Raw genomic sequence first — 170,000 nt, forward strand, 5'->3', positions numbered from 1 at the left:
CCGAGAGCTGATGACGAGTTGCCTTTAGGCGACGAAGTGGTTGATGCCATGCTTCCAAGAAAAGCTCCTAAGCTTCAGATAACTGGGAACCGTACCCCAAACCGACACAGGTGGTTAGGTAGAGAATACCAAGGCGCTTGAGAGAACTCGGGTGAAGGAACTAGGCAAAATGGCACCGTAACTTCGGGAGAAGGTGCGCCGGCGAGGGTTAAGGACTTGCTCCGTAAGCCCATGCCGGTCGAAGATACCAGGCCGCTGCGACTGTTTATTAAAAACACAGCACTCTGCAAACACGAAAGTGGACGTATAGGGTGTGACGCCTGCCCGGTGCCGGAAGGTTAATTGATGGGGTTAGCGCAAGCGAAGCTCTTGATCGAAGCCCCGGTAAACGGCGGCCGTAACTATAACGGTCCTAAGGTAGCGAAATTCCTTGTCGGGTAAGTTCCGACCTGCACGAATGGCGTAACGATGGCGGCGCTGTCTCCACCCGAGACTCAGTGAAATTGAAATCGCTGTGAAGATGCAGTGTATCCGCGGCTAGACGGAAAGACCCCGTGAACCTTTACTATAGCTTTGCACTGGACTTTGAATTTGCTTGTGTAGGATAGGTGGGAGGCTTTGAAGTGGGGACGCCAGTTCTCATGGAGCCATCCTTGAAATACCACCCTGGCAACTTTGAGGTTCTAACTCAGGTCCGTTATCCGGATCGAGGACAGTGTATGGTGGGTAGTTTGACTGGGGCGGTCTCCTCCCAAAGAGTAACGGAGGAGTACGAAGGTGCGCTCAGACCGGTCGGAAATCGGTCGTAGAGTATAAAGGCAAAAGCGCGCTTGACTGCGAGACAAACACGTCGAGCAGGTACGAAAGTAGGTCTTAGTGATCCGGTGGTTCTGTATGGAAGGGCCATCGCTCAACGGATAAAAGGTACTCCGGGGATAACAGGCTGATACCGCCCAAGAGTTCATATCGACGGCGGTGTTTGGCACCTCGATGTCGGCTCATCACATCCTGGGGCTGAAGCCGGTCCCAAGGGTATGGCTGTTCGCCATTTAAAGTGGTACGCGAGCTGGGTTTAGAACGTCGTGAGACAGTTCGGTCCCTATCTGCCGTGGACGTTTGAGATTTGAGAGGGGCTGCTCCTAGTACGAGAGGACCGGAGTGGACGAACCTCTGGTGTTCCGGTTGTCACGCCAGTGGCATTGCCGGGTAGCTATGTTCGGAAGAGATAACCGCTGAAAGCATCTAAGCGGGAAACTTGCCTCAAGATGAGATCTCACTGGGATCTAGAATCCCCTAAAGGGCCGTCGAAGACTACGACGTTGATAGGTTGGGTGTGTAAGCGCTGTGAGGCGTTGAGCTAACCAATACTAATTGCCCGTGAGGCTTGACCATATAACACCCAAGCAATTTGCTCATGCAGATTGCGGTGGTGAAGACACACGAACCGAAAGTTCGAATGTACATCACAACATCACATATCCGAATTCGCTAGGCTGTCCATCTGGACATTCTGGCAACAGAATTTCTTGACGACCATAGAGCATTGGAACCACCTGATCCCATCCCGAACTCAGTAGTGAAACGATGCATCGCCGATGGTAGTGTGGGGTCTCCCCATGTGAGAGTAGGTCATCGTCAAGATTCATTTCGCAAAACCCCTATCTGCGCGAGCAGGTAGGGGTTTTGTCTTTGGGCTGGAAAACTCCCTGTTGGTAGCGTCTGCGGGCGGCCCTTTTCCTATGCAAGGCCACTACCCATAGCTATCATGCCAGCCTTATTCCAAGTCGAGACTGGCATGCTGAAGTTGTTGAATCTCCTCAAGGATGGCCGGTTCCATTCCGGAGAAGCCTTGGGGGCAGCCCTCGGGGTGAGTCGCAGCGCCGTTTGGAAGCAGCTGCAGCACCTGGAGACTGAGTTGAACCTCACCATTCACAAGGTTCGTGGCCGCGGCTACCAGTTAGCGGCGCCTCTGGCCCTGCTCGAAGCGAAGGCGATCGCCGAGTTTGCCGAGGGCGAGCAGTGGCCAGTTTTCATCCACGAAACCATTGATTCGACCAACGCCGAAGGGCTGCGGCTTGCGGGTGAGGGGCAGGCTGCTCCTTTTTTGGTACTGGCCGAGCGCCAGAATGCCGGGCGTGGCCGCCGTGGTCGTCAATGGGTAAGCCCCTTCGCAGAGAACCTCTATTACAGCCTCGTCTTGCGTGTCGAAGGTGGCATGCGCCAGCTCGAAGGGCTGAGCCTGGTGGTGGGGTTGGCGGTAATGCGTACGCTGCAAGGTTTCGGCGTAAAGGATGTGGGGCTTAAATGGCCCAATGATGTGCTTGTGCGTGGGCAGAAGATCACGGGCATCTTGCTTGAGCTGGTCGGCGACCCCGCAGACGTCTGTCACGTGGTGCTTGGTATTGGCATTAATGTGAACATGCAGACCAATGACCAGGTCGACCAGGCGTGGACCTCGATGCGACGTGAGGTTGGCGCCGCAATTGATCGCAATCACTTGGTGGCGATGCTCAGCCAGCAACTGCAACATGAATTGGCGCGTCACCGCCGCTATGGTTTTGCCGCATTCCAGGAGGAGTGGGAGCAAGCGCATCTATGGCAGGGGCGTAACGTATCGCTGGTTGCCGGCAGCACCCGGATCGATGGGGTGGTGCTTGGTGTGGACGGGCAGGGCGGCTTGCGCCTTGAGGTCGACGGTGTGGAAAAGAGCTTCAGCGGTGGTGAGCTCAGTTTGAGGTTGCGTGATGATTCTTGAGCTCGATTGCGGTAACAGCTTTATCAAGTGGCGGGTCATTCATGCTGGCGACGCTACGATCGTGGGCGGCGGTATTGTCGATTCGGACCAGTCGCTGGTGGCCGAGGTCAGTACCTTGGCGTCGCTGCGTTTGTCGGGTTGCCGTATTGTCAGTGTGCGCAGCGAGGAAGAAACTGCTGCACTTTGTGCACTGATCGGCCAGGCATTCCGTGTGGTGGCGCAAGTCGCAGAGCCTGCGCAGCAAGCAGCTGGGGTGCGTAACGGCTATGAAGACTATCAACGCCTGGGCATGGATCGCTGGCTCGCAGCGTTGGGTGCGTTTCACCTGGCCAAGGGTGCTTGCCTGGTGATCGACCTGGGGACCGCTGCCAAGGCTGACTTCATCGCCGCCGATGGCGAGCACCTGGGTGGTTATATCTGTCCGGGGATGCCGTTGATGCGTAGTCAGTTGCGTACACATACCCGGCGTATCCGCTATGACGATGCTTCGGCAGCGCGTGCATTGACCAGCCTTGCCCCGGGGCGCTCAACCGTCGAGGCTGTGGAGCGTGGTTGTGTATTAATGCTGCAAGGCTTTGCTCGGACTCAGCTCGAACAGGCGCGTGCGCTGTGGGGGGAGGATTTTACCGTGTTCCTTACCGGCGGGGATGCGCCGTTGGTGCGTGAAGCTGCGCCGCAGGCGCGGGTAGTCCCTGACCTGGTATTCGTTGGCCTGGCAATGGCCTGCCCATTGGACTGAGGTGCTTATGCGTTGGTTGTTTCTGCTGTTGCTGGTGCTCAACGTCTTCTATTACGTCTGGCATCAACAGGAAGCCCCGCTCAAGGTCAAGGATGTCGCCCCGCTATCGTTGTACAAAGGTAACCAACAAGAGATCCGCCTGCTGCGTGAAACAGGCGTGTCCACACCGGCCCGACGTCGCGATGAGTGCCTGGTTGTCGGTGGCCTGGCGGGTAAAGAGCAGCTTGATGCACTGCGTCAGCGCTTGCTGAGCCTGGATATCAATGCATTGCCTGTGTCGGGTCAGCTGCCGGGGGCCGATGGTCTCTGGCTTAAGGTTTCCCCGGAAAGCGAGCGGTTGCTGGACCAAACCGTACTCGCCGCACTTTCCAGTGATTTCAAAGACTTAAAACATAAAATTATTTTCTGCCAGGGTATTGCAACTGGCGAATAGCTTGATAGAATGGCGCCCGCTTCACAGGGAACACCACTCAGGTGGCGGAACTGGAAGCGGTGTCAACGTAGCTAAGTTTCAGATTTGATTGAAAAAATTTGAAAAATAGCTTGACACTAGGGCGGCAGCCAAATAAAATGCCGGCCACATCTGGAGGGATTCCCGAGCGGTCAAAGGGGACGGACTGTAAATCCGTTGCGAGAGCTTCGAAGGTTCGAATCCTTCTCCCTCCACCAGTTTTAGCGAGAGCCGCAAGCTCCGCGGGTATAGTTTAGTGGTAGAACCTCAGCCTTCCAAGCTGATGATGCGGGTTCGATTCCCGCTACCCGCTCCAAGTTTGCTGGGTTTTGCGCAAAGTGTTTCGCTCTTGTAGCTCAGTTGGTAGAGCACACCCTTGGTAAGGGTGAGGTCAGCGGTTCAAGTCCGCTCAAGAGCTCCATATAAACAAGGCAGATATGAAAATATCTGCCTTTGTTTTATCAGCGTAAGACTATTTCTTCTGCGGAGGATTGTATCGATGGCTAAGGAAAAGTTTGATCGTTCCCTACCACACGTGAACGTTGGCACTATCGGCCACGTTGACCATGGTAAAACCACTCTGACTGCAGCTCTGACTCGCGTCTGCTCCGAAGTTTTCGGTTCGGCAGTCGTTGAGTTCGATAAGATCGACTCGGCTCCAGAAGAAAAAGCGCGCGGTATCACCATCAACACCGCTCATGTCGAGTACAACTCGAACATTCGTCACTATGCTCACGTCGACTGCCCAGGTCACGCTGACTACGTGAAGAACATGATCACCGGTGCTGCCCAGATGGACGGCGCGATCCTGGTTTGCTCGGCCGCTGATGGCCCGATGCCACAAACCCGTGAGCACATCCTGCTGTCCCGTCAGGTTGGCGTTCCGTACATCGTGGTCTTCCTGAACAAGGCTGACCTGGTAGACGACGCTGAGCTGCTGGAACTGGTCGAGATGGAAGTTCGCGACCTGCTGTCCACCTATGACTTCCCAGGCGACGACACTCCGATCATCATCGGTTCGGCTCGTATGGCGCTGGAAGGCAAAGACGACAACGAGATGGGCACCACTGCCGTCAAGAAGCTGGTTGAAACTCTGGACAGCTACATCCCAGAGCCAGAGCGTGCTATCGACAAGCCGTTCCTGATGCCAATCGAAGACGTATTCTCGATCTCGGGTCGTGGTACCGTTGTTACCGGTCGTATCGAGCGTGGTATCGTCCGCGTTCAGGATCCGCTGGAAATCGTTGGTCTGCGTGACACCACCACCACCACCTGCACCGGTGTTGAGATGTTCCGCAAGCTGCTGGACGAAGGTCGTGCTGGCGAGAACTGCGGCGTTCTGCTGCGTGGTACCAAGCGTGACGACGTTGAGCGTGGCCAGGTTCTGGTCAAGCCAGGTTCGGTCAAGCCGCACACCAAGTTCACCGCAGAAGTCTACGTCCTGTCGAAGGAAGAAGGCGGCCGTCACACTCCGTTCTTCAAAGGCTACCGTCCTCAGTTCTACTTCCGTACCACTGACGTGACCGGTAACTGCGAACTGCCGGAAGGCGTTGAAATGGTAATGCCAGGTGACAACATTCAGATGACTGTCACGCTGATCAAGACCATCGCAATGGAAGACGGTCTGCGCTTCGCTATCCGTGAAGGCGGTCGTACCGTCGGCGCCGGCGTCGTAGCAAAAATTATCGAATAAGTAGTTGATTTACTTGATCAGGCCGGTATAATGGCCGGCCTGATACAGCGTTACAGGTCAGTAGCTCAATTGGCAGAGCGACGGTCTCCAAAACCGTAGGTTGGGGGTTCGATTCCCTCCTGACCTGCCATTCACCTCGGTGTGATTGGCTTTCTTCTCACAGGATCCTCCCCGATGACTCCCAAAACTGAAGCCCAAGAATCGCGTTTTGATCTGTTCAAGTGGCTGGCTGTAGTTGCTTTGGTGGTTGTTGGCGTCGTGGGTAATCAATATTACTCCGCCTCCCCAATCCTGTATCGCGTCCTTGCATTGCTCGCCCTGGCTGCGGCTGCTGGCTTTGTTGCCCTGCAGACTGCGAAGGGTAAGTCGTTCTTTGCGTTGGCGAAGGAAGCTCGTACCGAGATCCGTAAAGTCGTGTGGCCGACCCGCCAAGAAACCACTCAGACCACGCTGATTGTCGTGGCTGTAGTTCTGGTTATGGCGCTGCTGTTGTGGGGTCTTGATTCCCTGCTCGGCTGGGCGGTCTCCTTGATTGTTGGCTAAGGGTGTCCCGTGGCTAAGCGTTGGTACGTAGTGCATGCTTACTCGGGTTACGAGAAGCATGTGATGCGCTCGCTGATCGAGCGCGTCAAGCTGGCTGGCATGGAAGACGGTTTCGGCGAAATTCTGGTTCCGACCGAAGAAGTCGTTGAAATGCGTAACGGCCAGAAGCGCAAGAGTGAGCGCAAATTCTTCCCTGGCTATGTACTGGTCCAGATGGAGATGAACGAAGGGACTTGGCACTTGGTCAAGGATACCCCTCGTGTGATGGGCTTCATCGGTGGTACCGCAGACAAGCCTGCGCCAATCACTGATAAAGAAGCTGAGGCTATCCTGCGTCGCGTTGCCGACGGTAGCGACAAGCCGAAGCCGAAGACGCTGTTCGAACCAGGTGAAGTGGTTCGAGTCATTGACGGTCCGTTCGCAGACTTCAATGGCAGTGTCGAAGAGGTTAACTACGAAAAGAGTCGCCTCCAGGTGGCGGTGCTCATTTTCGGTCGCTCTACCCCGGTAGAGCTCGAGTTCAGCCAGGTCGAAAAGGTCTAGGCGGACGAAGCATCCCATACCCCGCAGCCCTGTGTGCTGCGGGGTTTTGTCGTCACTGGGATAAAACGCAAGTCATCCGGGGAGCCTTCTGGCGTTCGTACCCGATTTTGGAGTAGCTCATGGCTAAGAAGATTCAGGCTTACATCAAGCTGCAAGTTAAGGCCGGCCAGGCCAACCCAAGCCCACCCGTTGGTCCAGCACTGGGCCAACACGGTGTGAACATCATGGAATTCTGCAAGGCCTTCAACGCCCGTACTCAGGGTCAAGAAGCCGGCCTGCCGACTCCTGTGATCATCACTGTCTACAGCGACCGTAGCTTCACTTTCGAGACCAAGAGCACCCCTGCCTCGGTTCTGCTGAAGAAAGCTGCTGGCCTGACCAGTGGTTCGGCTCGTCCGAACACCGTCAAAGTTGGTACCGTGACCCGTGCTCAGCTCGAAGAGATCGCCAAGACCAAACAGGCTGATCTGACCTCTGCTGACCTGGACGCTGCTGTGCGCACCATCGCTGGCTCTGCCCGCAGCATGGGCCTGAACGTGGAGGGTGTGTAATGGCTAAGCTGACCAAGCGCCAAAAGGCTATTGCTTCGAAAATCGAAGCTGGCAAAGTCTACAACTTCGAAGAAGCAGCCGTGCTGCTGGCCGAACTGTCCACCGTGAAGTTCAGCGAATCCTTCGACGTTGCTGTCAACCTCGGCGTTGACCCGCGTAAATCCGACCAGGTCGTTCGTAGCGCTACTGTGCTGCCACACGGCACTGGCAAGACCGTACGCGTTGCCGTCTTCACCCAGGGTCCAGCTGCTGAGGCCGCTCTGGCTGCCGGCGCTGACCGTGTAGGTATGGACGATCTGGCTGCTGAAATGAAAGCCGGCGACCTGAACTATGACGTTGTTATCGCATCGCCTGATGCCATGCGCGTTGTAGGTCAGCTGGGTCAGGTTCTGGGTCCTCGCGGCCTGATGCCTAACCCGAAAGTTGGTACTGTGACTCCAGACGTAGCCGGCGCTGTCAAAAACGCCAAGGCTGGTCAGGTTCGCTACCGTACCGACAAGAACGGTATCATTCACACCTCCGTTGGCAAAGTCGGCTTCGAAGCCGTCAAGCTGAAGGAAAACGTTGAAGCCCTGATCGCTGATCTGAAGCGTATCAAGCCAGCTTCTTCGAAAGGTATTTACGTCAAGCGCGTTACCCTGAGCACTACCATGGGCCCAGGCCTGGTCATCGACCAAGGTTCGCTGAACGCGTAAGACCATGGCGGCACGACGTGTCGTGCTGCCAGCAAAAATTGGGGTCCCTGCCTGGCGGGGGCTATCCAAGACCGTAGGCGACGCAAGTCTTAAACCACCAGCCTACGCAGATGGTGCTCCCGATTCGTTATCGAATCAGACACCAAAACGACATCCGGCTTCGGCCAGATGAAACGGTAGAAACCAGGAGTAAACCCGTGGCAATTAAACTCGAAGACAAGAAGGCCATCGTCGCTGAAGTCAACGAGGCTGCCAAAGTCGCTCTGTCCGCTGTCGTGGCTGATGCCCGTGGTGTGACTGTAGGCGCAATGACCGGACTCCGTAAAGAGGCTCGTGAAGCTGGCGTTTACGTACGTGTCGTACGTAACACCCTGCTCAAGCGCGCTGTTGCTGATACTGAATTCAGTGTCCTCAACGACGCCTTCACTGGCCCGACCCTGATCGCTTTCTCCAACGAACACCCGGGCGCTGCTGCTCGTCTGTTCAAAGAGTTCGCCAAGGGTCAGGACAAGTTCGAGATCAAGGCAGCTGCGTTTGACGGCAAGTTCATTGCCGCCAACCAGATCGATGTACTGGCTACCTTGCCGACCCGTGACGAAGCTATCGCACGTCTGATGAGCGTGATTCAAGGCGCTACCAGCAAGCTGGCTCGTACTCTGGCGGCCGTTCGCGACCAGAAAGAAGCTGCTGCTGCCTAAGGCGGCGTAACCTCTTTCAAAATCATTTGTTTAATTTGATGGCTGCGAAGGCTGTCACCCCAATACAGGATTTAAGTCATGTCCCTGACTAACGAGCAAATCATCGAAGCAATCGGCCAGAAAACCGTTCTGGAAGTTGTTGAGCTGATCAAAGCTATGGAAGAAACCTTCGGCGTTACCGCTGCTGTTGCCGCTGCTGGCCCAGCTGCTGCTGCTGCCGTTGTTGAAGAGCAAACCGAATTCAACGTTGTTCTGCTTGAAGCCGGTGAGAAGAAAGTAAACGTGATCAAGGCCGTTCGTGAACTGACCGGTCTGGGCCTGAAAGAAGCCAAAGAGAAAGTCGACGGCGCTCCTCAGGTCGTAGCTGAAGGCGTTTCGAAAGAAGCCGCTGAAGACGCTAAGAAGAAGCTGGAAGAAGCAGGCGCTAAAGTCGAGCTGAAGTAATTTCGACTTTGCGATGCCAGCCTGAGCGTTGAGCACAAGGCTGATGGCTGGTGGCTTATGCCACCGGCCTTTTTCCGTTATTGGTGGCCGATCAGATCGGCCCCGATAGCGAGCTGCAAGACACCCATGTGGGTGGCGCAAACCAAGGGGTTTGCACGATTTTCTGGCTGCTCCCGCCGGGAGAAGCCAAACAAGCAGGTGACCAAGCTGGGGAACGCTGATGGCTTACTCATACACTGAGAAAAAACGTATCCGCAAGGACTTTAGCAAGTTGCCGGACGTCATGGATGTGCCTTACCTCCTGGCCATCCAGCTGGATTCGTATCGCGAATTCCTGCAAGCGGGAGCATCCAAGGATCAGTTCCGCGACGTCGGCCTGCACGCGGCCTTCAAATCGGTATTCCCGATCATCAGCTACTCCGGCAATGCTGCCCTGGAGTACGTAGGCTATCGCCTGGGCGAACCCGCCTTCGATGTGAAGGAATGTGTCCTGCGTGGCGTGACCTTCGCGGTCCCACTGCGGGTCAAGGTGCGCCTGATCATCTTCGACAAGGAATCGTCGAACAAAGCGATCAAGGACATCAAAGAGCAAGAAGTCTACATGGGTGAAATCCCCCTGATGACTGAGAACGGTACCTTCGTAATCAACGGTACCGAGCGTGTGATCGTTTCCCAGCTGCACCGTTCGCCTGGTGTGTTCTTCGACCACGACCGTGGCAAGACGCACAGCTCCGGCAAGCTGCTGTACTCCGCTCGCATCATTCCTTACCGTGGTTCCTGGCTGGACTTCGAGTTCGACCCGAAGGACTGCGTATTCGTGCGTATCGACCGTCGCCGCAAACTGCCGGCATCGGTACTGCTGCGTGCGCTGGGTTACAGCACCGAAGAGGTTCTGAACACCTTCTACACCACCAACGTGTTCCACGTTTCCGGCGAAAAACTGAGCCTGGAACTGGTACCGCAGCGTCTGCGTGGTGAAGTCGCGGTCATGGACATCCATGACGAAACCGGCAAGGTCATTGTCGAGCAGGGTCGCCGTATCACTGCGCGCCACATCAACCAGCTCGAGAAAGCCGGCGTCAAGCAGCTCGACGTTCCTATGGAATACGTCCTGGGTCGCACCACTGCCAAGGCTATCGTGCATCCGGCTACCGGCGAGATCCTCGCCGAGTGCAACACCGAGATGACCACCGAGCTGCTGATCAAGGTCGCCAAGGCGCAGGTTGTCCGTATCGAGACCCTGTACACCAACGACATCGATTGCGGTCCGTTCATCTCCGACACCCTGAAGATCGACACCACCAGCAACCAGCTGGAAGCCTTGGTCGAAATCTATCGCATGATGCGTCCAGGCGAGCCGCCAACCAAGGATGCTGCCGAGACCCTGTTCAACAACCTGTTCTTCAGCGCCGAGCGTTACGACCTGTCCGCCGTAGGCCGCATGAAGTTCAACCGTCGTATCGGTCGTACCGAGATCGAAGGTTCGGGCGTGCTGAGCAAGGAAGACATCGTCGAGGTCCTCAAGACCCTGGTCGACATCCGTAACGGCAAAGGTATCGTCGACGACATCGACCACCTGGGTAACCGTCGCGTTCGTTGCGTTGGCGAGATGGCCGAGAACCAGTTCCGTGTTGGCCTGGTGCGCGTCGAGCGTGCGGTCAAGGAACGTCTGTCGATGGCTGAAAGCGAAGGCCTGATGCCGCAAGACCTGATCAACGCCAAGCCGGTAGCGGCGGCGGTGAAAGAGTTCTTCGGTTCCAGCCAGCTGTCGCAGTTCATGGACCAGAACAACCCGCTCTCCGAGATCACCCACAAGCGCCGTGTTTCTGCACTCGGCCCTGGCGGTCTGACCCGTGAGCGTGCTGGCTTCGAAGTCCGTGACGTACACCCGACCCACTACGGCCGCGTGTGCCCGATCGAGACCCCTGAAGGTCCGAACATCGGTCTGATCAACTCCCTGGCGGCCTATGCCCGCACCAACCAGTACGGCTTCCTGGAAAGCCCGTACCGCGTGGTGAAGGAAGGCGTGGTCAGCGACGACATCGTGTTCCTGTCGGCCATTGAAGAAGCGGATCACGTCATCGCCCAGGCTTCGGCCGCGATGAACGAGAAGAAGCAACTGATCGATGAGCTGGTAGCGGTTCGTCACCTGAACGAATTCACCGTCAAGGCGCCGGAAGACGTCACCTTGATGGACGTTTCGCCGAAGCAGGTTGTCTCGGTCGCAGCGTCGCTGATTCCGTTCCTCGAACACGACGACGCCAACCGTGCACTGATGGGTTCGAACATGCAGCGTCAGGCTGTACCGACCCTGCGCGCTGACAAGCCGCTGGTAGGTACCGGCATGGAGCGCAACGTTGCCCGTGACTCCGGCGTCTGCGTCGTAGCCCGTCGTGGCGGCGTGATCGACTCGGTCGATGCCAGCCGTATCGTCGTGCGTGTTGCCGATGACGAAGTCGAGACCGGTGAAGCAGGTGTAGATATCTACAACCTGACCAAGTACACCCGCTCCAACCAGAACACCTGCATCAACCAGCGTCCGCTGGTCAGCAAAGGTGATGTGGTCAAGCGTCACGACATCATGGCCGACGGTCCGTCCACCGATATGGGTGAACTGGCACTGGGTCAGAACATGCGCATCGCGTTCATGGCGTGGAACGGCTTCAACTTCGAAGACTCCATCTGCCTGTCCGAGCGTGTGGTTCAGGAAGACCGCTTCACCACGATCCACATCCAGGAACTGACCTGTGTGGCGCGTGACACCAAGCTTGGCCCAGAGGAAATCACCGCAGACATCCCGAACGTGGGTGAAGCTGCGCTGAACAAGCTGGACGAAGCCGGTATCGTCTACGTGGGTGCCGAAGTCGGCGCTGGCGACATCCTGGTCGGCAAGGTCACTCCGAAAGGCGAGACCCAGCTGACTCCGGAAGAGAAGCTGCTGCGCGCAATCTTCGGCGAGAAGGCAAGCGACGTCAAAGACACCTCCCTGCGTGTGCCAACCGGCACCAAAGGTACTGTCATCGACGTTCAGGTCTTCACCCGTGACGGCGTTGAGCGCGACAGCCGCGCCCTGGCCATCGAGAAGATGCAGCTGGACGAGATCCGCAAGGACCTCAACGAAGAGTTCCGCATCGTCGAAGGTGCAACCTTCGAGCGTCTGCGTTCCGCCCTGAACGGCCAAGTGGTCGACGGTGGTGCGGGCCTGAAGAAAGGCACCGTGATCGCTGACGAAGTACTGGACGGTCTGGAGCACGGCCAGTGGTTCAAACTGCGCATGGCCGAAGATGCTCTGAACGAGCAGCTGGAAAAAGCCCAGGCTTACATCGTCGATCGCCGTCGTCTGCTGGATGACAAGTTCGAAGACAAGAAGCGCAAGCTGCAGCAAGGCGATGACCTGGCACCGGGCGTACTGAAGATCGTCAAGGTCTACCTGGCTATCCGCCGCCGCATCCAGCCGGGCGACAAGATGGCTGGTCGTCACGGTAACAAAGGTGTGGTCTCGGTGATCATGCCGGTCGAAGACATGCCGCACGACGCCAACGGTACTCCGGTCGACGTCGTACTGAACCCGCTGGGCGTACCTTCGCGTATGAACGTCGGTCAGATCCTTGAAACCCACCTGGGCCTCGCGGCCAAAGGCCTGGGCGAGAAGATCGACCGGATGATCGAAGAGCAACGCAAAGCTGCTGAGCTGCGCGTGTTCCTTACCGAGATCTACAACGAGATCGGCGGTCGTCAGGAAAGCCTGGAAGAGTTCACCGACGAAGAGATCCTCGCCCTGGCGCACAACTTGAAGAAGGGCGTGCCTATGGCTACCCCGGTCTTCGACGGTGCCAAGGAAAGCGAGATCAAGGCCATGCTGAAACTGGCAGACATGCCAGAAAGCGGCCAGATGGTGCTGTTCGACGGCCGTACCGGCAACAAATTCGAGCGTCCTGTGACCGTTGGTTACATGTACATGCTCAAGCTGAACCACTTGGTGGACGACAAGATGCACGCGCGTTCCACTGGTTCCTATAGCCTGGTTACTCAGCAGCCGCTGGGTGGTAAGGCGCAGTTCGGTGGTCAGCGTTTCGGGGAGATGGAAGTGTGGGCGCTGGAAGCATACGGCGCGGCATACACCCTGCAAGAAATGCTCACAGTGAAGTCGGACGACGTGAACGGCCGTACCAAGATGTACAAGAACATCGTGGATGGCGATCACCGTATGGAGCCGGGCATGCCCGAGTCCTTCAACGTGTTGATCAAAGAGATCCGTTCGCTCGGTATCGATATCGATCTGGAAACCGAATAACACGTGACGCGAAGGGGAGCGGGGCTGGCACAGCCCGCTTCCTGCTCCGCCAGGAGGAAAGGCCTTGAAAGACCTACTGAATTTGCTGAAAAACCAGGGTCAAGTCGAAGAGTTCGACGCCATCCGCATCGGTCTGGCGTCGCCTGAAATGATCCGTTCGTGGTCGTTCGGTGAAGTTAAGAAGCCGGAAACCATCAACTACCGTACGTTCAAGCCTGAGCGTGACGGCCTGTTCTGCGCCAAGATCTTTGGCCCAGTCAAGGACTACGAGTGCCTGTGCGGCAAGTACAAGCGCCTCAAGCACCGCGGTGTGATCTGCGAGAAGTGCGGCGTTGAAGTTGCCCTGGCCAAGGTTCGTCGTGAGCGCATGGCGCACATCGAACTGGCCTCGCCGGTTGCCCACATCTGGTTCCTGAAGTCGCTGCCGTCCCGTATCGGTTTGCTGATGGACATGACCCTGCGTGATATCGAACGCGTTCTCTACTTCGAGAGCTACGTCGTTATCGACCCAGGCATGACCACCCTGGAAAAGGGTCAGCTGCTGAACGACGAGCAGTACTTCGAAGCGCTGGAAGAGTTCGGTGACGACTTCGACGCCCGCATGGGTGCCGAGGCTGTCCGCGAGCTGCTGCACGCTATCGACCTGGAGCACGAGATTGGCCGCCTGCGCGAAGAGATTCCGCAGACCAACTCGGAAACCAAGATCAAGAAGCTGTCCAAGCGCCTGAAGCTGATGGAAGCTTTCCAGGGTTCGGGTAACCTGCCTGAGTGGATGGTCCTGACCGTCCTGCCAGTACTGCCGCCGGACCTGCGTCCGCTGGTTCCGCTGGATGGCGGCCGCTTTGCGACCTCCGACCTGAACGACCTGTATCGTCGGGTGATCAACCGTAACAACCGTCTGAAGCGCCTGCTCGATCTGTCGGCGCCGGACATCATCGTGCGCAACGAAAAGCGCATGCTGCAGGAAGCGGTCGACGCCCTGCTGGACAACGGCCGTCGCGGTCGCGCCATCACTGGCTCGAACAAGCGTCCGCTGAAGTCCCTGGCTGACATGATCAAAGGTAAGCAAGGTCGTTTCCGTCAGAACTTGCTCGGTAAGCGTGTGGACTACTCCGGCCGTTCGGTAATTACCGTTGGCCCGACCCTGCGTCTGCACCAGTGCGGTCTGCCGAAGAAGATGGCCCTCGAGCTGTTCAAGCCGTTCATTTTCGGCAAGCTGGAAATGCGTGGTCTGGCGACCACCATCAAGGCTGCCAAGAAGATGGTCGAGCGCGAGCTGCCAGAGGTATGGGACGTGCTCGCCGAGGTCATCCGCGAACACCCCGTGCTGCTCAACCGTGCACCGACCCTTCACCGTCTGGGTATCCAGGCGTTCGAGCCTGTGCTCATCGAAGGTAAGGCGATCCAGCTGCACCCGTTGGTCTGTGCGGCGTACAACGCCGACTTCGACGGTGACCAGATGGCCGTTCACGTGCCGCTGACGCTGGAAGCCCAGCTCGAAGCGCGCGCGCTGATGATGTCGACCAACAACATTCTGTCGCCAGCCAACGGTGAGCCAATCATCGTTCCGTCGCAGGACGTTGTACTGGGTCTGTACTACATGACCCGTGAAGCCATCAACGCCAAGGGCGAAGGTCGCGTATTCGCCGACCTGCAGGAAGTCGACCGCGTATTCCGCGCCGGCGAAGCTGCCCTGCACGCGAAAATCAAGGTCCGTATCAACGAGACCGTGAATGACCGCGATGGTAGCGTCACCAAGAACACCCGTATCGTCGACACCACTGTCGGCCGTGCGCTGCTGTTCCAGGTTGTGCCGGCAGGTCTGCCGTACGACGTGGTCAACCAGCCGATGAAGAAGAAGGCGATCTCCAAGCTGATCAACCAGTGCTACCGCGTGGTTGGTCTGAAAGAGACCGTTATCTTCGCTGACCAGCTGATGTACACCGGTTTTGCCTACTCGACCATTTCCGGCGTTTCGATCGGTGTTAACGACTTCGTTATCCCGGACGAAAAAGCCCGCATCATCGGTACCGCTACCGACGAAGTGAAGGAAATCGAGAGCCAGTACGCCTCCGGCCTGGTAACCCAGGGCGAGAAGTACAACAAGGTCATCGACTTGTGGTCCAAGGCGAACGACGAAGTGTCCAAGGCGATGATGGCCAACCTCTCGAAAGAGAAAGTCATCGACCGCGAAGGCAACGAAGTCGAGCAAGAGTCCTTCAACTCGATGTACATGATGGCTGACTCCGGTGCGCGGGGTTCCGCTGCACAGATCCGTCAGCTGGCAGGTATGCGTGGTCTGATGGCCAAGCCGGACGGCTCGATCATCGAGACGCCGATCACCGCGAACTTCCGTGAAGGTCTGAGCGTACTGCAGTACTTCATCTCGACTCACGGTGCTCGTAAGGGTCTGGCGGATACCGCACTGAAGACTGCGAACTCCGGTTACCTGACTCGTCGTCTGGTAGACGTTGCGCAGGATCTGGTCGTGACCGAGATCGACTGTGGCACCGACCACGGTTTGCTGATGACGCCGCACATCGAAGGCGGTGACGTTGTCGAGCCGCTGGGTGAGCGCGTATTGGGCCGTGTCATTGCCCGTGACGTGTTCAAGCCAGGCACCGAGGACGTCATCGTTCCGGCCGGTACCTTGGTCGACGAGCAGTGGGTCGAGTTCATCGAGCTGAACAGCATCGATGAAGTTATCGTGCGTTCGCCGATCAACTGCGAAACTCGCTACGGCATCTGCGCCAAGTGCTACGGTCGTGACCTGGCTCGCGGTCACCAGGTCAACATCGGTGAAGCTGTCGGCGTTATCGCTGCACAGTCGATCGGTGAGCCGGGTACCCAGCTGACCATGCGTACGTTCCACATCGGTGGTGCTGCAAGCCGGACCTCGGCTGCCGACAGCGTCCAGGTGAAGAACGGCGGTATGGTGCGTCTGCACAACCTGAAGCATGTCGTGCGCGCCGATGGCAACCTGGTTGCCGTATCGCGTTCCGGCGAGCTGGCCATTGCCGATGAATTCGGTCGTGAGCGTGAGCGTTACAAGCTGCCTTACGGTGCGGTGATTTCGGTCAAGGAAGGTGACAAGGTCGAAGCTGGCGCCATCGTCGCCAAGTGGGACCCGCACACCCACCCGATCGTTACCGAGCTGAAAGGTACCGTGACCTTCGTGGGCATGGAAGAAAACATCACCATCAAGCGTCAGACCGACGAATTGACGGGTTTGACCAACATCGAAGTTCTGGACGTCAAGGATCGCCCTGCCGCAGGCAAGGAAATCCGTCCGGCAATCAAGATGGTCGATGCCAACGGCAAGGACCTGTACCTGCCAGGTACCGACGTACCGGCTCAGTACTTCCTGCCGGCCAACGCCCTCGTCGGCGTGGCTGACGGTGCTCAGATCGGTGTGGGTGACGTTATCGCGCGTATCCCGCAAGAAACGTCGAAAACCCGTGACATCACCGGTGGTCTGCCACGCGTCGCCGACTTGTTCGAAGCGCGCCGTCCGAAAGAAGCCTCGATTCTGGCTGAAGTCAGCGGCACCATCGCGTTCGGTAAAGAGACCAAGGGCAAGCGTCGTCTGGTCATTACTCCGACCGACGGTAGCGATCCGTACGAAGAGTTGATTCCGAAGTGGCGCCACCTGAACGTCTTCGAAGGCGAACAGGTAAACCGCGGCGAAGTTATCTCCGACGGCCCGAGCGATCCGCACGACATCCTGCGTCTGCTGGGTGTGAGCGCGCTGGCGAAGTACATCGTCAACGAGATTCAGGACGTTTACCGTCTGCAAGGCGTTAAGATCAACGACAAGCACATCGAGACCATCCTGCGTCAGATGCTGCGTAAGGTCGAGATTGCCGAGTCGGGTGATTCCAGCTTCATCAAGGGCGACCAGATGGAACTGACTCACGTACTGGTCGAGAACGAGCGTCTGGCCAGCGAAGACAAGTTCATCTCGAAGTTCTCGCGCGTGCTGCTGGGTATCACCAAGGCGTCGCTGTCGACCGAATCGTTCATTTCCGCGGCTTCCTTCCAGGAAACCACCCGCGTATTGACCGAAGCGGCCGTCACCGGCAAGCGCGATTACCTGCGCGGCCTGAAAGAGAACGTGGTCGTGGGTCGTCTGATCCCGGCCGGTACCGGTCTGGCCTACCACAGCGAGCGCAAGCGTCGCCGTGAAGCCGACAAACCGCTGCGTGTGAGCGCCAGTGAGGTTGAAGCCGCACTGACCGAAGCGCTGAATTCCAGCGGTAACTGAGTACAGGGCAGGGCCCCGGCAAGCCCCGAACGGCCGTCGGCGACATAAATTGTTGCCGATGACCGGGCGGGGATGGCCGGGGCCTCGTCTTGACTGGGTGCAAGATCCTCCGTAGACTTTTGTACCCTTAAATTTGGTGAGGCTCCGTCTCGCCAATTTTTGGCTTTCTTGCAAGACAATAGAGTCGCAAGACAATCAGTGGAGCTAGTAGATGGCAACTATCAACCAGCTGGTACGTCAGCCGCGTAAGCGTTCGGTCGAGAAGTCCGACGTTCCTGCGCTGCAGAACTGCCCGCAACGTCGTGGCGTGTGCACCCGCGTGTACACCACCACGCCGAAAAAACCTAACTCGGCACTGCGTAAAGTTTGCCGTGTTCGCCTGACCAACGGTTTCGAGGTTTCCTCGTACATCGGCGGTGAAGGCCACAACCTGCAAGAGCACAGCGTCGTCCTGATCCGTGGCGGCCGTGTAAAAGACTTGCCAGGTGTTCGTTACCACACCGTTCGCGGCTCTCTGGATACTTCGGGCGTTAAAGGCCGTAACCAGGGTCGTTCGAAGTACGGTACCAAGCGACCGAAGTAATCGGCCGTTTGCACACATCCATTTTTTTGAGTCGATAAGAGTAAGGTCGGGCAGGGGTCGCAGACCCACGTCCCGGGCTAACCTGAAGACCGTTTGAGGGCTTATCATGCCAAGACGTCGTGTAGCAGCAAAACGTGAGATTCTGGACGATCCTAAATACGGATCCCAAATCCTCGCCAAGTTCATGAACCACGTGATGGAAAGCGGCAAAAAGGCCGTGGCCGAGCGCATCGTTTACGGTGCACTGGACAAGGTCAAAGAGCGCAAGAACAGCGACCCCCTGGAAATCTTCGAGAAAGCTCTCGACGCCATCGCTCCGCTGGTCGAAGTAAAGTCCCGTCGTGTCGGCGGTGCCACTTACCAGGTCCCGGTTGAAGTTCGTCCATCCCGTCGTAATGCTCTGGCAATGCGCTGGCTCGTAGACTACGCCCGCAAGCGCGGCGAGAAGTCGATGGCTCTGCGCCTGGCTGGCGAGCTGCTGGATGCTGCTGAAGGCAAAGGTGCTGCAGTCAAGAAGCGTGAAGACGTTCACCGTATGGCCGAAGCCAACAAAGCGTTCTCGCACTACCGCTTCTAATTCAAGCATCAATCATTTTGCGAGGGCTTTATGGCTCGTACTACAGCAATTAACCGCTACCGTAACATTGGTATCTGTGCCCACGTTGACGCGGGCAAGACCACCACTACCGAGCGGATCCTGTTCTATACAGGCCTGAGCCACAAGATGGGCGAGGTGCACGACGGCGCCGCGACCACCGACTGGATGGTGCAGGAGCAGGAGCGGGGTATCACCATTACCTCCGCTGCCGTTACCACCTTCTGGAAAGGTTCTGTTGGTCAGTATGACAACTACCGCGTAAACGTCATCGATACCCCCGGCCACGTCGACTTCACCATTGAAGTAGAGCGTTCGCTGCGTGTACTCGACGGCGCGGTCGTTGTGTTCTGCGGTACCTCCGGCGTTGAGCCTCAGTCCGAAACCGTATGGCGTCAGGCCAACAAATATGGCGTTCCACGTGTTGTTTACGTGAACAAGATGGACCGTGCCGGTGCAAACTTCCTGCGCGTCGTAGGTCAGATCAAGAACCGTCTGGGTCACACCCCGGTTCCTGTTCAGCTGGCCATCGGTTCGGAAGATAACTTCCAGGGTCAGGTCGACCTGATCAAGATGAAGGCTATCTACTGGAACGACGACGACAAAGGCACCACCTATCGCGAGGAAGAAATTCCTGCCGATATGCTGGAGCTGGCTGAAGAGTGGCGCTCCAACATGGTTGAGGCGGCTGCCGAGGCCAGCGAAGAGCTGATGAACAAGTACCTGGAAGGCGAAGAGCTGACCGTCGACGAAATCAAAGCCGGTCTGCGCGCGCGCACCCTGGCCAGCGAAATCGTACCGGCCGTCTGCGGTTCGTCGTTCAAGAACAAGGGCGTTCCCCTGGTTCTCGACGCCGTCATCGACTACCTGCCTGCTCCGACCGAGATTCCTGCAATCCAGGGTATCAACCCGGACGACAAGGATCTGGACAAAGACGATCCGGCTGTTCGTAAAGACGAGCGTCACGCTGACGACGACGAGCCGTTCTCGGCTCTGGCGTTCAAGATCGCGACTGACCCGTTCGTGGGTACTCTGACCTTCGTTCGCGTCTACTCGGGTGTTCTGACCTCCGGTGACTCCGTCATCAACTCGGTCAAGGGCAAGAAAGAGCGCGTTGGTCGTATGGTGCAGATGCACGCCAACCAGCGTGAAGAGATCAAGGAAGTACGCGCTGGCGACATCGCGGCCCTGATCGGCATGAAGGACGTGACCACAGGCGAAACCCTGTGCAACGCTGACAAGCCAATCATCCTTGAGCGTATGGACTTCCCTGAGCCGGTTATTTCGCTCTCCGTAGAGCCGAAAACCAAGGCTGACCAGGAGAAGATGGGTATCGCTCTGGGCAAGCTGGCCCAGGAAGACCCGTCGTTCCGCGTCAAGACCGACGAAGAGACTGGTCAGACCATCATCTCGGGCATGGGTGAGTTGCACCTGGATATCCTCGTTGACCGCATGAAGCGCGAGTTCAACGTCGAAGCCAACATCGGTAAGCCTCAGGTTTCGTACCGCGAGAAGATCACCAAGTCCAACGTCGAGATCGAAGGCAAGTTCGTTCGTCAGTCGGGCGGTCGTGGTCAGTTCGGTCACTGCTGGATCCGTTTCTCGGAGCCGGACGTCGACGAGAAAGGCAACATCACCGAAGGTCTGGTGTTCACCAACGAAGTCGTTGGTGGTGTGATTCCTAAGGAATTCATCGCCCCGATCCAGAAGGGTATCGAAGAGCAGATGAAAAACGGCGTTGTTGCCGGCTATCCGCTGCTCGGCCTGAAGGCTACGGTATTCGACGGTTCGTACCACGACGTCGACTCCAACGAAATGGCGTTCAAGATCGCCGCTTCGATGGCGACCAAGCAACTGGCCCAGAAGGGTGGTGGCGTGGTGCTTGAGCCGATCATGAAGGTCGAAGTTGTAACTCCGGAAGACTACCTGGGTGACGTGATGGGTGACCTGAGCCGTCGTCGCGGGATGATCCAGGGTAATGAAGACTCGGTGTCCGGCAAGGTAATCACTGCTGAGGTACCGCTCGGAGAGATGTTCGGTTATGCGACCGACGTTCGTTCCATGTCTCAGGGTCGCGCAAGCTACTCCATGGAATTCTCCAAATACGCCGAAGCTCCGTCGAACATCGTCGAAGCACTCGTTAAAAAACAAGGCTAATCCCCTTTAGGCAAGAGGTTCACTGTCGTGGCTAAAGAAAAATTTGATCGTTCCCTTCCCCACGTTAACGTCGGCACTATCGGCCACGTTGACCACGGTAAGACCACTCTGACCGCAGCTCTGACTCGCGTCTGCTCCGAAGTTTTCGGTTCGGCAGTCGTTGAGTTCGACAAGATCGACTCGGCTCCGGAAGAAAAAGCGCGCGGTATCACCATCAACACCGCTCACGTCGAGTACAACTCGAACATTCGTCACTACGCTCACGTCGACTGCCCAGGTCACGCTGACTACGTGAAGAACATGATCACCGGTGCTGCCCAGATGGACGGCGCGATCCTGGTTTGCTCGGCCGCTGATGGCCCGATGCCACAAACCCGTGAGCACATCCTGCTGTCCCGTCAGGTTGGCGTTCCGTACATCGTGGTCTTCCTGAACAAGGCTGACCTGGTAGACGACGCTGAGCTGCTGGAACTGGTCGAGATGGAAGTTCGCGACCTGCTGTCCACCTATGACTTCCCAGGCGACGACACTCCGATCATCATCGGTTCGGCTCGTATGGCGCTGGAAGGCAAAGACGACAACGAGATGGGCACCACTGCCGTCAAGAAGCTGGTTGAAACTCTGGACAGCTACATCCCAGAGCCAGAGCGTGCTATCGACAAGCCGTTCCTGATGCCAATCGAAGACGTATTCTCGATCTCGGGTCGTGGTACCGTTGTTACCGGTCGTATCGAGCGTGGTATCGTCCGCGTTCAGGATCCGCTGGAAATCGTTGGTCTGCGTGACACCACCACCACCACCTGCACCGGTGTTGAGATGTTCCGCAAGCTGCTGGACGAAGGTCGTGCTGGCGAGAACTGCGGCGTTCTGCTGCGTGGTACCAAGCGTGACGACGTTGAGCGTGGCCAGGTTCTGGTCAAGCCAGGTTCGGTCAAGCCGCACACCAAGTTCACCGCAGAAGTCTACGTCCTGTCGAAGGAAGAAGGCGGCCGTCACACTCCGTTCTTCAAAGGCTACCGTCCTCAGTTCTACTTCCGTACCACTGACGTGACCGGTAACTGCGAACTGCCGGAAGGCGTTGAAATGGTAATGCCAGGTGACAACATTCAGATGACTGTCACGCTGATCAAGACCATCGCAATGGAAGACGGTCTGCGCTTCGCTATCCGTGAAGGCGGTCGTACCGTCGGCGCCGGCGTCGTAGCCAAAATCATCGAGTAATCACTCGATCGATTGAAAAAACCCCCGCTCAGCGGGGGTTTTTTTTATTGGGTTGACACTAAATTGAGCCGTCTATAGAATCACGCCTCCTTTTAGCGGGCGTAGTGCGTCCGTTGGGAACAGCCTGGAGTCTGAAATCCAATGCAAAATCAGCAAATCCGTATCAGGTTGAAGGCTTTCGACCATCGCCTGATCGACCAATCCACCCAGGAAATCGTGGAAACCGCGAAACGTACTGGTGCACAAGTGCGTGGTCCAATTCCACTGCCTACCCGCAAAGAGCGTTTCACCGTTCTGGTCTCCCCGCACGTCAACAAAGACGCGCGTGACCAGTACGAGATTCGCACTCATAAGCGCGTTCTGGACATCGTCCAGCCAACGGATAAAACCGTTGATGCGCTGATGAAGCTTGATCTCGCGGCAGGTGTGGAAGTGCAGATCAGCCTCGGCTAAGACTTCGGTCTTGTCCGTGTAACGCTCTGAAATGGGCGGCCATAGCGGGTGAAAGCCCCGTACACTCATGAGGTTACAACATGACTATTGGTGTAGTCGGTCGTAAATGCGGTATGACCCGCGTTTTCACCGAAGAAGGTGTCTCCATTCCGGTCACGGTCATTGAGATCGAGCCGAATCGCGTCACCCAGTTCAAGACTGAAGAAACCGATGGCTACCGTGCAGTGCAAGTCACTGTCGGCGAGCGTCGTGCTTCGCGTGTGACTGCTGCTCAAGCAGGTCACTTCGCTAAAGCGAACGTTGCCGCTGGTCGCGGTGTCTGGGAGTTCCGCCTTGAAGAAGGCGAGTTCCAGGCTGGCGACTCGATCAAAGCTGAACTCTTCACTGCAGGCCAGCTGGTAGACGTTACTGGTCAGTCCAAAGGTAAAGGCTTCGCCGGTACCATCAAGCGCTGGAACTTCCGTGGTCAGGACAACACCCACGGTAACTCCGTGTCGCACCGTGTCCCAGGCTCCATCGGCCAGTGCCAGACTCCTGGTCGTGTGTTCAAGGGCAAGAAAATGTCCGGCCACATGGGCGCCGAGCGCGTGACTGTTCAGTCCCTGGAAGTAGTACGCGTAGACGCTGAACGCAACCTGCTGCTGATCAAGGGTGCCGTTCCTGGCGCTACTGGCGGCGACGTGGTTGTACGTCCGGCTGTCAAGGCTCGCGGTTAAGGGGAAACTGACATGCAACTTAATGTAAATGACGCTCAGGCGATCGAAGTTTCCGAACTGACTTTCGGTGGCGAATTCAACGAGACGCTGGTTCACCAAGCAGTCGTGGCCTACATGGCCGGCGGCCGTCAGGGCACCAAGCAGCAAAAGACCCGTTCCGACGTGGCTGGTGGCGGTAAGCGCCCATGGCGTCAGAAGGGTACTGGCCGTGCTCGTGCTGGTACCACTCGTGGTCCGATCTGGCGTGGCGGTGGTGTTACCTTCGCAGCTCGCCCTCAAGATCACTCGCAAAAGCTCAACAAGAAGATGTATCGCGCAGCTCTGCGCTCCATCCTCGCTGAGCTGGTGCGTAGCGACCGTCTGGTCGTGGTTCAGGACTTCGCTGTTGAAGCACCGAAAACCAAAGATCTGCTGAACAAGCTGAACGGCATGGGTCTGAGCGACGTTCTGATCGTTTCGGACGCTGTTGATCAGAACCTGTACCTGGCTGCTCGCAACCTGCCGCACGTCGATGTACGTGACGTTCAAGGTTCCGACCCGGTCAGTCTGATCGCATACGAGAAAGTGTTGATCACTGTCTCGGCCGTGAAGAAATTCGAGGAGCTGCTGGGATGAACCAGGAACGCGTATTCAAAGTCCTCCTTGGCCCGCACGTTTCCGAGAAGGCTACCGTTCTGGCTGAGAAGAAAGGCCAGTTCGTATTCAAGGTTGCTACCGACGCAACCAAGCTGGAAATCAAGAAAGCTGTCGAAGGCCTGTTCAACGTAAAAGTTGAAAACGTGTCGACCGTTAACGTTCTGGGTAAAACCAAGCGTACCGCACGTGGTCTGGGCAAGCGTAATGACTGGAAGAAGGCAATTGTCTCCCTTCAGCCAGGCCAAGATCTCGATTTCAGCAGCAGTGCTGAGTAAGGAAGGGGTGCATCATGGCAATCGTTAAATGCAAACCGACTTCCCCTGGCCGCCGTTTCGTGGTCAAGGTGGTCAACAAGGAGCTCCATAAAGGCGCTCCTCACGCACCGCTGCTCGAGAAGAAATCGAAGTCTGGTGGTCGTAACAACAATGGCCGCATTACCACTCGTCACGTTGGTGGTGGTCACAAGCAGCATTACCGTCTGGTCGACTTCCGTCGCAACGACAAAGATGGCATCCCAGCCACTGTCGAGCGTATCGAATACGATCCAAACCGTACTGCTCACATCGCCCTGCTGTGCTACGCAGACGGTGAGCGTCGCTACATCATCGCCCCTAAAGGCGTGAGCGCTGGCGACCAGCTGATCGCAGGTGCCCTGGCCCCAATCAAGGCCGGTAACTCCCTGCAGCTGCGCAACATCCCAGTAGGTAGCACCATTCACGGCGTCGAACTGAAGCCGGGTAAAGGTGCTCAGATCGCTCGTTCCGCTGGTGCTTCGGCTCAGCTGATCGCTCGTGACGGCGTCTACGTGACTCTGCGTCTGCGCTCCGGTGAGATGCGTAAAGTACTGGCTGAGTGCCGTGCGACCCTGGGCGAAGTCTCGAACTCCGAGCACAGCCTGCGTTCGCTGGGTAAAGCTGGTGCCAAACGCTGGCGCGGCGTTCGCCCAACCGTTCGTGGTGTTGCCATGAACCCGGTTGACCACCCGCATGGTGGTGGTGAAGGTCGTACCTCTGGTGGTCGTCATCCGGTATCGCCATGGGGCTTCCCAACCAAGGGTGCTAAAACCCGTGGTAATAAGCGTACCGACAACATGATCGTCCGTCGTCGCAAGTAACTAGAGGGATACGACAGTGCCACGTTCTCTGAAAAAAGGTCCTTTTATCGATCTTCACCTGTTGAAGAAGGTCGAAGTGGCGGTGGAGAAGAACGATCGCAAGCCAGTTAAAACCTGGTCGCGTCGCTCGATGATCCTGCCACAAATGGTCGGTCTGACCATCGCGGTTCATAACGGTCGCCAACATGTCCCAGTTCTCGTGAACGAAGACATGGTCGGCCACAAACTGGGCGAGTTCGCCGGTACCCGCACCTATCGCGGGCACGTGGCTGACAAGAAAGCCAAGCGTTAAGGGGTAAGGAAATGGAAGTAGCCGCTAAGTTGTCGGGCGCTCGCATCTCCGCCCAGAAAGCCCGCTTGGTCGCCGACCAGATCCGCGGGAAGAAGGTGGGCGAAGCGCTCAACCTGTTGGCCTTCAGCAGCAAAAAAGCCGCTGAAATCATGAAGAAAGTCCTCGAGTCGGCCGTTGCCAACGCCGAACACAACGAAGGCGCAGACGTTGATGACCTGAAGGTCTCCACCGTCTTCGTCAACGAAGGGCGTTCGCTGAAGCGCATCATGCCACGTGCCAAAGGCCGTGCTGATCGCATCGTCAAGCGGTCTTGCCATATCACTGTCAAGGTTGCGGACAAGTAACGGAGTCGATCAGATGGGTCAGAAAGTACATCCCACTGGCATTCGCCTGGGAATCGTCAAGGAGCACACCTCCGTCTGGTACGCAGACGGTGCTACTTACGCAGATTACCTGTTGAAGGATCTGAAAACACGTGAGTACCTCCAAGACAAACTAAAAAGCGCGTCCGTAAGCCGTATCGATATTCATCGTCCGGCTCAAACTGCACGCATCACCATCCACACTGCTCGTCCCGGTATCGTTATCGGTAAGAAAGGTGAGGATGTCGAGAAGCTGCGTCAGGACCTGACCAAGCAGATGGGTGTGCCTGTGCACATCAACATCGAAGAGATCCGCAAGCCGGAGCTCGACGCTATGCTGGTTGCGCAGAGCGTAGCTCAGCAGCTGGAACGCCGCGTAATGTTCCGTCGCGCCATGAAGCGCGCCGTACAGAACGCCATGCGTATTGGTGCCAAGGGCATCAAGATCCAGGTGAGCGGTCGTCTCGGCGGCGCCGAGATTGCTCGTACCGAGTGGTATCGCGAAGGTCGTGTGCCTCTGCACACCCTGCGTGCCGATATCGACTACAACACCTACGAAGCTCACACCACTTATGGTGTGATCGGTGTGAAGGTTTGGATCTTCAAAGGCGAAGTTATTGGTGGTCGCCAAGAAGAACTGAAACCACAAGCACCAGCGCCTCGTAAAAAAGCTGCTAAGTAAGGGGTACGCCAAATGTTGCAACCAAAGCGTACAAAATTCCGCAAGCAGATGACTGGCCACAACCGTGGTCTGGCACTGCGCGGTAGCAAAGTCAGCTTCGGCGAATTCGCCCTGAAAGCTGTTGCTCGCGGTCGCCTCACCGCCCGCCAGATCGAGTCGGCACGTCGTGCTCTGACCCGTCACGTTAAACGTGGCGGCAAGATCTGGATCCGTGTGTTCCCGGACAAGCCGATCTCCAAGAAGCCTCTCGAGGTTCGTATGGGTAAAGGTAAGGGCTCCGTGGAATACTGGGTTGCCCAGATCCAGCCAGGCAAAGTCCTGTACGAGATCGAGGGTGTTTCTGAAGAGCTGGCGCGCGAAGCTTTCGCCCTGGCTGCTGCAAAGCTGCCTCTCGCCACCTCCTTTGTTAAGCGGACGGTGATGTGATGAAAGCGAATGAACTTCGTGAAAAATCGGCACAGCAGCTGAACGAGCAACTGCTCGGCTTGCTGCGCGACCAGTTCAATCTGCGCATGCAGAAAGCAACTGGCCAGTTGGGGCAGTCGCACCTGCTCTCGCAAGTTAAGCGTGACATCGCTCGCGTGAAAACTGTGCTCAACCAGCAGGCAGGTAAGTGATCATGGCTGAAGCTGAAAAAACCGTCCGTACGCTGACTGGCCGTGTCGTCAGCGACAAAATGGACAAGACCATCACCGTTCTGATCGAGCGTCGCGTAAAGCACCCGATCTACGGTAAATACGTTAAGCGTTCGACTAAGCTGCACGCGCACGACGAAACCAACCAGTGCAAGATCGGCGACAAAGTTTCGATTACCGAAACCCGTCCGCTGGCCAAGACCAAGTCCTGGGCACTGGTTGAAGTCCTCGAACGCGCTGTTGAAGTCTAAGGGCTAGGGGTCGGAGAAATTTTATGATTCAGACTCAATCCATGCTCGATGTGGCCGATAACAGCGGCGCTCGTCGCGTCATGTGCATCAAGGTACTCGGCGGTTCGCACCGTCGTTACGCTGGCATCGGTGACATCATCAAAGTAACCGTCAAGGAAGCAATTCCGCGCGGTAAGGTCAAAAAAGGCCAGGTGATGACCGCTGTTGTCGTCCGTACCCGTCACGGTGTACGTCGCGCTGACGGTTCCATCATTCGTTTCGACGGCAACGCTGCTGTTCTGCTGAACAACAAGCAAGAGCCGATCGGCACTCGCATCTTCGGGCCAGTGACCCGTGAACTTCGTACTGAGAAGTTCATGAAGATCGTCTCGCTCGCCCCTGAAGTGCTGTAAGGAGATCCGACATGCAAAAGATTCGTCGTGACGACGAGATCATCGTGATCGCCGGCAAAGACAAAGGTAAGCGCGGTAAGGTGCTGAAGGTTCTTGCTGATGACCGTCTGGTTATCGGTGGTGTGAACCTGGTCAAGCGTCATACCAAGCCTAACCCGATGGCGGGCGTTCAGGGCGGTATCGTCGAGAAAGAAGCGCCTCTGCACGCTTCCAACGTTGCCATCTTCAACGGCGAAACCAACAAGGCTGACCGCGTTGGTTTCAAAGTAGAAGACGGTAAGAAAATTCGTGTCTTCAAGTCGACCCAAAAAGCGGTTGATGCTTGAACACTGCTAGGTAGAAGACCATGGCACGACTGAAAGAGATTTACCGGAACGAAATCGCTCCCAAGCTTAAGGAAGAACTTAAGCTGTCGAACGTGATGGAAGTTCCGCGCGTTACCAAAATCACCCTGAACATGGGTCTGGGCGAAGCGATCGGCGACAAAAAAGTCATCGAGCACGCTGTTGCCGACCTGGAAAAGATCACCGGTCAAAAGCCGGTCGTGACTTTCGCTCGTAAATCCATCGCGGGCTTCAAAGTCCGTGAAGGATGGCCGATCGGCGTCAAGGTGACCCTGCGTAGCGACAAGATGTACGAATTCCTGGACCGCCTGCTGGCGATCTCCCTGCCTCGGGTTCGCGACTTCCGCGGCCTGAATGCCAAGTCCTTCGATGGCCGTGGCAACTACAGCATGGGCGTGAAAGAGCAGATCATCTTCCCGGAAATCGATTACGACAAGATCGATGCTCTGCGCGGTTTGGACATCACCCTGACCACCACTGCTCGTTCGGATGACGAAGGCCGCGCTCTGCTGCGTGCTTTCAAATTCCCGTTCCGCAACTGATTGGAGTAGGAAAATGGCCAAGAAGAGCATGAAAAACCGCGAGCTGAAGCGTCAGCTCACGGTAGCCAAGTTCGCCAAAAAGCGTGCTGAGCTGAAAGCGACCATCGTCAACCTGAACGCCTCTCCTGAAGAGCGTTTCGCTGCCGTTGTCGCTCTGCAGAAGCAGCCACGTGATGCCAGTGCTGCGCGTCTGCGCAACCGTTGCCGCCTGACCGGTCGTCCTCACGGTGTATACCGTAAGTTCGGCCTGGGCCGTAACATGCTGCGTCAAGCGGCAATGCGTGGTGACGTACCAGGTCTGGTCAAGGCCTCCTGGTAATCGCTGCAGGTGTGATCCCGGCGGAAGGGGAGCAATCTTCCGACCGCCGGTGACCTCGCCAACAAACAAGCCCCTATATGGGGCTTGTTTCGTTTCTGCCTTGTGTCTAGAATGACCGGCTCACCTGAGCCTGGGTTTTTTACCCAACCCGCTCGGGTGGTTGTGATAGCCGCAAGGCTAATAATTCTTGTATCAGGAGCATCTAGCCCATGAGTATGCAGGACCCGTTAGCGGACATGCTAACTCGCATCCGTAATGCCCAGATGGCTGAAAAGTCCGTCGTGAGCATGCCTTCCTCTACGCTGAAGGTTGCGGTTGCCAAAGTTCTGAAGGATGAAGGTTACATCGCTGGCTACCAAGTCAGTGGCGAAGCCAAGCCCTCCCTGTCGATCGAACTGAAGTACTTCGAAGGCCGTCCGGTCATCGAGGAACTGAAGCGCTCCAGCCGTCCAGGCCTGCGCCAGTACAAGGCCGTCACCGATCTGCCGAAAGTACGTGGCGGTCTGGGCGTGTCTATTGTCTCCACCAACAAAGGTGTGATGACTGATCGCGCTGCGCGCGCTGCCGGCGTCGGCGGCGAAGTTCTCTGCACAGTGTTCTAAGGGGGGATAGACATGTCTCGCGTCGCTAAGAACCCCGTTAAGCTGCCATCTGGTGTCGAAGTCAAATTCGCCGGCCAGCAGCTTTCGGTGAAGGGTGCCAAAGGCACTCTCGAACTGAACGTTCACTCGTCTGTTGAAGTTACCGAAGAGTCTGGTGAGCTGCGTTTCGTCGCTCGCAATGGTGACCAGCAAGCTCGCGCCATGGCCGGAACTACCCGCGCTCTGGTCAACAACATGGTCCAAGGCGTAAGCCAAGGCTTCGAGCGTAAGCTCCAGCTGGTCGGTGTTGGTTACAAGGCTCAGGCCAAGGGCACCGTCCTGAACCTGGCCCTGGGCTTCTCGCACCCAGTGGACTACGAACTGCCAGCCGGTATCACCGCTGAAACACCTAGCCAGACCGACATCCTGATCAAGGGTATCGACAAGCAGCTGGTAGGTCAGGTGGCCGCTGAAATCCGCGACTTCCGTCCGCCAGAGCCTTACAAAGGTAAAGGTGTGCGTTACGCGGACGAAGTAGTCCGTCGTAAAGAAGCCAAGAAGAAGTAGGGCCTAGCAAATGACCGACAAAAAAGTTACTCGACTGCGTCGCGCTCGCAAAGCACGCCTCAAGATGCACGAACTCGAAGTCGTGCGCCTGTGCGTGTTCCGCTCCTCGCAGCACATCTATGCCCAGGTCATTTCGGCCGACGGCAGCAAGGTTCTGGCAAGCGCCTCGACCTTGGACAAAGACCTGCGTGATGGCGCCACTGGCAACATCGACGCGGCCACTAAGGTTGGCAAGCTGGTAGCTGAGCGTGCGAAAGCCGCCGGTGTATCTCAAGTTGCCTTTGACCGTTCCGGCTTCAAGTACCATGGCCGCGTCAAAGCGCTGGCTGATGCTGCTCGTGAAGGCGGGCTGGAGTTCTAAGTTATGGCAAATAACGATCAAAAGCGCGACGAAGGCTACATCGAGAAGCTGGTTCAAGTTAACCGCGTTGCCAAGACCGTAAAAGGCGGCCGTATCTTCACCTTCACCGCGTTGACCGTGGTAGGTGATGGTAAAGGTCGTGTTGGCTTCGGCCGTGGCAAGTCGCGCGAAGTACCAGCCGCGATCCAGAAAGCCATGGAAGCTGCTCGTCGCAATATGATCCAGGTTGACCTGAAGGGCACTACCCTGCAGTACGCCACCAAGGCTGCCCACGGCGCCTCGAAGGTTTACATGCAGCCTGCTTCGGAAGGTACCGGTATCATCGCCGGCGGCGCAATGCGTGCTGTCCTGGAAGTTGCTGGTGTTCAGAACGTTCTGGCCAAGTGCTACGGTTCGACCAACCCAGTGAACGTGGTTTACGCCACTTTCAAGGGTCTGAAAGCCATGCAATCTCCTGAATCCATTGCTGCCAAGCGCGGCAAGAGCGTCGAGGAGATCTTCTGATCATGGCAACCGTTAAAGTAACGCTGATCAAGAGCGTCTCGGGCCGTATTCCTAACCACAAACTGTGCGTTAAGGGTCTGGGTCTGCGTCGCATCGGTCACACTGTAGAAGTCCAGGATACTCCCGAGAATCGCGGGATGATCAACAAGGCTTACTACATGCTGCGCGTCGAGGGTTAATCGATGAAACTCAATGATCTGAGTCCAGCGCCGGGTTCCCGTCGCGAAAAACATCGTCCGGGTCGTGGTATCGGTAGCGGTCTGGGTAAGACCGGCGGCCGTGGCCACAAAGGTCAGACCTCCCGTTCGGGTGGTTCGATCGCTCCGGGCTTCGAAGGCGGTCAACAGCCGCTGCACCGTCGTCTGCCGAAATTCGGCTTCGTTTCGCTGAAAGCCATGGACCGCGCAGAAGTGCGTCTGTCCGAGCTGGCCAAAGTGGAAGGCGACGTGATCTCCGTGCAATCCCTGAAGGATGCCAACGTGATCAACCAGCACATTCAGCGTGTGAAAATCATGCTGTCTGGCGAAGTTACTCGCGCAGTCACCATCAAGGGCATCGCAGCCACCAAGGGTGCGCGTGCGGCTATCGAAGCAGCTGGCGGCAAATTCGAGGAATAAATGGCTAAGCAAGGTGCTCTCTCTTCGCTCGGTAAGGGCGGGATGTCGGAACTCTGGGCTCGTCTGCGCTTTCTGTTCATGGCGATCATCGTCTATCGGATAGGTGCGCATATCCCGGTTCCAGGCATCAATCCGGACCGTTTGGCGGATCTGTTTCGGCAGAATGAGGGGACCATTCTTAGCTTGTTCAACATGTTTTCCGGTGGTGCGCTTGAGCGCATGAGCATCTTTGCACTGGGGATCATGCCGTACATTTCGGCATCGATCATCATGCAGCTGATGACGGCGGTCAGCCCGCAACTGGAGCAGTTGAAGAAGGAAGGTGAAGCTGGCCGTCGCAAGATCAGCCAGTACACCCGCTACGGCACCGTTATTCTGGCGCTGGTCCAAGCCATTGGCATGTCCATTGGCCTGGCCAACCAGGGCGTGGCGTTTTCTGCCGGTCTAGGCTTCCATGTCGTCGCGGTTTCCACGTTTGTGGCAGGCGCGATGTTCATGATGTGGCTGGGCGAGCAGATCACTGAGCGCGGTGTGGGCAACGGTATCTCGATGTTGATCTTCGCGGGTATCGTTGCCGGTCTTCCGAGAGCAATCGGGCAGTCTTTCGAGTCTGCGCGCACAGGCGATATCAACATTTTCGCCCTGGTCGCTATCGGTTTGCTGGCAGTAGCGATTATCGGTTTCGTGGTGTTCATTGAGCGTGGTCAGCGTCGTATCGCCGTTCACTACGCCAAGCGTCAGCAGGGCCGCAAGGTCTTCGCTGCGCAGACCAGCCACTTGCCGTTGAAGGTGAACATGGCAGGGGTTATCCCGGCCATTTTCGCCAGCAGCATTTTGCTGTTCCCGGCTTCGCTGGGTGCCTGGTTCGGTCAGTCCGAAGGTATGGGCTGGCTGCAGGACATCTCGCAGTCGATCGCTCCTGGTCAGCCGTTGAACATTTTGCTGTTTAGTGCAGGGATCATTTTCTTCTGCTTCTTCTACACAGCGTTGATGTTCAATCCGAAAGACGTAGCGGAAAACCTGAAGAAGTCCGGTGCCTTTATTCCGGGTATCCGTCCTGGTGAGCAGTCGGCGCGCTACATTGATGGCGTTCTGACCCGTTTGACCATGTTCGGTGCTCTATACATGATGGCCGTCTGCCTTCTGCCCCAGTTCCTGGTGGTGGCAGCAAATGTGCCGTTCTACCTTGGCGGGACCTCGTTGCTGATTGTGGTAGTGGTTGTGATGGACTTCATGTCCCAAGTACAATCGCACCTCGTTTCGCACCAGTACGAATCCCTGATGAAGAAAGCCAACCTGAAAGGCTACGGTGGCAGCGGTTTGCTGCGCTGATACGCCCCTAAGGTTCGAGGAGTCGGTAATGAAAGTTCGTGCATCGGTGAAAAAGCTGTGCCGTAACTGCAAGATCATCCGTCGCGAAGGCGTCGTACGAGTGATCTGCAGCGCGGAACCGCGTCACAAACAGCGCCAAGGCTGATTGTGATCGTCGCTTCAAACCCAGCAGCTAGTGTGCTGCTGGGTTGATTATTCGTTTCTACAGCGATATTATCTCGCGCCCTATTTCTTGGCTTCCGGGGCGTAGGTAGCTGTCAATTGGAGTCCCACTGAATGGCCCGTATTGCAGGCGTCAACATTCCAGATAACAAGCATACTGTTATCTCGCTGACCTACATCTATGGTGTCGGTCGCACAACTGCGCAGAAGATCTGTGCAGACGCTGGTGTAAACCCAGCCGCTAAGATCAAGGATCTGAGCGACGAGCAAATCGAAACCCTGCGTGGCGAAGTCGCGAAGTTCACCACCGAAGGTGACCTGCGTCGTGACATCAACATGAAGATCAAGCGCTTGATGGACCTGGGTTGCTACCGCGGCCTGCGTCATCGTAAAGGTCTGCCGGTTCGCGGTCAGCGCACCAAGACCAACGCACGCACCCGTAAGGGCCCGCGTAAGCCGATCCGCAAGTAACCGCCCAGGAATATAGACATGGCAAAACCTGCTGCTCGTCCTCGTAAGAAAGTCAAAAAGACAGTGGTTGATGGCATCGCCCACATCCACGCTTCTTTTAACAACACCATCGTGACCATCACCGACCGTCAGGGCAATGCTTTGTCCTGGGCGACCTCCGGTGGTTCGGGTTTCCGTGGTTCGCGCAAATCCACCCCGTTCGCAGCTCAGATTGCTGCTGAGCGTGCTGGTCAAGCTGCGCTGGAATACGGTCTGAAGAACCTCGACGTTAACGTCAAGGGTCCAGGTCCAGGTCGTGAGTCCGCCGTTCGTGCATTGAACAGCTGCGGCTACAAGATCGCCAGCATCACCGACGTGACGCCAATCCCGCATAACGGGTGCCGTCCGCCGAAGAAGCGTCGCGTGTAATCAGGAGACAGAAGAATGGCACGTTACATTGGTCCAAAATGCAAACTGTCTCGTCGTGAAGGCACCGATCTGTTCCTGAAGAGCGGCGTTCGCGCTCTGGAATCGAAGTGCAACATCGAAGCAGCCCCAGGTATCCACGGCCAGCGCCGTGGCCGTCAGTCCGACTACGGTACCCAGCTGCGCGAGAAACAAAAAGTCCGTCGTATCTACGGTGTTCTGGAGCGTCAGTTCCGCGGTTACTACCAAGCTGCTGCCTCGAAAAAAGGCGCAACCGGTGAGAACCTGCTGCAACTGCTCGAGTGCCGTCTGGATAACGTCGTTTACCGTATGGGCTTCGGCTCGACTCGTTCCGAGTCCCGTCAGCTGGTTTCGCACAAAGCGATCAGCGTCAACGGTAAGACTGTAAACATTCCATCCTACCAAGTTCGTCCGGGTGACGTGGTCGCGGTTCGCGAGAAGTCGCTGAGCCAGCTGCGCATTGTTCAAGCCCTTGAACTGTGCGCCCAGCGTGGCCGCGTTGAGTGGGTTGATGTGGATGCTGCTAAAAAGTCGGGCGTTTTCAAGAACGTTCCTGCTCGCAGCGACCTGTCCGCCGACATCAACGAGAACCTGATTGTCGAGCTCTACTCCAAGTAAGGGCTAGAAAATAGGTGCATCCATGCAGATTTCGGTAAATGAGTTCCTGACTCCCCGCCACATTGATGTGCAGGTAGTCAGTCCGACCCGCGCCAAGATCACGCTCGAGCCTCTCGAGCGTGGCTTCGGCCATACCCTGGGCAACGCGCTGCGCCGCATCCTGTTGTCCTCAATGCCTGGCTGTGCAGTAGTCGAGGCCGAGATCGATGGCGTACTCCATGAGTACTCCGCGATCGAAGGTGTTCAGGAAGACGTGATTGAAATCCTGTTGAACCTGAAAGGCCTGGCTATCAAACTGCACGGTCGTGACGAAGTTACGCTGACCTTGTCGAAAAAGGGTTCGGGGGTGGTTACCGCTGCCGATATTCAGCTGGATCACGATGTCGAGATCGTCAACCCCGATCACGTAATCGCGAACCTGGCGTCGAATGGCGCCCTGAACATGAAGCTCACCGTAGCTCGTGGTCGTGGTTACGAGCCGGCCGACTCCCGTCAGACCGACGAAGACGAAAGCCGTAGCATTGGCCGTCTGCAGTTGGACGCTTCGTTCAGCCCGGTGCGTCGTATCGCCTATGTGGTCGAAAACGCCCGTGTTGAACAGCGTACCAACTTGGACAAGCTGGTCATTGATCTGGAAACCAACGGCACCCTGGATCCTGAAGAGGCTATCCGCCGCGCTGCGACCATCCTGCAACAGCAGCTGGCCGCGTTCGTCGACCTCAAAGGTGACAGTGAGCCGGTTGTTGTCGAGCAGGAAGACGAGATCGATCCGATCCTGCTGCGTCCGGTTGACGACCTGGAACTGACTGTACGTTCGGCCAACTGCCTCAAGGCGGAGAACATCTACTACATCGGCGACCTGATTCAGCGTACCGAAGTAGAGCTGTTGAAGACTCCTAACCTGGGCAAGAAGTCCCTGACTGAAATCAAGGACGTCCTGGCCTCTCGTGGTCTGTCTCTCGGCATGCGCCTCGACAACTGGCCGCCTGCAAGTCTTAAGAAAGACGACAAGGCGACCGCCTGATCGTCGTAATCACCGAACGTAGTGTTTGGTAAGGAATGAATCATGCGTCATCGTAAAAGTGGACGTCACCTGAGCCGTACCAGCTCTCACCGCAAAGCTATGTTCCAGAACATGGCAGTGTCGCTGATCGAGCACGAGCTGATCAAAACCACCCTGCCGAAAGCCAAGGAACTGCGCCGCGTTGCCGAGCCGCTGATCACCCTGGCCAAGGAAGACAGCGTTGCTAACCGTCGTCTGGCCTTCGACCGTACCCGTTCGAAGTCCGCTGTTGGCAAACTGTTCAACGATCTGGGCAAGCGTTACGCCACCCGTCAGGGCGGCTACCTGCGCATCCTGAAGTGCGGTTTCCGCGCTGGCGACAACGCGCCTATGGCGTACGTCGAGCTGGTTGATCGTCCAGTCGGTGGTGCTGTAGAAGCTGCCGAGTAAGACGTTCTGTCTGCTACAAAAAACCGGGCCTAGTGCCCGGTTTTTTGTTTCTGCACGTATTGTTAATCTCTATTGATACAAGTCATGTAATGAATTTGTCCTGAAACAACCGCTCGTCAATACTCCTATCCAAGCCGATTAGCCGGCACTTCAAGACCGATAAGGAGAGCCCATGAGCAAGATTCTCACCACCGCCAGCGGTGCACCTGTAGCTGACAACCAGAATTCCCGCTCTGCCGGCCCCCGCGGCCCGCTGCTGCTCGACGATTTCCACCTGATCGAGAAGCTTGCCCACTTCAACCGCGAGAATATCCCCGAGCGTCGTGTTCACGCCAAGGGGTCGGGCGCCTATGGCACGTTTACCGTCACCCGCGATATCACCGAGCTCACCAGCGCCAAGCTGTTCGAGCAGGTCGGCAAACAGACTGAAACCTTCCTGCGTTTCTCCACCGTCGGTGGCGAACGGGGTTCGGCCGACACCGAGCGTGACCCGCGAGGTTTTGCGCTGAAGTTCTATACCGAGGAAGGCAACTGGGACATCGTTGGCAATAACACCCCGGTGTTCTTCATCCGTGACCCGCTCAAGTTCCCGGACTTTATCCACACCCAGAAGCGCCACCCGCAATCCAACCTGAAGAACGCCCAGATGATGTGGGACTTCTGGTCGCACTCACCCGAGGCACTGCACCAGGTCACCATCCTGTTCTCCGACCGCGGCATTCCGGACGGCTATCGTCACATGCACGGCTTCGGCAGCCACACCTACAGCCTGATCAGCGCTGCAGGCGAACGCACCTGGGTCAAATGGCACTTCAAGACCCAGCAAGGCATCAAGAACCTCGCCCCAGCCGACGCTGCACGCCTGGCCGGCACAGACCCGGACTACGCCCAGCGCGACCTGTTCGAGGCCATCGAGCGTGGCGACTACCCGCGCTGGACCGTGTGCATTCAGGTGATGAGTGAAGCCGAGGCGGCCAGCCGCGACGAGAACCCGTTCGACGTGACCAAGACCTGGTCGCAAAAGGACTACCCATTGATCGAAGTGGGTGTGCTGGAGCTCAACCGCAACCCGCTCAACTACTTCGCCGAAGTCGAGCAGGCCGCTTTTGGCCCTAGCAACATGGTCCCTGGTGTAGGGCTGTCGCCAGACCGCATGCTGCAAGGCCGCGTGTTTGCCTACGCTGATGCGCACCGCTACCGAGTGGGTACCAACCATCAGCATCTGCCGGTCAATGCACCGCGCTGCCCAGTCAACAGCTACCAGCGTGACGGTTCGATGGCCACCGGCAGTTACGGCAGCGCGCCGAACTACGAGCCCAACAGTTACGCCGATGCACCCAAGCAGTCGCCACGCCATGCCGAGCCTGCACTGGCCCTCAATGGTTCGGCTGATCGCTACGATCACCGCGAGGACAACGACTACTACAGCCACGCCGGTGCGTTGTTCCGCCTGATGAACGAACAGCAGAAGGCCTTGCTGATCAGTAACATCGCCGGTGCCATGGCAGGGGTGAGCGAGGATGTGATCCAGCGTCAGCTCCAGTACTTCTACAAGGCTGACGCCGCCTACGGCGAAGGCATTGCCAAGGCGCTGGGGGTGAACCTCGCTTAACTCGAAGTGATAAGAAGAACCGCCCTCATTTGGGCGGTTTTTCAATGAATATCACTACTGTTTAGCCGATTTTTTGCCTGTTATTGCGCGTTTATCCGTGACCGCGAGCAAAACCTGGTTCACACTATGTCCATTGATGTTTTCACATGGAGATGCAGGGCGATGCAAGGTCACCCGGACGTAATCAACTACCTCGTCACGTTGCTGAAGGGCGAACTGGCAGCACGCGACCAGTACTTCATTCACTCGCGTATGTATGAAGACTGGGGCCTGTCCAAGCTCTACGAGCGTATCAACCACGAGATGGAAGAAGAGACGCAGCACGCCGATGCGCTGATGCGCCGCATCCTCATGCTCGAAGGCACCCCCGACATGCGTGCCGATGACCTTGAAGTGGGCAGCACCGTGCCGGAAATGATCGAGGCTGACCTCAAGCTCGAATACAAGGTGCGTGCCGCGCTGTGCAAAGGCATTGAGCTGTGCGAGCTGCACAAGGACTACATCAGCCGCGACATCCTGCGCGCCCAGCTGGCTGACACCGAAGAAGATCACACCTACTGGCTGGAGAAGCAGCAGGGCCTGATCAAGGTGATCGGCCTGGAGAACTACCTGCAGTCGCAGATGTAAGTTATCCACAGCCCACGAAAAAGCCCCTGGCACCTACGGTACCAGGGGCTTTTTTATGCACAGGCGGATCAGGCCCGGTCACGCTCCAACAGCGGCTTGAGGTAATGCCCGGTGTAGGACTGCTTCATCTTGGCCAGCTCTTCCGGCGTACCGCTGGCAATGATCTGCCCACCCTTGGAGCCACCCTCCGGCCCCAGGTCCACCAGCCAGTCGGCCGTCTTGATCACGTCCAGGTTGTGCTCGATCACCACCACGGTGTTGCCGTGGTCGCGCAGGCGGTGCAGCACATCGAGCAACTGCTGGATATCGGCGAAGTGCAGGCCGGTGGTCGGCTCGTCGAGGATGTACAGGGTCTTGCCGGTGTCGCGCTTGGACAGCTCGCGCGACAGCTTAACCCGCTGCGCCTCACCGCCGGACAAGGTCGTCGCCGACTGCCCCAGCTTGATGTATGACAGGCCCACGTCCATCAGCGTTTGCAGCTTGCGCGCCAGCGCCGGCACCGCATCGAAGAACTCGCGGGCATCCTCGATGGTCATTTCCAGCACCTCGTGGATGTTCTTGCCCTTGTACTTGATCTCCAGGGTTTCGCGGTTATAGCGCTTGCTCTTGCACACATCGCACGGCACGTAGATGTCTGGCAGGAAGTGCATCTCGACCTTGATCAGGCCGTCACCCTGGCACGCCTCGCAACGCCCCCCCTTGACGTTGAACGAGAAGCGACCGGGGCCATAGCCGCGCGAGCGCGACTCGGGCACGCCCGAGAACAGTTCACGGATAGGCGTGAAGATACCGGTGTAGGTTGCCGGGTTGGAGCGCGGTGTGCGGCCAATCGGGCTCTGGTCGATATCGACTACCTTGTCCAGGTGCTGCATGCCGTCCATGCTGCTGTGCGGCGCGGCTTCCAGGCTGCTGGCACCGTTCAGCGCGGTCGCGGCGAGCGGGTACAAGGTGTTGTTGATCAGCGTCGACTTGCCCGAACCCGATACCCCTGTCACGCAGGTCAGCAGGCCGATCGGGATTTCCAGGTCGACGTTCTGCAGGTTGTTGCCGCGGGCACCTTTGAGTTTCAGCGAGAGCTTCTTGTCGCGCGGTGTGCGTTTGGCTGGCACGGCGATCTTCTTGCGCCCGGACAGGTATTTGCCAGTCAGCGAGTCAGGGTGCGCCATGACCTCTTCAGGCGTGCCCTCGGCGACGATCTGGCCGCCATGCACCCCGGCCCCCGGACCGATGTCCACCACGTAGTCAGCCAGGCGGATAGCGTCCTCGTCGTGCTCTACCACGATCACCGTGTTGCCAAGGTCGCGCAGGTGGTTGAGGGTGGCCAGCAGGCGGTCGTTGTCGCGTTGATGAAGACCGATGGACGGTTCGTCGAGGATGTACATCACCCCGACCAGGCCCGCGCCGATCTGGCTGGCAAGGCGGATGCGCTGGGCTTCACCGCCCGACAGGGTGTCGGCGCTGCGGTCCAGTGTCAGGTAGTCCAGGCCGACGTTGACCAGAAATTGCAGGCGCTCGCAGATTTCCTTGAGGATCTTCGAAGCAATTTCGCCTCGGCGCCCGGTCAGGGTCAGCTCGCCGAAGTAGTTGCTGGCTTCACCGATGGGCAGGTTGGTAACTGCCGGCAGGGTTTTCTCGCCAACCCACACGTGGCGGGCCTCGCGCCGCAGGCGGGTACCGCGGCAGTCGGGGCAGGGCTGGGTGCCGAGCAGCTTGGCCAGCTCTTCACGCACGGTGGCCGATTCGGTCTCGCGGTAGCGCCGCTCCAGGTTCGGCACGATGCCCTCGAACGGGTGCGAGCGTTTGACGATGTCGCCCCGGTCGTTGAGGTACTTGAAGTCCACGCTCTGCTTGCCGCTGCCTTGCAGGATCACCTTCTGGTGCTCGGCCGACAGCTCGCCGAACGGCGCCTCCAGGCTGAACCCGTAATGCGCGGACAGCGAGCCGAGCATCTGGAAGTAATAGACGTTGCGTCGGTCCCAGCCACGTATCGCGCCCTCGGCCAAGGTCAGCTCGGCATTGACCAGGCGCTTGGTGTCGAAGAACTGCTTGACCCCCAGGCCGTCACAGGTCGGGCAGGCACCGGCCGGGTTGTTGAACGAGAACAGCTTGGGTTCCAGCTCGCTGATCGCATGGCCGCAGACCGGGCAGGCGAAGCGGGCGGAGAAGATCATCTCTTCGCCTTCCTCATCGTCCATCGGCGCCACCAGGGCGATGCCGTCGGCCAGCTTGAGCGCAGTCTCGAACGACTCGGCCAGGCGCTGCTGCAGGTCGGCGCGGACCTTGAAGCGGTCTACCACCACATCGATGCTGTGCTTCTTCTGCTTGTCCAGCTTGGGCAGTTCATCGAGCTCGTAGAGCTTGCCGTTGACCCGTGCGCGGACGAAGCCTTGGGCGCGCAGCTCGTCGAACACCGCCAGGTGCTCGCCCTTGCGCTCGCGGATTACCGGGGCCAGCAGCATCAGCTTGCTGCCTTCAGGGCGCTCCAGTACCAGGTCGACCATCTGGCTGATGGTCTGCGCTTCCAGCGGGATGTCGTGGTCCGGGCAGCGCGGGGTGCCGACGCGGGCATAAAGCAGGCGCAGGTAGTCGTAGATCTCGGTGATCGTGCCCACGGTAGAGCGCGGGTTGTGCGACGTCGACTTCTGCTCGATGGAGATGGCCGGGGAGAGCCCTTCAATGGTGTCGACGTCGGGCTTTTCCATCATCGACAGGAACTGCCGGGCATAGGCCGACAGGGATTCGACATAGCGGCGCTGGCCTTCGGCGTACAGCGTGTCGAACGCCAGTGAGGACTTGCCGGATCCGGACAGGCCGGTGATCACGATCAGCTTGTCCCGCGGCAGGGTCAGGTCGATGTTCTTCAGGTTGTGGGTACGTGCCCCACGAATCAGGATCTTGTCCACTGCGGCCTCGCTCGGCGGGCATAAACAAGGAAGTATACGGCGCGCTGCCATTACGCGGCAAAGCGTCGCGTATATGCCGTCTAGCTGTCGGACTGATAGAATCGCCGCCGGTTCACACGAGGTTAATCCATGCACGACACCCACAACGAGCGCATGAGTGGCAGCGAAACCCGCGCCGCAAGCGGCCTGGCCCTGGTCTTTGCCTTTCGTATGCTGGGCATGTTCATGGTCTTGCCGGTGCTGGCCACCTACGGCATGGACCTGGCTGGCGCCACGCCCGCGCTGATCGGCCTGGCCATTGGCGCCTATGGCCTGACCCAGGCGGTACTGCAGATCCCGTTCGGCATGGTGTCCGACCGCATCGGGCGGCGTCCGGTGATCTACCTGGGGCTGGTGATCTTCGCCCTGGGCAGCATTTTGGCGGCCCAGGCCGACTCTATCTGGGGCGTGATCGCCGGGCGCATTCTGCAGGGCGCGGGGGCGATTTCTGCGGCGGTCATGGCGCTGCTGTCCGACCTTACCCGCGAGCAACACCGCACCAAGGCCATGGCCATGATCGGCATGAGCATCGGCCTGTCATTCGCCGTCGCCATGGTCGTCGGGCCACTGTTGACCAGTGCCTTCGGCTTGTCAGGATTGTTCCTCGCCACGGCGGGGCTTGCCTTGGTCGGTATCCTGCTGATTGCCTTCGTCGTGCCCAATTCCCACAGCACCCTGCAGCACCGCGAGTCGGGTGTCGCGCGCCAGGCACTCGGCCCGACCCTGCGCCATGCGGACCTTCTGCGCCTGGACGTCGGTATCTTCATCCTGCATGCCATCCTCATGGCCAGCTTCGTCGCCCTGCCTTTGGCCTTCGTCGAACGGGGCGGCCTGCCGAAGGAAGAACACTGGTGGGTGTACCTGACCGCGCTGTTCATCTCATTTTTTGCAATGGTGCCGTTCATCATCTACGGCGAGAAGAAGCGCAAGATGAAACGCGTGCTGGCCGGGGCGGTCAGTGTGTTGCTGCTGGTGGAGGTGTTCTTCTGGCAGTGGGCTGACAACTTGCGCGGACTGGTGATTGGCACCGTGGTATTCTTTACTGCATTCAACCTGCTGGAAGCCTCGCTGCCTTCGCTGGTGAGCAAGGTGTCGCCTGCGGGTGGCAAGGGAACGGCGATGGGGGTGTATTCCACCAGCCAGTTCCTGGGCGCCGCCCTAGGCGGAATCCTCGGTGGCTGGTTGTTCCAGCACGGTGGGCTGAACATGGTGTTTCTGGGTTGTGCGGCGCTGTGTGCCGTGTGGCTGGTCGTTGCCTTGCGCATGAACGAGCCGCCGTATGTGACCAGCCTGCGCATGCCGTTGACGCCCGAGGCAGTCCGGGAAGCCGGGTTGACCGAACGCCTGATGGCCGTGCCGGGTGTAACCGACGCCGTTGTGGTGGCAGAAGAAGCCGCCATCTATATCAAACTGGATACGAAAATTTTGGACCGTACGACCCTCGAGCGTCTGGTGAACCCAGCCTCTTCGGCGTGCGAAGCCTAGGAGAACGTTATGGCCCGTGGGGTTAACAAAGTCATTCTGGTCGGCACCTGTGGCCAGGATCCCGAAGTCCGCTACCTGCCCAACGGTAACGCCGTGACCAACCTGAGCCTGGCTACCAGCGAGCAGTGGACCGACAAGCAGTCGGGCCAGAAGGTCGAGCGTACCGAGTGGCACCGTGTGTCGATGTTCGGCAAGGTTGCCGAAATTGCCGGCGAATACCTGCGCAAGGGTTCGCAGGTGTACATCGAAGGCAAGCTGCAGACCCGCGAGTGGGAAAAAGACGGCATCAAGCGTTACACCACCGAAATCATCGTCGACATGCAGGGCACCATGCAGCTGCTGGGCGGCCGTCCGCAGAACCAGCAAGGTGGCGGCGACCAGTACAACCAGGGTGGTGGTAACAACTACAACCAGGGTGGCCAGCAGCAACAGTACAACCAGGCGCCGCCACGTCAGCAGGCCCAACGCCCGCAGCAGGCGCCACAGCGCCCTGCACCGCAGCAGCCAGCGCCGCAGCCGGCCGCTGACTTTGACAGCTTTGATGACGATATTCCGTTCTGATCAGCGCGGTTAGGCGTCACGCTACATCGAAAGCCCAGGGCATTTGCCCTGGGTTTTTTTATGTGCGAGGAAACTTCACGGGCGCAAATGAAAGGTAAGCCCCCGAGCGTCAGGCATCGCCATCCAGCGCCGCCTGGGCAAACTGCACATCCAACTCCGGCGTAGCCCCGCTGATACCGATGCCGCCGAGATGCTGGCCATTCGCATCCATGATTGGCAGGCCACCGCCCAGTAGCGTGAAGCCAGGCAGTGACGCGTAGGGGTTCGCCGGCAGGCCAGCACTGCGCTCTGCAAGTGTTCTGGAGGCAAGCGGGAAACGGGCGGAAGTCGCGGCCTTTAGCTTCGCGACCTGGATGCTGCCGCTGCTGGTGCCGTCCATGCGGTGGAAGTGCTTGAGGTTGCCCTGGTTGTCGACAATGCTGATGACGATGGCAAAGCCCTCGGCCTGGGCAGCGCGTTCGGCGGCTGAGGCCATTGCCCGGGCGGCTTCGGCAGTGATCGAGGCGCAGGGAGGCGGGGCGGTTGTCAGGGGATCAGCCAGCGAGGGTGCCGCCAGCAACAGCGAGCACATGAGGAGACTGGCACGGCCGTAATAGGTTTTCATGCAAGCATTACCCTTAGGATTTTTCGGGCAACCTAGCAGGCGACTGGCGTTTGTTGATGTAGTCCGTTTCTGAAACTGATGTCGGCCTGTCTCAAAAGGACGGCAGCGAGCCGTCCAGGGTCATTCGCCTAGTAGAAAAGCCGCGGCTCCGGCGAATCCAGCAGACTGACCAGCTTGGTCAGGGCAAAGCCCAGTTCCGCACGGCTCGGCGTCATCAGGGCGATACGCACGCCACAGGTGGCAGCGCTGCGTTCAGGCAGGAACTGGCTGCCGCTGACCACGGTGACGCCATTGTTGCGCGCCAGGTTGGCAAATTCGTCGCTGGTCCAGGGCTCGGGCAGTTCCAGCCAGATATGAAAACTGTAGGGCTGGCTGCGGATCTTGTACTTGCCAAGGATTTCACGGGCCATCTGCTGGCGCGTGGCCGCTTCGTCCTGCTGCACCTGCACCAGTTGCTCGGCCATGCCGCTGTTGATCAGGTTGCTGGCCAGTTGTGCCATCAACGGCGATGGCATCCACACGCTGCTGCGCACCATCGACGACAGCCGCGACAGGGTTTGCGGCGGGGCATACAGGTAGCCGATACGCAGCGCTGGCAGCACGCTCTTGGACAAGCTGGTCAGGTACACCGAGCGTTCGGGTGCATAGGCGGCCAAGGGCTTGTAGCCAGGTGCTGGCTCCAGGAAGCCGTAGATATCGTCATCGACGATGAACAGGTCGAACTCGCGGGCAATGGCGGCGATGGCTTCGCGGCGCGCGTGGGGCATGATCGAGTTGGTCGGGTTCTGGTGGGTGGTGACGCACACCAGCAGGGAAGGGCGGTGTTCTACGCACGCTGCGCGCAAGGCCTCGGGAATCAGGCCATGTTCGTCCATGGCCACACCGCGCAGGCGGCGCCCCATGCTATGGGCCAGCGAAATGATGCCTGGGTAGCAGAACGACTCGCACAGTATGACGTCGTCGCCTTTGGACAGGCTGCTGATGGCCACCAGCAGGCCATGCTGGGCACCTGAGGTCAGCACTACCTGCTGCCAGTTGGCTTCAGGCATCCAGCGCTGGATCCAGGCCGCACCGGCCTGCTTGTGCGTCGCATGGCCACCCTCGGTGACGTAATCGAGCACCTGGGCCAGGTCGGGTGACGCGGCCAGTTCGTTTATTGCCCCGCGCAGCCAGTCGGTCATGTGCGCGTCATTGGGCTTGATGATCGAAAGGTCGATCTGCCCGCTCTCGCGTTCGGCTGGCGCCGCTACGGGGCGTGCTGCCGGGGCCTGCGCCTGGCGTTGCTGCAGCACGAAGGTGCCGCGCCCTACCTCGCCAACCACCAGGCCACGTTTGGCCGCTTCGTCATAGGCTCGGCCGATGGTGCCAGGCGTCACGTTCAGTGATTCGGCCAGGTCCTTGAGTGTTGGCAAGCGTTCGCCAGCGGTCAGCCGGCCGCTGCCGATGTCCTGTTCAAGGGCGTCGGCGATCATCAGATAGACCGGCTGTGCCAGGTCGCTGTAGTGAGGAACCCACATGGAAATGGCACCAGAAGCTGCAAGAACGCGAAAGCCTAGCACGAAAGGTCTGATAGGAGTAATTGTGTTTTCTTGTGGGTAAATTGCACCGATTGAGGTGGTTCGGAGAAGCAAAAGTGGAAGGGCGGGTAAGTCGGTTTGCGGCTGTACTCGTCATCAGGCGCCAGCGTCTGCGCTCGATTATCAAGAAATCTTTTGAAATCAATAAGTTGATTGAATCGATTCAATCGATGTTCTTTCTTGATGATGAAATAAATTGAGTCGATTCTATTTTTGTAATTACAATGATTGAGTCGATGCAATTGACGGGTGCCCTTTCTGCCTCCGCCACCCCATCGCACAGCTGTGAACGGCTTCAAAAAAAAGACAATGTCTGCCGCCTCTGCCCGGCTTAGCACGACACCGAATGGCCACAAGCTAGCTCAATGGACTATCACTCGAAATGGAAAGCGCACACCTGCAACAAGCAGCCGAGCCTCAGACTTCACTGGAGATTCGCCTGCCTTGGGTGACTTCAAGTGCCTGGCAAACCGTACTGAACAATACCCCCCTCGATTTTGAAACCAGCAAAGAGCTCTATCCGCAGCTCAAGGACCAGGCACAGGAGGTGCTGGGCAAAGCACTCTGCCAACAGATTCGTGGCTTCGTCGAAGACCCGCAGCTGACCTGCATGATCGTGCGCAACTGCCCACGCGACCGCGACGTCCCCCCTACGCCGTACTCCGGGGTACTCAGCCCGCGCAGCACGCCGATAGCCTGCCTGGTAAGCCTGACCATGCAGAGCCTGATGGGGATCAACCCGATCGTTTATGAAGGGGAGAACGACGGGCGCCTGTTCCGCCATGTCATCCCGGCGCGTACCTCGTCCAGCCACAAGAGCTCCCACGGCTCGCGGCTGCGCTTTTCCTATCATGTGGACAACCCCGACTTGCCGTTGTCGTCCGAGCCACTGGGCAGCGCTTCGTGCTGCCCGGAGTACCTGTCGTTCTTCGGCATGCGCTGTGACCCACGTATCAGCACAACGTTGGTCAACCTCGATGCCGTAGTGGCGGCGCTGCCCGCGGCCAGCGTGCGCGAGCTTTGCCAGCCACAGTTCGAAATTCGCCGCCCCGACTCGTTCACCGCCAATCGGCGCTGCACCGCCGAGCTGCCCGTGCTGGCACGTGGCAACGCGGGCGAGTGGTTGTGCCGTTTCGACAGCGAAAACACCCACGGGCTGAACCTGCGCGCCGAGCAAGCCTTGGCCAGCCTGCGCGGCGTGCTGGAAACCCGCCGCTTCGATGAGCCGCACCTGCTGTTGCCGGGTGACTTCATGGTGTTCAAGAACCAGCGCGTATTGCATGCCCGTGATGGCTTCGAGCCGCAAAACGACGGTGCCGACCGCTGGCTGATGCGCCTGTTCGCGGTCAACGACCTGAACCGTGTGCATTTCACCCGCGCCGATCACCTCTACGAAGTGCGCTCCTGATCTCACTCAACCACTCGATGGACGTAATGTTATGGAACTGTTAGGCGCTTTCTGGGCGGAACATTGGCTGCTGGCGATCCTGATGCTGGGTGCGATCGCGTTCATTGCCGGCTTCGTCGACAGCATTGCCGGCGGTGGCGGGCTGTTTCTGGTCCCTGGGTTTTTGCTGGTGGGCATGCCGCCGCAAGTGGCCCTGGGGCAAGAAAAACTGGTCAGCACCCTGGGCACGCTGGCGGCCATTCGCAACTTTCTGGCCAACAGCAAGATGGTCTGGAAGGTGGCGCTGGTCGGCGTGCCGTTCTCGTTGCTCGGGGCCTACCTGGGGGCGCACCTGATCGTGTCGATCTCCCAGGAGACCGTGGGCAAGATCATCCTGGCGCTGATCCCGGTCGGCATCCTGATTTTCCTCACCCCCAAGGACCGCCCGGTCGAGGAACGCGAGCTGTCTCCACGGGTGCTGTACACCGTGGTGCCGCTGACCTGCCTGACCATCGGCTTTTATGACGGCTTCTTCGGCCCTGGCACCGGCAGCATGTTCATCATCGCCTTCCACTACCTGCTGCGCATGGACCTGGTCTCCAGCTCGGCCAACTCCAAGACCTTCAACTTCGCCTCCAACATCGGCGCACTGGTGGCGTTCATCATGGCCGGCAAGGTTGTGTACCTGCTGGCCCTGCCACTGGTGGCCTGCAACATTCTCGGCAACCACATGGGCAGTGCCCTGGCCTTGCGCAAAGGCAACGACGTGGTGCGCAAGGTGTTGGTGTTCTCGATGCTGTGCCTGTTCACCAGCCTGGGCGTGAAGTACCTGGTCTGACTTACCCAACCGGAGATAACTGATGAAAACCGCATTCGTAACCGGCGCCTCCTCGGGGTTCGGCCGTGCCATCTGTCGTACCTTGGTTGCCAAGGGCTACCGCGTGATCGGTGGCGCCCGGCGCATGGATAAACTGCAGGCACTGGAGGGTGAACTGGGGGTCAATTTCATCCCGCTGGCCCTGGATGTCACCGACCCGGTGTCGCTTGAAGCGGCAGTCGAACAGATCCGTGATGCGTCGCTGCAGATCGACCTGCTGGTGAACAACGCCGGGCTGGCGCTGGGCGTCGATCGCGCCCAGGCCAGCAGCGCCGAAAACTGGCAGCGGATGATCGACACCAATGTCACCGGGCTGGCCATGGTCACCCACAAGATCCTGCCGCAGATGGTGGCGGCGGACAGCGGGATGATCATCAACATCGGCTCCATTGCCGGCACTTACCCCTACCCAGGCGGCAACGTGTATGGCGCCAGCAAGGCATTCGTTCGCCAGTTCAGCCTCAATCTGCGTGCCGACCTGGCCGGTACGTGTGTTCGGGTGAGCAACATTGAACCGGGCCTGTGCTCGGGTACCGATTTTTCGCTGGTGCGCCTGAAGGGCGATGTGGAGGCCGTGCAGGCTCTGTACCGTGATGTGGAGGCGATTCTGCCGGAGGATATCGCGGCCACGGTGGCCTGGATTGCGGACCAGCCCGCGCATGTGAATATCAATACCATCGAGATCATGCCGGTGGCGCAGAGCAGTGCGGCGCTTAATGTGGTGCGCGATCTGCCTAGGCCGTTGGGCGCTGCTTGATTGCCCCGTTATCGTTTGGGCCAACTGGCGCCCTGACGGCTGATGGCCTCTTTGCGGGATCTTGTGGGGTTTACCGCGAAGAGGCCAGTGAGATCAATGCAACCGGTTCTTGGCTAACTCGATATCGTCCATCAACGCCTTGGCCAGGACACTCAGGTAGTCAGCCGCGCCGAGCAACTTGTGGTCATCGTCCATATCGCCTTCACGCACCAGGTGCTTGATGTAGCCCAGCAGCACCGACACCTGCTCATATGCCACATCAATCGGGATGCCAGGCTGCACACGCAGCAAGTTCAACGATGGGTTGCCCACATCAAGGAAGGTTGCCAGGCCCGCGGTGGTGAGGGGCTTGGGTTCGTCGGCCATGGGCTCACTCCTCGGCCTGTTGGCCATAGAGACGGTTGTGTACGTGCTCTACCAGCGAACGGGCGATCTCGCTGGCATGCAAGGCATTGCTCAGCATGTTCAGGCCAGGTTCGCTGGCGTGGGCGCGGCAATGGTCGTCGATGGTTTCGATGACGCCGCGTAGCAGCTCGCTAACGTGGGCGAGGGCATGGGGTGGGTACATGTCGGATTGGACGGTGAAGAATGGGGTGGTGATCGGTTTGCGGCGGGGTGGGTCTGGGACGATCTTTTTCATGGCATGCAACCTTTGTTCGGTTTAAGGAACTGCCACCTGAATCTTTCTCACGGATTGAGGTGGCAGCCGCACGCGGGGTGAGAAACCGAGGAACAAAGGCAAAACTCGGCCAGGACAAAGCCTGCCCGCGTACGGCCGCCATAACGACGATGCCTTGTATCAGTCGGGTTCTCACACCCGGCCGCCGAAGCGACCCGAAAACGTTATCCCTGAGGCATTTCCCCGACAACAGCGATACTTCAGCAGTGCGTGTAGGGTAATTCCTAAGTGGCTGGAACCTGTAGCATTTGGTTTCAGGTTCAGAAATGTCTTACGGCGGATGGGTTTGTTGGCTGTGAGGTGCATGTCGGGAGAAAAGGGTGGGCACGGGGTGTTCGCCACAACAGCTTCAGCGCCTATGAGATCGAGCGCCGCCCGCGCGGCGCATCGCGACGCAAGGCCGCTCCTACATTTGTTTCGGGCCAATGAGGTCTGTGACATTTGCGCGCGACCGCCTTGTTCGCACGACGCAATATCGAGGCGAACACCAAGGGGGCGCGCGCCAATGCCTCAGGAATAATTGGCCCGAAACAAATGTAGGAGCGGCCTTGCGTCGCGATGCGCCGCGCGGGCGGCGCTCGATCTCACAGGCGCTGAAGCTGTTGTGGCGAGCACCTGTCAGCCCCCACACCAATCCCCAACACCTCCCCTGACCCACGTCATCGCACCTTCCCAATTCTTGACTAGTCTTACCCCTTGGCGGCCGTCAAAACCGTCACCGTGACTACCAAAAGGCGCCGGCCATGTTCCGTGCGCCCACCACCTGATCAGGAGTGCACGATGGACCTCAACCGTCGGCAATTCTTCAAGGTCGCCGCCGTCGGCCTTGGAGGCTCTAGCCTGGCGGCGTTGGGCATGGCCCCGACGCCGGCCTTCGCCGAGCAGGTACGCCACTTCAAGCTGGCGCACACCATCGAAACCCGCAACACCTGCCCCTACTGCTCGGTCGGCTGCGGCCTGATCATGTACAGCCAGGGCGATGCGGGCAAAAACGTCAAACAGAACATCATCCACATCGAAGGCGACGCCGACCACCCGGTCAACCGCGGCACGCTGTGCCCCAAAGGCGCAGGCCTTCTGGACTTTATCCACAGCCCGAGCCGCCTGCAGTACCCCGAAGTGCGCAAGCCGGGCAGCAAGGAGTGGGTGCGGGTGGAGTGGGACGAGGCGCTCGACCGCATCGCCCACCTGATGAAGCAGGACCGTGACGCCAACTTCATCGAGAAAAACGCCCAGGGGCAAACCGTCAACCGCTGGCTCACCACCGGTTTTCTCGCTGCCTCCGCCGCCTCCAGCGAGGCTGGCTACCTGACCCACAAGGTCATCCGCGCAACAGGCATGCTGGGGTTCGATAACCAAGCACGTGTCTGACATGGCCCGACGGTGGCAAGTCTTGCCCCGACGTACGGCCGTGGCGCCATGACCAACCACTGGTCCGATATCGCCAACGCGAATCTGGTCCTGGTGATGGGTGGCAACGCAGCAGAAGCGCACCCGTGCGGCTTCAAGTGGGTGACCGAGGCCAAAGCGCACAACAAGGCGCGGCTGATCGTGGTCGACCCGCGGTTTACCCGTACCGCCTCGGTGGCGGACTACTACGCACCGATTCGCACCGGCAGCGACATCGCCTTCATGGGCGGGCTGATCAACTACCTGCTGAGCACCGACAAGATCCAGCACGAATACGTGCGCAACTACACCGACGTGTCGTTCATCGTCAAAGAAAGCTATGGCTTCGAGGACGGGCTGTTCAGCGGCTACGACCCCGCCAAGCGCGTGTATGCCGACAAGTCCGGTTGGGGCTACGAGCTGGGGGAGGACGGCTTTGCCAAAGTCGACCCAACCCTGCAACACCCGCGTTGCGTGTTCCAGTTGATGAAGCAGCACTACAGCCGCTACACCCCGGAACTGGCCAGCATGACCTGTGGCATGCCGCAGGACGCCATGATGAAGATCTGGGAAGAGATCGCCACCTGCTCGGCACCGGGCAAGACCATGACGATTCTCTATGCGCTGGGCTGGACGCAGCATTCGATCGGCGCGCAGATCATCCGCAGTGCGGCCATGGTCCAGTTGCTGCTGGGTAACGTCGGCATGCCGGGCGGCGGGGTCAACGCCCTGCGCGGGCACTCCAACATCCAGGGCCTGACCGACCTCGGCCTGCTGTCCAACTCGCTGCCGGGCTACCTGACCCTGGCCGGCGATGCCGAACAGGACTACGCCGCCTTCATCGACAAGCGCGCCTCCAAGCCGCTGCGCCCGGGGCAGCTGTCGTACTGGCAGAACTACGGCAAGTTCCACGTCAGCCTGATGAAGGCCTGGTATGGCGCCAATGCCACGGCAGAAAACAACTGGGGCTACGACTGGCTGCCCAAGCTCGACGTGCCGGCCTACGACGTGCTGCGCATGTTCGAGATGATGAGCCAGGGCAAGGTCAACGGATACATCTGCCAGGGCTTCAACCCGATCGCCGCGCTGCCGGACAAGAACCGCGTCACCGCAGCGCTGGCCAAGCTCAAATGGCTGGTGATCATGGACCCGCTGGCCACCGAAACCTCGGAGTTCTGGCGCAACGCCGGGCCGTTCAACGACGTCGACACGGCCAACATCCAGACCGAAGTGATCCGCCTGCCCACCACCTGCTTTGCCGAGGAGGACGGCTCGCTGGTCAACAGCAGCCGCTGGCTGCAGTGGCACTGGAAGGGCGCCGACGGCCCAGGCCAGACCCGCACCGACGTGCACATCATGAGTGAACTGTTCCTGCGCCTGCGCCAACGCTACCAGGCCGAGGGCGGCGCCTACCCCGATCCCCTGATGAACATCAGCTGGCCATACAAAATCCCTGAAGAGCCGTCCCCGGAGGAATTGGCCAAGGAAATGAACGGCTGGGCCGTGACCGACGTCACCGACCCGACCGGCGCCGTGCTCAAGGGCGGGCAACAGTTGTCGGGCTTCGGCCAGCTCAAGGACGACGGCAGCACGGCGTCGGGCTGCTGGATTTTCGCCGGCTGCTGGACCGAGCAAGGCAACCAGATGGCCCGCCGTGACAACAGCGACCCGTATGGCATGCACCAGGTTCAGAACTGGGCCTGGGCCTGGCCGGCCAACCGCCGCATCCTCTACAACCGTGCCTCCAGCGACCCGCAAGGCAAGCCATGGGACCCAGAGAAGAAGCGCCTGGTGTGGTGGAACGGCAAGGCCTGGACCGGTACCGACGTGCCCGACTTCAAGGTCGACTCGCCACCGGAAGCCGGGATGAACCCGTTCATCATGAACCCCGAGGGCGTGGCGCGCTTCTTCGCCATCGACAAGATGGCCGAAGGCCCGTTCCCCGAGCACTACGAGCCGTTTGAAACACCGATCGGCATCAACCCACTGCACCCGCAGAACAAGAAGGCCACCAGCAACCCGGCCGGGCGGATCTTCGATTCGGTGTGGGACACCCTCGGCACCCATGATGAATTCCCCTACGCGGCGACCACGTACCGGCTGACCGAGCACTTCCACTTCTGGAGCAAGCATTGCCGGCTCAACGCCATCGCCCAGCCCGAGCAGTTCGTCGAGATTGGCGAGGTGCTGGCGAACGAGAAAGGCATCAAGGCGGGTGACCGGGTGCGGGTGTCGAGCAAGCGCGGCCATATCGATGCGGTGGCGGTGGTGACCAAGCGGATTCGCCCGCTGCAGGTCAACAACCAGACCGTGCACCAGATCGGCATCCCACTGCACTGGGGCTTCACCGGGGCGACCCGGCACGGCTACCTGACCAACACCCTGGTGCCGTTCCTGGGTGATGGCAATACCCAGACGCCGGAGTCCAAGTCGTTCCTCGTCAAAGTGGAGAAACTCTGATGGCCAGCCAAGACATCATCGCCCGCTCGGCCACCACCACCGTACCGCCGTCGGTACGCCAGCAGCAGGAAGTCGCCAAGCTGATCGACACCACCAAGTGCATCGGCTGCAAGGCCTGCCAGGTGGCGTGCTCGGAGTGGAACGAACTGCGTGACGAGGTCGGCCACAACCACGGCACCTACGACAACCCCCAGGACCTCACCGCCGAGACCTGGACCCTGATGCGCTTCACCGAGCACGAGCGCGACGACGGCAACCTGGAGTGGCTGATCCGCAAGGACGGCTGCATGCATTGCGCCGAACCAGGCTGCCTGAAGGCGTGCCCGAGCCCGGGGGCAATCATCAAGCATGCCAACGGCATCGTCGACTTCAACCAAGACCACTGCATCGGCTGCGGCTACTGCATCACCGGCTGCCCGTTCAATATCCCGCGCATCTCGCAGAAGGACCACAAGGCGTACAAATGCACCCTGTGTTCCGACCGCGTGACCGTGGGCCTGGAGCCGGCCTGCGTGAAAACCTGCCCGACCGGGGCGATCGTGTTCGGCACCAAGGACGAGATGAAGGTGCATGCCGCCGAGCGTATCGTCGACCTCAAGTCGCGCGGCTACGACAACGCCGGGCTGTATGACCCGGACGGCGTCGGCGGCACCCACGTGATGTACGTGCTGCACCATGCCGACACGCCCACGTTGTACGCCGGCCTGCCGGACCAACCGGTGATCAGCCCGCTGGTGGGTTTGTGGAAGGGCATCACCAAACCGCTGGCGCTACTGGCCATGGGCGCGGCGGTGCTGGCCGGGTTCTTCCACTATGTGCGGGTCGGCCCGCAGCGGGTCGAAGAGGACGAACACCCCACGCCGCCCGATGACAGCGTGCACCAGGTGGACCCGGCAGTGCATGTCTACGATCCGAAGCAGCCCGGTGGGCAAGGGGAGCAGCGGCCATGAACGACAACAAACCCATCCTGCGCTACAACGCCAACGAACGGACCAACCACTGGATCGTCGCCATCCTGTTCTTCCTGGCCGGGCTTTCCGGGTTGGCGCTGTTCCACCCGGCGCTGTTCTGGCTCAGCCACCTGTTCGGCGGCGGGCCCTGGACACGCATCCTGCACCCGTTCATGGGCGTGGCGATGTTCGTGTTCTTCCTTGGCCTGGTAGTGCGCTTCTGGCGCGCCAATTTCATCACCGCCAACGACCGCCTGTGGCTGCGCCGCATCGACCGGGTGATGGTCAACCGGGAAGACGGCGTGCCGCCTATTGGCAAGTACAACGCCGGGCAGAAGCTGCTGTTCTGGACGCTGCTGGTGTGCATGCTGGTGCTGTTGATCAGCGGTGTGGTGATCTGGCGCGCGTATTTCAGCCATTACTTCGATATTGGCGCGATACGCGTGGCGTCGCTTGCCCATGCACTGGCAGGCTTCGTGCTGATCCTCAGCATCATCGTGCACATCTACGCCGGTATCTGGATCAAAGGCTCGATCGGCGCCATGCTGCATGGCTGGGTCAGCCGCGCCTGGGCGCGCAAACACCATCAGTTGTGGTACCGCGACGTGACTGGCGACAAGACGCCGGGCGATCACGGACGTAAAGAAGGATGAGCGTGTGAGCACGATACTCGAACCCGGGCAGATCGAAGCGTCGGCGGTGGCGCCGCCGTTCATTCATCTGCCGCCCAAGGACTTGTTCGCCCAGCGTGCCGAGCGGCTGGAGCAGTTGGCAGTGGGTAATGCCCTTGGCGATTACCTGCGCCTGATCGCCTGGCTGTGCCGCTTCCAGCAGCAGCTTGTGGATAGCCCGCCCAGTGGTTTACCGGTGGCCGAAGCGCGTCAGCGCCTGTGCATAAGCCATGGTCTGCCGCCCCTTGCAGCCGACAGCCTGGTGCGCGAAGGGCCGTGGTTGGTGTGGATGCAGGCGTTGATCGAGCACTTTGACGAAGAGGCCAGCGGCCCGTTGGCTGTGGCGTTGCAGGCACTGCGCGACAGTGACGACAGCCAGCGCAAGGGGTGGGGCATCGCCTTGCTGGCTGGGCAGTTCGACGCCGTGCCGGCAGCGTTGGTGCCGTTTCTCGGCGCCGCGCTACAAGCCGCGTGGTTCAGCTGGCTGCTGGCGCTGCCGGCCGCCGAGCTCAAGCCCTCTGGCAGCCAGGCCCAGTGCCCGGCGTGCGGCTCGCCGGCGATGGCCGGGGTGGTGCGCAACCGTGGCAAGCACAACGGCCTGCGTTACCTGGCGTGTTCGTTGTGTGCCTGCGAGTGGCATGTGGTGCGGGTCAAGTGCGTGTACTGCGAGTCGAGCAAGGGCCTGCGCTATACCAGCCTGGAGGATGATCGCCACGCGCCGGGCAAGGCGCCGCTGCGGGCCGAGTGCTGCCCGGGGTGCAACAGCTACCTGAAGCAGAGTTACCTGGAAAACGATGCGGCGGCCGAGCCGTTGGCCGATGACTTGGCCAGCCTGGCACTGGATATGCGCTTGGATGAGGAAGGCTTTCAACGCCTGGCACCGAACCTGATGCTGGCGCCGGGTGGTGGCTGAGTGTCTACACTGCAAGTTCGAGTCGCCCCTTCGCGGGGCCAGAACAGACAACGGACCAGCTCAAGGTAGTACCTGATGCCTTCAAGCCTCGCCGATAACGCCCCACGCCTGCCTTCCATCGATACCCTCCTGCGCCACCCGGCCTGCCTCCCGCTGATCGACCGGCATGGCCGCGACGCCGTGCTGAATACGCTGCGCCAACTGCTCGACGACCTGCGCGAACCCACCCGGCAAGGCCAACTCAGCACCGCCGAACTGGCCGCAGACGTGTTGCTGGGCCGCACCGGCGAGCGCCTGGCCACCCAGCAACGCAGCCAGGTCCGCCGCGTGTTCAACCTCACTGGCACCGTGCTGCACACCAACCTCGGCCGCGCCTTGTTGCCGGAAGAGGCCATCGAAGCCATGCAGACCGCAGCCCGCTACCCGCTCAACCTGGAGTTCGACCTGGCCACCGGCAAGCGCGGTGACCGCGACGACCTGATCGAAGGGCTGATCCGCGAGCTGACCGGCGCCGAAGCCGTCACCGTGGTCAACAACAACGCCGCCGCCGTGCTGCTGGCGCTGAACAGCCTGGGCGCGCGCAAGGAGGGCATCATCTCCCGGGGCGAGCTGATCGAGATCGGCGGTGCCTTCCGCATCCCCGACATCATGGCCCGCGCCGGCGTGCGCCTGCACGAAGTCGGCACCACCAACCGCACCCATGCCCGCGACTACGAAGGCGCGATCAACCCGCGTACCGGCCTGCTGATGCGCGTGCACTGCAGCAACTACAGCATCCAGGGCTTCACCACTCAGGTGCCCACCGCCGAACTTGCGCACATTGCCCACCAACATGACCTGCCCCTGCTCGAAGACCTGGGCAGTGGCAGCCTGCTCGATATGACCCGCTGGGGCCTGCCCGCCGAACCGACCGTGCGCCAGGCCCTGGCCGACGGCGCCGATATCGTCACCTTCAGCGGCGACAAGCTGCTGGGCGGCCCGCAGGCCGGGATCATCGTCGGGCGCAAGGCGCTGATCGCCAAGATCAAGAAAAACCCCCTCAAACGCGCGCTGCGCGTCGACAAGATCACCCTCGCCGCGCTTGAGGCGGTGCTGGCGCTGTACCGCAACCCCGACCGGCTGGCCGAGCGCCTGCCCAGCCTGCGCCTGCTGACCCGCAGCCAGGCCGAAATCCAGGCCCAGGCCGAGCGCCTGGCACCGGAACTCAAGGCTCGCCTCGACGCACAGTGGGCCGTCAGCGTGGAGCCAGCATTGGGCATGATCGGCAGTGGCAGCCAGCCGGTTGCACGCCTGCCCAGCGCCGCGCTGTGCCTGCGCCCGCGGGTGTCGAAGAAGCTGCGCGGGCGTAGCCTGCATGTGTTGGAGCGGGCCTTGCGCAACCTTCCGGTACCGGTGCTCGGGCGCATCGACGACGATGCACTGTGGCTCGACCTGCGCCAACTGGACGACGAAGCCCAGTGGTTGGCGCAACTGCCGGCCCTGCAGTTGGGGCCGGTGCAGTGATCGTTGGCACCGCCGGCCATATCGACCACGGCAAGACCGCGCTGCTGCAGGCCCTGACTGGGCAGGCGGGTGACCATCGCCAGGAAGAGCGCGAGCGCGGCATGACCATCGATCTCGGCTACCGCTATGCAGCCCTGGCCGAAGGTGCGCCGCTGACCGGCTTCATCGACGTGCCCGGCCACGAGCGTTTTATCCACAACATGCTCGCCGGTGCCCACGGCATCGACCTGGTGTTGCTGGTGGTGGCCGCAGACGACGGCGTCATGCCGCAGACCCGCGAGCACCTGGCGATCATTCAATTGCTGGGCATCCCCCAGGCACTGGTGGCGGTCAGCAAGTGCGACCGGGTAGCGCCCGCGCGGGTGGCCGAGGTGCAAGCGCAGGTTGCCGCGCTGCTGGCGCCGGGGCCATATGCGGGCGCGCCGCAATTTGCCCTTTCCAGCGTCACGGGCGAGGGGGTGGCGGCGTTGCGCCAGGCGCTGCTGCAGGCTCAAGGGCGCGTGCGGCAGCGCAGTGTGCGCGGTGGTTTTCGGCTGGCCATCGACCGTGCCTTCGCCGTCTCCGGTGCCGGCGTGGTGGTCACCGGCACGGCATTGGCCGGCCAGGTCCGTGCCGGCGATACCTTGCTGTTGGGCAAAGCGGGCAAACCCGTGCGCGTGCGTGGCCTGCATGCGCAGAGCCAAGCGGCGCTGGTGGCCGAAGCGGGCCAGCGGGTGGCGTTGAACATCGCGGCCGAGCGGCTGGCGGTCGAGCAGGTACACCGGGGTGACTGGCTGGTGCCCGAGTGGCTGCATGCGCCCAGTGTCCGGGTGGATATCGAGCTCACGCTGCTTGCCGGTGAGCCCCGCCCGTTCGAGCATTTCAGCGCCGTGCACGTCCACCTGGGCACCCAGGATGTGACTGCCCGCGTGGCATTGCTCGAAGGCGAAGTACTGCAGGCAGGCCAGCGCATGTATGCCCAGTTGCTACTCAACGCGCCGCTGCAGGCCGTGCATGGCGATCGGCTGGTGCTGCGCGATCAGCGCGCCCAGCGCACGCTGGGGGGCGGGCGGGTACTCGACCCGTTTGCGCCCAGCCGGCAGCGTCGCAGCGAGCCCCGGCTGCGCCAGTTGCAGGTGCTGCGTGATACCGAGGATCTGGAGCAGGCGTTACCGGCCTTGCTTGCCACCGCTGCCGGAGGGCTTGACCCGCAGCGGCTGGAGCGGCAGTTCAACCGCCTGCGGGCCAGCTGGCAGTTGCCGGCGGATGTGCAGGTGATAGCCACGCGCCAGGGGCCGTTGTTGTTTGCCAACGCCCAGTGGTGCGCCCTCAAGCAGCAACTGCTGGCGCAGCTGGCGCTGTTTCACCAGCAGGAGCCCGACCAGCTCGGCCCGGACCGCGACCGCTTGCGACGCTTTGCGGCTTTGCCACTGGAGCGCCCGGCGTTTGTCAGCCTGCTGGATGAACTGCTCGATGAAGGGCAGGCTTCCAGCAGCGGGCCTTGGTTGCATCTGCCCGATCACAAGGTGCAGTTGAGCGAGGCCGACAATGCATTGTGGGCGAGGCTGGAGCCACGTTTGCTGAAGGGGCAATTCGACCCACCGTGGGTCAGGGCCTTGGCCAATGAAGCGGGCTGCGCCGAAGCGGATGTACGCCTGCTGTTGCGCAAGCTGGCAAGGCTCGGGCTGGTGCACCAGGTGGTACGCGACCTGTTTTACCCGGCGGCGACGATACAGCGCATGGCCGCGTTGCTGCTTGGCCAGGCGAATGAAGCGCCGATAGTGCAGGTGGCAGCGTTTCGCGATATGTTGGGCATCGGTCGCAAACGCAGTGTCCAGATTCTGGAGTATTTCGACCGCATCGGCCTGACCCGCAGGGTGGCCGACCAGCGTTACATCCGCGCCGACAGCGCCCTGGCCCAGCAGCAGGCCAGGCACTGAGTTCAAGGAAGGCAATCGCGCCCGGTGGCGCGGCCGGGCTTCAAACCCGGTTGGGGGCGGCAGCCGTTCCCGGGCAGGTTCGACTCCCGCTGCCTTCCGCCACTTTATTCTGACTGTTCGGGGCTCTTCGCGGAGCAACCCCTCTCGCCGCACAGATCCAGCGCAAACCACTGCTCTGCCGCTGCAGCATCCAGCCCCGCCCCCAGCAGCGCAAACATCTTGCCCAACGCCGCTTCACGGGTCATGCCGCCACCGCTGACCAGGCCTGCGCCACGCAGGCGGTTGCCCGCTGCATAGGTATCGAATACCACCGACCCTTCCGGGCACTGGCTGATCGCAACCAGCATCACACCCCGCTGACGGGCCGCCTGCAGCACCTCCAGCAAGGCCTGGTCATCCGATGGCCCCGTGCCGCTGCCATAGCACTCCAGCAGCAGCCCTTGCACGCCGCTGTCTAGCAGCGCCCGCAAATGCTCGGCCTGCAAGCCAGGAAACACCGGCATCAGCACCAGGTTGACCGGCTGGCGTGGGTGCTTGTAGCCAAGCTCGGCAGGCAGGGCAGTGGCACGCTCACCGTCGCGATGACGCGGCAGCGCGGCAAAGGCATCGAAGGCCTCGCTGCGCAGCTTCGAAGCCCGGCAGCCATGCAGCAACTGGCCGTGGAAGTACAGCTGCACGCCCTCTTCAAGGCCTTGCTCGCACTGGCGCAGCGCGCCGCACAGGTTGTCCCAGGCATCACTGCCGGGCACGCCGGCTGGCAGCATCGAGCCGGTCAGCAGCACCGGCGCCGGCAAGCCAAGCAGCAGGAACGACAACGCCGCCGCGCTGTAGGCGAGGGTGTCGGTGCCATGCAGCACCAGTACGCCATCGTGGCCGGCAACGTCCACCGCTTCGACGATGGCATCGCGCATGGCCAGCCAGTTGTGCTGCTGCATGTTGGCGCTGTCGAGCAGCGGGTTCATTTCCTGCAATGTCCACTGCAACTGGGGGGCATCGGCCATTTGCGCGAAGTGCTCGCGCATCCGTGCATCGAAGCCGCCCGCTGGCGCCAGGCCTTCAGGGGTTTCGAGCATGCCGATGGTGCCGCCGGTGTACAGGACGAGAAGATTCTTTACTGCGCGCATGGAGAACATCCGTAGCGGTGAGCGGAGAAAGAAGAGCCGCCCGCAGGTGGGGCGGCTGGGCAGGGGAGAGTATCAGCGTTGCGGCTGGGCTTGGCCAACGGCTTTGTCAGTGGCTGTTTCCACCTGCGGGTTGGCAGGCCAGGCGTCGCGGTCCAGGTCCAGGTCGGCGAACTTGGCAGAGTCGAACACCGGCTGCTTGATGCCCGCTTTGCGCTGGTCGTCGTAGTCGCGCATCACCCGCAGGCCGACCTTGAACAGCAGGGCCAGGGCCACCAGGTTGACGAAGGCCAGGCAGGTCATGGTGATGTCGGCGAAGGCGAACACGGTCGACAGGTCTTGCACCGAACCCCACACCACCAACGCCAGTACCAAGGCGCGAAACACCAGCAGCACCACGCGGTTGCGGCTGAGGAACTGCAGGCTGTTCTCGCCCAGGTAGTAGTTGTAGAGGATGCAGGTGAACACGAACAGCGACAGCGCCACGCTGACGAACAGGCGGCCCCAGTCACCAACCACGGCGGCCAGCGAGTTCTGGGTCAGGACAATGCCATCACCTTCGAAGCCCGGGGTGTAGAAGCCCGACAGCAGAATCAACAGCGCGGTGCAGGTGCAGATCACGAAGGTGTCGAGGAACACACTGAACGCCTGGACCACGCCCTGGGCGCCAGGGTGTTTCACCGCGGCCACCGCGGCAACGTTCGGTGCACTGCCCAGGCCCGCTTCGTTGGCGAATACGCCACGCTTCACGCCCATGACGATGGCGCTGCCGAGCAGGCCGGCGAACGCGGGGTCGAGGCCGAAGGCGCTCTTGAAGATGGTTTCCAGCATGGCAGGTACGTGTTCGATCTGCGTGCCGATCACGTACAGGGTTACGCCGATGTAGGCCAGGGTCTTGATCGGTACCAACAGGTCCGACACGGCAGCGATACGCTTGATGCCGCCGATGAACACCACGGCCAGCAGCACCGCCAGGGCGATACCGGTGTGGCTCGGCGCGAAGCCGAAGGCGTTTTCCAGCGAGTGGGTCACGGTGTACGACTGCAAGCCCATGAAGGCGAAGCCATAAGTAACCAGCAGCAGGATGGAGAACACCACGGCCATGCTTTTCAGTTTCAGGCCGTGCTGAATGTAGTAGGCCGGGCCACCACGGTACAGGCCATCGCCATCGGCGCGCTTGTACACCTGGGCCAGGGTACATTCGAAGAAGCTGCTGGACATGCCCACCAGTGCGGTGACCCACATCCAGAACACGGCACCCGGGCCGCCAAGGGTCACGGCGATACCGACACCGGCGATGTTACCGGCGCCAACGCGGCCGGCCAGGCTCAGCATCAGGGCCTGGAACGAACTCAGCTGGCCTGCCTGGCCGCGCAGCGATTCCTTGAACACACTGAACATGTGCACGAAATGACGGAACTGCACGAACCGCGAACGGATGGTGAAGTAGCTGCCTAGTCCGACGATCAGCACGATGAGTAGTTTCCCCGAGAGGAAATCGTTGAGTGCTTCGAGCATTGGGAAATGACCTCGATTCTTATTCTTCGTGTGGAAAGACAGCGGGCGGCAGGCGCGCCGCTATGCGTTGGGGCGCATGGTTGGCTATGACAAGAGTGGTTACAATTTCGCATTTTGTTCTGAGTTGATGCGACTTGATGCTACACTTGCGCCATTCGCGTCACCTGGAAGCTTCTGCATGAGCGAGCATTTCGCTACCAACCTCAAACTGGCCTGCAGCCACTACCGCTCTATCTCGGAAGTTTGCCGGCAGCTGTCGATCAACCGTGCCCAGTTCAACAAGTACCTGAGCGGCCAGAGCCGTCCGACGGCGTTCAACCTCAAGCGCATCGGCGATTTCTTCGGCGTCGAGGATTACGAACTGAACGTGCCCCCCGAGCAGTTCTCCCGGCTGATCGGTGCGCGGGTGTCGGCCGTGGCCGACCAGCCCAGCGACCCGATCAGTGAATTGTTCCGGCCCTTGCACGAGCACGCCGGCAACCTGTCGCGCTACTGCGGTTACTACTTCGAGTACTCCAACTGCATGTCGGTACCGGGCTCGGTGCTGCTGTCGCTGGTGCACCTGCGCGAAGAGCGCGGCCGCTTCCTGTTCGAACGCCAGGAACGTCAGGAGCGCAGCAGCGCCACCGACCTGCACGCCGAGGTGCGTTGCCGCTACCTGGGCGCGGCGTTTCAGTTGCAAGACCGAATGTTCCTGATCGACTACGAGTCGCTGACCCTCAACGAGATGAGCCAGACCATCCTCATCCCCAGCTTCAAGAGCCGCATCACCCGCCTGAACGGCCTCAAGACCGGTGTCTCCAGCGGCGACCGGCGCAACCCGGCCTGCACCCGCGTGGTGTGGGAGTACCTGGGCGAAGAGATCAACCGCATCAATGCCTATCGCCAGGTCAAGCTGTACCGGCCGGATGACCCGCGCATCGATGACGACGTGCGCGAACGGTTGAGTGTGGGGCCGTTGAGTAATGGGTTGTTCGAGATCGAATAGGTTTTGGCAAGGGCAGGGGATGGCGGCAGGGCAGCCACCCACCCGTGTTGGACTTCCCGGGCAGGAAACCGCAAAATGACCCCTTTCCCTCAATCAACCTCTCCGGATCTGCTGACTCTATGCGTATGCGCCTAATGCTGTTGGGTGGTGGCAATGCCCTCGGGCAAGCGCTGATTCGTCTCGGGGCTGAAGAGGACATCGCATTCCTGGCACCGCGCCCGCCGGAAAACGGCTGGGGCCCGGCCAGCCTCACTCAGCTGCTCGACGATCACCGCCCCAATGCCTTGGTCAACCTGGCCTATTACTTCGACTGGTTCCAGGCCGAGTCGGTCAGCGAGCAGCGCCTGGCCCAGCAGGAGCGGGCGGTGGAGCGGCTGGCAGAGTTGTGCCAGCACCACCAGATCACCTTGGTGCAGCCTTCGAGCTACCGGGTTTTCGATGGCTCGCGGGCTACGGCCTACAGCGAGAAGGACGAGCCGGTGCCGCTGGGCCTGCGTGGCCAGGCACTCTGGCGTATCGAGCAGAGCGTGCGTGCGGCGTGCCCGCAACATGTGCTGCTGCGCTTTGGCTGGCTGCTCGACGAGAGCGTCGACGGCACGCTCGGGCGCTTCCTGACCCGTGCCGAGCAACCCCAGGAGTTGCTGCTGGCCGATGACCGGCGCGGCAACCCGACGCCGGTCGACGATGCGGCCCGGGTGATCCTGTCGGTGCTCAAGCAGCTCGATTGCAGCGCACCGCTGTGGGGCACCTACCATTACGCTGGCAACGAGGCGACCACGCCGCTGGCGCTGGGGCAGGCGATTCTTGCCGAGGCCGGCCAGTACCGTCAGCTGGCGGTGCAGGCCCCCACGCCGCAGGCCCATGCCGCACGGCCGGATGCCAGCGAAGAGCCACAGCACGCAGTGCTGGCCTGCAAGAAAATCCTTCACACCTTCGGTATCAAGCCGCGCGCCTGGCGCGCTGGCCTGCCACCTCTACTGGACCGTTTCTACCGCCATGGCTGACGCCCCCATCCTGATCACCGGCGGTGCCGGCTTCATAGGCTCTCACCTGTGCGATGCGCTGTTGGACAAGGGTTACGCCGTACGCATTCTCGACGACCTGTCCACCGGCAGGCGGGACAACCTGCAGATCGCGCACCCGCGCCTGGAACTGATCGAAGGCGATGTCGCCGATGCCGGCTTGGTCACGCGTGCGGCCGCGGGCTGCAGCGCAGTGGTGCACCTGGCGGCAGTGGCGTCGGTGCAGGCCTCGGTCGAAGACCCGGTAAAGACGCACCAGAGCAATTTCATTGGCACCCTCAATGTCTGCGAAGCCATGCGCGTGCACGGTGTGCGCCGGGTACTGTTCGCGTCCAGCGCTGCGGTGTACGGCAACAACGGCGAAGGCGAGTCGATAGCCGAAGACACGCCCAAGGCACCGCTTACTCCCTATGCTGTGGATAAGCTGGCCAGTGAGCAGTACCTGGATTTCTACCGCCGTCAGCATGGCCTGGAGCCGGTGGTTTTCCGCTTCTTCAATATTTTCGGCCCGCGCCAGGACCCTTCCTCGCCGTATTCCGGCGTGATCAGCATCTTCAGCGAGCGCGCCACCCAAGGGCTGCCGATCACGGTGTTCGGTGATGGCGAGCAGACCCGCGATTTCCTCTATGTCGGGGACCTGGTGCAAGTGATGATCCAGGCGCTGGAGCAGCAGCAGGTCGAGGAGGGGGCGGTGAATATCGGGCTGAACCAGGCCACGTCGCTCAACCAACTGCTGGCGGCGCTGGAGAAGGTGATCGGCAGCCTGCCTGCGATCAGCTATGGCGCGGCACGCTCGGGCGATATCCGCCACTCACGGGCGGATAATCAGCGCTTGCTGGCGCGCTTCGACTTCCCGCAGGCAACGCCGTTGGTCGAAGGTTTGTCCCGGCTGCTCGGCAAGGCCTGAAAGCCGCCTGACGCTGTGGGAAGGTGGTCACGGAGTTATCCGTGGCGCACCAACCTGCGCTGGCAATCTTCCGGCCGCAACACCCGGCCATCCTCAGTGCGCACTTGCAGCGGGGCGATCGCCTGCCCTGTGGCCTGCTCCAGCAGTGCTGAGCGCGCCTCACCCGCTTCGAACAAAAAGCGCTCACCCCACTGGCGCAAGGCAATCACCAGCGGAAACACCGAACGGCCCTTCTCGGTCAGCACGTATTCCTTGTAGGCACTCCCATCCGGCGCCGGCTGCAGCTGCAGCAAGCCACTCTCGACCAGCAACTTCAGGCGTGACGCCAGGATGTTCTTGGCCAGCCCCAGGTTTTTCTGAAACTCGCTGAAGCGGCCTAAACCATCGAAGGCATCGCGCAAGATCATCAGCGCCCAGCGGTCACCGAGCACTTCGAGGGCTCGGGCTACCGGGCATTGTGCGTTTGTTTCGTTAAGCATCAGCGAAGACTCTTCGGTTGTTCTGGTTGCAGATTAAAACCACATTTGCTAGAAAGCCACATGTGGTTTTAATTTGAAACCAGTTCGGAGGGATACGCCATGCACGCCTCAAGCGCTTCACCCCCTCGTCTGACCCAAGCGATGACCCTGTTGCTGGCGCTCACCTGTGCCATGGCCGTGGCCACCGTGTACGTCGCCCAGCCACTGCTTGAGTCGATGGCATTGGACCTTGGGGTAGGGCAGCAGCGCATCGGCTGGGTGGTAGGTGCTACCCAGGCGGGTTATGCGCTGGGCTTGCTGCTGATCGTGCCGTTAGGCGACCTCATCGACCGCAAGCGCCTGATCATCGGCCAATTGCTGGTTTCGGCGCTGGCGTTGGTGGCGGTCGGCATGGCTTGGGGCTGGGCGGTGCTGCTGGTGGCGCTGGCCATGGTCGGGCTGATGGCGGTCATGGTGCAGGTGATGGTGGCGCATGCCGCGACCCTGGCCACCCCCGCGCAACAGGGGCAGGCGGTGGGCACCGTCACCAGCGGGGTGGTGCTGGGCATTCTGTTGGCGCGCCTGGTGTCTGGCGTGGTCGCCGACGTGGCCGGCTGGCGCGTCGTCTATTTTGCCGCAGCCGGGGTGCTGGTGCTGATGGCCGGGCTGCTCTGGAACGGCATGCCTGGCACCCGGCCTGCGGCGCAGCGGTCCAGTTACCTGGCGCTGATCGGCTCGCTGTTTGCTTTGTTCAGACAAGACCCGCTGCTGCGCCAGCGAGGGTTGTATGGATTATTGATCTTCGCCGCCTTCAGCGTGCTGTGGAGCGCCATGGTGCTGCCGCTGAGTGCGTCACCCCTGGCGCTCAACCATACCCAGATCGGGCTGTTTGGCCTGGCGGGTGTGGCGGGGGCCTTGGCCGCTGCCCGGGCCGGCCGCCTGGCCGACCAAGGGCGGGGCGATCGCACCACCGGTCTGGCCTTGGGTGTGCTGACGCTGTCGTGGCTGCCGACGGCGTTCGTCGAGCACTCGCTACTGGCGTTTCTGCTGGGCGTGGTATTGCTCGATTTCGCGGTGCAGGCGGTGCATGTCACCAACCAGAGCCTGTTGTTGGCCGGGCGCAGCGCCCTGGCGAGCCGGCTGATTGGCGCCTACATGTGCTGTTATTCGCTGGGTAGCGGCCTGGGTGCGGTACTGGCGACCTGGGTCTATGCCCGTTGGGGATGGGCTGCGGTGTGCGGGTTGGGGGCGGGGATCAGTGCCACAGCGCTGGGCTGCTGGCTAGTGTCGAGCACCGGGAGCGCGGCCGTGGCCGCCCTCCCGGCCCGGGATCAGAACTTGTAGCCAAGGCCGACCATGTACACCCACGGGTCAACGTCGACGTCGACCTTGGTCTTGCTGTAGCCCAGTGCGGTCGGGCCGTTGACACTGGCCTTGGTGTCGATGTCGACGTACCAGACAGAGGCGTTGACCAGCAGGTTGTCGGTCAGCATGTAGTCCATGCCCAACTGGCCAGCGATGCCCACTGAATCCTGCAGTTTCAGGTTGCTGAAGCCCTGTTGCTTGCGTGCACTGCTCAGGTCTTCATCGAAGAACAGGGTGTAGTTGATGCCCACGCCGGCATACGGCTGGAACCTGGAGTTGGGCTCCATCGGGTAGTACTGCAGCGACAGAGTCGGTGGCAGTTGCTTGATGTCGGCCAGCTTGCCGTCCAGGCCGCCGCCCAGGCCCTTGACGCCGACGGTGTGCTTGAACGGGGTGGCCGCCAGCAGCTCCAGGCCGATGTGGTCGGTGAGCATGTAGGCGAAGGTCAGGCCCAGCTGGGTGTCGCTGTCCAGGGTCGCCTTGGTGCCCGACACCTTGTTGCCATCGAACTTCAGGTCGCCGCTGCTTTCGTTCGGTGCGGTAGTGATGGCGCCGGCGCGCAGAATCATATCGCCCGCCTGGTAGGCGTGGGCGGCAGGGGCGGCAAGGGCGAGGGCCACAAGCGAGGCGCCAAGCAAGGACTTGTTCATGGAAGCTCCCAGAGGACATTAATAATCGAGTAGTCCAATGGTACGGAGGCGTCTAAACAGAAAGTTTGATCCAGCTCAAAGAAGCGTCGTAACGAATTCGAAACAGTTCTCACTTCAGCTCATAAGCGTATATTTTCTCGGCTTCCATCTGGTATCCGGCGTCGGCCAGCTCGCTGCTGGAGGCTCTGACCTGCAGTTTTCCCTCGATCCAGTAGGGCTGATAGAGGTCTTCGACGCGCACGCCCATCTCGCTGAAAATATGCACGATCTGATTCGACGGCGGCGGGGGCACGTGGATGCAGGCGCCGTAGTAGGGCACTAGCAGAAACTCGGTGGTGCGGCCTTCCTCGCTGACTTCCAGCGGCACGATGTAGCCGGGCAGTTTGATCTGCTGGCCGTCCAGGCTTTGCACCACCGGTGCATTCGGCGCCTGCTGGTGGGCGGCGGGGGCCGACTCGGCAGACAGGGCGTCGCTCAGTTGTGACAGGTCATGCAGTGGCGCCAGCTGCGGCGGGATGACGGGTGCGCCTTCGGGGATCAATGCGGGCCAGTCGAGTTCGCGAGGGTCGGTGGCCCAGGCAGGTAACGCCAGCGTGAGCAGCACAAGCAGGACGATGTGCACGGCGTGCACTGGCCGCTTCGCGGGTAAACCCGCGAAGCAGGCGGTGAGGTTTGAGGTCATGACGGTTCTCAAAGGTGAATCGACAAGCCATCGGCCAGCGACTGCCGGTAGGCACGCCAGGCCGGCACGCTGCCCATCAGCAATGCTGCGCCGAGGATGATAGCCAACAGCGTCCACTCGTGCGCACTGGGCATGGCCAGTGGCAGGAACAAGCCGTAGTTGGCCTGCACATAGCCCTGCGCCACGGCGATGCCAGCGTACAACAGCCCCAGCCCGGCCACGATCCCCACCACTGCCAGCGACAGCGCCTCGAGTACCAGCAGTCCGGCGATATGCCAGGGGCGGGCACCTACCGAACGCAAGATCGCCATCTCCCGCCGGCGTTCGTTGAGGCTGGTAAGAATGGCTGTGAGCATGCCGATCAACCCGGTCAGCACCACGAACAGCGAAACCACGAACAGCGCCTGCTCTGCGGTACCCATCAGGCTCCACAGTTCTTGCAGGGCAACCCCGGGCAAAATCGCCAGCAAGGGTTCGTTGCGGTACTCGTTGATTTCCCGTTGCAGGCTGAAGGTGGCGATCTTGCTGTTCAGGCCGAGCATGAACGCGGTGATGGCGGCGGGTTGCAGGTCCATGGTACGGGCCTGTTCGGCGCTGATGCGCCCCGCGCCACGGGCCGGCACGCCGTTGTGCCAGTCGATGTGAATGGCCTCCATGCCGCCCAGGCTGATGTGCAGGGTGCGGTCGACCGGGGTGCCGGTGCGTTTCAGCACACCGACCACGGTGAAGGGTTTGTCGTCGTGTTTGACCAGGCTGATGGCCGCCACGCCATGCGCCAGCACCAGCTTGTCGCCGAGCCGGTAGTGCAGCGCCTCGGCCACCTCGGCGCCGAGCACCACTTCGAACGGGTCATCGGCGAACGCACGGCCCTGGCTCAGTTCCAGGTGCTGCCTGCGGCCATATTGGTAATGGCTGAAATAGTCGCCGGTGGTGCCCATCACGCGATAGCCGCGGTGCGAGTCGCCGAGCGAAATGGGGATCGCCCACTTTACCCGTGGGTCTTGGGCATAGTGCTGGTAGCTGTCCCAACGGATGTTGTTGGTGGCGTTGCCGATACGAAACACCGAATACAACAGCAGGTTCACCGACCCCGAGCGGGCGCCGACAATCAAGTCGGTGCCGCTGATGGTGCTGGCGAAGCTGGCGCGGGCCTCGGTGCGTACCCGCTCCACGGCCAACAGCAGGCACACCGACAAGGCGATGGCGAAGGCGGTAAGGAAGGCGGTGAAACGGCGGTTGGCCAGGCTGGCCAGGGCAAGACGAAGCAGGTACATCAGGCCTCCCGGGGCTTGGCGGCGCGGTTGAGTTCGGCCAGGGAAAGGTGCCGGTCGAACAGGGGGGCCAGGCTCTGGTCATGGCTGACGAACAACAGGCTGGCGCCGGCCGCGCGGCACTCGTCGAACAACAGGCGGATGAACGCTTCGCGGGTGTCGGCATCGAGGGCCGAGGTCGGTTCGTCGGCGATCACCAGTTCGGGCTGGCCGATCAGTGCCCGTGCGGCGGCAACCCGTTGCTGCTGGCCGATCGACAGGCTGTCGGCGCGACGGGCGAGCAGGGCCGGGTCACCCAGGCCCAGATGGGCAAGCAGCGTGGCGGCAGCGTTATCGACGCTGCCATGGCGCTCGGCGGCCCGTGTGGCTCGGCTACGCGAGAAGCGGCAGGGCAGCTCGACGTTCTCGCGCACCGAAAGAAACGGCAGCAGGTTGAACTGCTGGAAGATGTAACCGGTGTGGTCGACCCGGAAGCGATCGCGCGCGCCCTGGCCGAGGCTGCCGAGGTCGCGGCCAAGCAGGCGAATGCTGCCCTGGACAGGCAGGTTCACCCCGCCCAGCAGGCCCAGCAGGGTGGTCTTGCCACTGCCGCTTGGGCCTTTGAGAAACAGCGCCTCGCCGGCCGCCAGATGAAAGGCGGGAATATCCAGCAGGGCCGGCTGACCTGGCCAGGCGAAGACCAGGTCATGCAGTTCGATCAGCGGCTGGCCCATTCAGAACGCGACCGCAGCCTTGGCAGGCGTTGCTTCCACGCCTTTCTGGCCTGTCGGGCCGATCAGTTGTACGTTGATCTTCTGGGTTGCCGGGAAGGCTTTGAACAGGGGGGCGAGGTCGATCTGGGTGAGCGTGTCCGGGTTCGCGCAGGTCAGTTGATAATGCGCACCGATGTCGCTGTGTTGGTGGCCGTGCTCATGTTCGTCGCCATCGTCGTCGGCTTTCGGCGCGTCGCCGAACAGGGGGCTTTCCAGCGCTTGTGCATCGTCCTTGCAGCCGGCAGCCGCGGCCAGCCCGAACAGTTGCAAGGGGTGTTCGAGTTGCTGGCGCACGGCGGCCACCTTGGCCTTGTCGGCATCGCTGCTGGCGGCATGTTCAAAGCCGACCAGGTTCATGGCCGGGCTGTCCAGCTCCAGCTCCAGGGTACTGCCATCCAGCACGGCATTGAGCTTGGCCACGCCGTGCTCGTGGGCACCGAGGGTGCCATGGGCGTGGTCATGGTCATGGTCATCGTGGGCATGCGCCATGGAAAGGGGCAGCAGGGCGAAGGGCAAGGCGAGCAGCAGACGACGCATGGAAGGCTCCAGGAGCAGGCTGGGGATGGTTTGGTAATGTTATAACAACTTTTCTCTGCGCCGCCAGCCTGTGTGGTGCAGGTTTCATGTTGCTGTAGCATGGCCACATTGAACTGTGCTCAAGGAAAAGATCGTGAGAATTCGTGGACAGATTGGTGACTGGCCAGTGGACCTGACCATCGAGATGGACCCGGCCGAGTGGGCGCAGTTGGGGCGGCAGATCGAGGTTCCGGTTGTGGCTGAAGCAGCGGCCACCCCATCGTCGGCGCCGAGGCAGGATGACGGGCATTGGGCGGCAGCGCGCCAGGTTTTGCGCCAGGCGGGGCAGATGAACGGACCGGAGTTGCTGGACCGCCTTGAGGGATTGGCGGGCAGTACGGCGGCAGGTAAGCGGCTGTTGGTGCGGTTGCGCCACAGCAGTGATGTGAAGGTGGAAAGCGGCGCGGATGCGCCGGTCTATCACTGGATCGGCTGACCCGCAGGCGTGCAGCATTGCCTGCGGGAGCGGGCTTGCCCCGCGAACGAGGGCGGAGCCCTCGCAGCTGCTACGGGTCAGAACATGGCTGAAGACAGCTTGCGGCGGTACACCCCAACCAGCGTATGATCACTCCCCAGCAACTCGAACACTTGCAGCATGGCCTTCTGCGGCAACCCGTTTTCATAGCCACGGTTACGCTTGAACAGCTTCAACAGCCCCTCCAGCGCCGCCTCGTATTGCTGGCGGGCGAGCTGCTGAATGCTCAACTGGTAGGCCGCTTCGTCGTCTTCCGGGTTCTGCGCCAGGCGGCTTTTCAGGTCGGCGACTTCTGGCAGGCTGGCGGCCTGGCGCAGGAAGGTCAGCTGCGCCTTGGCCCCGGCCAGGGCGGCCTTGTGCTCATCGGTCTTGACCGCGTCCAGCACCGTCTCGGCCTCGCCCAATTCACCCCGTTCGGCCAGGCAACGGGCGTACAGGATCAGCGCCTCGGCATTGCTGTTGTCTTCGCCAAGCAGCGCCTGCAGCAGCGCTTCGGCTTCGGCAAAACGGCTCTCGGCGAACAGGGCCTTGGCCTGTTCCAGTGGCGAAGCGGTAGGGGCGGCAGGCATTTGCACGTGCGGTTCGAGCAGTGCGCGGATCGCCGACTCCGGCTGCGCACCGGCAAAACCATCGACCGGCTGGCCGTCCTTGAACAGCACCACGGTCGGCAGGCTGCGAATGCCGAACTGGGCGACCACCTGCTGTTCTACGTCGCAGTTGATCTTGGCCAGCAGCAGCTCGCCCTGGTAACCCTCGGCGATCTTCGCCAGCAAGGGCATCAGCGCCTTGCACGGGGCGCACCACTCGGCCCAGAAGTCCACCAGCACCGGCTTGTGGAAAGAGTTCTCGATGACCAGTTGCTGGAAGGTGGCATCGGTGGCGTCGAAAATGTACGGCGTGTCTTGGCTCATCGCGACTCTCGCAAACTCGTGAATGGCACCACTATAAAGGCTCGCGGCTAGCGTGGTACAGGCTGACCCGGCGGAATTCGTGGGGCTCGGCCAGGTCCGGGAGGGTCAGTGCGTCGAGCACGCCCAATTGCCGGTACAGCGGGTGGCAGAAGTCGCGAACCCGTGAGTCCGCCACCAGGGCCTGGCGACCACGGCCGAGGAAGGCGTCGAGCAAGGGCAGGTTGGCGCGGTCATACAGCACATCGGCGACCAGGATCAGGTCGAAGCGGTCGTCCTCGGCGAAGAAATCGCTGCTGTAACCCAGCGCCACCCCGTTCAGCGCGGCGTTGGCGCGGCAGGCGTCGAGGGCCAGCGGGTCGAGGTCGCAGGCCACCACTTCCAGGGCGCCAGCGCGGGCTGCGGCAATGCCGGCGATACCGCTGCCGGCGCCAAAATCGAGCACGCGCTTGCCGGCCACCCAGTGCGGGTGTGCAGCCAAGTAACGGGCCATGGCCAGGCCGCTGGCCCAGCAGAAGCTCCAGTAGGGTGGCGCTTCGAGGATGCGCCGGGTTTCTTCACTGCTGAATGCGCGGTCCATGTTCTGGTCGTCGATCAGCCAGAGCTTCAGTTCGCACTCAGGCAGCTCGCTGGCCACCAGGCGCGCTTCGCCGATCAGGCCGCTGAGGGCCTGTTGCAGTGCCAGGGGTGCCACTTACGGTGCCTTCTCGAAGCGCAGCGGCCCGGTGGCCTGGGTCTGTGCCTGGGTAATGCGTACCGGCGGAAGGTGCATGATCAGCTGGCCAGAGCGGCTGGCACGGCCACGCAGCTCTACCCGGGCACCGGCCGGAAAAGCCTCGGGGTTGAAGCGCAACTGGTAAGGCAGCGCCTGCCCGGTGCCGCTCAGGTTGCTGCTGGCCAGCAGGCGTTGCGGGCGGTCGCGTTCGTCGATGACCAGCAGGGCCAGCTCCACATCGGCCCCGGCCGGGACTTCCAGCAAGGTACCGCTCAGTTCGCGCTGGTAGGCGGGCAGCGGGCCAAGGGGCTGGGTTTTCTTGGCCGATTTTGCTGGCGCGGGCGCCTGGGCCTGTTCGGGCTTGGGCCGGTCGCTACCGCAAGCGGCAAGCAAGGCGGCGCAGCACAGCACGACGAGCGCTCGATGGTGCATTGGGTCATCCTTCAGGGGCAGATTTCCCTGGATGTTAACCCCTTTGGCTTGTCTTGCCAGTGGGATGCGCTACCATGGCCCTCCCTTTTTTTGTTGCCTGCCACCATGCACTGTCCCTTTTGCGGTGCCAACGACACCAAGGTCATCGACTCTCGTCTTGTCGCCGAGGGCGAGCAAGTGCGCCGCCGTCGCGAGTGCGTCGCCTGCGGCGAACGTTTCACCACCTTCGAAACTGCCGAACTGGTGCTGCCGCGGCTGATCAAGCAAGACGGCACGCGCCAGCCCTTCGACGAAGACAAGTTGCGTGCAGGCATGCAACGGGCACTGGAAAAACGCCCGGTCAGCGTCGAACGCCTGGAAGCGGCGCTGGCGCACATCAAGAGCCGCCTGCGCGCCACCGGCGAGCGCGAAGTCAAGTCACTGGTGGTGGGTGAGCTGGTGATGGCCGAGCTGCGCAAGCTCGACGAAGTGGCGTATATCCGCTTCGCCTCGGTGTACCGACGCTTCCAGGACCTCGACGAATTCCGCGAAGAAATCGACCGCCTGGCCCGTGAGCCAGCCAAAGAGTGAGCATGCCCAGCCAGACCGCGATTCTCGACGCCCACTACATGGCCCGTGCCCTGGAACTGGCTCGCAAGGGTGTCTACAGCACCCACCCCAACCCGCGCGTGGGCTGTGTGATCGTGCGCGATGGCGAGGTGGTGGGCGAGGGCTGGCACGTGCGCGCCGGTGAGCCGCATGCCGAGGTGCATGCCCTGCGACAGGCCGGTGAGCGTGCCCGCGGCGCCTGCGCCTATGTCACCCTCGAACCCTGCAGCCACCATGGCCGCACGCCGCCGTGCGCCGAAGCTCTGGTCGAGGCCGGCGTGGCCCGCGTGGTGGCAGCGATGCAGGACCCCAACCCACAGGTAGCGGGGCAGGGGCTGCGGCGCCTGGCAGCGGTGGGTATCGAGGTCCACAGCGGCGTGCTCGAAGCCGAGGCTCGGGCCCTCAACCCAGGCTTTCTCAAGCGCATGGAGCACGGCCTGCCGTTCGTCAGGGCCAAGCTGGCCATGAGCCTGGACGGCCGCACCGCCATGGCCAGCGGCGAAAGCCAATGGATCACCGGCCCCGCCGCCCGTGCTGCGGTGCAGCGCCTGCGCGCCCGTTCAAGTGTGGTGCTCACCAGCGCCGCCAGCGTGCTGGCCGATCACGCACGCATGACCGTGCGTGGCGCAGAGCTAGGCCTGGATGATGAAACCCGTGCCCTGGCATTGAGCCGCCCACCGCTGCGCGTGTTGATCGATGGCCGCCTGCGGCTGGCGCTGGATGCGCCGTTCTTCCTGGCCGGCCCGGCCCTGGTGGTGACGGCTGCCGCAGCAGATGCGCGGTACGCCGAGGCGGGCCACGAGCTGCTGAGCCTGCCAGGCGCCGGTGGCCAGGTCGACCTGCCCGCGTTGATGCGTGTGCTGGCCCAGCGTGGCGTCAACGAGATTCTGCTGGAAGCCGGCGCCGGCCTTGCCGGTGCGTTCGCCCGGCAAGGCCTGATCGACGAGTACCAGTTGTTCGTCGCCGGTACCTTCCTTGGCTCCCAGGCCCGCCCGCTGCTGGAGTGGCCCCTGGCAACGATGAGCGAAGCGCCGCGACTGAAAATTACCGAAATGCGCGCGGTGGGCGATGACTGGCGGGTCACGGCCATCCCCCTGCCGGCGCCCGGCGTATAATGCCAGGCTTGCCCTGCGCAACCCGTTCTTGAGGAAGACCCCATGTTCACCGGCATCATCGAATCCATCGGCACTGTCCGCAGCCTGACCCCCAAAGGTGGCGACGTGCGCGTCTACGTCGAGACCGGCAAGCTCGACCTGGGTGACGTCAAGCTCGGCGACAGCATCGCCGTCAACGGCGTATGCCTGACCGCCGTCGAACTGCCGGGCGATGGCTTCTGGGCCGACGTCAGCGTCGAAACCCTCAAGCGCACCGCCTTCATCGACCTCAAGAGCGGCAGCAAGGTCAACCTGGAAAAGGCCCTGACCCCCACCACCCGCCTGGGCGGCCACCTGGTCAGCGGCCACGTCGACGGTGTCGGCGAAATCATCTCGCGCAGCGATAACGCCCGCGCTATCCAGTTCCGCGTGCGTGCACCCAAGGAGCTGGCCAAGTACATCGCCCACAAGGGTTCGATCACCGTCGACGGCACCAGCCTGACGGTCAATGAGGTCAATGGCGCCGAGTTCGAGCTGACCATTGTCCCGCACACCCTGTCCGAAACCATCATGGCCGACTACCGCGCAGGGCGTCGGGTAAACCTTGAGGTCGACCTGCTGGCCCGTTACCTGGAGCGTCTGCTGCTGGGCGACAAGGCTGGCGAACCGAGCAAGGGCAGTGGCATTACCGAAAGCTTCCTGGCCGCCAACGGCTTCTTGAAATCCTGATTGAGAAGGGGGTGCCGAGTGGCGCTCAACAGCATCGAAGAACTGGTCGAAGACATCCGCCAGGGCAAAATGGTCATCCTCATGGATGACGAAGACCGCGAGAACGAAGGCGACATCATCATGGCGGCCGAGTGCTGCCTGCCTGAGCACATCAACTTCATGGCCAAGCATGCCCGTGGCCTGATCTGCATGCCGATGACCCGCGAGCGCTGCGAAACGCTCAAGCTGCCGCTGATGGCGCCGCGTAACGGGTCCGGCTTCGGCACCAAGTTCACCGTGTCGATCGAGGCCGCCGAAGGTGTCACCACCGGCATTTCCGCTGCCGACCGCGCACGTACCGTGCAAGCTGCCGCTGCCAAGGACGCCAAGGCCGAGGACATCGTCAGCCCGGGCCACATCTTCCCGCTGATGGCCCAGCCGGGCGGCACCCTGGCCCGCGCCGGCCACACCGAGGCCGCTTGCGACCTGGCGCGCATGGCCGGCTTCGAGCCGAGCGGCGTGATCTGCGAAGTGATGAACGATGACGGCACCATGTCGCGCCGCGCCGAGCTGGAAGTGTTCGCCGCCGAGCACGGCCTGAAGATCGGCACCATCGCCGACCTGATCCACTACCGCATGATCCACGAGCGCACCGTACAACGCGTCTCCGAGCAGCCGGTGGAGAGCGAGCTGGGCGAGTTCAACCTGGTCACCTACCGCGATGCGGTGGAAGGCGACGTGCACATGGCCCTGACCCTGGGCAATATCTGCGCCGAAGAGCCGACCCTGGTGCGCGTGCACAACATGGACCCGCTGCGCGACCTGCTGCTGGTCAAGCAACCGGGCCGCTGGAGCCTGCGCGCCGCCATGGCTGCCGTGGCCGAAGCTGGCAGCGGCGTGGTCCTGCTGCTGGGCCACCCGCTGGACGGCGACGTGCTGCTGGCGCACATCCGCGAAAGCGCGGGCGATGCACCGACCAAGGTACCGACCACCTACAGCACCGTGGGTGCCGGTTCGCAGATCCTGCGCGACCTCGGTGTGCGCAAGATGCGCCTGATGAGTTCGCCGATGAAGTTCAATGCGATATCCGGATTCGATCTGGAAGTTGTAGAATACGTGCCCTCCGAGTGACTTGAGGCGGCATTGACGCCCTCTACTCGAGTCCAGACCCCTGCCGAGGCCGCTTGTATGCGGCCTCGCTCTTGAACATGAGAACATCGGAATGACCCTGAAGACCATCGAAGGTACCTTCATCGCCCCCAAAGGTCGCTATGCTTTGGTGGTTGGCCGCTTCAACAGCTTCGTCGTCGAAAGCCTGGTAAGCGGTGCCGTTGATGCCCTGGTACGCCACGGTGTCAGCGAAAGCGACATCACCATCATCCGTGCCCCGGGCGCGTTTGAAATCCCGCTGGTAGCACAGAAGGTCGCCCAGCAAGGCGCGTACGACGCGATCATCGCCCTGGGCGCCGTGATCCGCGGTGGTACCCCGCACTTCGAATACGTGGCGGGCGAATGCACCAAGGGCCTGGCCCAGGTGTCCATGGAGTTCGGTGTTCCGGTGGCCTTCGGCGTTCTGACCGTCGACTCCATCGAACAGGCCATCGAGCGTTCCGGCACCAAGGCTGGCAACAAAGGTGCTGAAGCTGCCCTGTCCGCTCTGGAAATGGTCAGCCTGCTGGCGCAGTTGGAGGCCAAGTGATTAGCGACGAAAGCGATCGTTTCAACCCGCGCGATCCAAAACCTGCGGATGCCGGCAAGCCCTCGAAGAGCGCCAAGCGCCGCGAAGCCCGTAAGCTCGCGACTCAGGCGCTGTACCAGTGGCACATGGCGCGTCAGTCGGTAAACGAGATCGAAGCGCAGTTCCGGGTCGATAACGATTTCACCGATGTCGATGGCGCCTACTTCCGCGAGATCCTGCATGGGGTCCCGGCCAAGAAGGACGAGATCGACGCGGCCCTGAAGCCTTGCCTGGCGCTGGCGCTGGAAGAGCTCGACCCTGTCGAACTGGCTGTGCTGCGGTTGTCCACCTGGGAACTGATGATGCGCGTCGATGTACCGTATCGCGTGGTGATCAACGAAGGTATCGAGCTGGCCAAGGTCTTCGGTGCCACCGACGGCCACAAGTTCGTCAACGGTGTGCTGGACAAGCTCGCCCCTTCGCTGCGCGAAGCGGAAGCCAAGGCGAACAAGCGCTGATCCCGGCGCTGGCCGACCATGGGTGAGTTCGAGCTGATCAGCCATTACTTCGCCGCCGCGCCCTGTGCGCAAGGTGGTGAAGGCGTGGCCCTGGGCATCGGTGACGATTGCGCGCTGCTGGATTTGCCTGCGGGCGAGCAGCTGGCGGTGTCCACCGACACCCTGGTGGCCGGCGTGCACTTCCCTGCGGTCTGCGACCCCTTGCTGCTTGGCCAGCGCTCGCTGGCCGTGGCCGCCAGTGACCTGGCGGCGATGGGCGCCACCCCCATCGGCTTCACCCTTGCCCTGACCTTGCCCGATGTCAGCGCCGACTGGCTGCAAGCCTACGCTGACGGCCTTAACCGTATGGCCCGGCGTTGCCAGCTGAGCCTGATTGGCGGTGACACCACCCGCGGCCCCTTGAGTATCACCATGACCGTGTTTGGCCGCGTGCCGGCCGGGCAGGCGTTGCGCCGTGGTGGTGCTCGCCCTGGTGACCTTCTGTGCGTGGGGGGGGAGCTGGGCAACGCCGCCGGCGCCTTGCCGTTGGTCCTGGGCCAGCGCCAGGCCGAGGCCGCACTGGCCCAGCCGCTGCTCGATCACTACTGGTCGCCTTCGCCGCAGTTCGCCCTGGGGCAGCTGTTGCGCGGGCGAGCCAGCGCGGCACTGGACATCTCCGACGGCCTGCTGGCCGACTGCGGGCATATTGCCAAGGCTTCCCGCGTGGCGCTCGAGGTGAACCTGGAGCAGGTGCCGATGTCATCCGCTCTGCAGGGTTTGCTCGGCCATGAGGCCGCGGTGCAGGCGGCCCTGACCGGTGGCGACGACTATTTGCTGGCGTTCACTTTACCGCCGGCGCAGCTTTCATCCCTGCAGGCGCAAGGCCTGGCGGCGTTTCATGTCATCGGGTGCGTGCTTGAGGGCCAGGGCGTCAGCCTGCGTGACCGGCAGGGCCAGGACATCACCCCGCGGCAACGCGGCTATCAACATTTTAGGGAGACACCGTGACCGATCACCCCAATCAGGTGCCTGCGGAGTTCGTTCCGCCCTCGGTCTGGCGCAACCCCTGGCACTTCATCGCCTTCGGCTTCGGCTCCGGCACCTTGCCCAAGGCGCCGGGCACCTGGGGCTCGCTGGTGGCCATACCGTTCATCCCGCTGTGGCAGATGCTGCCAGACTGGGGTTACTGGCTGCTGCTGGGCGTGACCATGCTGTTCGGCTTCTGGTTGTGCGGCAAAGTCGCCAATGACTTGCGCGTGCATGACCATGAGGGCATTGTCTGGGACGAGATGGTGGGCATGTGGATCACCCTCTGGCTGGTGCCGGAAGGCTGGCAATGGTTGCTGGCGGGGTTCCTGATGTTCCGCTTCTTCGACATCCTCAAGCCATGGCCGATTCGCTGGATCGACCGCCATGTGCATGGCGGGGTCGGGATCATGCTCGACGACGTCCTGGCCGGCGTGTTCGCCTGGCTGGGTATGCAGGTTCTGGTGTGGGCGGTTGCCTGAGGCAGGGAGCGCGTAGATGGCCATAAGGACTGTGCTGTTGGCAATGCTGCTGGGCTTTGCTCCCTGGGTGGGGGCGGCCGAAGGTGTGCCGAAGCAGGTCCATCTGGTCAGCGAAGAATGGCTCGACTACACCAACGCCGACGGTAGCGGGGTTGCCTGGGATGTACTGCGCAAGGTGTTCGAGCCTGCCGGGGTCAAGGTCGTTACCCAGAGCGCGCCTTACAGCCGTGCGGTGGGGCTGGTCAAACGGGGCGAGGCCGATGCCTGGGTCGGCTCCTACAAGGACGAGGCTGACGACAACCTCTACCCGCGTTGGCACTTCGACATGGACCATATCTACGCCCTGGGGCTGGTCGCCAAGCCTGTGCCCACACCCAGCACGGTCGGCCAGTATCGCCTGGCCTGGGTGCGCGGCTACGACTACGCCAGCTATCTGCCCAATGCGCACAACTTCCGCGAAATCCAGCGCCGCGAAGGCATTCTGCCGATGCTCGAGCATGACCGAGTGGACTTCTACATCGATGCGTTGACCGAAGTCGACTACGTGCTGGGCCAGGCTTCCGAGCCTGCGCGTTTTCGTAAAACCCATGTCGCCGAGCTACCGCTGTACCTGGCATTTGCCCACAACGAAAAGTCCAAGGCGCTGCGCGACCTGTTCGACAAGCGCATGGCCGAGCTGGTGCGCAGCGGTGAATTGAAGCCGATTTTCGAGCACTGGAAACAGCCGTATCCGTTCACCACCGACAGCCAGCCGCAGTGAGCGCTACCCGCTCCCATACAGGTTCGGCGTCTTGAGGGCGGGCCTCTGCTAAGCATCGAACTTTTCGATCTTAAGCGACGGTATTCAGCCAGCGCACAGGTGCCGACCTGCTGATACAATCGCCGCAACAGAAATTTCCTACTTATGCCAGGAGCACAACGTGCCCGTCGTCTTTGTTGCCGCCTCTAAACTCCCGACGCCCTTTGCGACCTTCACCATGCATGGCTTTCTCGACGAAGCCACCGGCCGTGAGCATGTGGTGCTCAGCCTGGGTGATATCGCGGACGGCGAGCCGGTGCTGGGGCGCCTGCATTCCGAGTGCCTGACCGGCGATGCCCTGTTCAGCCAGCGCTGTGACTGCGGCTCGCAACTGGAAGCTGCCCTGCAGGCCATCGCCCGTGAAGGCCGTGGCGTGCTGCTGTACCTGCGCCAGGAAGGCCGCGGCATTGGCCTGTTGAACAAGATCCGCGCCTACGAACTGCAGGACGGCGGCGCCGATACCGTCGAAGCCAACGAACGCCTGGGCTTTGCCGCCGACCAGCGCGACTATGCCATCTGCCTGCCGATGCTCGAGCACCTGGGGGTGAAGGCCCTGCGCCTGATGACCAACAACCCGCGCAAGGTCAAGGCCCTGACCGACATGAACATCGTCGTCGCTGAACGTGTGCCGCTGCATACCGGGCACAACCCGCACAACCGTTACTACCTGGCCACCAAGGCCGGCAAGCTCGGCCACATGCTGGGCAACGAACACCAGGGCGAGGTGCCCCAGGCGTGACCCGCGCCGAGGTCAAGCGGCGCCTGGCCCTGGCCTGGTGGCAATACCTGGCGATAGGCCTGGTGCCGCTGCCGGTGATGGCCTGGGCTTTTGGTGGCGGTGATCCATTGATCCCGGTGCTGGCCATGCCGTTGTTCATCGCCGGTGCGGCGACCATGTTCCTCAGCCTGCCGCGCTTTGGCGCTTACAAGCGTGCCTTGATCAGTACCGCCAAGGTGCTCGGCAGCAGCGAGGAGCCGGCAGCCTGGATCGAGCTGGCGCGGGTGCGGCGCCTGGCCATGCTGTATGCCTGCTTCCCTGCCTGGGTCGCCGCGCTGTCGGTGCTGGTGGGGCTGGAGGCGGTGCCGCAGATTCTTCTGGCACTGTCCACGGTGGTCGTGCTCTACCTGTGCCGCATTCCGCGTCAGCTGGGCTGATGCGCGTCTTCCTCTGGCTGCTGGCGCTGTGCGCCTGTGCCGCCAGCGCGGCTGAGCCGCTGCGGGTGGTCAGCCTGGCGCCCTCGATGAGCGAGATCATGCTCGAGCTGCAGGCCGATGACCTGCTGGTCGGCATGCTCGATGGCGGCGAGCGCCCGCCAGCGCTGCAGGATGTGCCTTCTGTGGGCCGTCTGGGGCAACTGAACATGGAACGCCTGCTCAGCTTGAAGCCTGACTTGCTGCTGCTGTGGCCGGGCAGTGTCGCGCCAGCGCAGCGTCATCAGCTCAAGCGCCTGGGCATCGCCACGCTCAGCGCCGAGCCCCATAGCATTGACCAATTGATCGATCAGATCGAAGCCATCGCCCAGCGCGTCGGCCGTGACCAGCAGGGCCGGCATTATGCGCAAACCTTGCGCGACAGGCTGCGGCACCTGCGTCAGCAGTATCGGCGTGAGCAGCCGCTGCGGGTGTTCTATCAAGTCTGGGACAAGCCGTTGTACACCCTCGGTGGCCGGCAGGTGGTCAGCGATGCCCTGGCCGTGTGCGGCGCACGCAATGTTTTCGCCGATCTGAGCCAGCCGGCGCCCCAGGTGAGCGTGGAATCTGTATTGCTGCAGGACCCCCAGGTGATTCTGGCGGGTGACCAGGCGCAGCTGGCAAGTTGGGAGGCTTGGCCACGTCTGAGTGCTGTGGCCAGTGATCGTCTGTTGGTGGTGCCGGACAAGGGCTTGGAGCGGCCCAGCGGGCAGATGATCGAGGCCACCGCGCGCCTGTGTGCGTTGCTCGACGCTAGAGCGCCGGCGTCCAGGTGACGCTCAGCAGCACAGTGCGGCCTTCCTCGCGGTAACCGTGGCTGGCGCCCTCGTAGCTGTACCGGGCACGGCTGTGGCGGTGGTCCAGCAGGTTGTCCAGCTTCGTTTCCAGTTTCAGCTCATCCGTTGCAGCCCAGCTACCCCGCAGGCCGAGCAGGCCGAAGCCGGCGAGCCGGTTGCGGTTGGCTTCGTCATCGTAGCTGCTGCTGATGGCTTGCCAGCTCCCGCCCACGCTGAACGGCCCGAATGCGCGGTCCAGGTCCAGGCTCACGGTACGGCGGGCACGGCGGGCGAGGGTATGGCCGCTGTCGCGGTCACGTGGGTCGATCAGCGCCAGCCCCAGCTGGCTGCGCCACGCGCCCCATTGCTGGTCGAGCGACAGTTCAAACCCGTTGACCCGCGCCGAGGCGACATTGCGTGGGATCGAGCCCTGGCCAAAGATGATCGCGTCGCGCAGGTCGGTGCGGTACAGCGAGGTCTCCAGGCGGCTGTCGGCGGTAAGCTGGCTGCGCCATTGCAGCTCGTAGCTTCGGGAATGCTCCGGGTTCAGGTCGGGGTTGCTGAACTGTGGGTAATACAGGTCATTGAATGTCGGTGCCCGGAAGCCTTCGCTGTAGGACAGCAGCACATCATTGTGCGCGTTCAAGGGCACGGTAAGGCTACCGCTCCAGGTGGTCTGGCCGCCGAACTGCTGGTTCTGGTCGCGGCGCACCCCCAGTTCGGTGGAGAACCGCTCGCCCTTGTACCGATGCTGAATGAAGGCGGCGCGGTTCCAGCGACTGTCCTTGTTGAAATCGGTGTTGGCGTGCACGCGGTCTTCGTACCAATCGCCGCCGATCAACAGGTTGTGCTGCTCACCCAGGGCCAGGTCGTTTTGCCAGGTAACCTGATCGCGATAGGTGTTGAACACGGAGTGCTCATCGCTGAGCTTGTCGCGTTTGTCGTCACGGTTTTCGCTGTGGGCAAGCTCCAGGCGTGAATGCCAGGTGTTGTTGAGCTGGGCGTCGAAGTAAGTGCCCAGGCTGCTGACGCTGAAGTCGGTGTAGGGTTTTTGCCCGAAGCTTTCGAAAGTGACCGGGTCAAAGCCACCGTACGGATTGTCGTATTCACTGCGCCCGCGGCTGTCGAGCAGGTTCAGGCCTGCCTCGAAGCGTTCGCCGAAGGTGTGGCTGAGGCTCAGGTTGAGTGACTTGTTACGGAACGCATCATGATCGCCGTCGCTGGCAAAGGAGGGGCCTGTGGCGTCAATGCCGGCAGTCTCGTCCAGGCTGGCACCCAGGTTGAAGCGGGTGGCGCCGTCGCCACCGGACAGGCCCAGGCTGCGCTGCCAGGTCTGGTTGCTGCCGGCGGCCAGGCGCAGGCGTGGCTGCAGCCCGGGGCCGCTACTGCGGCGGGTGAAGATCTGGATCACGCCACCCATGGCGTCGCTGCCGTATACCGCCGAGCGGGAGCCGCGCAGCACCTCGACACGCTCTATCTGGTCAACGTCGAGAAACTGCAGGCCACTGTCGCCAGAGGTGGCGTTGGCGATGCGCACGCCATCCACCAGTACCAGGCTCTGCGCCGCCTTGGTGCCGCGGATGAAAATGCCGGGCACGCTGCCGCGCCCGCCGGTGGGGGCCACTTGCACGCCTGGGACACGGGCCAGCAGGTCGGTGACGCTGGTGGGTTGCAGGCGGTCGATGTCGGCGCGGGTGAAGACGGTATTGGCGGCGCTGGTGGCGGTGCGCGACTCGACCTGGCGGTTGGCGCTGATCAGGACGTCGGGCAGTTTCAGGGCGTTGTCGCGTTCAGCGGCCAGGAGCGGAAGTGGCAGGCACAGGAGGGTGGCGGTGAAGCTCGGGATTTTCATGGGCAGTTCCAGACTATTCACGGGACAAGCCCGCTCCCACAGGTTTGTCACTGTTCTCGAGAAGAGTGATGTACTTGTGGGAGCGGGCTTGTCCCGCGAATGGGCCGCAAAGCGGCCCCAAGGATTACAGCCCGAGCTTGGCCATCCGAGCCTTGACCGAAGCCTCGATCCCAGCCACATCCAGCCCACACTCTGCCAGCATCTGCGCAGGCTTGGCATGCTCGACATAAAGGTCTGGCAGCCCCAGGTGCAGCAGGGGCTTGGTCACCGCCTGGCTGGCCAGGAACTCGCCCACGGCAGCCCCCGCACCGCCCATGATGGCGTTCTCTTCGATGGTTACCAGCAGCTCATGGTTGGCAGCCAGTTCGAGTACCAGTGCCTCGTCCAGCGGCTTGACGAAGCGCATGTCGACCACTGTGGCATTGATCTGCTCGGCAGCCTGCAAGGCCTCGCTCAGCTGCACGCCGAACACCAGCAAGGCGACCTTCTCACCCTGGCGGCGGATGACGCCCTTGCCGATCTCCAAGGGTTCAAGGTCGCTGCTGATCGGCGCGTTGGGGCCCGTACCGCGTGGGTAGCGCACCGCCGCCGGGCCGTTGTACAGATGGCCGGTGGTGAGCATCTTGCGCAGCTCGTTCTCGTCGCTCGGGGTCATCACCAGCATGCCGGGGATGCAGCGCAGGTACGACAGGTCGTAGCTGCCGGCGTGGGTCGGGCCGTCTTCGCCGACCAGGCCGGCGCGGTCGATGGCGAACAGCACATCGAGGTTCTGCACCGCCACGTCGTGGATCAATTGGTCATAGGCGCGCTGCAGGAACGTCGAATAGATCGCCACCACCGGCTTGCTGCCTTCGCAGGCCATGCCTGCAGCCAGGGTCACCGCGTGCTGCTCGGCAATTGCCACGTCGAAGTAGCGCTCCGGGTAGCGTTCGCTGAAGTCGACCAGATCAGAGCCTTCCTTCATCGCCGGGGTAATGCCGACCAGGCGCTTGTCGCTGGCGGCCATGTCGCACAGCCACTGGCCGAACACAGCGGAATACTTGGGCCCGCTGGGCTTCTTCGGCGCGGCGGGCTTGTCGGCAGGTTCGAGCTTGGTGATGGCGTGGTAGCCGATCGGGTCGACTTCGGCCGGGGCGAAGCCCTTGCCCTTTTTGGTCACCACGTGCAGGAACTGCGGGCCCTTGAGGTCACGCATGTTGCGCAGGGTGGCGATCATGGTCGGCAGGTCGTGGCCGTCGATCGGGCCGATGTAGTTCCAGCCCAGTTCTTCGAACAGGGTGCCTGGGACCAGCATGCCTTTGGCGTATTCCTCGGTGCGGCGGGCGATTTCCCAGGCGCCAGGCAGGCGCGAGAGCACCTTCTTGCTGCCCTCGCGCATGCTTGCGTAGGTGCGGCTGGAGAGGATCTTGGCCAGGTAGTTGGACAGGCCGCCGACATTGCGCGAAATCGACATGTCGTTGTCGTTGAGGATCACCAGCATGTCGGCGTTGACTTCCTGGGCGTGGTTCAACGCCTCGAAAGCCATGCCGGCGGTCAGGGCGCCGTCGCCGATCACCGCGATCGACTTGCGTGCACTGTTCTGCAGGCGGGCGGCGATGGCCATGCCCAGCGCTGCGCTGATCGAGGTGCTGGAGTGGCCGACGCCGAAGGTGTCGTATTCACTCTCGCTGCGACGCGGGAAGGCGGCGATGCCGTCCTTCTGGCGCAGGCTGAGCATGCGCTGGCGGCGGCCGGTGAGGATCTTGTGCGGGTAGGCCTGGTGGCCGACGTCCCACACCAGCCGGTCGTCCGGGGTGTCGAAGACGTAGTGCAGGGCGATCGTCAGCTCGATGACGCCCAGGCCGGCGCCAAAATGCCCACCGGTCTGACCCACGGTGTAGAGCAGTTCCTGGCGCAACTCGTCGGCCAGGGTCTCCAGGTCGGCTTCGGCCAGCCGGCGCAGGCCGGCAGGCGTGTCAGCGCGGTCGAGCAACGGCGTGACCGGGCGTTCGCGGGGGATCTCTTGAAACGTCGTGGGCATCAGGCGAGTCGTTATAGGTGTGAAGACGCGGCAGTTTACCCCATTGTGGGAAAAGTGCCCATTCGACCACGGGTTGTGCGGGATTGGCGTCGGTGCTTAGTTGCGGCGTTCGACGATATAGCGTGCCAGCGCCCGCAGGGGCTCGGCATTTTCCCCAAACCCTTGCAATGCGACCAGCGCCTGGTCGCGCAGTTCGATGGCATAGGCCTTGGCGGCTTCCAGGCCCAACAGGGCCGGGTAGGTCGGTTTGTCACGTGCGATGTCGGCGCCCTGGCGCTTGCCCAGGGTGGCGGTGTCGCTTTCTACGTCGAGGATGTCGTCCTGCACCTGGAACGCCAGGCCGATGGCCTGTGCGTAGGTCTGCAAGGCATCCAGTTGCGCCTGTTCGGCGCGGGCGCTGGCTAGGGCGCCGAGGCGCACGCTGGCTTCGATCAGCGCACCGGTCTTGTGCCGGTGCATGAATTCCAGGGCTTGCTGGTCCAGCTTGATACCCACCGACCCCAGGTCGATGGCCTGGCCGCCGACCATGCCCGCCGGGCCGGCAGCCTTGGCCAGGGCCTGGACCATGGCCAGGCGCAGGGTGTCGGACTGTGGGCTGAGGCGCGTGTCGAGCAGGGCGCTGAAGGCCAGGCTCTGCAGGCCGTCACCGGCCAGGATGGCGCAGGCTTCGTCGAAGGCTTTGTGGGTGGTGGGCTGGCCGCGGCGCAGGTCGTCGTCGTCCATCGCCGGCAGGTCGTCATGCACCAGCGAGTACGCGTGGATCAGCTCGACCGCGCAGGCCGCGCCATTGGCCTGTTCGGCAGGCGCACCCAACGCTTCGCAGGCCGCGTAGGCGAGCAGCGGGCGCACACGCTTGCCGCCGTTCATCACGCTGTAGCGCATGGCGGCATAGAGCCGCTCGAGCTCTTTGGTTGGCGCTTCGAACAGGGGTTCGAGGGCGGCGTCGACGCGGGCCTGGCAGTTGGCCTGGTAGCTGTTGATCATGCTTGCGGCTCGGCCTCGAAGGGTTGGGCTGCCAGCTCGCCGTCGCGTTCCAGAAGAATCTGCACCTTCTGTTCGGCCTGGGCCAGTGCGCCCTGGCAATCGCGGGTCAGGGCGATGCCTTGCTCGAAGGCGGCCAGCGAATCTTCCAGCGACAACTCGCCGTTCTCCAGGCGCTCGACCAGGGCTTGCAGGTCTGCGAGGGATTGCTCGAAATCGAGGGAGGCTTTTTTGCGGGCCATGGCGGCTGTCTCGGTGGCGTTCTTAACGGCGCGACACTAGCAGAGCAGGGCGGGGGGAGCAAACTTGTGAACGTCAGCCAGGCTTTGGGGCCGCAGCGCGGCCCCGCCGGTTTATCAGGCAATCTCGGCTTCGCGGGCCACCATCGCCTCGCGATACTGCGCCAGCTCTTCAATGGTCAGCACCGGCAAATTGTACTGCCGCGCATACACCGCCACCTGCTCCCCGCGGGCCATGCTGCCATCGGGGTTCATCAGCTCGCACAGCACCGCTGCCGGCCGCAGCCCGGCCAGGCGCGCCAGGTCTACCGAACCCTCGGTATGGCCACGACGAGTCAGCACCCCGCCGTTGCGCGCACGCAGCGGGAACACGTGGCCAGGGCTGACGATATGGCGTTGCTCGGCTGTCGAGCTTAGCGCCGCCGCGATGGTGGTAATCCGGTCGTGCGCCGAAACGCCGGTGGTGATGCCTTCGGCCGCTTCGATGGTGACGGTGAAGCCGGTGCCGTGGCGCGCCTGGTTGTTCTGCACCATCGGCGCCAGCTGCAGTGCGTCCACGGTGGCTTCGTCCAGGCACAGGCAGACGATGCCGCTGCAGTCGCGAATCATCATGGCCATGGTTTGCAACGAGATGTTTTCGGCGGCGGCGATGATGTCCGCTTCGTCCTCGCGGTCGTCGTCGTCCAGCAGCAGCACGGGGCGCCCGGCCTGGAAGGCGGCGATGGCGGCAGAAAGGTTGGGGAATTGCTTTTGCAGCATAGGTGACATGAAACGCTCCTCGTGAATGATCGATGAACGTCTCGGGGCGAACAAAACGCGCGCGCAGAGGCGCCCGAATGGCCCCTGCCTGACGCCTTCTTTCATCCGGACTATGACCGTCGGCTCTGGAGTCTCACCAGATCTGCTGACCCCCGGCATGGCCGGGGCGCTCGCGGGCTCATCTTTCGATTTACCGCCGGTGGGGACTTGCACCCCGCCCTGAAGACCGGCCAAGCATACAGCACAGTGCCACCCTGCTGGCAACCCGCGCGGCTAAGACCTTAGGCGACCGTGGGCGGTGAAACCGAAGCAACAGAAGGGCTTCCGTCGCCTTCAGAACCCGTGGTGATCCAGTAGGCGCGGGCTTGCCCCGCGAAGGAGGCCGGACCAGGTTTACCGAGACATCTCGTCGATCACTTTCTTCAGCGAGGCCGGCAACATCGGCCCATGCCCCAATCCGTCAAACCGTTCGAACCGCACCTGCAAACCCTGCACGTTGGCCAGGTCCGCTGCCAGCGCCTGCGCCGGCTGCTCCCCATCGCTTTTCATAGATGCACGCGGGCTCGAAGGCTCGTCGCCACCACGCATCAGCAGCAACCTCGGGCGGTGATCACCCAAACGCTGTTGCAGCCCCTGGGCTTCGCCAACAATCACCCCGTCACGCCACCACAACGACGGGCTGGCCGCTGCGTAGTCACTGAACTCGGCCGGCCGGGTAAACAGCGCATGCAGCACCGCCAGGCCACCATAGGAATGCCCCCACAATGTTTGCCGCTGCAGGTCGATCGGCGCCACGGCGGCCACCCTCGGCCGCATGCGCTGGCTCAGCAGGTCGAAGAACGCATCCACGCCGCCGCTGGGTTGGCCGGTCAGCGGGTCACGCTGCTGCGCCTGCCCGGGTACCGACGGGGTGTAGTCATAGGTCCGCCCAGCTCGGTCGATACGCTGATCGGTCTGGTAACCCACGGCCACCAGCAACGGCGCCTGGCCTGCGGCGAGCTTGCTCAGCTGTGCGCTGTCCAGCGCGCCCAGCGCGGCATTGCCGTCGAGCATCCACAGCACCGGGTAGCCTGCGGCGGGGGCTGGGCGGTCCGGTTTGCCGACCCACAGGCGGTAATGGCGCTGGCCGTCGGCCGAATCCAGGTCCAGCTGGCTGAAGCGGTAGGCCAGGTCCTGGCGCTGCAGCAGTGACGTGTCCATCTTCTGCTCGCGTTCCGGCTTGGCCAAAGCGGCGGGCGCAGCCAGGGCCAGGGTCATGGCCAGGTACAGGGGCATCTTGCTCATCGGGGAATCTCGCTCGGTCGTATAGGGTGGTCAACGGCTGATCAACACCTGCCGGCCGGTCGGGCGAACCTGCAGCCTGTAGGTTTGCGCCAGCATGGCCAAGGCCAGTGGCAAGTCATCGACCGGGAACGTGCCAGACACCCGCAGCTCGCCCAGGGCAGGGTCGCATTCAAGGTGCTGGTCGGTGTAGCGCGTCAGTTCTTGGGTCCACTGGCGCAGCGGCATGTCGTCGGCCACCAGCAGCCCGTTACGCCAAGCCAAGGTGGTTTCCCGCACCGCCTCGATGCTGCCCAGGTGCTCACGGCTGAAGCGCACTTGTTGCCCGGCCCGGATGATGTGCTCGCCTGGCGCCACGCTGGCGCGCTCGGGGCGTACCTGCACAGCGCCTTCATAGACGGCGAGCACGGTTTCATCGGCCAGTTGGCGCACGCTGAACCGCGTGCCCAGGGCAAGCAACTGGCCCTGCTGGGTCTGCGCCAGGAGTGGGCGGGGGTCGGCAGCGGTAACGATGTACAGCTCGCCCCGGCGCAGGTGCAGCAAGCGTTGCGCGCTATCGAACAGCACGTCCACCGCGCTGTCGCTGTTGAGGGTGATCTGCGTGCCGTCGGCCAGCCGTGCGTGCTGGCGCTCGCCCAGCGACGTCCGGTAGTCGCCGGCCTGCGAGCGCCATGCCCACCAACTGAGGGGGGCGACGCCCATCAGCAGGAGCAGCCCGCGCAGCACGGCGCGCCTGCCCGTCGGGCGGTCCAAGGTCTGCTTGGCCAGCGTGGGCGGCACGCTGCCCAGGCGCGTGAGCAGTTGCTGCGCCCGTGTCCACGCGCGCTCGTGGTCGGCACTGGCAAGCCGCCAGCGCTCCAGCTCGCGCTGTTGGGCCGGCAGCAACGGCCCCTCCTGCATCAGCATCAGCCAGGAGGCCGCCTGGGCAAGCACCTGCTGGGGGATGGCAGCGTCAAGCGTGGCAGTGCCGCTATTCATCGGGCATCTGCGTCAGGCAGGTGAGGTAGGCCTCGTGGATGTACTTCTTGACGGTCGGCAATGCGATGTTCAGGGCTACGGCGATGTCCTTCTGCTTCATGCCGTCCAGCGTCGCCATCAGAAACGCCTGCCTGACCCGTGGGCGCAAGGTGTCGAGCAGCGCATCGATCTCGTGCAGGGTTTCCAGGATCACGCTTTGCAGCTCAGGCGAAGGGTGCTCGGGTTCTGGCAGCAGCAGCAGGGCTTCGAGCCAGGCGCGTTCCAGAGACTGCCGGCGGCGCCAACTGACCAGTACGCAATTGGCGATGCGGGTCAGGTAGGCGCGCGGCTGGCGGATCGGTTCGGCCCGCGCGCCCTCTCGGCTGGTCAGCACCCGCAAGAAGATATCGTGCGCCAGATCATCGGCCACGCCGCGCCCCCACGACCTCAGCCGGTAGGCGAGCCAGTTGCGTAACCAGGCGTGATTCTCGATGTACAGCGTCTCGACGCTGCACGGCTCGGTACTGTTCGGCGGGGAAAAGGGCGCATTCATCGTCGGTTGAATCGGTACATGACGGTCGCAAATGAAAACCATTATCACTAGAATTGCTCAGATCACAAGGCCGAATCGGTAAATTCAGCCGGTGCTCATGCCCCCATATCCTTTTTTCGATCTCGTGCGACAGAGGAGGTAACAGCCCGCAGCCAGTGGTGGGCGCAAACCCTACGAGCGAGATAAGCATGCTCCCAGTACGTTGTCCTTCACCTGCTCCGCGCCCTCGACTTTGCCTGGCGCCCATCACGTTTGCCCTGCGTTGCACGATGATCGGCTGCTGCGGCGCCGGCCTGTTGAACAGCAGCCTGGCCCTGGCACAGGACACCGGCACGGCTGCGCTCGCCGCCACCCGCCTGGACGATGCCACACCGCGTGACTACAACATTGCCCCGGGCCCGCTGGGCGCAGCCCTGGGCAGCTTCACCAGCCAGTCCGGGCTACTGTTGTCCTACGACCCTGAGTTGACCCGTGGGCGTACGGCGCCGGCCTTGAAGGGCCGGTATACAGTCAGCGAGGGTATCCAGCGGTTGCTGGCCAACGCCGGGTTGCAACTGGTGCCGAGCTCGACCGGCAGCTACGTGCTGATCGCCCAGCGCGCTGCGCCGAATGCGGCGGCCGAGTTATCGCCGACGATGGTCGAGGCCGCCGCCCAGGGGCCAGAGGCGGATACCTACAGGGCGCCACGCTCTTCGGTGCACCTGAACAGCGAACAGATCGACCGCTTCGGCCGTGTTTCCGCAGGCGATCTGCTCAACGGCTTGCCCGGCGTGCAGGTCGGTGACACGCGCAATGGCGGTGCCCTGGACGTCAACATCCGCGGTATCCAGGGGCAGAGCCGGGTGGCAGTCAAGGTCGATGGTTCGGAGCAGGCCCTGGACGTCTATCGCGGTTATGGCGGCACCCAGCAACGCAGCTACATCGACCCCGACCTGATCAGCAGCCTGACCGTGAACAAAGGCCCGTCGACCAAGTCTGGGGCGATTGGCGGCACGGTTGAAATGCAGACTATCGGCGTGCAGGACATTCTGGTCGACGGCAACCAGGTCGGCGTGCGCCTCAAGGGCGACCTCTGGGACAACGGCGTAGCCCCCGCTCATCGCAGCGCCAGCGCCAAGGATGAAAACCTCACCGCGCCACCCCGCGACAACCGCGCCAGCCTGTTCGGCTCCGAGGCTGAATCTGGCAGTGCCGCGTTTGCCTTCACCAGCGAGCGCCTGGACGTGGTGGCGGCATATGCGCACCGCAATCAAGGTAACTATTTCTCCGGCAAGAAGGGCCAGGATCGCTACCGCATCTATAACCAGTACGGCAGTGAACAGCCCAGCGTGGCGAGCACCTACAACGCGGGCGAGGAAGTGCTCAACTCTTCCTCGAAAACCGACTCGTACCTGCTCAAGGCCACCTGGCGCATCGCCGACGATCACACCTTGGACTTGGGCTACCGCCGCTACGATGGGCGCAGCGCCGAAATCATGCCTTCTGACATCTACCGCTACGGCACTGCGGGTATCTACCAGTACCCCCTGGGCGAGGTGAAGATCGATACCTACACCGCGCGCTATCACTACCTGCCTGCCGGCAACCCGTGGGTCGACCTGACCAGCAACCTGTGGATGACCGACGCCAAGACCAGCACGTTGAGTTCGTCATGGACTGCACCGGTTTCCCAGCTGTTTCGTACGGATCGCAGCTGGACACGCCAGGACAACCGCCGTATCGGCGGCGACCTGAACAACGTCTCCAAGTTCCAGACCGCCCATGGCGACTTCACACTGGACCTGGGCGGCGCGTTCCAGCTTGAAGACCTGCAACCGCAGAAGAATGTGCTGATCACCCAGCACGACATCGATGCCAACCGCACCCTGCGCGATGCATCCAGGCAGGCGTTCAGCTTCAACGGCAAGCTCGAGTACCAGCCGATCGAGCAACTGACCCTGTGGGGTGGTGGCCGGTACAGCCACTTCCGCACCAAGGACAACACCGTGCTGGCCAGCGCCCGGCGTGAGGATCGCGAGGTGCGCTATATCTCGGCGAGCGGCCCCAAGGGCTGGGGCAGCATGACCTGGTTCCCCGACCAGAACGGCCAGTACACCGACGCCACCGACCCGCGCCTGAACAACGGCATCGTCTTCGGCAACAGCAACGAGCCGTTCAACGGCGTGCGCTTCAACGACTTCGGTGCGACCCGCGTGGAGGTCAACCCAGAAGGCATCAGCAGCGTGGTCACAGGCTACGACCACACCCCGCAGGGCAGCAGTAGCGGCGGCGGCTTCGCGCCGGCTTTCGGCATCAATGTCGAGCTGATACCCGACACGTTCTTCTACGTCACATACACCCAAGGCCTGCGCCTGCCTTCACTGTTCGAGACCAGCCAGGGCACCCAGCAAGTCACCCCCGGCAAAAGCCTCAAGCCCGAGCGCTCGCAGAGCTGGGAAATCGGCGTCAGCGCCTTGCGCGACAACCTCTTTACCGCGCACGACTCGGCGGCGATCAAACTGGCCTTCTTCGACAACCACATCAAGAATTACATCACCCGTTACTACGACCCAAGCCCAGGTTTGTGGGGCCAGATGACCTTCAGCAACACCGACAGTTTCAGCACCCGTGGCCTTGAGCTGCAATCGCACTACGATGCCGGCCGCGTATTCGCCGACCTGTCGGCCACTTACTACCTCAAGGCCGAAACCTGCGACGCGGCGTTTGCCAGCAAATTGCGCGCCACGGCCAACCCCTACCAGAAGACCCAGGACACGCCCAACTGCACCCCGGGCAGCTTCATGGGCTCCTATACCAACACCCAGAACCCGCCGCGCTTCTCAGGCAACCTGACCACCGGCCTGCGCTTCTTCGACGAGGCGTTGACGCTGGGCGGGCGCGTGACCTACACCTCCGGCCCCACCAGCACCCTCGACAAACCCTGGCAGTCCGGCGCCACCACGCCGCAGGTCGAGTACCGCTCGGTGGCACTGTTCGATCTGTTCCTCAAGTACAAGTTGCTGGAGAACACCGAGGTCAATGTTTCGCTGCAGAACCTGACCGATCGCTATTACCTGGATCCGCTGGCGCAGAGCTTCATGCCGGCACCGGGGCGCACGGTGCGGATGGGGATGGTGGCGCGGTTCTGAAGGAAGGTGAGGGCGATGGCGCAAGGGGGGCTACCGTCCTGGATCAAATAAAAGCTGACATCCCTTAGCTGCTTGCCATTTCAGGCTTGATGCCGCTGGAGGTCAGGCGCTTGAGCGCAATATCAAGTGCCTGATCGTCGAACAGCTTGCTTTTACGAGCTGCGGCACCGGCCCCACCCTCCCAATGCCTCAACGATTCGCGCACGTCAGGAACAGTCGGGGAAACCCCTTGCTCGCTCAACAACCAGTCAACCGTTGCCAATAGCTCCATGCCGAAGGGCGATTCAAAGCCATCAATCAGTTCGACGGTGCGCTCCAATGCTTGGGAATACGCCTTTGCCTCTGTTTTCAGATAGGTTTGTAAAAAGGTTTTACGGGTCTCGTCAAACCAGATCACATCACCGATCCCAGCATCATTGATGCGTTTTTCGCAATGCAGATAGCTTCCATCCAGATCATTGAGCAAATGCTGTAATCGATTGGCATACGGACCGTATCTATGCGCTACGAACTTAAGGTTCAGAGGGTTCTCAGTGTTCGGCAGCTTTTCGATGGTGCGTTCCAGGAACCAGGCCAGCTTCTGTATCTCGAGCAAGCTGCATTCCATCCCTAGAACCCAATAGCGTCGAACCAATTCGGCAATGAGCGCGCGCGCAGGCGTGAGCTTTTCCACGCCGCTACGCTTGGCGACGTTCAGATACTGGCTGACAGGCTCGTACACCAACACATCCACATCAAGGTCACCCAACACAGCAATAATCTGTTCGCGGACATCAGGCCATTTCAAGCCACCGTTGCCCGCGCCCAATGGCGGGACAGCAACAGACATGACCCGATTTTCAATTAAAAAGTGGCGCAGGTCATACAGGCCGTCTGTCACCCAATCCATCTGTGAAGGTGAACGCCAGTGGCGTTTGGTAGGGAAATTTATGATCCAGCGGGGGCCGTCCAGCTCGTTGACTGCTGTCACGTGAACTTTGCCTGTCACAACTTCGCCAGCCTTGCAGGCAGCTGCGTAAAGACGGTAATTCTCCGCAAAGCGCTCTTTGAACATCAGTGCAATACCTTTGCCCATCACGCCAACGGTATTCACCGTGTTGACGAGGGCTTCGGTCTTGGCTTCCAGAAGATTGCCTTGGGTAAATCTGATCATTGGAAATACCATCCCGGACGCGCATGAACAGACAACGTCAGACCTCTAGCGGCCACGTTATGCTCTATGCGTTTTTTCACTGCATCGGTGTAGCACATGATGCCGAGGAGTCCCGTAATCGGTAGGTGATGGTGGATCAGCGCTTCTGCCTGATAACGCTCCATCTTTCGAGGATCATCAGGATCACGCTTGAAGTCGCGCCGTTGAAGGATTGGCCAATCGATTTCGCCGAGATACGCGAGATCACTGTAGTAGTTTGTCCACTCCGGGTAGGCATGTGCGTTTGTGAAGACGAACGGTAGGCCAAGTTCTTCGACCCGGTACAGGCTGGAGACCAAAATCACAATCTCGTCGTTGCTGAACTGCTGCACACTCCATCCTGAGTGAATATTCTTCATCATCACAGAGAAGGGCGTGAAGTAGAAAGGTACGTAGTCAGCCAGCACGCCCTTTGGTGCTATCGGGACGTGGCGGGATCGGCGCTTGTCGATCAATTCAGCGTTGCCAATGTTCACGTACTGCGGTGCCCGCACGTCCGAATTTGCGCAGTGCAAACCGTTGTCCAGAATCCAGGGCAGGTTATCCCGATGGACGATACGCCAAATCAGAGCCTTGTCTGGATTAGGGGGAGAGGCATTCTGCCATGCAGACGCTTTTGCACTCGGCTACCTGATAGTCCCGAGTGTTCATGAGGTCCCAGTCTATGGCTTCGAAGCCTCGGTGATAGTCGAGCAGTTCGATCGCATCATTAGCAAGGGGGTGGCGAGGGATGATCTTCCAGTGGTTTTGCTTGGCAAACGATCTGTAAACCGAAATCAGTACGAATTTGGAATTGGGTCTACTGAGCTGTACGCATCCATCAAACGGATTGGCAGCAAACCAATGAAAGGGTACATAGCGGTCAAGATCGAGGGCTTTGCGCTTCGTGAGGATGTCACTGTCTGCTACGTCAGTGAAGCTAATGAGGCTGGCCCTAGGCTTCAGGCCCTCTGTGAAAATCCCATCCAGATTCTCAACAGAGGTCAGGTGGTAGACAAAAAATTGATCCTTGATACTTTTGACGTCTGGCATTGGGGTCCCCTTGACCTATGCATTCATCTAAACGCTTCATTTTCCCCAACCTCAGTCCGTGGGGTTGATGGGGTGCGTTTTGATGCTAATGTGCCATCGGTCAAGACCGCAAGAGTCGTAAGGATATTCGCCTGCTTTTCAGAAAAGCCCTACACCTCACTCTTCATCAAAGCCATCAAGGTCTCGCGCGGTCAAACGAGCCGAGCAGAAGTGCTGTAGCGGATTTGAGTTGAGGAGGATGTCTTTCAATAAGGCATTAAAAAGCCGGCTTGTGGCCGGCTTCTCGGGGACGCTTCCGACTAATTTATGGTAAGCCGCAACCGCCTTAACTGTGTGGTCACAAGGACCTGATAGAGATGGCAAACGCCCGTATGGGGTGTCGCCGAGCCCTCTGGACCGCGGCTTGCGCCGGTCGGGGCTAAATGTGCCGCGTAGCATACAAGGGCTCGCGCAGGATGCCCAGCAAAAAATGGCACAGTGTGTTTCAGCCGGGGCGCTGCCGGCGGAAATGCGACCAGTGGAAGACCCAGCCGATAATCTCCAGGCCCTGTGCCTGGCGTTGGGCGCGGGTGTAGCGCTCGACGGCGTAGTTGCGCCGGTCGTGGCTGTGCAGGTACAGGGTGCCATGCTGGCCGAGGCTGAGGTTGTTTACCCTGAGCGTGCCATTGTGCAGCAGGGCGTAGGTTTCGCCCTCGATTACCTGGGTCATGCCCAGGTCCACAGCCAAGGTGGCCTCCTGCGGGATCAGCGGGGCCATGTTGGCGGCAGGCATGGCCAGGCAGATCGCCTGGTCTGCGGCAACGCCCAAGGTCTTCAGTGCCTTGCAGGGCAGGCGCAGGTGTTTGCTGGCAACCGGGGCAAGCCGGCCGTTATGCAATTCGTGCAGGGGCACTTGCAGCATCCGGCCGCCGTGGGCCGACAGCGGGGTGGGCGGGGTGTCGTGGGTGGGCGGTGGTGGGCCGCTGCGCAAGATCGGGTTGGGGTGCTTGGGGCCTTCACCACTGCGCAGCCAGCGGCGGTGTACGCAGAACAGGTCGGCCATTTCGTCAAGACGCGCCAACGGAACACCGCGCTTGAACCAGTTGTTGACGTGCTGGGGTGTGACGCTGCGCTGGGCGGCGAAATCGGAAGGGGTCAAGCCACATTCGTGAAGCAGGGCTTTGAGGCGGTCACCGGATGTGTTCATGGCCGCGAGTGTAGCGGCCGTGTGCCAGTGCGGATATGAACCGGGTGTTGATGCGCTTTGTGCGAAAAGTGCTTGGTTGTAGGGCGTTGCAGTAGGGCGGCGTAGGACTTTTTACTGGCCGAGCCATCGTGAGCGCATAAAAAAACCCCGCCTGGGCGGGGTTCTTCAGCAATCGGTATCAGCCCTTGTAGGCAGCAACCGATTTGGTGATCGCGGCGCGGGCGGCGTCGGCGCCATCCCAGCCTTCGATCTTGACCCACTTGCCCTTCTCGAGATCTTTGTAGTTCGCGAAGAAGTGCTCGATCTGCTGGATCAGCAGGGCCGGCAGGTCGGTGTATTCCTTGACGTCGACATACAGCTGGGACAGCTTGTCGTGCGGAACAGCGATGACCTTGGCGTCGCCGCCGCCGTCGTCGGTCATGTTCAGGATGCCGACCGGGCGGGCGCGGATGACCGAACCTGGGGCAACCGGGTACGGGGTCACGACCAGCACGTCCAGCGGATCACCGTCGTCGGCCAGGGTGTTCGGGATAAAGCCATAGTTGGCTGGGTAGAACATCGGGGTAGCCATGAAACGGTCGACGAACAGGGTGTCGCTGTCCTTGTCGATTTCGTATTTGATCGGCGCGTGGTTGGCCGGGATCTCGATGGCGACGTAGATGTCGTTCGGCAGGTCTTTGCCCGCCGGAATCTTGCTGTAGCTCATTGGGCAGTGCCCCCGTGTTTGACCAAAAAGTGGCGGCGATTATAGGCACATTCCGCCAGGGCATGCCACGCCTGCCCTGATGTGCGGCCGCGTCAGGCGTGGCTTTCGCGGTAAGCGGGGTGTTCGGCCTGCAACCGGCCAAGGCGCGCCAAAGGGTCCTGGCGGTAGAACAGCGACAGTTGCTGGTACACCTGTGGGTAGGCCTGCTGCAGCAGGTCGGGGGCGCTGAAGAAATATTCGCTGGTGACGGCAAAGAATTCCGCCGGGTTTTCCGCCGCGTACGGGTCGATGGCGGTTTCGGCGTCGGGGTTCAGGTCCAGCTGGCGATTGAGGTCGTCATAGGCCTGTTGCATGGCACTCGCCCATTCATCCACCGGCATGCCGCTGTGCAGCGGCGGCAGGCCGTTGGCATCGCCGTTGAGCATGTCGAGCTTGTGCGCCAGCTCATGGATGACCAGGTTGTAGGCCTCCCACCCACCGCTGGCCAGCACACCGTTCCAGGCCAGAATCACCGGGCCCTGTTGCCAGGCTTCGCCGCTGTGCTCGCCGTCCCACACGTGCTCCACGCCGCTGGCGTCGCGGTGGCGCTGGGGGCTTTTGAAGTCGTCGGGGTAGAGGATGATCTCGTGAAAGCCCTGGTACCAGTTCAGCTCGCCCAGGTGCAGCAAAGGCAGCTGGGCCTGGGCCGCCAGGAACAAGCGCTGCTCGTCGCTTGGCTCGACACCGGGCAGGGTGGTCAGGTGCTTTTCGTGCAGAAACAGGATGCAGGCTTCGCGCAACCAGTGGTCTTCTTCAGTGCTGATGCCGTCGAGTAACGGCAAGTGCTCGCGAACGGCCTGCCATTGCTCGGGGGCGATCGGGTAGCGCGCCAGGGTACGCTGGCGCCGCCAGGCGCTGAAAGACCACATGGCGGTGCTCAGTGCGCCTTGGCTGTACGGCCCAGGCGACCGCGCAGCAGGCCGAGCACCATCGGTACCAGCGACAGGAAGATGATGCCGACCACCATCAACGACAGATGCTGCTTGATGAACGGCACGTTGCCGAAGAAGTAACCCAAGGTCACCAGGCCACCCACCCACAGCAGCGAACCGGCGACGCTGAAACCCAGGAAACGCGGGTAGTGCATGTGGGCGATGCCGGCGACGAACGGCGCGAAGGTGCGCAAGATCGGCAGGAAGCGCGCCAGGGTCACGGTCTTGCCGCCATGGCGCTCATAGAATTCGTGGGTGCGCTGCAGGTAGTCGCGGCGGAATATTTTCGAGTTAGGGTTGTTGAACAACCGCTCGCCGGCCGTTCGGCCTATCACGTAATTGGTACTGTCACCCAGGATTGCCGCGGCCATCAGCAGGCCCGCCAGCAGCACCGGGTCCATGCCGCCACCGGCCGCCACGGCGCCGGCGATGAACAGCAGCGAATCGCCCGGCAGGAACGGCATCACCACCAGGCCGGTTTCGCAGAAGATCACGGTGAACAGGATGGCGTAGATCCAGGGACCGTAATTGGTGACCAGCAGATCGAGGTAAGCATCGAGATGCAGGATAAGGTCCAGCGGGTTGAAATCCATGTACAGCACCTGTGTTCTTGGGCGTAGGCTCAGTTACCTGGGGATGGGTAAACTTTCACACATGACAAGTGGGCCATTATACGGCGAAGTGAGGATCATGCCCGGGGAGTTTGTAGCGGGGGGTTACCGGAGGCGGCATGGCCTGCACTGGCCGCTTCGCGGCTGAACCCGCGAAGCGGCCGGAACAGGTCAATCCGGCTGGATCGGCAGGATGTAGCTCTCGAACTCGGTGTCCTTGCGAAACCCGATGGACGCGTAGGTCTTGCGCGCCGCCTCGTTATTGGCGCTGGTCGAAACCCGCATGCGTACGGCATTGGTCTCTTTGGCCATCTTCTTCGCTTTGCGCATCAGGTGATCGGCCACCAACATGCGCCGCGAGTCCTCGGCCACGTAGATGTCGTTGAGGATCCACACGCGCTTGAGCGACAGCGACGAAAAGCTCGGGTACAGCTGGCAGAAGCCCAGCAGCTTGCCGTCGTCGTCATCGGGCAGTGCCAGATAGATCACCGACTCATCGCGTTTCAGGCGTTTTTCCAGAAAGCTGCGCGAGCTGTCCGGGTAGGGCAATTGCCCATAGAACTCGCGGTATTTGACGAACAGCGGGGTCAGCAGGTCGAGGTGTTCCAGGGTTGCCTTGATGATACGCATGTGCGGCCCTCAGGATCCATTTGGGGAAACAGCGGTTTGCGAGTCGCGCTCGACAGCATGCTGCCCAATGCGGGCGAGAAGCGCAATCCGCCTTCCGTGACATGATTTTTACTCTTTTCCGAGTAGGAAGTTTCCTTTTTGGCTGGAGGGGGTATCGCTCTCGAGGCTATGGACCTCGGCTTCGTCCTTCAGATTCACCCCGGAAAGCTGCCGGCGACAGGCCTCACGCATCAAGTACAGCAGGCGGTGAGCCGCCATGCCGTAGCTCAGGCCTTCCAGGCGCACGTTGGAGATGCAGTTGCGGTAGGCGTCAGTCAGGCCGACCCGTGGTGCGTAGGTGAAATACAGGCCGAGGCTGTCGGGCGAGCTCAACCCCGGGCGTTCGCCGATCAGCATCACGGTCATGCGTGCGCCGAGCAACTCGCCCACCTCGTCGGCCACCGCCACCCGGCCCTGCTCCACCAGCACCACCGGGGCGCTGGTCCAGCCGTCGGCTGCGGCCTGTTCCTCGAAACGGGTCAAAAAAGGCAGGGTGTGGCGGTGCACGGCCAGGGCTGAGAGGCCGTCGGCGACCACGATGGCCAGGTCGACGCCTCCCGGGTTGGCCTCGGCATGCTGACGCAGGGCCGCAATCGAGTCTTCGTTCAGCCGTCGCCCCAGGTCGGGGCGTTGCAGGTACTGGTCGCGGTCGCTGGCGGCGCTGTGCACCACCAGGCTGTCGCGCCCGCGCTCAGTAAGTTGGGCCGTCAGCCCCGCATGGTCGAACGGCAGGTGCACGGCATCGCGGGCTTGCGCGTGGGCGAACTGGAAGTCCAGTTGCGCACCGGTCGGCAGGCTGGTGCCGGCGCGGCCCAGGGCAATACGGGCCGGGGTCAGGGTGCGCAGGGCCAGCCAGGGGTTGTCGGGGGTTGCTGTGCGATGGTCCATGGTCATCCCTATGCAAGCTGCGCCAAGGCCTGGCGGAATGCCGGCGGCAGGTTTTCACCGAAGCGCACCCGGCCATCGGCCTGGGTAAAGATGCCGGTACGCGCCAGCCATGCCTCGAATTCCGGGCCGGGCTTGAGGCCCAGGGTCTGGCGCGCATACAGCGCGTCATGGAACGAGGTGGTCTGGTAGTTGAGCATGATGTCGTCGGAGCCTGGGATACCCATGATGAAGTTGATACCGGCCACGCCCAGCAGGGTGAGCAGGGTGTCCATGTCGTCCTGGTCGGCTTCGGCGTGGTTGGTGTAGCAGATGTCGCAGCCCATGGGCACGCCAAGCAGCTTGCCGCAGAAATGGTCCTCGAGGCCGGCACGGATGATCTGCTTGCCGTTGTACAGGTACTCGGGGCCGATGAAGCCGACCACGGTGTTGACCAGAAACGGCTTGAAATGCCGGGCCACGGCGTAGGCGCGGGTCTCGCAGGTCTGTTGGTCGACGCCATGGTGGGCATTGGCCGACAGGGCGCTGCCTTGGCCGGTTTCGAAGTACATGAGGTTTTGCCCGAGGGTGCCGCGCTTGAGCGACAGGCCCGCTTCGTAGCCTTCCTGTAACACGTTGAGGTTGATGCCAAAGCCGGCGTTGGCTGCTTCGGTGCCGGCGATCGACTGGAACACCAGGTCCAGCGGTACGCCCCGGTTGATCGCTTCGATCGAGGTGGTGACGTGGGTCAGCACGCAGGCCTGGGTGGGGATGTCGTAGCGCTGGATGATGGCGTCGAGCATCTCCAGCAGGGCGCAGATCGAGGCGATGCTGTCGGTGGCCGGGTTGATGCCGATCATGGCGTCGCCGTTGCCGTACAACAGGCCGTCGAGAATGCTGGCGGCAATCCCGGCTGGCTCGTCGGTTGGATGATTGGGCTGCAGGCGGGTCGACAGGCGCCCACGCAGGCCCATGGTGCCGCGAAAACGGGTGACCACGCGGATTTTCTGCGCCACCAGGATCAGGTCCTGAACGCGCATGATCTTCGACACCGCCGCCGCCATCTCCGGTGTCAGGCCCGGTGCCAGGGCACGCAGGCTGTCTTCGTCGGCCTCCTCGCTGAGCAGCCAGTCGCGCAGGCCGCCCACGGTCAGGTGGCTGACCGGCGCGAAGGCCTGGGCGTCGTGGGTGTCGATGATCAGGCGGGTGACCTCGTCCGCTTCGTAGGAGATCAGCGCCTCGTTCAGAAAGTGCGTGAGCGGGATGTTGGCCAAGGCCATCTGCGCGGCGACCCGCTCGCCGTCATTGCTGGCGGCGACCCCCGCGAGGAAATCCCCCGAACGTGCGGGGCTGGCCTTGGCCATCACGTCCTTGAGGCTGTCGAAGCGGTAGACCAGGTGGCCTACCGTGTGTACGAAACTTGCCATACAGATTCTCCAGAGCGCCGCGGGGCTGGCCCGCGGCGGGTGTCGGCGATCAGTGCAGGGCCTCTTCGGCCTTCTGGATCGCGGCGAATTCCTCTTCCGGTGTGCCCGCTACCAGGTGGTGGCGGCTGTAGAAAGCAAAGTAGGCAATTAATACTCCATAGATCACCGCAGCGCCAATCACAACCCGTGGGTCGACCAGGAAGCCCGCCACCACGGCGATGCACGCCAATACCAGGGCGACGCCGGAGGTGAAGATGCCGCCCGGCGTGCGATACGGCCGTTCCATTTTCGGCCGGCGGATACGCAGGGTGATGTGCGCAGCCATCATCAGTACGTAGGACAGCGTCGCGCCGAACACCGCGACCAGGATCAACAGGTCACCCTGGCCGGTCAGCGACAGGCCGAAACCGATGAGGCCGGGGATGATCAGCGCCAGTACCGGTGCCTTGCTCTTGTTGGTTTGGGAGAGCTTGCGCGGCAGGTAGCCCGCACGGGACAGCGCGAAGATCTGCCGTGAATAGGCATAGATGATCGAGAAGAAGCTGGCGATCAGGCCTGCCAGGCCCACCAAGTTGACGAAGCTGCCCATCCAGGTGGAGCCGCCATAGGCTTTGGACAGTGCCTCGACCAGCGGGTTGCCCGAGGCCTTGAGTGCTTCGGAACCCGCAGCGCCAGGGCCGACCACCAGAATCAGCAGGGCGAAGGCCAGCAATACCAGCATCGCGCCGATCAGGCCGCGTGGCAGGTCGCGTTTCGGGTTCTTGGTCTCTTCGGCGGCCAGTGGCACACCTTCGACAGCGAGGAAGAACCAGATCGCATAGGGGATCGCGGCCCACACGCCGACATAGCCGAACGGCAGGAAGCTGCTGGCGCCTGCGGCGTCCGTCTTGGCGATGTCGAACAGGTTGGCTGCATCAAAATGGGGCACCATGCTCACCAGGAACACGGCCAGGGCAATGGCGGCGATGGCGGTGATGATGAACATCAGTTTCAGCGCTTCACCCACCCCGAAGATGTGGATGCCGATGAACACGATGTAGAAGGCCAGGTAGATGACCCAGCCGCCGATGCCGAACAGCGATTCACAATAGGCGCCGATGAACACGGCGATGGCGGCCGGGGCAATGGCGTATTCGATGAGGATGGCCGTACCGGTGAGAAAGCCGCCCCAAGGGCCGAATGCGCTGCGGGCGAAGCCGTAGCCACCGCCTGCGGTGGGGATCATCGACGACAGTTCGGCCAGCGAGAAGCACATGCACAGGTACATGGTGGCCATCAGCAGGGTGGCGAGGAACATGCCGCCCCAGCCGCCTTGGGCCAGGCCGAAGTTCCACCCGGCGTAGTCGCCGGAGATCACATAGGCGACCCCAAGGCCGACCAGCAACACCCAGCCGGCGGCGCCTTTTTTCAGTTCACGTTGCTGGAAATAGTCTGAACCGACCTTTTCGAAGTCGACGGAAGAGCCTGCCGGCGCATTGCCGGAATGATCGCTGGGCATAGTTTCACCTGTTGTTTTTCTTGGTGGCCGGAGGGGTTCCGGCCGATGGTGATGGGTACTGCAGGAAGCGAGCCATGGAGCTACAAGCCGCAAGCTACAAGGCTCAAGAAAAAGCAGTTGGGTGCTGTACCCGCTGTTTCTTGCAGCTTGTAGCTTGCAACTTGAAGCTGTTTTTCTAGAAGAAGCCCAGCGGGTTGATGTCGTAGCTCACCAGCAGGTTCTTGGTCTGCTGGTAGTGATCGAGCATCATCTTGTGGGTCTCGCGGCCAACGCCGGACTTCTTGTAACCGCCGAACGCGGCATGCGCCGGGTACAGGTGGTAGCAGTTGGTCCACACGCGGCCGGCCTTGATGCCGCGGCCCATGCGGTAGGCGCGGTTGATGTCGCGGGTCCACACGCCGGCACCGAGGCCGAACTCGGTGTCGTTGGCAATCGCCAGTGCTTCGGCTTCGTCCTTGAAGGTGGTGACGCTGACCACCGGGCCGAAGATTTCCTCCTGGAACACCCGCATGCGGTTGTTGCCCTTGAGCAGGGTCGGCTGGATGTAGTAACCGGTCGACAGCGCGCCTTCGAGTTTTTCCACCTTGCCGCCGGTCAGCAGCTCGGCGCCTTCTTCCTTGGCGATTTCCAGGTACGACAGGATCTTCTCGAACTGTTGCTGCGATGCCTGGGCGCCGACCATGGTGTCGGTGTCCAGCGGGTCGCCGCGCTTGATCTGCAGGACCTTCTTCATCACCACTTCCATGAACTGCGGGTAGATCGACTCCTGCACCAGCGCACGCGACGGGCAGGTGCACACTTCGCCTTGGTTGAAGAATGCCAGCACCATGCCCTCGGCGGCCTTGTCGATGAAGCTTGGCTCGGCCTGCATGATGTCTTCGAAGTACACGTTAGGCGACTTGCCGCCCAGTTCGACGGTGGACGGGATGATGTTCTCGGCAGCGCATTTCATGATGTGCGAGCCGACCGGGGTCGAGCCGGTAAATGCGATTTTGGCGATACGTTTGCTGGTAGCCAACGCTTCGCCCGCTTCGCGGCCATAACCCTGGACCACGTTGAGCACGCCTTTGGGCAGCAGGTCGCCGATCAGTTCCATCAGTACGGTGATACCCAGCGGCGTCTGCTCGGCGGGTTTGAGCACCACGCAGTTGCCTGCGGCCAGGGCCGGGGCGAGTTTCCACGCGGCCATCAGCAGCGGGAAGTTCCACGGGATGATCTGCCCGACCACGCCCAGTGGCTCGTGAATGTGATAGGAGACGGTGCCTTCGTTGATCTCGGCGGCGCCGCCTTCCTGGGCGCGGATGCAGCCGGCGAAGTAACGGAAGTGATCGACCGCCAGCGGGATGTCGGCATTCAGGGTTTCGCGGACCGGCTTGCCGTTGTCCCAGGTTTCGGTAATGGCCAGCACTTCAAGGTTCTGTTCGATGCGGTCGGCGATCTTCAGCAGAACATTGGAACGGTCCTGGACCGAGGTGCGGCCCCAGGCGTCGGCGGCGGCGTGGGCGGCATCCAGGGCCTTGTCGATGTCTTCGGCAGTGGAGCGGGGAAACTCCGCGATCAGCTTGCCATTCACCGGGGAGGTGTTTTCGAAGTACTGCCCCTTGACCGGTGCTACGAACTCACCACCGATGTAGTTGCCGTAGCGGCTCTTGAAGGAAACCTTCGCGCCTTCGGTACCGGGATGTGCGTAACGCATGGTGTGTCTCCTGGCTATTGTGTTTGTTAGGGAGTTGAGAAGCGTAGAGCAAAGGTTGGGCCAGTGTTTTGAGGGCCATCAAAATCAACCACTTGGGGCGGTTTTGTGAAACACGCCGGCCACCGCTGCGCCAGGGCTGGCACGGCCCGGGTGACACTTTGTACCGTTTGCGACACGCAGCGGTACGCTGCATTGCAAAGCCCCGCCGGGTGGAGGATGCTGGCTGAACGCTCTATCTGCGGAGAACGACAACAAATGCAGAGCAACCACCTGAGTCGCCATGCCCAGCAAGTGCACACCATTGCCCATGGTGAAGCTGGGGAGGGCGGCAGTGACCCGGCCATCGCGCGTTCCTGGCTGCGCTGTCTTGAGGAGCACCACCTCGACCCGACGCTGATCGAAGCCCCTGTGGTGCTCGAGCACGGGCGCCTGCTGGAAAGCCGCGAGCGCCTGCGTCAGGTGCTGAAAATTGCCGACAGCGAGATGAACAGCCTGCATCAGCAGCTCTCTGGCGCCGGCCATGCGGTGCTGCTGACCGATGCCCGCGGGGTGATCCTCAACTGTGTCAGCGCACCCACCGAGCGGCGTATCTTCGAGCGGGCGGGGTTGTGGCTGGGCGCAGATTGGAGCGAGGCGCGCGAAGGCACCAACGGCATCGGTACCTGCCTGGTCGAGCGCCAGGCACTGACCATTCATCAGCACGAGCATTTTCGTGGCCGCCACACCGGCCTGACCTGCTCGGCAAGCCCCGTGTTCGACCCGCATGGCGATCTGTTGGCGGTGCTCGACGTGTCGTCGGCGCGGCCGGATGTCTCGCGTCAGAGCCAGTTCCACACCATGGCCCTGGTCAACCTGTCGGCCAAGATGATCGAGAGCTGTTACTTCCTGCGTCATTTCGAACAGCAATGGCTGCTGCGTTTTCATCTGCACGCCGAGTCGGTCGGCTTGTTCAGCGAGGGCTTGCTGGCCTTCGAGGCTGATGGGCGGATCTGCGCGGCCAACCAGAGCGCGCTCAACCTGCTGGGTACCGTGCGCGGGGGCGTGCTGGGCAAACCGGTGGAGCGTTTTTTTGCCTGCAGCCACGACGAACTGTTCAGCCGCGCCGTACCCGGCGGCAGTACCGTCTGGCCGTTGCACACGCGTGACGGCCGCCAGGTGTTCGCCAGCCTGCGTGGCCAGGCGCGCACGCCGGTGTGGTCGGTGCCGCTTGGCCACCCTCGGCCCCCGCGCGAAGCAGAACCCGGTATCTGCCTGCTCGACCCGGCGCTGCAAAATGACTTTCGCCGCTGTGTGCGGGTGTTCGAACGTGATGTGCCGCTGCTGCTGCGCGGCGAGACCGGTTGCGGCAAGGAGGCGTTCGCGCAGGCGGTGCACCAGGCCAGCCAGCGATGCGGCAAACCGTTCGTGGCGGTCAACTGCGCCTCTATTCCGGAGAGCCTGATCGAGAGCGAACTGTTCGGTTATCGCGGTGGCAGCTTTACCGGCGCGCGCAAGGAAGGCATGCGCGGCAAGCTGTTGCAGGCCGATGGCGGCACGTTGCTGCTGGACGAGATCGGTGACATGCCGCTGGCCTTGCAGACGCGGTTGTTGCGGGTACTGGAAGAGCGCCAGGTGGTACCGATTGGCGGCGAGCCCCAGGCCGTGGACGTGCGCATCGTCAGTGCGACCCACCGCGACCTGCTGGAGCGGGTGGCGCAGGGCACGTTCCGCGAGGACCTGTATTACCGCCTCAATGGCCTGGAAGTGGCCCTGCCGGCGGTGCGCGAGCGCAGTGACAAGGGCCAGTTGCTGGACTTTCTGCTGCATCAGGAAGCGCAGGGGCAGCCCGTGCAGCTCGAGCCTGATGCACGGCACGCGTTGCTGCAGTTCCCGTGGCCCGGCAACGTGCGGCAGATGCGCAACACACTGCGCACCCTGGTAGCGCTCTGCGACAACGGCCGCATCGAGTCTGCCGACCTACCGACCATCTTCCACAACACCGCCCCCCCATCTTCCGCGACTACTGCATACCCCGATCGCAACCCAAGCCCGCCGCTACAAGACGCCGAGCGCCAAGCCCTGCTGACGGTACTGGAGGCAAACCGCTGGCACTTGACCCGCGTCGCCGAGCATCTGGGCATCAGCCGCAATACCTTGTATCGAAAACTGCGCAAACACGGCATAGCACGGGCCGGCTGAGCGAAACAGCGGGTGCGATTTCCTGCGCCCTGGGCTACCCTGCCTCGATGTTTTGCGAGGTCGACCATGCATATTCACATTCTCGGTATTTGCGGCACGTTCATGGGTTCCCTGGCGGTGCTGGCCAAAGCGCTTGGCCACCGCGTCACCGGCTCCGACGCCAATGTCTATCCCCCGATGAGCACCCAGCTCGAAGCCCAGGGCATCGAGCTGACCCAAGGCTATGACCCGGCTCAGCTAGACCCGGCACCCGACCTGGTAGTGGTCGGCAACGCCATGTCGCGGGGCAACCCGGCGGTGGAGTACGTGCTGAACAAGGGCCTGCCCTACGTCTCTGGCCCGCAGTGGCTGGCCGACCACGTGCTGCAGGGCCGCTGGGTACTGGCCGTTGCCGGTACCCATGGCAAGACCACCACCAGCAGCATGCTGGCCTGGGTGCTGGAGCACGCCGGCATGAGCCCGGGGTTCCTGATTGGCGGTGTGCCGCAGAACTTCTCGGTGTCGGCGCGCCTGGGCGACACCCCGTTCTTCGTGGTCGAGGCCGATGAGTACGACAGTGCGTTCTTCGATAAACGCTCGAAGTTCGTCCACTACCACCCGCGCACGGCCATCCTCAACAACCTTGAGTTCGATCACGCAGACATCTTCCCTGACCTTGCGTCCATCGAGCGGCAGTTCCACCACCTGGTGCGCACTATCCCGAGTGAAGGCCTGGTGATTCACCCCACCACCGAGCAGGCGCTGGAACGCGTCATCGGCATGGGCTGCTGGACCCCGGTACAAACCACCGGTGAAGGCGGGCAGTGGCAGGCGCGCCTGCTCAGCGCCGATGGTTCGCGCTTTGAAGTGCTGTTCGAGGGCGAGGCCCAGGGCGTGGTCGACTGGCCATTGACCGGGCAGCACAACGTCGCCAACGCCTTGGCCACCCTGGCCGCCGCGCGCCATGTAGGCGTGGTGCCAGCCATGGGCATCGCCGGGCTGAGCGCCTTCAAGAGCGTCAAGCGGCGCATGGAGACGGTCGCCGAGGTGCAGGGCGTGACCATCTATGACGATTTCGCCCACCACCCGACCGCCATCGCCACCACCCTCGACGGCCTGCGCAAGCGTGTGGGCGAAGCGCCGGTGATCGCGGTGATCGAGCCGCGCTCCAACTCGATGAAGCTGGGCGCCCACCGTGACGGCCTGCCGGAAAGCGTCAACGACGCCGACCAGGTGATCTGGTACGCCCCGGCCAACCTGGGCTGGGACCTGGCCGCCACGGCAGCGCAGTGCAAGGTGCCGAGCGTGGTTGCCGACAGCCTGGAGGCGATCATCGAGCGCATCAAAGGCCAGGCCCGCCCCGGCACCCACGTGGTGATCATGAGCAACGGCGGCTTCGGCGGCCTGCACGGCAAGTTGGCCGAGGCGCTCAAATGAACGGGCCGCAGCGCATCACCCTGGCCATGACGGGCGCCTCTGGCGCTCAATATGGCCTGCGCCTGCTCGACTGCCTGGTGCGTGAGGACCGCGAGGTGCACTTCCTCATTTCCAAGGCCGCGCAGTTGGTGATGTCTACCGAAACCGACGTGTTGCTGCCGCCCAAGCCCCAGGCGATGCAGGCGTTTCTGACCGAGTACACCGGCGCTGCCGATGGGCAGATCCGCGTGTATGGCAAGGAAGACTGGATGTCGCCGGTGGCCTCGGGCTCCGGCGCGCCGGCGGCGATGGTGGTGGTGCCATGCTCTACCGGCACCTTGTCGGCGATTGCCACCGGTGCTTGCAACAACCTGATCGAGCGTGCCGCCGACGTCACCCTCAAAGAGCGCCGTCAGTTGATTCTGGTACCGCGCGAGGCGCCGTTCTCGACCATTCACCTGGAGAACATGCTGAAGCTCTCGCAGATGGGCGCGGTCATTCTGCCGGCGGCCCCGGGCTTCTACCATCAGCCACAGACCATCGACGACCTGATCGATTTCGTCGTAGCGCGCATTCTCAACCTGCTGGACATCCCCCAGGACATGCTGCCGCGTTGGGGCGAGCATCACTTTGGGGCGGATGATTGAAACGCGCACTGTCGGGGCTGGTGGCGCTGACGCTGCTGAGTGGATGTGCCACGGTGCGCACGCTGGATGCCAACAAGCCGGGCGCACCGGTGGTGTACGCTGGCACCCGGTTGGACCTGTATGTGATGAATGGCGGGTGCTGCCCGAAGGATCACTTCGGGGCTGAGGCCCCGGGATACCCAGGGTTGGACCTGCCCGGCAGTATGTTGCTGGACACCCTGCTGCTGCCGTTATCACTGCTGACGGCAGCGGGGGTCGGCTTCCAGGCTACCGGCGGCCTTTGATTGCCTACGCTATATCTTGCCCAGCCGGCGCAGTTCATCCGACTCGATGACCCGCACCCCGTCTTCTTCCTCCAGCGCCAAGCGCCATAGCGCCCGTGCCAGTGTGCAAGCCTCGATACCCCGGTACTTGCCAGGTATCAGCTTGGAAAACGGTGAAATCAGCTGTTCGCCGAGCCGAGGCTCGATGCGGTCCCCTAGCAGCAGCGAGGGCCGGACGATGGTCAGTTGCGGCCAGTCCTGGGCCTTGAGCGCTTCTTCCATTTCGCCCTTGACCCGGTTGTAGAAGATCGATGACTTAGGGTCGGCGCCGAGTGCGCTGACCACCAGCAGATGCCGCGCACCCAGCTCGCGGGCACGTTTGCTGAAGGCCACCACCATGTCCAGGTCCACGGCGCGGAACGCCGACTCGGAGCCAGCCTGCTTGAGTGTGGTCCCCAGGCAGCAATAGGCGATATCCACCCGCCCCGCCAGCTGCGGTAGGAACACCGCCGGGTCACCCACCGGGTTTTCCAGGTGTGGGTGTTCGGCCAGTGGCCGGCGCGTAGGCGCCAGTACCCGGCTGATGGTCGGCTCGTTGAGCAGGCGGTCGAGCAGGTGTTCACCCGTCAGACCCGTGGCACCGGCAAGCAGGACATGCTGAGGCGTCAAATACATGATGTCTCTCCCTTGTTACACACAAGCTTAGTGGTTGGTCGGCTTTTTTGCCTGCTCCTCCACGGTGGCCTGTGCAGCATTGCGTAACGCTTCTTCGGCCTGTTGCCGTCTTAGATGCTGCCAGTGTGCCAGTACGGCTGGCGGCGCCCAAAGCTGCGGTTCCGAGGCCTCGAAACCTTCCTTTTGTTCTCTTTCGGCAACGCTGGCGCGCGCCAGTTCAAACGCTTGTTTCAGGTCGTCGGTCTGGTTCAGCGCTTCGGCGAACAGGGCATCGCCAAAGTAGGTGAAATCCGCTTCTTCCGAGCAGCCGAAAGACACCCGGTCGGCGCGGGCGGCGGTGATGATCACCGTGCGATCATCCTTGAGCGGGGCGATATAGCCCCCTGAATAGCAGGCGGAAATGACGATTATCTTGTCGCGATCTTTCAGCGGTGCCAGGGCACTGGCCAGCTCGTCGGCGGGCAGGTCGGCCAGTTGCAGGCGCGGCTGGTCGAGCACCAGTTGGTGGTCCTGGCTGCCGTGGCTGGTGAGGTAGATGAACACCAGGTCCTCGGGGCCGCTGCGCTCGGCCAAGGTGCGGGCGGCGCGGGTGAGGTTCTCGCGGGTGGCCATGGGGCGGCTGGCCATATGGTCGCGGTGGTTGACCAGCGTGACCTGGCCGCGGGCGCCAAAGCGGACCTTGAGCATGTTGCTGACATAGTCGGCTTCGCGCAGAAACACGCTTTGCTGGCCGTCGCCGGCCACTACCAGGCTGTACAACTGGATCGCCGGCGCGGTGTGCGGTACCCGCGCCAGCGCGTCTTCAAGCAGATGGCCCTGGTTGAGCAGGGCCAGGTCCAGCGGGTCGGGCAACAGCGCGCCCTTTTCGTCGCGCACGCGTACGCCGTTGACCCAGGTGCCGCCCTCGACTTTGCCGTTGGCCAGGGTCAGTCGGCCGTAGCCGTGGTAGGCATCGTTTTCGAAGCCACCGGTGTACTTGCTGCCGTCAGCCAGCTGCAGGCTGCCCTGGCCAGACAGGTGCCAGTCGACGAAACCGCCCTTGTAGTGGCTGCCATCACTGCCGAGCAGTTCGCCCTCGCCAATCAATGAGCCGTCCTTGAACGCGCCGATCCAGACGTCACCGTCGGCGCTTTCATAGCGCCCGCGGCCTTCCAGGCGGTTGTCCTTGAACTCGCCGATGTACTGTTCGCCGTCGACGCTGTCGTAGGTGCCGCTGCCTTGCAGCAGGCCATCGACGAAACGGCCGCTGAACTGGTTGCCGCTGGCATCGCTGCGCACCCCGGCACCGTTCGGTTTGCCTTTGGCGAAAAGGCCCTGGTAGCGGCTGCCGTCGGCCAGCTCCAGCTCGCCCGCGCCTTCGTACTGGTCGTCCTTGAACTGGCCGCGGTAGGTCTGGTCGGCTTGCTTGAGGGTGCCTTCACCGTCGCGCCGGCCGTGCTTGAAAGTACCGGCATAGTGGCTGCCCGGCGTGGTCAGGTCACCCAGGCCCTGGAACAGGCCCTCGGCGAACTGGCCCCGGTAGACTTCACCGTTCTGGCCGTGCCACTCGCCCTGGCCATGCCACTGGCCATCCTTGAAGCCGCCGGCGTACCAGCTGCCGTTGGGGTAGTCGATGCGCCCCTCGCCCTGCAGCAAGCCGTCAACCACCTCACCTCGGTAGCGCCCGCCGTCGGGCAGGCGTGCGTCCGGAGGCAATAGCGATTCGCCATCTCCGCACGCGGCTAGCAACAGGACCAAGGTGATGGGGAGCAATGGACGCATGGTGGAGACCGGGCAATAGGTCTGCCGAGTATGACGCAGAATCTGGGGGTGAGACAGACACACATGCCCTGTGGGCGCGGGTAAACCCGCTCCCACAAGGGTGTGCAACAGGCTTTCTGCGTGGGGAGATCAGCGCCCGCCCGGCGACACGATGATCTTCACGTTCTCCTCCTTGTTGTTGACCAGTTCTTCAAAGCCCAGCTCGACGATCTGCTCCAGCCCGATCCGGCCCGTCACCAGCGGTCGGATATCCAGCCTGCCGTCAGCGATAAAGGCGATGACATCGGCAAACTCCCCGTTGTAAGCCAGCGCCCCGAGCACCTGCTTCTCGGTGGACACCAGCTCGAAGAAGTTGAACTCGCTGGGTTCTTCGAAAATGCCCACTAGCACGCATTTGCCCGCCTTGCGCAGGGTGTCGATGGCCAATTTTGCGGTGTGCTTGTTGCCGATGCACTCGAAGCTCACATCCGCGCCAAGCCCGGCAGTCAGTGTGCGGATTTCTGCCAGGGCATCGCACTGGCTAGGGTCCAGCACGACGCTGGCGCCCACTTCGAGAGCCTTGGCCTTGCGCGCCGAAGACATCTCCAGGGCGATGACCTTCGCCGCGCCTGCGGCCTTGGCGCACATGATGGTGCACAGGCCGATGGTGCCCGCGCCAACCACCACCACGGTTTGCCCAAGCAGGCTGCCGGCTTTTTTCACGGCGTGCATGCCGACCGCCAACGGTTCGATCAGCGCGCCGGCTTCTGGCGGGAAGCCCTGTGGCAGTCGGTACAGCAAGTTGGCAGGGACGTTGACGCGTTCTGCGAATGCGCCGTTGTTCATCAGGCCGGTAAAGGCCAGGCGCTCGCAGATGTTGTACAGCCCATGGGTGCAGTAATAGCACGTGCCGCAGTGCTGGCAGGCGTCCGCCGCCACCGGGTCGCCGACCGCAAAGCCCTCGACGCCTTCGCCGAGTTTGGCGATTTCGCCGCAAAATTCGTGGCCGAGGATGCATTGCCCCTGAATGCCGGTCAGCGGGTGGGGCGCGTCCACCGGAATGAACACCGGGCCGGCGAGGTATTCGTGCAGGTCGGAACCGCAGATGCCGCACCAGTCCACTTTGATCTGCACCCAGCCAGGCGCGGGGTCGGCAGGCAAGGGCACCTGTTCGACGCGGATATCGTGACGGCCATGCCAGACGGCAGCGCGCATGTGGGTGTGGCTCAGGTCATTCATTTTTGTTGTCTCCAGGCTCACGCGTAAGGTTCAGTGCTTGCGCAGGAAGGCGAGCAACTGCTGGTTGACCTGTTCGGCCGCCTCCATCTGCACCATGTGGCCAGCATCTGGCAGCACCAGTACTTCGGCCTCCAGCCCGTCGGCATGGCTGGCCGGGATGATCGCGTCCTTCCCGCCCCAGATCACCAGCGCCGGGTGCTGCCCCAGCACGCCCCGCAGGTCGTGGCGCTGCTGGTCGCCTTCGGCAATGGCCGACCCCAGCTGGCGCAATGCCGCGTCGACGCCTTCCAGCCGCTTGAACTTGAGCATGTCCTCCAGCAACTGCCGGGTAACCAGCGCCGGGTCGGCAAACAGCTGCACCATCTGCGGCTTGAGTGCATTGCGGTTGGCAGCGGCCACGAAGCCTTGCAGGTACTGGCCGTTGATCGCTGTGCCCAGCCCGGCACTGGCCACCAGGCTCAGGCTTGCCACCCGCTGCGGCGCCAGGCGTGCCACGTTGAGGCTGACTGCGCCGCCCATCGAATGCCCGGCCAGGTGGGCCCGGGGGATCTCCAGGTGGTCGAGCAGTGCCAGTACCGCTTCGCTAAGTTCATCCAGGTCCCCGCGTTGCAGTGCCTTGGCCGACTCGCCATGCCCGGGCAGGTCGAGCGCGATGACGCGGCGTTCGGCGGCCAGCGCCGGGTGGTTGAACAGCCAGTTGTTCAAATCACCGCCAAAGCCGTGCACCAGCACCAGCGGCGTACCGCCTTCGCCCAGTTCGAACCAGCGCAACAGGCGGCCGCCCACTTCGGCTTTTTGCGGGGCTGGGCCCTGCGCCTGGTCTGCGCCACCTTCGGCTACGAACTCGGCCTGGAAGCGCTGCACCACGGCGTCGATCTCGGCCTCGTCGGCTTCGCCTTCGACCACCACCGCCAGCAGCGCACCGACCGGCAGGGTTTCATCCGGCTTGGCCACCAGGCGGCGCAGTACACCGCTGAAGGGGGCTTCGACGCTGCTGCTGATCTTGTCGGTCTCGACGTCCAGCACTTCGTCGCCCTTGCTGATGGCGTCACCTTCCTGCTTGAGCCAGGTATCCACCCGGCCCTCGGTCATCGACAAGCCCCACTTGGGCATGGTCAGCGTATGGATCTGGCTCATGCGGCGCTCCTTGCGGCTTCGATTACCTTGCGCACGGCGGCCTCGATTTTCGCCGCGTCGGGGATGTACAAGTCTTCCAGGGCGTCGGAGAACGGCACCGGCGTATGCGGCGCGGTGACCATCTCGATCGGGCCCTTGAGGGCGCCGAAGGCTTTTTGCGCCACCAGTGCACTGATGTCGGTGGCCATCGAGCAGCGCGGGTTGGCTTCGTCGATCACCACCAGGCGGCCGGTCTTCTCGACGCTTTCGAGAATGCTGTCTTCATCCAGCGGGCTGGTGGTGCGCAGGTCCAGCACTTCGCAGTCGATGCCCTGGCGGGCGAGGTTGTTGGCGGCCTCCAGGGCCACATGGACCATGCGCCCATAGGTCACCAGGGTCACATCGTCGCCGTCGCGCAGGAAGTTGGCTTCACCGAACGGCACCGTGTAGACCTCTTCCGGCACTTCGCCCTGCATGCTGTAGAGCAGTTTGTGCTCGCAGAAGATCACCGGGTCGTTGTCGCGTATCGCCTGAATCAGCAGGCCCTTGGCATCGTAGGGCGAAGAGGGGCAGACCACCTTCAGCCCGGGGATGTGCGTCCACAACGAGGTGAGCATCTGCGAGTGCTGGGCCGCCGCGCGCAGGCCGGCGCCGTACATGGTGCGCATCACCAGCGGGGTCACCGCCTTGCCGCCGAACATGTAGCGAAACTTGGCGGCCTGGTTGAGGATCTGGTCCAGGCAGCAGCCGGCAAAATCCACGAACATCAGTTCGCACACCGGGCGCAGACCTTGGGTCGCGGCACCCACGGCGGCGCCGACATAGCCGATCTCGGACAGCGGCGCATCCAGTACCCGGCCTGGGAACTGGTGGTAGAGGCCTTTGGTCACGCCCAGCACGCCGCCCCAGGCATCCTCTTCGCCGGGGGCACCGGCACCGCCGGCGACGTCTTCACCGATGATGAACACGGTGCTGTCACGGCGCATTTCCTGGGCCAGGGCTTCGTTGATGGCCTGCTGGTAGCTGATCTTTCTTGCCATGGTGATTCTCCTCTTGTTCTTTTAATCCGCAGCTCAGGGGTAGCTGACGTAGACATCGCTGAGCAGGTCGGCGGGCTGTGGCTTGGGATCGGATTTGGCACGGCGCACGGCGTCTTCGATCAGGTCTTCGACACGGGCGTCGATGGCGTCCAGTTGCTCGGCACTGAGCAGGCCGGCGCGGGTGGTCTTGTTGCGGAACTGCATCAGGCAATCACGGGTTTCGCGCAGGTTCTTCACTTCATCCGGGGCGCGGTAGGTTTGCGCGTCACCCTCGAAGTGGCCGTAGTAGCGGCTGAGCTTGACCTCGATCAGCGAGGGCCCTTGCCCGCTACGCGCCCGTTCGATGGCGGCGCCGGCGGCCTCGTACACGGCGAAGAAATCGAAGCCGTCGATGGTCACACCCGGCATGCCGAAACCGGCGGCGCGGTCGGCAATGTGGTCGCAGGCCACCGACCAGTTCGAGGCCGTTGCCTCGGCGTAGCCGTTGTTTTCGGCGACGAAGATGCATGGCAGGTTCATGATCGCGGCCATGTTCATGGCTTCGAACACGGCGCCCTCGTTGGAGGCGCCGTCACCGAAGAAGGCCACCGACACGTCATCGCGGCCCTTGAGCTTGGCGGCCAGGGCAGCACCGGCAACCAGCGGCGCGCCGGCCCCGACGATGCCGTTGGCGCCGAGCATGCCCTTTTCCAGGTCGGCAATGTGCATCGAGCCGCCCTTGCCGCCACATACGCCCGTTCTCTTGCCGTAGATCTCGGCCATCATGCCGTACACATCCACGCCCTTGGCGATGCAGTGGCCGTGCCCGCGGTGGGTCGAGGCAATGCAGTCGCTGTCGCGCAGGTGGGCCATGACCCCTGCAGCGGAGGCCTCCTCGCCAGCATAGAGGTGGACGAACCCGGGGATCTCGCCGGTGGCGAACTCCACGTGCAGACGCTCTTCGAATGCGCGGATGGTGCGCATCACTTCATAGGCATGCAGCAGTTGTTCGGTACTGAGTTGATTGGACATCTTGTTGTTCTCCAGGGTTGTCTCAACACGCGGTTGCAGGGTGTAGCCGGTGGCCGCGCGGGACGGCCAGCAGGTGATGGCGGGCGGCGTGGGCCAGTACGGCCTCGACGTCCACGGTCAGGGGGCCTTGGTGGTCCAGGGTGATGCTGGGGGTGTCGTGTTCGGCGAATTCGATCTCGCGTTCGCCGTCCAGGGCCAGGGTGCCGCTGGCCAGGCTCAGGCGATGGGCGACACCGGGCGTCAATGGGCCGCTGGCGGTGATGCCACAGCCTTGCAGCACACCGGGCGCCAGCGGTGCGAGCAGGGCCTGTTCGGCGCCAGGGTTCAGGCGTACCCAGGCGCCGTGAGCATCCAGGCGTGAAACCGGGCACCACAGGCCGCACAAGGCGGACAGGCCAATGGCGTGGGGTTCGGCGAAGCAGGCGAATACTTCGCTGAGGTCTTCGCTGCGGCTCAGGGCCCGGGCGCCGATGAAGCGCTGGGGCGACACGGCGACTTCCACCAGGGCCCATTCGGCCAACTGCTGCTCGGGCACCTTCACCAGCAGGCGCTTGTTGCGGCGCAAGCCGATGCTGGCAGGTACCCGGCCGCTGGCGAGCAGGCCGCCGGCGAGGCCGGCGCTGGTGGCTTCGCGCAATTCAGGGAAGGCATTGTTGGTGCCGGTGGACAACGTCAGCAGTGGCGTGTCGCCGGCCTCGGCAGCAACGGCTTTGTGGGTGCCATCGCCGCCGAGTACCGCGATCATCGTCACGCCTTGCTCGACCATGCGCCGGGTGGCCAGGCGGGTATCGGCAACGGTCTGGGTCAACGGCAGGTCGATGATCTGGAGGGTTGGCCAGTGCTGATCGCGAGCGCCCGGGCCTTGGCTGGCCTTGAGCACGGCGGCGGCGATGCCGGTCATGTCGGTGGGCAGCAGAACCTTGCCGATGCCGGTGGCACCGAAGGCGGCGAGCAGGCGCTGGATCGCCGAAGCCTTGTCGGTGCTCGAATAGAGCCCGGCACTGGCAGTCAGGCGGCGCAGGTCGCGGCCAGAGGCAGGGTTGGCAATGATCCCGACAGTTGGGGTGGGTTGCGGCATGGCGCACCTCATATTCTTGTTTGCCATGGGCAGAGCAAGGTGGGTGCCAGCTTTGCTCGGCAGGCCTGAAGTGGCCGCCTTAGAGCGGTTGCGTGATAGCACCAGGCATGTGCCGGGCGGCCCCTGCGAGACGCCGCGTGCCGCGCCGGGGCCGTGTTTGCCGAGACGCTGAGACGCAGCGTCTCAAGCCAACCGGTAATCACACAGTGCTTGTCGGGGCATGCCTGGAAGCGCTTAATGGCCGCACAACGACAAAAACAGCAACGAGAACCGGAGGGCCTGAATGCTTGCCGCGAACTCCCGAGCCCATGTCGACTGCGTCAGCCGGGTGCTGAAAAACGCCGATCGCCTGCCCCAGGCGCCGGTGCCGCCGCTGATCCTCGACTCCTGGCGCCGCTCCATGGACCTGTATCGCCTCGATCCAGGCTCGCAGCAGGGGCCACGTATCCTTTCCCAAAGCCTGCTCAACGAATGCCGCGAACGCGCCGAGCTGTTCTTGCGCATCGCCAGCGATGCGGTGGCGCGGCTGCATGAACGGGTGCGCGGCGCCGACTATTGCGTACTGCTTACCGATGCCCAAGGGCAGACCATCGATTACCGGGTTGAGTCGGCCATCCGCAACGACTGCCGCAAGGCCGGGCTGTACCTCGGCACGTGCTGGTCGGAGGGCGAGGAGGGCACCTGTGGGGTGGCGGCGGTGCTGACCAGCAAGGCGCCGGTCACGGTGCACAAGCGCGATCACTTTCGCGCCGCCTTCATCGGCCTGACCTGCACCGCGGCGCCGGTGTTCGACCCGCTCGGCGAGCTGCTTGGCGTGGTGGATGTGTCCGCCTTGCAGTCCCCGGATGATCGCCGCAGCCAGCACCTGATCCGGCAGTTGGTCGAGCAGACTGCGCGCGAGATCGAAAACGCGTTTTTCATGCACAGCGCCCAGGGCCATTGGGTCATGCGTGCGCATGGCACACCGGGCTACGTCGAGAGCCAGCCGGATTACCTGCTGGCCTGGGATGCCGACGGCCGTCTGCAGGCGCTCAACAGCCTGGCCCGCCAGCGGCTGGTGGAGCGCCTGGGCCGCTTGCCCGAGCATATCGGCGAATTGTTCGACCCGGGCCAACTGCGCTGCATCAACGAGGCCTCGGCGCAACGCCTGCCTGGCTGGGGCGAGCTGTATGGCCGGGTCAGCGCACCGCAACGGCGCCCGCAAGCGCAGCGGTTGCGCCAGACGCAGGATGCGCGCATCGAGCAGCACTTGCGCCTGGCCACGCGGGTCAAGGACTGCAACCTGGCGGTGCTGGTGCAGGGTGAGACAGGCGCCGGCAAAGAGGTTTTCGCCCGTCAGTTGCACCAGCAAAGCCTGCGGCGTGAAGGGCCCTTCGTCACGCTGAACTGCGCAGCCATCCCCGAGAGCCTGATCGAGAGCGAGCTGTTCGGCTATGTGGCCGGGGCGTTCACCGGGGCTTCCAGCAAAGGCATGCAGGGGCTTTTGCAGCAGGCTGATGGCGGCACGTTGTTCCTCGACGAGATCGGCGACATGCCGCTGAATCTGCAGACCCGCCTGCTGCGCGTGCTGGCCGAGGGCGAGGTGGCGCCACTGGGGGCTGCGCGGCGTGAGCGGGTGGATATCCAGGTGATCTGCGCGACGCACCGGGATCTGGCGGCGATGGTGGCGGATGGGCGTTTTCGCGAGGACCTGTATTTCCGCCTGGCCAACGCCAGGTTCGAGTTACCGCCGCTGCGGGATCGGGAGGACCGGTTGGGGTTGGTTCATCAGTTGTTGGCCGAGGAAGCGGAGGCGTGCGGTGTCGAGGTGATGCTGGCGGATGATGCATTGCAGGCGCTGTTGCTGTATCGCTGGCCGGGCAACTTGCGCCAGCTTCGCCAGGTGTTGCGCTATGCCTGTGCGGTGAGTGAAGGCGGCTGGGTCACGCTTGAGGATTTGCCGCAGGAGGTGCGTGGCGATGCGTTGCCCTCTGGCGACCGTGGCCTTTCCAGCCCGGCGCGGCAGCTGTTGCTCGATGCCTTGATCCGGCATCGCTGGAAGCCGGCGGATGCGGCGCGGGCGTTGGGGATTTCGCGGGCGACGTTGTATCGGCGGGTGCATGAGCATCGTATCGAGATGCCGCGGATGAAAGGGTGAGATCTCATAGGCAACACACCCCTCAAGGCATGCACCTATCAGCATCACCTACTTCCTGCAGCCAATAAAAAACCCCGGAACAAGTCCGGGGTTTTCATCACATCACACTACACAATCACTCCTGGCTAGCCAGTTTGTGCTCGAGGTAATGAATGTTGACGCCGCCTTTGCAGAAACCTTCATCACGCACCAGGTCGCGGTGCAGTGGGATGTTGGTCTTGATGCCGTCGACGACGATCTCGTCCAGCGCATTGCGCATGCGCGCCATGGCTTCTTCGCGGTCCTTGCCGTAGGTGATCAGCTTGCCGATCAGCGAGTCGTAGTTCGGTGGAACCGAATAACCGCTGTACAGGTGCGAATCGACGCGAACGCCGTTGCCACCCGGTGCGTGGAAGTGCTTGACCGTGCCTGGGCTCGGGATGAACTTCTTCGGGTCTTCGGCGTTGATCCGGCACTCCAGGGAGTGACCACGGATCACCACGTCTTCCTGGCGGAACGACAGCTTGTTGCCAGCGGCGATGCTCAGCATCTCCTTGACGATGTCGATGCCAGTGACCATTTCCGACACCGGATGCTCAACCTGTACGCGGGTGTTCATCTCGATGAAGTAGAAGTTGCCGTTCTCGTACAGGAACTCGAAAGTACCCGCACCGCGGTAGCCGATTTCGATGCACGCATCGACGCAACGCTTGAAGACTTCCTGACGGGCCTTCTCGTCGATGCCCGGTGCCGGCGCTTCTTCCAGTACCTTCTGGTGACGGCGCTGCAGCGAGCAGTCACGGTCGCCCAGGTGGATGGCGTTGCCCTGGCCGTCGGACAGTACCTGAACTTCCACGTGACGTGGGTTGGTCAGGAACTTCTCCAGGTAGACCATCGGGTTGCCAAACGCAGCACCGGCTTCGGTACGGGTCAGCTTGGCCGAGGAAATCAGGTCCTCTTCCTTGTGCACCACACGCATGCCGCGACCACCACCGCCACCGGCGGCCTTGATGATCACCGGGTAGCCGACGTCACGGGCGATTGCCAGGGCGACTTCTTCGTCTTCCGGCAGCGGGCCATCAGAGCCCGGTACGGTCGGAACGCCCGACTTGATCATCGCGTCCTTGGCCGAAACCTTGTCGCCCATCAGGCGAATGGTGTCGGCTTTCGGGCCGATGAAGGCGAAACCGGATTTTTCTACCTGCTCGGCAAAGTCGGCGTTTTCAGCCAGGAAGCCGTAGCCCGGGTGGATCGCGGTGGCGCCGGTGACTTCGGCGGCAGCGATGATCGCCGGGATGTGCAGGTAGGAACCTTTGGAGGGCGCAGGACCGATGCAGACCGACTCGTCTGCAAGACCCAGGTGCATCAGTTCGCGGTCAGCCGTGGAGTGCACGGCGACGGTCTTGATGCCCAGCTCTTTGCAGGCACGCAGGATCCGCAGGGCAATTTCCCCGCGGTTGGCGATCAGGACTTTTTCGAGCTTCGCAGACATCGTTGGCTCTCCGCGGTTCAAACGATGGTGAACAGCGGCTGGTCAAACTCAACCGGCTGGCCGTCTTCTACCAGGATGGCGTCGATGACACCGCCGAACTCGGCTTCGATGTGGTTCATCATCTTCATGGCTTCGACGATGCACAGGGTGTCGCCCTTTTTCACCGACTGGCCAACTTCAGCGAAGTTCGGCGAGGTTGGCGATGGTTTGCGGTAGAAGGTACCAACCATCGGCGAACGCACCACGGTGCCTTTCAGGGCCGGGGCAGCGGCTTCGGCGACCGGGGCAGCAGCAGCGGCAGCGGCCGGGGCAGCTACAGGTGCGGCAGCCATCGGGGCCGGTGCGTAGAACTGCTGAGCTGCTGGGGTCTTGCTGTGACGGCTGATACGGACCGACTCTTCGCCTTCCTTGATCTCCAGTTCGTCGATGCCAGACTCTTCCAGCAGTTCGATCAGTTTCTTGACTTTACGGATATCCATTAATCATCAACTCCCAAGGTTCGGTCAGGGGGCGTAATTGAAAACGTGTCTAGAACGTTTCTCTCAAACCCCGGCCCACTTAGGCCAGGGTCTCTGTCATCAGGGCTGTGCGTTGGCAGCCAGTTGTTCCAGCGCGGACTCCAGGGCCATGCGATAACCGCTGGCGCCCAGGCCGCAAATCACCCCTACGGCCACATCGGAAAAGTAGGAGTGGTGGCGGAACGATTCGCGTTTGTGCACGTTGGACAGGTGCACTTCGATGAATGGGATGCTCACCGCAAGCAATGCGTCACGTAATGCGACACTTGTGTGGGTGAAAGCAGCCGGATTGATCAGGATGAAGTCCACACCCTCGTTGCGTGCGGCGTGAATACGGTCGATCAGTTCGTATTCGGCATTGCTCTGCAGGTATTGCAGATGGTGGCCTGCGGCGCGGGCACGTTGCTCCAGGTCCTGGTTGATCTGGGCCAGGGTCACGGCGCCGTAGTGGCCCGGCTCGCGGGTACCGAGCAGGTTGAGGTTGGGGCCGTGAAGCACCAGTAGCGTAGCCATCTGCGGATTCCTTGGATTTGTAGGGCAATTCGACACAGCGCGGCGAGTGTGCCGCAAAGCGACGGCAAGTGTCCAGTTCCCGGCAATAGCCAGCACGATGTCCGAGATTCGCGCGAAGTATGTGACCGGATGATTAAATCCGGTCACTGTGCAGAGGATTTTCTGCGGCCCGCCGGAAGTTATAGACCGAGTTTGCCGCGCACGCGCGCCAGAACCTCGGCAAAATCGCCGGCGTTTATCTCGCCAATGACCCGATCGCTGGTCATTTCGCTGCCGTTCGCTGCAAAGAACAGCAGCGCGGGCGGGCCGAACAGTTGGTAGCGATCGAGCAGGGTGCGCTGCTCGGCATTGCTGTCGGTGATGTCGAAGCGCAGCAGCTTGAACGCGCCCAGCTGCGCTTGGACCTGCGCGGCGTTGAGCACTTCGTGCTCGATCACCTTGCAGCTGATGCACCAGTCGGCGTACCAGTCGAGCAGCACCGGCTGGCCGGCGGCCTTGGCCTGGGCCAGGGCGGCGTCCAGCGCGGCGGGGGTAGTGATGGTCTGCCAGGCATCCGCGGGGGCGGTAGGGCCAGCACTGCCAGCAGCCACGCCGGGCGCCGGCAAGGGGCGCAGCGGGTCGCCCTGGCCATTGAGCGCCCCGTACCAGCAGGCCAGGGCGTACACCAGCAAGGCCAGGCCCAGCAGTTGTGCCAGGCGCTGGCGCGGGGTTTTGATAACGAACTCCACGGCGCCGAGGAACACCGCCACACCGCCGGCCAGGAAGCCGACCAGCAGCAAGGTCAGCGGCCCGGGCAGTACGCGGCTGAGCAGGCCGATGGCCAGGCCCAGCAGCAGCACACCGATGGCGTTTTTCACCGTGTTCAGCCACGGGCCGCTCTTCGGCAGCCAGGCCGCGCCGCCGGTGGCCACCAGCAGCAGCGGCGCACCCATGCCAAGGCCCAGGGCGAACAGCTTGAGCGCACCGCCCAAGGCATCACCACTGGCGCTGATATAGAGCAGGGCACCGGCCAGCGGTGCCGACACACAGGGCGACACCAGCAGGCTGGAAAGTACGCCCAGCACCGCTGCGCCGAGCAACGAGCCACCCTTGGTGCGGCTGGCGACGTTGTCGAGGCGGTTGCTCAAGGCTTGCGGCAGCTTGAGCTCGAACAGGCCGAACATGGCCAGGGCGAACACCACGAAAAACAGCGCGAAGGGCACCAGCAGCCAAGCCGACTGCAGGCGCGCCTGCAGGTTGAGGCCGGCACCGAACAGGCCCATCAGCGCGCCCAGTGCCGCGAAGCTGACCGCCATCGGCAGGATGTACGCCAGTGACAGCGCCAGCCCGCGCAGCCCACCGACCTGGCCGCGCAGGACCACGCCCGAGAGAATCGGCAGCATCGGCAGTACGCAGGGGGTGAAGGTCAGGCCGACGCCGGCGATGAAGAACAGCAACAGCGATTTCCAGTTCCAGCCCTGTTCACCGGCCGCCGGCGCAACAGCGGCGGCACCGCCTTCGCCGTCGATGCTCAGGCGCTCGGTTTCCGGCGGGTAGCACAGGCCCTTGTCGGCGCACCCCTGGTAACCCACCAACAGGGTGAACGCGCGTGAATCGGTGCGGGGTAGTTCGATGTCGAGCACGCCGTGATACACCTCGACGTCACCGAAGAATTCGTCGTGCTTGGCTTCGCCCTTGGGGATGTTGGGCGTGCCCAGGGCCACGTCGGCCGGTTCCGTGCGGAACTGGAAACGGTGGCGGTATAGGTAGTAGCCGTCGGTGGCGACGAAGCGCAGTTTGATGTGCTGGGCGTCGGCCTGGATCAGGCTGAGCTTGAATGCTTCGTGAACGGGCAGGAAATCTGCGGCGTTGGACAAGGAAGCGGCGCCGAGGGTGGCGCTTGGGCGGTTGTCGAGCAGGCCCGTAGCGAAGGCAGGGCTGGCCAGCAGCAGGAACAGCAGGAGAAACAGGCGGCGCATGGCGGACTCGCGAGGTGGAACGTGCTGGGCATGATAACGGAGTTGGTCTGGATTTGGCGTGTGGCGTCTGGGCGAGCGACACATGGCCGCTGTTGCTTGTATCGCCTGTACCGGCCCCACAGGCAGACGATCAGACCCTGAACGCACGCACAGCCGTGCTCAGCTCGCTGCCCAGGTTCAGCAATTGCTCGCCTTGCTCGCGCCCCTCGCCAATGCGCTGCAAATTGTCCTCACCCAACGCATGAATCCGCTCGCTATGGTCGCGAATCTCGCTCACCGCGCCGCTCTGCTGAGCCGTGACATCGGCAATGCGCACTGCGGTATCGGCAATGGTGCCAATGGCGCGGACAATTTCGTCCAGCGCGCCGTCAGCGGCCTGGGCCTGGCTGGCAGTGGCCTCGGCATGTTCGAGTTGCGCCCGCATGCCCGCCACCGAGCCCTTGGCCGCCTGCTGCAAGCGGTCGATCAGCGCCTGGATCTCGCCCGTCGCACCGGTGGTGCGTTGTGCCAGGGAGCGCACTTCGTCAGCCACCACGGCAAAGCCGCGGCCCATTTCGCCGGCGCGCGCAGCTTCGATCGCGGCGTTGAGGGCCAGCAGGTTGGTCTGCTCGGCAATCGAGCGAATCACCGTCAACACACCACCAATGGTGGCAGACTCTTCGGCCAACTGTTCGATCATGCGGGCATTGCCCTGCACCTCGTCGACCAGTTCACGCAAACCGGACAAGCTCTGGCCGATCACCGCCTGGCCGCGTTCCACCGCACGCCCCGCATCATGGCTGGCGTCGGCGGCGGCGCTGGCATCGCCGGCCACTTGCTGGATGGTGGCCTCCAGTTCAGCGAGCGCGTCGCGGATCTGCCCCGTATCGCCGGCCTGGCGCTCGGCCCCGTCGTGCAGGGCGGCACTCATGCCGGCCAGGGCGTGGCTGCTGCCGGCCACCTGCTCGGCGTTGTGGCGCAGGGTGCCGACCAGGGCCACGAGGTACTGGCGCAGGCGGTTGAGCGATTCCTGTATGTCGTGCAGCTCGCGGTTGGTCTTGCCCAGGGCGATGGGTTCGGCGAAATCGCCCTCGGCCCATTGCGACAGGGCCGGAGCCAGGCTGGTCAGGGTTCGCGCCAAGTGCCGCTGCAGGGTGTCGATGAGCAGGGCGATCAGCAGGATCAGGCCGATCATCAGGCCTTGGCTGATACGCACTTCGGCGGCGATCCGGGCATGCTCGCCGCGGACCTGCGGCTCCAGCCCGGCGATGGCCTGTTGCACCGCTTCCAGGCGCTGGCCCGCGCTGGCGGCCAGGGCGGCGCGGCGTTCGATCTGCTCGCGGGTGCGTTGCAGTTCGGCCGGGTAGCGATTGAGCAGGCTTAGCAGTTCGCGCTTGAGGCCGACGGCGATGTCTTCCTGCTGCTCGCTGGCTTGGGTCTGCAGGCCCATCATGGCGGCGAAATCGTCGGCATTGGACTCGGCCGCTCGGGTCACGCCAAGCAACGGCAGGCTGTCGATGGCCTGGGCCTGGGCGCGGATCAGTTGCAGTTCGCGCTCCACTTCATCGGCCAGTTCAGGGCGGCCACTGCTGACCAGCTTGTCGCGGGCCAGCGACAGGCGCCCGAGGTGCACGGTGGCGTCGAGTAGCGGCAGCAGGTAGCGGTCGGCCTCGGCACTGCTGCTGTCCCGGGCGTAGCCGGCCAACTGTTCGAAGTTGGCCCCCAGTTCGCGCTCGGCCTGCAACAGCAGCGCTTGCGGGTCACCGGCCAGCTTGCCGGCCGCCAGCAGTTCGTCGGCGGTAAAGGCCTGCAGGCTGTCGAGGCTGGGGCGCAGTGTGCCGGCCAACGCCTCGGGCCATTCGGCCAAAGCCGCTTGCAACTGCTGGTTGGCCTCCATGGCGGCGGCGTGGCGCAAGGCGTCACCGCTGCCCAGGTAGGCCTGGATGTTGCGCGCAGCCTGGTTCTGGAACTGCTGGGACAGGCCCAGGTAGCGCTCCATCATCTGATAGGGGCGCTCCAGGGCACGCTGCGACCACCACAGGGTCGCGCCCAGGGCGATGCAGACGGTCACCAGCAACAGGGTGTTGAAATTGGTCAGCCACTTCAGGCGCATAGCCGCGAACTTCCTGCGGGGAGTGGGAGAAGTAAGCGCCTGAAGTTATTGCGGTTTTGTTACGCAGTGATGACGGCTGGGGCTCGCTGTGAGAAATAGATGGCATTTGGCCTTTATCGGCCCCTGCAAAGGCCTAGGGTTCGACCCGCACCACGCAGTTACGCCCCGCATGCTTGGCCCGGTACAACGCCTCGTCAGCCGCACTGGCCATGGTCAGCGCATCCAGCTCATCGTCCAGTTGCACCACGCCTGCGCTGAACGTGCAGTTCAGGTCACGCGGCTGCGCCGGATAAAGAATTTCGGCAAACCGCCGCCGGATCTCGTCCAGCACCTTGTGCGCGGCATCCAGTGCGGTATTGGGCATGACGATGGCGAACTCTTCGCCACCATACCGGCCAATGAAATCGGTCTTGCGCAGCCGTTGCTTGAGGAACAGTGCCAGGCTCTTGATCACCCGGTCGCCCATCGGGTGCCCGTGGCGGTCGTTGATCTGCTTGAAACGGTCGATATCGAGCATGGCGAAGCTCAGCGGCTGCTGCTCGCGCCGGGCGCGGTAGCTGCAGTCTTCGAGCAATTGCAGGATGTGGGTGTGGTTGTACAGCCCGGTTAGGCTGTCGCGGACCATGCGTGACTTGAGGTGGCGGGCTCGGGCGGCGCGGTTGCGCACGGTGGTGATCAGGTGGCGCGAGCGAAACGGCTTGGTCAGGAAGTCATCGCCGCCCTCGCTCATGGCATCGAGCTGCTTGTCCAGGTCGTCCTCGGCCGACAGGTAGATGATCGGCACACTGACGTAGCGGTCATTGTGGCGGATCACCTTGGCCAGCTCCGGGCCGGTGCAGGCCGGCATGTACAGGTCGAGGATGATCAGGTCGGGCTGGAAGTCGGCCAGTTCCGCCATGGTGCGGATCGGGTCGGTCAGGCTGCGGGTGATCATGCCCGCGCTGGCGAGCACGCGCTCGGTGTGCAGGGCCTGGGTGCGCGAGTCGTCGATGATCAATACCCGCAACGGGTCGTGCGGGGTCGCGCTGGTCAGCAGTTCGACCTTTTCCAGCAGGCTGGAGGCTTCCAGCGTGCCGGTGAGGAACTCCTTGCCGCCGGCGCGCACCGCCGCCAGGCGGGTAGGGGTATCGGTTTCGTGATGGCTGAAGAACAGCAGCGGAATGGGCTGCGGCAAACCCTGCTGAGCCTGGGCCTGAGCTTGGGCTGCCAGGAGCAGGCCCTGGCCGCTACCGGTGAAGTCCACGTCCATGACGATGGCCGAAGGCGGGCATTCACTGAGCGATGCGTGGAAGGCATCGGCACTGAACAGGGGCTGCACGCCAAGGCCGAAGAACTCCAGCTGTTGGGCCAGGCGCTGGGCACGCTCGTGGTCCTGCAAAAGGATGTACACCGGCTTGCGCAGGGGCAGCGGCACCTGGTTGAGCGGGTCATCCTTGCGCAGGCCGGTACGCGACAGGTGCTGGGCGGGGCACTGCTGGCTCGGATCGACTGCTTGGCTCATGTCCTGGCTACTTTTGGGTGGGTGGTATGCAGGTTCGATGATGGCTCTATGCTAGCAGCTCTTTACCTTTGGGTGAGTGCCCTCCATCAACAAAGGGTTTAGAACGAATATTCAGTTACAGACCCACTGGTCGCTTATGCGTACGGCAGTGTCTGCTTTATAGTGCAGCGACGCGGGCTTGCCGTGGCACCCTGGCGCACGCCTGTGGTCAAAGCCCCTGAACCGTCGAGACTGATTAAGGACAATGCCATGCTGGACTGGAAAAACCGCGAGGCCAAAGCCGAACCCCGCGAGCGTGTTGATGGCCGTGGCGCCGCCGCCCGTAGCTACCTGGGCGGGCTCTGGAGCCGTGCTCTGGGTACCCTGATCGGCCTGTACCTGTTGGTCTGCATCGGCCTGGGTTGGTACTGGAGCCAGGAGCCGGAGCTGTTCCCGGTGCAGCAGAACGCCCAGACCGCGGCCGAGCGCAATGGCCAGCAGATGGTGGTCGGCTACACCACCATCGAAACCCTCAAGACTGTCGCCGGTACCCTGCTGAACAAGCCGGGCGGTTACATCTCCAACGACCGCTTCCCGCCGGGGCTGTGGATGGACAACATGCCGAGCTGGGAATACGGCGTGCTGGTTCAGGTCCGCGACCTGTCCCGTGCCCTGCGCAAGGACTTCGCCCGTTCGCAGTCGCAGTCCACCGAAGACGCCGACCTGGCCAAGGCCGAGCCGCGCTTCAACTTCGACAACAAGAGCTGGATCCTGCCGTCGAGCGAGTCGGAATTCGAAGAAGGCATCAAGTCGCTCAACCGCTACCAGACCCGCCTCGCCGCTGGCGACAAAGGCGCGATCTTCTACACCCGTGCCGACAACCTGAATAACTGGCTGGGCGATGTGGCCACCCGCCTGGGTTCGCTGTCGCAGCGCCTTTCGGCCAGCGTTGGCCGGGTCAAGCTCAACACCACCCTGAAGACCGAGTCGGTGCAACCTGGCCAGGCGCCGCAGGTTGACGAGGAGGTGGTCGAAACCCCATGGCTGCAGATCGACAACGTGTTCTATGAGGCCCGTGGTCAAGCCTGGGCGCTGTCGCACCTGCTGCGTGCCATCGAGGTCGACTTCGCCGACGTGCTGGCGAAGAAGAACGCCACCGTTAGCGTGCGCCAGATCATCCGTGAGCTGGAAGCCTCGCAGGAAGCGCTGTGGAGCCCGATGGTGCTGAATGGCAGCGGCTTCGGCATGTGGGCCAACCACTCGCTGGTCATGGCCAACTACATCTCCCGCGCCAACGCTGCGGTCATCGACCTGCGTCAGCTGCTGTCGCAGGGCTGATCGTGGTCATCAGCACCAAGGAGGCCGCCCACCGGGCGGCTTCCGACCGTGAGCTGGTCGCCTGGGTCGACGAGGCCGATCAGGTACTGGGTGCCCTGCCCAGGGCTGAGCTGCGTGAGCGCGGCCTGATCGGCCGTTGCACGTTCATCTTGCTGTTCAATGGCGCCGGTGAGTTGTGCGTGCACCGGCGTACTTTGAGCAAGGCGCTGTACCCTGGGTACTGGGATGTAGCTGCAGGCGGCATGGTGACGGCGGGCGAGGGGTATGCCGAATCGGCAGCCCGGGAATTGGCCGAAGAGCTGGGTGTCGATGGCGTTGCGTTGCGCTTTCATGAGCGCTTCTACTTCGACCAGCCTGATAACCGCTTGTGGTGTGCGGTGTATTCGGCGGTGTCCGATGCGCCTTTGCGCTTGCAGCCGGAGGAGGTGAGCGAGGCGCGGTTCATCAGCCTGGAGCAGGCCCAGGCAGAAAGCCTGGGCATGCCGTATTGCCCGGACTCGTTGGCGGCGTTGCAGCGGTATAGAGCCAGTCTGTAGGTGCGGGTTTAGCCGCAAGAGGCCGTCCCAGACACCTGCGTTTCATGGCAAGGGCTACGCCCTTGTTCGCGGGTAAACCCGCTCCTACACAAGCCCCCGATTTATCGTTACACTGCGCGCCCTTTTCGGGCTGCCGCAGGATCTTGCGGCAGTAGCGCCGCCCCTGCCAGAGTGGGGCTTCGCGGTCGGCTCCCGCCGACCAGTTTTTGTCCTCAGCACAGAGGAACAAAAGTGGCCAAGAAAGCTTCTTCCTTCGCCGCCCTTGGCGGTCTCGTTTACTCCACCGATGCCGGTCGGCACTGCCCCGACTGTGGCCAGCCGGTGGATGCCTGCACCTGCAAGCAGCAAGTCGTCCCCGAGGGGGATGGTACTGCCCGTGTGCGCCGTGAAAGCAAAGGCCGCGGTGGCAAGACCGTGACCACTGTCACCGGCGTGCCGCTGCCCCTCGATCAGCTCAAGGAGCTGGCCACCACGCTCAAGCGCCGCTGCGGTACTGGTGGCGCCTTGAAGGACGGGGTTATCGAGATTCAGGGCGACCATGTCGAGCTGTTGATCGGCGAGCTGACCAAACAGGGTTTCAAAGCTAAAAAGTCCGGCGGCTGAGGCCAGCGCGCGATTTTTTGCCCAGTGCTTTCTAAACTCGTTCCTGTTGGCAGGGTCTACCCCTGAACCGGACGAACCGTCATTTTCAGCTTTTACACTGCGCCGGCCCTTTTGTTGGGGCAGTGTCTTCGACTTATCTATAGGGGACTTGAATGTCCGTACGACGCACACGCAAAGACGATGGTAGCCAATGGACCGTGGCCGACAGCCGCAGTGTTTACGGCATCCGCCATTGGGGCGCTGGTTATTTCGCCATCAATGAAGCCGGGCGCGTCGAAGTGCGCCCCAATGGCCCCCAGAGCGCGCCGATCGACCTGTTCGAGCAGGTCGACGAGCTGCGCCAGAGCGGCCTGTCGTTGCCGTTGCTGGTGCGCTTCCCCGATATCCTGCAAGACCGCGTACGCCAGCTGACCGGTGCGTTCGACGCCAACATCGCGCGCCTGGAGTACCAGAGCCAGTACACCGCGCTGTACCCGATCAAGGTCAACCAGCAGGAAGCGGTGGTGGAAAACATCATCGCCACCCAGAATGTCTCGATCGGCCTTGAGGCCGGCTCCAAGCCTGAGCTGCTGGCGGTGCTGGCGCTGGCGCCGAAGGGCGGCACCATCGTCTGCAACGGTTACAAGGACCGCGAGTTCATTCGCTTGGCGCTGATGGGCCAGAAGCTGGGCCACAACGTGTTCATCGTCATCGAGAAGGAGTCCGAGGTCGCCCTGGTGATCGAGGAGGCCGCCGAGCTGAAGGTGAAGCCGCAGGTGGGCTTGCGTGTGCGCCTGTCTTCGCTGGCTTCGAGCAAGTGGGCGGACACCGGTGGCGAGAAGTCCAAGTTCGGGTTGTCTGCCGCCCAGCTGATTTCGGTGGTGCAACGCTTCCGCGATGCCGGCCTGGACCAGGGCATCCGCCTGCTGCACTTCCACATGGGCTCGCAGATCGCCAACCTGGCCGACTACCAGCACGGCTTCAAGGAAGCCATCCGTTACTACGGCGAGCTGCGTGCGTTGGGCCTGCCGGTCGATCACATCGACGTCGGCGGTGGCCTGGGTGTGGACTACGACGGCACCCACTCGCGCAATGCCAGTTCCATCAACTACGACATGGATGACTACGCCGGCGTGGTGGTGGGCATGCTCAAGGAGTTCTGCGACGCGCAGGGCCTGCCGCACCCGCACATCTTCTCCGAGAGCGGCCGTTCGCTGACCGCGCACCACGCCATGCTGGTGATCCAGGTGACCGACGTCGAGAAACACAACGACGACGTGCCGACCATCGAGAACAAAGAGGCCCTGCCGCAGACCGTGCAGTGGCTGGCCGACCTGCTCGGCCCGACCGACATCGAGATGGTCACCGAGACTTACTGGCGCGCCACCCACTACATGGGTGACGTGGCGGCGCAGTATGCCGATGGCAAGATCAGCCTGGCCGAGAAGGCCCTGGCCGAGCAGTGCTACTTCGCCGTGTGCCGTCGCCTGCACAACTCGCTGAAGGCACGCCAGCGTTCGCACCGTCAGGTGCTGGACGAGCTCAACGACAAGCTGGCCGACAAGTACATCTGCAACTTCTCGGTGTTCCAGAGCCTGCCGGACACCTGGGCCATCGGCCAGGTGCTGCCGATCATCCCGCTGCATCGTCTGAATGAGGAGCCGCTGCGTCGTGCGGTGCTGCAAGACCTGACCTGTGACTCCGACGGCAAGATCAACCAGTACGTCGACGAGCAGAGCATCGAGACCAGCATGCCGGTGCATGCGCTCAATGAGGGTGAGGACTACCTGCTGGGCGTGTTCCTGGTCGGCGCCTACCAGGAGATCCTGGGCGACATGCACAACTTGTTTGGTGACACCGACTCGGTGAACATCTACCAGAACGCCGATGGCAGCGTGTACCACGCCGGTATCGAGACCCACGACACCATCGAAGACATGCTGCGTTACGTGCACTTGTCGCCGGAGGAGTTGATGACTCACTACCGCGACAAGGTGGCCAGCGCGAAGATCAGCGCGCGTGAGCGGACCCAGTACCTTGATGCCTTGCGCCTTGGGTTGACCCGCTCTTCGTACTTGTCTTCGTGATCGTTGGGGCCGCTTGGCGGCCTTGCGTCGCGAAATGAGGGCGAAGCCCTCACCGAGGTCACCCCCGGTCTTTACCTGCTGACATTGGCTGGGTGCAGAACGTCGGCATAGCTGGCAACGGGGTTACCATGATCGGGCACTACGCAAAGAAGATGATGTAAAAGCCGCAGCGCGTTACATCGTCGCCAATCCCATTCGTGCCGGTCTGGTGCAGCGTGCTGGCGAGTACTCACATTGGGATTGTGTGTGGCTGTAGGTCAGCAGGTGAGGGCTGCGCCCTCATTTCGCGACGCAAGGCCGCTCCTACAGGCATCGCATAACCTCTATAGGAGCGGCCTCGGCACTACCGAATCCACAACCCCTTTTGCTGCAACCGCCACCCAACCCACCCCAGCGTCACCGCCCGCAGCGCCATGAAGCCAAGAAACGCCAGCCACAACCCATGGTTGCCAAACCCGCTCATGCCCCACGCCACCGGCAGCGCAAGCACCACCGAAATCAGCATCGCATTGCGCATTTCCCTGGCCCGCGTGGCGCCGATGAACAGCCCGTCCAGCAAGTAACTCCACACCGCCACCAATGGCAGCACCGCCAGATACGGCAGGTACGGATAAGCCGCCGCCCGCACGCTGTCGATATCGGTCTGCAGGTCGATGAACAGATGCCCCCCCAGCAGGAACAACACGGCAAACCCGACGCTGGTGATCAGCGACCACTCACACGCCACGACCAACGCGCGGCGTAGGCTGGTGTGGTCGCGCGCACCAATGGCGTGCCCGCACAAGGCCTCGACAGCATGGGCCAGGCCATCGAGGGCGTAGGCGGTCAGCAGCAGGCCATTGAGCAACAATGCGTTGGCGGCCACCGTCGCTTCACCCAGGCGTGCGCCTTGCACGGTGATCAACAGAAACACCAGCTGCAAGGCCAGGCTGCGCAGGAAGATATCGCGGTTGACGGCCAGCAGTGGCCGCCATGCCTGCCAGCGCTTCAACGCCGCCCAGGCGATGTGCCCAGGGTAGGCGCGCAGGGCCGGGCGGGTCAGGGCCAGCCCCAGCAGCGCGGCGCTCCATTCGGCGATCACCGACGCCCGCGCCGAACCCAGCACCCCCCAGTCCAGGCCGAGTACGAACCACAGGTTGAGCACGATGTTCAGCAGGTTGGTCGTCAGCAGAATGGCCAGCGGCGCCCTGGCATTCTGGGTGCCCAGGAACCAGCCGACCAGCGCGTAGCTGGCCAATGCAGCAGGCAGCCCGAACAGGCGAGTGTGGAAGAAATCTTCGGTGGATTGCTGCAACGCCGCGCTGGGCTGCATCGCATGAAGTGCAAGCTGGCTGAAGGGCAGCGCCAGCAGGCCGATGATCACGGCAAAGCCCACGGCCAGCAGCAGCCCTTGCACCAGCACCTGGCGCAATGCTGCGCCGTCGCCGCGGCCGGCAGCCTGGGCTGCGAAGCCGGTAGAGCCCATGCGCAGAAAGCCCATCAGGCCGACCATGAAGGTGAACAGGGTGGCGCCCACCGCCACTGCGCCCAGCTGATGGGCATGGGGCAGGTGGCCAATGACGGTGCTGTCGACCAGCGCCACCAGCGGTACCGAGATATTGGAGAGGATCATCGGTGCGGCCAGGCCCCAGACCTTGCGGTGGGTAGGGCGGTCGCGCCAGTCGGTGGTGAGGGAGCTCATCGGTGTCCTAAGGTCATGGGGGCTGCGTTTGCAGGCCACAGTGTACCGGCCAGGCAACCAATGCGCGCGAACGCGGTCTCACCTGGCGCTCGACCTCGGGTGATGCGCCCGGCGTTGCGCTATAGTTGCTGCCCTCACGTACACGCTGCCAAAGAGTTCCCACACCATGTTCAACAAAGGATTGTTGCTGGCCTGCGCGCTGGCGTTGCTCAGTGCTTGTGACTCATCTGCGCCGGACAAACCGGCGCCGGCCGAGAAACCGGCAGCCACCACGCCCGCCGAGGTGCAACCGGCCAAGCGCGAAGACCCCGCCGTGCTCGCCAAGCGCTACGAGGGCCGCGCGCTGACGGTGCTGGATGTCTCGGAAGTGCAGCTCGATGGCGCCAGCACGTTGTCGATCAGCTTCTCGGCGCCGCTGGATGCCAAACAGGACTTTGCCGCCAAGCTGCACCTGGTCGACACTGTCAAAGGCAAGGTCGATGGTGCCTGGGAACTCTCCGACAACCAGATGGAGCTGCGCCTGCGCCACCTCGAGCCGCAGCGCAAGCTGGTGCTGACCGTCGACAAAGGCCTGCTGGCGGTCAACGGCCAGCAGCTCGACAGCGAGTCGGTGACCCGCCTGGAAACCCGCGACATGCAGCCGACCATCGGCTTTGCCAGCCGCGGCTCGCTGCTGCCCACGCGCCTGGCCGAAGGCCTGCCGGTGATCGCCCTCAACGTCGACAAGGTCGATGTCGAATTCTTCCGCGTGAAGCCCGAGATGCTGTCGACCTTCCTGGTCAACTGGGGGCGCAACAGCAGCCTGTATTCCTACCAGTCCAAAGAAACCCTGGCCATGGCCGAGCTGGTCTACAGTGGCCGTTTCGACCTCAACCCGGCGCGCAACACCCGCGAAACCGTATTGCTGCCGATCGCCGGGATCAAGCCGCTGCAGGCGCCGGGTGTGTACCTGGCGGTGATGCGTGCTTCTGGCACTTACGATTATTCGCAGCCGGCCACCCTGTTCAGCCTCAGCGACATCGGCGTCTCTGCGCACCGCTTCCGCGACCGCCTCGACGTGTTCGCCCAGGCCCTGGAAGGGGGCAAGGCGATGAAAGACGTCAACCTTGAGATACACGATGAGAAGGGCAAGCTGTTGGCCCAGGCCAAGACCGATGGCGAAGGCCACGCCCAGCTGCCGATCACGCCCAAGGCCGATACCTTGATTGCCACCCAGGGCGTGCACACCACCTTGCTGCGCCTGAACACCGCAGCGTTGGACCTGGCCGAATTCGACATCACCGGCCCTCAGGCCAACCCTTTGCAACTGTTCATCTTCGGCCCACGCGACCTGTATCGCCCGGGCGAGACCGTGCTGCTCAACGGCCTGCTGCGCGATCAGGATGGCAAGCCGGTCAAGGCCCAGCCCGTCAGCGTGGAAGTACGCCGCCCCGATGAGCAGGTCAGCCGCAAGTTTGTCTGGGAGGCCGATGGCAATGGCCTGTACCAGTACCAGTTGCAACTGGCCAGCGAAGCACCGACCGGTCGCTGGCAATTGCTGCTCGACTTGGGGGGCGGGCGCAAGCAGGTCTACGAGTTTCTTGTCGAAGACTTCCTCCCCGAGCGCCTGGCGCTGGAGCTCAAAGGCAGCAGCACGCCGCTTGCGCCTGATCAGGACGCGCACATCCAGGTCGATGGGCGCTACCTCTACGGCGCGCCTGCCGCAGGTAATCGCCTGAGTGGCCAGGCCTACGTGCGCCCGTTGCGCGAAGCAGTGCCGGCGCTGCCGGGTTACCAGTTCGGCTCGGTCACCGAAACCGAGCTGAACCAGGACCTGGAGCTGGACGAGGTCACCCTCGACCAGGCCGGCAAGGCGGTGGTCGATATCGAAAGCCGCTGGGCCGAAGCCCGCTCGCCGCTGCAACTGACCGTGCAGGCGAGCCTGCAGGAGTCCGGTGGCAGGCCGATCACCCGTCGCCTGGAACAGCCGATCTGGCCGGCCGAGCGCTTGCCTGGCCTGCGCGGGCTGTTCGAGGGTGAGGAGACCGACAGTGACGGCCCGGTGGAATTCGAGTTCCTGGTCGCCGACCGTGACGGCAAGAAGCTTGCGGCCAACGACCTCAAGGTGCGGCTGATTCGCGAACGCCGTGACTACTACTGGAACTACTCGCAGAGCGACGGCTGGAGCTACAACTTCAACGAGAAATTCCTCACCCAGAGCGAGCAGACCGTCAGCGTCAAGGCCGGCTCGACCGCCAAATTGTCGTTCCAGGTCGAGTGGGGCCCTTACCGGGTCGAAGTCGAAGACCCGGAAACCGGCCTGGTCTCCAGCGAGCGCTTCTGGGCCGGCTACCGCGCCCAGGACAACGCCGAAGGCGGCGCGGTGCGCCCGGACCAGGTCAAGCTGGCCCTGGACAAACCCTCCTACGCCGATGGTGCCTCGGCCAAGGTCACGGTAACGCCGCCGGCAGGCGGCAGCGGCTACCTGATGATCGAGTCCAGCGATGGCCCGCTGTGGTGGCAGGAAATCGACGTGCCGGCCGAGGGCAAGACCTTCGACGTGCAACTGGACAAGCAATGGGCACGCCACGACTTGTACATCAGCGCCCTGGTAATTCGCCCCGGCGAGCGCAAGGCCAATGCCACGCCTAAACGCGCCGTGGGCGTGCTGCACCTGCCGCTGGACCGGGCCGAGCGCAAGCTCGCGGTCAGCCTGCAAGCACCGGAAAAAATGCGCCCCAAGCAGCCGCTGACGGTGAAGTTCAAGGTGGCCAAGGCCGATGGCAGTGCACCCGCTGCGGGGCAGCAGTTGCATGTGCTGTTGTCTGCGGTTGACGTGGGCATCCTCAACATCACCGACTTCAAGACCCCCGACCCGTTCGCCAGCCTGTTCGGTCGCAAGGCCTATGGCGCTGACCAACTGGACATCTACGGCCAGTTGATCGAAGCCGGCCAGGGCCGTCTGGCCAGCCTGGCATTCGGCGGTGACGCCGCCATGGCCAAGGGTGGCAAACGCCCCAACACCACGGTGACCATCGTCGCGCAGCAGAGCCTGCCGGTCACCCTGGACGAGAAAGGCGAAGGCCAGGCCACAGTCGATATCCCCGACTTCAACGGCGAGCTGCGGCTGATGGCCCAGGCGTGGACCGAGGATCACTTCGGCATGGCCGAGGGCAAGACGGTGGTCGCCGCGCCGTTGATCGCCGAACTCTCGGCGCCGCGCTTCCTCGCCGGCGGCGACCGCACCAGCCTGGCGCTGGACCTGGCCAACCTGTCCGGCCAAGCCCAGCAACTGAATGTCGAAATCAGCACCGAAGGCCAGTTGAGCCTGGCCACCAGCGCTGTGCACAGCGTTGCCCTAGCTGAAGGCCAGCGCTCCACGCTGATGATCCCGGTGCAGGCCCAGGGTGGTCTGGGCCAGGGTAAGGTGAAGGTGCGCGTCAATGGCCTGCAATTGCCGAACGAGCCGGCAACGGCCTTCGAGCGTGAGTGGACCTTGGGCGTTCGCCCGGCCTACCCGGCAATGCTCAAGCACTACCGGGTGGCGCTGAAGGACCAGCCATGGGCGTTGCCCGAGGCTGACCTGGCGGCCTTCGAACCGGCGGGCCTTGAAGCCAGCCTGGTGGTGTCGAGCCGGCCGCCGCTGAACCTGGCCGAACAGATCCGCGCCCTCGAAGCCTACCCGTATGGTTGCCTTGAGCAGACCACCAGCGGCCTGTACCCGTCGCTGTACGCCGATGCCGAAAGCCTCAAGCGCCTGGGTATCAAGGGCGAGCCGGCCGATGTGCGCAAACGCAAGATCGAGATGGGCATCGAGCACCTGCTGGGCATGCAGCGTTACAACGGCAGCTTTGGCCTGTGGAGCTCGGACAGCGAGGAGGAGTACTGGTTGACCGCCTATGTCACCGACTTCCTGCTGCGTGCCCGTGACCAGGGCTACGGCGTGCCGGCCGAAGCGCTGAAGAAAGCCAACGAACGCCTGCTGCGCTACCTGCAGGAACGCAACCTGATCGAGGTCGACTACAGCGAGAGCGCCGACCATACCCGCTTCGCCGTGCAGGCCTATGCTGCGCTGGTCTTGTCGCGCAACCAGCAGGCACCGCTGGGCGCCTTGCGCGGGCTGTTCGAACGCCGCGCCGACGCCCGCTCGGGTCTACCGCTGGTGCAACTGGCCGTGGCGCTGGACAAGATGGGCGACAAGCCACGCGCCGAGCAGGCCTTGCAAGCCGGGTTGGGCATCAGCCGCAGCAAGGGCTGGATGGCTGACTACGGCAGCACCCTGCGTGACCAAGCGTTGATCCTGGCGCTGTTGCAAGAAAGCAACCTGGCCAGCAACCAGGTCGACCAACGCTTGTTCGCGCTGTCTGACGAGCTGGCGGCCAACCGCTGGCTGTCGACTCAGGAACGCAACGCGCTGTTCCTTGCCGGCCGTGGTTTGCTCGGCAAGCCGGAGGGCAAGTGGCAGGCGCGGCTGGACAGCGCAGGCGAAATCCGCGAGCTCGACAACGCAGCGTCGGGCCTCAAGCTCGAAGGCCCGTTGCTGGCTTCGCCGTTGACGGTGCAAAACCAAGGCAGCGAGACGCTCTACCAGCAGCTGACCCTCTCTGGCTACCCACGCCAGGCGCCAGCGGCTGGCGGCAATGGCATGGAGATTCGTCGCGAGTACCTGGGCATGAACGGCCAACCACTGGACCTGCACAACCTGCGCAGTGGCGACCTGGTGTTGGTGCACCTGGCGCTCAAGGCCAAAGAGCGTGTGCCGGATGCGTTGGTGGTCGACTTGCTGCCGGCGGGGCTGGAGCTGGAAAACCAGAACCTGGCACAGAGCGCCGCCAGCCTGGACAACGCCAGCAGCGCGGTAAAGGAGTGGCGTGAGTCGATGCAGAATGCCAGCGTGGTGCATCAGGAGTACCGTGATGACCGTTATGTGGCCGCGCTCAAACTCGATGGCTATGCCACCACGCACCTGCTGTACCTGGCACGGGCGGTAACGCCGGGCACCTATCGGGTGCCGCCGCCGCAGGTCGAGTCGATGTACCGGCCGAACCTGCAGGCTGTGGGCGATGGGCAGGGCGAGATGACCGTCAACGCCCGCTAAGCCACTGCTGCCCCGCGTGCTTGGGTTGTTGTAGGAGCGGCCTTGCGTCGCGAAAGGGCCGCAGCGCGGCCCCAGCGATATCAAAGTTAACGCCGAAATCCTGGGGCCGCTCCGCGGCCCTTTCGCGACGCAAGGCCGCTCCTACACACACACCCACACCCACACCCAAAAAACACATCAAAGCGAGGGGCGGCAGGGCCTCAGTGAATCACCCAGCTCATCACCCACAACCCCAGCACCAGCCAGATGATCCCGAGGATGATCGACGCCCGCATGAAGGCACGGATGGCCGAGTACAGCAGCATCAGGCCAACCACCAGGGCAAGGATGCTGACCAGCGAGGTGTCCATGCCCAGCGTGCGCGCCAGGCCATCGATGAAATTGCCCCCGGCATTGGCCAGCAGGTTGAACAGCCCGCTCAATGCGTCGACGATAACTCGGATCAACGAACCCAGTGCCTGGCCCAGCCACTCGAAAAAACCTTCTACATGCATAGTTGCTTCCTGATCGACACGTCGGCGAGTTTGCCGTTTCCAAGCCTTTGGCCATCAGTTGGCCAAGTCGGTTCCCGATGCCAAGCTTAGCGCGGCCGCGCACGCGAGCGGGCAGAATTGCCCGTGCCGGTGTCATCACCCTGGTGCTGGCTGTCGGCCTGCTGTGGCTGGCTGACCGTATCTGGCCGCTGCCCATGCCAGGCGACGACCTGGCGCGGGTGGTGCTGGCCGAAGACGGCACGCCATTGTGGCGCTTTGCCGACGCCGAGGGCGTGTGGCGCTATCCGGTCAGCCCGGATGAGGTCTCGCCGCTGTACTTGCAGGCACTGCTGACCTACGAGGATCGCTGGTTCTATCGCCACCCAGGGGTCAACCCGCTGGCCCTGGCCCGCGCGGCCTGGCTGAACCTGCGCGGCGGGCGCGTGGTGTCGGGCGGCAGTACGTTGTCGATGCAGGTGGCGCGCCTGCTCGACCCGCATGACCGCACCTTGGCCGGCAAGCTGCGCCAGTTATGGCGTACGGCGCAGCTGGAGTGGCACCTGTCGAAGCGCGAAATCCTGCAGATCTACCTCGACCGCGCGCCCTTTGGCGGCACCCTGCAGGGGGTGGCGGCTGCCAGTTGGGCATATTTGGGCAAGTCGCCCAAGCACCTGACACCTGCCGAGGCGGCGCTGCTTGCGGTGCTGCCCCAGGCACCCAGCCGCCTGCGCCCGGACCGCCATCCCGAACGTGCCCAGCGTGCGCGCGACAAGGTGCTGCAACGGCTGGCCGAGTACCAGGTCTGGCCCGCCCAGCAGCTCAAGGAGGCCGCCGAAGAGCCCTTACTGCTGGCGCCGCGGCAAGAGCCGGCCCTGGCGCCGTTGCTGGCGCGACGGCTGAACACCGCCGGTAGCCCGCCACTGATTCGCACCACACTCGACGCGGCCCTGCAAAGGCGCCTCGAAGACCTGCTGCTAGGCTGGCGGGCACGCCTGCCGGAGCGCACGTCGGCGGCGATTCTGGTGGTGGATGCACAGACCATGGCGGTGCGCGCTTACCTGGGGTCGATCGACCTGGCCGATGAGCGACGCTACGGCCATGTCGACATGGTGCGCGCCTTGCGCTCGCCCGGCTCGACGCTCAAACCGTTCCTTTACGGCATGGCGCTGGACGACGGGCTTATCCACTCCGAATCGCTGCTGCAGGATGTGCCCAGGCGCTACGGCGATTATCGGCCTGGCAACTTCTCCATGGGTTTCAGCGGGCCGGTGTCGGCCAGTTCCGCCTTGGCCCTGTCGCTCAACCTGCCGGCGGTGCAGTTGCTGGAAGCCTATGGCCCGAAACGCTTCGCGGCGCAGATGCGTGTGGCCGGCGTGCCGCTGATGCTGCCGCCCCTGGCCGAGCCCAACCTGTCGCTGATCCTCGGCGGTGCGGGCAGCCGCCTGGAAGACCTGGTCGGCGGCTATGCGGCCTTCGCCCGAGCCGGCAACAGTGCGCGCATCCGCCTGCAGCCCCAGGAGCCGTTGCTGGAGCGGCGCCTGCTGTCGCCAGGGGCGGCGTGGATTATCCGGCGTATTCTCAGTGGCCAGGCGCGGCCGGACCGTGATCCGCACGCCGAGCTGGTGCAGCGCCCGCAATTGGCCTGGAAGACCGGTACCAGCTATGGCTTCCGTGATGCCTGGTCGATCGGCGTCGGGCCGCGCTACCTGATCGGTGTCTGGATCGGCCGCCCTGACGGCACGCCAGTACCTGGGCAGTTCGGCCTGGCCTCGGCGGCGCCGTTGATGCTTCAGGTGCATGACCTGCTGAGCAACCGCGACGCCCAGCGCGGTATCCGCGTGCCGGTCGAGCAGGTGCCCGATACCATCGGCGTGGCAGCCATCTGCTGGCCGCTGGGCCAGCCGATGAATCGGCAAGACCCCAACTGCCGTCGCCAGCGTTTTGCCTGGACCCTCGACGGCACCACACCGCCGACCTTGCAGGCAGCCGACCAACCGCTGGGGATGGGCTTGCGCGAGCGCGTCTGGGTCAATGCGCAAGGGCAGCGCGTCGATGGCAGCTGCCTGGGGGCCAAGGTACGTGACATCGCCCTCTGGCCTGCGCCGCTGGAGCCGTGGCTTCCCCGCGTCGAACGGCGTGCGGCGCGCTTGCCGGCAGTCGACCCGACCTGCCCACCGCAGGCGCCGGCGACTGCGCCACCTCTTTCAATCGTCGGTGTACGCCCAGGTGACAACCTGCGCCGCCCGGCAACCAGCAGCGAGCCGTTGCAGTTGCACGTTTCTGCCCTTGGCGGGGGTGGCCGGCGCTGGTGGTTCCTCAATGGCCAGCCGTTGGGCGAGACCCTGGGCCAGGACAGCCTGCTGGTGCGCTTCGACCGCGCTGGGCAGATCGAGCTCAGCGCGCTGGATGAAAGTGGCGAGACCGCGCGGGTGGCGTTTCAGGTCAGCGAGTAGCCGTTCGACGATTGCGGGGGTAGCACCTACGCTTTGCAAGTGACGGGTGTGACCGGCTGGCGCCGCGGTACCCGAGGGATCATGGAGCGTCCTATGCGTCCTCTGGTCGTGCCCCTGTTATTGCTGCCTTGGGCCCTGCTGGCCCAGGCAGAGGCGTTGCCGGTGTTTCTCGACAGCCATGAAAACGAGCGTCGGCTGCCTGCCGCCAACCTGCCAATAGACACCTACCGCCCCGACACTGCGCGCCTGCGGCTGGCGCTGCCCGATGCCAATACGGCGGGTTGGGCACCTGCAGACACCCGGTTGGTGTTGCACAAGGTGCGTTTCGAGGGCGGCACGGTGTTCCCCCTGAGCGAGCTGCGCGACCATTACCAGCCGCTGATAGGGCGCGAGACAACGCTGGGCGAGTTGCAACAGTTCACCGAGCGCCTCACCCAACGCTATCGGCAGGACGGTTATCTGCTCTCGTATGCCTACCTGCCACCGCAGGATATCGCAGACGGCCGCATCCAGGTGGAGCTGGTGGAGGGCTATATCCAAGGCTACCGGTTGCAAGGCGACATCGGTTCGGCCCGCCGTTACCTGGAGCAGTTGCTTCAGCGTTTGCAAGCCGAACGGCCGCTCACACGTGAGACGCTGGAGCGCTACATCGGCATTGCCGAACGTATCCCGGGCGTTGCGCTAGGCGCCGAACTGACCGTGGCGCATTCGCCTGAGGGTGCCGCTCACCTGACGGTGCATGCGCGGCGTAGGCCGTTTGCCGCTGGCATTACCGTAAACGATGGCAGCCGTGAGGACGCCCAGGCGCTGTTCACTGTGACCAGCAATGCCCAGACCCGCTATGCCGAACAGTTCCAGGCAAGCCTGCTGCTGCCTCCCGGGGATGATCAGGCCCATTACCAGCGTTTGGCTTACAGCCAGTACCTGGACGCCGAAGGCAGCCAGTTGCTGGTATCTGCTTCGCGCTATCGCAGCACACCGGGCACCCGTATCCGCCTGGATGACGGCAGCGCTCTCACCCAGAAGCGGGAAAGCGAGCGTTATTCGGTAGGCCTTGGTCAACCACTGATCGTCAGGCCGGATGAGTGGCTGACGGTGACGGGGCGCTTCTACGCGGTCAGCGAGCATCTCGAAGATCGGCCTGCGGGGCGTTTGCCGGTGCGCGAATACGACAACTACGTACGGGCGCTGTCCTTCGAGGGCAACTGGCGCAAGGCCGAGGCTCGCCGCTTGCGAATCGTCAGTGCCGGGGTCTATCAAGGCCTGGATTACCTCGGCGCGCGCAGCGACGCCGACTATGACCTCGACTTCTTGCGGTTGCGTCTTTCGGGATTGCAGAGCGACACGCTGTTCGACGCTTGGCAGGGGGTGATTTCGGGCGCCCTGTACTGGAGCGACGACACACTGCCCGACAGCGAACGGGCGGTGTTTGGCGGGCAGGGTTTCGGCCGTGGTTACCCCCGTGACCAAGCAGCGGGGGACAAGGGCTGGGGGGTGGCGTATGAGCTCAACTACAGCGTTCGGCACAGCGACGGCTGGCTGAAGGTGGTACAGCCTTATGCGGTGCTCGATGCTGCGCGTGCCTGGTACAACGCTGGCAGGGTCGAGGATGCCCGGATGACGTCGGCTGCGCTGGGGCTGCGGCTGGGGGATGGGCGTTACTTCAATGTTGCTGTGGAAGTAGCGAAACCTTTGGCGGATGCTGCCCTGGACAGCCTGAGCCGAACGCCACGCTTGACGCTCAGCTTCACTTATCAGATGCAATGAACCCCGCTCGATACGCTCCTACGCAACACCGGCGTTCGCGATCAATGCGCGGTAAAGCGCTGATGCACCGGTGAAGAGCTCGGCGTCAGCGCCAGCGCCAGTTGCGTGCGGTTGTGCATGTGGGTCAGGCGCAGCACTTGGGACACATAGAGCTTCACGGTGTTTTCAGTGATGCCCAGTTCGCAGGCGATCTGGTAATTGGTCTTGCCTTTGCTGACCAACCGCGCCACTTCCAGTTGGCGCGGCGACAGCTTCTCGAACACCGCTGGCAGCTCGCTTTCGCCTTCCTCGACATCATTGGCACGCCGATGCACACCCTGGCCGCGGGCCTTCTCAAGGTCGTGGTAGAGCTCGTCAACGGACGATGCCAGGTCTTGCAGGCGCTGGTTCAGGCCGCCCAGTTCCCTGAGGTTGCGCTGGCGTTCCAGCAATGCCTGCTCTTGGCGGCGAACGCCTTCGAGCAGTTCGTCGAGGTTCACGGGCTTTTGGTAGTAGTCGGCAAAACCTGCGCGCAAGGCGCGGATCACATCCTGCTTCTCCGCACGTCCTGTCAGCATGATCGCTTCGAACATGCGCTTGCTGCCGGCAATTTGCTTCAGTGCGCGGACCAGTTCGATGCCATCGCGCTGCGGCATGTGCAGGTCGCACACCACCAGGCCAATGCTGTGATCGGCCAGGTAGCGCTCGATGGCCTGGTCGGTGGAATTGGCAGGGACGCAAGGGTGACCTTGGCTTTCGAGAAATTCACACAGTTGCTCGACGATCAATGGCTGGTCATCGACCACCAATACCTTCACTTCACTCGACGGCTTGTTCACGATCAACTCCCTGTTCGTAAGCGGCCCTGCTCCCGGGCCAGACGCTCTGGCAGTTTAAAAGTAGTCGTAGTTTGCGAGTCTGTACAAGGCTCGTACAAGTTATCGGACCACAGATGTGATTATTGGATCCATACCGCTGTCAGAAGAAAGCCTGCCAATACGTAGGGCACGAAGGCCTGCTTGTCGCCCATCTGCTCCGTGAGGGCCTGCAAGCGCTTCTTTACCTTGGGGTTGAGCAGGGTCCACAACCGGCGACGGGTGAGCAGCCACAGCAGCACCGTGACGCCCGCCCCGATGAAGGTGCCGAGTACATACTGAGGGCTGGTGGCGAGGGCCAGTGCGCCCATCAGCTTGACGTCGTCGGCACCGAAGCGCCCGAGCATGTAGCCGGGTAGGGTCAGCAGCATGACGATGGCCAGCGCCCAACCGGCGTCGCTGGCCTCGGCGCCGATCCAGCTGTGGCCGGTAGCGAACAGCCAAGCCAGGGCGCAGGCCGCGACGCCGAGTGTCAGCAGGTTGGATATCTGGCGTTGACGCACATCCTGTTCGGAGCACAAGGCAAGCCACATCAAGAGAACAATGCTTTGCATTGGCAGGTCGCCTTCCCTAATTGTTGAACACTTCTACCCGGTCAGTCAGGTTTCCTTAACTGAAGATAGACGGGAACGTGCAGGGGAGTGCAGTTGGCAACGAAAAAAGGCGTGGTCGAAATGGATTATGTCGCGGTTGGCACAGCGCTTTTGGGGGCGGCCCTATCGCAATGCAAGGCCGCTCCCGCTAACTGCTACTTCTTGCTACCCGGCGGGTAGTTGGCCAATACCTTGGCCACGGTATTGTGAATGGCGGTATTGCGTTCCTCCGGGCTTGGCGGGTAGTTGTTCATGATCTGTTCGGCACTGCCACGCCACACCAGCTTGCCGTCACGCCCATCGAACATGTCGACCTGAATGGTGGCGACCTTGTAGTCGACACTGCGGGTTTCGTTGTACATCGGGCCGCCCCAGTAGCCGCCCCAGTAGCCACCCCACCCACCGCCGTAGTTGGTGGTGATCTGTTGCTGGCGCTGTTCGACGATCAGGTACGTGCGTACGTTCAGGTCAGGCCGTGCCGTGCCCTGCACCGGGCGCAGGCCACGCTGGTCGAGCTGGCCGGCAACCGCCTGGCGAATGCGCTGCTCGGTCAGGTCGCTCTTGATTCGGGGGTCGTCCGGGCGGTACTGCAAGCCGGGTTCTTGCCACGCCCAACTGCGGTAGGCGGCAAAATCGCGGCTGGCGTCGAAATCATGCTGGACGTTGTTGCTGGAGCAGGCCGCAAGTAATAGCGCAAATGACAGTAGAACGAGACGGCGCAACATGATGGTTCTCCGGTAGACGTTAACTGGGAGGATAGCCGCTGAGCGCCTTGTGCACAGAATCACGCAAGGCACTTTCGCGATCACGCGGCGAGTCCTTGTCGCTATTGCTTTCAGCACTGGCGCTCCACACCGGCTGGCCGTTGCGCGCGTCGAACAGATCGATGCGCACCACCATTACCTCGACCTCGTAGGTACGCACGATCGGTGCGCTGGCATAGGCACCGTAGCCATTGCGGTAGCCGCCATAACCGACGCCCCCGTAGGGGTAGGGGCCGTAGTAGGGGTCGTAGGTGTCATAGTCGCGCACTTGGCGCAGGCGTTTTTCCAGGCGCATGTCGGCGCTTACCAGTAGATCGCCGGTGCTGCCCCGTGCCGGGCGCAGGCCATGCTGGTCGAGCGCGCCGCTGATGGCATCGGCCAGTTGCGCCGGGTCGGCATTGGCCGTGCCGCTGGGCAACTGGCCGCCACGCCAGCTCCAGCTGCGATAGTGCCCATAGTCACGGGCCGGTGCCGGGTAGGCACTGGCGTCGAAGGTGGTGGCAGCCGCAGCAGGCGCGGGCGGTATGGGGCGGCCGCTGGCGACATACGGGTTGCTGCCCTGGCAGCCAGCCAGGGCGAGGGGCAGCAGGGCCAGGCACAACAGACGGTACGGCATGTATTCCTCCCGGCGGGCGGGGTCAGCGGGGGCGGCAGATCCAGTGCAGGTAGCGACCGAGCCCGGCAAAGCTTGGGTGCCTGCGGTGGGCCAGTTCCATTTCCAGAAGGTCGAGCAGTTCGGCCTTGGCCTGGAACTCCTTGGGCATGTAGTCGTGGAACACCCTGACACCACTCTGGCTTTCGACCTGCCACATAGGCTCAAGTTGCGCCTTGAGCTCACGTGGATCAAGTGGTTTCTGTGGGGTCAGGCTCTGCTTTTCACCTTCCAGGCGGTTGCTGCGCAACTTGCGGAAATGGCCCTTGAGCAGGTTGCGATAGACCAGCGCGTCGCGGTTGTAGAAGGCCAGCGAAAGCCACCCGCTGGGCGCGGTCAGCTGATGCAGCACGGGCAGGATGCTTTCGGGTTCGGCCAGCCATTCAAGCACAGCGTGGCACAGCACAAGGTCGTAGGGTTCGGTGAGTTGGCCGAGCAGGTCCTGCCACGGCGCCTGGATGAAGGTGGCCGTCTGGCCCGCTTCGGCAAAGCGCACACGGGCACCGTCGAGCATGGGCGCGGCGGGCTCGGCCAGGGTCAGCTGGTGGCCGCGCTCAGCCAGCCACAGGGCCATGTGGCCCAGGCCTGCGCCGATATCGAGAATGCGCAGCGGGCGGTCGGGCAATGTTTCGGCCAGGTCGGCTTGCAGCACGGCCAGGCGAATTGCACCTTTGGCACCGCCGTAGATCTTTTCGGCGAAGCGCGTGGCCAGTTCATCGAAGTGACGGTCGTTCATCGCGCGAAGCGCCTCTCGCTGTCGGCCAGTTTGGCCCGTACCACCTGGTCCATGTCCAGGCCCAGCTCGCTGCACAGCAGCAACAGGTAAAGGACCACATCGCCCACCTCCTGGCCTGCGTGGGCGAGTTTGTCGGCGGGCAACTGGCGGGATTGGTCTTCGCTCAGCCACTGGAAGATTTCCACCAGCTCGGCCATTTCGACGCTGGCGGCCATGGCCAGGTTCTTCGGGCTGTGGAAGCCGCGCCAGTCGTTGTTGTCGCGGATCTTGTGCAGGCGTTCGGTGAGTTCTTGCAGGTTCATCGGGGCTCTCCTAATGCCGCATAGCTTCGGCGCAGGTCCGATGCAAAGCAAGAGGATTCGGGGGCGGCTGCGCAGCCGCCACACGGCCTAGAGCTGGTCCCAACGCCCGAGCATGTGCAGCAACTCCCCATGCCCATCCAGCCGCAGTTCCCCAGCGGGCCCTGCCTCACTGGCACTGAGCACCACCTCCGATGGCAACCGCACCGGCTTCAGGAAATCCACCTCGAAGCCATAGCCACTGTTCGGCAGGTGCCCGCGCAACGCCGCAAGCGCCATGGCCTGGCTCCACATGCCATGGGCAATGGCCTTGGGAAACCCGAACAGTCGCGCACTGGCGGCGCTCAGGTGGATGGGGTTGTAGTCCCCGCACACCTTGGCATAACGCCGGCCGATATCGCTGTCTGCATACCAGCGGCTCGCCTCTGCCAGTGGGCCCGGTTCGTGCTCTGCCAGCTCACTGGCCTGGCCTTCCAGGTGCAGCCCGCGTACCAGCATGCGGCTGGTTTCGCGCCAGAGCAGGCCCAAGCCATCTTCGGCTTCGGTGATCAGGTCGAAGGTGCCGCCCTTGGCATGAGGTTGCAGGTTGTCGGCGTACACCGCAAACCGTAACCCATCGATGCCACCCAGGGGGCGCAGCACCTCGATACGGTTATACAGATGCACCAGCCCGAGCAGTGGGAAGGGGAAGTCGTGGCCGGTCAGCAGCTGCAACTGGAGGGGGAAGGCCATGACATGTGGATAAGTGCCCGGCAAGCGGCCATCGTCGGTGAAGTGGCAGAGCCGGCGGTAGGCCGCAAGGTTGTCGGGCTGGGCCCGAACGACGCAGCGCAGGCCTGTGTTCGGCAGGCTGTCGCCGCTGATTTTGCGTTTACTGGCCGCGCGCAGGTAGAGGCTGGCGCGTGAGTCCGGGGCGTGCAGGTCGTGCCAATGTCTGCTCATGGTCAGGCTCCCATCAGTGCCTGGCCACAGACCCGCAGGACCTGGCCATTGACCGCACCGGAGCCCGGCTGGCTGAGCCAGGCGATGGCCTCGGCGACATCCTGTGGCCGCCCGCCCTGGCCCAGTGAGCTCAAGCGGCGCCCGGCCTCGCGCAGCCCCATGGGCATGGCGGCGGTCATGTGCGTTTCGATGAAACCTGGGGCCACGGCATTGATGCTGGCACCGCGCTCGGCGAGCTTTGGCGCCCAGGCTTCGGCGAAGCCGATCAGCCCGGCCTTGCTCGCCGCGTAGTTGGCCTGCCCACGGTTACCGGCGATGCCACTGACCGAGGCCAGCAGGGTGATGCGCGCGTTGTCACCGAGCGCGCCAGCGTCGTACAACGCCTGGGTGAGCACCTGCGGCGCCTTGAGGTTGACCGCCAGCACGGCGTCCCAGTATTCCGGGGTCATGTTGGCCAATGTCTTGTCACGGGTGATGCCTGCGTTGTGCACCACGATGTCGATACCCCCAGGCAGTGCTTCGAGCAGTTGCGCTGCTGCGTCGTTGGCGCAGATGTCCAGGCCCAGCGCCTGGCCGCCTAGCCGCGCGGCGAGGGCTTCGAGGTCTTGCCGCGCTTGCGGCACATCCAGCAGCACCACTTCAGCGCCGTCGCGCGCCAGGGTTTCGGCGATGGCCGCGCCGATACCGCGTGCCGCACCGGTCACCAGGGCGCGACGGCCGCCAAGCGGGCGGGTCCAATCCTCGACCTGGCTGGCGCAGGTTTCAAGGCGCAGGACCTGGCCAGAAATGAACGCGCTCTTGGGCGAGAGGAAAAAACGCAGGGCACCTTCCAGTTGGTCTTCCAGTTGGTCTTCGGCACCTTCAGCGAGATACAGCAACTGCGCGGTCGCACCGTTGCGCAGCTCTTTGGCCAGCGAGCGGCTGAAACCTTCGAGTGCACGTTGCGCGACACTGGCCAGTGGGTCGTCGAGGCTCTCCGGGGCGCGGCCGAGAATCACCACGTGGGCGCAAGGCGCCAGGCTGCGCAGCAATGGCTGGAAGAATTCGCGCAACTGCTTCAATTCGTCGCTGTCGGACAGATGAGTGGCATCGAACACCACGGCCTTTAGCTTCGGCCCCAGGCCCGCCACCCAGGCCTGTGCCTGCAAGCCTTCGGCATTGAAGCTGTAGAGTTCGTCGGTGAGGCGCGGGGCGATGGCCTCGACCCGGCTTGTCAGTGGCCCGCCACCGATTACCAGGGCGCCCTCCACCGGGCGCAGGCGGCCGGCCTGCCAGCGCTCCAGCGGGGCCGGGTGTGGCAGGCCAAGGGCATCCACAAGGCGGCGGCCGAGGTTGGAGTTGGCAAAGCCGAGGTAGCGATCGCTCATGAGTGGGTCTCCCTGAAGGCAAGCTTGAAAGTGTGGACCAACTTTGTGGCAAGGTCGTTCGAATGCGGTAAAAACACCTAGGCTGTACGGTTTAAATTGTTTCAGGAGGAACATGCGCATGCGTTCACCTCGCCGGGTCGCGATCCTGGGCGGCAACCGAATCCCGTTCGCCCGCTCCAATGGTGCCTACGCCACCGCCAGCAACCAGGCGATGCTGACCGTCGCCCTCGAGGGCCTGATCGAGCGCTACCGCTTGCATGGGCTTCAGCTGGGCGAAGTGGTGGCAGGCGCGGTGCTCAAGCATTCGCGTGACATGAACCTGACCCGCGAATGCGTGCTCGGTTCACGCTTGTCGCCGCGCACACCGGCCTACGACATCCAGCAGGCCTGCGGCACGGGGCTGGAGGCTGCACTGCTGGTGGCCAACAAGATTGCCCTGGGGCAGATCGACAGCGGCATTGCAGGCGGCGTGGATACCACCTCCGATGCGCCCATTGCCGTCAATGAAGGGTTGCGCCACATCCTGCTGGAGGCCAACCGCGGCAAAAGCCTGGCTGAACGGCTCAAACCTTTTCTCAAATTGCGCCCTGGCCACCTGAAACCTGAGTTACCCCGCAATGGCGAGCCGCGCACAGGCCTGTCGATGGGCGAGCATTGCGAGCGAATGGCACAGGCCTGGCAGATTGAGCGCAGTGCACAGGACGAACTGACCTTGCTCAGCCATCAACGGTTGGCAGCTTCTTATGCCGAAGGTTGGCAGGACGACCTGCTCACGCCATTTCTGGCGTTGGGCCGTGACAACAACCTGCGCCCGGACCTGACCCTGGAACAACTGGCCAAGCTCAAGCCAGCCTTCGACCGCAGCGGCCTGGGCACGCTGACGGCAGGCAATTCCACGCCGTTGACCGACGGCGCTTCGCTGGTGCTGCTGGGCAGCGAAGCCTGGGCGCAGGAACAGGGGCTCTCGGTGCTGGCCTATCTGGTGGACGGCGAAACCGCTGCGGTGGATTTCGTCAACGGCCGCGAAGGCCTGTTGATGGCGCCGGTGTATGCGGTGCCGCGCTTGTTGGCGCGCAATGGCCTGACCCTGCAAGACTTTGACTACTACGAAATCCACGAAGCGTTCGCTGCCCAGGTGTTGTGTACGCTCAAGGCCTGGGAGGACGCGGACTATTGCCGTGAGCGGCTGGGGCTGGACGCAGCGCTTGGCGCGATCGATCGCAGCAAGCTCAACGTCAAGGGCAGTTCGTTGGCGGCGGGGCATCCGTTCGCGGCGACGGGAGGGCGGGTGCTGGCCAACCTGGCCAAGCTGCTGGCGACGGCAGGCAAGGGGCGCGGGTTGATCTCGATCTGTGCGGCGGGTGGGCAGGGGGTGACGGTTATCGTCGAGCGGTGATCTTGCGGGAGGGCGCCACAGTCATCCCCCCAGCTGTTAGGCTTGTCCGATCAGAACTACAAGAAACCGCCATGCCGATCATCGGACACCCACGGCCCATCCCCGCATTGGACCATCTGCCCAGGCCGCTGTATGCCCGCGCCGAAAGCCTCGGTGCCGGCTCCTGGACCACCCGCCATCAGCACGATTGGGTGCAGTTCTCCTACGCCATCAGCGGCGTGCTGGGTGTATACACCCGCGAAGGCAGCTATTTCGCGCCCCCCCAGTGGGGCGTGTGGGTGCCTGCGGATGCCGAACACGAGGTGGTGACATCGATGCAGGCCGAAATGCGCAGCCTGTACGTTCGCCGCGATGCCTGCCCGTGGGCACCGGAGCACTGCCGGGTGCTGGAGGTGACGCCGTTGGCGCGGGAGTTGATCAAGCAGTTCTGCCTGCTCCCGGCAGACTACCCGGAAGGGGACAGCGCCGAGGCGCGATTGGTCGCGGTGCTGCTCGACCAGTTGCGCACGTTGCCAGAGGTGGGCTTTTCGTTGCCGCTGCCACGCCATCCCGGGTTGCTGGCGCTGTGCAATGGCCTGATCGCCGCGCCAGACCAGCCACAGACCCTGCAGCAATGGGCGCAGCAATTGGCATGTTCGGAAAAGACGCTGATGCGGCTGTTTCAGCGGGAGACCGGGTTGAGTTTTCGCAATTGGCGGCAGCGTATGCGGCTGTTGTCATCGCTGGCGTTGCTGGAGGCGGGGGATAACGTGACGGAGGCGGCGTTGGGCTGCGGTTATGACTCGACCTCGGCTTACATCGCAGCGTTCAAGCAATTGTTCGGGGCGACGCCGGGGGAGCTGAAGTTTTAACCTCCAGCGCCCTGTACCGGCCTAGGTGAACCCCAGAGGCCGGTAACAGAGGCCGGTTGGCCGATCAGGTGCGGAAGCGTCGCACCAGTGCATCCAGTTCGTTGGACAGCCCTGCCAGGCTTTGTGAGTCCTGCCGCGCAGCCTGGGCAAGTTCGGCCACCAACTGCGCATCGCCGTGGATCTGGCTGATGTGCCGGTTGATGTCCTCGGCTACCTGGTGCTGCTCTTCGGCGGCCGTGGCGATCTGCGTGTTCATGTCGCGAATCACATCCACCGACTCACGGATCTGGCCAAAGCTGTCGCGGGCCAGGCCAATGCGGCTGACCGACTGCTGCGACACTTCCAGGCTGGCGTGCATCTGCTCGGCGACTTCGGCAGTGCGGCTGGCCAGGTTGCCCAGCAGGCCGTCGATCTCGGCGGTGGAGTCGGCAGTACGCTTGGCCAGCGCCCGCACTTCGTCGGCGACCACGGCGAAGCCCCGGCCCTGTTCACCGGCGCGGGCGGCCTCGATCGCGGCGTTGAGCGCCAGCAGGTTGGTTTGCTCGGCAATCGAGCGGATGGTGCCGAGGATCGACTGGATGGCGTTGCTGTCGCGCTCCAGCTGCTGGATCGACTGGGCCGACTGCTCGATTTCCTGGCTCAGGCGATCGACGCTGTGCACCGCCGCATCGATTTGCTGCTGGCCCTCACGGGCCTGCTGCTGGCCGCTGTCGGCCGACTGCGCCGCCTGGCTGCAGGAGCGGGCGACTTCGTTGGCGGTGGCGACCATTTCGTGGAAAGCGGTGGAAACCATGTCCACGGCTTCACGCTGGCGCCCGGCAGCCTCGGCCATGTCGTTGGACACCTGGGTCGAGCTGGTGGAGGTGCTGAGGATCTTGCTGGCTGCAGCGCCGATGTGCTGGATCAGGCTGCGAATCGCGCCGAGGAACTGGTTGAACCAGTTGGCAAGCTGGGCGGTTTCGTCACGGCCGCGTACTTCCAGGTTGCGGGTCAGGTCGCCTTCGCCCTGGGCAATGTCTTCCAGGCCACTGGTAACGCTGTTGATCGGGCGCACGATCAGCTTGGCGAAGGCCGCACCGACCACGGCGAACAGTGCTGCCAGCACCAGGGCGATGGTGCCGATCAGCCACGTCAGGCGGGTGGTGGTCTGCATCACCTCGCTCTGCTCGATCAGGCCGATGAAGGTCCAGCCCAGTTGTTCGTCGGGGTAGATGTTGGCCATGTAGCGCACGCCGTTCAGCTCGACCTCGACCAGGCCTTTACCTGCCTTGGCCAGGGCGGCATAGCCGTCGCCGAAGCTGCCCAGTTGCTTGAAGTTGTGGCTGGCATCGCGCGGGTCGACCATCACGTTGCCGTTGTTTTCCACCAGCATCAGGTAGCCGCTTTCACCCAGCTTGATCTGCTGGACGATCTGCGTCAGGCCCTTGAGCGAAACGTCGATGTTGACCACGCCGCCTGGGTTGCCAAGCTGGTTGGCCACGGCGCGCACGGTGCTCACCAGCACGGCGTCGTCGGCAGCCCAGTAGTAGGCGCCGGTACGCAGGGTCTTGCCTGGGTTGGCCATGGCCAGTTGGTACCAGGGGCGAGGGCGCGGGTCGTAGTTGACGAACTTCTGCCCCGCCGGCCAGCCGACATAGCCGCCGTCACTCACACCGTAGGAAAGGTAGGCGTAACCCGGGTGCGAATCGGCCAGGCGGGTGAAGAATTCGAGCACTTGCTTGTCCTGATCGCCCAGTTCATATGACGGGTTGGCGCTCATGAACTTGTTCAGGTTGTTGCCTGTGGCCGCGATCATCGGTTGCGAAGCCAGGTATTCGACGTTCTGGTTGATGCCCTGGAAGAAGATGTTCATCGCGTTGCTGACCTGGCGAATTTCCCGGCTGCTGCTGTCGAGGAATCCATCGCGGGCTTCGCCGCGCAGGTTGAGGACCACCAAGGTGGCCACGAGAACGATGGGCAAGCCGGCGATGACCGCGAATGCCCAGGTCAGTTTCTGTTTGATGCTCATCGACGCTCCCGGAATTTTTATATTGTCGACACACGAGGCAGGTAGTTACTGCATCGGCAGCGCCCGGGATTAGATGAAGGCAAATGCCCGTATTTATTAGGGAATGTCGCAGCAGGCGATGATTCGGTCGTGTTTAGGCGAATATGGCATACCAAAGCCTCGCCGCGTGGCTCAGCGGCAACATTCGCTCACCTTGCCGTTGGCCAGATCCTTGAGGATCGGACAGTCCGGCCGCTCATCCCCCTGGCAGTGGGAAACCAGATCGCCGAGGGTATCGCGCAGGCTCACCAGCTCTTCGATGCGCCGGTTCAGCTCGTCGATATGCTGCATGGCCAGCGCCTTGACGTCGGCACTGGCGCGCTGGCGGTCTTGCCAGAGCGTCAGCAGTTTGCCGACCTCTTCCAGGGAAAACCCCAGATCGCGCGAGCGCTTGATGAACGCTAGGCTGTGCAGGTCTTCTGGCTGGTACAGGCGGTAGCCGCTGTCGCTGCGGGTGGCCGGCTTGAGCAGGCCGATGGACTCGTAATAGCGGATCATCTTGGTGCTGAGCCCGCTGCGGCGGGCGGCCTGGCCGATGTTCATGGAGCCTCCTGGGCGCTGCTGGTGGGTTTCCAGGTCTTCAGCCACAGCGCATTGCTGACCACACTGACGCTGGACAGGGCCATGGCGGCGCCGGCCAGTACCGGATTGAGGTAACCCAGCGCGGCCAAGGGGATACCGACCAGGTTGTAGATGAACGCCCAGAACAGGTTCTGGCGGATCTTCGCGTAGGTCTTGCGGCTGATCTCCAGGGCGGCCGGTACCAGGCGGGGGTCACCGCGCATCAGGGTGATGCCAGCGGCCTGCATGGCCACATCTGTGCCACCGCCCATGGCGATGCCGATGTCGGCCGCGGCAAGGGCCGGGGCATCGTTGATGCCGTCGCCTACCATCGCCACCACGCCGTCCTCTTTGAGCGCCGTCACCGTGGCGGCCTTGTCGGCTGGCAGCACTTCGGCGTGCACGTCGTCGATGCCGAGGGCGTCGGCAACCACTTTGGCGCTGCCGCGGTTGTCGCCGGTCAGCAGGTGGCTGCTGATGTGTTGTGCGTGCAGGGTATCGATAGCCTGCGCAGCACCCGGCTTGAGGCTGTCGCCGAAGGCGAACAGGCCCAGCACCCGGGGTTGTGCGCCGCGCTCGACAAGCCACGACAGCGTACGGCCTTCGGCTTCCCAGGCGTGGGCCTTGGCGGCCAGGCCACCGGGTTGCAGCATGCTTTCATCAAGCAGGCGGCGATTGCCCAGGGCCAGATCACGGCCTTCCACGTGCCCGGCGATACCCCGCCCGGTCAGCGACTGGCTGTCGACCACCGTAGGCACCTCCAACTGCTGCTCGGCGCACGCATCCAGCACGGCCTTGGCCAACGGGTGCTCACTGCCGCGCTGAAGGGCGCCGGCCAAGCGGTGCAACTCGGCGGTGCTGCCGACCAGTGCCTGGCTGTGGACCACCCGGGGGCTGCCGGAGGTGAGGGTACCGGTCTTGTCGAAGACCACCCGGTTGACCGCATGGGCACGCTCCAGGGCCTCGGCGTCCTTGATCAGGATGCCGTGGCGGGCGGCCACGCCGGTGCCGGCCATGATCGCCGCCGGCGTGGCCAGGCCGAGCGCACAGGGGCAGGCGATCACCAGCACGGCGACCGCGTTGATCAGCGCGGTTTCCAGCGGGGCACCGGCCAGCCACCAGCCAATCAGGGTGACCAGCGCGATCACCAGCACGGCCGGGACAAAGACCTGGCTGACCCGGTCCACCAGCTTCTGAATGGGCGCCTTGGCCGCCTGGGCATCTTCGACCAGGCGGATGATGCGGGCCAGCACGGTTTCGGTACCCAGTGCCTGGGTGCGCACCAGCAGCCGACCTTCACCATTGATGGCGCCACCGGTAACGGGGTCGCCAGGTTGTTTGGGCACCGGCAGGCTCTCGCCGCTGATCAGGGCCTCGTCGGCGTGGCTGCTGCCTTCCTCGACTTGGCCATCGACCGGGAACCGTTCACCGGGTTTGACCGCTACCAGGTCACCGAGCCGCAACTGGGCGATCGCCACATCTTCCTCACGGCCATCTATCACGCGCACCGCGCGTTCGGGGCGCAGGGCTTCAAGGGCGCGGATGGCGCTGGCGGTCTGGCGCTTGGCGCGGCTTTCGAGGTATTTGCCCAGCAAGACCAGGGCAATGACCACGGCCGAGGCTTCGAAGTACAGGTGTGGCGCCATGCCGGCCGGGGCTTGTGCCCATTGGTACAGGCTCAGGCCGTAGCCGGCACTGGTGCCCAGGGCCACCAGCAGGTCCATGTTGCCGGCACCGGCACGCACGGCCTTCCAGGCCGCCACATAGAAGCGCGCACCGAGAATGAACTGCACGGGCGTTGCCAGCACAAACTGCGCCCAGGCGGGCAGCATCCAGTGCAGGCCGAAGGGCTGCACCAGCATCGGCAACACCAGCGGCAGGGCCAGCAGCAGGGCAGCAGCGACGGCCAGGCGTTCGTTGCGCAGGCGGCGCTGGGCATCGCCCTGCTCATTCTTGCCCGCATGCGGCAGGCTGGCGCTGTAGCCGGCCTTTTCCACGGTGTTGATCAAAAGGCTGTCGTCGAGGGCCGCGAGCACCTTGAGGTGCGCGCGTTCGCTGGCCAGGTTGACGCTGACCTGCTCGACCCCGGGCAGTTTGCCGAGCGCGCGTTCGACACGGCCGACGCAGCTGGCGCAGGTCATGCCGCCGATCTGCAGCTCGACGGTGCGGGTGGGTACGCCGTAGCCGGCTTCACGCACGGCGTCGAGCAAGGCCGGCAGGCTGCTGGCCGGGGCCTGGACCCGGGCCTGTTCGGTGGCAAGGTTGACGCTGACCTGTTCAGCGCCGTCGACCTTACGCAGGGCGCGCTCGACGCGGCCGGCACAGCTGGCGCAGGTCATGCCGGAAATCGGCAGGTCGAACGTGGTGGATGCGGGCATGGCTGTCCTCCTTGGATTGGCCTCCAGCATCAACCTTGCCACGTAGGCAAGGTCAATAGCCGAGGCCGGCGCGCTTCAATTCCAGCCCATTGTGGCCCATGGCAATCCGGTATTTGTTGATCTGGCCCGCCTGCAGGTTCAAACGCGTGCTGCGCTGGTCTTCGATACCCGCAGCGCAACCGGGCGCTTGCCCTGGCAGTAGGCGCAGGCGCACATCCACTGGGCCGGGTGGCAGGTTGAAGGAGGTGGACTGCTCCTGGAACACGCGCCCGGAAAGCTGGTCGTTGAGGTAGACGCCAATTTCGCAACTGGTGGCCACTTCCAGGCGCTCTCGGGAGATGATCAATACGCTGTAGTCCGAGTTGCCCTCGGCGCTGGCCGGTGGCACCGCAGCCAGCGCGCTCAAAAGCCCGACGACGCCCAATGCTGCCCTGAACATGAATAATCTCCTGCTTGCCTGATCGTCAAAGGCGCAGCTTGGCCGACGTGAGCGCGGATTTCCAGCCCAGGCGCTTGCAAGGGCTTGACCTTGACCCGATGGCAAGCTTGAAACTGCGTCAAAACCTGAAGGAGGTAACCCCATGCAAGTGTTCAATGTACAAGGCATGACCTGTGGCCATTGTGTCAAAGCGGTGACCCGGGCAGTGCAGGCGCAAGATGCCGCGGCTCAGGTCGAGGTCGACCTGGCGGGCAAGCAGGTGCGGGTGCAGAGTGCGATGGCGGTGGAGCAGATCCTCACGGCGATCCGTGATGAGGGTTATCAAGCCGAAGTGGCCTGATGCCCAGGGGCGCTTGGTGCCCCTTTTGTTGCAAATGTTTTCATGCTGATGGAGCCCTTAGCAGGTAGACTTACGCACTTGCTTAGCCTGCTATGGATTCCTGATGAACCTGCGAATGGTGCTGATCCTGGGCGCATTGAGTGCGTTCGGGCCTTTGGCGATCGATTTTTACCTGCCCGCCTTCCCGGCCATGGCGCAGGCTTTCGCCACCGATGAAAAACACGTCCAGACCACCTTGGCCGCCTACTTCCTTGGCCTGTCCATCGGCCAGTTGGCGTATGGCCCGGTGGCCGACCGCTTCGGGCGGCGCAAGCCTCTGCTGTTTGGCGTGACACTGTTTACCCTGGCCTCGCTGGCGTGCGCCTATGCGCCCAACCTCGATACCCTGGTGTTGGCGCGGTTCGTCCAGGCGCTGGGCGGCTGCGCCGGGATGGTGCTGTCGCGGGCGATCGTCAGTGACAAGTGCGACCCGGTGGCGTCGGCCAAAGTGTTTTCGCAACTGATGCTGGTGATGGGCCTGGCGCCGATCCTCGCGCCGATGCTGGGCGGGGTGTTGGTGAACCTGGCGGGCTGGCAGTCGATCTTCCTGGTGCTGAGCCTGTTCAGTGCCGCCTGCCTGCTGGCGGTCAGCCTGGGCCTGCCCGAGAGCCTGCCGGCGGACATGCCGCGCCAACCGCTGTCGGGGGCGTTGCGCCAGTACCTGCGCCTGCTCAATGACCGGGTGTTCCTCGGCCATGCCTTGACCGGTGGTATTGCCATTGCCGGTATGTTTGCCTACATCGCCGGCTCGCCTTTCGTCTTCATCAAGCTGTATGGCGTGCCTGCCGAGCATTACGGCTGGTTGTTCGGCACCAATGCGGCAGGTTTTATCCTCGTGGCGCAGGTCAATGCACGCTTGCTGGCCAAGCGTGGCCCGGCTTTCTTGCTGGTGCGCGCAGTGTGGATGTACCTGGCCGCAGGTTTGCTGTTGCTTGGCGTTGCCGCGCTGCGGCCGAGCCAATTGTGGCCGCTGCTGGTGCCGTTGTTCGTGTGCATCGCAAGCCTGGGCTGCATCATCCCCAATGCCTCGGCCTGCGCCATGAGTGGGCAGGGTGCACGGGCAGGCAGCGCCTCGGCATTGATGGGCTGCCTGCAGTTCAGCGTCGCCGCGGGCGCAGCGGCATTGGTCGGGTTGTTGCACGATGGCAGTGCGGTGCCGATGACACTGGTGATCAGCCTGTGCGGGGCACTGGTGGTCAGTGTCGCGCTGCTGACCCGGCGCTTGCAGGCCAGGCGGCCTGCGTAAGCGGGTGGGGCGCCTGCAGGCGGGTTTCCAAGGTGGCGACGAAGGCACGTGCTTCGGCCTCGCTGCGGAAACTGACCACGTGTTGGTCGAGCTGAACCTGCCAGGGGCAGATCGGGTTGCGGCTCGACGCACTGACGACAATTTTCATCGCGGCATACCTCCAATGGGGTTGAGAGCGGATGAAGTGTAGCGCTGTGCCCTGTGCATGCCATGACCGGTATCTGCGTTCTGACTGACGGTCAGTGGCGCTGTTATTTCCCACATTACTTCATGCTGCCCGGGTGTAATGCCTGGAAGCATGTAGAAGCTTCGCTTTTGTTTGCGCTATTTATGGAAGCCTGCTGTCGGTCGCATCCGAACGTACTCCGGGCGATTTTTCCTCATGCCCTGTCTGTGCCCCGCAAAGTTCTGGGGCATTGTTCATCTGCGCGGTTTCGGCGCGTTCCACGAACCTGCACATCATCTCGCATGGGTAGGCATACCCAATGGACTTCAGACAGGCGGGCCGCATCCGCTGGCTGCCTGAGTGGGGTTTTCTGCGGCTTATACTGGCCCCAGAGCCAGTGTCAGCGAGAGGGGTTTCCCTGCCGGTGCTGGCAATTATCAGGCAGGCGATCCGCGTTGCCAGGGTTGGCCATTGCATCCACATGTGAACGTGCAGGGAGTTACAGGGATATGAACGCAGTCAGCAGTATCAGCCAGATCGCCAGCCTGATGGCCGACCCAAAGCGCAGTGCCATGCTCTGGGCGTTGATCGACGGCACGCCGCGCCTGGCGAACGAACTCGCGATGATGACCGGGTTGACGTCATCCTCCGCTTGCGCCCACCTTTCGTTGCTGTCTTCGGCCGGTTTGCTCAGGCACGAAGCGCGCGGGCGTAAACGCTACTTCCGCTTGGCGACCCCGCAGGTGGGGGCTGCGGTGGAGGCATTGGCCAGCGTGCAGTTGTGCAGCGCCAAAGCGCACCCGCCCGAGGCGACTGCCACGCAACTGCCTATGTCGCTACGCAGGGCGCGGCGTTGCGGTGACCATCTGGGGGGGGGAGCTTGCCGGCGAGTTGTACCACCGCCTGGTGGCGGCCGGCTGGCTGGAGGGCACCGACCGTCAACTGGTGGTCAGTGAGCGAGGGCGGGCCGAGCTGGCGCTGGTGGGTGTCTACATCGACGCCCTGGCGCCACACCAGCAACGGGGTTGCGTGATCTGCCGCTGCACCGACTGGAACAACCAGGGCCCTCACCTGGGGGGCGTGCTCGGGCAGGCCCTGTTCAGGCTGTTTCTTCAGTCTGGCTGGATGCGCGAGTCCGAGGATACGCGGGCATTGCATATCTCGGCGCTGGGCATCCAGCACATCAATCGCATTGCCCGCGTCACGACGTTGCAGGTCGGCTGACCGCAACGCCACCCGCCAATCAGACCAGCCGCGCGTCCAGGCTGTTTTGCGCCAGGCGGCGGGCCTGGTCTTCGGTCATGCCCAGGTGGGTGTGCAGGGCATGGAAGTTTTCGGTGACGTAGCCGCCGAAGTAGGCTGGGTCGTCCGAGTTGACCGTGACCTTCACACCGCGTTCGAGCATGTCCAGGATGTTGTGCTGGCGCATGTGGTCGAACACGCAGAGCTTGGTGTTCGACAGGGGGCAGACGGTCAGGGGGATCTGCTCGTCGATGATGCGTTGCATCAGGCGCTCGTCTTCGATGGCGCGCACGCCATGGTCGATGCGTTTGATCTTCAACAGGTCCAGGGCTTCCCAGATGTATTCGGGCGGGCCTTCTTCACCGGCGTGGGCAACGGCGACGAAGCCTTCGCTGCGGGCGCGGTCGAACACACGCTGGAACTTGCTAGGCGGGTGGCCCATTTCAGAGCTGTCCAGGCCTACGGCGATGAACGCATCGCGGAAGGGCAGGGCCTGGTCGAGTGTCTTGTGCGCTTCTTCTTCGCTGAGGTGGCGCAGGAAGCTCAAGATCAGGCCACTGCTGATGCCCAGCTGGTCACGGCCATCCTTGAGCGCCTGGTTGATGCCGTTGAGCACCACTTCAAAAGGGATGCCGCGGTCGGTATGGGTTTGCGGGTCGAAGAACGGTTCGGTGTGGATGACGTTCTGCGCCTTGCAGCGTTGCAGGTAGGCCCAGGTCAGGTCGTAGAAGTCCTGCTCGGTACGCAATACATCCGCGCCCTGGTAATAGAGGTCGAGGAATTCCTGCAGGTTGTTGAAGGCATAGGCGCCACGCAGTGCCTCTACATCGGCCCAGGGCAGGGCGATCTTGTTGCGCTCGGCCAGGGCAAACAGCAGCTCGGGCTCCAGCGAGCCTTCCAGGTGCAGGTGCAGTTCGGCCTTGGGCAGGGCGTTCAACCAGTCATACATAGGTGGTTATCTCGATCAGGTACGGTTGCCGCCATTCTACAGGGCCTGGCCAGGCAATGCGCCCGGCCAGGCCCTGTGTTGGCTCAACCGGCGATCAGTTGCGCGGCGGCCTGGCGGTGGTTGGCGATCAGGCCCTGGATATCCAGGCCTTCGATCTGGCCGTCGACCACCCGCCACTGGCCACCGACCATGACCCGGTCGGCGCGGTCGGCTCCGCACAGCAGCAGCGCCGACAGCGGGTCATGGCTGCCCGAGAAGCGCAGCTCGTCGAGTTTGAACATCGCCAGGTCGGCTTGCTTGCCAACGGCCAGCTCACCAATGTCCTGGCGCCCGAGCAGGCGTGCCGAACCCCGTGTCGCCCAACCCAGGGCACGCTCCGGGGTGATCTGCTCGGCGCCATAGCGCAGGCGCTGCAGATACAGGGCCTGACGGGCTTCGAGGATCATGTTGGAGGCATCGTTGGAGGCCGACCCGTCGACGCCCAGGCCCAGCGGGGCGCCGGCGGCTTCAAGGTCCACGGTCGGGCAGATGCCCGAGGCCAGGCGCATGTTCGAGCTCGGGCAGTGGCAGATGCCGGTGCCGGCCGCACCCAGGCGGGCGATTTCGTCGGCATTGAAGTGAATGCCGTGAGCCAGCCAGGTGCGTGGGCCGAGCCAGCCGACGCTGTCCAGGTAGTCCACTGTGCGCAGGCCGAAGCGTTGCAGGCAGAAGTCTTCCTCATCGAGGGTTTCCGCCAGGTGGGTGTGCAGGCGCACGTCCAGTTCTTCGGCGAGCGTGGCACTGGCCCGCATGATTTCAGGCGTGACCGAGAAGGGCGAGCAGGGCGCCAGGGCAATCTGGATCTGCGCACCGTCACCGCGCTCATGGTAGCTGTGGATAAGCCGCTGGCTGTCGGCAAGGATCACCTCGCCCTGTTGCACCGTTTGCTGCGGGGGCAGGCCGCCGTCGTCTTCGCCCAGGCTCATCGAGCCGCGGGTCAGCATCGCGCGCATGCCCAGCTGGCGCACCACGTCGACTTGCACGTCGATGGCATTGTCCAGGCCTTGGGGGAACAGGTAATGGTGATCGGCGGCGGTCGTGCAACCCGACAGCAGCAGTTCGGCCAGTGCTACCTGGCTGGCCAGCGCCAGTTTCGCGGGGGTCAGGCGTGCCCACACCGGGTACAGCGTCTTCAACCAAGGGAACAGCGGCTGGTTGACCACAGGTGCCCAGGCCCGGGTGAGGGTCTGGTAGAAGTGGTGGTGGGTGTTGATCAGGCCCGGGGTGACCACATGCTCGCGGGCATCGAACACGTGGTCGCAGGGTTGGCTGGGGCTTTCGCCGAGGGCCAGAAGCTGTGTGATACGGCCGTCTTCGATGACCAGCCCGCCACGGGCGTCGGTGTCGTTGGCGGTGAAGATGGCAAGCGGGGATTTCAACCAGATGCGGGTCGCAGGCATGGTGCCGGCTCCTCTGAAAGTGGGTTCAGGTTAGCCAGCTCAGTGTTGCCCTGTCTGCTGATCCAGGTCCGCCGCGGGGGCGAGGCATCGAGTCTACTGCCTCGCCACGCAGCTTTCAATTCACCAGGTCAGGGGCTCACCTTTGTAGTTGATGAAGCGCAGGCCGCCCTTGCCGCTTTGCGCCTTGATCTGCTCGAGCATGCCGCGGGTGCTGGTGAGTACGTCGATCTCGGCGTTCTCGCCGCCCATGTCGGTCTTCACCCAGCCAGGGTGCATGGCCAGTACGCAAAGGCCGGGGCGCTGCTGTTCGACGACGAAGCTGTTGATCATCGAGTTCAGCGCCGCCTTGCTGGCTTTGTACAGGCAGACTTCACCGCCGTCCGGCACGGTCACGCTGCCCAGGATCGAGCTCATGAAGGCCAGCACGCCGCTGCCCTCGCGAACCTGGCCGACCAGGCGCCGGGCGACGCGGATGGGCGCCACTGCGTTGGTCATGAACAGGTCGCCGATGTCCTGGTTGCGGACGGTTTCCAGGTCTTGTGGCAGCGGGCCCATGACGCCGGCGTTGACGAACAGCAGGTCGAACACTTCGCCTTGCAGGCGTTGCTTCAGCCCGTCGAGCTGCGCGGTGTCATTCATCTCCAGCTGCTCGATGCGCACACCGGGGACACTGGCCACGGCGCCGGCCTTTTGCGGGTCGCGCACCGTGGCGATGACGTTCCAGCCGTCCTCTTGCAGGCGTTGCACCAAGCCCAGGCCAAGCCCACGGGAGGCGCCGATGATGAGTGCGGTTTTTGCGGTGGCCATGTGGACGCGCTCCTTGATCGATTGCAAAAGAAAGGTATTGAGGATACTGCAGACTGGCAGTTGCCGCCTTGCCCGCCTTTGGTTAATTAATGATCAGTTGCGCCAGGCCTTGTGTGGCTGGGCGTTTGGCCTATTGGCTAACGGGTTATCCACAGGCTGTTCCACAGTTATTGTGTGCAAGCTACACGGGTTGCCGGGGCTGCCTTGTGAATCGGGTTTGGGGATAACTCTCAGGGTTTCAGTCATTTGCAGCTGTCATCAAATAGTGATCAAAATATGATCAAAGCTCTGCAGGCCTTGAAAACCCTAGCCTGCAAGAGAGTGCCCCAAGCTTATCCACAGGCAGGCCCACAGTTCATGTGCGTAATGTTCAGTGTGCTTCGAGCAGTATGCGCCCACGGCTCAGGTCGGCCAGCTGCTGTTGCAGCGCGGCCAGCTGGGCTTCACCCACCGCAATGTGCAGGTCTACACCATTGGCGGTGAACTGTTCATCCAGCACCAGGCCGTCAGCCTCTGCCAGGCGCAGTTTCAGCAACGCCAGCTCGCTGAAGCTGCAACTGCAGGTGAATTCGCTGCGTTGCACCAACAACCGCTTGGGAGCCTGTTGCAGGCATTTGTTGGCGCCGCCGCCATAGGCCCTGGCCAGGCCTCCGGTGCCCAGCTGGATGCCGCCGTACCAGCGGATCACCAGCACCACCACCTGATCGCAGTCTTGCGCTTCGATAGCCGCCAGGATCGGGCGACCGGCGGTGCCACCCGGCTCGCCATCGTCATTGCTGCGGTACTGGCCGCCCAGCTTCCAGGCCCAGCAGTTATGGGTAGCGGCCAGGTCGCTGTGGCGTTCGATGAAGCTCATTGCCTCGGCAGCACTGGTAATCGGGCCGGCGAGGGTGATGAAACGGCTTTTGCGGATTTCTTCACGAAACTCGCAGAGGTCGAGCAGGGTAGAAGGCATAAATGGCTGTCAGGCACTCGGCTTGATGCCGCACCCCTTGAGAATGATGTGGATAAGGTTGTTGCTGGCGTCTTCCATGTCTTGCTTGGTCAGGCGGCTGCGGCCGGTGACCTGGCAGATCTGCGTGGCGAAGTCGGCGTAGTGCTGGGTGCTGCCCCAGAGCAGGAAGATCAGGTGCACCGGGTCGACCGGGTCCATCTTGCCCGCTTCGATCCAGGCCTGGAACACCGCTGCCCGGCCACGGAACCACTCGCGGTAGTCGGCGCTGAAGTACTCGTTCAGGCAACTGCCGCCGCTGATCACCTCCATGGCGAAGATCCTCGAGGCCTGCGGGTTGCGCCGCGAAAACTCCATCTTGGTGCGGATGTAATGGCTCAGCGCTTCGCCCGGGTCGTCCTCGACGCTCAAGGCGTTGAAGGTGCTGTCCCACAACTCGATGATGTTGCTCAGCACGGCAATGTACAGGCCCAGCTTGTTGGTGAAGTAATAATGCAGGTTGGCCTTGGGCAAACCGGCCTTCAGGGCAATGGTGTTCATGCTGGTGCCCTTGAAGCCATGGCGGGCGAATTCGTCTTCGGCGGCCTGGATGATGGCCTGTTCGTTCTTCTGGCGGATGCGGCCGGCGGGCTTGCCCGAGGCGGAGAGGCGATGCGCTGGGACTTCAAGGGTCATGGACGATTCCGTACGGGTCAGTGGCAGCGGCTGTCGGACAAGATTACCTGCCTACGCCGAAGTGACAAGCGTTTGCGTCAGAGACTGGCATCAGCGTGTCGCAGCCAGGCTATCCAGGAAGCTCTCCAGCACCAGGTTCGGCCGCCGCCCTTTGCGTGTCACCCAACTCAGGCTCAGGTCATAGAAGCGCTGGCGGGGCTTGAGGGCCCGCAGCCGGCCTTGCTGCACCCAGAAGCTGGCGTAGTGGTCTGGCAGGTAGCCGATGTAGCGCCCGGTGAGGATGAGAAACGCCATGCCTTCGCGGTCCGACGCGCTGGCCGTGCAGTGCAGCGCCTGGTAGTGGGCCTGGACATCGGCCGGCAGGCGGAAGGTTGGGGTGATGGCCTCCTGGCTGTTGAGCCTGTCGTCGTCTATCTGGTGATCGTCGGCGTAGAACAGCGGGTGGCCGACCGCGCAATACAGCAGCGAGCGCTCGCTATACAGCGGTTGGTATTCAAGGCCTGACAGGGCGATGGTCTGTGGCACCACGCCAACATGCAGGCTGCCGTCGAGCACGCCGTGCTCGACCTGGCTGGGGGCGATCATGCGGATGTTGATGCGCACGTCAGGGCCGCGGTCCTTGAGCTCGGCAAGCGCATGGGTAATGCGCATGTGCGGCAGGGTCACCAGGTTATCGGTCAGGCCGATGTTCAGCTCGCCGCGCAGGTGCTGGTGCAGCCCGTTAACCTCGGTACGGAAGCTCTCCAGGGCACTGAGCAACTGCAAGGCCGAATGGTAGACCTCGCGGCCTTCCTCGGTCAGCGAAAAACCGGCACGGCCGCGCTGGCACAGGCGCAGGCCCAGGCGCTGCTCCAGGTCGTTCATTTGCTGGCTGATGGCCGAGCGGCCGATCCCGAGTACGTTCTCGGCTGCCGAGAAGCCGCCGCACTCGACGACGCTGCGGTAGATCTTCAACAGGCGAATGTCAAAATCGCTGACTTGAGCGAGTGGGTCGGGGCGTCGGCTCATTAGTTTAGTGTTGCCCTATCTGAAGATTAGAAATGCAGGCTTTTTCAGACTTTATCGCCGTGCCAATTTAGCTGCAACAACATCCATCGTTGCCTAATCGTCTTCCGAGGAACCGCCGATGAACATGCCCGAAACCGCCCCCACCGGTATCGCCAGCCAGCTCAAGCTGGATGCGCACTGGATGCCCTACACCGCCAATCGCAATTTCCATCGCGACCCACGCCTGATCGTGGCGGCGCAAGGCAACTACCTTGTGGATGACAAGGGGCGCAAGATTTTCGACGCCTTGTCTGGCTTGTGGACCTGCGGTGCCGGGCATACCCGCAAGGAAATCACCGAGGCGGTAACCCGTCAGCTTGGCACCCTGGATTACTCCCCAGCCTTCCAGTTCGGCCACCCGCTGTCGTTCCAGCTGGCTGAAAAGATCACCGAGCTGACTCCGGGTGATCTGAACCACGTCTTCTATACCAACTCCGGTTCCGAGTGCGCCGATACAGCGTTGAAGATGGTGCGTGCCTACTGGCGCCTGAAAGGCCAGGCGAGCAAGGCCAAGATCATCGGCCGTGCCCGCGGTTACCATGGCGTCAACATCGCCGGTACCAGCCTGGGTGGCGTGAACGGCAACCGCAAGATGTTCGGCCAGTTGCTGGACGTCGACCATTTGCCGCACACCGTGCTGCCGGTAAACGCCTTTTCCAAGGGCATGCCGGAAGAGGGCGGCATCGCCCTGGCTGACGAGATGCTCAAACTGATCGAGCTGCACGATGCCTCGAACATCGCGGCGGTGATTGTCGAGCCGCTGGCGGGGTCGGCAGGTGTTCTGCCGCCACCGAAGGGCTACCTCAAGCGCCTGCGCGAGATCTGCACCCAGCACAACATCCTGCTGATCTTCGACGAAGTGATCACCGGTTTCGGCCGCATGGGCGCGATGACCGGGGCTGAAGCTTTCGGCGTAACGCCAGACCTGATGTGCATCGCCAAGCAGGTGACCAACGGCGCCATCCCGATGGGGGCGGTAATTGCCAGCACCGAGATCTATCAGACCTTCATGAACCAGCCCACCCCGGAATACGCGGTGGAGTTCCCCCACGGCTATACCTACTCGGCCCACCCTGTGGCCTGCGCCGCCGGCCTCGCCGCGCTGGACCTGCTGCAGAAGGAAAGCCTGGTGCAGGCCGCTGCCGAACTGTCGCCGCACTTCGAGAAGCTGCTGCACGGTGTCAAAGGCACGAAGAACGTTGTCGACATCCGCAACTACGGCCTGGCCGGCGCGATCCAGATCGCTGCCCGCGATGGCGATGCGATCGTGCGCCCTTATGAAGTGGCGATGAAGCTGTGGAAGGCGGGCTTCTATGTTCGCTTTGGTGGCGACACCCTGCAGTTCGGCCCAACCTTCAACACCCAGCCGCAGGAACTGGACCGCCTGTTCGACGCAGTGGGCGAGACCCTGAATCTGATCGATTGATCTTCGCGAATATGACGACAGGCGCGTGAGGTGATCACGCGCTTGTAACACCCCTCTTTTATCTGGAGTTATGCATGAGCATTGTTCAGCACCTGATCAACGGCGAGCTGGTTACCAAGGGTGAGCGCACCGCCGATGTCTTCAACCCGTCGACCGGTCAGGCCGTGCGCAAGGTCGAACTGGCCAGCCGTGCGACCGTGCAGGAAGCCATCGACTCGGCCAAGGCCGCGTTCCCGGCCTGGCGCAACACACCGCCGGCCAAACGTGCCCAGGTGATGTTCCGTTTCAAGCAACTGCTGGAGCAGAACGAAGCACGCATCTCGCAGATGATCAGCGAAGAGCACGGCAAGACTGTGGAAGACGCTGCGGGCGAGCTGAAGCGCGGTATCGAGAACGTCGAGTTTGCTTGTGCGGCGCCGGAAGTGCTCAAAGGCGAGTACAGCCGCAACGTGGGCCCGAACATCGACGCCTGGTCCGACTTCCAGCCGCTGGGTGTGGTTGCCGGTATCACGCCGTTCAACTTCCCGGCCATGGTTCCGCTGTGGATGTACCCGCTGGCCATTGCCTGCGGTAACGCGTTCATTCTCAAGCCTTCCGAGCGTGACCCGAGTTCGACCCTGTTCATCGCGCAACTGCTGCTGGAGGCTGGCCTGCCGAAGGGCATCCTCAACGTGGTGCACGGTGACAAGGAAGCGGTGGATGCACTGATCGAGGCCCCAGAGGTAAAAGCCCTGAGCTTCGTAGGTTCGACGCCGATTGCCGAGTACATCTATGCCGAAGGCACCAAGCGCGGCAAACGCGTCCAGGCGCTGGGTGGTGCGAAGAACCACGCCGTGCTGATGCCTGATGCTGACCTGGACAACGCCGTCAGCGCGCTGATGGGGGCTGCCTACGGTTCGTGCGGTGAGCGTTGCATGGCTATTTCCGTGGCGGTGTGCGTGGGTGACCAGGTTGCAGATGCGCTGATCGCCAAGCTGGAGCCTCAGATCAAAGCCTTGAAGATCGGTGCGGGTACGTCTTGTGGCCTGGACATGGGCCCGCTGGTAACGGCTGCTGCCCGTGACAAGGTGGTTGGCTATATCGACGACGGTGTGGCTGCTGGCGCCAAGCTGGTGGTGGACGGCCGTGGCTTCCGTGTGGCGGGTAATGAGGATGGTTACTTCGTGGGTGGCACCTTGTTCGACAAGGTCACCCCGGAGATGCGCATCTATAAAGAAGAGATCTTCGGCCCTGTGCTGTGCGTGGTGCGGGTGAACAGCCTGGAGCAGGCCATGCAACTGATCAACGATCACGAGTATGGCAACGGCACTTGCATCTTCACCCGTGATGGTGAGGCGGCGCGCCTGTTCTGTGACGAGATCGAAGTGGGCATGGTTGGTGTGAACGTGCCGCTGCCGGTACCGGTGGCTTATCACAGCTTTGGTGGCTGGAAGCGTTCGCTGTTTGGTGACCTGCATGCTTATGGGCCGGATGGTGTGCGCTTCTATACCCGTCGCAAGGCGATCACCCAGCGCTGGCCGCAGCGGGCTAGCCACGAGGCGTCGCAGTTTGCGTTCCCTAGCCTTTAAGGCGTGACGTGAAGCGGGGAGGCCGGAAGGCCTCCCCGTTTTCTTTTTGGGGCAGAAATGTCCGTCGTGAGGTTGGTGGTGGTGTTGGGATAGGCCTGCCGTGGTTTCTACGGCGCCTATGAGATCGAGCGCCGCCCGCGCGGCGCATCGCGACGCAAGGCCGCTCCTACATTTGTTTCGGGCCAGTGAGGCCTGTGGCATTGGCGCGCGACCGCCTTGTTCGTACGATGCGATATTGAGGCGGGCACCCAAGGGCCGCGCGCCAATCACACAGGAATAATTGGCCCGAAACAAATGTAGGAGCGGCCTTGCGTCGCGATGCGCCGCGCGGGCGGCGCTCGATCTCATAGGCGCCGAAAGGGTAATGGCGGGCACCTGTCAGCCTTGATGCGGTCTTTTCTGCGGTTATT

At 62.6% G+C, this 170,000-nt stretch carries 162 protein-coding genes, 5 tRNA genes, 2 rRNA genes, 4 pseudogenes and 1 riboswitch (1 of these 174 only partly in view); of the genes and pseudogenes, 102 read left to right on the top strand and 71 right to left on the bottom strand.

Annotated elements, in window-relative coordinates:
* The 52 genes from LOY26_RS02215 to bfr form a co-directional block, all read left to right on the top strand.
* Positions 1-1,392, top strand: a 23S ribosomal RNA gene (locus LOY26_RS02215); it begins 1,500 nt to the left of the window's first position.
* A 133-nt stretch (positions 1,393-1,525) separates the two neighbouring features.
* Positions 1,526-1,641: ribosomal RNA gene (rrf, locus tag LOY26_RS02220) — 5S ribosomal RNA — on the top strand.
* A 154-nt stretch (positions 1,642-1,795) separates the two neighbouring features.
* Positions 1,796-2,755: a bifunctional biotin--[acetyl-CoA-carboxylase] ligase/biotin operon repressor BirA gene (birA, locus tag LOY26_RS02225; protein ID WP_047583918.1), complete on the top strand. Its 960-nt coding sequence runs from the start codon at positions 1,796-1,798 to the stop codon at positions 2,753-2,755.
* Positions 2,745-3,494: a pantothenate kinase gene (locus LOY26_RS02230; protein WP_033703503.1), complete on the top strand. Its 750-nt coding sequence runs from the start codon at positions 2,745-2,747 to the stop codon at positions 3,492-3,494. Before birA ends, LOY26_RS02230 begins: the two co-directional genes overlap by 11 nt.
* Before the next feature lie 7 nt (positions 3,495-3,501).
* Positions 3,502-3,927: a hypothetical protein gene (locus LOY26_RS02235; RefSeq protein WP_033703501.1), complete on the top strand. Its 426-nt coding sequence runs from the start codon at positions 3,502-3,504 to the stop codon at positions 3,925-3,927.
* Positions 3,928-4,079: 152 nt separating this feature from the next.
* A tRNA-Tyr gene (locus tag LOY26_RS02240) sits at positions 4,080-4,163 on the top strand.
* A gap of 24 nt (positions 4,164-4,187) precedes the next feature.
* A tRNA-Gly gene (locus tag LOY26_RS02245) sits at positions 4,188-4,261 on the top strand.
* Between the two features lie 29 nt (positions 4,262-4,290).
* Positions 4,291-4,366: transfer RNA gene (locus LOY26_RS02250), tRNA-Thr, on the top strand.
* Positions 4,367-4,444: 78 nt separating this feature from the next.
* A complete protein-coding gene (gene tuf / locus LOY26_RS02255; protein ID WP_028614144.1) occupies positions 4,445-5,638 on the top strand; it encodes an elongation factor Tu in 1,194 nt (397 codons plus the stop codon).
* 54 nt (positions 5,639-5,692) lie between these two features.
* Positions 5,693-5,768 (top strand) — tRNA-Trp (locus LOY26_RS02260).
* Positions 5,769-5,812: 44 nt separating this feature from the next.
* Complete coding sequence (secE, locus tag LOY26_RS02265; protein WP_027595465.1) at positions 5,813-6,181, top strand: preprotein translocase subunit SecE; 369 nt, start codon at positions 5,813-5,815, stop codon at positions 6,179-6,181.
* Positions 6,182-6,190: 9 nt separating this feature from the next.
* The gene (gene nusG, locus LOY26_RS02270) at positions 6,191-6,724 is read left to right on the top strand and encodes a transcription termination/antitermination protein NusG (protein WP_003255501.1); all 534 of its coding nucleotides are present in this window, start codon (positions 6,191-6,193) and stop codon (positions 6,722-6,724) included.
* Positions 6,725-6,843: 119 nt separating this feature from the next.
* Positions 6,844-7,275, top strand: coding sequence for a 50S ribosomal protein L11 (gene rplK / locus LOY26_RS02275; RefSeq protein WP_028633698.1), 432 nt, complete (start codon positions 6,844-6,846; stop codon positions 7,273-7,275).
* On the top strand, positions 7,275-7,970 hold the full coding sequence (rplA, locus tag LOY26_RS02280; RefSeq protein ID WP_033703496.1) for a 50S ribosomal protein L1: 696 nt from the start codon (positions 7,275-7,277) through the stop codon (positions 7,968-7,970). Before rplK ends, rplA begins: the two co-directional genes overlap by 1 nt.
* A 197-nt stretch (positions 7,971-8,167) precedes the next feature.
* Positions 8,168-8,668, top strand: a complete 501-nt coding sequence (gene rplJ / locus LOY26_RS02285; RefSeq protein ID WP_027595468.1) for a 50S ribosomal protein L10 — start codon at positions 8,168-8,170, stop codon at positions 8,666-8,668.
* Positions 8,669-8,746: 78 nt separating this feature from the next.
* Positions 8,747-9,112 carry a 50S ribosomal protein L7/L12 gene (gene rplL / locus LOY26_RS02290; protein ID WP_033703494.1) on the top strand — a complete coding sequence of 122 codons (366 nt, stop codon included), beginning with the start codon at positions 8,747-8,749 and terminating at the stop codon, positions 9,110-9,112.
* Positions 9,113-9,332: 220 nt separating this feature from the next.
* On the top strand, positions 9,333-13,406 hold the full coding sequence (gene rpoB / locus LOY26_RS02295) for a DNA-directed RNA polymerase subunit beta (RefSeq protein ID WP_047583916.1): 4,074 nt from the start codon (positions 9,333-9,335) through the stop codon (positions 13,404-13,406).
* A gap of 64 nt (positions 13,407-13,470) precedes the next feature.
* Positions 13,471-17,670 carry a DNA-directed RNA polymerase subunit beta' gene (gene rpoC / locus LOY26_RS02300; protein ID WP_033703491.1) on the top strand — a complete coding sequence of 1,400 codons (4,200 nt, stop codon included), beginning with the start codon at positions 13,471-13,473 and terminating at the stop codon, positions 17,668-17,670.
* 211 nt (positions 17,671-17,881) lie between these two features.
* A complete protein-coding gene (gene rpsL / locus LOY26_RS02305; RefSeq protein WP_003255492.1) occupies positions 17,882-18,253 on the top strand; it encodes a 30S ribosomal protein S12 in 372 nt (123 codons plus the stop codon).
* Positions 18,254-18,359: 106 nt separating this feature from the next.
* Positions 18,360-18,830 (top strand): 30S ribosomal protein S7, encoded by a 471-nt coding sequence (rpsG, locus tag LOY26_RS02310; RefSeq protein WP_008089143.1) that lies wholly within the window; start codon positions 18,360-18,362, stop codon positions 18,828-18,830.
* A gap of 30 nt (positions 18,831-18,860) precedes the next feature.
* A complete protein-coding gene (gene fusA, locus LOY26_RS02315; RefSeq protein WP_033703490.1) occupies positions 18,861-21,005 on the top strand; it encodes an elongation factor G in 2,145 nt (714 codons plus the stop codon).
* Positions 21,006-21,032: 27 nt separating this feature from the next.
* Positions 21,033-22,226 carry an elongation factor Tu gene (tuf, locus tag LOY26_RS02320; RefSeq protein WP_028614144.1) on the top strand — a complete coding sequence of 398 codons (1,194 nt, stop codon included), beginning with the start codon at positions 21,033-21,035 and terminating at the stop codon, positions 22,224-22,226.
* Between the two features lie 141 nt (positions 22,227-22,367).
* Complete coding sequence (rpsJ, locus tag LOY26_RS02325; RefSeq protein ID WP_003186070.1) at positions 22,368-22,679, top strand: 30S ribosomal protein S10; 312 nt, start codon at positions 22,368-22,370, stop codon at positions 22,677-22,679.
* A gap of 80 nt (positions 22,680-22,759) precedes the next feature.
* A complete protein-coding gene (gene rplC, locus LOY26_RS02330) occupies positions 22,760-23,395 on the top strand; it encodes a 50S ribosomal protein L3 (RefSeq protein ID WP_027594871.1) in 636 nt (211 codons plus the stop codon).
* 12 nt (positions 23,396-23,407) lie between these two features.
* Positions 23,408-24,010 (top strand): 50S ribosomal protein L4, encoded by a 603-nt coding sequence (gene rplD / locus LOY26_RS02335; protein WP_003255485.1) that lies wholly within the window; start codon positions 23,408-23,410, stop codon positions 24,008-24,010.
* Positions 24,007-24,306: a 50S ribosomal protein L23 gene (gene rplW / locus LOY26_RS02340; protein WP_003255484.1), complete on the top strand. Its 300-nt coding sequence runs from the start codon at positions 24,007-24,009 to the stop codon at positions 24,304-24,306. Before rplD ends, rplW begins: the two co-directional genes overlap by 4 nt.
* Positions 24,307-24,320: 14 nt before the next feature.
* The gene (gene rplB / locus LOY26_RS02345; RefSeq protein ID WP_008089816.1) at positions 24,321-25,145 is read left to right on the top strand and encodes a 50S ribosomal protein L2; all 825 of its coding nucleotides are present in this window, start codon (positions 24,321-24,323) and stop codon (positions 25,143-25,145) included.
* Positions 25,146-25,161: 16 nt separating this feature from the next.
* Positions 25,162-25,437: a 30S ribosomal protein S19 gene (rpsS, locus tag LOY26_RS02350; RefSeq protein ID WP_003255482.1), complete on the top strand. Its 276-nt coding sequence runs from the start codon at positions 25,162-25,164 to the stop codon at positions 25,435-25,437.
* Positions 25,438-25,448: 11 nt separating this feature from the next.
* Positions 25,449-25,781 carry a 50S ribosomal protein L22 gene (rplV, locus tag LOY26_RS02355; RefSeq protein ID WP_003103908.1) on the top strand — a complete coding sequence of 111 codons (333 nt, stop codon included), beginning with the start codon at positions 25,449-25,451 and terminating at the stop codon, positions 25,779-25,781.
* A 13-nt stretch (positions 25,782-25,794) separates the two neighbouring features.
* Entirely contained in the window at positions 25,795-26,481 is a 687-nt protein-coding gene (gene rpsC, locus LOY26_RS02360; RefSeq protein ID WP_003255481.1) for a 30S ribosomal protein S3, read from the top strand.
* Between the two features lie 12 nt (positions 26,482-26,493).
* Positions 26,494-26,907 (top strand): 50S ribosomal protein L16, encoded by a 414-nt coding sequence (gene rplP / locus LOY26_RS02365; protein ID WP_003255479.1) that lies wholly within the window; start codon positions 26,494-26,496, stop codon positions 26,905-26,907.
* On the top strand, positions 26,907-27,098 hold the full coding sequence (gene rpmC, locus LOY26_RS02370; RefSeq protein WP_002555481.1) for a 50S ribosomal protein L29: 192 nt from the start codon (positions 26,907-26,909) through the stop codon (positions 27,096-27,098). Before rplP ends, rpmC begins: the two co-directional genes overlap by 1 nt.
* A gap of 2 nt (positions 27,099-27,100) precedes the next feature.
* Entirely contained in the window at positions 27,101-27,367 is a 267-nt protein-coding gene (gene rpsQ / locus LOY26_RS02375; protein ID WP_023534981.1) for a 30S ribosomal protein S17, read from the top strand.
* Positions 27,368-27,390: 23 nt separating this feature from the next.
* The gene (gene rplN, locus LOY26_RS02380) at positions 27,391-27,759 is read left to right on the top strand and encodes a 50S ribosomal protein L14 (RefSeq protein ID WP_002555479.1); all 369 of its coding nucleotides are present in this window, start codon (positions 27,391-27,393) and stop codon (positions 27,757-27,759) included.
* Positions 27,760-27,770: 11 nt separating this feature from the next.
* Positions 27,771-28,085, top strand: a complete 315-nt coding sequence (rplX, locus tag LOY26_RS02385) for a 50S ribosomal protein L24 (protein WP_003255476.1) — start codon at positions 27,771-27,773, stop codon at positions 28,083-28,085.
* Positions 28,086-28,105: 20 nt separating this feature from the next.
* Positions 28,106-28,645, top strand: a complete 540-nt coding sequence (rplE, locus tag LOY26_RS02390; protein ID WP_003255474.1) for a 50S ribosomal protein L5 — start codon at positions 28,106-28,108, stop codon at positions 28,643-28,645.
* A gap of 13 nt (positions 28,646-28,658) precedes the next feature.
* Positions 28,659-28,964: a 30S ribosomal protein S14 gene (gene rpsN, locus LOY26_RS02395; RefSeq protein ID WP_012316516.1), complete on the top strand. Its 306-nt coding sequence runs from the start codon at positions 28,659-28,661 to the stop codon at positions 28,962-28,964.
* A 209-nt stretch (positions 28,965-29,173) separates the two neighbouring features.
* Entirely contained in the window at positions 29,174-29,566 is a 393-nt protein-coding gene (gene rpsH / locus LOY26_RS02400) for a 30S ribosomal protein S8 (protein ID WP_027594873.1), read from the top strand.
* A 12-nt stretch (positions 29,567-29,578) separates the two neighbouring features.
* Positions 29,579-30,112 carry a 50S ribosomal protein L6 gene (rplF, locus tag LOY26_RS02405; RefSeq protein ID WP_003255469.1) on the top strand — a complete coding sequence of 178 codons (534 nt, stop codon included), beginning with the start codon at positions 29,579-29,581 and terminating at the stop codon, positions 30,110-30,112.
* Positions 30,113-30,122: 10 nt separating this feature from the next.
* Complete coding sequence (rplR, locus tag LOY26_RS02410; RefSeq protein ID WP_008089801.1) at positions 30,123-30,473, top strand: 50S ribosomal protein L18; 351 nt, start codon at positions 30,123-30,125, stop codon at positions 30,471-30,473.
* A 3-nt stretch (positions 30,474-30,476) separates the two neighbouring features.
* Positions 30,477-30,977 (top strand): 30S ribosomal protein S5, encoded by a 501-nt coding sequence (gene rpsE / locus LOY26_RS02415; RefSeq protein ID WP_003255465.1) that lies wholly within the window; start codon positions 30,477-30,479, stop codon positions 30,975-30,977.
* A gap of 2 nt (positions 30,978-30,979) precedes the next feature.
* A complete protein-coding gene (gene rpmD / locus LOY26_RS02420; RefSeq protein WP_008089798.1) occupies positions 30,980-31,156 on the top strand; it encodes a 50S ribosomal protein L30 in 177 nt (58 codons plus the stop codon).
* A gap of 3 nt (positions 31,157-31,159) precedes the next feature.
* The gene (rplO, locus tag LOY26_RS02425; RefSeq protein ID WP_003255461.1) at positions 31,160-31,594 is read left to right on the top strand and encodes a 50S ribosomal protein L15; all 435 of its coding nucleotides are present in this window, start codon (positions 31,160-31,162) and stop codon (positions 31,592-31,594) included.
* Positions 31,595-32,926, top strand: a complete 1,332-nt coding sequence (gene secY / locus LOY26_RS02430; RefSeq protein ID WP_003255459.1) for a preprotein translocase subunit SecY — start codon at positions 31,595-31,597, stop codon at positions 32,924-32,926.
* A gap of 28 nt (positions 32,927-32,954) precedes the next feature.
* Positions 32,955-33,071: a 50S ribosomal protein L36 gene (gene rpmJ, locus LOY26_RS02435; protein ID WP_002555468.1), complete on the top strand. Its 117-nt coding sequence runs from the start codon at positions 32,955-32,957 to the stop codon at positions 33,069-33,071.
* A 131-nt stretch (positions 33,072-33,202) separates the two neighbouring features.
* A complete protein-coding gene (gene rpsM, locus LOY26_RS02440) occupies positions 33,203-33,559 on the top strand; it encodes a 30S ribosomal protein S13 (protein ID WP_003255457.1) in 357 nt (118 codons plus the stop codon).
* Positions 33,560-33,577: 18 nt separating this feature from the next.
* On the top strand, positions 33,578-33,967 hold the full coding sequence (gene rpsK / locus LOY26_RS02445) for a 30S ribosomal protein S11 (RefSeq protein ID WP_003255454.1): 390 nt from the start codon (positions 33,578-33,580) through the stop codon (positions 33,965-33,967).
* A gap of 15 nt (positions 33,968-33,982) precedes the next feature.
* The gene (rpsD, locus tag LOY26_RS02450; RefSeq protein WP_009681977.1) at positions 33,983-34,603 is read left to right on the top strand and encodes a 30S ribosomal protein S4; all 621 of its coding nucleotides are present in this window, start codon (positions 33,983-33,985) and stop codon (positions 34,601-34,603) included.
* Between the two features lie 22 nt (positions 34,604-34,625).
* The gene (locus LOY26_RS02455; protein ID WP_003255452.1) at positions 34,626-35,627 is read left to right on the top strand and encodes a DNA-directed RNA polymerase subunit alpha; all 1,002 of its coding nucleotides are present in this window, start codon (positions 34,626-34,628) and stop codon (positions 35,625-35,627) included.
* A gap of 42 nt (positions 35,628-35,669) precedes the next feature.
* On the top strand, positions 35,670-36,056 hold the full coding sequence (rplQ, locus tag LOY26_RS02460; RefSeq protein WP_003255451.1) for a 50S ribosomal protein L17: 387 nt from the start codon (positions 35,670-35,672) through the stop codon (positions 36,054-36,056).
* A 172-nt stretch (positions 36,057-36,228) separates the two neighbouring features.
* On the top strand, positions 36,229-37,668 hold the full coding sequence (locus tag LOY26_RS02465; protein ID WP_186661306.1) for a catalase: 1,440 nt from the start codon (positions 36,229-36,231) through the stop codon (positions 37,666-37,668).
* A 162-nt stretch (positions 37,669-37,830) separates the two neighbouring features.
* On the top strand, positions 37,831-38,295 hold the full coding sequence (gene bfr / locus LOY26_RS02470) for a bacterioferritin (protein ID WP_008089766.1): 465 nt from the start codon (positions 37,831-37,833) through the stop codon (positions 38,293-38,295).
* A 68-nt stretch (positions 38,296-38,363) separates the two neighbouring features.
* On the opposite strand, the gene uvrA is transcribed toward bfr, so the two are convergent.
* Positions 38,364-41,198 (bottom strand): excinuclease ABC subunit UvrA, encoded by a 2,835-nt coding sequence (gene uvrA, locus LOY26_RS02475; RefSeq protein WP_186661303.1) that lies wholly within the window; start codon positions 41,196-41,198, stop codon positions 38,364-38,366.
* A gap of 129 nt (positions 41,199-41,327) precedes the next feature.
* Between uvrA and LOY26_RS02480 the strand changes: the two genes are divergently transcribed.
* Both LOY26_RS02480 and LOY26_RS02485 read left to right on the top strand, forming a co-directional pair.
* Positions 41,328-42,722 carry an MFS transporter gene (locus LOY26_RS02480; RefSeq protein ID WP_095065585.1) on the top strand — a complete coding sequence of 465 codons (1,395 nt, stop codon included), beginning with the start codon at positions 41,328-41,330 and terminating at the stop codon, positions 42,720-42,722.
* A 9-nt stretch (positions 42,723-42,731) separates the two neighbouring features.
* The gene (locus LOY26_RS02485; protein WP_033703483.1) at positions 42,732-43,283 is read left to right on the top strand and encodes a single-stranded DNA-binding protein; all 552 of its coding nucleotides are present in this window, start codon (positions 42,732-42,734) and stop codon (positions 43,281-43,283) included.
* A 109-nt stretch (positions 43,284-43,392) separates the two neighbouring features.
* Here LOY26_RS02485 and LOY26_RS02490 read toward each other — a convergent pair whose 3' ends face one another.
* Both LOY26_RS02490 and LOY26_RS02495 read right to left on the bottom strand, forming a co-directional pair.
* Positions 43,393-43,887 carry a heme-binding protein gene (locus LOY26_RS02490; protein WP_258714348.1) on the bottom strand — a complete coding sequence of 165 codons (495 nt, stop codon included), beginning with the start codon at positions 43,885-43,887 and terminating at the stop codon, positions 43,393-43,395.
* A gap of 128 nt (positions 43,888-44,015) precedes the next feature.
* Positions 44,016-45,404, bottom strand: coding sequence for a PLP-dependent aminotransferase family protein (locus LOY26_RS02495; RefSeq protein WP_258714349.1), 1,389 nt, complete (start codon positions 45,402-45,404; stop codon positions 44,016-44,018).
* Between the two features lie 442 nt (positions 45,405-45,846).
* Between LOY26_RS02495 and LOY26_RS02500 the strand changes: the two genes are divergently transcribed.
* The 3 genes from LOY26_RS02500 to LOY26_RS02510 are packed head-to-tail and all read left to right on the top strand — an operon-like array spanning position 45,847 to position 48,485.
* Positions 45,847-46,872, top strand: coding sequence for a TauD/TfdA family dioxygenase (locus LOY26_RS02500; protein WP_033703480.1), 1,026 nt, complete (start codon positions 45,847-45,849; stop codon positions 46,870-46,872).
* Positions 46,873-46,903: 31 nt separating this feature from the next.
* On the top strand, positions 46,904-47,689 hold the full coding sequence (locus LOY26_RS02505; protein WP_033703479.1) for a TSUP family transporter: 786 nt from the start codon (positions 46,904-46,906) through the stop codon (positions 47,687-47,689).
* A gap of 22 nt (positions 47,690-47,711) precedes the next feature.
* Positions 47,712-48,485: an SDR family NAD(P)-dependent oxidoreductase gene (locus LOY26_RS02510; RefSeq protein WP_033703478.1), complete on the top strand. Its 774-nt coding sequence runs from the start codon at positions 47,712-47,714 to the stop codon at positions 48,483-48,485.
* A 93-nt stretch (positions 48,486-48,578) separates the two neighbouring features.
* Here LOY26_RS02510 and LOY26_RS02515 read toward each other — a convergent pair whose 3' ends face one another.
* Both LOY26_RS02515 and LOY26_RS02520 read right to left on the bottom strand, forming a co-directional pair.
* Complete coding sequence (locus tag LOY26_RS02515) at positions 48,579-48,851, bottom strand: DUF3077 domain-containing protein (protein ID WP_033697742.1); 273 nt, start codon at positions 48,849-48,851, stop codon at positions 48,579-48,581.
* Positions 48,852-48,855: 4 nt separating this feature from the next.
* Positions 48,856-49,125, bottom strand: coding sequence for a hypothetical protein (locus tag LOY26_RS02520; RefSeq protein ID WP_186661166.1), 270 nt, complete (start codon positions 49,123-49,125; stop codon positions 48,856-48,858).
* An 819-nt stretch (positions 49,126-49,944) separates the two neighbouring features.
* On the opposite strand from LOY26_RS02520, the gene fdnG reads away from it, so the two are divergent.
* The 7 genes from fdnG (at position 49,945) to LOY26_RS02555 (ending at position 59,071) form a co-directional block, all read left to right on the top strand.
* Positions 49,945-53,013, top strand: a complete 3,069-nt coding sequence (fdnG, locus tag LOY26_RS02525; RefSeq protein ID WP_186665516.1) for a formate dehydrogenase-N subunit alpha — start codon at positions 49,945-49,947, stop codon at positions 53,011-53,013.
* A complete protein-coding gene (gene fdxH / locus LOY26_RS02530; RefSeq protein WP_186665514.1) occupies positions 53,013-53,963 on the top strand; it encodes a formate dehydrogenase subunit beta in 951 nt (316 codons plus the stop codon). The genes fdnG and fdxH overlap by 1 nt, the downstream gene beginning before the upstream one ends.
* The gene (locus LOY26_RS02535; protein ID WP_186661160.1) at positions 53,960-54,616 is read left to right on the top strand and encodes a formate dehydrogenase subunit gamma; all 657 of its coding nucleotides are present in this window, start codon (positions 53,960-53,962) and stop codon (positions 54,614-54,616) included. Before fdxH ends, LOY26_RS02535 begins: the two co-directional genes overlap by 4 nt.
* A 4-nt stretch (positions 54,617-54,620) precedes the next feature.
* Entirely contained in the window at positions 54,621-55,547 is a 927-nt protein-coding gene (gene fdhE, locus LOY26_RS02540; RefSeq protein WP_258714350.1) for a formate dehydrogenase accessory protein FdhE, read from the top strand.
* Between the two features lie 75 nt (positions 55,548-55,622).
* The gene (gene selA / locus LOY26_RS02545; protein ID WP_258714351.1) at positions 55,623-57,050 is read left to right on the top strand and encodes an L-seryl-tRNA(Sec) selenium transferase; all 1,428 of its coding nucleotides are present in this window, start codon (positions 55,623-55,625) and stop codon (positions 57,048-57,050) included.
* Complete coding sequence (gene selB / locus LOY26_RS02550; protein ID WP_258714352.1) at positions 57,047-58,969, top strand: selenocysteine-specific translation elongation factor; 1,923 nt, start codon at positions 57,047-57,049, stop codon at positions 58,967-58,969. The genes selA and selB overlap by 4 nt, the downstream gene beginning before the upstream one ends.
* A gap of 6 nt (positions 58,970-58,975) precedes the next feature.
* Positions 58,976-59,071: transfer RNA gene (locus LOY26_RS02555), tRNA-Sec, on the top strand.
* Positions 59,072-59,073: 2 nt separating this feature from the next.
* Here the strand turns inward: LOY26_RS02555 and LOY26_RS02560 are convergent.
* Both LOY26_RS02560 and LOY26_RS02565 read right to left on the bottom strand, forming a co-directional pair.
* Positions 59,074-60,093, bottom strand: a complete 1,020-nt coding sequence (locus LOY26_RS02560) for an asparaginase (RefSeq protein WP_408980754.1) — start codon at positions 60,091-60,093, stop codon at positions 59,074-59,076.
* A gap of 72 nt (positions 60,094-60,165) precedes the next feature.
* Positions 60,166-61,608 carry a sodium:alanine symporter family protein gene (locus LOY26_RS02565; RefSeq protein WP_033703469.1) on the bottom strand — a complete coding sequence of 481 codons (1,443 nt, stop codon included), beginning with the start codon at positions 61,606-61,608 and terminating at the stop codon, positions 60,166-60,168.
* A 178-nt stretch (positions 61,609-61,786) separates the two neighbouring features.
* Between LOY26_RS02565 and LOY26_RS02570 the strand changes: the two genes are divergently transcribed.
* From LOY26_RS02570 to LOY26_RS02580, 3 genes are all read left to right on the top strand, one after another.
* Positions 61,787-62,596 (top strand): helix-turn-helix transcriptional regulator, encoded by an 810-nt coding sequence (locus LOY26_RS02570; RefSeq protein ID WP_033703468.1) that lies wholly within the window; start codon positions 61,787-61,789, stop codon positions 62,594-62,596.
* Positions 62,597-62,715: 119 nt separating this feature from the next.
* The gene (locus LOY26_RS02575; RefSeq protein ID WP_186661130.1) at positions 62,716-63,600 is read left to right on the top strand and encodes a sugar nucleotide-binding protein; all 885 of its coding nucleotides are present in this window, start codon (positions 62,716-62,718) and stop codon (positions 63,598-63,600) included.
* Positions 63,593-64,525, top strand: coding sequence for an NAD-dependent epimerase/dehydratase family protein (locus tag LOY26_RS02580; RefSeq protein WP_033703465.1), 933 nt, complete (start codon positions 63,593-63,595; stop codon positions 64,523-64,525). The genes LOY26_RS02575 and LOY26_RS02580 overlap by 8 nt, the downstream gene beginning before the upstream one ends.
* A 35-nt stretch (positions 64,526-64,560) precedes the next feature.
* Here LOY26_RS02580 and LOY26_RS02585 read toward each other — a convergent pair whose 3' ends face one another.
* Positions 64,561-65,004 carry a helix-turn-helix domain-containing protein gene (locus tag LOY26_RS02585; protein WP_258714354.1) on the bottom strand — a complete coding sequence of 148 codons (444 nt, stop codon included), beginning with the start codon at positions 65,002-65,004 and terminating at the stop codon, positions 64,561-64,563.
* 99 nt (positions 65,005-65,103) lie between these two features.
* On the opposite strand from LOY26_RS02585, the gene LOY26_RS02590 reads away from it, so the two are divergent.
* Positions 65,104-66,327 (top strand): MFS transporter, encoded by a 1,224-nt coding sequence (locus tag LOY26_RS02590; RefSeq protein WP_186661128.1) that lies wholly within the window; start codon positions 65,104-65,106, stop codon positions 66,325-66,327.
* Here LOY26_RS02590 and LOY26_RS02595 read toward each other — a convergent pair.
* The 5 genes from LOY26_RS02595 to LOY26_RS02615 all read right to left on the bottom strand — a co-directional run bounded on the left by LOY26_RS02595 (position 66,315) and on the right by LOY26_RS02615 (position 70,240).
* Positions 66,315-66,998: an OmpW family protein gene (locus LOY26_RS02595; RefSeq protein ID WP_014589498.1), complete on the bottom strand. Its 684-nt coding sequence runs from the start codon at positions 66,996-66,998 to the stop codon at positions 66,315-66,317. The genes LOY26_RS02590 and LOY26_RS02595 overlap by 13 nt on opposite strands.
* 109 nt (positions 66,999-67,107) lie before the next feature.
* Positions 67,108-67,680: a DUF3299 domain-containing protein gene (locus LOY26_RS02600; RefSeq protein ID WP_189673439.1), complete on the bottom strand. Its 573-nt coding sequence runs from the start codon at positions 67,678-67,680 to the stop codon at positions 67,108-67,110.
* Positions 67,681-67,688: 8 nt separating this feature from the next.
* Entirely contained in the window at positions 67,689-68,954 is a 1,266-nt protein-coding gene (locus LOY26_RS02605) for an ABC transporter permease (RefSeq protein ID WP_186661126.1), read from the bottom strand.
* Complete coding sequence (locus LOY26_RS02610) at positions 68,954-69,664, bottom strand: ATP-binding cassette domain-containing protein (protein WP_258714355.1); 711 nt, start codon at positions 69,662-69,664, stop codon at positions 68,954-68,956. Before LOY26_RS02610 ends, LOY26_RS02605 begins: the two co-directional genes overlap by 1 nt.
* Complete coding sequence (locus LOY26_RS02615; protein WP_258714356.1) at positions 69,665-70,240, bottom strand: DUF2796 domain-containing protein; 576 nt, start codon at positions 70,238-70,240, stop codon at positions 69,665-69,667. It abuts the gene before it with no gap.
* A gap of 133 nt (positions 70,241-70,373) precedes the next feature.
* On the opposite strand from LOY26_RS02615, the gene LOY26_RS02620 reads away from it, so the two are divergent.
* The gene (locus LOY26_RS02620; RefSeq protein WP_186665491.1) at positions 70,374-70,715 is read left to right on the top strand and encodes a hypothetical protein; all 342 of its coding nucleotides are present in this window, start codon (positions 70,374-70,376) and stop codon (positions 70,713-70,715) included.
* A 77-nt stretch (positions 70,716-70,792) separates the two neighbouring features.
* Here the strand turns inward: LOY26_RS02620 and trxA are convergent, their stop codons facing one another.
* The 3 genes from trxA to LOY26_RS02635 are packed head-to-tail and all read right to left on the bottom strand — an operon-like array spanning position 70,793 to position 72,809.
* Positions 70,793-71,665, bottom strand: coding sequence for a thioredoxin (gene trxA / locus LOY26_RS02625; RefSeq protein WP_258714357.1), 873 nt, complete (start codon positions 71,663-71,665; stop codon positions 70,793-70,795).
* 31 nt (positions 71,666-71,696) lie between these two features.
* Positions 71,697-72,356, bottom strand: coding sequence for a methyltransferase (locus LOY26_RS02630; RefSeq protein WP_186665487.1), 660 nt, complete (start codon positions 72,354-72,356; stop codon positions 71,697-71,699).
* Positions 72,357-72,809 carry a YbaY family lipoprotein gene (locus LOY26_RS02635; protein ID WP_033703450.1) on the bottom strand — a complete coding sequence of 151 codons (453 nt, stop codon included), beginning with the start codon at positions 72,807-72,809 and terminating at the stop codon, positions 72,357-72,359.
* A gap of 105 nt (positions 72,810-72,914) precedes the next feature.
* On the opposite strand from LOY26_RS02635, the gene nrdR reads away from it, so the two are divergent.
* The 12 genes from nrdR (at position 72,915) to LOY26_RS02695 (ending at position 81,648) form a co-directional block, all read left to right on the top strand.
* A complete protein-coding gene (gene nrdR, locus LOY26_RS02640; protein WP_016393425.1) occupies positions 72,915-73,379 on the top strand; it encodes a transcriptional regulator NrdR in 465 nt (154 codons plus the stop codon).
* 2 nt (positions 73,380-73,381) lie between these two features.
* Entirely contained in the window at positions 73,382-74,512 is a 1,131-nt protein-coding gene (gene ribD, locus LOY26_RS02645) for a bifunctional diaminohydroxyphosphoribosylaminopyrimidine deaminase/5-amino-6-(5-phosphoribosylamino)uracil reductase RibD (protein WP_258714358.1), read from the top strand.
* A 42-nt stretch (positions 74,513-74,554) separates the two neighbouring features.
* Positions 74,555-75,220: a riboflavin synthase gene (locus tag LOY26_RS02650; RefSeq protein WP_033703448.1), complete on the top strand. Its 666-nt coding sequence runs from the start codon at positions 74,555-74,557 to the stop codon at positions 75,218-75,220.
* An 18-nt stretch (positions 75,221-75,238) separates the two neighbouring features.
* The gene (gene ribBA / locus LOY26_RS02655; RefSeq protein ID WP_033703446.1) at positions 75,239-76,330 is read left to right on the top strand and encodes a bifunctional 3,4-dihydroxy-2-butanone-4-phosphate synthase/GTP cyclohydrolase II; all 1,092 of its coding nucleotides are present in this window, start codon (positions 75,239-75,241) and stop codon (positions 76,328-76,330) included.
* 91 nt (positions 76,331-76,421) lie between these two features.
* Complete coding sequence (gene ribE / locus LOY26_RS02660) at positions 76,422-76,898, top strand: 6,7-dimethyl-8-ribityllumazine synthase (RefSeq protein ID WP_003255395.1); 477 nt, start codon at positions 76,422-76,424, stop codon at positions 76,896-76,898.
* The gene (gene nusB, locus LOY26_RS02665; RefSeq protein ID WP_033703445.1) at positions 76,895-77,395 is read left to right on the top strand and encodes a transcription antitermination factor NusB; all 501 of its coding nucleotides are present in this window, start codon (positions 76,895-76,897) and stop codon (positions 77,393-77,395) included. The genes ribE and nusB overlap by 4 nt, the downstream gene beginning before the upstream one ends.
* 18 nt (positions 77,396-77,413) lie before the next feature.
* Positions 77,414-78,382, top strand: coding sequence for a thiamine-phosphate kinase (gene thiL, locus LOY26_RS02670; RefSeq protein WP_258714359.1), 969 nt, complete (start codon positions 77,414-77,416; stop codon positions 78,380-78,382).
* On the top strand, positions 78,379-78,882 hold the full coding sequence (locus LOY26_RS02675; protein WP_033703443.1) for a phosphatidylglycerophosphatase A: 504 nt from the start codon (positions 78,379-78,381) through the stop codon (positions 78,880-78,882). Before thiL ends, LOY26_RS02675 begins: the two co-directional genes overlap by 4 nt.
* A gap of 16 nt (positions 78,883-78,898) precedes the next feature.
* Positions 78,899-79,642: an ABC transporter substrate-binding protein gene (locus LOY26_RS02680; RefSeq protein WP_186661096.1), complete on the top strand. Its 744-nt coding sequence runs from the start codon at positions 78,899-78,901 to the stop codon at positions 79,640-79,642.
* A gap of 160 nt (positions 79,643-79,802) precedes the next feature.
* On the top strand, positions 79,803-80,420 hold the full coding sequence (gene ribA / locus LOY26_RS02685) for a GTP cyclohydrolase II (protein WP_033703440.1): 618 nt from the start codon (positions 79,803-79,805) through the stop codon (positions 80,418-80,420).
* A complete protein-coding gene (locus LOY26_RS02690; RefSeq protein ID WP_258714360.1) occupies positions 80,417-80,836 on the top strand; it encodes an MFS transporter in 420 nt (139 codons plus the stop codon). The genes ribA and LOY26_RS02690 overlap by 4 nt, the downstream gene beginning before the upstream one ends.
* Positions 80,836-81,648, top strand: a complete 813-nt coding sequence (locus LOY26_RS02695; protein ID WP_258714361.1) for a cobalamin-binding protein — start codon at positions 80,836-80,838, stop codon at positions 81,646-81,648. Before LOY26_RS02690 ends, LOY26_RS02695 begins: the two co-directional genes overlap by 1 nt.
* Here LOY26_RS02695 and LOY26_RS02700 read toward each other — a convergent pair.
* The 8 genes from LOY26_RS02700 to LOY26_RS02735 form a co-directional block, all read right to left on the bottom strand.
* Positions 81,626-83,500: a TonB-dependent receptor domain-containing protein gene (locus LOY26_RS02700; RefSeq protein WP_258714362.1), complete on the bottom strand. Its 1,875-nt coding sequence runs from the start codon at positions 83,498-83,500 to the stop codon at positions 81,626-81,628. The genes LOY26_RS02695 and LOY26_RS02700 overlap by 23 nt on opposite strands.
* A gap of 124 nt (positions 83,501-83,624) precedes the next feature.
* A complete protein-coding gene (dxs, locus tag LOY26_RS02705) occupies positions 83,625-85,520 on the bottom strand; it encodes a 1-deoxy-D-xylulose-5-phosphate synthase (RefSeq protein WP_033703435.1) in 1,896 nt (631 codons plus the stop codon).
* Positions 85,521-85,616: 96 nt separating this feature from the next.
* Positions 85,617-86,504 carry a (2E,6E)-farnesyl diphosphate synthase gene (ispA, locus tag LOY26_RS02710; protein ID WP_033703434.1) on the bottom strand — a complete coding sequence of 296 codons (888 nt, stop codon included), beginning with the start codon at positions 86,502-86,504 and terminating at the stop codon, positions 85,617-85,619.
* Positions 86,501-86,743 (bottom strand): exodeoxyribonuclease VII small subunit, encoded by a 243-nt coding sequence (locus LOY26_RS02715; protein ID WP_258714363.1) that lies wholly within the window; start codon positions 86,741-86,743, stop codon positions 86,501-86,503. Before LOY26_RS02715 ends, ispA begins: the two co-directional genes overlap by 4 nt.
* A gap of 114 nt (positions 86,744-86,857) precedes the next feature.
* The gene (gene ribB, locus LOY26_RS02720) at positions 86,858-87,508 is read right to left on the bottom strand and encodes a 3,4-dihydroxy-2-butanone-4-phosphate synthase (RefSeq protein WP_047583482.1); all 651 of its coding nucleotides are present in this window, start codon (positions 87,506-87,508) and stop codon (positions 86,858-86,860) included.
* A gap of 80 nt (positions 87,509-87,588) precedes the next feature.
* Positions 87,589-87,730: riboswitch (FMN riboswitch) on the bottom strand.
* Positions 87,731-87,892: 162 nt separating this feature from the next.
* Positions 87,893-88,783, bottom strand: a complete 891-nt coding sequence (locus tag LOY26_RS02725) for an alpha/beta hydrolase (protein ID WP_258714364.1) — start codon at positions 88,781-88,783, stop codon at positions 87,893-87,895.
* 30 nt (positions 88,784-88,813) lie between these two features.
* Complete coding sequence (locus LOY26_RS02730; RefSeq protein WP_258714365.1) at positions 88,814-89,758, bottom strand: FecR domain-containing protein; 945 nt, start codon at positions 89,756-89,758, stop codon at positions 88,814-88,816.
* The gene (locus tag LOY26_RS02735; protein WP_033703427.1) at positions 89,751-90,290 is read right to left on the bottom strand and encodes a sigma-70 family RNA polymerase sigma factor; all 540 of its coding nucleotides are present in this window, start codon (positions 90,288-90,290) and stop codon (positions 89,751-89,753) included. The genes LOY26_RS02730 and LOY26_RS02735 overlap by 8 nt, the downstream gene beginning before the upstream one ends.
* 188 nt (positions 90,291-90,478) lie before the next feature.
* On the opposite strand from LOY26_RS02735, the gene LOY26_RS02740 reads away from it, so the two are divergent.
* Entirely contained in the window at positions 90,479-93,418 is a 2,940-nt protein-coding gene (locus LOY26_RS02740) for a TonB-dependent receptor (RefSeq protein ID WP_258714366.1), read from the top strand.
* Between the two features lie 64 nt (positions 93,419-93,482).
* Here the strand turns inward: LOY26_RS02740 and LOY26_RS02745 are convergent, their stop codons facing one another.
* The 12 genes and pseudogenes from LOY26_RS02745 to LOY26_RS02800 form a co-directional block, all read right to left on the bottom strand.
* The gene (locus LOY26_RS02745; RefSeq protein ID WP_258714367.1) at positions 93,483-94,571 is read right to left on the bottom strand and encodes a macro domain-containing protein; all 1,089 of its coding nucleotides are present in this window, start codon (positions 94,569-94,571) and stop codon (positions 93,483-93,485) included.
* A complete protein-coding gene (locus tag LOY26_RS02750; RefSeq protein ID WP_258714888.1) occupies positions 94,568-95,179 on the bottom strand; it encodes a DUF4433 domain-containing protein in 612 nt (203 codons plus the stop codon). Before LOY26_RS02750 ends, LOY26_RS02745 begins: the two co-directional genes overlap by 4 nt.
* 16 nt (positions 95,180-95,195) lie before the next feature.
* Positions 95,196-95,642: pseudogene (locus LOY26_RS02755) on the bottom strand (DUF4433 domain-containing protein); the annotation flags it as partial.
* Between the two features lie 484 nt (positions 95,643-96,126).
* A complete protein-coding gene (locus LOY26_RS02760; RefSeq protein WP_258714369.1) occupies positions 96,127-96,828 on the bottom strand; it encodes an XRE family transcriptional regulator in 702 nt (233 codons plus the stop codon).
* 178 nt (positions 96,829-97,006) lie between these two features.
* Positions 97,007-97,534 (bottom strand): inorganic diphosphatase, encoded by a 528-nt coding sequence (gene ppa / locus LOY26_RS02765; protein WP_016497835.1) that lies wholly within the window; start codon positions 97,532-97,534, stop codon positions 97,007-97,009.
* Positions 97,535-97,626: 92 nt separating this feature from the next.
* Positions 97,627-98,442, bottom strand: a complete 816-nt coding sequence (locus LOY26_RS02770; protein ID WP_186660645.1) for a zinc-dependent peptidase — start codon at positions 98,440-98,442, stop codon at positions 97,627-97,629.
* A gap of 8 nt (positions 98,443-98,450) precedes the next feature.
* A complete protein-coding gene (locus LOY26_RS02775) occupies positions 98,451-99,098 on the bottom strand; it encodes a DedA family protein (protein ID WP_033703417.1) in 648 nt (215 codons plus the stop codon).
* A 189-nt stretch (positions 99,099-99,287) separates the two neighbouring features.
* Positions 99,288-99,746: a GNAT family N-acetyltransferase gene (locus tag LOY26_RS02780; RefSeq protein ID WP_186660647.1), complete on the bottom strand. Its 459-nt coding sequence runs from the start codon at positions 99,744-99,746 to the stop codon at positions 99,288-99,290.
* A 108-nt stretch (positions 99,747-99,854) separates the two neighbouring features.
* Positions 99,855-100,673 (bottom strand): ethanolamine ammonia-lyase subunit EutC, encoded by an 819-nt coding sequence (gene eutC / locus LOY26_RS02785; RefSeq protein ID WP_258714370.1) that lies wholly within the window; start codon positions 100,671-100,673, stop codon positions 99,855-99,857.
* Between the two features lie 8 nt (positions 100,674-100,681).
* The gene (locus tag LOY26_RS02790) at positions 100,682-102,076 is read right to left on the bottom strand and encodes an ethanolamine ammonia-lyase subunit EutB (protein WP_258714371.1); all 1,395 of its coding nucleotides are present in this window, start codon (positions 102,074-102,076) and stop codon (positions 100,682-100,684) included.
* A gap of 49 nt (positions 102,077-102,125) precedes the next feature.
* On the bottom strand, positions 102,126-103,574 hold the full coding sequence (gene eat, locus LOY26_RS02795) for an ethanolamine permease (RefSeq protein WP_033703412.1): 1,449 nt from the start codon (positions 103,572-103,574) through the stop codon (positions 102,126-102,128).
* Between the two features lie 175 nt (positions 103,575-103,749).
* A complete protein-coding gene (locus LOY26_RS02800) occupies positions 103,750-105,270 on the bottom strand; it encodes an aldehyde dehydrogenase family protein (RefSeq protein ID WP_033703411.1) in 1,521 nt (506 codons plus the stop codon).
* Between the two features lie 255 nt (positions 105,271-105,525).
* On the opposite strand from LOY26_RS02800, the gene LOY26_RS02805 reads away from it, so the two are divergent.
* The 4 genes from LOY26_RS02805 (at position 105,526) to LOY26_RS02820 (ending at position 109,774) form a co-directional block, all read left to right on the top strand.
* Positions 105,526-107,448, top strand: a complete 1,923-nt coding sequence (locus LOY26_RS02805; RefSeq protein ID WP_186660653.1) for a sigma-54-dependent Fis family transcriptional regulator — start codon at positions 105,526-105,528, stop codon at positions 107,446-107,448.
* Between the two features lie 66 nt (positions 107,449-107,514).
* Positions 107,515-108,864, top strand: a complete 1,350-nt coding sequence (gene mpl / locus LOY26_RS02810) for a UDP-N-acetylmuramate:L-alanyl-gamma-D-glutamyl-meso-diaminopimelate ligase (protein WP_047583487.1) — start codon at positions 107,515-107,517, stop codon at positions 108,862-108,864.
* The gene (gene ubiX, locus LOY26_RS02815; protein WP_186660655.1) at positions 108,861-109,490 is read left to right on the top strand and encodes a flavin prenyltransferase UbiX; all 630 of its coding nucleotides are present in this window, start codon (positions 108,861-108,863) and stop codon (positions 109,488-109,490) included. The genes mpl and ubiX overlap by 4 nt, the downstream gene beginning before the upstream one ends.
* A complete protein-coding gene (locus LOY26_RS02820; RefSeq protein WP_033703407.1) occupies positions 109,487-109,774 on the top strand; it encodes a YceK/YidQ family lipoprotein in 288 nt (95 codons plus the stop codon). The genes ubiX and LOY26_RS02820 overlap by 4 nt, the downstream gene beginning before the upstream one ends.
* Before the next feature lie 9 nt (positions 109,775-109,783).
* Here the strand turns inward: LOY26_RS02820 and LOY26_RS02825 are convergent, their stop codons facing one another.
* From LOY26_RS02825 to LOY26_RS02855, 7 genes are all read right to left on the bottom strand, one after another.
* On the bottom strand, positions 109,784-110,428 hold the full coding sequence (locus tag LOY26_RS02825; protein ID WP_033703405.1) for an oxidoreductase: 645 nt from the start codon (positions 110,426-110,428) through the stop codon (positions 109,784-109,786).
* A 27-nt stretch (positions 110,429-110,455) separates the two neighbouring features.
* Positions 110,456-112,189, bottom strand: a complete 1,734-nt coding sequence (locus tag LOY26_RS02830; protein WP_258714372.1) for a C13 family peptidase — start codon at positions 112,187-112,189, stop codon at positions 110,456-110,458.
* A 129-nt stretch (positions 112,190-112,318) separates the two neighbouring features.
* Positions 112,319-113,383 carry a 2,3-butanediol dehydrogenase gene (locus tag LOY26_RS02835; protein WP_227697288.1) on the bottom strand — a complete coding sequence of 355 codons (1,065 nt, stop codon included), beginning with the start codon at positions 113,381-113,383 and terminating at the stop codon, positions 112,319-112,321.
* 54 nt (positions 113,384-113,437) lie between these two features.
* The gene (locus tag LOY26_RS02840) at positions 113,438-114,544 is read right to left on the bottom strand and encodes an acetoin dehydrogenase dihydrolipoyllysine-residue acetyltransferase subunit (protein ID WP_258714373.1); all 1,107 of its coding nucleotides are present in this window, start codon (positions 114,542-114,544) and stop codon (positions 113,438-113,440) included.
* On the bottom strand, positions 114,541-115,563 hold the full coding sequence (locus LOY26_RS02845) for an alpha-ketoacid dehydrogenase subunit beta (RefSeq protein ID WP_016497851.1): 1,023 nt from the start codon (positions 115,561-115,563) through the stop codon (positions 114,541-114,543). The genes LOY26_RS02840 and LOY26_RS02845 overlap by 4 nt, the downstream gene beginning before the upstream one ends.
* Positions 115,564-115,596: 33 nt before the next feature.
* A complete protein-coding gene (locus tag LOY26_RS02850; RefSeq protein ID WP_033703401.1) occupies positions 115,597-116,574 on the bottom strand; it encodes a thiamine pyrophosphate-dependent dehydrogenase E1 component subunit alpha in 978 nt (325 codons plus the stop codon).
* A 22-nt stretch (positions 116,575-116,596) separates the two neighbouring features.
* Positions 116,597-117,652 carry an ATP-NAD kinase family protein gene (locus LOY26_RS02855; RefSeq protein ID WP_258714374.1) on the bottom strand — a complete coding sequence of 352 codons (1,056 nt, stop codon included), beginning with the start codon at positions 117,650-117,652 and terminating at the stop codon, positions 116,597-116,599.
* 283 nt (positions 117,653-117,935) lie between these two features.
* Between LOY26_RS02855 and LOY26_RS02860 the strand changes: the two genes are divergently transcribed.
* A complete protein-coding gene (locus LOY26_RS02860) occupies positions 117,936-119,789 on the top strand; it encodes a sigma-54-dependent Fis family transcriptional regulator (RefSeq protein WP_258714375.1) in 1,854 nt (617 codons plus the stop codon).
* Between the two features lie 115 nt (positions 119,790-119,904).
* On the opposite strand, the gene accC is transcribed toward LOY26_RS02860, so the two are convergent.
* From accC to LOY26_RS02890, 6 genes are all read right to left on the bottom strand, one after another.
* Positions 119,905-121,260 carry an acetyl-CoA carboxylase biotin carboxylase subunit gene (gene accC / locus LOY26_RS02865; protein WP_033703398.1) on the bottom strand — a complete coding sequence of 452 codons (1,356 nt, stop codon included), beginning with the start codon at positions 121,258-121,260 and terminating at the stop codon, positions 119,905-119,907.
* 17 nt (positions 121,261-121,277) lie between these two features.
* The gene (gene accB / locus LOY26_RS02870) at positions 121,278-121,739 is read right to left on the bottom strand and encodes an acetyl-CoA carboxylase biotin carboxyl carrier protein (protein ID WP_033703397.1); all 462 of its coding nucleotides are present in this window, start codon (positions 121,737-121,739) and stop codon (positions 121,278-121,280) included.
* Positions 121,740-121,838: 99 nt separating this feature from the next.
* Positions 121,839-122,291 (bottom strand): type II 3-dehydroquinate dehydratase, encoded by a 453-nt coding sequence (gene aroQ / locus LOY26_RS02875; RefSeq protein WP_258714376.1) that lies wholly within the window; start codon positions 122,289-122,291, stop codon positions 121,839-121,841.
* A 179-nt stretch (positions 122,292-122,470) separates the two neighbouring features.
* Positions 122,471-124,249: a protein-disulfide reductase DsbD gene (locus LOY26_RS02880; RefSeq protein WP_186666307.1), complete on the bottom strand. Its 1,779-nt coding sequence runs from the start codon at positions 124,247-124,249 to the stop codon at positions 122,471-122,473.
* A 130-nt stretch (positions 124,250-124,379) separates the two neighbouring features.
* A complete protein-coding gene (locus LOY26_RS02885; protein ID WP_258714377.1) occupies positions 124,380-126,341 on the bottom strand; it encodes a methyl-accepting chemotaxis protein in 1,962 nt (653 codons plus the stop codon).
* A 133-nt stretch (positions 126,342-126,474) separates the two neighbouring features.
* Positions 126,475-127,842 carry a diguanylate cyclase gene (locus LOY26_RS02890; RefSeq protein ID WP_186666318.1) on the bottom strand — a complete coding sequence of 456 codons (1,368 nt, stop codon included), beginning with the start codon at positions 127,840-127,842 and terminating at the stop codon, positions 126,475-126,477.
* A gap of 249 nt (positions 127,843-128,091) precedes the next feature.
* On the opposite strand from LOY26_RS02890, the gene LOY26_RS02895 reads away from it, so the two are divergent.
* From LOY26_RS02895 to LOY26_RS02915, 5 genes and pseudogenes are all read left to right on the top strand, one after another.
* Positions 128,092-129,159, top strand: coding sequence for a DUF2333 family protein (locus LOY26_RS02895; protein WP_033703391.1), 1,068 nt, complete (start codon positions 128,092-128,094; stop codon positions 129,157-129,159).
* A gap of 2 nt (positions 129,160-129,161) precedes the next feature.
* Positions 129,162-129,695 (top strand): NUDIX hydrolase, encoded by a 534-nt coding sequence (locus tag LOY26_RS02900; protein WP_033703390.1) that lies wholly within the window; start codon positions 129,162-129,164, stop codon positions 129,693-129,695.
* Between the two features lie 231 nt (positions 129,696-129,926).
* Positions 129,927-130,298, top strand: coding sequence for a translation initiation factor Sui1 (locus tag LOY26_RS02905; protein WP_033703388.1), 372 nt, complete (start codon positions 129,927-129,929; stop codon positions 130,296-130,298).
* Positions 130,299-130,450: 152 nt separating this feature from the next.
* Complete coding sequence (speA, locus tag LOY26_RS02910; protein ID WP_033703387.1) at positions 130,451-132,364, top strand: arginine decarboxylase; 1,914 nt, start codon at positions 130,451-130,453, stop codon at positions 132,362-132,364.
* Positions 132,365-132,455: 91 nt separating this feature from the next.
* A pseudogene (locus LOY26_RS02915) lies at positions 132,456-132,620 on the top strand (transposase); the annotation flags it as partial.
* An 87-nt stretch (positions 132,621-132,707) separates the two neighbouring features.
* Here LOY26_RS02915 and LOY26_RS02920 read toward each other — a convergent pair.
* The gene (locus tag LOY26_RS02920; protein ID WP_258714378.1) at positions 132,708-134,045 is read right to left on the bottom strand and encodes an MATE family efflux transporter; all 1,338 of its coding nucleotides are present in this window, start codon (positions 134,043-134,045) and stop codon (positions 132,708-132,710) included.
* Positions 134,046-134,211: 166 nt separating this feature from the next.
* On the opposite strand from LOY26_RS02920, the gene LOY26_RS02925 reads away from it, so the two are divergent.
* Positions 134,212-139,122 carry an alpha-2-macroglobulin gene (locus tag LOY26_RS02925; protein ID WP_258714379.1) on the top strand — a complete coding sequence of 1,637 codons (4,911 nt, stop codon included), beginning with the start codon at positions 134,212-134,214 and terminating at the stop codon, positions 139,120-139,122.
* 200 nt (positions 139,123-139,322) lie between these two features.
* Here LOY26_RS02925 and LOY26_RS02930 read toward each other — a convergent pair whose 3' ends face one another.
* Positions 139,323-139,616: a hypothetical protein gene (locus LOY26_RS02930; protein ID WP_033703383.1), complete on the bottom strand. Its 294-nt coding sequence runs from the start codon at positions 139,614-139,616 to the stop codon at positions 139,323-139,325.
* Between the two features lie 77 nt (positions 139,617-139,693).
* Here LOY26_RS02930 and pbpC point away from each other — a divergent pair, with 77 nt between their 5' ends.
* Together pbpC and LOY26_RS02940 are read left to right on the top strand one after the other, a co-directional pair.
* On the top strand, positions 139,694-142,048 hold the full coding sequence (gene pbpC / locus LOY26_RS02935) for a peptidoglycan glycosyltransferase PbpC (protein WP_186660685.1): 2,355 nt from the start codon (positions 139,694-139,696) through the stop codon (positions 142,046-142,048).
* 93 nt (positions 142,049-142,141) lie between these two features.
* A complete protein-coding gene (locus LOY26_RS02940) occupies positions 142,142-143,815 on the top strand; it encodes a ShlB/FhaC/HecB family hemolysin secretion/activation protein (RefSeq protein WP_258714380.1) in 1,674 nt (557 codons plus the stop codon).
* Between the two features lie 41 nt (positions 143,816-143,856).
* Here LOY26_RS02940 and LOY26_RS02945 read toward each other — a convergent pair whose 3' ends face one another.
* The 8 genes from LOY26_RS02945 to LOY26_RS02980 form a co-directional block, all read right to left on the bottom strand.
* Entirely contained in the window at positions 143,857-144,633 is a 777-nt protein-coding gene (locus LOY26_RS02945; protein WP_186660689.1) for a response regulator transcription factor, read from the bottom strand.
* A gap of 119 nt (positions 144,634-144,752) precedes the next feature.
* A complete protein-coding gene (locus LOY26_RS02950) occupies positions 144,753-145,223 on the bottom strand; it encodes a prepilin peptidase (RefSeq protein ID WP_033703378.1) in 471 nt (156 codons plus the stop codon).
* Positions 145,224-145,417: 194 nt separating this feature from the next.
* Complete coding sequence (locus LOY26_RS02955) at positions 145,418-145,987, bottom strand: DUF4136 domain-containing protein (protein WP_095065365.1); 570 nt, start codon at positions 145,985-145,987, stop codon at positions 145,418-145,420.
* A 19-nt stretch (positions 145,988-146,006) separates the two neighbouring features.
* Positions 146,007-146,642 (bottom strand): DUF4136 domain-containing protein, encoded by a 636-nt coding sequence (locus tag LOY26_RS02960; RefSeq protein ID WP_186660693.1) that lies wholly within the window; start codon positions 146,640-146,642, stop codon positions 146,007-146,009.
* A 22-nt stretch (positions 146,643-146,664) separates the two neighbouring features.
* Positions 146,665-147,414, bottom strand: coding sequence for a methyltransferase domain-containing protein (locus tag LOY26_RS02965; protein ID WP_186660695.1), 750 nt, complete (start codon positions 147,412-147,414; stop codon positions 146,665-146,667).
* On the bottom strand, positions 147,411-147,716 hold the full coding sequence (locus LOY26_RS02970) for a MazG-like family protein (RefSeq protein ID WP_033703374.1): 306 nt from the start codon (positions 147,714-147,716) through the stop codon (positions 147,411-147,413). Before LOY26_RS02970 ends, LOY26_RS02965 begins: the two co-directional genes overlap by 4 nt.
* A gap of 87 nt (positions 147,717-147,803) precedes the next feature.
* Positions 147,804-148,655 (bottom strand): MaoC/PaaZ C-terminal domain-containing protein, encoded by an 852-nt coding sequence (locus LOY26_RS02975; RefSeq protein WP_186660697.1) that lies wholly within the window; start codon positions 148,653-148,655, stop codon positions 147,804-147,806.
* Positions 148,656-148,657: 2 nt separating this feature from the next.
* Complete coding sequence (locus LOY26_RS02980; protein WP_047583500.1) at positions 148,658-150,022, bottom strand: 3-oxoacyl-ACP reductase; 1,365 nt, start codon at positions 150,020-150,022, stop codon at positions 148,658-148,660.
* 118 nt (positions 150,023-150,140) lie between these two features.
* Here LOY26_RS02980 and LOY26_RS02985 point away from each other — a divergent pair, with 118 nt between their 5' ends.
* Positions 150,141-151,418 carry an acetyl-CoA C-acetyltransferase gene (locus tag LOY26_RS02985; protein WP_186666271.1) on the top strand — a complete coding sequence of 426 codons (1,278 nt, stop codon included), beginning with the start codon at positions 150,141-150,143 and terminating at the stop codon, positions 151,416-151,418.
* A 71-nt stretch (positions 151,419-151,489) separates the two neighbouring features.
* Entirely contained in the window at positions 151,490-152,269 is a 780-nt protein-coding gene (locus tag LOY26_RS02990; protein WP_033703371.1) for a helix-turn-helix transcriptional regulator, read from the top strand.
* Positions 152,270-152,333: 64 nt separating this feature from the next.
* Here the strand turns inward: LOY26_RS02990 and LOY26_RS26960 are convergent, their stop codons facing one another.
* The 5 genes and pseudogenes from LOY26_RS26960 to LOY26_RS03010 form a co-directional block, all read right to left on the bottom strand.
* Complete coding sequence (locus LOY26_RS26960) at positions 152,334-153,101, bottom strand: methyl-accepting chemotaxis protein (protein WP_371921802.1); 768 nt, start codon at positions 153,099-153,101, stop codon at positions 152,334-152,336.
* A 90-nt stretch (positions 153,102-153,191) separates the two neighbouring features.
* Positions 153,192-154,277 (bottom strand): annotated as a pseudogene (locus tag LOY26_RS26965) (cache domain-containing protein); the annotation flags it as partial.
* A 171-nt stretch (positions 154,278-154,448) separates the two neighbouring features.
* On the bottom strand, positions 154,449-154,859 hold the full coding sequence (gene cueR, locus LOY26_RS03000) for a Cu(I)-responsive transcriptional regulator (RefSeq protein ID WP_033703368.1): 411 nt from the start codon (positions 154,857-154,859) through the stop codon (positions 154,449-154,451).
* Positions 154,856-157,255, bottom strand: a complete 2,400-nt coding sequence (locus LOY26_RS03005) for a heavy metal translocating P-type ATPase (protein ID WP_258714381.1) — start codon at positions 157,253-157,255, stop codon at positions 154,856-154,858. Before LOY26_RS03005 ends, cueR begins: the two co-directional genes overlap by 4 nt.
* 52 nt (positions 157,256-157,307) lie before the next feature.
* Positions 157,308-157,694 carry a hypothetical protein gene (locus LOY26_RS03010; protein WP_186660708.1) on the bottom strand — a complete coding sequence of 129 codons (387 nt, stop codon included), beginning with the start codon at positions 157,692-157,694 and terminating at the stop codon, positions 157,308-157,310.
* Between the two features lie 142 nt (positions 157,695-157,836).
* Here LOY26_RS03010 and LOY26_RS03015 point away from each other — a divergent pair, with 142 nt between their 5' ends.
* Entirely contained in the window at positions 157,837-158,034 is a 198-nt protein-coding gene (locus tag LOY26_RS03015) for a heavy-metal-associated domain-containing protein (protein ID WP_033703365.1), read from the top strand.
* A 103-nt stretch (positions 158,035-158,137) separates the two neighbouring features.
* The gene (locus LOY26_RS03020) at positions 158,138-159,319 is read left to right on the top strand and encodes a multidrug effflux MFS transporter (RefSeq protein ID WP_033703364.1); all 1,182 of its coding nucleotides are present in this window, start codon (positions 158,138-158,140) and stop codon (positions 159,317-159,319) included.
* Here LOY26_RS03020 and LOY26_RS03025 read toward each other — a convergent pair.
* Complete coding sequence (locus tag LOY26_RS03025) at positions 159,270-159,467, bottom strand: hypothetical protein (RefSeq protein ID WP_033703362.1); 198 nt, start codon at positions 159,465-159,467, stop codon at positions 159,270-159,272. The two genes, LOY26_RS03020 and LOY26_RS03025, sit on opposite strands and share 50 nt — an antisense overlap.
* Before the next feature lie 527 nt (positions 159,468-159,994).
* Here LOY26_RS03025 and LOY26_RS03030 point away from each other — a divergent pair.
* A pseudogene (locus LOY26_RS03030) lies at positions 159,995-160,709 on the top strand (transcriptional regulator).
* A gap of 19 nt (positions 160,710-160,728) precedes the next feature.
* Here LOY26_RS03030 and LOY26_RS03035 read toward each other — a convergent pair.
* From LOY26_RS03035 to LOY26_RS03060, 6 genes are all read right to left on the bottom strand, one after another.
* The gene (locus LOY26_RS03035) at positions 160,729-161,676 is read right to left on the bottom strand and encodes an adenosine deaminase (RefSeq protein WP_186660710.1); all 948 of its coding nucleotides are present in this window, start codon (positions 161,674-161,676) and stop codon (positions 160,729-160,731) included.
* Between the two features lie 83 nt (positions 161,677-161,759).
* A complete protein-coding gene (locus LOY26_RS03040; protein ID WP_186660712.1) occupies positions 161,760-163,115 on the bottom strand; it encodes an 8-oxoguanine deaminase in 1,356 nt (451 codons plus the stop codon).
* A 120-nt stretch (positions 163,116-163,235) separates the two neighbouring features.
* Entirely contained in the window at positions 163,236-163,922 is a 687-nt protein-coding gene (locus LOY26_RS03045; RefSeq protein ID WP_186666279.1) for an SDR family oxidoreductase, read from the bottom strand.
* 370 nt (positions 163,923-164,292) lie between these two features.
* Positions 164,293-164,877 carry a YigZ family protein gene (locus tag LOY26_RS03050; RefSeq protein WP_186660714.1) on the bottom strand — a complete coding sequence of 195 codons (585 nt, stop codon included), beginning with the start codon at positions 164,875-164,877 and terminating at the stop codon, positions 164,293-164,295.
* A 9-nt stretch (positions 164,878-164,886) separates the two neighbouring features.
* Positions 164,887-165,549 (bottom strand): TetR/AcrR family transcriptional regulator, encoded by a 663-nt coding sequence (locus LOY26_RS03055; protein ID WP_186660716.1) that lies wholly within the window; start codon positions 165,547-165,549, stop codon positions 164,887-164,889.
* Between the two features lie 90 nt (positions 165,550-165,639).
* A complete protein-coding gene (locus LOY26_RS03060; protein WP_033703353.1) occupies positions 165,640-166,557 on the bottom strand; it encodes a LysR family transcriptional regulator in 918 nt (305 codons plus the stop codon).
* Between the two features lie 118 nt (positions 166,558-166,675).
* Here LOY26_RS03060 and LOY26_RS03065 point away from each other — a divergent pair, with 118 nt between their 5' ends.
* Together LOY26_RS03065 and LOY26_RS03070 are read left to right on the top strand one after the other, a co-directional pair.
* Positions 166,676-168,022, top strand: coding sequence for an aspartate aminotransferase family protein (locus LOY26_RS03065; RefSeq protein ID WP_047583502.1), 1,347 nt, complete (start codon positions 166,676-166,678; stop codon positions 168,020-168,022).
* 74 nt (positions 168,023-168,096) lie between these two features.
* A complete protein-coding gene (locus tag LOY26_RS03070) occupies positions 168,097-169,590 on the top strand; it encodes a CoA-acylating methylmalonate-semialdehyde dehydrogenase (protein ID WP_033703351.1) in 1,494 nt (497 codons plus the stop codon).
* The last annotated feature ends 410 nt before the right edge of the window (positions 169,591-170,000 follow it).

It is taken from the genome of Pseudomonas sp. B21-047, assembly GCF_024748775.1.
Classification (GTDB): domain Bacteria; phylum Pseudomonadota; class Gammaproteobacteria; order Pseudomonadales; family Pseudomonadaceae; genus Aquipseudomonas; species Aquipseudomonas capeferrum.

Bases quoted from the DNA above. Each gene is read 5' to 3' on its own strand.
- birA (WP_047583918.1), top strand. From the start codon at position 1,796: ATGCTGAAGTTGTTGAATCTCCTCAAGGATGGCCGGTTCCATTCCGGA.
- LOY26_RS02230 (WP_033703503.1), top strand. From the start codon at position 2,745: ATGATTCTTGAGCTCGATTGCGGTAACAGCTTTATCAAGTGGCGGGTC.
- LOY26_RS02235 (WP_033703501.1), top strand. From the start codon at position 3,502: ATGCGTTGGTTGTTTCTGCTGTTGCTGGTGCTCAACGTCTTCTATTAC.
- tuf (WP_028614144.1), top strand. From the start codon at position 4,445: ATGGCTAAGGAAAAGTTTGATCGTTCCCTACCACACGTGAACGTTGGC.
- secE (WP_027595465.1), top strand. From the start codon at position 5,813: ATGACTCCCAAAACTGAAGCCCAAGAATCGCGTTTTGATCTGTTCAAG.
- rplK (WP_028633698.1), top strand. From the start codon at position 6,844: ATGGCTAAGAAGATTCAGGCTTACATCAAGCTGCAAGTTAAGGCCGGC.
- rplA (WP_033703496.1), top strand. From the start codon at position 7,275: ATGGCTAAGCTGACCAAGCGCCAAAAGGCTATTGCTTCGAAAATCGAA.
- rplL (WP_033703494.1), top strand. From the start codon at position 8,747: ATGTCCCTGACTAACGAGCAAATCATCGAAGCAATCGGCCAGAAAACC.
- rpoB (WP_047583916.1), top strand. From the start codon at position 9,333: ATGGCTTACTCATACACTGAGAAAAAACGTATCCGCAAGGACTTTAGC.
- rpsL (WP_003255492.1), top strand. From the start codon at position 17,882: ATGGCAACTATCAACCAGCTGGTACGTCAGCCGCGTAAGCGTTCGGTC.
- rpsG (WP_008089143.1), top strand. From the start codon at position 18,360: ATGCCAAGACGTCGTGTAGCAGCAAAACGTGAGATTCTGGACGATCCT.
- fusA (WP_033703490.1), top strand. From the start codon at position 18,861: ATGGCTCGTACTACAGCAATTAACCGCTACCGTAACATTGGTATCTGT.
- rpsJ (WP_003186070.1), top strand. From the start codon at position 22,368: ATGCAAAATCAGCAAATCCGTATCAGGTTGAAGGCTTTCGACCATCGC.
- rplC (WP_027594871.1), top strand. From the start codon at position 22,760: ATGACTATTGGTGTAGTCGGTCGTAAATGCGGTATGACCCGCGTTTTC.
- rplD (WP_003255485.1), top strand. From the start codon at position 23,408: ATGCAACTTAATGTAAATGACGCTCAGGCGATCGAAGTTTCCGAACTG.
- rplW (WP_003255484.1), top strand. From the start codon at position 24,007: ATGAACCAGGAACGCGTATTCAAAGTCCTCCTTGGCCCGCACGTTTCC.
- rplB (WP_008089816.1), top strand. From the start codon at position 24,321: ATGGCAATCGTTAAATGCAAACCGACTTCCCCTGGCCGCCGTTTCGTG.
- rplV (WP_003103908.1), top strand. From the start codon at position 25,449: ATGGAAGTAGCCGCTAAGTTGTCGGGCGCTCGCATCTCCGCCCAGAAA.
- rpsC (WP_003255481.1), top strand. From the start codon at position 25,795: ATGGGTCAGAAAGTACATCCCACTGGCATTCGCCTGGGAATCGTCAAG.
- rplP (WP_003255479.1), top strand. From the start codon at position 26,494: ATGTTGCAACCAAAGCGTACAAAATTCCGCAAGCAGATGACTGGCCAC.
- rpmC (WP_002555481.1), top strand. From the start codon at position 26,907: ATGAAAGCGAATGAACTTCGTGAAAAATCGGCACAGCAGCTGAACGAG.
- rpsQ (WP_023534981.1), top strand. From the start codon at position 27,101: ATGGCTGAAGCTGAAAAAACCGTCCGTACGCTGACTGGCCGTGTCGTC.
- rplN (WP_002555479.1), top strand. From the start codon at position 27,391: ATGATTCAGACTCAATCCATGCTCGATGTGGCCGATAACAGCGGCGCT.
- rplX (WP_003255476.1), top strand. From the start codon at position 27,771: ATGCAAAAGATTCGTCGTGACGACGAGATCATCGTGATCGCCGGCAAA.
- rplE (WP_003255474.1), top strand. From the start codon at position 28,106: ATGGCACGACTGAAAGAGATTTACCGGAACGAAATCGCTCCCAAGCTT.
- rpsN (WP_012316516.1), top strand. From the start codon at position 28,659: ATGGCCAAGAAGAGCATGAAAAACCGCGAGCTGAAGCGTCAGCTCACG.
- rpsH (WP_027594873.1), top strand. From the start codon at position 29,174: ATGAGTATGCAGGACCCGTTAGCGGACATGCTAACTCGCATCCGTAAT.
- rplF (WP_003255469.1), top strand. From the start codon at position 29,579: ATGTCTCGCGTCGCTAAGAACCCCGTTAAGCTGCCATCTGGTGTCGAA.
- rplR (WP_008089801.1), top strand. From the start codon at position 30,123: ATGACCGACAAAAAAGTTACTCGACTGCGTCGCGCTCGCAAAGCACGC.
- rpsE (WP_003255465.1), top strand. From the start codon at position 30,477: ATGGCAAATAACGATCAAAAGCGCGACGAAGGCTACATCGAGAAGCTG.
- rpmD (WP_008089798.1), top strand. From the start codon at position 30,980: ATGGCAACCGTTAAAGTAACGCTGATCAAGAGCGTCTCGGGCCGTATT.
- rplO (WP_003255461.1), top strand. From the start codon at position 31,160: ATGAAACTCAATGATCTGAGTCCAGCGCCGGGTTCCCGTCGCGAAAAA.
- secY (WP_003255459.1), top strand. From the start codon at position 31,595: ATGGCTAAGCAAGGTGCTCTCTCTTCGCTCGGTAAGGGCGGGATGTCG.
- rpmJ (WP_002555468.1), top strand. From the start codon at position 32,955: ATGAAAGTTCGTGCATCGGTGAAAAAGCTGTGCCGTAACTGCAAGATC.
- rpsM (WP_003255457.1), top strand. From the start codon at position 33,203: ATGGCCCGTATTGCAGGCGTCAACATTCCAGATAACAAGCATACTGTT.
- rpsK (WP_003255454.1), top strand. From the start codon at position 33,578: ATGGCAAAACCTGCTGCTCGTCCTCGTAAGAAAGTCAAAAAGACAGTG.
- rpsD (WP_009681977.1), top strand. From the start codon at position 33,983: ATGGCACGTTACATTGGTCCAAAATGCAAACTGTCTCGTCGTGAAGGC.
- LOY26_RS02455 (WP_003255452.1), top strand. From the start codon at position 34,626: ATGCAGATTTCGGTAAATGAGTTCCTGACTCCCCGCCACATTGATGTG.
- rplQ (WP_003255451.1), top strand. From the start codon at position 35,670: ATGCGTCATCGTAAAAGTGGACGTCACCTGAGCCGTACCAGCTCTCAC.
- LOY26_RS02465 (WP_186661306.1), top strand. From the start codon at position 36,229: ATGAGCAAGATTCTCACCACCGCCAGCGGTGCACCTGTAGCTGACAAC.
- bfr (WP_008089766.1), top strand. From the start codon at position 37,831: ATGCAAGGTCACCCGGACGTAATCAACTACCTCGTCACGTTGCTGAAG.
- LOY26_RS02480 (WP_095065585.1), top strand. From the start codon at position 41,328: ATGCACGACACCCACAACGAGCGCATGAGTGGCAGCGAAACCCGCGCC.
- LOY26_RS02485 (WP_033703483.1), top strand. From the start codon at position 42,732: ATGGCCCGTGGGGTTAACAAAGTCATTCTGGTCGGCACCTGTGGCCAG.
- LOY26_RS02490 (WP_258714348.1), bottom strand. From the start codon at position 43,887: ATGAAAACCTATTACGGCCGTGCCAGTCTCCTCATGTGCTCGCTGTTG.
- LOY26_RS02495 (WP_258714349.1), bottom strand. From the start codon at position 45,404: ATGTGGGTTCCTCACTACAGCGACCTGGCACAGCCGGTCTATCTGATG.
- LOY26_RS02500 (WP_033703480.1), top strand. From the start codon at position 45,847: ATGGAAAGCGCACACCTGCAACAAGCAGCCGAGCCTCAGACTTCACTG.
- LOY26_RS02505 (WP_033703479.1), top strand. From the start codon at position 46,904: ATGGAACTGTTAGGCGCTTTCTGGGCGGAACATTGGCTGCTGGCGATC.
- LOY26_RS02510 (WP_033703478.1), top strand. From the start codon at position 47,712: ATGAAAACCGCATTCGTAACCGGCGCCTCCTCGGGGTTCGGCCGTGCC.
- LOY26_RS02515 (WP_033697742.1), bottom strand. From the start codon at position 48,851: ATGGCCGACGAACCCAAGCCCCTCACCACCGCGGGCCTGGCAACCTTC.
- LOY26_RS02520 (WP_186661166.1), bottom strand. From the start codon at position 49,125: ATGAAAAAGATCGTCCCAGACCCACCCCGCCGCAAACCGATCACCACC.
- fdxH (WP_186665514.1), top strand. From the start codon at position 53,013: ATGGCCAGCCAAGACATCATCGCCCGCTCGGCCACCACCACCGTACCG.
- LOY26_RS02535 (WP_186661160.1), top strand. From the start codon at position 53,960: ATGAACGACAACAAACCCATCCTGCGCTACAACGCCAACGAACGGACC.
- selA (WP_258714351.1), top strand. From the start codon at position 55,623: ATGCCTTCAAGCCTCGCCGATAACGCCCCACGCCTGCCTTCCATCGAT.
- LOY26_RS02560 (WP_408980754.1), bottom strand. From the start codon at position 60,093: ATGCGCGCAGTAAAGAATCTTCTCGTCCTGTACACCGGCGGCACCATC.
- LOY26_RS02565 (WP_033703469.1), bottom strand. From the start codon at position 61,608: ATGCTCGAAGCACTCAACGATTTCCTCTCGGGGAAACTACTCATCGTG.
- LOY26_RS02570 (WP_033703468.1), top strand. From the start codon at position 61,787: ATGAGCGAGCATTTCGCTACCAACCTCAAACTGGCCTGCAGCCACTAC.
- LOY26_RS02575 (WP_186661130.1), top strand. From the start codon at position 62,716: ATGCGTATGCGCCTAATGCTGTTGGGTGGTGGCAATGCCCTCGGGCAA.
- LOY26_RS02580 (WP_033703465.1), top strand. From the start codon at position 63,593: ATGGCTGACGCCCCCATCCTGATCACCGGCGGTGCCGGCTTCATAGGC.
- LOY26_RS02585 (WP_258714354.1), bottom strand. From the start codon at position 65,004: ATGCTTAACGAAACAAACGCACAATGCCCGGTAGCCCGAGCCCTCGAA.
- LOY26_RS02590 (WP_186661128.1), top strand. From the start codon at position 65,104: ATGCACGCCTCAAGCGCTTCACCCCCTCGTCTGACCCAAGCGATGACC.
- LOY26_RS02595 (WP_014589498.1), bottom strand. From the start codon at position 66,998: ATGAACAAGTCCTTGCTTGGCGCCTCGCTTGTGGCCCTCGCCCTTGCC.
- LOY26_RS02600 (WP_189673439.1), bottom strand. From the start codon at position 67,680: ATGACCTCAAACCTCACCGCCTGCTTCGCGGGTTTACCCGCGAAGCGG.
- LOY26_RS02605 (WP_186661126.1), bottom strand. From the start codon at position 68,954: ATGTACCTGCTTCGTCTTGCCCTGGCCAGCCTGGCCAACCGCCGTTTC.
- LOY26_RS02610 (WP_258714355.1), bottom strand. From the start codon at position 69,664: ATGGGCCAGCCGCTGATCGAACTGCATGACCTGGTCTTCGCCTGGCCA.
- LOY26_RS02615 (WP_258714356.1), bottom strand. From the start codon at position 70,240: ATGCGTCGTCTGCTGCTCGCCTTGCCCTTCGCCCTGCTGCCCCTTTCC.
- trxA (WP_258714357.1), bottom strand. From the start codon at position 71,665: ATGAGCCAAGACACGCCGTACATTTTCGACGCCACCGATGCCACCTTC.
- LOY26_RS02635 (WP_033703450.1), bottom strand. From the start codon at position 72,809: ATGCACCATCGAGCGCTCGTCGTGCTGTGCTGCGCCGCCTTGCTTGCC.
- nrdR (WP_016393425.1), top strand. From the start codon at position 72,915: ATGCACTGTCCCTTTTGCGGTGCCAACGACACCAAGGTCATCGACTCT.
- ribD (WP_258714358.1), top strand. From the start codon at position 73,382: ATGCCCAGCCAGACCGCGATTCTCGACGCCCACTACATGGCCCGTGCC.
- LOY26_RS02650 (WP_033703448.1), top strand. From the start codon at position 74,555: ATGTTCACCGGCATCATCGAATCCATCGGCACTGTCCGCAGCCTGACC.
- ribE (WP_003255395.1), top strand. From the start codon at position 76,422: ATGACCCTGAAGACCATCGAAGGTACCTTCATCGCCCCCAAAGGTCGC.
- thiL (WP_258714359.1), top strand. From the start codon at position 77,414: ATGGGTGAGTTCGAGCTGATCAGCCATTACTTCGCCGCCGCGCCCTGT.
- LOY26_RS02680 (WP_186661096.1), top strand. From the start codon at position 78,899: ATGGCCATAAGGACTGTGCTGTTGGCAATGCTGCTGGGCTTTGCTCCC.
- LOY26_RS02695 (WP_258714361.1), top strand. From the start codon at position 80,836: ATGCGCGTCTTCCTCTGGCTGCTGGCGCTGTGCGCCTGTGCCGCCAGC.
- LOY26_RS02700 (WP_258714362.1), bottom strand. From the start codon at position 83,500: ATGAAAATCCCGAGCTTCACCGCCACCCTCCTGTGCCTGCCACTTCCG.
- dxs (WP_033703435.1), bottom strand. From the start codon at position 85,520: ATGCCCACGACGTTTCAAGAGATCCCCCGCGAACGCCCGGTCACGCCG.
- ispA (WP_033703434.1), bottom strand. From the start codon at position 86,504: ATGATCAACAGCTACCAGGCCAACTGCCAGGCCCGCGTCGACGCCGCC.
- LOY26_RS02715 (WP_258714363.1), bottom strand. From the start codon at position 86,743: ATGGCCCGCAAAAAAGCCTCCCTCGATTTCGAGCAATCCCTCGCAGAC.
- ribB (WP_047583482.1), bottom strand. From the start codon at position 87,508: ATGTCACCTATGCTGCAAAAGCAATTCCCCAACCTTTCTGCCGCCATC.
- LOY26_RS02725 (WP_258714364.1), bottom strand. From the start codon at position 88,783: ATGAGCAAGATGCCCCTGTACCTGGCCATGACCCTGGCCCTGGCTGCG.
- LOY26_RS02730 (WP_258714365.1), bottom strand. From the start codon at position 89,758: ATGAATAGCGGCACTGCCACGCTTGACGCTGCCATCCCCCAGCAGGTG.
- LOY26_RS02735 (WP_033703427.1), bottom strand. From the start codon at position 90,290: ATGAATGCGCCCTTTTCCCCGCCGAACAGTACCGAGCCGTGCAGCGTC.
- LOY26_RS02740 (WP_258714366.1), top strand. From the start codon at position 90,479: ATGCTCCCAGTACGTTGTCCTTCACCTGCTCCGCGCCCTCGACTTTGC.
- LOY26_RS02745 (WP_258714367.1), bottom strand. From the start codon at position 94,571: ATGATCAGATTTACCCAAGGCAATCTTCTGGAAGCCAAGACCGAAGCC.
- LOY26_RS02760 (WP_258714369.1), bottom strand. From the start codon at position 96,828: ATGAACACATCCGGTGACCGCCTCAAAGCCCTGCTTCACGAATGTGGC.
- ppa (WP_016497835.1), bottom strand. From the start codon at position 97,534: ATGAGCTACAGCAAGATTCCGGCGGGCAAAGACCTGCCGAACGACATC.
- LOY26_RS02770 (WP_186660645.1), bottom strand. From the start codon at position 98,442: ATGTGGTCTTTCAGCGCCTGGCGGCGCCAGCGTACCCTGGCGCGCTAC.
- LOY26_RS02775 (WP_033703417.1), bottom strand. From the start codon at position 99,098: ATGGATTTCAACCCGCTGGACCTTATCCTGCATCTCGATGCTTACCTC.
- LOY26_RS02780 (WP_186660647.1), bottom strand. From the start codon at position 99,746: ATGCGTATCATCAAGGCAACCCTGGAACACCTCGACCTGCTGACCCCG.
- eutC (WP_258714370.1), bottom strand. From the start codon at position 100,673: ATGGACCATCGCACAGCAACCCCCGACAACCCCTGGCTGGCCCTGCGC.
- LOY26_RS02790 (WP_258714371.1), bottom strand. From the start codon at position 102,076: ATGGCAAGTTTCGTACACACGGTAGGCCACCTGGTCTACCGCTTCGAC.
- eat (WP_033703412.1), bottom strand. From the start codon at position 103,574: ATGCCCAGCGATCATTCCGGCAATGCGCCGGCAGGCTCTTCCGTCGAC.
- LOY26_RS02800 (WP_033703411.1), bottom strand. From the start codon at position 105,270: ATGCGTTACGCACATCCCGGTACCGAAGGCGCGAAGGTTTCCTTCAAG.
- LOY26_RS02805 (WP_186660653.1), top strand. From the start codon at position 105,526: ATGCAGAGCAACCACCTGAGTCGCCATGCCCAGCAAGTGCACACCATT.
- mpl (WP_047583487.1), top strand. From the start codon at position 107,515: ATGCATATTCACATTCTCGGTATTTGCGGCACGTTCATGGGTTCCCTG.
- ubiX (WP_186660655.1), top strand. From the start codon at position 108,861: ATGAACGGGCCGCAGCGCATCACCCTGGCCATGACGGGCGCCTCTGGC.
- LOY26_RS02825 (WP_033703405.1), bottom strand. From the start codon at position 110,428: ATGTATTTGACGCCTCAGCATGTCCTGCTTGCCGGTGCCACGGGTCTG.
- LOY26_RS02830 (WP_258714372.1), bottom strand. From the start codon at position 112,189: ATGCGTCCATTGCTCCCCATCACCTTGGTCCTGTTGCTAGCCGCGTGC.
- LOY26_RS02835 (WP_227697288.1), bottom strand. From the start codon at position 113,383: ATGCGCGCTGCCGTCTGGCATGGCCGTCACGATATCCGCGTCGAACAG.
- LOY26_RS02840 (WP_258714373.1), bottom strand. From the start codon at position 114,544: ATGAGCCAGATCCATACGCTGACCATGCCCAAGTGGGGCTTGTCGATG.
- LOY26_RS02845 (WP_016497851.1), bottom strand. From the start codon at position 115,563: ATGGCAAGAAAGATCAGCTACCAGCAGGCCATCAACGAAGCCCTGGCC.
- LOY26_RS02850 (WP_033703401.1), bottom strand. From the start codon at position 116,574: ATGTCCAATCAACTCAGTACCGAACAACTGCTGCATGCCTATGAAGTG.
- LOY26_RS02855 (WP_258714374.1), bottom strand. From the start codon at position 117,652: ATGCCGCAACCCACCCCAACTGTCGGGATCATTGCCAACCCTGCCTCT.
- LOY26_RS02860 (WP_258714375.1), top strand. From the start codon at position 117,936: ATGCTTGCCGCGAACTCCCGAGCCCATGTCGACTGCGTCAGCCGGGTG.
- accC (WP_033703398.1), bottom strand. From the start codon at position 121,260: ATGTCTGCGAAGCTCGAAAAAGTCCTGATCGCCAACCGCGGGGAAATT.
- accB (WP_033703397.1), bottom strand. From the start codon at position 121,739: ATGGATATCCGTAAAGTCAAGAAACTGATCGAACTGCTGGAAGAGTCT.
- aroQ (WP_258714376.1), bottom strand. From the start codon at position 122,291: ATGGCTACGCTACTGGTGCTTCACGGCCCCAACCTCAACCTGCTCGGT.
- LOY26_RS02880 (WP_186666307.1), bottom strand. From the start codon at position 124,249: ATGCGCCGCCTGTTTCTCCTGCTGTTCCTGCTGCTGGCCAGCCCTGCC.
- LOY26_RS02885 (WP_258714377.1), bottom strand. From the start codon at position 126,341: ATGCGCCTGAAGTGGCTGACCAATTTCAACACCCTGTTGCTGGTGACC.
- LOY26_RS02890 (WP_186666318.1), bottom strand. From the start codon at position 127,842: ATGAGCCAAGCAGTCGATCCGAGCCAGCAGTGCCCCGCCCAGCACCTG.
- LOY26_RS02895 (WP_033703391.1), top strand. From the start codon at position 128,092: ATGCTGGACTGGAAAAACCGCGAGGCCAAAGCCGAACCCCGCGAGCGT.
- speA (WP_033703387.1), top strand. From the start codon at position 130,451: ATGTCCGTACGACGCACACGCAAAGACGATGGTAGCCAATGGACCGTG.
- LOY26_RS02920 (WP_258714378.1), bottom strand. From the start codon at position 134,045: ATGAGCTCCCTCACCACCGACTGGCGCGACCGCCCTACCCACCGCAAG.
- LOY26_RS02925 (WP_258714379.1), top strand. From the start codon at position 134,212: ATGTTCAACAAAGGATTGTTGCTGGCCTGCGCGCTGGCGTTGCTCAGT.
- LOY26_RS02930 (WP_033703383.1), bottom strand. From the start codon at position 139,616: ATGCATGTAGAAGGTTTTTTCGAGTGGCTGGGCCAGGCACTGGGTTCG.
- pbpC (WP_186660685.1), top strand. From the start codon at position 139,694: ATGCCAAGCTTAGCGCGGCCGCGCACGCGAGCGGGCAGAATTGCCCGT.
- LOY26_RS02940 (WP_258714380.1), top strand. From the start codon at position 142,142: ATGCGTCCTCTGGTCGTGCCCCTGTTATTGCTGCCTTGGGCCCTGCTG.
- LOY26_RS02950 (WP_033703378.1), bottom strand. From the start codon at position 145,223: ATGCAAAGCATTGTTCTCTTGATGTGGCTTGCCTTGTGCTCCGAACAG.
- LOY26_RS02955 (WP_095065365.1), bottom strand. From the start codon at position 145,987: ATGTTGCGCCGTCTCGTTCTACTGTCATTTGCGCTATTACTTGCGGCC.
- LOY26_RS02960 (WP_186660693.1), bottom strand. From the start codon at position 146,642: ATGCCGTACCGTCTGTTGTGCCTGGCCCTGCTGCCCCTCGCCCTGGCT.
- LOY26_RS02965 (WP_186660695.1), bottom strand. From the start codon at position 147,414: ATGAACGACCGTCACTTCGATGAACTGGCCACGCGCTTCGCCGAAAAG.
- LOY26_RS02970 (WP_033703374.1), bottom strand. From the start codon at position 147,716: ATGAACCTGCAAGAACTCACCGAACGCCTGCACAAGATCCGCGACAAC.
- LOY26_RS02975 (WP_186660697.1), bottom strand. From the start codon at position 148,655: ATGAGCAGACATTGGCACGACCTGCACGCCCCGGACTCACGCGCCAGC.
- LOY26_RS02980 (WP_047583500.1), bottom strand. From the start codon at position 150,022: ATGAGCGATCGCTACCTCGGCTTTGCCAACTCCAACCTCGGCCGCCGC.
- LOY26_RS02985 (WP_186666271.1), top strand. From the start codon at position 150,141: ATGCGTTCACCTCGCCGGGTCGCGATCCTGGGCGGCAACCGAATCCCG.
- LOY26_RS02990 (WP_033703371.1), top strand. From the start codon at position 151,490: ATGCCGATCATCGGACACCCACGGCCCATCCCCGCATTGGACCATCTG.
- LOY26_RS26960 (WP_371921802.1), bottom strand. From the start codon at position 153,101: ATGGCCGAGGCTGCCGGGCGCCAGCGTGAAGCCGTGGACATGGTTTCC.
- cueR (WP_033703368.1), bottom strand. From the start codon at position 154,859: ATGAACATCGGCCAGGCCGCCCGCCGCAGCGGGCTCAGCACCAAGATG.
- LOY26_RS03005 (WP_258714381.1), bottom strand. From the start codon at position 157,255: ATGCCCGCATCCACCACGTTCGACCTGCCGATTTCCGGCATGACCTGC.
- LOY26_RS03010 (WP_186660708.1), bottom strand. From the start codon at position 157,694: ATGTTCAGGGCAGCATTGGGCGTCGTCGGGCTTTTGAGCGCGCTGGCT.
- LOY26_RS03015 (WP_033703365.1), top strand. From the start codon at position 157,837: ATGCAAGTGTTCAATGTACAAGGCATGACCTGTGGCCATTGTGTCAAA.
- LOY26_RS03020 (WP_033703364.1), top strand. From the start codon at position 158,138: ATGAACCTGCGAATGGTGCTGATCCTGGGCGCATTGAGTGCGTTCGGG.
- LOY26_RS03025 (WP_033703362.1), bottom strand. From the start codon at position 159,467: ATGAAAATTGTCGTCAGTGCGTCGAGCCGCAACCCGATCTGCCCCTGG.
- LOY26_RS03035 (WP_186660710.1), bottom strand. From the start codon at position 161,676: ATGTATGACTGGTTGAACGCCCTGCCCAAGGCCGAACTGCACCTGCAC.
- LOY26_RS03040 (WP_186660712.1), bottom strand. From the start codon at position 163,115: ATGCCTGCGACCCGCATCTGGTTGAAATCCCCGCTTGCCATCTTCACC.
- LOY26_RS03045 (WP_186666279.1), bottom strand. From the start codon at position 163,922: ATGGCCACCGCAAAAACCGCACTCATCATCGGCGCCTCCCGTGGGCTT.
- LOY26_RS03050 (WP_186660714.1), bottom strand. From the start codon at position 164,877: ATGCCTTCTACCCTGCTCGACCTCTGCGAGTTTCGTGAAGAAATCCGC.
- LOY26_RS03055 (WP_186660716.1), bottom strand. From the start codon at position 165,549: ATGACCCTTGAAGTCCCAGCGCATCGCCTCTCCGCCTCGGGCAAGCCC.
- LOY26_RS03060 (WP_033703353.1), bottom strand. From the start codon at position 166,557: ATGAGCCGACGCCCCGACCCACTCGCTCAAGTCAGCGATTTTGACATT.
- LOY26_RS03065 (WP_047583502.1), top strand. From the start codon at position 166,676: ATGAACATGCCCGAAACCGCCCCCACCGGTATCGCCAGCCAGCTCAAG.
- LOY26_RS03070 (WP_033703351.1), top strand. From the start codon at position 168,097: ATGAGCATTGTTCAGCACCTGATCAACGGCGAGCTGGTTACCAAGGGT.